General features: G+C 66.4%; 212 protein-coding genes, 3 tRNA genes and 4 pseudogenes (2 of these 219 cut by a window edge). 92 read left to right on the top strand and 127 right to left on the bottom strand.

The features are described from left to right. Both BLU38_RS24195 and BLU38_RS24190 read left to right on the top strand, forming a co-directional pair. Positions 1-254: the final stretch of an AI-2E family transporter gene (locus BLU38_RS24195; protein WP_231920015.1), read on the top strand. 877 nt of this gene lie to the left of the window's left edge; only the last 254 of its 1,131 coding nucleotides appear in the window; its start codon lies off the left edge, out of view; it ends in the stop codon at positions 252-254. After that, on the top strand, positions 251-2,080 hold the full coding sequence (locus BLU38_RS24190) for a SulP family inorganic anion transporter (protein ID WP_197679841.1): 1,830 nt from the start codon (positions 251-253) through the stop codon (positions 2,078-2,080). Before BLU38_RS24195 ends, BLU38_RS24190 begins: the two co-directional genes overlap by 4 nt. Positions 2,081-2,170: 90 nt before the next feature. Here BLU38_RS24190 and BLU38_RS24185 read toward each other — a convergent pair whose 3' ends face one another. Both BLU38_RS24185 and BLU38_RS24180 read right to left on the bottom strand, forming a co-directional pair. Continuing rightward, the gene (locus BLU38_RS24185; RefSeq protein ID WP_091528275.1) at positions 2,171-2,374 is read right to left on the bottom strand and encodes a hypothetical protein; all 204 of its coding nucleotides are present in this window, start codon (positions 2,372-2,374) and stop codon (positions 2,171-2,173) included. Positions 2,375-2,463: 89 nt separating this feature from the next. Then, positions 2,464-3,132: a GAP family protein gene (locus BLU38_RS24180; protein WP_091528272.1), complete on the bottom strand. Its 669-nt coding sequence runs from the start codon at positions 3,130-3,132 to the stop codon at positions 2,464-2,466. Positions 3,133-3,395: 263 nt separating this feature from the next. Between BLU38_RS24180 and BLU38_RS24175 the strand changes: the two genes are divergently transcribed. The 8 genes from BLU38_RS24175 to BLU38_RS32100 all read left to right on the top strand — a co-directional run bounded on the left by BLU38_RS24175 (position 3,396) and on the right by BLU38_RS32100 (position 13,163). Next, positions 3,396-4,235: a mechanosensitive ion channel family protein gene (locus tag BLU38_RS24175; protein WP_157683678.1), complete on the top strand. Its 840-nt coding sequence runs from the start codon at positions 3,396-3,398 to the stop codon at positions 4,233-4,235. 4 nt (positions 4,236-4,239) lie between these two features. Continuing rightward, positions 4,240-4,827, top strand: a complete 588-nt coding sequence (locus tag BLU38_RS24170) for a TM7S3/TM198-like domain-containing protein (RefSeq protein WP_091528266.1) — start codon at positions 4,240-4,242, stop codon at positions 4,825-4,827. Between the two features lie 154 nt (positions 4,828-4,981). Then, positions 4,982-6,718: a SulP family inorganic anion transporter gene (locus BLU38_RS24165; RefSeq protein ID WP_091528263.1), complete on the top strand. Its 1,737-nt coding sequence runs from the start codon at positions 4,982-4,984 to the stop codon at positions 6,716-6,718. A gap of 60 nt (positions 6,719-6,778) precedes the next feature. Beyond that, a complete protein-coding gene (locus tag BLU38_RS24160; RefSeq protein ID WP_091528260.1) occupies positions 6,779-7,273 on the top strand; it encodes a DUF1269 domain-containing protein in 495 nt (164 codons plus the stop codon). A 100-nt stretch (positions 7,274-7,373) separates the two neighbouring features. Further along, positions 7,374-7,556, top strand: coding sequence for a hypothetical protein (locus tag BLU38_RS31040; RefSeq protein WP_157683677.1), 183 nt, complete (start codon positions 7,374-7,376; stop codon positions 7,554-7,556). 57 nt (positions 7,557-7,613) lie between these two features. Beyond that, on the top strand, positions 7,614-9,389 hold the full coding sequence (locus BLU38_RS24155) for a SulP family inorganic anion transporter (protein WP_091528258.1): 1,776 nt from the start codon (positions 7,614-7,616) through the stop codon (positions 9,387-9,389). Positions 9,390-9,449: 60 nt separating this feature from the next. Then, positions 9,450-10,010, top strand: coding sequence for a DUF7144 family membrane protein (locus BLU38_RS31485; protein ID WP_197679840.1), 561 nt, complete (start codon positions 9,450-9,452; stop codon positions 10,008-10,010). Between the two features lie 483 nt (positions 10,011-10,493). Further along, positions 10,494-13,163 (top strand): helix-turn-helix transcriptional regulator, encoded by a 2,670-nt coding sequence (locus tag BLU38_RS32100; protein ID WP_157683676.1) that lies wholly within the window; start codon positions 10,494-10,496, stop codon positions 13,161-13,163. A 112-nt stretch (positions 13,164-13,275) separates the two neighbouring features. Here BLU38_RS32100 and BLU38_RS24140 read toward each other — a convergent pair whose 3' ends face one another. Further along, positions 13,276-15,597, bottom strand: coding sequence for an arylsulfatase (locus tag BLU38_RS24140; protein ID WP_091528253.1), 2,322 nt, complete (start codon positions 15,595-15,597; stop codon positions 13,276-13,278). A 177-nt stretch (positions 15,598-15,774) separates the two neighbouring features. Further along, the gene (locus tag BLU38_RS24135; protein WP_197679839.1) at positions 15,775-16,518 is read right to left on the bottom strand and encodes a hypothetical protein; all 744 of its coding nucleotides are present in this window, start codon (positions 16,516-16,518) and stop codon (positions 15,775-15,777) included. A 273-nt stretch (positions 16,519-16,791) separates the two neighbouring features. Here BLU38_RS24135 and BLU38_RS24130 point away from each other — a divergent pair, with 273 nt between their 5' ends. Next, the gene (locus BLU38_RS24130) at positions 16,792-17,136 is read left to right on the top strand and encodes a hypothetical protein (RefSeq protein ID WP_157683675.1); all 345 of its coding nucleotides are present in this window, start codon (positions 16,792-16,794) and stop codon (positions 17,134-17,136) included. Here BLU38_RS24130 and BLU38_RS24125 read toward each other — a convergent pair. Next, positions 17,133-19,304, bottom strand: coding sequence for an MMPL family transporter (locus BLU38_RS24125; RefSeq protein ID WP_231920014.1), 2,172 nt, complete (start codon positions 19,302-19,304; stop codon positions 17,133-17,135). The genes BLU38_RS24130 and BLU38_RS24125 overlap by 4 nt on opposite strands. A gap of 107 nt (positions 19,305-19,411) precedes the next feature. Between BLU38_RS24125 and BLU38_RS24120 the strand changes: the two genes are divergently transcribed. Continuing rightward, positions 19,412-19,978: a MarR family winged helix-turn-helix transcriptional regulator gene (locus BLU38_RS24120; protein ID WP_197679838.1), complete on the top strand. Its 567-nt coding sequence runs from the start codon at positions 19,412-19,414 to the stop codon at positions 19,976-19,978. Between the two features lie 646 nt (positions 19,979-20,624). On the opposite strand, the gene BLU38_RS24115 is transcribed toward BLU38_RS24120, so the two are convergent. After that, positions 20,625-20,698: transfer RNA gene (locus BLU38_RS24115), tRNA-Ile, on the bottom strand. 127 nt (positions 20,699-20,825) lie between these two features. Between BLU38_RS24115 and BLU38_RS24110 the strand changes: the two genes are divergently transcribed. Continuing rightward, positions 20,826-21,914, top strand: a complete 1,089-nt coding sequence (locus BLU38_RS24110; RefSeq protein ID WP_231920013.1) for an aldo/keto reductase — start codon at positions 20,826-20,828, stop codon at positions 21,912-21,914. A gap of 52 nt (positions 21,915-21,966) precedes the next feature. Here the strand turns inward: BLU38_RS24110 and BLU38_RS31475 are convergent, their stop codons facing one another. Further along, the gene (locus BLU38_RS31475; RefSeq protein ID WP_197679837.1) at positions 21,967-22,941 is read right to left on the bottom strand and encodes a GNAT family N-acetyltransferase; all 975 of its coding nucleotides are present in this window, start codon (positions 22,939-22,941) and stop codon (positions 21,967-21,969) included. A gap of 191 nt (positions 22,942-23,132) precedes the next feature. Between BLU38_RS31475 and BLU38_RS24095 the strand changes: the two genes are divergently transcribed. Together BLU38_RS24095 and BLU38_RS31470 are read left to right on the top strand one after the other, a co-directional pair. Next, positions 23,133-24,113, top strand: a complete 981-nt coding sequence (locus BLU38_RS24095; RefSeq protein ID WP_091528242.1) for a zinc-binding dehydrogenase — start codon at positions 23,133-23,135, stop codon at positions 24,111-24,113. 145 nt (positions 24,114-24,258) lie between these two features. Beyond that, on the top strand, positions 24,259-25,476 hold the full coding sequence (locus BLU38_RS31470) for a class I SAM-dependent methyltransferase (protein WP_197679836.1): 1,218 nt from the start codon (positions 24,259-24,261) through the stop codon (positions 25,474-25,476). An 8-nt stretch (positions 25,477-25,484) separates the two neighbouring features. Here BLU38_RS31470 and otsB read toward each other — a convergent pair whose 3' ends face one another. Further along, complete coding sequence (otsB, locus tag BLU38_RS24085) at positions 25,485-26,450, bottom strand: trehalose-phosphatase (protein ID WP_231920012.1); 966 nt, start codon at positions 26,448-26,450, stop codon at positions 25,485-25,487. Between the two features lie 157 nt (positions 26,451-26,607). On the opposite strand from otsB, the gene BLU38_RS24080 reads away from it, so the two are divergent. From BLU38_RS24080 to BLU38_RS24065, 4 genes are all read left to right on the top strand, one after another. After that, the gene (locus tag BLU38_RS24080) at positions 26,608-28,110 is read left to right on the top strand and encodes an alpha,alpha-trehalose-phosphate synthase (UDP-forming) (protein WP_091533049.1); all 1,503 of its coding nucleotides are present in this window, start codon (positions 26,608-26,610) and stop codon (positions 28,108-28,110) included. A 13-nt stretch (positions 28,111-28,123) separates the two neighbouring features. Then, the gene (locus tag BLU38_RS24075; protein WP_157683674.1) at positions 28,124-28,738 is read left to right on the top strand and encodes a hypothetical protein; all 615 of its coding nucleotides are present in this window, start codon (positions 28,124-28,126) and stop codon (positions 28,736-28,738) included. A gap of 93 nt (positions 28,739-28,831) precedes the next feature. Continuing rightward, a tRNA-Asn gene (locus BLU38_RS24070) sits at positions 28,832-28,904 on the top strand. Positions 28,905-28,960: 56 nt separating this feature from the next. Then, positions 28,961-29,033 (top strand) — tRNA-Glu (locus tag BLU38_RS24065). 71 nt (positions 29,034-29,104) lie between these two features. On the opposite strand, the gene BLU38_RS24060 is transcribed toward BLU38_RS24065, so the two are convergent. The 4 genes from BLU38_RS24060 to BLU38_RS24045 form a co-directional block, all read right to left on the bottom strand. Beyond that, positions 29,105-30,001 (bottom strand): sigma-70 family RNA polymerase sigma factor, encoded by an 897-nt coding sequence (locus tag BLU38_RS24060; protein WP_157683673.1) that lies wholly within the window; start codon positions 29,999-30,001, stop codon positions 29,105-29,107. Positions 30,002-30,118: 117 nt separating this feature from the next. Further along, positions 30,119-32,041 carry a DNA primase gene (gene dnaG / locus BLU38_RS24055; RefSeq protein WP_091528228.1) on the bottom strand — a complete coding sequence of 641 codons (1,923 nt, stop codon included), beginning with the start codon at positions 32,039-32,041 and terminating at the stop codon, positions 30,119-30,121. 42 nt (positions 32,042-32,083) lie between these two features. Further along, positions 32,084-32,320, bottom strand: coding sequence for a hypothetical protein (locus BLU38_RS24050; RefSeq protein WP_091528226.1), 237 nt, complete (start codon positions 32,318-32,320; stop codon positions 32,084-32,086). 277 nt (positions 32,321-32,597) lie between these two features. After that, on the bottom strand, positions 32,598-33,707 hold the full coding sequence (locus BLU38_RS24045) for a glycosyltransferase family 2 protein (RefSeq protein WP_157683672.1): 1,110 nt from the start codon (positions 33,705-33,707) through the stop codon (positions 32,598-32,600). Positions 33,708-33,876: 169 nt separating this feature from the next. Between BLU38_RS24045 and BLU38_RS24040 the strand changes: the two genes are divergently transcribed. The 3 genes from BLU38_RS24040 to BLU38_RS24030 are packed head-to-tail and all read left to right on the top strand — an operon-like array spanning position 33,877 to position 36,602. After that, entirely contained in the window at positions 33,877-34,326 is a 450-nt protein-coding gene (locus BLU38_RS24040) for a thiol-disulfide oxidoreductase DCC family protein (protein ID WP_197679835.1), read from the top strand. A gap of 58 nt (positions 34,327-34,384) precedes the next feature. After that, positions 34,385-35,839, top strand: a complete 1,455-nt coding sequence (locus BLU38_RS24035) for a purine-cytosine permease family protein (RefSeq protein WP_091528217.1) — start codon at positions 34,385-34,387, stop codon at positions 35,837-35,839. A 40-nt stretch (positions 35,840-35,879) separates the two neighbouring features. After that, positions 35,880-36,602: an ABC transporter permease gene (locus BLU38_RS24030; RefSeq protein ID WP_091533047.1), complete on the top strand. Its 723-nt coding sequence runs from the start codon at positions 35,880-35,882 to the stop codon at positions 36,600-36,602. A gap of 13 nt (positions 36,603-36,615) precedes the next feature. Here BLU38_RS24030 and BLU38_RS24025 read toward each other — a convergent pair whose 3' ends face one another. Then, a complete protein-coding gene (locus tag BLU38_RS24025; protein WP_091528215.1) occupies positions 36,616-37,047 on the bottom strand; it encodes an ester cyclase in 432 nt (143 codons plus the stop codon). 33 nt (positions 37,048-37,080) lie between these two features. Further along, a complete protein-coding gene (locus BLU38_RS24020) occupies positions 37,081-37,455 on the bottom strand; it encodes a DoxX family protein (protein ID WP_091528212.1) in 375 nt (124 codons plus the stop codon). A gap of 265 nt (positions 37,456-37,720) precedes the next feature. Between BLU38_RS24020 and sigJ the strand changes: the two genes are divergently transcribed. After that, on the top strand, positions 37,721-38,668 hold the full coding sequence (sigJ, locus tag BLU38_RS24015; protein WP_091533045.1) for an RNA polymerase sigma factor SigJ: 948 nt from the start codon (positions 37,721-37,723) through the stop codon (positions 38,666-38,668). A 106-nt stretch (positions 38,669-38,774) separates the two neighbouring features. On the opposite strand, the gene BLU38_RS24010 is transcribed toward sigJ, so the two are convergent. From BLU38_RS24010 to BLU38_RS24000, 3 genes are all read right to left on the bottom strand, one after another. Then, positions 38,775-39,791 (bottom strand): adenylosuccinate synthetase, encoded by a 1,017-nt coding sequence (locus BLU38_RS24010; RefSeq protein ID WP_091528209.1) that lies wholly within the window; start codon positions 39,789-39,791, stop codon positions 38,775-38,777. Between the two features lie 367 nt (positions 39,792-40,158). Continuing rightward, positions 40,159-41,004 carry a TrmB family transcriptional regulator gene (locus tag BLU38_RS24005; RefSeq protein ID WP_091528207.1) on the bottom strand — a complete coding sequence of 282 codons (846 nt, stop codon included), beginning with the start codon at positions 41,002-41,004 and terminating at the stop codon, positions 40,159-40,161. 54 nt (positions 41,005-41,058) lie between these two features. Further along, positions 41,059-41,787 (bottom strand): phytanoyl-CoA dioxygenase family protein, encoded by a 729-nt coding sequence (locus BLU38_RS24000; RefSeq protein WP_197679834.1) that lies wholly within the window; start codon positions 41,785-41,787, stop codon positions 41,059-41,061. A gap of 168 nt (positions 41,788-41,955) precedes the next feature. On the opposite strand from BLU38_RS24000, the gene BLU38_RS23995 reads away from it, so the two are divergent. Continuing rightward, on the top strand, positions 41,956-42,786 hold the full coding sequence (locus tag BLU38_RS23995) for an AraC family transcriptional regulator (RefSeq protein WP_157683671.1): 831 nt from the start codon (positions 41,956-41,958) through the stop codon (positions 42,784-42,786). A gap of 45 nt (positions 42,787-42,831) precedes the next feature. After that, positions 42,832-43,623, top strand: coding sequence for an aminoglycoside phosphotransferase family protein (locus BLU38_RS23990; RefSeq protein ID WP_157683670.1), 792 nt, complete (start codon positions 42,832-42,834; stop codon positions 43,621-43,623). Between the two features lie 109 nt (positions 43,624-43,732). Here the strand turns inward: BLU38_RS23990 and BLU38_RS23985 are convergent, their stop codons facing one another. The 4 genes from BLU38_RS23985 to BLU38_RS23970 form a co-directional block, all read right to left on the bottom strand. Further along, on the bottom strand, positions 43,733-45,487 hold the full coding sequence (locus BLU38_RS23985) for a DUF222 domain-containing protein (RefSeq protein WP_091528197.1): 1,755 nt from the start codon (positions 45,485-45,487) through the stop codon (positions 43,733-43,735). Positions 45,488-45,687: 200 nt separating this feature from the next. Next, positions 45,688-47,340 (bottom strand): CocE/NonD family hydrolase, encoded by a 1,653-nt coding sequence (locus BLU38_RS23980; protein ID WP_091533043.1) that lies wholly within the window; start codon positions 47,338-47,340, stop codon positions 45,688-45,690. A gap of 52 nt (positions 47,341-47,392) precedes the next feature. Then, positions 47,393-48,460, bottom strand: coding sequence for an HD domain-containing protein (locus BLU38_RS23975; protein WP_091533041.1), 1,068 nt, complete (start codon positions 48,458-48,460; stop codon positions 47,393-47,395). Positions 48,461-48,504: 44 nt separating this feature from the next. Further along, positions 48,505-48,936, bottom strand: coding sequence for a PPOX class F420-dependent oxidoreductase (locus BLU38_RS23970; RefSeq protein WP_091528195.1), 432 nt, complete (start codon positions 48,934-48,936; stop codon positions 48,505-48,507). A gap of 84 nt (positions 48,937-49,020) precedes the next feature. Between BLU38_RS23970 and BLU38_RS23965 the strand changes: the two genes are divergently transcribed. Next, positions 49,021-49,515 carry a MarR family winged helix-turn-helix transcriptional regulator gene (locus BLU38_RS23965; protein WP_091528192.1) on the top strand — a complete coding sequence of 165 codons (495 nt, stop codon included), beginning with the start codon at positions 49,021-49,023 and terminating at the stop codon, positions 49,513-49,515. After that, the gene (locus tag BLU38_RS23960) at positions 49,512-53,315 is read left to right on the top strand and encodes an ABC transporter ATP-binding protein (RefSeq protein ID WP_157683669.1); all 3,804 of its coding nucleotides are present in this window, start codon (positions 49,512-49,514) and stop codon (positions 53,313-53,315) included. Before BLU38_RS23965 ends, BLU38_RS23960 begins: the two co-directional genes overlap by 4 nt. Before the next feature lie 46 nt (positions 53,316-53,361). Here the strand turns inward: BLU38_RS23960 and BLU38_RS23955 are convergent, their stop codons facing one another. Genes BLU38_RS23955 through BLU38_RS31030 form a run of 4 tightly spaced genes read right to left on the bottom strand, consistent with a single transcriptional unit; the run spans position 53,362 to position 56,749 of the window. Further along, a complete protein-coding gene (locus BLU38_RS23955) occupies positions 53,362-54,600 on the bottom strand; it encodes an MFS transporter (RefSeq protein ID WP_091528189.1) in 1,239 nt (412 codons plus the stop codon). Next, positions 54,584-55,261: a TfuA-like protein gene (locus BLU38_RS23950; RefSeq protein ID WP_091528187.1), complete on the bottom strand. Its 678-nt coding sequence runs from the start codon at positions 55,259-55,261 to the stop codon at positions 54,584-54,586. Before BLU38_RS23950 ends, BLU38_RS23955 begins: the two co-directional genes overlap by 17 nt. Next, positions 55,258-56,622, bottom strand: a complete 1,365-nt coding sequence (locus tag BLU38_RS23945) for a YcaO-like family protein (RefSeq protein WP_091528184.1) — start codon at positions 56,620-56,622, stop codon at positions 55,258-55,260. The genes BLU38_RS23950 and BLU38_RS23945 overlap by 4 nt, the downstream gene beginning before the upstream one ends. After that, the gene (locus BLU38_RS31030; RefSeq protein ID WP_157683667.1) at positions 56,612-56,749 is read right to left on the bottom strand and encodes a hypothetical protein; all 138 of its coding nucleotides are present in this window, start codon (positions 56,747-56,749) and stop codon (positions 56,612-56,614) included. The genes BLU38_RS23945 and BLU38_RS31030 overlap by 11 nt, the downstream gene beginning before the upstream one ends. Before the next feature lie 87 nt (positions 56,750-56,836). Between BLU38_RS31030 and BLU38_RS23940 the strand changes: the two genes are divergently transcribed. Then, a complete protein-coding gene (locus BLU38_RS23940; protein ID WP_157683666.1) occupies positions 56,837-58,078 on the top strand; it encodes a methyltransferase domain-containing protein in 1,242 nt (413 codons plus the stop codon). 14 nt (positions 58,079-58,092) lie between these two features. Further along, positions 58,093-58,629 (top strand): DinB family protein, encoded by a 537-nt coding sequence (locus tag BLU38_RS23935; RefSeq protein WP_091528181.1) that lies wholly within the window; start codon positions 58,093-58,095, stop codon positions 58,627-58,629. A 42-nt stretch (positions 58,630-58,671) separates the two neighbouring features. On the opposite strand, the gene BLU38_RS23930 is transcribed toward BLU38_RS23935, so the two are convergent. The 4 genes from BLU38_RS23930 to BLU38_RS23915 all read right to left on the bottom strand — a co-directional run bounded on the left by BLU38_RS23930 (position 58,672) and on the right by BLU38_RS23915 (position 62,482). Further along, on the bottom strand, positions 58,672-59,403 hold the full coding sequence (locus BLU38_RS23930) for a glycerophosphodiester phosphodiesterase (protein WP_091528180.1): 732 nt from the start codon (positions 59,401-59,403) through the stop codon (positions 58,672-58,674). Between the two features lie 30 nt (positions 59,404-59,433). Continuing rightward, positions 59,434-60,588 carry a tRNA dihydrouridine synthase DusB gene (gene dusB / locus BLU38_RS23925; protein ID WP_407939623.1) on the bottom strand — a complete coding sequence of 385 codons (1,155 nt, stop codon included), beginning with the start codon at positions 60,586-60,588 and terminating at the stop codon, positions 59,434-59,436. Positions 60,589-60,590: 2 nt separating this feature from the next. Then, complete coding sequence (locus BLU38_RS23920) at positions 60,591-61,979, bottom strand: glycine--tRNA ligase (protein ID WP_231920011.1); 1,389 nt, start codon at positions 61,977-61,979, stop codon at positions 60,591-60,593. Between the two features lie 110 nt (positions 61,980-62,089). Beyond that, on the bottom strand, positions 62,090-62,482 hold the full coding sequence (locus BLU38_RS23915) for an antibiotic biosynthesis monooxygenase family protein (RefSeq protein ID WP_231920010.1): 393 nt from the start codon (positions 62,480-62,482) through the stop codon (positions 62,090-62,092). On the opposite strand from BLU38_RS23915, the gene BLU38_RS23910 reads away from it, so the two are divergent. From BLU38_RS23910 to BLU38_RS23895, 4 genes are read left to right on the top strand one after another with little or no spacing between them, the layout of a single operon-like run. Beyond that, positions 62,481-63,434, top strand: coding sequence for a metal ABC transporter substrate-binding protein (locus BLU38_RS23910; protein WP_231920009.1), 954 nt, complete (start codon positions 62,481-62,483; stop codon positions 63,432-63,434). The two genes, BLU38_RS23915 and BLU38_RS23910, sit on opposite strands and share 2 nt — an antisense overlap. Before the next feature lies 1 nt (position 63,435). Next, positions 63,436-64,311 carry a metal ABC transporter ATP-binding protein gene (locus tag BLU38_RS23905; protein ID WP_091528175.1) on the top strand — a complete coding sequence of 292 codons (876 nt, stop codon included), beginning with the start codon at positions 63,436-63,438 and terminating at the stop codon, positions 64,309-64,311. After that, positions 64,311-65,312, top strand: coding sequence for a metal ABC transporter permease (locus BLU38_RS23900; RefSeq protein ID WP_407939716.1), 1,002 nt, complete (start codon positions 64,311-64,313; stop codon positions 65,310-65,312). The genes BLU38_RS23905 and BLU38_RS23900 overlap by 1 nt, the downstream gene beginning before the upstream one ends. Before the next feature lie 8 nt (positions 65,313-65,320). Then, complete coding sequence (locus BLU38_RS23895; RefSeq protein ID WP_269458134.1) at positions 65,321-65,731, top strand: Fur family transcriptional regulator; 411 nt, start codon at positions 65,321-65,323, stop codon at positions 65,729-65,731. 38 nt (positions 65,732-65,769) lie between these two features. On the opposite strand, the gene BLU38_RS23890 is transcribed toward BLU38_RS23895, so the two are convergent. The 5 genes from BLU38_RS23890 to BLU38_RS23870 all read right to left on the bottom strand — a co-directional run bounded on the left by BLU38_RS23890 (position 65,770) and on the right by BLU38_RS23870 (position 70,081). After that, on the bottom strand, positions 65,770-66,249 hold the full coding sequence (locus BLU38_RS23890) for a class I SAM-dependent methyltransferase (protein WP_091528172.1): 480 nt from the start codon (positions 66,247-66,249) through the stop codon (positions 65,770-65,772). Between the two features lie 68 nt (positions 66,250-66,317). After that, on the bottom strand, positions 66,318-67,529 hold the full coding sequence (gene tyrS / locus BLU38_RS23885; RefSeq protein WP_091533029.1) for a tyrosine--tRNA ligase: 1,212 nt from the start codon (positions 67,527-67,529) through the stop codon (positions 66,318-66,320). 333 nt (positions 67,530-67,862) lie between these two features. Continuing rightward, the gene (locus BLU38_RS23880) at positions 67,863-68,375 is read right to left on the bottom strand and encodes a DEAD/DEAH box helicase family protein (RefSeq protein ID WP_091528170.1); all 513 of its coding nucleotides are present in this window, start codon (positions 68,373-68,375) and stop codon (positions 67,863-67,865) included. A gap of 90 nt (positions 68,376-68,465) precedes the next feature. Beyond that, entirely contained in the window at positions 68,466-69,512 is a 1,047-nt protein-coding gene (locus BLU38_RS23875; RefSeq protein ID WP_091528167.1) for a Y-family DNA polymerase, read from the bottom strand. Then, the gene (locus tag BLU38_RS23870) at positions 69,509-70,081 is read right to left on the bottom strand and encodes a putative immunity protein (RefSeq protein WP_091528164.1); all 573 of its coding nucleotides are present in this window, start codon (positions 70,079-70,081) and stop codon (positions 69,509-69,511) included. The genes BLU38_RS23875 and BLU38_RS23870 overlap by 4 nt, the downstream gene beginning before the upstream one ends. A 63-nt stretch (positions 70,082-70,144) precedes the next feature. On the opposite strand from BLU38_RS23870, the gene BLU38_RS23865 reads away from it, so the two are divergent. Beyond that, positions 70,145-70,738, top strand: a complete 594-nt coding sequence (locus tag BLU38_RS23865; protein WP_091528162.1) for a DUF1707 SHOCT-like domain-containing protein — start codon at positions 70,145-70,147, stop codon at positions 70,736-70,738. 2 nt (positions 70,739-70,740) lie between these two features. Here BLU38_RS23865 and BLU38_RS31865 read toward each other — a convergent pair whose 3' ends face one another. The 3 genes and pseudogenes from BLU38_RS31865 to BLU38_RS23855 all read right to left on the bottom strand — a co-directional run bounded on the left by BLU38_RS31865 (position 70,741) and on the right by BLU38_RS23855 (position 72,620). Beyond that, positions 70,741-71,121: a nuclear transport factor 2 family protein gene (locus tag BLU38_RS31865; RefSeq protein ID WP_331715086.1), complete on the bottom strand. Its 381-nt coding sequence runs from the start codon at positions 71,119-71,121 to the stop codon at positions 70,741-70,743. Further along, positions 71,113-71,919: pseudogene (locus tag BLU38_RS23860) on the bottom strand (isoprenyl transferase); the annotation flags it as partial. The pseudogene BLU38_RS23860 and the gene BLU38_RS31865, both read right to left, overlap by 9 nt. Positions 71,920-71,954: 35 nt before the next feature. Beyond that, positions 71,955-72,620: a DUF2461 family protein gene (locus BLU38_RS23855; protein ID WP_091528159.1), complete on the bottom strand. Its 666-nt coding sequence runs from the start codon at positions 72,618-72,620 to the stop codon at positions 71,955-71,957. A gap of 113 nt (positions 72,621-72,733) precedes the next feature. Here BLU38_RS23855 and kdgD point away from each other — a divergent pair, with 113 nt between their 5' ends. Together kdgD and BLU38_RS23845 are read left to right on the top strand one after the other, a co-directional pair. Next, the gene (kdgD, locus tag BLU38_RS23850) at positions 72,734-73,648 is read left to right on the top strand and encodes a 5-dehydro-4-deoxyglucarate dehydratase (protein ID WP_091528156.1); all 915 of its coding nucleotides are present in this window, start codon (positions 72,734-72,736) and stop codon (positions 73,646-73,648) included. Positions 73,649-73,656: 8 nt separating this feature from the next. Then, complete coding sequence (locus BLU38_RS23845) at positions 73,657-74,973, top strand: glucarate dehydratase family protein (RefSeq protein WP_197679832.1); 1,317 nt, start codon at positions 73,657-73,659, stop codon at positions 74,971-74,973. Positions 74,974-74,992: 19 nt separating this feature from the next. Here the strand turns inward: BLU38_RS23845 and BLU38_RS23840 are convergent, their stop codons facing one another. Further along, entirely contained in the window at positions 74,993-75,604 is a 612-nt protein-coding gene (locus tag BLU38_RS23840; protein WP_197679831.1) for a TetR/AcrR family transcriptional regulator, read from the bottom strand. Between the two features lie 104 nt (positions 75,605-75,708). Here BLU38_RS23840 and BLU38_RS23835 point away from each other — a divergent pair, with 104 nt between their 5' ends. Next, positions 75,709-76,434 carry an SDR family NAD(P)-dependent oxidoreductase gene (locus tag BLU38_RS23835; RefSeq protein WP_231920007.1) on the top strand — a complete coding sequence of 242 codons (726 nt, stop codon included), beginning with the start codon at positions 75,709-75,711 and terminating at the stop codon, positions 76,432-76,434. 68 nt (positions 76,435-76,502) lie between these two features. On the opposite strand, the gene BLU38_RS23830 is transcribed toward BLU38_RS23835, so the two are convergent. After that, a complete protein-coding gene (locus tag BLU38_RS23830) occupies positions 76,503-77,312 on the bottom strand; it encodes an oxidoreductase (RefSeq protein ID WP_091528151.1) in 810 nt (269 codons plus the stop codon). Between the two features lie 198 nt (positions 77,313-77,510). On the opposite strand from BLU38_RS23830, the gene BLU38_RS23825 reads away from it, so the two are divergent. After that, the gene (locus tag BLU38_RS23825; RefSeq protein WP_091528148.1) at positions 77,511-78,233 is read left to right on the top strand and encodes a GbsR/MarR family transcriptional regulator; all 723 of its coding nucleotides are present in this window, start codon (positions 77,511-77,513) and stop codon (positions 78,231-78,233) included. 105 nt (positions 78,234-78,338) lie between these two features. Continuing rightward, entirely contained in the window at positions 78,339-80,183 is a 1,845-nt protein-coding gene (locus BLU38_RS23820; RefSeq protein WP_157683664.1) for a family 43 glycosylhydrolase, read from the top strand. Positions 80,184-80,208: 25 nt separating this feature from the next. On the opposite strand, the gene BLU38_RS23815 is transcribed toward BLU38_RS23820, so the two are convergent. Continuing rightward, positions 80,209-80,742 (bottom strand): mycothiol transferase, encoded by a 534-nt coding sequence (locus BLU38_RS23815; RefSeq protein ID WP_091528142.1) that lies wholly within the window; start codon positions 80,740-80,742, stop codon positions 80,209-80,211. Between the two features lie 42 nt (positions 80,743-80,784). Continuing rightward, positions 80,785-81,786, bottom strand: coding sequence for a phosphotransferase enzyme family protein (locus tag BLU38_RS23810; protein ID WP_091528139.1), 1,002 nt, complete (start codon positions 81,784-81,786; stop codon positions 80,785-80,787). A gap of 65 nt (positions 81,787-81,851) precedes the next feature. Here BLU38_RS23810 and BLU38_RS23805 point away from each other — a divergent pair, with 65 nt between their 5' ends. Beyond that, complete coding sequence (locus tag BLU38_RS23805; RefSeq protein ID WP_091528136.1) at positions 81,852-82,163, top strand: EthD family reductase; 312 nt, start codon at positions 81,852-81,854, stop codon at positions 82,161-82,163. A gap of 12 nt (positions 82,164-82,175) precedes the next feature. Here the strand turns inward: BLU38_RS23805 and BLU38_RS32095 are convergent, their stop codons facing one another. After that, a complete protein-coding gene (locus BLU38_RS32095) occupies positions 82,176-82,310 on the bottom strand; it encodes a hypothetical protein (RefSeq protein ID WP_269458133.1) in 135 nt (44 codons plus the stop codon). Between the two features lie 16 nt (positions 82,311-82,326). Then, positions 82,327-82,572: pseudogene (locus BLU38_RS32425) on the bottom strand (NAD-dependent epimerase/dehydratase family protein); the annotation flags it as partial. A gap of 74 nt (positions 82,573-82,646) precedes the next feature. Here BLU38_RS32425 and BLU38_RS23795 point away from each other — a divergent pair. After that, positions 82,647-82,964 carry a GNAT family N-acetyltransferase gene (locus BLU38_RS23795; protein WP_231920006.1) on the top strand — a complete coding sequence of 106 codons (318 nt, stop codon included), beginning with the start codon at positions 82,647-82,649 and terminating at the stop codon, positions 82,962-82,964. Between the two features lie 201 nt (positions 82,965-83,165). Here the strand turns inward: BLU38_RS23795 and BLU38_RS23790 are convergent, their stop codons facing one another. Both BLU38_RS23790 and BLU38_RS23780 read right to left on the bottom strand, forming a co-directional pair. Then, positions 83,166-83,408: a hypothetical protein gene (locus BLU38_RS23790; RefSeq protein WP_091528130.1), complete on the bottom strand. Its 243-nt coding sequence runs from the start codon at positions 83,406-83,408 to the stop codon at positions 83,166-83,168. A gap of 436 nt (positions 83,409-83,844) precedes the next feature. Then, positions 83,845-84,366, bottom strand: coding sequence for a VanZ family protein (locus BLU38_RS23780; RefSeq protein WP_197679830.1), 522 nt, complete (start codon positions 84,364-84,366; stop codon positions 83,845-83,847). Positions 84,367-84,474: 108 nt separating this feature from the next. On the opposite strand from BLU38_RS23780, the gene recO reads away from it, so the two are divergent. The 8 genes from recO (at position 84,475) to BLU38_RS23740 (ending at position 93,840) form a co-directional block, all read left to right on the top strand. Then, positions 84,475-85,218, top strand: a complete 744-nt coding sequence (recO, locus tag BLU38_RS23775) for a DNA repair protein RecO (RefSeq protein ID WP_091528125.1) — start codon at positions 84,475-84,477, stop codon at positions 85,216-85,218. Positions 85,219-85,351: 133 nt separating this feature from the next. After that, positions 85,352-86,815, top strand: coding sequence for a M1 family metallopeptidase (locus tag BLU38_RS23770; RefSeq protein WP_157683661.1), 1,464 nt, complete (start codon positions 85,352-85,354; stop codon positions 86,813-86,815). A gap of 134 nt (positions 86,816-86,949) precedes the next feature. Continuing rightward, a complete protein-coding gene (locus tag BLU38_RS23765; RefSeq protein ID WP_157683660.1) occupies positions 86,950-88,245 on the top strand; it encodes an ABC transporter substrate-binding protein in 1,296 nt (431 codons plus the stop codon). A 10-nt stretch (positions 88,246-88,255) separates the two neighbouring features. Further along, positions 88,256-89,215 carry a carbohydrate ABC transporter permease gene (locus BLU38_RS23760; RefSeq protein WP_091528116.1) on the top strand — a complete coding sequence of 320 codons (960 nt, stop codon included), beginning with the start codon at positions 88,256-88,258 and terminating at the stop codon, positions 89,213-89,215. Beyond that, on the top strand, positions 89,208-90,128 hold the full coding sequence (locus tag BLU38_RS23755; RefSeq protein ID WP_091528113.1) for a carbohydrate ABC transporter permease: 921 nt from the start codon (positions 89,208-89,210) through the stop codon (positions 90,126-90,128). The genes BLU38_RS23760 and BLU38_RS23755 overlap by 8 nt, the downstream gene beginning before the upstream one ends. Positions 90,129-90,165: 37 nt before the next feature. Further along, positions 90,166-91,494 carry a Gfo/Idh/MocA family protein gene (locus BLU38_RS23750; protein WP_091528110.1) on the top strand — a complete coding sequence of 443 codons (1,329 nt, stop codon included), beginning with the start codon at positions 90,166-90,168 and terminating at the stop codon, positions 91,492-91,494. A 45-nt stretch (positions 91,495-91,539) separates the two neighbouring features. Next, positions 91,540-92,505, top strand: a complete 966-nt coding sequence (locus BLU38_RS23745; protein ID WP_091528107.1) for a phosphotransferase — start codon at positions 91,540-91,542, stop codon at positions 92,503-92,505. Between the two features lie 261 nt (positions 92,506-92,766). Further along, entirely contained in the window at positions 92,767-93,840 is a 1,074-nt protein-coding gene (locus tag BLU38_RS23740; protein ID WP_157683659.1) for a hypothetical protein, read from the top strand. Between the two features lie 27 nt (positions 93,841-93,867). Here the strand turns inward: BLU38_RS23740 and BLU38_RS23735 are convergent, their stop codons facing one another. Next, on the bottom strand, positions 93,868-95,043 hold the full coding sequence (locus BLU38_RS23735) for a Gfo/Idh/MocA family protein (RefSeq protein ID WP_157683658.1): 1,176 nt from the start codon (positions 95,041-95,043) through the stop codon (positions 93,868-93,870). Continuing rightward, on the bottom strand, positions 95,040-96,782 hold the full coding sequence (gene leuA, locus BLU38_RS23730; protein WP_091528100.1) for a 2-isopropylmalate synthase: 1,743 nt from the start codon (positions 96,780-96,782) through the stop codon (positions 95,040-95,042). Before leuA ends, BLU38_RS23735 begins: the two co-directional genes overlap by 4 nt. A 239-nt stretch (positions 96,783-97,021) precedes the next feature. Between leuA and BLU38_RS23725 the strand changes: the two genes are divergently transcribed. Next, positions 97,022-98,695, top strand: coding sequence for a glycoside hydrolase family 13 protein (locus BLU38_RS23725; protein WP_091528098.1), 1,674 nt, complete (start codon positions 97,022-97,024; stop codon positions 98,693-98,695). Positions 98,696-98,704: 9 nt separating this feature from the next. Here BLU38_RS23725 and BLU38_RS23720 read toward each other — a convergent pair whose 3' ends face one another. Beyond that, positions 98,705-99,490, bottom strand: coding sequence for an alpha/beta fold hydrolase (locus BLU38_RS23720; protein ID WP_172836210.1), 786 nt, complete (start codon positions 99,488-99,490; stop codon positions 98,705-98,707). 107 nt (positions 99,491-99,597) lie between these two features. Here BLU38_RS23720 and BLU38_RS23715 point away from each other — a divergent pair, with 107 nt between their 5' ends. Beyond that, on the top strand, positions 99,598-100,602 hold the full coding sequence (locus BLU38_RS23715; RefSeq protein WP_091528093.1) for a GNAT family N-acetyltransferase: 1,005 nt from the start codon (positions 99,598-99,600) through the stop codon (positions 100,600-100,602). 71 nt (positions 100,603-100,673) lie between these two features. Here BLU38_RS23715 and BLU38_RS23710 read toward each other — a convergent pair whose 3' ends face one another. From BLU38_RS23710 to pip, 7 genes are all read right to left on the bottom strand, one after another. Beyond that, positions 100,674-102,101 carry an MFS transporter gene (locus BLU38_RS23710; protein WP_091528090.1) on the bottom strand — a complete coding sequence of 476 codons (1,428 nt, stop codon included), beginning with the start codon at positions 102,099-102,101 and terminating at the stop codon, positions 100,674-100,676. 211 nt (positions 102,102-102,312) lie between these two features. Beyond that, a complete protein-coding gene (gene era / locus BLU38_RS23705; protein WP_091528087.1) occupies positions 102,313-103,248 on the bottom strand; it encodes a GTPase Era in 936 nt (311 codons plus the stop codon). Next, complete coding sequence (locus tag BLU38_RS23700) at positions 103,245-103,613, bottom strand: cytidine deaminase (protein WP_091528085.1); 369 nt, start codon at positions 103,611-103,613, stop codon at positions 103,245-103,247. Before BLU38_RS23700 ends, era begins: the two co-directional genes overlap by 4 nt. Then, a complete protein-coding gene (locus BLU38_RS23695; RefSeq protein WP_091528082.1) occupies positions 103,610-104,950 on the bottom strand; it encodes a hemolysin family protein in 1,341 nt (446 codons plus the stop codon). The genes BLU38_RS23700 and BLU38_RS23695 overlap by 4 nt, the downstream gene beginning before the upstream one ends. 15 nt (positions 104,951-104,965) lie before the next feature. Next, the gene (gene ybeY, locus BLU38_RS23690) at positions 104,966-105,460 is read right to left on the bottom strand and encodes an rRNA maturation RNase YbeY (RefSeq protein ID WP_091528079.1); all 495 of its coding nucleotides are present in this window, start codon (positions 105,458-105,460) and stop codon (positions 104,966-104,968) included. Further along, positions 105,457-106,413 (bottom strand): PhoH family protein, encoded by a 957-nt coding sequence (locus tag BLU38_RS23685; RefSeq protein ID WP_091528077.1) that lies wholly within the window; start codon positions 106,411-106,413, stop codon positions 105,457-105,459. Before BLU38_RS23685 ends, ybeY begins: the two co-directional genes overlap by 4 nt. Positions 106,414-106,617: 204 nt before the next feature. Continuing rightward, a complete protein-coding gene (gene pip / locus BLU38_RS23680; protein WP_091528074.1) occupies positions 106,618-107,592 on the bottom strand; it encodes a prolyl aminopeptidase in 975 nt (324 codons plus the stop codon). Positions 107,593-107,723: 131 nt separating this feature from the next. On the opposite strand from pip, the gene BLU38_RS23675 reads away from it, so the two are divergent. Beyond that, entirely contained in the window at positions 107,724-108,575 is an 852-nt protein-coding gene (locus BLU38_RS23675; RefSeq protein ID WP_091528072.1) for a sugar phosphate isomerase/epimerase family protein, read from the top strand. 78 nt (positions 108,576-108,653) lie between these two features. Here the strand turns inward: BLU38_RS23675 and BLU38_RS23670 are convergent, their stop codons facing one another. Further along, complete coding sequence (locus BLU38_RS23670) at positions 108,654-109,058, bottom strand: DUF5709 domain-containing protein (protein WP_091533020.1); 405 nt, start codon at positions 109,056-109,058, stop codon at positions 108,654-108,656. A gap of 57 nt (positions 109,059-109,115) precedes the next feature. Further along, positions 109,116-109,622 (bottom strand): nitroreductase/quinone reductase family protein, encoded by a 507-nt coding sequence (locus tag BLU38_RS23665; RefSeq protein ID WP_091528069.1) that lies wholly within the window; start codon positions 109,620-109,622, stop codon positions 109,116-109,118. A gap of 72 nt (positions 109,623-109,694) precedes the next feature. Between BLU38_RS23665 and BLU38_RS23660 the strand changes: the two genes are divergently transcribed. Beyond that, on the top strand, positions 109,695-110,480 hold the full coding sequence (locus tag BLU38_RS23660; protein ID WP_091528066.1) for a CatB-related O-acetyltransferase: 786 nt from the start codon (positions 109,695-109,697) through the stop codon (positions 110,478-110,480). A 43-nt stretch (positions 110,481-110,523) separates the two neighbouring features. Next, positions 110,524-110,859: a TFIIB-type zinc ribbon-containing protein gene (locus BLU38_RS23655; protein ID WP_091528064.1), complete on the top strand. Its 336-nt coding sequence runs from the start codon at positions 110,524-110,526 to the stop codon at positions 110,857-110,859. 9 nt (positions 110,860-110,868) lie between these two features. Here BLU38_RS23655 and tgt read toward each other — a convergent pair whose 3' ends face one another. From tgt to BLU38_RS23635, 4 genes are all read right to left on the bottom strand, one after another. Beyond that, on the bottom strand, positions 110,869-112,104 hold the full coding sequence (tgt, locus tag BLU38_RS23650; protein WP_091533018.1) for a tRNA guanosine(34) transglycosylase Tgt: 1,236 nt from the start codon (positions 112,102-112,104) through the stop codon (positions 110,869-110,871). A gap of 179 nt (positions 112,105-112,283) precedes the next feature. Next, positions 112,284-113,792: an FAD-dependent oxidoreductase gene (locus BLU38_RS23645; protein ID WP_091533017.1), complete on the bottom strand. Its 1,509-nt coding sequence runs from the start codon at positions 113,790-113,792 to the stop codon at positions 112,284-112,286. A gap of 132 nt (positions 113,793-113,924) precedes the next feature. Then, the gene (locus tag BLU38_RS23640) at positions 113,925-114,668 is read right to left on the bottom strand and encodes a 16S rRNA (uracil(1498)-N(3))-methyltransferase (RefSeq protein ID WP_091528062.1); all 744 of its coding nucleotides are present in this window, start codon (positions 114,666-114,668) and stop codon (positions 113,925-113,927) included. A gap of 80 nt (positions 114,669-114,748) precedes the next feature. Further along, positions 114,749-115,624: a phosphotransferase family protein gene (locus BLU38_RS23635; RefSeq protein ID WP_157683657.1), complete on the bottom strand. Its 876-nt coding sequence runs from the start codon at positions 115,622-115,624 to the stop codon at positions 114,749-114,751. A gap of 548 nt (positions 115,625-116,172) precedes the next feature. Between BLU38_RS23635 and BLU38_RS23630 the strand changes: the two genes are divergently transcribed. Beyond that, positions 116,173-118,104, top strand: a complete 1,932-nt coding sequence (locus BLU38_RS23630; RefSeq protein WP_091528056.1) for an HNH endonuclease signature motif containing protein — start codon at positions 116,173-116,175, stop codon at positions 118,102-118,104. Positions 118,105-118,246: 142 nt separating this feature from the next. Further along, positions 118,247-118,696 (top strand): phosphotransferase, encoded by a 450-nt coding sequence (locus tag BLU38_RS23625; protein ID WP_091528053.1) that lies wholly within the window; start codon positions 118,247-118,249, stop codon positions 118,694-118,696. A gap of 3 nt (positions 118,697-118,699) precedes the next feature. Here the strand turns inward: BLU38_RS23625 and BLU38_RS23620 are convergent, their stop codons facing one another. The 3 genes from BLU38_RS23620 to hrcA form a co-directional block, all read right to left on the bottom strand. Then, on the bottom strand, positions 118,700-120,112 hold the full coding sequence (locus tag BLU38_RS23620) for an MFS transporter (protein WP_091528051.1): 1,413 nt from the start codon (positions 120,110-120,112) through the stop codon (positions 118,700-118,702). Positions 120,113-120,182: 70 nt separating this feature from the next. Further along, complete coding sequence (gene dnaJ / locus BLU38_RS23615) at positions 120,183-121,370, bottom strand: molecular chaperone DnaJ (RefSeq protein WP_091528048.1); 1,188 nt, start codon at positions 121,368-121,370, stop codon at positions 120,183-120,185. 96 nt (positions 121,371-121,466) lie between these two features. Next, a complete protein-coding gene (gene hrcA, locus BLU38_RS23610) occupies positions 121,467-122,519 on the bottom strand; it encodes a heat-inducible transcriptional repressor HrcA (protein ID WP_091528045.1) in 1,053 nt (350 codons plus the stop codon). A gap of 69 nt (positions 122,520-122,588) precedes the next feature. Here hrcA and BLU38_RS23605 point away from each other — a divergent pair, with 69 nt between their 5' ends. Both BLU38_RS23605 and BLU38_RS23600 read left to right on the top strand, forming a co-directional pair. Beyond that, positions 122,589-123,530, top strand: a complete 942-nt coding sequence (locus BLU38_RS23605; RefSeq protein ID WP_091528042.1) for an MBL fold metallo-hydrolase — start codon at positions 122,589-122,591, stop codon at positions 123,528-123,530. Positions 123,531-123,644: 114 nt separating this feature from the next. Continuing rightward, positions 123,645-124,391 carry a class I SAM-dependent methyltransferase gene (locus tag BLU38_RS23600; RefSeq protein WP_091528039.1) on the top strand — a complete coding sequence of 249 codons (747 nt, stop codon included), beginning with the start codon at positions 123,645-123,647 and terminating at the stop codon, positions 124,389-124,391. A gap of 33 nt (positions 124,392-124,424) precedes the next feature. Here BLU38_RS23600 and BLU38_RS23595 read toward each other — a convergent pair whose 3' ends face one another. Next, positions 124,425-125,924, bottom strand: coding sequence for an MFS transporter (locus tag BLU38_RS23595; RefSeq protein ID WP_091528036.1), 1,500 nt, complete (start codon positions 125,922-125,924; stop codon positions 124,425-124,427). A 158-nt stretch (positions 125,925-126,082) separates the two neighbouring features. On the opposite strand from BLU38_RS23595, the gene BLU38_RS23590 reads away from it, so the two are divergent. Beyond that, on the top strand, positions 126,083-126,934 hold the full coding sequence (locus BLU38_RS23590; RefSeq protein WP_091533016.1) for a DUF3097 domain-containing protein: 852 nt from the start codon (positions 126,083-126,085) through the stop codon (positions 126,932-126,934). A 67-nt stretch (positions 126,935-127,001) separates the two neighbouring features. Here the strand turns inward: BLU38_RS23590 and hemW are convergent, their stop codons facing one another. From hemW to BLU38_RS23570, 4 genes are read right to left on the bottom strand one after another with little or no spacing between them, the layout of a single operon-like run. After that, positions 127,002-128,219 (bottom strand): radical SAM family heme chaperone HemW, encoded by a 1,218-nt coding sequence (hemW, locus tag BLU38_RS23585; protein WP_091528034.1) that lies wholly within the window; start codon positions 128,217-128,219, stop codon positions 127,002-127,004. A 9-nt stretch (positions 128,220-128,228) separates the two neighbouring features. After that, entirely contained in the window at positions 128,229-129,563 is a 1,335-nt protein-coding gene (locus BLU38_RS23580; RefSeq protein ID WP_091528032.1) for a glycosyltransferase 87 family protein, read from the bottom strand. 15 nt (positions 129,564-129,578) lie between these two features. Next, complete coding sequence (locus tag BLU38_RS31465; protein ID WP_157683656.1) at positions 129,579-130,904, bottom strand: DUF2064 domain-containing protein; 1,326 nt, start codon at positions 130,902-130,904, stop codon at positions 129,579-129,581. Continuing rightward, positions 130,901-131,566 carry a glycosyltransferase family 2 protein gene (locus tag BLU38_RS23570; RefSeq protein WP_091528025.1) on the bottom strand — a complete coding sequence of 222 codons (666 nt, stop codon included), beginning with the start codon at positions 131,564-131,566 and terminating at the stop codon, positions 130,901-130,903. Before BLU38_RS23570 ends, BLU38_RS31465 begins: the two co-directional genes overlap by 4 nt. Before the next feature lie 125 nt (positions 131,567-131,691). On the opposite strand from BLU38_RS23570, the gene BLU38_RS23565 reads away from it, so the two are divergent. The 4 genes from BLU38_RS23565 (at position 131,692) to BLU38_RS23550 (ending at position 135,401) form a co-directional block, all read left to right on the top strand. Then, positions 131,692-132,396, top strand: a complete 705-nt coding sequence (locus BLU38_RS23565) for a response regulator transcription factor (RefSeq protein ID WP_091528023.1) — start codon at positions 131,692-131,694, stop codon at positions 132,394-132,396. Then, a complete protein-coding gene (locus tag BLU38_RS23560) occupies positions 132,393-133,517 on the top strand; it encodes a sensor histidine kinase (RefSeq protein ID WP_091528021.1) in 1,125 nt (374 codons plus the stop codon). The genes BLU38_RS23565 and BLU38_RS23560 overlap by 4 nt, the downstream gene beginning before the upstream one ends. Continuing rightward, on the top strand, positions 133,514-134,524 hold the full coding sequence (locus tag BLU38_RS23555) for an NAD-dependent epimerase/dehydratase family protein (protein ID WP_091528018.1): 1,011 nt from the start codon (positions 133,514-133,516) through the stop codon (positions 134,522-134,524). The genes BLU38_RS23560 and BLU38_RS23555 overlap by 4 nt, the downstream gene beginning before the upstream one ends. 121 nt (positions 134,525-134,645) lie before the next feature. Further along, positions 134,646-135,401, top strand: a complete 756-nt coding sequence (locus tag BLU38_RS23550; RefSeq protein WP_091528016.1) for a FadR/GntR family transcriptional regulator — start codon at positions 134,646-134,648, stop codon at positions 135,399-135,401. Here BLU38_RS23550 and BLU38_RS23545 read toward each other — a convergent pair. Then, the gene (locus BLU38_RS23545; protein WP_091528013.1) at positions 135,388-136,227 is read right to left on the bottom strand and encodes an S-methyl-5'-thioadenosine phosphorylase; all 840 of its coding nucleotides are present in this window, start codon (positions 136,225-136,227) and stop codon (positions 135,388-135,390) included. The two genes, BLU38_RS23550 and BLU38_RS23545, sit on opposite strands and share 14 nt — an antisense overlap. A gap of 36 nt (positions 136,228-136,263) precedes the next feature. Next, positions 136,264-137,412, bottom strand: a complete 1,149-nt coding sequence (locus tag BLU38_RS23540) for an AI-2E family transporter (protein WP_091528011.1) — start codon at positions 137,410-137,412, stop codon at positions 136,264-136,266. 124 nt (positions 137,413-137,536) lie between these two features. Here BLU38_RS23540 and BLU38_RS23535 point away from each other — a divergent pair, with 124 nt between their 5' ends. Then, positions 137,537-138,172 (top strand): mycothiol-dependent nitroreductase Rv2466c family protein, encoded by a 636-nt coding sequence (locus BLU38_RS23535; RefSeq protein ID WP_091533014.1) that lies wholly within the window; start codon positions 137,537-137,539, stop codon positions 138,170-138,172. 27 nt (positions 138,173-138,199) lie between these two features. Here BLU38_RS23535 and BLU38_RS23530 read toward each other — a convergent pair whose 3' ends face one another. After that, on the bottom strand, positions 138,200-138,616 hold the full coding sequence (locus BLU38_RS23530; RefSeq protein ID WP_091528008.1) for a globin family protein: 417 nt from the start codon (positions 138,614-138,616) through the stop codon (positions 138,200-138,202). Between the two features lie 140 nt (positions 138,617-138,756). Further along, the gene (locus BLU38_RS23525; RefSeq protein ID WP_091528005.1) at positions 138,757-139,371 is read right to left on the bottom strand and encodes a TetR/AcrR family transcriptional regulator; all 615 of its coding nucleotides are present in this window, start codon (positions 139,369-139,371) and stop codon (positions 138,757-138,759) included. Positions 139,372-139,477: 106 nt separating this feature from the next. On the opposite strand from BLU38_RS23525, the gene BLU38_RS23520 reads away from it, so the two are divergent. After that, complete coding sequence (locus BLU38_RS23520; RefSeq protein ID WP_091528002.1) at positions 139,478-140,233, top strand: SDR family NAD(P)-dependent oxidoreductase; 756 nt, start codon at positions 139,478-139,480, stop codon at positions 140,231-140,233. Between the two features lie 4 nt (positions 140,234-140,237). On the opposite strand, the gene lepA is transcribed toward BLU38_RS23520, so the two are convergent. Continuing rightward, positions 140,238-142,109, bottom strand: coding sequence for a translation elongation factor 4 (gene lepA, locus BLU38_RS23515; RefSeq protein ID WP_172836208.1), 1,872 nt, complete (start codon positions 142,107-142,109; stop codon positions 140,238-140,240). 111 nt (positions 142,110-142,220) lie between these two features. Between lepA and BLU38_RS23510 the strand changes: the two genes are divergently transcribed. After that, positions 142,221-143,027 (top strand): TrmH family RNA methyltransferase, encoded by an 807-nt coding sequence (locus BLU38_RS23510; protein WP_091528000.1) that lies wholly within the window; start codon positions 142,221-142,223, stop codon positions 143,025-143,027. Positions 143,028-143,134: 107 nt separating this feature from the next. Then, entirely contained in the window at positions 143,135-143,572 is a 438-nt protein-coding gene (locus BLU38_RS23505; RefSeq protein WP_091527998.1) for a hypothetical protein, read from the top strand. 60 nt (positions 143,573-143,632) lie between these two features. Here the strand turns inward: BLU38_RS23505 and BLU38_RS23500 are convergent, their stop codons facing one another. Then, on the bottom strand, positions 143,633-144,970 hold the full coding sequence (locus BLU38_RS23500; RefSeq protein ID WP_091527995.1) for an MFS transporter: 1,338 nt from the start codon (positions 144,968-144,970) through the stop codon (positions 143,633-143,635). Positions 144,971-145,126: 156 nt separating this feature from the next. Between BLU38_RS23500 and BLU38_RS23495 the strand changes: the two genes are divergently transcribed. From BLU38_RS23495 to rpsT, 3 genes are all read left to right on the top strand, one after another. Continuing rightward, positions 145,127-146,161 (top strand): phosphotransferase, encoded by a 1,035-nt coding sequence (locus BLU38_RS23495; protein ID WP_091527992.1) that lies wholly within the window; start codon positions 145,127-145,129, stop codon positions 146,159-146,161. A gap of 33 nt (positions 146,162-146,194) precedes the next feature. Then, positions 146,195-148,219, top strand: a complete 2,025-nt coding sequence (locus BLU38_RS23490) for a beta-galactosidase (protein WP_091527989.1) — start codon at positions 146,195-146,197, stop codon at positions 148,217-148,219. Positions 148,220-148,338: 119 nt separating this feature from the next. Next, entirely contained in the window at positions 148,339-148,602 is a 264-nt protein-coding gene (gene rpsT / locus BLU38_RS23485) for a 30S ribosomal protein S20 (RefSeq protein ID WP_091533010.1), read from the top strand. Positions 148,603-148,667: 65 nt separating this feature from the next. Here the strand turns inward: rpsT and holA are convergent, their stop codons facing one another. After that, a complete protein-coding gene (gene holA / locus BLU38_RS23480; RefSeq protein WP_091527986.1) occupies positions 148,668-149,639 on the bottom strand; it encodes a DNA polymerase III subunit delta in 972 nt (323 codons plus the stop codon). Positions 149,640-149,684: 45 nt separating this feature from the next. Further along, a complete protein-coding gene (gene poxB / locus BLU38_RS23475) occupies positions 149,685-151,409 on the bottom strand; it encodes a ubiquinone-dependent pyruvate dehydrogenase (RefSeq protein ID WP_091533008.1) in 1,725 nt (574 codons plus the stop codon). Between the two features lie 166 nt (positions 151,410-151,575). On the opposite strand from poxB, the gene BLU38_RS31025 reads away from it, so the two are divergent. Further along, on the top strand, positions 151,576-152,199 hold the full coding sequence (locus tag BLU38_RS31025) for a TetR/AcrR family transcriptional regulator (RefSeq protein WP_172836207.1): 624 nt from the start codon (positions 151,576-151,578) through the stop codon (positions 152,197-152,199). On the opposite strand, the gene BLU38_RS23460 is transcribed toward BLU38_RS31025, so the two are convergent. The 3 genes from BLU38_RS23460 to BLU38_RS23450 are packed head-to-tail and all read right to left on the bottom strand — an operon-like array spanning position 152,186 to position 155,397. Beyond that, positions 152,186-152,626 carry a hypothetical protein gene (locus tag BLU38_RS23460; protein WP_091527981.1) on the bottom strand — a complete coding sequence of 147 codons (441 nt, stop codon included), beginning with the start codon at positions 152,624-152,626 and terminating at the stop codon, positions 152,186-152,188. The two genes, BLU38_RS31025 and BLU38_RS23460, sit on opposite strands and share 14 nt — an antisense overlap. 37 nt (positions 152,627-152,663) lie before the next feature. Beyond that, positions 152,664-154,184: an aldehyde dehydrogenase (NADP(+)) gene (locus BLU38_RS23455; protein ID WP_091527978.1), complete on the bottom strand. Its 1,521-nt coding sequence runs from the start codon at positions 154,182-154,184 to the stop codon at positions 152,664-152,666. Positions 154,185-154,203: 19 nt separating this feature from the next. Further along, positions 154,204-155,397: a fumarylacetoacetate hydrolase family protein gene (locus BLU38_RS23450; protein WP_091527975.1), complete on the bottom strand. Its 1,194-nt coding sequence runs from the start codon at positions 155,395-155,397 to the stop codon at positions 154,204-154,206. 109 nt (positions 155,398-155,506) lie between these two features. Between BLU38_RS23450 and BLU38_RS23445 the strand changes: the two genes are divergently transcribed. The 3 genes from BLU38_RS23445 to BLU38_RS23435 are packed head-to-tail and all read left to right on the top strand — an operon-like array spanning position 155,507 to position 158,860. Further along, entirely contained in the window at positions 155,507-156,529 is a 1,023-nt protein-coding gene (locus BLU38_RS23445) for a 2-hydroxyacid dehydrogenase (RefSeq protein ID WP_157683654.1), read from the top strand. Positions 156,530-156,586: 57 nt separating this feature from the next. Next, positions 156,587-157,900, top strand: coding sequence for an MFS transporter (locus BLU38_RS23440; protein ID WP_091527970.1), 1,314 nt, complete (start codon positions 156,587-156,589; stop codon positions 157,898-157,900). 39 nt (positions 157,901-157,939) lie between these two features. Next, on the top strand, positions 157,940-158,860 hold the full coding sequence (locus BLU38_RS23435) for a sugar phosphate isomerase/epimerase family protein (RefSeq protein ID WP_091527968.1): 921 nt from the start codon (positions 157,940-157,942) through the stop codon (positions 158,858-158,860). Positions 158,861-158,892: 32 nt separating this feature from the next. On the opposite strand, the gene BLU38_RS23430 is transcribed toward BLU38_RS23435, so the two are convergent. The 7 genes from BLU38_RS23430 to BLU38_RS23400 all read right to left on the bottom strand — a co-directional run bounded on the left by BLU38_RS23430 (position 158,893) and on the right by BLU38_RS23400 (position 166,471). Continuing rightward, the gene (locus BLU38_RS23430; protein ID WP_091527966.1) at positions 158,893-159,603 is read right to left on the bottom strand and encodes a GntR family transcriptional regulator; all 711 of its coding nucleotides are present in this window, start codon (positions 159,601-159,603) and stop codon (positions 158,893-158,895) included. 97 nt (positions 159,604-159,700) lie between these two features. Then, the gene (locus BLU38_RS23425) at positions 159,701-160,396 is read right to left on the bottom strand and encodes a ThuA domain-containing protein (protein WP_157683653.1); all 696 of its coding nucleotides are present in this window, start codon (positions 160,394-160,396) and stop codon (positions 159,701-159,703) included. Beyond that, positions 160,380-161,297, bottom strand: coding sequence for an aldo/keto reductase (locus BLU38_RS23420; RefSeq protein ID WP_157683652.1), 918 nt, complete (start codon positions 161,295-161,297; stop codon positions 160,380-160,382). Before BLU38_RS23420 ends, BLU38_RS23425 begins: the two co-directional genes overlap by 17 nt. Positions 161,298-161,347: 50 nt before the next feature. Next, positions 161,348-162,232, bottom strand: coding sequence for a carbohydrate ABC transporter permease (locus BLU38_RS23415; RefSeq protein ID WP_091527957.1), 885 nt, complete (start codon positions 162,230-162,232; stop codon positions 161,348-161,350). Next, entirely contained in the window at positions 162,232-163,218 is a 987-nt protein-coding gene (locus BLU38_RS23410) for an ABC transporter permease (RefSeq protein ID WP_091527955.1), read from the bottom strand. The genes BLU38_RS23415 and BLU38_RS23410 overlap by 1 nt, the downstream gene beginning before the upstream one ends. Continuing rightward, entirely contained in the window at positions 163,218-164,900 is a 1,683-nt protein-coding gene (locus BLU38_RS23405; protein WP_091527953.1) for an extracellular solute-binding protein, read from the bottom strand. Before BLU38_RS23405 ends, BLU38_RS23410 begins: the two co-directional genes overlap by 1 nt. A 29-nt stretch (positions 164,901-164,929) precedes the next feature. Continuing rightward, on the bottom strand, positions 164,930-166,471 hold the full coding sequence (locus BLU38_RS23400; RefSeq protein ID WP_231920431.1) for a carboxylesterase/lipase family protein: 1,542 nt from the start codon (positions 166,469-166,471) through the stop codon (positions 164,930-164,932). A gap of 166 nt (positions 166,472-166,637) precedes the next feature. On the opposite strand from BLU38_RS23400, the gene BLU38_RS23395 reads away from it, so the two are divergent. Next, positions 166,638-167,834, top strand: a complete 1,197-nt coding sequence (locus tag BLU38_RS23395) for an ROK family protein (protein ID WP_091527948.1) — start codon at positions 166,638-166,640, stop codon at positions 167,832-167,834. Between the two features lie 2 nt (positions 167,835-167,836). Then, entirely contained in the window at positions 167,837-169,084 is a 1,248-nt protein-coding gene (locus tag BLU38_RS23390) for a multidrug effflux MFS transporter (protein ID WP_157683650.1), read from the top strand. 40 nt (positions 169,085-169,124) lie between these two features. Here the strand turns inward: BLU38_RS23390 and BLU38_RS23385 are convergent, their stop codons facing one another. The 3 genes from BLU38_RS23385 to BLU38_RS23375 form a co-directional block, all read right to left on the bottom strand. Next, a complete protein-coding gene (locus BLU38_RS23385) occupies positions 169,125-169,811 on the bottom strand; it encodes a hypothetical protein (protein ID WP_157683649.1) in 687 nt (228 codons plus the stop codon). An 80-nt stretch (positions 169,812-169,891) separates the two neighbouring features. Further along, the gene (locus BLU38_RS23380; RefSeq protein WP_091527940.1) at positions 169,892-170,719 is read right to left on the bottom strand and encodes a sugar phosphate isomerase/epimerase family protein; all 828 of its coding nucleotides are present in this window, start codon (positions 170,717-170,719) and stop codon (positions 169,892-169,894) included. Positions 170,720-170,743: 24 nt separating this feature from the next. Continuing rightward, a complete protein-coding gene (locus BLU38_RS23375; protein WP_091527938.1) occupies positions 170,744-171,898 on the bottom strand; it encodes a Gfo/Idh/MocA family protein in 1,155 nt (384 codons plus the stop codon). 319 nt (positions 171,899-172,217) lie between these two features. Between BLU38_RS23375 and BLU38_RS23365 the strand changes: the two genes are divergently transcribed. Beyond that, positions 172,218-173,516 (top strand): extracellular solute-binding protein, encoded by a 1,299-nt coding sequence (locus tag BLU38_RS23365; RefSeq protein WP_091527934.1) that lies wholly within the window; start codon positions 172,218-172,220, stop codon positions 173,514-173,516. Between the two features lie 19 nt (positions 173,517-173,535). On the opposite strand, the gene BLU38_RS23360 is transcribed toward BLU38_RS23365, so the two are convergent. Next, a complete protein-coding gene (locus BLU38_RS23360) occupies positions 173,536-174,321 on the bottom strand; it encodes an IclR family transcriptional regulator (protein WP_157683648.1) in 786 nt (261 codons plus the stop codon). A gap of 169 nt (positions 174,322-174,490) precedes the next feature. Continuing rightward, positions 174,491-175,798 (bottom strand): nickel-dependent lactate racemase family protein, encoded by a 1,308-nt coding sequence (locus BLU38_RS23355; RefSeq protein ID WP_091527929.1) that lies wholly within the window; start codon positions 175,796-175,798, stop codon positions 174,491-174,493. Between the two features lie 149 nt (positions 175,799-175,947). Between BLU38_RS23355 and ykgO the strand changes: the two genes are divergently transcribed. The 3 genes from ykgO (at position 175,948) to BLU38_RS23340 (ending at position 178,369) form a co-directional block, all read left to right on the top strand. Continuing rightward, positions 175,948-176,070, top strand: coding sequence for a type B 50S ribosomal protein L36 (gene ykgO / locus BLU38_RS23350; RefSeq protein WP_091527926.1), 123 nt, complete (start codon positions 175,948-175,950; stop codon positions 176,068-176,070). 89 nt (positions 176,071-176,159) lie between these two features. After that, positions 176,160-177,248, top strand: a complete 1,089-nt coding sequence (locus BLU38_RS23345) for an NAD(P)/FAD-dependent oxidoreductase (protein WP_231920005.1) — start codon at positions 176,160-176,162, stop codon at positions 177,246-177,248. 146 nt (positions 177,249-177,394) lie between these two features. Further along, entirely contained in the window at positions 177,395-178,369 is a 975-nt protein-coding gene (locus BLU38_RS23340) for an arsenic resistance protein (protein ID WP_157683647.1), read from the top strand. On the opposite strand, the gene BLU38_RS23335 is transcribed toward BLU38_RS23340, so the two are convergent. The 13 genes from BLU38_RS23335 to BLU38_RS23280 all read right to left on the bottom strand — a co-directional run bounded on the left by BLU38_RS23335 (position 178,359) and on the right by BLU38_RS23280 (position 190,060). Next, positions 178,359-179,102: an SDR family NAD(P)-dependent oxidoreductase gene (locus BLU38_RS23335; RefSeq protein WP_157683646.1), complete on the bottom strand. Its 744-nt coding sequence runs from the start codon at positions 179,100-179,102 to the stop codon at positions 178,359-178,361. The two genes, BLU38_RS23340 and BLU38_RS23335, sit on opposite strands and share 11 nt — an antisense overlap. 34 nt (positions 179,103-179,136) lie before the next feature. Beyond that, positions 179,137-179,322, bottom strand: a complete 186-nt coding sequence (locus BLU38_RS31020; RefSeq protein ID WP_157683645.1) for a hypothetical protein — start codon at positions 179,320-179,322, stop codon at positions 179,137-179,139. Positions 179,323-179,414: 92 nt separating this feature from the next. Further along, positions 179,415-180,137 (bottom strand): CPBP family intramembrane glutamic endopeptidase, encoded by a 723-nt coding sequence (locus BLU38_RS23330; protein ID WP_091527914.1) that lies wholly within the window; start codon positions 180,135-180,137, stop codon positions 179,415-179,417. A 16-nt stretch (positions 180,138-180,153) separates the two neighbouring features. Then, on the bottom strand, positions 180,154-180,867 hold the full coding sequence (locus BLU38_RS23325) for a helix-turn-helix domain-containing protein (RefSeq protein WP_091527912.1): 714 nt from the start codon (positions 180,865-180,867) through the stop codon (positions 180,154-180,156). A gap of 614 nt (positions 180,868-181,481) precedes the next feature. Then, a complete protein-coding gene (locus BLU38_RS23320; RefSeq protein ID WP_091527909.1) occupies positions 181,482-182,066 on the bottom strand; it encodes a cupin domain-containing protein in 585 nt (194 codons plus the stop codon). A 33-nt stretch (positions 182,067-182,099) separates the two neighbouring features. Then, positions 182,100-183,212, bottom strand: a complete 1,113-nt coding sequence (locus BLU38_RS23315; protein ID WP_091527906.1) for an LLM class flavin-dependent oxidoreductase — start codon at positions 183,210-183,212, stop codon at positions 182,100-182,102. A gap of 30 nt (positions 183,213-183,242) precedes the next feature. Continuing rightward, on the bottom strand, positions 183,243-184,082 hold the full coding sequence (locus BLU38_RS23310) for a phosphoenolpyruvate hydrolase family protein (protein ID WP_231920004.1): 840 nt from the start codon (positions 184,080-184,082) through the stop codon (positions 183,243-183,245). Continuing rightward, positions 184,079-185,317, bottom strand: a complete 1,239-nt coding sequence (locus BLU38_RS23305; RefSeq protein WP_231920003.1) for a Tm-1-like ATP-binding domain-containing protein — start codon at positions 185,315-185,317, stop codon at positions 184,079-184,081. The genes BLU38_RS23310 and BLU38_RS23305 overlap by 4 nt, the downstream gene beginning before the upstream one ends. Further along, positions 185,314-186,501 (bottom strand): Gfo/Idh/MocA family oxidoreductase, encoded by a 1,188-nt coding sequence (locus BLU38_RS23300; protein ID WP_091527903.1) that lies wholly within the window; start codon positions 186,499-186,501, stop codon positions 185,314-185,316. Before BLU38_RS23300 ends, BLU38_RS23305 begins: the two co-directional genes overlap by 4 nt. Continuing rightward, complete coding sequence (locus BLU38_RS23295) at positions 186,498-186,827, bottom strand: EthD family reductase (RefSeq protein WP_091527900.1); 330 nt, start codon at positions 186,825-186,827, stop codon at positions 186,498-186,500. The genes BLU38_RS23300 and BLU38_RS23295 overlap by 4 nt, the downstream gene beginning before the upstream one ends. Positions 186,828-186,835: 8 nt before the next feature. Beyond that, positions 186,836-187,735 (bottom strand): carbohydrate ABC transporter permease, encoded by a 900-nt coding sequence (locus BLU38_RS23290; protein ID WP_091527897.1) that lies wholly within the window; start codon positions 187,733-187,735, stop codon positions 186,836-186,838. After that, positions 187,732-188,658, bottom strand: coding sequence for a carbohydrate ABC transporter permease (locus tag BLU38_RS23285; protein ID WP_091527894.1), 927 nt, complete (start codon positions 188,656-188,658; stop codon positions 187,732-187,734). Before BLU38_RS23285 ends, BLU38_RS23290 begins: the two co-directional genes overlap by 4 nt. A 10-nt stretch (positions 188,659-188,668) precedes the next feature. Then, positions 188,669-190,060, bottom strand: a complete 1,392-nt coding sequence (locus BLU38_RS23280; RefSeq protein WP_091527892.1) for an ABC transporter substrate-binding protein — start codon at positions 190,058-190,060, stop codon at positions 188,669-188,671. A 57-nt stretch (positions 190,061-190,117) separates the two neighbouring features. Here BLU38_RS23280 and BLU38_RS23275 point away from each other — a divergent pair, with 57 nt between their 5' ends. Beyond that, positions 190,118-191,440, top strand: a complete 1,323-nt coding sequence (locus BLU38_RS23275) for an ROK family transcriptional regulator (RefSeq protein ID WP_091527889.1) — start codon at positions 190,118-190,120, stop codon at positions 191,438-191,440. A gap of 286 nt (positions 191,441-191,726) precedes the next feature. Here BLU38_RS23275 and BLU38_RS23270 read toward each other — a convergent pair whose 3' ends face one another. The 7 genes from BLU38_RS23270 to BLU38_RS23240 form a co-directional block, all read right to left on the bottom strand. Then, entirely contained in the window at positions 191,727-192,644 is a 918-nt protein-coding gene (locus BLU38_RS23270) for a cyclase family protein (RefSeq protein WP_231920002.1), read from the bottom strand. Between the two features lie 471 nt (positions 192,645-193,115). Next, positions 193,116-193,319, bottom strand: a complete 204-nt coding sequence (locus tag BLU38_RS32420) for a helix-turn-helix domain-containing protein (RefSeq protein ID WP_197680271.1) — start codon at positions 193,317-193,319, stop codon at positions 193,116-193,118. 521 nt (positions 193,320-193,840) lie between these two features. Then, entirely contained in the window at positions 193,841-195,181 is a 1,341-nt protein-coding gene (locus tag BLU38_RS23260; RefSeq protein WP_091527883.1) for a cation:dicarboxylate symporter family transporter, read from the bottom strand. 84 nt (positions 195,182-195,265) lie between these two features. Further along, positions 195,266-196,159, bottom strand: coding sequence for a substrate-binding domain-containing protein (locus BLU38_RS23255; protein ID WP_091527880.1), 894 nt, complete (start codon positions 196,157-196,159; stop codon positions 195,266-195,268). A gap of 1 nt (position 196,160) precedes the next feature. Continuing rightward, positions 196,161-197,018, bottom strand: a complete 858-nt coding sequence (locus BLU38_RS23250) for an amidohydrolase family protein (RefSeq protein WP_197679828.1) — start codon at positions 197,016-197,018, stop codon at positions 196,161-196,163. A 54-nt stretch (positions 197,019-197,072) separates the two neighbouring features. Beyond that, positions 197,073-197,756, bottom strand: a complete 684-nt coding sequence (locus tag BLU38_RS23245; RefSeq protein ID WP_091533002.1) for a 4-carboxy-4-hydroxy-2-oxoadipate aldolase/oxaloacetate decarboxylase — start codon at positions 197,754-197,756, stop codon at positions 197,073-197,075. Positions 197,757-197,782: 26 nt separating this feature from the next. Then, on the bottom strand, positions 197,783-198,808 hold the full coding sequence (locus BLU38_RS23240) for an amidohydrolase family protein (protein ID WP_091527876.1): 1,026 nt from the start codon (positions 198,806-198,808) through the stop codon (positions 197,783-197,785). Between BLU38_RS23240 and BLU38_RS23235 the strand changes: the two are divergent. Next, positions 198,791-199,594: pseudogene (locus tag BLU38_RS23235) on the top strand (GntR family transcriptional regulator); the annotation flags it as partial. The gene BLU38_RS23240 and the pseudogene BLU38_RS23235 overlap by 18 nt on opposite strands. On the opposite strand, the gene BLU38_RS32415 reads toward BLU38_RS23235, so the two are convergent. Beyond that, positions 199,520-199,885, bottom strand: a complete 366-nt coding sequence (locus BLU38_RS32415; protein ID WP_157683644.1) for a phosphotriesterase family protein — start codon at positions 199,883-199,885, stop codon at positions 199,520-199,522. The pseudogene BLU38_RS23235 and the gene BLU38_RS32415 overlap by 75 nt on opposite strands. Here BLU38_RS32415 and BLU38_RS31260 point away from each other — a divergent pair. Together BLU38_RS31260 and BLU38_RS23230 are read left to right on the top strand one after the other, a co-directional pair. After that, the gene (locus BLU38_RS31260) at positions 199,769-200,017 is read left to right on the top strand and encodes a hypothetical protein (RefSeq protein ID WP_172836029.1); all 249 of its coding nucleotides are present in this window, start codon (positions 199,769-199,771) and stop codon (positions 200,015-200,017) included. The two genes, BLU38_RS32415 and BLU38_RS31260, sit on opposite strands and share 117 nt — an antisense overlap. A 175-nt stretch (positions 200,018-200,192) precedes the next feature. After that, positions 200,193-201,323, top strand: coding sequence for a hypothetical protein (locus tag BLU38_RS23230; protein WP_172836205.1), 1,131 nt, complete (start codon positions 200,193-200,195; stop codon positions 201,321-201,323). Between the two features lie 127 nt (positions 201,324-201,450). On the opposite strand, the gene BLU38_RS23225 is transcribed toward BLU38_RS23230, so the two are convergent. From BLU38_RS23225 to BLU38_RS23215, 3 genes are read right to left on the bottom strand one after another with little or no spacing between them, the layout of a single operon-like run. Beyond that, positions 201,451-202,869: a hypothetical protein gene (locus BLU38_RS23225; protein ID WP_091527869.1), complete on the bottom strand. Its 1,419-nt coding sequence runs from the start codon at positions 202,867-202,869 to the stop codon at positions 201,451-201,453. After that, complete coding sequence (locus BLU38_RS23220; protein WP_157683643.1) at positions 202,866-204,152, bottom strand: DegT/DnrJ/EryC1/StrS family aminotransferase; 1,287 nt, start codon at positions 204,150-204,152, stop codon at positions 202,866-202,868. Before BLU38_RS23220 ends, BLU38_RS23225 begins: the two co-directional genes overlap by 4 nt. 35 nt (positions 204,153-204,187) lie before the next feature. Continuing rightward, positions 204,188-204,946 carry a glycoside hydrolase family 16 protein gene (locus tag BLU38_RS23215; RefSeq protein WP_157683642.1) on the bottom strand — a complete coding sequence of 253 codons (759 nt, stop codon included), beginning with the start codon at positions 204,944-204,946 and terminating at the stop codon, positions 204,188-204,190. On the opposite strand from BLU38_RS23215, the pseudogene BLU38_RS32410 reads away from it, so the two are divergent. Further along, positions 204,945-205,667 (top strand): annotated as a pseudogene (locus tag BLU38_RS32410) (beta-galactosidase); the annotation flags it as partial. The gene BLU38_RS23215 and the pseudogene BLU38_RS32410 sit on opposite strands and share 2 nt — an antisense overlap. Before the next feature lie 1,534 nt (positions 205,668-207,201). On the opposite strand, the gene BLU38_RS23200 reads toward BLU38_RS32410, so the two are convergent. Beyond that, positions 207,202-208,233 (bottom strand): LacI family DNA-binding transcriptional regulator, encoded by a 1,032-nt coding sequence (locus BLU38_RS23200; protein ID WP_091527856.1) that lies wholly within the window; start codon positions 208,231-208,233, stop codon positions 207,202-207,204. Positions 208,234-208,376: 143 nt separating this feature from the next. On the opposite strand from BLU38_RS23200, the gene BLU38_RS23195 reads away from it, so the two are divergent. The 4 genes from BLU38_RS23195 to BLU38_RS23180 all read left to right on the top strand — a co-directional run bounded on the left by BLU38_RS23195 (position 208,377) and on the right by BLU38_RS23180 (position 212,828). Then, the gene (locus BLU38_RS23195) at positions 208,377-209,756 is read left to right on the top strand and encodes an ABC transporter substrate-binding protein (protein WP_091527854.1); all 1,380 of its coding nucleotides are present in this window, start codon (positions 208,377-208,379) and stop codon (positions 209,754-209,756) included. Between the two features lie 139 nt (positions 209,757-209,895). Continuing rightward, positions 209,896-210,720, top strand: coding sequence for a carbohydrate ABC transporter permease (locus BLU38_RS23190; RefSeq protein WP_197679827.1), 825 nt, complete (start codon positions 209,896-209,898; stop codon positions 210,718-210,720). A gap of 2 nt (positions 210,721-210,722) precedes the next feature. After that, complete coding sequence (locus tag BLU38_RS23185; protein WP_091527848.1) at positions 210,723-211,550, top strand: carbohydrate ABC transporter permease; 828 nt, start codon at positions 210,723-210,725, stop codon at positions 211,548-211,550. 18 nt (positions 211,551-211,568) lie between these two features. Beyond that, a complete protein-coding gene (locus BLU38_RS23180; protein ID WP_091527846.1) occupies positions 211,569-212,828 on the top strand; it encodes an apiosidase-like domain-containing protein in 1,260 nt (419 codons plus the stop codon). 49 nt (positions 212,829-212,877) lie between these two features. Here BLU38_RS23180 and BLU38_RS23175 read toward each other — a convergent pair whose 3' ends face one another. The 6 genes from BLU38_RS23175 to BLU38_RS23150 form a co-directional block, all read right to left on the bottom strand. After that, on the bottom strand, positions 212,878-214,713 hold the full coding sequence (locus BLU38_RS23175) for a sialidase family protein (protein WP_091527843.1): 1,836 nt from the start codon (positions 214,711-214,713) through the stop codon (positions 212,878-212,880). A 62-nt stretch (positions 214,714-214,775) separates the two neighbouring features. Further along, a complete protein-coding gene (locus BLU38_RS23170; RefSeq protein ID WP_091527841.1) occupies positions 214,776-215,774 on the bottom strand; it encodes a glycoside hydrolase family 172 protein in 999 nt (332 codons plus the stop codon). A 44-nt stretch (positions 215,775-215,818) separates the two neighbouring features. Next, positions 215,819-217,162, bottom strand: a complete 1,344-nt coding sequence (locus BLU38_RS23165) for an extracellular solute-binding protein (RefSeq protein ID WP_157683639.1) — start codon at positions 217,160-217,162, stop codon at positions 215,819-215,821. 382 nt (positions 217,163-217,544) lie between these two features. Continuing rightward, on the bottom strand, positions 217,545-218,483 hold the full coding sequence (locus BLU38_RS23160) for a carbohydrate ABC transporter permease (RefSeq protein ID WP_091527835.1): 939 nt from the start codon (positions 218,481-218,483) through the stop codon (positions 217,545-217,547). After that, positions 218,483-219,199, bottom strand: a complete 717-nt coding sequence (locus tag BLU38_RS23155) for an ABC transporter permease subunit (RefSeq protein ID WP_231920000.1) — start codon at positions 219,197-219,199, stop codon at positions 218,483-218,485. The genes BLU38_RS23160 and BLU38_RS23155 overlap by 1 nt, the downstream gene beginning before the upstream one ends. Positions 219,200-219,456: 257 nt before the next feature. Continuing rightward, the gene (locus BLU38_RS23150; protein ID WP_091532998.1) at positions 219,457-220,347 is read right to left on the bottom strand and encodes a phytanoyl-CoA dioxygenase family protein; all 891 of its coding nucleotides are present in this window, start codon (positions 220,345-220,347) and stop codon (positions 219,457-219,459) included. Between the two features lie 88 nt (positions 220,348-220,435). On the opposite strand from BLU38_RS23150, the gene BLU38_RS23145 reads away from it, so the two are divergent. Next, positions 220,436-221,344, top strand: a complete 909-nt coding sequence (locus tag BLU38_RS23145) for a helix-turn-helix transcriptional regulator (RefSeq protein ID WP_157683638.1) — start codon at positions 220,436-220,438, stop codon at positions 221,342-221,344. Between the two features lie 41 nt (positions 221,345-221,385). Here the strand turns inward: BLU38_RS23145 and BLU38_RS23140 are convergent, their stop codons facing one another. Then, on the bottom strand, positions 221,386-224,415 hold the full coding sequence (locus BLU38_RS23140) for a family 20 glycosylhydrolase (RefSeq protein WP_091527828.1): 3,030 nt from the start codon (positions 224,413-224,415) through the stop codon (positions 221,386-221,388). 608 nt (positions 224,416-225,023) lie between these two features. Here BLU38_RS23140 and BLU38_RS23135 point away from each other — a divergent pair. Then, on the top strand, positions 225,024-225,614 hold the full coding sequence (locus tag BLU38_RS23135) for a glucose-6-phosphate dehydrogenase (NADP(+)) (protein WP_197679825.1): 591 nt from the start codon (positions 225,024-225,026) through the stop codon (positions 225,612-225,614). Between the two features lie 93 nt (positions 225,615-225,707). Here the strand turns inward: BLU38_RS23135 and BLU38_RS23130 are convergent, their stop codons facing one another. From BLU38_RS23130 to BLU38_RS23120, 3 genes are all read right to left on the bottom strand, one after another. After that, positions 225,708-226,529: a hypothetical protein gene (locus BLU38_RS23130; RefSeq protein ID WP_197679824.1), complete on the bottom strand. Its 822-nt coding sequence runs from the start codon at positions 226,527-226,529 to the stop codon at positions 225,708-225,710. A gap of 173 nt (positions 226,530-226,702) precedes the next feature. Then, positions 226,703-229,060: a ComEC/Rec2 family competence protein gene (locus BLU38_RS23125; protein WP_091527825.1), complete on the bottom strand. Its 2,358-nt coding sequence runs from the start codon at positions 229,058-229,060 to the stop codon at positions 226,703-226,705. Further along, complete coding sequence (locus tag BLU38_RS23120; protein ID WP_091527823.1) at positions 229,057-230,169, bottom strand: ComEA family DNA-binding protein; 1,113 nt, start codon at positions 230,167-230,169, stop codon at positions 229,057-229,059. The genes BLU38_RS23125 and BLU38_RS23120 overlap by 4 nt, the downstream gene beginning before the upstream one ends. A gap of 218 nt (positions 230,170-230,387) precedes the next feature. Between BLU38_RS23120 and BLU38_RS23115 the strand changes: the two genes are divergently transcribed. Then, on the top strand, positions 230,388-230,686 hold the start of the coding sequence (locus tag BLU38_RS23115) for a GNAT family N-acetyltransferase (RefSeq protein WP_091527820.1). The gene runs 1,351 nt beyond the window's last position; the window shows 299 of its 1,650 coding nt (coding positions 1-299); the start codon lies at positions 230,388-230,390; the stop codon falls past the right edge of the window.

Below are 230,686 nucleotides of genomic sequence, written 5' to 3'. Positions count from 1 at the left end.
CCAAGGTGGTCGGCGACACTGTCGGTCTGTCGACGACGTTGACCTTCATGTCGTTGGTGTTCTGGTCATGGGTGATCGGACCGCTCGGTGCCGTCCTGGCCATCCCGTTGAGCCTGCTGGTGCGGGCCGTCCTGGTCGATGCCGATCCTCGGAGCCGGTGGTTGGGGCCGCTGGTCGCCAATCGGGAGCTCAGAACCCGTGACACGAAGGCGAAGGAACGCACGCCACCGAGCCACAGCGTCGAGGCGACGTGATCCATTCCGACGACTCCGAATCCGGCACCGGACGCTCGCGGGTCTTCCAGGATCGCGTCGACAGGGCGCAAGATCGCCTAGGGCGGTGGCTGCACACCGAGTCCCGAGAACTGAAGCCCGGCAGGCACACGATGCTCCGCGACCTGCTGGCGGGACTGCCCGGCGCGATCTCCTCGGTCCCGGACGGTATGGCCTCGGGTGTGTTGGCCGGGGTCAACCCTGCTCACGGGCTGTATGCCAGCCTGGCCGGACCGACCGTCGGTGGCCTGAGCAGTTCGACCCGGATGATGGTGATTGCCACCACCGGTGCCGCCGCGTTGGCGGCCGGGTCGGCAGTGGCGGATGTCCCGGCGGCGAACAGATCCGCAGCGATGACCTTGCTCACCCTGCTGGTCGGCGCGGTGCTGGTGCTCGCCGCCGTGATCAAGCTGAACCGCTACATCCGTTACGTGTCACAGTCGGTGATGCTCGGATTTCTGGCCGGTGTCTCGGTGAACATGGTGCTCGGTCAACTTCCCGATCTGCTGGGCACCGAGGCGACCGGAGCGGTCCCCGTGCTGAAGGCCTTCTCGGTGGTCGCGAATCTCGGTGCGGTCAGCGTCGCCAGTGCGGTCGCCGGCGGCGGCGCCCTGTTCTTGTTGATCTTGATCGGACGGACCAAGCTGGCGATGCTCGGTTCGCTGGTCGCATTGCTGCTTCCGACCCTGGCGGTTCACCTGTTGCACCGATCGGACGTCGCCCTGGTCAAACAGACCGGCACGATCCCACAAGGCCTCCCGGTCCCCCATGTGCCCGAGCTGAGCCTCTTCACGCCCGAGCTGCTCGGCGGGGCCGCGGCCGTCTCGGCGTTGATCATCATCCAGGGGGCCGGGGTTGCCGAGGCGGTGCCGAACCAGGACGGATCCCCCTCCTCGATCCGGCGTGACGTCGTCTCCCAGGGCCTGGCCAACGTCGGATCGTCGGTGATCGGCGGGATGCCGGTCGGCGGATCTGTCGGGCAGACAGCCCTGAACAAGGCCGTGGGGGCGCGCACTCGGTGGGCCAGCATCTGGACCGGCATCTGGATGGCCGCGATCCTGCTGATCTTCTCCGGCCTGGTCGGCGAGGTCGCGATGCCGACACTGGCCGCGGTGCTGATCTACGCCGGAGTGACCAGCATCCGGCCGGCCGACCTGATCTCCGCGGTACGCGCAGGAATCATCTCGACCATCGCGATCATCGCCACCTTCATCGCCGTTCTGATGCTCCCGATCGCCGCTGCCGTCGGGATCGGAGTGATCGCCTCCCTCCTGCTGCAGCTCAATCAGGAGAGCCTCGATCTACGGCTGTGCCAGCGCCGATGGGATGATCAAGGCCACGTGATCGAGTCTCCGGCACCGGCAACGATCGGTGCCGGTCAGGTCCTGGTCCTGGTCCCGTACGGTTCGCTGTTCTTCGCCGGCGCACGAACCCTGCAGCGTCGACTACCACGTCCAGAGCGGAACGGCCCCGACGGTTCGGGGTCCGTCGTCATCCTGCGGCTCCGTGGTCGGACCACGCTCGGCGCTACCTTCCTGAAGGTGATCGGAACCTACGCCCACGAACTTCAGTCCGTCGGCGGCGAACTGTATCTCACCGGTGTCGGGCACGATCTGACCGATCAGTGGCACATTGGCGAGCAGTCGTCCCTGATTGCCGGAATCTCGATCTATCCGGCGACCGAGGAAGTCGGCAGTTCGACCCGAGCCGCGCTCGACGACGCGACGCGACGTTCCGGCGGTCGTCAGCCCGATCCTGCTCATCGAGTCAGTCCCGACATCACCAACGAGCGGCCACAAGCGTCCTGAGCCCGGCGAAGGATCGGCGTCAACCAGGGTTCAGATCCAGGAGGTCAGCAGGGCAGCTTGTTCAGCACGCTCCTCGGTCCCGAGACACTGTCAGTCGTCGGGGACGGTGACGACCTCGATCACCGAGATCCCCAGGGAATCCAACAGGGCAAGCAATCCCTGGAGTTCCTGTTGGTCGGCGATCTCACCGGTCAACGTGGTCGATGCCCGGTGGTGGCGTGCGGTCAGGTACGGGAATGCGCTGACGAGTTCGTCGGAGAGATCCACGTCGACACGGATCAGCATCTTGCTCATCTCTCGCTCCCGCGTCGTACGGAGGTCACACGGCCACCGTCATTCATCAGAGACTCTCTCCCATCGCGTCGCGACGATCTCCATCGCTGTCACAGACCGGCCACACCCTTGCCGATGATCGAAACGCCCATCAGCAGCAGCAACACCGCCATCACAGCGGCGTTGTGATGCTCCAACCAGACGCGGAGTCCGTCCAGCGGAGCCCTGACACGATCCGGTGCCGTCAGGTAGGCGAACACCGGCGCCGCCACCGTGCAGGAAGCGATGGCAACGAAGACGACGATCGCGATGACCGCGCCCCCGGCCCCGAGATCGACCGCACCGATCGTGACTCCACCGGTCAGCCCGAGCGCCAGGTTCTTGGGGTTCACCGTCGACAACACGGCACCCGTCACGAAGGCCTTGCCCACCGTCATGCTGTCGATTGTCGCCATCCAGCGCGGCCGCGCCGGTTCCTGCCCTGCCTCGGGTCGCTTACGCCATTGTCTGAAGGCCAGAACCAGTGTGGCCACACCGAGCAGAACCTTGATCAGCGAAGCCACCCTGGACGGGCCATCGTCGTCCCCGGACGCCGGACTGATAGCGATCGTCGCGATCGTGACCACCATCGCGACACCGAGGATCCAGGCCAGCAGGAATGCCAACGACGCACCCCGGCCGTGTGCCGACATCAACATCAGCACCACGGCCATGATCGGCATCGGAGAGATCGCGATGGCAAGCGCGATCGGCAGAATGTCTCCGATCACCTGTCCCATGTCCGCGCCGCCTTCGACTGTTGTGCCGATCGCCTGCTGTGGCCTTCGGCTGTTGTGTCCTTCGTTCACCGCCAGCGGGCGCCCGGCTGGCTGGCGGTAGTGTCGCGTCGACGCCGCCGACGCTATGTTCGGACGATCTAGATGCCCTCACCGGTTTCGGGCGAGGCCACCTCCCTGTGCTCCGTGGATGCTCGAAGAGTGACCCGGTCCGTACGTCGGTCGACGACGCCATGACCCCCGGCTCGAGTTTTCCACCCGCCGAGGTGAAGATTCCGCTGGCCGGGCTCGACCTCACGCTGGCGACGGTGCTCTGGGCGGTCGTCGCCGTGATCGGCACTGTGATCGCCGGCCGCGTCGTCTATCGACTCGTGTTGCGGATCGGGCACAGCGTCAACGGGGTAGCCGATGACCTTGCTCTCCAGGCCGCTCGGATCGCTCGCTATCTGGTCCTCATCCTGGGGGCCGGTGTGCTGTTGGCCATCCTCGGGGCACCGATACAGCCAGTCTTGGCGGCTACCCTGCTGGTGCTGGCCTCGGTGTATCTGGTGATCCGTGGCATCGCCGACAACTTCGGCGCCGGGCTTGTCATCCAGGCCCGCCATCCGGTTCGTCTCGGAGATCTGGTGGAGACCTGCGGCTACCGCGGATACGTTAAAGGACTGAACTCCAGGTCGGTCGTACTTCAAACCCTTGACGGTCGCACCGCGCACCTGCCCAACCATGCTGTGATGGACAGTGCGCTGGTCAACTACTCCGCAAGCAAGCAGGCGCGTTCGGAGATCGCCGTCCGGATCAAGCGGGCCGACCTACCCTCCAATGGCCACGTCGACGATCATCTCGCCAGCGCCACCGACATCGTGCTGACCGCGACCCGTTCGGTTCGAGGGGTGCTGGACTCGCCGCGTCCGGCCGTCCTGCTGATCGCCGCCGATCCGGCGGAGCTGACAGTCACACTCCGGATCTGGCACCATCCAGAAGGACGATCGCAGACCAGCTCGCGAGTTGCGGCGGCCGTCGGCACGGCCTTCGAAGAGCGCGGCGGGACCGTTGCGGTTGGTTGGCCTCCGGGCCCGGCTGCGATCAGTATCAGTGAAGAGCTCTAGTCCGATGTCGGGCATCGTGTTGATGATCATCGGCGCCGCGCTGTGTTTCCTCGGTGCCCGCTCCGTGCGTGTGACGATCGCCGTCGCGGGCTTCGGCGCCGCCTGGTTGCTCGCCGACGCTCTGCACGCGACCTGGCAGCTGACGATCCTGGTCGGCTGCGCCGGCGCAGTGATGGCGTTCATCACGACGCTCCTGTTGGCTCGGTTCGTCTTCTTCATCTCCGGTGTCTGCCTCGGCGCCGTCGTCGGTGCCAAGGTCTTCCAACTGGCCAACGGCTCCGACCACAACTGGTTGTTGGCGATCATTGTGGTGCCGGCCGCCGGCTTCCTCGGCGGACTGCTGATCAACCGTCGCCGGCACCACGTACTGCGCTGGCTGACCGCATTCGCCGGTGCAGCACTCGCACTGTCGGGACTTGGCCGGCTATGGCCCGATCCGCTGAGTGACCTGTGGCGTCCGAGGGCCGCCGTCGGCGGGCTGCTGCTTGGCGCGGCCTGGATCGTGCTGACCGTGCTCGGCCATCGCGTTCAGTCCGCGGTCGGTTTAGGGCGGCGCGACGCGGACGACAGATCGAGCGGACGGAAACAATAGCCGAGCTCGGATCCGTCATCCTCTCGCGACTTCTATCGTTGCCCACGGTGAAGTCACCTGATCCGGGTGACGCGTGGTGCCGCACCGGCCGCCTACGTTCCGAGAAGACCACGGGTGGACCTGGTGATCTTGATCGAGAACTGGAGGTTTCCGCGTGCCGCGCATTCTCGCACCGTCCTATGTCGGTTTTCGCGGCAGTTGGGTCCGGCACGACGTGATCGCCGGCCTGACGGTCTGGGCCGTACTCGTCCCCGAGTCATTGGCCTACGCCGGGCTAGCCGGCGTGCCACCGGTCACCGGTCTGTACGCCGCCGTACCGTCACTACTGCTGTACTCCCTGCTGGGCACCTCGCGACACCTGGTCGTCAGTCCGATGTCTGCCACCGCAGCGCTGTCGGCCGGCGTTGTCGCCGTGGTCGCACCGAAGGGTGATCCGGCCGCCTACATCGCACTCAGTACGACGCTGGCGCTCGCGACCGGAGTCGTCGCGCTGGCTGCCGGCGCGCTCCGACTCGGATTTCTCGCATCCTTCATCTCCGAGCCGGTACTGAAGGGATTCATCATCGGCATGGCGCTGACGATCATGATCGGCCAGGTTCCCGCCCTGCTGGGGATCGAGAAGGGCCACGGAAACTTCTTCGAGAAGCTGGCCAGCGTGATCACGCACCTCGGTGGGGTCGACCTGTTGACGATCGCCGTCGGCGGCGGCTGTCTCGCGCTGGTCCTGGTCCTGAAGCGATTTATCCCACTGTTGCCCGGTTCGTTGCTGGTTGCGCTGGCCAGCATCGGAGCGGTCTTCCTGTTCGATCTCGACAAGCACGGCTTGGAGATCGTCGGCCACATCGACTCCGGACTGCCCCACCTCGGGTTGCCGGACATCAGTGGCAAGGATTTCCTCGATCTGCTCGGTCCGTCGATCGGCGTGATGCTGCTCGGCTTCGCCGAAGGCCTCGGCGCAGCCAAGACCTATGCCGCCAAACAGGGTTACTCGATCGATCCGAACCGCGAGCTGCTCGGTCTCGGCGTGGCCAATCTCGGAGCCGGTTTGGCCTCCGGGATGGTGGTGAACGGCAGCCTCTCCAAGACCGCAGTGAACGGGTCGGCCGGCGCCAAGTCGCAAGTATCGGCGATCACGGCGGCGCTGCTGACTGTCGTCACCCTGCTGTTCCTGACCGGCTTGTTCCAGAAATTGCCCGAGGCGACTTTGGCAGCGGTCGTCATCGCCGCTGTGCTCGAGTTGATCGACTTCCGCGCACTGCGACGACTGTGGCGGGTGCAGAGCGGCCGGGTCGCCAAGATCTACCAGTTGACGGCCCGGATCGACTTCGTCGCGGCCGTAGCAGCGCTGATCGGTGTTCTGGTCTTCGACACCCTGCCCGGCTTGATCATCGGCATTGCGGTTTCGTTGGCACTGTTGATCGCTCGTACCTCACGCCCACACATTGCATCCTTGGCCCCGGTAGGTGACGAGCCGAACCGGCTCTGGGTCGACATCAGCCGACATCCCGGCAATCCATCACTTCCGGGCGTCCTCGCCGTCCGAGTCGAGTCGGCGCTGCTGTTCGCCAATGCCGACTACGTCCGCGACCGGATCAACGAGCTGGCCGCCGACGTCGACGATCTTCGAGTGGTCGTTCTGGACGGACGCAGCACACCGTTGATCGACCTGACCGCGGCGAGCATGCTCGTCCAGCTGCGAGCCGACCTGAATGCACGCGGTGTCGAACTGGTCCTGGCAGGCAATGTCGGCCGGGTCCGTGATGTCCTGGCCACGGCCGAGGTTGGATCCGAACCGCTGTTGCGCACGACGCTGGACGAAGCAGCAGACTCCCCGTCACGTCAACCCGCCGACCCCTCACCAGGAACGGGTGATCCCCCGCGATCGGAGTGAACGCAGGCTGGACAGCGGATACCGAACGACGAACCACCCCGCACACACCGAGGAGTAGCGATGGCACAAGCCACACTGACTGTCTGGAAGTTCAACTCGACGCTCGGCGCCGAGCAGGCGTCGGTCACCCTGCAGAATCTCGCGAAGGAGAACGTGATCACCGTGCATGATGCGGCGACCGTGTCCTGGGAGCCGGGTGCGAAGAAGCCGAAGACTCGCCAGCTCACGTCGACCAAGGCCGCCGGTGCACTGGGCGGATCGTTCTGGGGTCTGTTGTTCGGGCTGATCTTCTTCGTGCCGCTGCTGGGCGCCGCTATCGGTGCCGCGGGCGGCGCGATCTCCGGCGCCTTGACCGACGTCGGGATCGATGATGGTTTCATCAATCGAGTCCGGGACCAGGTGACACCGGGGACGTCCGCGCTGTTCGTGATGACCTCGGATGCCGTGATGGACAAAGTGAAGGAAGCCTTCGCCGGCCACGAGCCGACAGACCTGATCTTCACCAACATGTCCGGTGAACAGGAATCGGCCCTGCGGCAGGTATTCCAGGACTGACGCGATGAAGTCGCCGACCCAGATTTGGTTCGGGTCGGCGACTTCGCTCGCTGACGGCCGAATGCCCTCTTGATCAACGAAACGACGGACAGAGGACAAGATGTCGAATCCACCTCCACCGGCCTACCGCCGGTGGCCGAGCGACCGGCGACGTGGCCCAGGTGTCGTGCTCACTGTCGTCGAGGGCATCGCAGCGATGTTGTTGATCATCGCCGCGGTCGCCGGAGCGCTGGCCGCTTTGACGTATCTGATCATTCACGCCGTCACGCAGCTGGCCGGCTGAGCGGCCTCACCCATCACGGGTGAGCCGCCACGCCGCCCGACCGAGGTCTGCTGAGTTGTGGCCACCTCATCTGACACTGCGGGATCCGGCACTGCGAGGACGAGTCGACGCCCCGCCTGGCTCGCGCCGTCGTTGCAGGGCTACCGCCGGTCCTGGATTCGCGGCGACGTGATCGCGGGCCTGGCCGCCGGCACCGTCGTGATCCCACAGGCGATGGCCTATTCGACGATCGCGGGACTGCCGGTCCAGATCGGCCTCTACACCTGCATGGTGCCGGCCATCCTGTACGCATTGTTGGGCGGAGCGCGGACGATCAGTGTCTCGACGACGTCCACCATCGCCGTCCTGGTGTCCACCACGCTGGCCGAGCTGCCCAATGCCGGGCAGCTTTCCGACCACGATCTGCTGCGGGCAGCATTCACCCTCACTCTGATGGTCGGCGGCTGTCTGTTGATCATGCGTCTGCTGCGGCTCGGGTCCCTGGTGGAGATCATCTCGCCGGCCACCATGACCGGCATCCGAATCGGTGTCGGGCTCACGGTCGCCGCGTCTCAATTACCCGCGCTACTGGGAATGTCCGACGTCAGCGAAGCCGGCTTCTTCGTCACGATCGGAAACGTCCTGGGACACCTGGAAGACCTCGACGTGATCACCACCGTCGTCTCCGTCGTCGCACTCGCCGTCCTGCTGGGTCTACGTCGGCTGGCTCCGAGAATTCCTGGTCCCTTGGTGGTGGTTGTCGCGGGCATCGCGCTGGTGATCATGACGCCGCTGGAAACCACCGCGGGCGGTGCCGGGCTGAGTCTGATCGACAAGGTCCCGACCGGCCTACCGGTCCCGACCGCTCCGGTCCCGGCCGATATTGTCAGTCTGCTTCCAGGCGCGTTTGCGATCGCTGTGATGGCCTTCCTGGAGACGGTGGTGGTTGCCCGCACGAACCGCCGGCGCGACGAACCCACCATCAGTGTTGATCAAGAACTGTTGGCCACCGGAGTGGCCGCTCTCGGCGGCGGACTCACGCAGACTCTGCCGCCGGCCGGTGGCTTCTCCCAATCGGCGGTGAACCTCCGGGCCGGTGCCCGCACCCAGCTGGCAGCTCTGGTCACAGCAGCATTGGCGATCTTGGTCGCGCTGCTGTTGGCGCCGCTGTTGGACAATCTGCCACGGGCGATCCTCGCGGCCATGGTGATGGTGGCCATTCTCGGACTGTTGAAACCGGCCGACTTTCTGCTGTACGCCCGGATCGACAGAGCCGAGTTGTGGGTTGCCGTGGTCGTAGCGGTGATCGGGCTTGTCGGCGGGATGCTGATCGGCGTCGCCGTCGGTGTGGTGCTGACTCTTGCCCTGGTGGTCCGCAACGTCAATCGGGCGCGAGCTCGGCCGCTCTACCGATCGAGCGAGGGATGGACGACCAATCCGCCGTCCGCCGGCAGCGGCACTGACGATGACTCGTTCCCACCACCCGGCGTCGTGCTCCTGCATCTGGACGGCTCCCTCTATGCCGGCAATGCCAATGCCACGGCCGACGCCGTTCTCAGTGCTGCCCATCCGGAAGGCACCTACGGGGTCGTCCTGGAGGGAACCGCAGTCCGCGACGTCACCGTCCCGCTCGTTCAGACACTGCACGATCTGGCCGACAAGCTGATCAAGGACGACGTGCGACTGGTACTGGCCGCGTTCCCGACAGCCACGGCACAACGAATGGCAAGATCGGATTGGTTCGTGGACTACCAACGGGCTGGCTGGGTGACCGCGACAGTCGACAAGGCGCTGCAGCGACTCCGAACGGCCGGGCCGTCAACCGGCGATTCGATCGCCGACGTGGATGACTGACGCACCGGTCGGAGCTGACCGTCGAAGCGAAGTCGAATTATTTCTGATATGGTATTTCATATGCTGGACCTCGGTCCGGTCAGGGCAGATCATCGAAGCATCAATGCAGCTCACCCGTTACAGGTGAGTCCCCAAATGCCATCGCCACCCTACGTTGAAGTCGACATGCACGACATCTGTTGTGTGACGGCATTGGGAGGTTTCATGAGCACGACCTCTGACACGGGAGATTTCGATCTTTCCGCGAAGAGCACTGCGGCGTTCACCGGGACAATCTTCGGCGGCACGATGCTGATCACCGCCGGGCTGTTCCAAGTCTTGCAGGGAATCGCGGCGATAGCTCGTGACAAGGTGTACGTCACCGGCCTCGATTACAGCTACGCGTTCGATCTGACCGCGTGGGGTTGGATCCACCTGGTCATCGGCGTGTTCTCCCTCGTCGTCGGCGGCGGAGTGCTCATCTCCAAGTCGTGGGCCTTGGTCGCCGGCGTGATCCTCGCTGGGTTGAGCGCTCTCGCCAACTTTGCTTTCATGCCGTACTACCCACTCTGGAGCCTGCTGACCGTCGCCTTCGACGTCTTCGTGATCTGGGCGCTGTGCACACAGTTGCGCCGCCGCTGACGACAGGAAACCCCGGCCAGTCGGGTTTCAGCAGACAGACCCGACGCGAGCCCAACCAGACGTGACATATGGCGCGTGGAATTCTATCGCACCACGGTGCTATCGGCGTGACTTTCAACCCGGAATCCGAGCCTGATCCCGCTGACGACACCGATGCCGTTTATACGGCAAGATGACGTTGCCCACCTGATCATCAAGATCAAACGGCCTGCATCCTCTGTCGGATCGACGCGATTTGCCCTAGCATTCACTTCCTGAGGGGATTTCCGCAGGTTGGATCGGGGTCGGGCCCGGACCCGACCCCGTCGACGATCGACAGGCGCCCGAGTAGCCGCAGCGGTGCCTGCCCATTCAACTACGGCAGGTCATTCAATGAGCTCAGACATTCGTCACCTTCAACCAGAATCGGTACATTTCAACTACAGTCGCCATCTCGAACCCGGAACCCCGCCTCGACTACCGCGTGGCTATCTCCCTCGCGACGTGCTGTGGAACGAACTGGACCACGCCGATTCACCCGTGACGATGCTCATCGCCCCGGCCGGCGCGGGCAAGACCCTCGGCGTCGCCGGCTGGGTCCGCCATCGGCACCGCACCATGGATGACGCCGACGGCAGCCCCGCGGCTATCTGGATCGATGCCGGTGCAGCTTGGAATCCTGGCCGGCTGGCGTCCTTGATCGATCGCGGACAAGTCGCCGCTACGGCCGGACCCTCGCAGGCGATCATCGAGGCCGACCCGGGCCGCGATGGCACGGATGACGGACTTGCCCGGAACGCGGACGCTTCGACCGCGGCCCCGGCTGCGCCCAACCTGATCGTGATCGACGACGCCCAGCGGCTGCCGGCCGCGACGATCCGCTTCATCGACGAACGGCTGAGCCACGAGCCCGCCTCACTTCGATTGTTGTTGCTGTCTCGTTGGGATCTCCTGCAGACCAGCCTGGTCGCCCAGCTCCTCGGCGACCTGGCGGTTATCCGCGGCGACGTGCTGCGCCTGGCAGACGACGAGGCGACCGAGCTGATCCAGCAGCATGCACGGACTGACGACGCGGCCGTGACTGAGGCGATCATCAGTCGGGCCGGCGGCTGGTGCGCCGCGGTCGTGCTGGCTGCGCGGAGTGTACGGATGGCTCCCGACCCGCTGCAGATGGCGGCCAATTTCGGTGCCGGTGACACACGCTTCGCCGACCGGGTCGCCAACGAGGTGATGGCCGCGCTCTCGCATCGCGAACGTCACCTGCTGTTGTGCGTTGCCGGTGAGGTGGTCGTTGCCGCTGACACCGCGGCCCATTTGTCGCGAAATCCGGAGGCTCCGCAACTGCTGGCGGAGATGGCGTCCGACGGGCTACTGGTGACCAGGGTGAGCAGACCGGAACGGGCCGGATCGCAGACCGCCGACGGGAGCGATCCCGACGCCGCTGCCTGGTATCGCATCCATCCGCTGCTCCGCGAGGTGGTGCGGCGACGGATGGCGGCCGGAGGCGTCGATGTCGAGCAGGCTCGCGGAACCGTTGCCGTCGCCGTCCATCTCGATCTTGCTCGAGGAGTGGCCGACCGAGCATTCGAACGACTGATATCGATCAACCTGGCAGATGAGGCTGCCGCGTTGCTCGCCGATGATGGCATCGCGATGATCGCCTGCGGCCAGGGCAAGGCGATCTCCCGCTTCGTTCGGACCTTCCCCGAACAGGTGGCCGACTATCCCGACGCCTGGTTCCCGATCGCGGTCGAGCGATGGATCGCCGGTGACGTCGACGCCGCCCGGCATTGGCTCGACCGGATCGTGCAGCATTCGACAGATCGATCCAACGATCTGGAGGCCGTCTGTGCCGAGCTGATGCAGGCACGGATCACTCGGGAGCAGCTGCGGGCCGTCACAACCAAGGCTCAAGACGTGATCGCGCGATTCGGTGCGGACGGGGAGCACACGGGGTCCACACAGTTCGGGTTGGTGACCATCCTGCTGATCGAGCTTGGCGCGGCGCAGAACTGGCTCGGCGAGCTGGACAGCGCCGAGCGCAATCTGACAGCTTGCATCGGGTTGTGCCGTAACGTGCCACGACTGTCAGCCATCGCGGCATCGGCGACCAGCTACCTGGCGATGACCCAGCTGATGCTGGGCCGCGAACACACTGCCGCGCTGCTCGCCGACGAAGCGTCGCTCGCGGGACCGTATCCGGTCACCGGCTACACCGCCGACCGCGCGTCGCTGGTCCACGACCTGGCCACGATGGCCGACGTGCCGTGGACCGATACCAACAGTGGCCGCCCCGCGCGACACCGCTCGCTGCACCCGACAGACTTTTGCAGCCAGTTCTGGGCCCGTTTGTATGAGGCACGTGCCCGCGCCGGTGCAGGTGATCTGATCGGGGCCGAGCAGATCCTGACGATGCCGTTCGACCTTCCAATCGCCGATGATCTTCCGTCACATCTCAAGGTGGTCATTCAGGTCGAGCGGGGCTGCCTTGCCGCACTCGTCGGCGACGTCGACGGGGTCGGCGCGATCGAGGCCGATCTCGGAGCGGCCGGCATGATCGGCGAAAAGCACCTCCTCGCCGGCATCCGATCCGACCTCAGCGGTCAGCCCCAATCCGCCCTGGAGGACTTCGAGCTGGCCGTAACCACGACGCATCAACGCGCAGCCGGCACCCGCGCGCTCGCCCTGACCTGCTTGGCACAACTCTTGGACGCCTCGGGTCGAGCTTCGGAGGCGTTGGGTCGCCTCCGGGAAGCCGCCGCCGAGACCGCGATCCGGCGCAATGCGCTGGTCTTCCTCGGACTCTGCCGGCACGGCACCCCGATGCAGGTGTTGCTGGCGGCGCTGAGGGAGACCAGCGCGAGTCCCTGGGTCCATGAAGTTGCAGCGGCCATGCAGAGCCGCGCCGACCTGAGCGCGATCTGTGCCGCGACGATGCCCTCGCCGTCGGAGCAGATCCGAGCGACCGAGTTACCGGTCCGGCCGGTGTTGAGCTCCCGTGAGCGGGATGTGTTGCGAGAGCTTGCCCGCGGCTCGACCTATGCCGACATCGGCGTCGAACTGTTCGTCTCGGAGAACACTGTCAAGACCCATGTCTCGAACCTGTACGCCAAGCTCGGCGCCTCCCGGCGCAGTGAGGCGCTCTCCATCGCCCGCGGTCTGCATCTGCTCTGATACCGGCCCGCATCCGTTCCGAACGAACGAGCCTGGTTCTGCTCCGTTCACGGCGATGACTGGCCCGGTCGGCCCTCTGCCTCACCGCGGCAGAGGGCCGCGGTGAGGATGATCAGTCACGGGCCAGCGCGGCCATCGCCTCGGTCTCCAGATCGAGGTAACCTTCGTCCCCGATGTCGACGCCGACCCCGATGATCTTGCCGCCAGTGAATGTGAACGGAGCCCGATAGCTCCTACTCACCGAATCGGCGCTGTCGAAACCGATGCACAGACCGTCGCCACACAGCGTGAACTTGCCGACCTGAGCTCGCATCGGCCCCTCCGCCACCACCTGATCGTCGACGTAGAGCTTGGTCGCGCCCACCGACTCCTTGTGCTCGCCGGCCTTCTCCCGAGTGAACTCCATCCCCAGCGCATGCGGCCCGGGAGTGATCCGTTCCGAGACGAACTCCTGTTCCGGCGGAATCCCGAGAAAGTTGTAGACGTAATGCAGGGCACCGTCGGCGAGGAAGAGTGCGTGACCGCCAAATCGTGAACCGTGGGCAAACAACACCCCTTCGGCACCCTCACTCAGGTCGACGTCGGCGATGATCTTGAACGACCGGCCACGGACATTAACGGCAACGCCTTCCGGAACGGCGCTGGTGCCCGGATAGTAGATGTAGCGGCTGCGCCTTGGTTCGGCCTGTGGGCGGTCGATGGTCAGCTGCTCCATCGCGGTCCGGTCGTCCAGTGGCAGCCCATTGTAGGCCTTGGCTTCGGCGAACCAGACGTCGATCAGCTCCTGCAGTTTCTCCGGTTGCTCCGCAGCCAGGTCCTTGGACTCCGACCGATCCTCGTCCACGTGATACAACTCCCACTTGTCCTGATCGAAGTGGCCCTTTCCTGTGATCGGAGCATGGGTGGCAGCTGCCTTCCAGCCGTCCTTCCAGACTCCCCGAGTACCGAGCATGTTGTAGTACTGGACCTTCTTCCGGGTCGGCGCGTCGGCCTGGTCGAAGCTGTAGCGCATCGACACACCGGCGACCGGCTGCTGGTCGACCCCGCGATAGACCGCCGGCATCTCCAGGCCTGCTACCTCCAGGATCGTCGGCACGATATCGGTGGCGTGATGATACTGATGTCTGATCTCTCCCTTCGCCCTGATGCCCTTGGGCCAATGGATGATCATCGGATCGCAGGTGCCACCGGAGTATTGGCTGTACCGCTTGAACATCTGGAACGGTGTGCTGAATGCCGCCGCCCACCCGGTCGGGTAGTGGTTGTAGGTCTCAGCGCTGCCCAGCTTGTCCAGCATCGCCAAGTTCTCGGAGACGTCGTCTGGATAGTTGTTGAAGAACTTGTTCTCGTTCACCGAGCCGTCCGGCGAACCTTCGCCGGAGGCTCCGTTGTCGGCGCAATAGAAGATGAGGGTGTTGTCCAGCTGGCCGGTCTCCTCCAAGTAGTCCACCATCCGGCCGATCTGGGCATCGGTGTACTCACTGAAGCCGGCGAACACCTCCGCCATCCGGGAGAACAGCTGCTTCTCGTCATCGCTCAACTCGTCCCACGGCCGTACCTGGTCAGCCGGGTTGGCTTGATCATCCGGAACCGGATTGAACGGAGTCAGTTCGGTGCCTTCGGGCAACACTCCACGCTCGATCATCCGCCCCAGAACCCAACCACGGTAGGCGTCATAGCCGTCGTCGAACTGCCCCTTGTACTTGTCGATGTATTCCTGCGGGGCATGGTGTGGAGCATGGTTGGCACCGGGACAGAACCACATGTACCAAGGCCGAGACGGGTTGGCCGCCTGTTGATCACGGATCATCTTGATGCCTTGATCGGCCAGGTCCTTGGATAGGTGGTACCCCTCCTCAGGGGTGTAGGGCTGATCGACGAAATGATTGTCCTCGACGAGATCGGGGTACCAGTTGTTGGTTTCGCCCCCGAGGAAGCCGTAGAACCGGTCGAAGCCCATCTGCAGCGGCCATTGCGATCGGCTGCCACCGCTGGAGTTGTCCTCCTCCGGGACGTTGTGATCCTTGCCCAACCAGAAGGTGCTGTAGCCGTTGTCCTGCAGGATATGGCCGATGGTCGCGCACTCGTCCGGGATCCGCCCGGCGGCCCCGGGGAAGCCGTTGGTGGCTTCCATGATCGCCGCGACCCGGTTGGTGGTGTGGTTGCGGCCGGTCAGGAAGCAGGACCGAGTCGGCGAGCAGAGTGCAGTGGTGTGCCACTGGGTGTAGGTCAGGCCGTTGTCGGCCAACCGCTGCAGCGTCGGCATGTTGATCCGACCGCCGTAGGGCGACCACGAGGCCATCCCGGTGTCGTCATAGAGCACGACCAACACGTTGGGCGCGCCGTCCGGCGCCTTGGCCAACTCGTAGGGAGCCCAGTCGGGGATCGAATCGCGTACATCAAGGTTGATGACGCCATTGAATTCGGTGACCACAATACCTCCATCAGTTGCGCTCGCCGGGCGCCCAAAGGCGTCGGTTCGCTGTCCGTACGACGATTCGAGATACCAGCAGGACTCATCGTCGACAGGTGCTGCACCGATGTCGTCGCCCGTATCGGGTGAACGCCATCCACGGCCGCGTCTGCGCTCATCGTCTCCACGCGAGATGATTCAGATGATCACCGGGAGCTGCACCATCTGGATCATCCCGACGAGGAACACCAGCAGCGCCAGCCCGACCAGCGCCCACTGGATGCGCGGTCGAGCCGGCCGTGGCGACACCGCGGCAAAAAACAACACCAGCGCGAACAACACCGTCAGCAGGGTGTACTGATCACCGCGAGCGTTGTTGGTCAATCCGTCGGCGAAGCGCTGATCCGCCTTCTTGTCGGCTGCCGCAGCGGCGTCCGATCCCGGCGGTTTGTAGGCGGCGAGGTCGAACGGCGAGTCGGCCTGCTGTCCACCTTGCTGCCAGGCCTCGAACGCCACCTGAAAACGATCGGTGAAGCGATCCTCGACGTACCGGGCCAACCGGCTATCGGATTCGGCTCGCGCCTGGACGTACAAGGTCCACAGATTGAGGTCGATCTGCCGCGCTGTGTTGGCCTCGCCCTGTGCCCGCGCAGCCTGGATCCGGCTACTGGACGCTTGGCTGAAAGCGATCGACATCTCCCCGCCCCACTTGGACGCCTCGAATCCACACCACGCGGTGATCACCGCAGTGGCGGTCAACACCAGCAGCACGATCACGTCCCGGATCGTCGCCGTACGATCCTGCTCGATGTCGGCCCTGATGTCGGCCTCGAGATCATCCTTGAGGTCCCTCCTGAGATCGGCTTCGAGGCCGGCCCTGGCATCCGGATCGGGTGCCGGTGCTTCGTCGCCGCGGTTCGGCTCATCCTCGGTGCGTTCCACGTTCGTCCTCCCTGCCGGCTTCCTCACTGCCGGGCCGCGCATGGCGCCGAATCCCGCTGTTGAGGCCTGCGCGTTCGTTGGCCGATCTCCTGATGTGGCAAGTGCCTGGATCAGCGACTCAGGACGCTACGTGGGGCCGTTGGGCCGCGGAGGGTCCGAATCGGGTGATAGCGGCCGGTTCCGGGCTCGATCATCGGGTTTGCCCGATCAGCGATCGCGAAGTTCACCTGTTCCGGGGGATCGGCAGCGTCGAACGAGCTGAACGATGCAGACATGGCGAACGACGAGTTCCCCCTACGGCAGGGACCGGGACCACCTGCCGCAGCCGGAATGGGCGTACCCTCCGATCAACTCGCCCCGGGATGTCCGGCGACCGCGACCGTGTTCGTCGATGGAGATCAGGTCGCCCAGACCCGGGTCGAACGTCAGATCCCGCTGCGCTCGGGCACCGAATGCTTCGACGTCGGCATCGACAGTCGTTCACCGGTCTGCGATGACTACGAGGACCGCGGCCTGTTCGAGTTGACCGGGACGATCGAATCGGTCACCTTCGCGTTCGGAGACTTCGACCAGCCATCGGGCATGGATCGGCTCAGACTCGCGACCCAGATGGATTAGCCACGCCGCGCCAACGCCGAAGGCCACCAGATCCTTCGACCGATGTCGTAGGTCAGGGCGGGGACCAGCAGGGTGCGGACCAGGAAGGTGTCCAACAACACACCGAACGCGACGATCACCGCGAGTTGCAGCAGGAACAAGATCGGGATCACCGCCAGCGCGGCAAAGGTTGCGGCCAGCACCAAGCCGGCGGAGGTGATCACCCCGCCGGTGATCGACAGCCCACGTCGAATGCCCGGGCGAGTACCGTGCGTACTCGATTCCTCGCGCACGCGCGTCATCAGGAAGATGTTGTAGTCCACCCCCAGGGCGACCAGGAACACGAAGCCGTACAGCGGAACGGCCGGGTCGGCACCGGGCAGGTCGAGGACGTGATCGAAGATCAGCGCCGAGACCCCCATCGCCGTTCCCAAGGACAGAACGGTCGAGACGATCAACAGGATCGGCGCCAGCACCGACCGGAGCAACAGCATCAGGATGATCATGATCACCACCAGCACGATCGGGATGATCAGATTCCGATCATGGATCGACGCAGCGTTCGTGTCAACGGCGGTGGCGGTCTCGCCGCCGATCTCGGCAGAACCGCCGAGCACAGACCGCAACGCGACGATCGTCTGTTCGGCCGCGTCGCTGTCGGCAGGATCGGCGAGGGTGGCCTGCAGCAGGACGTCACCGTCGGAGACCGTCGGCGTGGCCGTCGACCCAGGAATGGTCGTGACGCCGTCGGAGGTGACCGGCAGCGTTCCGGACGGCGAATCGGTGGCGGTGACCGCGACCTGGTCGACGCCGTCGTCGGCCAGCAGACTGTTCGCGGTTCGTTGCAGATCGGACCGGGCGGTGATCACGTAGACCGGGGTGCCCGACCCGCCCGGGAAGTGCTTGGCCAAGACCTGTTGGCCGTCGCGGGCATCGGAGGTCCCGAGCACCAACTCGCTCTGCGGAACGCCGTCGGCCCGCAGCTGGGTCAGTCCGGCCGACCCGGCCAGCAGGATCAGGGTGGCGATGATCCAGACCGTTCGGGGACGACGGGCGATCGCGGAGCCGATCGGGGCATACGGACCCGACGACAAGACGTCCGCCGGCCGGTGGTCGTCGTGCTCGGTCGCCCGCGGCGCCCGTGGCCAATAGGCGGCACGCCCGAACAGCAACAGCAGACTCGGCAACAGGGTGAGCGCACCGAGCAGTGCGAAGACGATGCCGATCGCCGCCACCGGCCCGAGGGATTTGTTGGAGTTCAGATCGCTGAGCAGCAGACAGAGCAGACCCGCGATCACCGTTCCGCCGGAGGCAAGGATCGGACCGAAGGTGCCGCGCAGCGACGCGCCAGTCGCGGCCAGCTTGTCGCGTCGCCGTCCGAGTTCCTCGCGGAAGCGGGCGGTGTAGAGCAGTGAGTAGTCGGTGGCGGCACCGATCACCAGAATGAACAGGATCCCCTGGGTCTGGCCGGTCAGCACCAGCACCTCAGCCTTGGCCAGCCACCAGACGACCAGCAGTGCCGCGCAGAGCGCGAACAGGCTGGTGATCAATACCAGGAGCGGCAGCAGCAGTGAGCGGTAGACGATCACCAGAATGATCAACACCGCACCGAGCGCTACACCGAGCAGCAGCCCGTCGATGCCACCGAAGGCGTCGGTCAGGTCGCTGGTGAAGCCGGCCGGACCGGTGACATGGACGGCAATGCCGGACGGCGTGCCCTTGTCCAGAGCAGCGCGGACGGCGGTCACGGTTTCGCCGATGTCGGCGTCGCTGTTGATCGGTAGGAACGCCTCGGCCGCTACTTTGTCCTCCGACGGAACCACCGGGGAGAAGTCGTCGGACACGCCCTCAACGGCGGCCGCTTGCTTCACCGCGTCGTTGAGTCGGTCGAGCCGGTCGGCGCTGAGCTGTTGGTCGGCAGCGAACACCACAACCGCGGGAATGGTGTCGCCGCCGGTGAAGTCGGTGAGCCGTTGTTGCACCTGCGTCGCCTCGGCCCCGGCCGGCAGATAGCTGGTGTTGTCGTTGGACGACACCTCGTCCACCCGGCCGAAATACGGACCGCCGACCGACGCGGCGACCAGCCATCCGATGATCAACAGTGCAGGCAATACCAAGCGCAACGCGCGACGGCCGCGCTGAGCACCCTGCACCGCCGGTGCTGGCGTCGCTTCATTCTGGTCCGTCACGATACCCCTTTAGCTAGCCTGGCTAGCAATCAACCTAGCATGCAATACACCATGGCGAGTGTTCGGCTATCGTCAGCTGGGCGAGCCGACCATCGGAGGAGACGACCGTGACGCCAGAAGCGGAGCGCCCACCCGGGTCGCTGTACGATCTGGCCGCCAGCGATCCCGACGCCGAGCTGGTCGACGCCTCGGAACTCTCCCCCGACGACATCGCCCAGGTGGATGCGATCATGGCGGCGATGGGCCGGCTGCGTGAAGTCGAGCAACGCCTCGCCACAGCTGCCCGGCACCGGATGGCGTTGAACGACACGGACCTGCGAGCGCTGCACTTCCTGATCGTTGCGGCAAATCGACGACAGACCGTCACGGCGCGCGCGCTCGCCGAGCATCTGGGAATCACCACGGCCTCGACGACGAAGATGCTCGATCGCCTCGAGCGGGCCGGGCATGTCACCCGCCACCCACATTCGCACGATCGACGGGCCCTGGCGATCTCCGTCGCCCCGGCCAGCCGGCGGCGCGCGATCGACATCGTCGGTCGACAGCAGGCCAGTCGATTCGGACCGGCCGCTGCACTGACCGCCGCCGAGCGTGATGCCGTCCGCCGGTTCCTGATCACTACCGCCGACGCCTTGGAGGCAAGCTTCGTGGATCAGGACCCGTCGACCACCTGACAGAAGAGGGACAGTGCCCGGAAGCCCGGTGCGCCGCCGACCGCTACTCGCTGGCAGCGGCGCACCGTTCGAGAGTCCCGGCCGCCGTCGGTGATGATCCAACCCGTCGCGTGACAAGTCCGAACTTCACGCTCGGTCGCTGCAGCTCGTATCCCCCGACATTGGAGCCGCACCGCCCGCACACGCCGCCGCAAATCCCCCGAATCACGACGTTGCCAGTTCTCTCAGGTCCGCAGATTCCTCTCGGTCATCCGCGGGTTCCTGCACTTCCTGGCAGAACGCTAGCACCGTTTTTGCTCTGTGTCCTAAAAAGGACATTTCCGGTTTCGGACATTTTGACGGTCCGGTGGACAGCCCTTCGCAACGCCGCCGGCACGCCCTTCGCCGCCGGGGCTTCGCATCGTCGCGGAGGCACCCGGACGGCTGGACCAGGCCCGAATCGGTCCGGCAGAAGGATCAGTGCTCAAGGACCGGTGGCGGCAATGTCGGACCGCAGATGTTCGGGGGAGAAACCCGGCCGAACGGAGACTCCGGTCGCCCCCTCGGGCGGAGGGCATCCACTGGTCCATGATCATCGGACCGAGGTCATCGGTCGGCGGGCCACAGCGGCGCCTCGTGCTGCCCCGGACTGCGTGCCAAGCGATCGTGGGGCGGGTGGGGCTCGAACCCACGACCCAGGGATTATGAGTCCCCTGCTCTGACCGGCTGAGCTACCGCCCCGGCTGTGTCCGGCGCTCGGACCGGGGTGAGTCTAATGCCGGCGGCGCCCGACTAGGGTTTGCGGTGCCACCTCGGTCGACACGTTCGGGTGGTTCGGTCGCGGCGATGCGCTCGCGGCATTAGGTTGGTGCGACGAGCCCAAGATCATGATCGGAGATTACAGATGGAATACCGACAGCTCGGACGATCCGGACTTCGGGTGTCGACGCTGACCCTCGGCACGATGACGTTCGGCACCACCGCGCTGGCGTCCTCGCTGGGACATGTCGACGAGGCCGGTGTCCGTCGTCAGGTCGACATCGCGCTGGACGCCGGTGTCAATCTGATCGACACCGCCAACATGTACAGCATCGGCGCGTCGGAGACGCTGGTCGGCAAGGCGATCCAGGGCCGTCGGGATCAGGTGCTGATCTCGACCAAGGTCCGGTTCCCGATGGCCGACGGCCCGAACGACGCCGGGCTCTCGCGCAACCACATCCTGGAGCAGATCGAGGCCAGCCTGACCCGGCTCGGCACCGACCACGTCGACATCTACCACGTCCACGAGTGGGACGGGCTGACGCCGATGGAGGAATACCTGGAGACCCTGGACAACCTGGTCAAGTCCGGCAAGGTCCGCTACCTCGGCGTCTCCAATTTCGCCGGCTGGCAGTTGATGAAGGCGCTGGCCACGTCGGACGCGCACAACTGGAACCGGTTCGTCAGCAATCAGATCTACTACTCCGCCGAAGCACGCGACGCCGAGTACGAGCTGATCCCGCTGTCGGTTGATCAAGGTCTGGGTGTGATGGCCTGGGCGCCGCTGGCCGGTGGTCTGCTGACCGGCAAGTACCGCCGCGATGCCCAGCCCAGCGAAGGTCGGCAGATCACCGACTGGAGCGAGCCGCCGGTCCGCAACCCGGACAAGCTGTGGGACACCATCGACGTGTTGATCAAGATCGCCGACGGGCATTCGGCCTCCCCGGCGCAGATCGCGCTGGCCTACCTGCACGCCAAGACCGGCGTCACCACGCTGGTGATCGGTGCCCGCAAGGAGGAGCAGCTGATCGACAACCTCGGTGCGGCCGATCTCAAGCTCACCCAGGACGAGGTGGACGCCCTCGACGTGGTGAGTGCGCCGGACATCATCTACCCGCACTGGCATCAGGCCGCCTGCGTCGGCGATCGCTTCAACGCTGCCGACATGGTGTTGCACGGCCCGAAGCGGCCCAGCTGAACCAAGAAGATTGTCGAAGGGCCCTGAGCCTGTCGAAGATCCTTCGACAGGCTCAGGGCCCTTGTTGATCATCGGGTCGGTGGCCGACCCGCTGTCGCGTGAAGCGGTAGCCGAAGCGTTCGTAGAAGGCCGGCAGCTCGCCGTGACAGAAGAGACTGACGACGTCGATGCCGGCCAGCTCTGCTTGCAAGCCGTCCATCAGCGCCGCGCCGACGCCAGCACCCCGGTGTGACGGCGCAACGACCACATCCTCGACGTAGGCCCGGAACTCACCATCGCTGACCGCACGGGCGAAGCCGACGAGTTGATCACCGTCCCAACCACCGACCGCCGGACCGTTGGCCAGCACCCGGCCGATCGCCGACTCGGAGCGCTCCGGCCACCAGCCCTCCGCCTCGTACAGTCGGCGGATCGCCGCCGGCTCGATAGCGCGCAACCGATGCGGGATGACCTCGAAGCCCATTCCTTCGATTGTCGCAGAGCTGGTCATCCCGCGACGGGCCACCAGCCGGCCCAGGTGATCACCTGGCGTGCGATGTCGACGACCGCCCCGACCATCGGTCGACACCTCGATCGCCCAGTCCGGCAGCCGCAGCGCCTTGAACTCGCGGGCGACGATGCCGGTCCGCCGCAGGTGCACGTCGAGTTCGCTGCCCACCTCCCGGCTCCGCAACCGGGCAGCCGCCGTGTCGTCCTCACAGGTCAGCAGCGCACCGATCGTCCGAGCCGGCGCAGGCATCAGACCGGCGATCTCGTCGGCGACCTTGACCGATGCCGTGTTGGTGTAGACGAATCGCCGATACCCGAACGACAGGTAGTTGCGTGTCAGGTCGGACAGGTTCTTCTCGAAGAGGTCCTGCCGCTTCGGATAGCACCAGTCCATCACGTCGCCCTCGATGTAGGCGTGCCGGACGGCGGCTTGTTCGAGCTGGGCCGAGATCTCCGCGCCCACCGTCGACTTGCCGACCCCGGACCGGCCGCCGATCAGCAGCAACTCGATACCGCTGCTTTCATGATCATCGCTCATGCAGGTTCTCCACTCGTCGAGCGGAGCCGCCACGATTCAGGGCCGAAGAACGATCAGCGTGGCAGCCACCGCGGGAAACTCTCTCCTCACCGTGACCACCCCCTTGCTCCCTCGTTGCTGTCGGCCCTGCGGCTGCACAGCCTACGGCATCCAGCAGGATCGAGCTGATCGCCTCTGGCAGGATCGAGGAGATGCGAGCTGCCTACCTTGATCCGACCACTCGCGGCTGGACCGTGTGCAGTGTCGATCCACCGGAACCGGCACCCGACGACGTCCTGATCCGCACCGTGTCGATCGGTCTGAACCACGCCGATCTGCTGATGCGGGACGGCCGCTACTCCCCCACCGATGCCAGTTGGCGGGTGTCGACCCAACGAGTCGGTTTCGAGCTGGCCGGCGTCGTCGACGCGGTCGGCGACCGGGTGTCCGGTGTCGGCGTCGGCGATCGGGTGATGGCCCAGGTCGGTGGCGCGGCGGCCGAGCTGGTCGCCGTACCTGCAGCGTTGCTGTTGCCGCTGCGCGGCGTGGATACGCGGGCCGCCGGTGGGCTGCCCAGCGGGTTGCTGACGGAGTACGACGCCTTCGGTCAGGCCGGGAACGTCGCCGGCGCGGACGTGCTGATCACCGGCGGCAGCTCTGCGGTCGGACGGATCGGCATCCAGCTGGCACGCATCCTCGGTGCAGCATCGGTGTCCACCACGACCCGCTCGGCGGCGAAGGTCGCCGAGCTCCGCCGGCTCGGCGCCGACACCGTGATCATCGGAGACCGCCTGCCTACCGCAGCACAGGACGGCTCGTACGACGTCGTTCTTGATCATGTCGGCGGGCAGATCCTCGGATCGTCGGTGGCACAGTGCCGGCGCGGCGCTCGGATTGTGCAGATCGGCCGGCTCGGCGGGGATCGGGCATCGATCGACCTCGAGTTGCTCGCCGCCCGGCGACTGTCGATCATCGGCACCACGTTCCGCGACCGCCCCCTGGACGAGCTCGCCGCGCTGGTCGACGCGGTGACCGCCGATCCTTCGCTGGTCGAGGCGTGGGGTGGAATCGAGGTGCCGATCGACTCCTTCCATGACCTCGAGCGGATCGAGCGGGCAGCCACGGCGTTGCAGCATCCCGGACTCGCCGGCAAGGTGATCGTGACCGCCGACGCGCACTCACCCTCGCGATGATTCGCTACCTCGGATAGAGTGGCGGCGGCATCGAGGGTGCCACCGGGTCCGCGGGAAGGACGATCGTCCACCTCAGCGTCATCACTGATTGATCAAGATCACTTCCAGCTCGTGTTGCGGACCTCGAGCGCGCATGGAGGAGATCATGAACGACCAGCGACCCGCGCTCGGACAGCTTCGGCGCGACGCAAAACGCCTGCTCACGTCGGCCCGTGACGGTGACCGGGACGCCCTCGACCGCATCGGCCCAGCAGGCGCGGAGCATCGCCTGGCCGACGCCCAACTCGCGATCGCGCGCGAACACGGCTATCCGTCCTGGCCGCGTTTGGTCCGTGACCTGGAGACGATGACCCCGACGACGTACGCCGCGGTGGACTGGCGCCGGATCGATCGGGTCACCATCTGCTGCTTCTCTGCCGATGGCCAGTTGATCATGGCCGACGAATCGGACGGCCATCGCATTGCACGCGGCGCGGTGTACAGCGGGGAAGATCCGCTGCTGGACGCCGGACTCCGGATTCCCCTGCAGGAGTTGGGATTTCGGCGTCAGGGCACCCACGTGGTGGCGATCTCCGACGATCGGCGGCATGCCCTGTTCTGGGTGGATGGCTACCCCTATACCGGAGACCGTCCGCATGCCACGGTGCCGCTCTGGCACGGCCCCGCCGACCGAGCCGGCTCCCTGCTCCGCGCCCAGGGCGACGGTGCGCTGGCCGACTGGGTCGAGTTGGCTGATGAACACCGGCGAACGATCACCGACGCCGAGCTGGCAGCCGACTCGCGTCGATTGCTGGACGCTTCCTATCTGCGGTCCGGGACCGTCGAAGGCGGCTCCGGGTTCGGTGGTTCTCCGGCGGACTGGCGAGCAGCACGGGAACAGATCTGCGACGTGATCGAGGCCGACGTCAGTTTTCTCGACATCGGCTGCGCCAACGGCCTGCTGATGGAGAGTGTTGTCGCCTGGTCGGCAGAGCGCGGGCACCTCGTCGAGCCGTACGGTGTTGATCATTCGGCCGCGCTGGTCGACCTGGCCCGACGGCGACTACCGCAGTGGCAGCAGCGGATCTGGATCGGCGATGCCCTCACCTGGCAGCATCCGGACCGGATGCGATTCGATGTCGTTGCCGTCCTCACCGACATCGTCCACCAACGCCGGCATCGGGAGTTGATCAAACACCTGCTGGACAACGTGGTCGCACCCGATGGCCGACTGCTCCTCAACAGCTACAGCGGCGACCCGGACCTGTCGGCAGTCAACGTGCTGCGCCGCACCGGCTACCCGGTCGACGGCGAAACCTCACGGCCTGCGCGTGGCCGCCCCGACGACCAGCCGAGCGCCTGGACCCTCAATCGACGGCACTGACTCCGAGTTCAGGCCGGGGCCTTCGCGCTTTCGATGGCGTCGGCCAGATCGGTCAGCCAGGCCGCGACCCCCGAAGGGCCGGCGGCGATCAGATCGGAGCGGTCGGCGAGCACGTCCTGCTCGGTGGACGCCGAGCAGACCAACAGCCCGGGGGTGCCGCGATCCCGCAGGTCCCGGACGGCGTCGAAGGCGGGCAGGTCGCCGAGATCGTCCCCGATGAAGACCAGGGAACGTGCCTTGACCTCGGCGGCGAATTCACGCAGCGCATCGCCTTTGTCACTACCCGCAGCCCGGATCTCCAGGACGAACTTGCCAGGTTCGAGTCGCAGGCCGTGAGCGGTCGCGAGCTCGCTGAGTGGTGGCAGCAGCGCGGTGAACGCCGCTGCCGGGTCGGCCAACTCCCGGGTGTGCACCCCGATGGCCCGTCCCTTGTGCTCGATCCGTGCCCCGGTCAGTCCGAGCTCGTCCAGCAGTGCCGGCAGTGCGCTCTCGACCTCGGCGATCTCCGGCGGTTCGGGATGACCGGAGTAGGAGCCGTCGGCGGCGTCCCAGCGCTCGACGCCGTACTGTCCGAGCACCGTCATCCCGCTCAACCCGGCCTGGTCGGCAAAATGCCCCAGTCGTACGGCGGTGCGGGCCGGACGCCCGGTGATCACGACGATCGACCGCACCCGATGGCCCAGTCGGGCGAGCGCGGCAACCGCGGCCGGATCGGCGACAGCTTGCTCCGGATCGTGCACGATCGGGGCGATCGTGCCGTCGAAGTCCAACCCGATCACCGCACCCTCGGGATCGGCGAGGATCGCTCGTAGCGCCTCCGCCCCAGCGTCGGTGATGGCCGCATCACCGGTGATCGCAGCGTCGGTGATGGAGGTGTCGGTGCCGGCCGACTCCGCGCTGTCCGGACCGGCCGGTGACCGGCCGTTGGACAACGTGTCGCTTGAGGGTCGGCCGCTCGGGTACTGATCAGGCACCTGCCTAGTCTGACGTATCAGGCCCGGTCGGGACCGCAGCACCCACCGGCGATCGATTCGGCCATCCTGGCCGTCGGCCGCGTCCGGGCTCGCGGTAGGGTCGGAATCGGACGAACCTGGGAGGCGACACATGGGCCCCGCCCCGCGGAGCAGCAACATGTCAATCGATGGCGCACCTGCCGACGTCGGCCACCACCACACCGAAGCCGATCCCGATACATCGCACGATCCAGATACATCAAACGGGGACGGCGACTTCGTCGGCAGCGCCTCGTTCGTCGTGGTGGCCAACCGGCTTCCCGTGGACCGAGTGACCGAGCCCGACGGCAGCACCGACTGGCGCACCTCCCCGGGCGGCCTGGTGTCAGCCCTGGAGCCGGTGATGAAGTCCCGAGACGGCGCTTGGGTCGGCTGGGTCGGCTCCCCCGACGAGGACGTCGCGCCGTTCACCCACGACGGTCTGGAGATCGTCCCGGTCCCGCTCAGCGCCGCCGAGGTCCGCGACTACTACGAGGGTTTCTCCAACGGAACCCTCTGGCCGCTCTACCACGACGTGGTCGCCCACCCGGAGTTCCATCGTGAGTGGTGGGACACCTACGTCAGGGTCAATCGCCGGTTCGCCGATCGCGCCGCCGAGGTCGCCGAGAAGGGCGCCGTCGTCTGGGTACAGGACTACCAACTGCAGCTGGTGCCGCAGATGCTGCGGGAGCGGCGACCCGACCTGCGGATCGGCTTCTTCCTGCACATCCCGTTCCCGCCGACCGAGTTGTTCCAGCAGCTGCCCTGGCGGCGAGAGATCCTCGACGGCCTGCTGGGCGCTGACCTGGTCGGCTTCCAAGTCACCGGCGGTGCGCAGAACTTCAGCCGGCTGGTCCGGCAGATCGGCCACTACCCAACGCAGCGCGGCACCATCGAACTGCCGGAAGGGCGACGGGTGATGGCAAGGGCCTATCCGATCTCGATCAACACCCAGGACTTCTTCGACCAGGCTCGGCTCCCCGAGACCGCCGAGCGGGCCGAGCAGATCCGGCATGACGTCGGCGACCCGACCTACCTCTTCCTCGGCGTCGACCGGCTCGACTACACCAAGGGCATCTTCCAACGACTACGCGCCTTCGCCGAGCTGATCAGCGACGGGCTGCTGGACGCCGACGACGCCGTCTTCGTGCAGGTCGCCAATCCGTCCCGGGAACGGGTCGAGGAGTACATCCGGCTGCGGGACGACATCGAACGCCTGGTCGGCCGGATCAACGGTGAGATCGGCCGGCTCGGACGGCCGGCGATCAACTATCTGCACACCTTCTACCCGCGCGAGGAGATGGCAGCCCTCTATCGTGCTGCCGACGTGATGGTGGTGACTCCGCTGCGGGACGGGATGAACCTGGTCGCCAAGGAGTACATCGCCTGTCGACAGGCCGACGACGGCGCGCTGGTGCTCAGCGAATTCGCCGGCGCTGCCCGGGAGTTGCGGCAGTCGTACATGATCAATCCCTACGACATCAACCAGATGAAGGAACGGATGCTGGAAGCCGCCACCGATTCGGTGCGTAACAAGTCCCGACGGATGCGGATCCTGCGTCGGCAGGTGTTCGAGCACGACATCGACCGGTGGGCAACCAACTTCCTGGACGATCTGGGCAGTTGCACCCGGACCCGCTGATCGGGAGCGATCGATGATCATGGGCATCCTGGGCCCTCGGAAAGGGCTGGACCGGGCCGTCCACCGGAGCTGGCTCGACGCGACCCGCGACGCCGATCTGAGCGCGGGATCGCTGCTGGCCTGGGCGAACTCCACCGACGGCCGGTTCGTGATCGGCTCCGTGGGTGTGCTGTCGGTCAGCAGCGGCGACCCGGACCGGCTGGTCTGGCGGCACATCGGCTGGCATCAGATCGAGCGCGGCGGCTTCGACGCCGACACCACGACGCTGCGCTGGACCCTGTACGCCGACCAGGACGGGCAGGGCGGGCCGGACCGGCACGACGGGCTGGACGGCGCTGTTGCGTTGCAGCATCCCGGGCGGCTGCCGATGGTGTTCCGGGATCGGGTCAACACCTCGATCGCCGTCGAGCAGTTCATCGGCCTCGGCGACGACGAACCGGCCCCGGGCCGACAGCACCGGACGCCCGGGGTGATCGTCAGCGGACGCCGGGATCTCGGCCGCCGCAACGCGCCCATCCACTGGCATGTCTCGGTGCCTCGCGGCATCTCCTGGGACAGCCCCGGGATCAGGGAACTGGCGGCCGAATCACTGCTCAGGATGCGTGCCGAATACGACCCGAACGGCTGACCGCGCAGCCGTGCCGAGCGTGTCCGGATCGCTCGATTTCGCTCCGACGCGGCAGGCCTGCTAATGTTCCTTTCCGCGCCTGATGCGGCACGATCCTCGGTAGCTCAATTGGCAGAGCAGCCGGCTGTTAACCGGCAGGTTACTGGTTCGAGTCCAGTCCGGGGAGCGCAGCTCCTCCCGGAGCTCGTTCCCAGACCGGGATCGACGTCGCAGAAGTTGCACGGCCCCATCGTCTAGCGGCCTAGGACATCGCCCTCTCACGGCGGTAACGCGGGTTCAAATCCCGCTGGGGTCACCGGCTGAATGCCCGGTCAGAGCAAGCTCTGGCCGGGCACTTTGCTGTCCTCGGCCGGTCCTCCGGTCAGGTCAGCGCAGATGCGCTATCGCCTGTTGCGGGCAGCTGGCCCGCAGCTCCTCCAGCGCCTGCTGCTGATGGCGCCGCACCCGGCTCCGTGGCAGGCCGAGCCGCCGGGCGATGTCACTGAGACTGTGCTCCACGCCGTCGACGAAGCCGTAGCGCAGCTCGATCACCTGTCGGTCGGTCTCGGCCAGGCCGCAGAGCAGATCGCGGCCAGGGATCCGCCAGCGCAGGACGCCTTCGAAGTCGGCCTCGGCCTGCGCGTCCGGGACGTCGGGAACCTCGGAATCGTTGAGATCGACCCGACGGTCAGCACCGAACGCGAGCAGCATCGAGACCTCACTGCGCTTGCGTCCCAGCCAGGCGGCCAGCTCCGCTGCCGAGGCTTCCCGGCCGAGCTCCTGACTGAGCATCCCCTGCTCACCGCGGATCGCCCGTGCCTCCTCAGCCCGTCCGGACGGCAGATTCAGCTCACCGGCCCGGTTGGCGGTCAGGGCGCCGATGTAGGCGCGGATCCAGTACAGCGCGTAGGTCGCGAACCGCAGGCCACGACGATGATCGAATCGTCGGATCCCCTCCAGCAGCCCCAGGCAGCCTTCCTGGAACAGGTCGCCCTCGGCCAGCCCGCTGCGCAGCGATTCCTTGCGTGACACCATCGCGACCAGCCGCAGGTTCGACTCGACGAACCGCTGCACGGCGCGTTGCCCGAGCCACTCCAGCATGATCAACTCTGCGGTGCTCGCCACGCCGGCACCAGTCGCCCGGGCATCCGCGGCCAACACGCCGGCCTCCATCTGGGCGGCCAACTCGGCCTCCTCCGCCGCGGTCAGCAACGACCGCGGCAGTACCAGTCCGATCTCACCGCCGACCCGGCGGCTGATCCGGCTTCCCCCGACAACTGTCATGATCAACAGCGTCGCCGACCGGGGTCACGACCTGCCAGCCATCGGTGTTGTCGGTCCGCCGGACCCTGTTGGCCGTCGTGGCGGGGTGTTGTCCGAGCCCGGGACGGGATCGGATGTTCAGCCCAGACCGAGACTGCGATTCTGCAGTTGCTTGCGCTGCGCCTCCAGCACCACCAGTTCGGAGAATGTCTTGTTGTAGGTGGTCGGGTCCTCGACCGGGTTGGTGCGCTGCAGCCGGGACTTGATCTGGGCGATCTGTCGGCTGACGGTCAACAGCCGAAGCTTCGACACGTACGCCGTCGCATACGCCCGGGTCGGGGTCTCGGTGACCAGCGGTTCGACGGCGAGCGCGACGACCAGCGAGTTCACCCACGGGTTGTCCTCGGCGGTGGCGACCCGGCGGGCCCAATCGGCGTACGGATCGCCGCCGGGAACATTCGCCGCCGCCTTCTGGGCGTGCCGCAGCACCGCGGCATAGGCCGGATGGGTGAAGTCGGCCGTGGTCAGCTGCGGCAGCTCCTCGGCACACAGCGTCGGCACCTGGATGATCAACTTCGCGGTCTCCCGCTCGGTCGCCAGCAGCCGGTCGTGCGGGTCAGGCAGCACGTCGGCCGCCGACGGTGCCGCCGCTGGATGAGCGGCCCCTCCGTCGGGACCTGCGCCGCTCTGCTGCGGATCATGACCACGAGACGACCTGTCGTGGTCCTGGCCGGCGGGCCGCCGCGAGGATCGGGAGGCCGCCTTGTTGACCTCCTGCCGTACGGCGTCGATGTCCATCCCGAGCATCCCGGCCAGCTCTCGGGCGTACTCCCCGACCTTGCTGGCGTCCCGGATGCTGGCCACCAGCGGCGCGGCTTCACGCAGGGCGTCGACCCGGGCATCGGCCCGGTCCAGATCGTGTTTGGTCAGGATGTTGCTCATCACGAACCGATACAGCGGCTGCCGGCGTCCGACCAGTTCCCGGACCGCCGCCTCACCGTGTTGCAGCCGGAGGTCGCAGGGGTCCAGTCCGGTCGGTTCGATGGCGACGTAGGTCGGCGCATGGAAGGTGGAGTCCAGCGAGAACACCTTCAGCGCGGCGTTCTGCCCGGCGGCGTCACCGTCGAAGGTGAAGATCACCTCGCCACCCTGATCGCCCATCAGGCGCTGCAGGATCTTGGCGTGGTCGGCGCCGAACGCCGTACCGCAGGAGGCGACCGCGGTCTTGACACCGGACAGATGGGCGGCCATCACGTCGGTGTAGCCCTCCACCACCACCGCCTGGCTGCGCTTGCCGATCTCGGTTCGTGCCAGGTCCAGTCCGTAAAGCACGTGCGACTTCTTGTACAGCGGCGTTTCCGGGGTGTTGATGTATTTGGCGGGCAACCGGTCGTCGTCGAAGATCCGGCGCGCGCCGAAACCCACCACCGACTTGCCGGCATCCCGGATCGGCCAGAGCAACCGGCCGGAGAAGAAGTCGTAGCCGCCGCGGCGGAGCAGGCCGCCGCTGATCAGCTCCTCCTCGTCGAAGCCACGGGCCTTCAGGTGTTGCCCCAGCCGTCGTCCGCCGCGCGGCGCATAGCCGACGCCGAATTCCTCGGCCGCCGCCCGGTCGAATCCCCGTTCGGCCAGGAACTGGCGGGCGGTCAACGCGTCCGGGGTGCTCAGCTGGAGGGCGAAGAACTCTGCCGCCTCCTTGTGCGCTTCCATCAGCCTGACCCGCAGCCCGGCCGGCAGCCGTGGACCGCCGTCGTCGCTGATCCGGAGCTGGATCCCGACCCGGTCGGCGAGCTTCTGGACCGCCTCGGTGAAGGTCAGATTTTCGATCTTCTGCATGAAGGCGATCACGTCGCCGCCCTCGCTGCAGGCGCCGAAGCAGTACCAGAGTCCGCGCGCCGGCGTGACGTTGAAACTCGGCGTCGACTCGTCGTGGAACGGGCAGAGCCCCTTCATCGAGCCACCGCCGGCGTTGCGCAGATTCACGTAGGAGCCGACGATGTCCTCGATCCGCGCACGCTCGCGGACCGACGCGATGTCCTCATCGTTAATCCGGCCGGCCACGAGGTGAGTGTAGTGCTCGGCGACAGATCGGCGGATCGAGGCTCAGTCTCGACGCCCGACCGGCCGCCCGTTCCAGGTCAGCCGCAACCGGTAGTGACCGTCGGGACGACGGACCGGTTCGACGGCGACCCGCGGAGCCAGCTTGGCCGCAGTCAGGACGCAGCCGCCGAGGATCATCAGCGCGACGGCCAGCCAGAGGATGTGGACGACGCCGGCCGAGGCACCGGTCGCGGCCAGGGCGGCGCTGGTGCAGGTGGCACCGGACGTGGATTGACGCATGGGCATGCACATGATGGATCTCCCCCGAGATCGTTGATGGAGACGCTGCATCGGCTGACGCGGCGTCGATGAACAGGCGCCACACGGAGTGGGTGGCGTCGGCTGACGATGACGTCCTCACTCGAGGACGCCTGATGACAGAGCTCTCTACCGAGAGGTCCGAGGTCGCGAAACACCCAAGGGCCGACGAGACGGTGAGCGGTCCTGCGACAGGCTCAGGACGCCCGGCGCTCGACTCGGATCGCGCAGATGTTGGGCGGGAAAGGAGGGTCCTGACTCAGGTGGCGTACCAGCTACCGCGGCGGCCGAGCAGGAAATCCTTGCAGGCAACGGAGAACGTGACGATCAGGAAGATCGAGTAAGCCATCTCCGGTAGCAGCGATGCGGCGATCAGCCGCTGCCGCCACCCCATCGTCCAGACCGTCACCACCCGCTCGATCAGCAGGATGGCGGTCGGCACCAGCCAGATCGGGGTCAGCGACCACCCGAGCTGGAGGACGAGCGTAAGAGTCAGCATCGTGATCATCAGCGCCGCCGACAGCACCGACAGCACCAGCCCGATCTGCTGCGCCCAGTAGACCCAGCGCAGATGCAGCGGCAGCCGCAGCCCGTAGTGCCGGAGGTTGCGCAGCGCACCGAGGAACCAGCGGTGCCGCTGCCGGTAGAGATCGAGCGGCCGCTCCATCACGTCGGTGACGCTGGTGACACCGGGCGCGGGACAGGAATGATCCAGGGTCCTGAGCGCAAAGGTGAGCTCGTTGTCCTCGGTCAGCGAATAGACGTCGTAGTAGCCGTCGCCGATCGGAAGTCTTTTACCGTCGCGAGCCGACCGCACCTCGCGCAGAGCCCCGACCCGGAACAGTGAAGCCGTCCCGCTAATCACGAATGCCTGGTTGTTCCGCCGTCTGATCTCGCGCTGGTAGCGGTGATATTCCATCCGCTGCAACTGTCCGATCATGGTGTCGGAGTTGCGACCGATGAAGACACTGCTCACTCCGCCGGCGCGATCGTCGGCGGCCAAGGTCAGGAGTGCGGTGTCCACGAATTCCGCAGCGATCGTGGTATCGGCGTCCATGATCAACACCGAGTCGGCGTCGGTCAGGCCGGGCATCAACGCCTCCAGCGCCTGATTCAGCGCACCGGCCTTCTTGTACTTGTTGTCAACGGTGACGATGACCTCGGCACCGGCTGCCGACGCCAGAGCCGGCGTGTTGTCGGTGCAGTTGTCCGCGACGACGACGATCCGGTCGGGCCGACGGTGCTGGCGACCGAGACTGCTGATCGCGGCGTTGATCACTGCTGCTTCGTCGTGCGCCGGAATCAGTGCGACGACGACCGTTGTGGGCGGTTCGGCGACCGCCGGTGGTGCGTCCGCTTTTGGGCGCACTCCACCTGAGGTGGTGATAGACATGTTCTCCCCCGAGAAACTCATCCTCGACCCAGCAGGGTCACTCAGAAGAGTAGTTGAGTCCGCAAGCAAAACATTCGATATTGCGGCGATTCCCGACAATTCGGGACCAAGGTCCTACGGCGCTCAGGCGTGGCACTATGAGGACATGGACCTTTCAGGTCGACCGATGATCGGCGCCGGACGTCGCACCGAGCCGTGGGTGATCATCGATGGTGACTGCGCGTTCTGCACCAGCAGCACCAATTGGCTGGGTGACCGGCTGCACCGCCGGGACCGTCCCGACGCGCGCCGGGTGCCGTATCAGTTCCTGGATCTGGATTCCTTCGGTCTGACCGAGGAGCGCACCCGGCACGAGATGATCTGGGTCGCGGCCGGCGACGTCCCAGCCCAGCTCCCCGGTGGCGCTCCGGCATTCGCCGCGTGGCTGCAGTATGCCGGGATGCCGTACGCGGTGGTCGGCCGGCTGATCGCGAGCCGACCGATCCGGCCGATCGCCCGACGGGTCTATCAATGGGTGTCGAGGAACCGGCGGCGGCTGCCGGGCGGGACGCCCGCCTGTGCGCTCCCCCCACCGCAACCGGATTCCGACCGCTGAGCCGGCTCACCCGGCCGTGTCCGCACGCAGAAGCGTCGCCAAGGATTAATCTCACCCCATGAACACTGCTGCCGGCGACCAAGAACGCCGCGCATTGGCCGTGGAACAAAACGGCCTGAACACCATTGCCGAGGAGGAACGGCACGGCACCCCACGCAGCCTGTTCTGGCCCTGGTTCGCCGCCAACGTCTCGGTGCTCGGGATCAGCTACGGATCGTTCGTGCTGGGGTTCGGCCTGTCGGCCGTACAGGCGATCATCGTCGGCGTGATCGGGACCGTGCTGAGCTTTGCCCTGTGTGGCGTGATCTCCCTTGTCGGTAAGCGCGGATCGGCACCCACCATGGTGTTGGCGCGGCCCGCGTTCGGTGTCCGCGGCAGCCGGGTCCCGGCTGTCGTGTCCTGGATGATCACCGTCGGTTGGGAGACATCGTTGGTCTCGTTGGCCGTGCTCGCCACCAGCACCGTGTTCGGTGAGTTGGGGTGGAATGCCGGCACCACGACCAAGATCGTTTCACTGGTCGTGGTGGCCGCCCTGATCGTCGGCAGTGGGATCATCGGCTTCTCGCTGATCATGCGGCTCCAGGTGATCATCACCGTGATCACCGGCGTGCTGACCGTCGTGTACGCGATCCTGGTGCTCGGTCACATCGACGGCTCTGCGTTGCTGGCGCTGCCCTGGGGCGGCCCGTCGGCGATGGTCGGTGCCCTGATCTTCATGATGACGGCCTTCGGGTTGAGCTGGGCCAATATGGCCGCCGACTACTCCCGGTATCTGCCGCGCCGGGTCAGTAGCTCCGGGGTGGTCGGCTGGACCACCCTCGGTGCGGCGCTGGCGCCGGTGTTGTTGTTGGTGTTCGGTGTGCTGCTGGCCGGTTCGTCCAAGCAACTGGATGATGCGGTGGCCGCCGATCCCGTCGGCGCGCTGACGACATTGCTGCCGACCTGGTTCCTGGTGCCGTTCGCCATCGTCGCGGTGCTCGGGCTGGTCGGCGGCGCGGTGCTGGACATCTACTCCTCCGGTCTGGCGCTACTCAGCGCCGGGCTGCCGGTCCCCCGTTGGCTGGCCGCGGCCGTCGACGGGGTGATCATGATCGCCGGCTCGATCTACATCGTCTTCTTCGCCGGTGATTTCCTCGGCCCGTTCCAGGGATTCCTGATCACCCTCGGAGTGCCGATCGCGGCCTGGGCCGGAGTGATGGTGGCCGACATCGCACTGCGCCGCCGTGACTACGACGCCGCAGCCCTGCAGGACAGGAACGGCCGCTACGGGGATATCGGCTTCCTCGGAATCGTGCTGATGATCATCGGCACCGCGATCGGCTGGGGTCTGGTCATCAACAGCTACGCCCCATGGCTCGGCTGGCAGGGTTATCTGCTCGGCCCGTTCGGTGGCCGGACCGGCGATTGGGCGTTCGCCAATCTTGGGGTGTTGGCGGCACTGGTGATCGGGTTCGTCGGTTATCTGATCTTCGGTCGAGCCGCCGTCCGGCGGCAAGAGTCGCCGGCGGCGTGAGCCGGTGCTAGCCCACCCCGGGCCGGGTCTGATCATCGCGCTGGTGGTCCTGGTCGCCCTGGCGATCACGGCCTCGCTGATCGGCCGGCTCCGGCAGCAGAAGGCGATCGGACTGGCTGCCGGCCGCGCTGTCCTGCAGTTGGCCGTGGTCTCGCTGATCATCACCGCAGCGCTCAGCCATCTGGTCTGGTCGGCCGTGTTCGCGCTCTTCATGTACTCGGTCGCGGTGTTCACCTCGTCCCGCCGGATCGGGGCCGGTCGATGCTGGCCGTGGGTGGCGATCTCGATGCTGGTGGGCCTGCTGCCGACGCTGGCGGTGATCTTCGCGTCCCGGGCCGTTCCGTTCAACGGTCCGTCACTGGTGCCGGTCGCCGGCATCATCATCGGCGGCACGATGACGGCCACCACGCTGGCCGGGCGCCGGGTGTTCGCCGCGCTGCGGGAGGAACACGGCAGCTACGAGGCCGGGCTGAGCATCGGGCTGACGCGGGCCGAGTCGATCTCCGAGGTGATCCGCCGGCGACTTCCCGAGGCGTTGGTCCCCGGTCAGGACCAGACCCGGACCGTCGGTCTGGTCACCCTGCCGGGTGCGTTCATCGGGGTGTTGCTCGGCGGTGGATCACCGGTCCAGGCGGGCGCGGCCCAACTGCTGGTGCTGTTCGGTCTGCTGTCGGCCCAGACAATCACCGTTGTCGTGGCGCACCTGTTCATCAGGTCCGGCAGACTACTGCCGAAGGATCTGATCACGGCGTTGCAGCCGTGACGTTTGTCGTTGATCAACTCCGGACGCCGAGTTGCTGTAACTGGGAGTACAGGTCGACGATGCCCCAACCTTCGGCGACCTTGCCGTCGGCGAAGCGGATGATGAACATCTCGCTGTAGTTGATCTTCTTTCCGGTCGCCGGCAGGCCGCGGTAGTCGCCCCGGTGGGTTCCGGTGACCGTGTTGCGGAAGACGACCTTGTCTGCCTCGGCGATGGTGTCCTCGACCGTGACGCTGATGTCGGGGAAGGCTTTGAGCAGCATGGTCCAGGCTGTCTTCACGGCGGCCCCGGCCGACTCCGCGTCGGGCGGGCCACCGTGGAACACGGCATCCGGATGGAACAGTTCGTCGACGGTTCGGGCAATCTGTCCGAGGTCGCGGCTGCCGATGGCGTCGTACAGCCGTTGGTAGGTGGCCTGATTGGTCGATCGGGTTGTCGTGTTCATGGGACGTCCTTTCAAGGGTGGGCTGAGCGCGACTCAGAACGGGCACCAAGCGAATCGGCCGACGGCCACGACGGAGGCCAGCAGCAGAAGGGCGACCGGGACGGCGAGCTTGCGGCCCTCGCGACGACGGAGGTGGACGATCACGGCGCCGGCCATCAGCAGTGCCAAGCAAGTGGCTGCGATCGGCGACAGTACTGGAACGATCCCCGCCAGCGGTGGCACGACCAGGCCGACGGCCCCGGCGACCTCTGCGATGCCGATCAGCTTGACGGCCGGCCGCGAGTAGTGCTCGGCCCAGCCGAATCCGAGCCCGACGACCTGTTCCCGGCTCCGGATGATCTTGACCGCACCGGAGCTGATGAATCCCAGTGACAGGACCGATGCGATGATCCACAGGCCGATGCTCATGCGATCGCACCGACCATGATCGTGTCCCGCTGCATTTCCGCGCTCCCCTTCGACGTGATGCCGTACACCGGATATGACGACGGCGGGACTACCAGTGTCAGGACGCGACGCCGCACGAGCTCCGCGGGACATCCACGATCTGTGTGCTGGCCCGTTCCTGACGGTGCTGCGAGTGGGCCCGTCGAACCGGGATTCCGACGGACCCTGACGGACGGAGGGCGACAATCGTCGTACCGACGAGGACCATTGACGGGAGACTGTGCAGATGACGTACGACGATGCGACGCGTCCGGCGGAGGATGCGAGTCTGACCGCGGTGATGGCGGACCGCCGCCGGCTGATGAACCTGGCGTACCGACTGCTCGGATCGGTCGCCGAGGCCGAGGACGCCGTTCAGGAAGGGTATGCACGCTGGTACGCCATGTCGGAGCAGGATCGCGACGCCATCCGCTCCCCGGGTGCCTGGCTGACCACGGTGATCGGACGGATCTGCCTCGACCTCCTCGGCTCCGCCCGATCGCGCCGCGAACAGTACGTCGGGGAATGGGTCCCCGAGCCACTCCCCGACGGCGCCGATTGGGCGAGCACGAGCAATGCGTCGGACCCGACCTCTCCCGATCCCGCAGACCGGGTCACTCTCGACGAGTCCGTGACCATGGCCTTCCTCGTCACCCTCGAATCGATGACTCCCGCCGAACGCGTCGCCCTGATCCTGCACGACGTGTTCGGCTACTCCTATCCCGAGATCGCCGACGTCGTCGGCCGTACTGCTCAGGCCTGCCGCCAACTCGCCTACTCGGCCCGCAACCGGGCCCGCTCGACCCGCGTCCCGCCGGCTCAGTCGACCGAGCAGAGCGAACTCGTCAGAGCCTTCCGGAAGGCGTGGGAGGCGCACGATGTCAACGCCATCCTCGACGTCCTCGATCCGGACGCGATTGCCATTGCCGACGGCGGCGGCGTCACCCAGGCGGCGTTGGCTCCCATCGTCGGCGCCGCGCAGATCGGCCGGCACTACCTCACGATCGCTGCACGGAGACCAGACCATGTCACGATCGCGGAGGAGGTTGTCAACGGCCGACCCGGCCTGGTCGTGCGGTTGAGCGGCAGCGCCGTCACAGTCCTGGCCTTCGACGTCGTCGATCACAAGATCAAACAGATCTGGGCCATCGTCAACCCGGCGAAGCTCCGACACTGGGACCGCCGAACGATCTGATCCGCCACCGGCTTGATCTGCAGCCGGGGCGATGATCAACTGAGCGGGAGATCGCCTCCTGCACGGCGTCCTCGACGGGAGGCACGAGGTCGACGTCGAGGAAATGTCAGCCCTCGAGATCGATCACATCGTCCAACCGTGGCCCGGTGTCCAGCAACGTGACCGGAGCGCCGGTGGCCTGTTCGACCTCGCCGATCACCCGACGGACCTCGGGTCCGATGGCCGCGCTGCCGCGCTGTCCGCGGATCGCGGGATCGAGATGATCACAGAACGTCAGAGCGATCCGGGTGGGACCGTTCAGCATCGCCGCGTAGCGCAGCGTGTCGGCATCGATGGCCTCGGCCTTTCGTCTCGGCCTGCCGGTCACGACTCCGTACTCGGCGATCCCCCGCCGCTCGGCCTCGGCGGTACTGATCTCGTACGGCAGCGGCCCTTCGCCGACCCGGGTCGGCAGCGCCTTGACGATCATGATCACCTCATCGAGATGCCGCCAGTTCAGGCCGACGTCGTTCAACGCCGAGGCTGTGGTGCAATTGCCGGACGTGGTGTAGGGGTAGTCCTCGCTGAGCGCCAGCGACAACATCGTGCCCTGCGAGCTCTCGATCAACACCAGTCCGTCCGGGTCGGCGGCGACCCGATTGGCCTCGGCCGCGACGTCACCGAGATACGGCGCCAACTCCGGGATGTCCCGTGCCTGCTGTGCCCGGCGCAGCGCGAAGTCGGCCCTGGCGTATCCGTTGCCGGTACAGGTCGACCCCACCTGCTTGCGCAGATGTTGGTCAGCCTGCTCATCGGCGATGTGCTGCTCGCTGATCACCGCGCACCGCGGATCGATCATCGCCCGGTCGCCCAGACCGTAACGCTCCAGCTCGTCAGCGAACACCCGCGGATCAACCAGCACTCCCGACCCTACGGCGACCTTCGTCCCCGGGTTGAGCCAGCCGGTCGGCAGTTGCCGAGCCTTGATCAACTCGCCGGACTCCAACGTCACACTGGCCCCGGCATTGGTCCCGATCCCAGCCCGAACAGCCAGCTGAGCATCGTGCTTACGAGCCAAGTAGGCGCACGTCTTCCCCTTCCCCGAATCACCCCACAAGGCGTCAACGATCACAGAAGCAGGCACAACAATCTCCTTACCAGTAAAGAAAGCAAGACACGGACAGACAGACAGGCAGCAGTCGCAACCAGGCACCCCAGACCCAGGCCGATATCCAAGGCGGGTGGCCTGTCGGTCGCCAGGGAACGGCGAGACGAGCAAGCGACCTCAACGGCCGGTTGCGGGCCTCACCAGGCAGCGACCGCCAGCGGCCAGACGAACCTGCCGTTCGGTGCGGCCGAGAGGGCTCTAGGTGGGTCGGGCGTTTGAAACTCAGCTGGTCGAGCTTGCGAGACCAGGTGAGGCTTCGAGGGCGGGAGCCCTCTCGGCCGCACCGAACGGCCCACCGCCAGTCCCATCCACCAAAACTTGCCCTTCGACAAGCTCAGGGACCTTACGGAGTGAGTAGAGAGGAGACCTGAGTATCAGCACCGAACCCGACGATGGATATCAATTGTTCCGCTTGGGAGGCGGGGAGGAATCTGGAGCGGAGCTTGACCAGATGTTTTCCGTACTCCGCTTCAAGATCATCGGCGAACCGGGCATAGATGGCTGCCAGGTAGGTCTCGTCGCGGATCAGCTTCTCCACGATGCCGACCAACGCCGGATGCTCGGTGAAGACCGCACCGACGGGCTCGTCGAGCGACCCGACCAGCGCGGTGCGTTGATCGACGGCCAACAGCAACAGGTGCCCGCCGACGGTGCTCGCCGGGGCCTCGTGGGTGAAGACCTCGCCGAAGTCCAGATCGACCTCGCCGAAGACATTGACCACGACCTGACATCCGGATCCGGAGGCTGCTCGCAATGGTCCGGCGAGCCAGTCAAGATCATCTGCCCACAGGCAGACCGCGACCCGTTCGGTGGCATCGGCGACCAGGGCCGCGGTGCGTTCGATCACCGCTTCCCGATCACGCAGCGAGAAGAACCCTCCCGGCTCGGTGCGTGCGGTGAGCGCGGACAGGTCGGCGATCAGGCCGTCCGCCCGCTCGGTGGTCTGCCGTTTGATCCGGCCGAGCACCTCGGCCGGCGGGTGGGCGACGAAACGGGCCGGCTGACTGTCGGTGGTCCGTTCGACGACATTGCGATCGGCAAGCGTGCCGAGCACCTGATAGACATTGGCGCGCTGCAGGCCGGCATGTTTGGCCAGCTCGTAACCGGTGGCCGAAGGATGCTGCAGCAGGGCCAGGTACACCTTGGCCTCCTGCGTGGAGAAGCCGAGGGCCGTGAGTCGTTCGATCACGTGCAACCACTCTAGACGACTAGTAGTAGTTTCCGCAACTACTACTCGCCGGCCCTACCTGTTGGCGTACGCCGTGCCCGCTGCTCCGTTGCCTCGGGCGAGCCAGATCTGATGGCCGCGGTTCTGTTCGACCGGGAGCACCTCGGTGCTGGCCGGGAAGTAGCGCATGGTGTAGCCGGTACGGCGCAGCGGGCTGGTGTTCGGCTCGGCGCCGTGCACGATCCGACCGTCGTGCAGCGAGTACTGGCCCCGTTCCAGCTCGAAGTACACCGCACGCGACTCGTCGACCTCGGCGATCTGTCGGTCGAAGGTCTGCTTGGCGGAGTCGGCGGCGACGTAGTCGCTGAAGCCACCGGAGTGGGTCCCGGGGATGACCCGCATGCAGCCGTTCTCCCGACGGCTGGGACCGAGAGCGAGCCAGACGGTCACGATCCGTTCGTAGTTGCTCAGCCGGCCGTTCCAGAAGGCGGAGTCCTCATGCCACGGGGTGCCGCGTCCGACCATCGGGTCCTTGGAGATGAAGTGGCTGGTCCACAGCGCGATATCCGGCCCGACGATCGGCTCGACCACATCGAGCACCTCGTCACTGAGCAGAAACTCCAACAGACGCGGGTCGCGGAAGTGCGGAGTGTCCAGCTCGTCGGACAGCTTGTCGCCCTTGTCGGCAAGGTGTTCGTCGAAGATCGCCTCCAGCGCGTCGAGCTTGTCGGCTCCGAAGAGCTGCCGCCCGGGCAGCAGATAGCCATCGCGTTCGAAACTGGCGACGTCATCGTCGGTGAACACCAGTGGATCCTTTCATCGTTGCTGATCATGGTCGACTGCGCTTGCCTGACCGACAGTAGTCCGGTCCCGCATGATCGACTATGCGTCTCTTCGGGCATGATCGGCGCCTGATCCGTACAATCGCGACATTGGGTCCGGTGAACTGGCGAGGCAGGTGGCAACCAGGTGGTGGCAGAGCAGCCGCTCCCCCGGGAGATCTTCGATCGACTGACGGCGGCGCCGGGACAGGTGCTGGTGATGCGGCACGAATTCGACCGGGTGCCGGTGCACTGGCACGACTACTACGAGTTCGTCTACGTCCTCGACGGCCACGCGACCCACCATCACAACGGGCGCGACGAGGTCGTGTCCGCCGGCAGTGCGATGCTGCTCGGGCCGACGGATTTCCACGGTTACAGCAGCGATCCCGGACAGTCGCTGCGCTGCTTCAACATCGCCATCGATCCCGGTTTTGCCGAAGATCAACTCGCCTCCGTGCTCGTCGATGAGCGGCTCGATCGAAGCTGGGCGGTGCCCGATCTGATGTCGGCCGAACCGCTCTTCCAGCAGTTGTGGTCGGAGAGTGTGTCCGCCGATCACGGCCGCGAACTCATGATCGAGTCGCTGCTGACCTGTCTGTTGATCAGCTTCGCCCGGACGCTCCCCGTGCCCTCCGCGGCGGACACTCCGGCCGCGGACGCGGCGATGCGGCAAGCGGTCTTCTTCATCGAGCGGCGGTTCCGCGAGCCGCTGACCTTGCGCGAGGTCGCCGCTCGGGCCCACCTGTCGCCGAACCATTTCAGCGAGCGCTTCCACGCGTTCACCGGCTCGACGTTCCAGACCTATCTGCAGCACCGGCGGCTGCGGTTCGCCCGGTCGCTGATGCGCTCCTCCGAGCTGTCGGTCGCGGGTGCTGCTCGTGCGGTCGGGCTGAATGATCCGTCCCACTTCGCCCGTGCCTACCGCCAATTCTTCGGCACGTCGCCGTCGGTCGATCGCGCCCGGCAGGCCGGCGCCTGATCCTCAGCGTCGTCACCCTCGACAGTCACCTGGAGGAGAAGCATCTTGCCAAGGTCTGATGATCATGAAACACCGCTCGAGGGTGGCTTCGTCAACACGGTCACCCGGGTGGGCGACACCGTCCGCCGCTCAACAGGCAGTTGGACGCCGGCCGTCCATGCACTGCTCCGTCACCTCGAGGGGGCGGGCTTCGAGGAGTCACCACGGGTGCTGGGCATCGACGACCGCGACCGGGAGGTGCTCAGCTATCTCCCCGGCGAGACCCCACCGTGGACGGACTGGCCGGACGTGCTCCGTTGTGACGACGGGGTCATCCAGCTGGGCAGGTTGTTGCGCCGCTACCACGATGCGGTCCGCAGTTTCCGGCCGTCGCCAGGAATGGAGTGGCGCAATCCGTTGGCGGGATCCGGCGAAATCATTCGGCATGGAGACTTCAGCCCGTTCAACACGACCTGGGTCGATGGCACCGTGGTCGGTGTGATCGATTGGGACTTCGCGCGACCGGGCAGCCCCATCGACGATCTGGCGTACCTGGCGTGGCAGCTCGTGCCGCTGCAGCCGACGGGCCGGTGCGAGCAGTACGGCCTCGACCCCGAAATCGATCTTAGGTCTCGGCTGCGAACCCTGTGCGAAGCCTACGACGGCGACTACTCCCCCGGCGCAGTCGTCAGCGCCGCAATCGACGTGATCCAACGCGAAGGCGACGAAACCGCTGAACTCGCCGCACAGCGTCTGCACCCGTGGAAGCTCTTCGCCGATGACGGAGCCGTCCAGGCGTTTGCCGCGGAAGCTCAGTGGCTCCGCGACACCGAGGAGTGGTGGAGCGCTGACCGCTGACGCAGCACCCGTAGCGGAAACTGCTGGGCTTGAGGCGGGTCCTCATGATCAGGACCAGAACCGAAACCATCGGGCAGGGTGGCGCCGGACGGCGGCAGCAATGCTCACGTCAGGCGGATGGCGGTGTGGGCGCGGCGGAATGCCAGACGTGTTGGGCGAACTGCCCACGACCGAGGTCATGGCTGCCGGTCGCGTCGACCAGAAACACTCTGCCGTCCGGCGCCCGGAACAAGAATGTTCCGGGCTCGGCTCGTCGCCTCTTCCAGAGTCCGTGGGTGATCACATTGTGCTCCCGACGTCCATTCGGGCCGAGCCGGTCCTCGCGGGTCTGGGCCGGGAGGCCCTCGACGAACGGGATGTTGTGGTCAAGATCAAGATGGCGTCCGACTGACCCGGAGAAGGGGAACATGCTCCCGGGATACTTCAGGAACAGGTGCTCCCGCATCGCCCGAGGGATCTCATACGAATCCACCGGTGTCAGATCCACCGACAGATCGATCACGGGTTTGACGGTGATGTTGCACTCGCCGAGCCAGTCGGCGACCAGGGTGGAGACCATCGGGCCGATGTCTTCGACTCGCGTGACTCCGAGTCCGGTGTCCAGAGTTTCTTTGGCGATGTGGACGTAGAGGGTGGCGTTGGGTCGAAACTTCGCGGGATCGATCTGGCCGATGGCGCGGATCGCGAGCTCGGCGAGTTGTCGATCTTGATCGACACGCGGGAATCGGGTCGACGCCTGATCTTGGTCGAACGCATCGTCGGTGGGGTCGGGCGGCAGCAGATCACCGTGATCATCACGCCGGCCGCCGCTCGACCGCCTCGAAACCGCATCCTCGTCGGCGGACCAATCGGCCGCCGACCCGTCAATGGTTGAGCCGTCGGTGGTACGGCCGTCGTCGGATGGGCTGGCGGTTGATGGTTCGCGGGTTTCGGGATTGTCGCCTACAGAACCCTCGGCCGAGACGCCGTCATCGGCACCATCCCGCTCGTTCGCAGCGCCGCCCATCGGCCGCGGGAGCAAAGAATCGTCGTCGGGATCGGGATCGAACAGGGTGGGTTCGGTGTCCTCGGCGATCATCCGGACCGCATCCAGCGGGTTGGCCAGCACGTCGATCGCGGCGGCCAGCCGCTCGTCCTTACTGCCGGGGTGGCCGCGACGGGCGAGGATGTCAGCGATCCGGCTGACCTGGGCATAGAACCGGATCACGGCCGGGGTCTTGGCCTTGATGAACATCCCCTTGATGCCATGGTCGTTGCTCTGGTTGATCCAGACCCCGACCCCTTCTGCGGCCTGTTCGGCGAGTTTGGCGATGTTGTCCGCGTCGACGCGGATGATGATCGCCTCGAGCTGGCTCAGCAGCCGGCCATAGCTGAACCGCCCGACGAAGTCCGCGATCGACCGGTCGACCTCCAACGCCTGCTCCAAAGTCAGGTGCCGGGTCTGCCGGGCGATCGTCTGCCCGTCCAGCCCGTCGATCTCGTAGCGACACAACCTCACCCACACCCGCGGCAATCGATGCCGCAGATCCAGGGCGTCGGCGATCATCCGCTCCGCGGTGCCGGTGGACTTGTGCAGCTGGGCGGCCAGGTCGGTGACGCAGAACCGGGTGATCTCGGGCGTGCCGTCGCCGCCGGGCCGGATCGGCCGATCACCGCCGGGAATGGCCAACTGGTGCGGTGCGATGCTGTCGGCGGGGAACCGGTCGGCCCAGCTGGCGATGCTGATCAATCGGGAGTTCAGTCCGACACGGACCAGCCAGTCCGACGCGGTCACCTGGTCCAGCAGTTGATCGGTGGCCAGGCCGGCCGGATCGACACCCACCCCGGTGAGGGCGGTGCGCATCAACCCGCTGCCATCGATCATGTGACCAACACTATGGTGAGGGTCTGACAGTTCTTGGCTGCGGATTCCCAAGCCAGCAACGGATATCCACAGATTCGCAGAAACTTCGGAGGTCGAGTTCACGGCCCTTCGACAAGCTCAGGGATCCTCGCCCTTCGACAGGCTCAGAGCTCTTGACGGGAGACTTCGGCGACCGGCGCGAACGAGCAGGATCCGGGGCGTCAGCCGGTGTAGACCGGCAACGTGATCTTGGTGGGATGGTCCGGACTGTGCAGGATCTGGGTCCGGCCCGGAACCGTGTACGACGCCGTCGCAATCGGCTCACCGGTCTGATGGTTGCGGATGTAGTTGGGGAACGCGCCCCCGCTGACCTGCACTCGGATCCGCCGCCCGCGTAGGAAACGGTAGGCCGTCGGCCAGAGCTCGATCCGCACGCGCCGGGTGCCGAGGTCGTCTTCCGGTTGATCGGTCTTCCGGAGCCGGCGAATGCCTTCGATCACGTTCAGCGAGCGACCGTTCGGCTCCACATCGCAGACTCGGACGAAGATATCGGCGTCGTCGTGGTCGGTGCGGACGAACACCTCGGCCGAGCAATCCCCGATCACATCGAGGTCCTCGGTCAGCGGCGCCGTGTCGTAGGTCAGGACATCGTCGCGGGCTTCGGTCCGACGGTTGTCACGTTGCCCGCCGGCCACGCTGAGCGGAGCGCCGCCGACGATCGGCGTCGGATCTGCCGGATCGTAGTGGAATGCTCGGATCCCTTCACTGGCGGGGATCTCGCTCCGCAGCCGTCCCTCGGCATCGGCGTAGAAATCGGTCGGTGTCGCCGGCACCGGCCACTGCTCGAAGTCGAGCCAGCGGTCGGCCCGCTGCAGGAAGATCCGCACCGGGGCACGGTTCAGCACCGCCTTGTCACCCAACAGATGTCCCGCCAACCAGTCGGCCTGATCACGGAACATCGTCGGCATCGAGGAGAACTGACCGTGCCACCACGGTCCGACCGTGATCCGGCTCGGCACACCGGCCTGCTGCAGCGCGGTGAAGTCGCGCAGCTGTCGGGTCAGGAAGATGTCGTACCAGCCGGCCACCAGTGATGCCGGAGTGTTCAACGCCGGCAGGTCGGCGCCGTGTTCCAGCAGATCCCAGTAGCTGTCGTCGGGCTCGGCATGTTCGAGCACCCTGGTGAGGAACGGAACGTGCTTGCCGATCGCTGCAAGATCACCACGGACCGCGGGCAGGGTGGACATCGCCGCCGCGACCTTGCGACGCATCGCCATCCGGCTCCAGATCGGACGTCGATCCTCCTGAGTGCCGATCCCCGACGACCAGGACAGCGCCAGTTGCAGGCTGACCGAGTTGCCGGGATAGAAGGTCGGACGGAAGTTGGACGACGTGATCCCCAACGCGACGGCCGACAGTTTCGGATCCACGTACGGTGCGATCGCCCACTGGGTGTAGCCGACATAGCTGGCACCGGCCATCCCGATCCGGCCATCGCACCACGGTTGCTCGCGCAGCCAGGCCACGGTCGCCAGTCCGTCCTCGGTCTCGTGCTCGAACGGCTCGAACTCGCCGGTCGATCCGAACGTGCCGCGGACGTCTTGGACCAGCACCTGCAGGCCTCGGCGGGCGAGCGTCAGACCGTAGGCGGCGTTCAACGGATTGTTCTTCCCGTACGGCGTGCGGACCAGCACCACCGGTCCGTGCTCGACGTCGGTCGGCCGGTAATGATCACCGGCCAATGTGACGCCGTCGGCCATCGAGATCCGGAGGTCACGGGTGATCGAGAGCCCCGGGCTGCGCGGCTCCCCCAGGCCCAACAGTCGATCCAGGACCGTCGCCGCCCAGCGATCGGTGAACTCGGTGTTGATCATGGTCATCCCTTCGTCTGCCGAACACTGACGGTACGAAACCTGACGATGCGAGCTACTGGCTGTCGATTCCCCGCGGCAGCCGATCGATATCCCAGCCGAGCAACTGCACCGCGGTGTCGAAGGCGTACTGGTCGGTCATCCCGGCCACGTAGGTGACGGCGGCGCCGATCGGGTCTGCTGCACCCTCGGGCCAGCCGGGCAATTGGGTCGGAGCCTCGACGAAATGATCGACCAGCGCGGTCAGCACGGCGACCACCGCCTGCGACTGTGCCAGCGACTCCGGTCGGACGTAGATCCGTTCGTAGTTGAAGGCACGCAGGGCCGCGAGCGCCGCCGCCTCGTCCGGCCCCATCCCGATCCGATCATGATCACCAGCGGTCCGGATGATGGCTCGGATGAAGGTGCTCAGCTGCTCGCGGCGCGTCCGGCCGCAGACCTCGGCGATCTCGTCGGGCAGATCGGCGACGTCGACGATCCCGGCGTGCACGGCATCTTCAAGATCATGAGCGCAGTAGGCGATCCGGTCCGCCCAGCTGACGATCTCACCCTCGACCGTCGACGGCGCGGGCCGGGACCAGGAATGGTTCCGGATCCCGTCCAGGGTCTCAAGGCAGAGGTTGAGGTCACGCAACACCACATCGGCGCCCCACGGCCCGTGGTCGTAGCCGTCGGCGAGATAGGCGTCGAACGCGTCCTCGCTGGCATGTCCGCCCGGTCCGTGCCCGCAGTCATGACCGAGCGCGATCGCTTCCGTCAAGGCGACGTTGACGCCGATCCCGCGGGCGACCGAGGTCGCCACCTGAGCGACCTCGAGGGCATGGGTGAGCCGGGTCCGCTGATGATCGGACGGGTAGACCACGACCTGCGTCTTGCCGGCCAGCCGGCGGAAGGCGGTCGAATGCACGATCCGGTCCCGGTCGCGTTCGAAGCAGGTCCGCTCGATGTCCGGCGCTTCCTCCCGATCGCGGTGGCCGGAGCCCTGGGCGAGGGTGGCACCGGGGCGCAGCAATTCGGCCTCCCGTTGTTCGCGGAGCTGCCGGCCGAGGACCGGCCCGGGCCCCAGCCGCGGATCGGAGTCCTGGTGGGCCAGCACGACCGCACCTGCGTCGTGACCGTGCATCGTCTTCGCCCATGCCAGCGCTCGGGCGGAGATCTCCGGCTCGGTCACCGCGCCGGAGCCCCGTAGGCGTGGTCGATCCGTACCGTCAGCACCAGCCGCTGATCATCGACCATGGCCCGCCGGTAGTCGTCCCAGTCCGGATGTTCCTGACCGCTGACGGCCCGGTACACCTCGATCAGTTGCTCGACGGTCGCGTCGCCGACCTCGCGGGCAACCGGGCTGAGCTCGACCACACCGTCGGCGACGGTGTAGGTCCAGCCGTCGGCGGAGGAGGTGTACAGGCTGGCACGAGGATCCTTGCGCAGATTGCGGGTCTTGACCCGGCTGTCGGTGATCGAGATCCGAAAGGTCCGAGTGCCCGGATCGAAGGCATAGGAGATGTTGCTGAGCTGCGGTCGGCCGTCCGGCTGGATCGTCGCCAGCGCGCAATTGCCGCGCCGGCCGAACGCCGCCAGGAGCTCGTCGATGGACGCCATGTTCGCAGCGTAACCGCGGCGAGCACATCGACCCGACCGGGTCCGCATGGTCGTACGCAACCCTAACCGTTAGGCTCTCTAACCATGTCCACCGCTGGGACCGCCGAAGACCGGACCGACGAGGAGCAGTTGCTCCCGGCGCTGGACGCCGCGCTGTGGCTCGCCCGGGTCCTGGAGCGCACCCGTGCGCCACTGACCACCTCGCAGTTCCGGATGATGCGGCGTGCCGCGGCAGGCGGCGAACGGGCTGCCCGGCTGGCAGAGCGGCTCGCGGTCCGGAAGCCGACCCTGACCGCGATCGCCGACGGGCTGGTCGCCGGCGGCTTCCTGATCCGCGAGGCCGACAGCACCGACCGGCGGGTGGTCCGCCTCGAACTCACCGCCGAAGGCCGCGCGGCGCTCGCGGAGACCGAACGGATCTACGCCGATCGATTCACCGAACTGCTCGACGACGCACCCGACCGAGATCTGCTGCTCGACCAGCTGTCCGGTCTCGAGACACGAAGGGTCGCCCGGCTGAACGCAGCCCCGCAGCCCGGCATCACCCAGCCAACCTCCCAGGGGGCAGACGGCAAGTGACCCAGACCGCGACCGACCGCACCGTACGCACCGGGACCGGAACCGCCCCGGCCACACCGCGGCAGCAGGATCGCTGGATCCGCCGGATCGCCGGCTACTGCTGGCGTTTCAAGGGTCGGGTGTTGATCGCCTTCGGCGCCGGCATCGTCGGCCAGACCGTGATGGCGACGGTGCCGCTGATCCAACGGGAGATCATCGACCACGTCATCCTGGTCCGCTCCCAGCCATTGCTGCCGTGGGCCCTGCTGCTGGTGCTCGCCGCCTTGATCATCTTCGGACTGACCTATCTGCGCCGGTTCACCGGTGGCCGGTTGTCGGTGGACGTCCAGCACGCCTTGCGCACCGATGTCTTCGGATCACTGACCCGACTCGACGGACGGCGCCAGGACGGCCTGGACACCGGGCAGATCGTCGGTCGCGCCACCTCTGATCTGACCCTGGTCCAGGCGCTGCTGCAGATGTTGCCGAATCTGACCGGCAACCTGGTGCTCTTCGTGGTGTCGATCTTCTTCATGTTCCGACTCTCGCCGATGCTGGCGTTGGTCGCGTTGGCGACGGTCCCGGCACTCTGGCTGCTCGGGATGCGGAGTCGGTCGAAGCTCTTCCCGTCGAGCTGGTTCGCCCAGCAACAGGATGCCGAGCTCGCCGGTGCGGTTGAGGCTGCGACCACCGGTGTCCGGGTGGTCAAAGGGTTCGGCCAGGAAGATCAGGAGCTCAACCGCGTCGACCGGATCTCCCAACGCCTGTTCGGCGCCCGCGTCCGCACCATCCGGCTGAACAGCTTCTTCTCCCCTGCCCTGGCGGCGATCCCGCAGCTGGGCACGGTCGGCGTACTAGCTCTCGGCGGCTTCCTGGCGATCCGCGGCGGTCTGACGTTGGGCACCTTCCTCGCCTTCTCCACCTATGTCACCCAGATGTCCGGGCCGGTCCGATTGATCAGTTTGCTGCTGACCACCGGGCAACAGGCCCGTGCCTCGGTGATCAGGGTGTTCGAGATCATCGACGCCCGACCGGTGGTGAAGCAGCGGCCCGACGCTCGACCGCTGCGACCGGGGCCGGGCCGGATCCGCTTCGACAACGTCGGCTTCGGCTATCAGGAGCATCCGGTGCTGGACGGGTTCGACCTGACCGTCGAACCCGGCGAAACCCTTGCCCTGGTGGGAAGTTCGGGATCCGGCAAGAGCACCGTCGCCCAGTTGCTGCCCCGCTTCTACGACTGCGCGCAGGGGTCGGTGTCGATCGACGGGCAGGACATCAGCGGGGTCACTCTGCATTCCCTCCGGGGTGCGATCGCGATCGCGATGGAGGACAGCTTCCTGTTCAGTCAGAGCGTCGCCGACAACATCGCCTACGGCAGACCTGACGCGTCCCGGGACGAGGTCGAGGCCGCCGCCCGTACGGCCCGCGCCGACGGGTTCATCTCCGAACTTCCCGACGGGTACGACACGGTCGTCGGGGAGCAGGGCCTCACCCTGTCCGGTGGCCAGCGGCAGCGGGTGGCGCTGGCCCGGGCGATCCTGGCCAATCCGAGGATCTTGATCTTGGACGACGCGACCTCGGCGATCGATGCCCGGGTGGAGGCGGAGATCCATCACTCGCTGGACACGCTGCTTGCCGGCCGGACGACGCTGCTGATGGCCCATCGCCGGTCGACCCTGCAGTTGGCCGACCGGATCGCGGTGCTGGAGGACGGTCGAGTCGTCGACGTCGGGACGCTGGCCGAGTTGGAGGAACGGTCCCCGTCGTTCCGTATGCTGCTCAGCGGCCCGGACGTGCTGGCCGAGGAGGAGCCCGGGCTGCCGGATCCGGCGCCGGGCGAGGTCAGCACCGAGTTGTGGGATCCGTCCCGGCTGCCCGACGCCGCCGACGACCCTGCCCTGGCCGACCGGCTGCTGCGGATGGGCGGCGCCACCGCCGGACGCGGCGGCGGTGGCGGCGGTCGCGGACTGGCATCCGGGATGGCGTCGATGCCACCCACTCCGGAACTGTTGGACGCGTTGGAGAAACTGCCGCCGGCCGATGCCCGGCCGGCGGTCGACCCGGAGTTCGCGCGGGCCGGTGATGATCATTTCCGACTCGGCCACCTGCTGGCGCACTTCCGGCTACCACTTGCGCTCGGTCTGATCCTGGTCGCCGTCGATGCCCTGTGCGGGCTCGCGCTGCCGGTGCTGATCCGCAACGGCATCGACGACGGGGTCAACCGCGGTGTGTTGACCGCTGTCTGGATCGCCTCGGCGCTGGCGCTCGTCGTCGTCCTGCTGGACTGGGTGATCCAGGTCGCGGCCGCCCGGATCACCGGCCGGACCGGCGAACGCTTCCTCTACACCCTGCGGGTCAAGATCTTCAGCCATCTGCAACGCCTCGGCCTGGACTACTACGAACGCGAGATGGGCGGCCGCATCCTGACCCGGATGACGACCGACGTCGACGCGCTGTCGTCGTTCCTGCAGACCGGGATGGTGACCGCACTGGTCAGCCTGATGTCGTTCTTCGGCATCCTGATCGCCCTGTGTGTGTTGAATTTCCGGCTGATGATCGTCGTCGGGCTGGTGCTGCCGATCTTGATCGCCGCAACCTTGATCTTCCGTCATCTCAGTGCCCGCAGCTATCGGCAGGCACGCGAGCAGGTCGCCGCTGTGAACGCCGACCTGCAGGAGAATGTCGCGGGCTTGCGGATCACCCAGGCCTTCCGCCGGGAGCCCTACAACACGCAGCGGTTCACCGAGCTGTCCGACGGTTACCGCCGATTGCGGACCCGGAGCCAGCGCTACATCTCGATCTACTTCCCGTTCGTCCAGTTCCTCAGCAACCTGGCCGGCGCCCTGGTGCTGGTGCTGGCCGCGACCCAGTTCCACAACGGGCTGATCACCGCGGGCGGGCTGATCGCCTACCTGCTCTACATCGATCTGCTGTTCTCCCCGATCCAGCAGCTGTCCCAGGTCTTCGACGGTTACCAGCAGGCGATGGTCGGCCTGCAACGGATCCGCGACCTGCTCAGCACGCCGACCTCCACCCCGACGGCGAAGGACCCGATCGTGCTGGACCGGGTGCACGGTCGACTCGACTTCGACGACGTGACGTTCACCTACGAACGGGCGTCACGGCCGGCGCTGAGCCGATTGAACGTGACGATCGAACCCGGCCGATCTGTCGCCCTGGTCGGTGAGACCGGTGCCGGCAAGTCGACCATCGTCAAACTGATCGAACGGTTCTACGACGTCACCGACGGCAGCATCCGGATCGACGGGCATGATCTTCGTGACCTCGACCCGTCGGCCTATCGCCAGCACGTCGGGCTGGTGCCGCAGGAGAGCTACCTCTTCCCCGGCAACATCCGTGATCAGATCGCGTACGGCCGACCGGGCGCGTCCGACGCCGACGTGGAGTCGGCTGCCCGTGCCGTCGGTGCCCATCAGATGATCGCCCAGCTGCCCGGCGGTTATCTGCACCCGGTGGCCGAACGCGGCCGCAACCTGTCGGCCGGCCAACGACAGTTGGTCGCCCTGGCCAGAGCGGAGTTGGTGAAGCCGGCGATCCTGCTGTTGGACGAGGCCACCGCCGCGTTGGATCTGCGCAGCGAGGCGATGGTCACCCGGGCCACCGATCAGCTCGCCGAGCAACGCACCACGATCGTGGTCGCCCATCGGCTGACCACCGCTGCCCGCGCCGACCGGATCCTCTACGTCGAGCACGGCGAGGTCGTCGAGGACGGCACCCATGAGGAGTTGCTGGCGCTGAACGGCGGTTATGCCGAGTTGTGGGCGACCTTCATCGGTGACCCGGACAGTTCGCACCTCTGAGCAGCCCGGTCGGACCCGGGCAGCCGGCACCGGGTGTCATCGGTCGTCACAACCGAGCCGCGCGGACCTGCCGACGGCTGACCGGGATCAGCAGCGTCAGCAGCAGCACCAGTGCCCCGGCTGCGAAGGTCATCGACGGCGAGGTCAGCGTGGCGAGCAGGCCGGTCAGTGACAGGCTGGCCGGCAACACACTTTCCAGCACCAGCGCATTCAACGACATCACCCGGCCGATCTCGGACCGCGGCGTCGAAGACATCACCAGCCCGTTGGCAGTGGTTCCGAAGATGCCGGAGGCGACTCCGAGGACCGCACCGGCGACGATGCCGGCGATCGGATGGGCAGCCAGCGCAAAGGCCCCTAGTGCCAGCGCCACTGCGGCTGCCGCCGCCAACGCGCTCCACCCCGCGCGAGGCACCCGCTTGACGAAGACCAGACTCAGACCGGCGGTGCCGGCGCCCAGCCCGAAAGCTCCGTAGATCAGCCCGGCCGCCCCCGGCCCCCAGTCCAGCACGTCGGCCAGCAGCGGGATGCCGGCCGTCATCGGTCCGGAGAAGCCGAAGTTGAGTCCGCCGATCATCAACAGCAGCCACGGCAGTACGGGATGCCGTCGGACCATTCGCAAGCCGGCCACCACCTCACCGATCAACGAGTCGTTGCCGGCTGCGGGTTGCGACGCGGCAGCGGGCCGGTCGATCTTGATCAACACCAGCGAAGCGACCGATCCGATGAACAACACCCCGGCGATCGCAAAAGCCGCGGCGGTGCCCCACCACGCGAGCGCGGCTCCGCTGATCGGCCCACCGATCAGCAAACAGAGCCGCGACACGGTCGTCCGCAACGCCGATATCCGGCCGATCTCACTTTCCGGACCGAGTCGGACGGACAGCGCCCCGATGGCCGGTTGGAACAGGCCGTCGGCGGTCCCGATCAGGACCGAGACCGTGATCAACGCGACGACCGCCGGTTCATCGGTCATCAACAGCAGCGCGAAGATGATCAACGTCAGCGCTCTGGCAGCGTCGGCGAGCGCGATCATCAGCTTGGCGTTCAGCCGATCGGCCAGTGCGCCGCCGAAGAGCAGGATCGCGATCCGTGGGATCGATCCGGCCGCGATCACCAGACCGACCGTCGCTGCCGAGCCCGCCTGGACGGCGGCCCACGCGATCGCCAAGGCGAAGATCTGGTCACCGAGCTGCGAGCAGCCGAATCCGATCACCCAGCCGGCCATATTGCGCCGAGAGCCGACAGATGATGATCGTGGCGGTGGATCAGTCGCGATCGTCATCACTCCCGGCCATCATCTGCAATAGGAGTCGCGCGTCCGCGGACTTCTGATCCCCTCGTTGCTCGCTGCGCGTCCAGGCCGTGAACGCTTCGACCTCGTCGGCGGGCAGCGCCGGCAGCCGGTGCAGGTCATCGACCACCCGAGCCCAGGAGCGGTCCGGGAAGTAGAGCCCAGCGGCGATCCGGACGGCTGTGCTTCCGACGATCTCGGTCACCTGACCGGCTTCGACGGCCGCCGCGATCGCCAGTCGGATGTTGATCAACGGTTCGGAGGTCGCAGCCAGCGTGTCCGGATCCATCGTGATGGCGACCTCGTCGTCGGCGACGACCTCACCGTCGGCGAACAGTCGGTAGATCCGTCCGACGCCGATCATTCCGTAGCGGTCGCACTCGGCAGCGCGGAGCGCCCCGATGCTCGAGGCACCGAAGACGGTGATTCCCGCGTCGATCGCCCGCAGGACCTCCTTGGGGGTGACGGCCAGCCGATGCAGAAAGGTGCCGTCGACGATCCCGACCTGTTGGGGCGGCGGGTCGCACCCGATGAGTTGATCCAGGTCACCGCGCCCGATCGGCGGCCGGACGGTGCCGTCGAACGTCTTCCGCACCTCGTCGTGGCACAGGCTGGGGCCGATGAACACGACGCTGTCACCCCGTCCGGTCATTCGCCGTCCTCGACAGCGGCGTTCCAAGCTGTCAGCAACCGGTGACCGATCCGGGACCGATGCGCTGCCCAGGACTCCAACCCCGGGACGATGACCCGTACGACCTTCGCGGGAAGACCGTCGACCGACAGATCGACGACAATCACCCGGCGCATTCCGTGGCTGCCGAGCTGCCCGACGATCTGGCGGACCCAGTGACCGGGAGGGCGCCGTTCCGCAGCTGCGGATTCGTCGGCCAAGGAATCGAAGCTGATCATCTCCTCGGCACCGGTCCGATCCCATGGCTGATCACCGACGGTGCCGGTCGTCCGGCGGATGTGTCGGTCCCAGGGCTGCGCGTCATGCTCATCGGCAGCGGTCAGGTCCTCGCGTGTCGCCGAGATGTCACCCGCTCGGCTCTGGGCCAGCTCGGTCAATGATCGCGTCACGGCGAGCAACGGGTCCGGGCTGGTGCCGAGTCCGATATAGCGTCCGGAACCCTCCCAGCCGTCATTCACCGAGGTCGCCAACACCGTCGTCAGACTGCCAGCCCGAGAGATCACGTGCATCGTCAGACCGATACCGGCAGCGGAGAATCGTCCGGCCAGTTCGGCAGCGATCGGGGGCAGGGTGTCGATCCGCAGCTGGCGATAGGTCGCGCCCGGCCCCGTCACACCACAGTCATCGACCCCACCGTCGCCGGCCCCACCGTCATCGGAGGCTCGTCGACGCCGGCGGGCGCGAAGCTTCGGGAGCTGGTTGCCGATCGCATCGGCGAACGTCCAGTCATCGCGCTCGATGACCTCACACAGCCCGTGCAGGACGGCCTCGTCGTGGGTGTTGCCGGCCGCCAGTCCGTTGGTGCTGGTGATCCGGTAGCACGCGGTGCCGTACCCGTCGGCCCCGTGGGTCACCGCCTGCTGCGGCACGAGGACCTGCGCGCCGATCCCGAGGTCGGTGCCACGCAGCCAGTGCAGTGGGGTGTCGTCGTCGATGCCGGGGCGCAGCGGCAGCAGATGATCTTCGGGCCGCAGGAATCCCGCCGGATCCTCCCGACGAAGCTCCGCGACCGACGCCACTCGGGCGGGGGCCCGGTCCTGGGTTGCACAGAACCGTTCGGTCGCTTCCATCACCGCGCTGACCCGAGCGGCGTCAGCTGTGACGCCTTTGCCGCTGTAGACCGAGATCGTGTCGCGGCTCCGAGGACAGATCGCCTGGAAGACCGGAATGCCTACCCGGTCGAGCCCCGTGATGTCGCCGAGCCGGGTGATCCCGACGGCAGACAGGTGGGGCACCATCCGGTGCAGCGTGTCCGCCGTGTCGACCTCGCGGTCCGCGGCGCGCGCCGACCAGACATCAACGTTCGCGCTGTCAGTCGTCACTTCCGTCGGCAATAGAACCGTTCAGATAGCCCAAACCCATCGGCTCGCTGTCACCATCGGATTCGAGGAGCTTTTCCAGATCTTCCGGCGTAACTCGGGTGAGATCGCCGGCAGCCGCGTTATCCATGAGAGCCTCCGTCTGGATTGTCGATCCAAATCTATGAACTGACACGGACAGTACGCTCGATCACGACCATATGGAAGAATGCGGGCCATGGCGCAGTCACCGATGACGGTGGATAATACTGATCCGAGCCGTGACCTGATCGCCGATTTCTACGAACGACATCCTTACCCGCCACCGGTGGGATTGGATCGGGTCCGACTGCCAGGGGCACCAGAACGGCGGGCGCGTCATCACCTGATCTGGCCGAACCGATCCCCGCGCGACAGCTTCCCCGACGGTCGTTGTCGGACATTGATCGCCGGCTGCGGCACCACTCAGGCGGCGCGACATGCGATGGTCAACCCAGAGGCCGAGGTCGTCGGAATCGACGTCAGTTCGGCAAGCCTGGGAAAGACCCGCGATCTCATCCGGCAGCACGGCATCGACAACCTCACGCTGCACCAGTTGCCGATCGAACGGGTGAGCGAACTCGACCAGCAGTTCGATCGAATCATCAGCACCGGAGTTCTGCATTGTCTGGCCGATCCGACGACAGGGCTTCGCGCTCTGCATTCGGTCCTCGCCCCCGGTGGAGCGGTGACCATCATGCTGTACGCACGATATGGCCGCGCGGGCGTGTACATGATGCAGGAATACTGCCGCCGATTGGGGCTCAGCGGCAGCGTCGATGATCTTGCCGAACTGGCGAAGGTCGTGACCGCTTTGGATCCGTCCCATCCGTTGCGCCACCTGATGCAGAACTCGTGGGATTTCGACGACCCGGACGCACTGGCCGACGTTCTCCTGAATCCGCGCGATCGCCCGTACACCGTCACCGAGACCCTGACATTCCTGTCCGACGGTGGATTCCGGTTCGGCCGGTGGCAGCGACAGGCGCCCTATCTGCCCGATTGCGGTGCGGTGGCGTCGACACCGCATGCGGCTCGGATCGCGGCTCTGCCCCGGGACGAGCAGTTCGCAGCGGTCGAATTGTTCCGTGGCACGATCGCCAGCCACACCGCGATCGCCTACGCTGCCAACGACGACACCGTCAGCCAGCCCGATCTCGACGACGATGCTGTCAGCGAGTGGCGACCGCTGATCGCACCGACGACCCGGATCGCGACGGCCGGCGACAGCACCCGAGCCGGACGACCGGGAGCCGTGCTCCGAAATGCCGCCCACGCCGAAAGCGATCTGGCGCTGCCGGTGACCGACGCCGAGTTCGCCGTGGTCCGACGGATCGACGGGACAGCGACGGTAGGCGATCTTGTCGGCGACAATGTTGACCTGATCCGGCGGCTCTTCCGCCACGACCTGATCGTGCTCGACACCACGCCGGCGACCTGACGAAGGACAGTGCAATGAACGACGGCAATGGCAGCACCAACGGCAGTCGCCGAGGGATCACCGAAGCCGCTCACCGAGGCGACGAACGAACGGCCCTGCTCGGCTACCTGCAACGTCAACGCGACCTGGTGATCTGGAAGGTCAGCGACGGCGAGGACGACGTGTTGCGGCGGGCCGAAACACCCACCGGGCTGACCATCCACGGCGTGGTCCGTCACCTCACCAACGTGGAACGTTCCTGGCTCCGCGAGGTGTTCGCCGGCCAGTCCGACCTCGAGTACGACTGGACCGACGAGGATCCCGACGGCGAGTTGCACGTCCCTGCCGATGTGTCGATCACCGAACTGACCGGCGACTACGCCGCCGAATCGGCGCGCTGCGACGAGGTGGTCGCGTCCGCGTCGTTGGACGACCGGTCCGCCAGCAGGGACTCGTCGCTCCGTTGGATCCTGCTGCACCTGATCGAGGAGACCAGTCGTCATCTCGGCCATCTCGATCTGCTCCGGGAGCAGGCCGACGGTCGCACCGGTGAGGAACCGGCGGAGGATTGACGAAGCGATGCCGCCGTTGGGCCGGTGAACGGTGCCGCCGTGTCAGCGGGCGTCGGTCGTTCCGGTGACCCAGCGCAGGAAGGTGCGCGGATCGTCACTGCAGGTGCCGTCGACGCCGGTCTCGACCGCCCGCTGATAGTGATCGCGCTCGCGTCCCGGCCAGCCGTGCACCTCGTACCCGGCGTCGTGCAGCACGTCGACGGCCTCGGGACCCAGCCCCTCCCATCCGCAATGCAGCCGGGTCGAGCCGGTCTGCTTCATCAGCTCGAGCGGTCCACCGGGATGGCCCTGGGCCTTGACCCAACTGCCGATGATCACGCCGCGCCGAACATCCGGCAGACGGTCGGCGGCGGCAGCCATGGCTTCGATCGAGAAACTGGAGATGATCGTCCGCTCGGCGTCGTCGGGATGGTCGGTGAAGTAACCGACCAGACCGTCGACAGCGGCCAGGGCCTTGATCTCCAGCTGGACCGGAGTCGTCGTGGCGGCGTACATCTCCTGCAATGTGGGGACCCGTTGATCGGCGCCGAGATCGACCGAGCTGATCGTCGACCACGGGAGGTCGGCGACCGGACCGAGCCCTCGCTGGGACGGATCGATCGCGACCCGATCAAGATCGGCATCGTGCAGCATGAAGAGTTGGCCGTCGGAGCTCACCCGGACGTCGGTCTCCACCTCTCCGGCGCCGACCTCGTCGGCAATCCGGAACGATGCGACGGTGTTCTCCGGCGCTTCGGCCGGGGCGCCACGGTGACCGACGATGACAAGGGGCACGGGAGTCTCCTGTTGTTGAGGACGCGTCTTCTAACCGCCGGAGACACCGATCTCGGCGCCGGAGAGTTCAAGATCAAGACCGCAGCTGTCGGCCAGCCAGCCTTCGGGCAGCGAAACCTTGCCGCGAGGTGATCCCTGCCGACCGCGCGGTCGGCCGAGGACCTCCGCCGGGTACGGCAGCGCAGGATCGAGCCGGGCGAGATGATCATCGAGCTCGGCGAAGCTGGAGACCGTACCCAGGTCGTGGCGGATGTCGCCGCCGACCGGGAATCCCTTGAAGTACCAGGCCATGTGCTTGCGCAGGTCGGTCAGTCCGCGCTGCTCCCCCATCAGTCCGGCGAGCAGTTCGGCATGCCGACGGACCATGATCGCGACCTCACCGGAACTGGGCAGCCGTTGGCCGGGACGACCAGCGAACGCATCGGCGAGATCGCGGAACAACCACGGCCGACCGAGACAGCCGCGGCCGATCACCACACCGTCGGCTCCGGTCTTGTCGATCATGGCCAGCGCATCCGCAGCCTCCCAGATGTCACCGTTGCCGAGCACCGGGATCGTCACGTGATTCTTCAACGTGGCAATGGATTCCCAGTCGGCCTGCCCGGAGTAGGACTGCTGGGCGGTCCGACCGTGCAGGGCGATCGCGGCGATGCCGGCCTGCTCGGCGATCCGTCCGGCGTCGAGGTAGGTCAGATGATCATCATCGATGCCCTTGCGGGTCTTGCAGGTGACCGGGACACCGTACGGTTCGGCCGCCTTGACCACCGAGCGCAGGATCGCCTCCAGCAGATCACGCTTCCAGGGCAGTGCCGCTCCTCCGCCCTTGCGCGTCACTTTCGGCACCGGACAGCCGAAGTTCATGTCGACGTGCCCGACCCCGTACTCGCCGCAGAGGATCTTGGCCGCCTCGGCCATGTAGTACGGATCGGTGCCGTAGAGCTGCACACTGCGGGTGCTCTCCCCCGGATCGAACTGCAGCATCCCCAGGGTCTTGGCGTCCCGTTCGACGATGCCGCGGGAGGTGATCATCTCGCAGACATACAACCCGGCACCCTGTTCGCGACAGAGCTGCCGGAACGCCGCGTTGGTGATGCCGGCCATCGGGGCCAGCACCACCGGTATGTCGACGGTCAGGCTGCCCAGCTGAAGGGGTCGGGTCTGCGGTCCTTCGACCACGGAGACCAAGATCAGCAGCCGATCAGCTTGGGTGCCAGGAACTCCACCACCTTGTCCAGGCTGACGCGTTCCTGGGTCATGGTGTCACGCTCACGGACGGTCACCGCATCGTCGGTGAGGGTGTCGAAGTCGACGGTCACGCAGTACGGCGTACCGATCTCGTCCTGACGGCGGTAGCGGCGGCCGATCGCCTGGGCGTCGTCGAAGTCGACGTTCCAGTGCTTGCGGAGCTCGGCGGCAAGATCGCGAGCCTTCGGCGACAGCTGCTCGTTGCGGGACAGCGGCAGCACGGCGGCCTTGACCGGGGCCAGCCGCGGATCCAGCTTGAGTACCGTCCGCTTGTCCACGCCGCCCTTGGTGTTCGGCGCCTCGTCCTCGGTGTACGCGTCGACCAGGAAGGCCATCAGTGACCGGGTGACACCACCGGCCGGCTCGATCACGTACGGCGTGTAGCGCTCACCCTTGGCCTGATCGAAGTAGGAAAGATCAACACCGGAGTGCTTGCTGTGCGTCCCGAGATCGAAATCGGTGCGGTTGGCGATGCCTTCCAGCTCACCCCACTCGTTGCCGGTGAACTCGAAGCGGTACTCGATGTCGACGGTCCGCTTGGAGTAGTGCGACAGCTTCTCCTGCGGGTGCTCGAAGAGCCGCAGGTTGTCCCGGGCGATACCGAGGTCGACGTACCAGTCGGTCCGGGTATCGATCCAGTACTGGTGCCATTCCTCGTCGGTGCCGGGCTCGACGAAGAACTCCATCTCCATCTGCTCGAACTCGCGGGTGCGGAAGATGAAGTTGCCCGGGGTGATCTCGTTGCGGAACGACTTGCCGGTCTGCGCGATGCCGAACGGCGGCTTCTTGCGGGCCGCGGTGACCACGTTGTTGAAGTTGAGGAAGATCCCCTGGGCGGTCTCCGGCCGCAGATAGTGCAGCCCGGACTCGTCCTCGATCACGCCCAGATAGGTCTTCAACATCATGTTGAAGTCGCGCGGCGGCGTCCACTTGCCCTTGGTGCCGCAGTTGGGACAGTTGACCAGCTCCAGCGACACCGTGTCCGGATCCTCGATGTCCTTCTTGGCGGCGTAGGCCTCCTGCAGGTGGTCGGCGCGGAAACGCTGATGACACTGCAGGCACTCGACCAGCGGATCGGTGAAGACGCCGACGTGGCCGGAGGCGATCCAGGTCTGCTTGGGCAGGATGACCGCGGAGTCCAGACCGACGATGTCGTCGCGGCTCTGCACCATCGCCTTCCACCACTGGCGCTTGATGTTCTCCTTCAACTCGACGCCGAAGGGCCCGTAGTCCCACGCCGAGCGGGTGCCGCCGTAGATCTCACCGGACTGGAAGACGAATCCCCTGCGCTTGCACAGGCTGATGACGTCGTCGAGCTTGCTCTTGGCCACGAATACTCTCTCCACTGTGAGCGGACACCCGGCTGGCGCCCGCACTCCTCCCCCTCAGGCTAATTGATCGCCCCGTACCGGCGCGAAGTCAAAACCACCCGCCGAGTTGCTCAGAGGGTGAGGTCGTCGGGGTCGATGTAGGCCGACGGCTCGTCGACGGCCTCCGACAGCAGGGGTGCGACGGTCAGTTTGGCCTCATACGATCCCAGCCCGCGCCGATAGGAACCGACATTGCGCCACCGGGTGGTGATGGTCCACAAGTCCGGTTCGTCGGTGTTGCGGCCGAGGTCGGCGGACCGGAAGCCGTCCGCCGACGACAACACCTCGATCGCGGCCCGGGCCTGGCCGACGAAGCCCTCGGTACGCTCCGGCGGCACCCGGAACCGGCTGATCACGATCACCGGGTGATCCTTCCACACCCGCTCAGCCCGAACCTGGCCCGGCAGCGAGCTCGACGGATCCGGTTTGACTTTCACCCCATCCCTATTGAAAATGGTTTTCATGACAGTCTTCCCGCGCGCGCTCGGCGCCTTGCTCAGCATGTCGGCTCTCCTCCTCGTCACGGCATGTGGTGCAACGGGCGGTGCGAAGGCCGACGGCTCGCAGTCCGGTCAACTGACGATCGTCGCCGGCTTCTATCCGCTGCAGTACGTCGCCGAGCGCGTCGCGGGAACCCATGCCTCGGTGCAGAGCCTGACCAAGCCGGGCGCCGAGCCGCACGACCTGGAGCTCACTCCGAAGCAGGTCGCCAGCGTCTCCACCGCCGATCTGGTGCTCTACGAGAAGCATTTCCAGGCCGCCGTCGACGACGCGGTCGCCCAGAGCGGCAACGATCACGTGCTGGACACCGCGACCGTCGTACCGCTGGAGGACCACGGCCCGCTCGGCGAGGAGGAGCACGAGCACGGCGACGAGCACTCCGAAGGAACGACCAATCTCGATCCCCATGTCTGGCTGGACCCGAACAACATGATCAAGATCAGCGATGCGGTGACCGCTGCTCTGACCAAGCAGGATCCCGACAACGCCGCCGACTACACCAAGAACGCCGCCGCCCTGACCGACGACCTGAAGGGGCTCGACTCCGCCTACCGCAGTGGACTGAAGAGCTGCCAGCGTACGGAGTTCGTCACCTCCCACGCGGCCTTCGGCTACCTGGCCGAACGCTACGATCTGACCCAGGTCCCGATCAACGGGTTGAGCCCGGACAGCGAGCCGTCACCGGCCCGGATCGCCGCCGTGCAACAGGAGATCACCAAGCACAAGGTGACAACGATCTTCTACGAGACACTGGTCTCCCCCGCCGTCGCGAAGTCGATCGCCGGCGACCTCAAACTGAAGACCGACGTGCTCGACCCGATCGAAGGGATCACCGACCAATCGAAGGGCAAGGACTATGTTGCGGTGATGAAGTCCAACCTCACTGCCCTGCAGAAGGCCAACGGGTGCAGCTGAGATGACGATCCTGGAGGACGGCGTGACCGACAACGGGCTGGACCCCGCCGGCCGGGCCGAGGAGGTGCTCGGCGCCACCGACGTCTCGGTCGAGCTCGGCGGGCTCCCCGTGCTGCGCGGCATCTCGATCTCGGTGCACGCCGGCGAGACGGTCGCCCTGCTCGGTGGCAACGGCTCCGGCAAGTCCACCCTGGTCCGGGCGTTGCTCGGGCTGACGCCGTTGCGCCGTGGCACGGTCAGCATGTTCGGCCAGCCGCTGAACCGGTTCCGGGACTGGTCGGCGATCGGCTACGTGCCGCAGCGATCGACCATCAATCTGACCCGGGCCAAGGTCGGCGAGATCGTCGGCTCCGGGCGGCTCGGTCACCGGCCGCCGTTCCTGCCGCCGCGCGCCCAGGACCGTCGAGCGGTCCGTGACGCGCTGCAGGTGGTCGGCCTGGAGGATCGGATCAACTCCGAGATGCAGCATCTGTCCGGTGGCCAACAGCAGCGGGTGCTGATCGCCCGCGCATTGGCCGCCGAACCCCGGCTGCTGGTGTTGGACGAGCCGACCGCGGGCGTTGACCTGGAACACCAGAAGCTGCTGGCCGGTGTACTCACCGAACTGCTGCGCCGCGGGATGGCGATCCTGGTCGTGCTGCACGAGATCGGCCCGCTCACTCCGCTCGTCGACCGGGCCGTGGTGCTCCGGGAGGGGCGTGTCGTACACGATGGGGAGTTGCCGCGATCGTCCACCGAGTTCGGTGATCATCACCGTGAGCATGGCGGGCACGAGGTGGACGAGACCGCCGATCCTTCGACAAGCTCGGGCCCCTTCGCTACTGATCTCGATCCGGCGTCGACGCAGCAGTCGGCGCGCGACGGAGGTCACCCATGATCGAACTGCTGCGGTATCCGTTCATGCAGCGGGCTCTGATCGCTGCGCTGCTGACCGGTCTGATCGCCCCGGCAATCGGTTCCTACATCGTGCAACGCCGGCTCAGCCTGCTCGGCGACGGTCTCGGCCACGTGGCGATCGCCGGCGTCGGGCTGGCACTGTTGACCGGAACGGCGCCGATCCCGGTTGCGGTCATCGTCTGTGTCGCCGGCTCGGTGCTGGTGGAAGTACTGCGCCAACGGGGCAAGGCCACCGGTGACGTCGGACTGGCGATCCTCTTCTACGGCGGTCTGGCGACCGGCGTGCTGATGTCGGCGTTCGCGGGCGGCGGCACCGGTGCGTTGTCCCAGTACCTGTTCGGATCCCTGACCACCGTCACCTCCTCGGACCTGGTCCTGATCACCGTGCTCGCGGTCGTCGTGCTGGTGCCGACCGTCGGCCTGGCGCCGCAGCTGTTCGCGGTCAGCGCGGACGAGGACTTCGCCCGGGTGCTCGGCCTGAAGGTGCGGCTGTACAACATCGTCGTGGTGGTGCTGGCCGCGATCACCGTCTCGTTGTCGATGCGTACGGTCGGTCTGCTGCTGGTGAGTGCGCTGATGGTGGTGCCGGTGGCCGCCGCCCACAATCTGGTGCCGGGCTTCTATGCCGCACTCGGCACGGCGATGGTGATCGGTGTGGTCGTCGCGGTCGGTGGAGCCGCCGGATCCTTCTATGCCAATGCCGCGCCCGGCGCACTGATCGTGGTGCTGGCGATCGTCGTGTTCGCGATCAGCTGGCCGGTCTCGGCGCTGCTGCGACGACGCCGACGAGAACCGGTGGTGTTACCCGAAACCCCTGCCCCGGCAGGGATCCCGACGCCCCACGTGCTGGCCGGCACTCATCAGCACACCCATGGCGACCCGGACTGTGATCACCCGTCGGTCACCCACGGTGATCATGTCGACTACCTGCACGACGGACATCGGCACGCCGTCCATCGCGATCATTACGACGAGCACTGAGGGGGCAGATGATGAACCAGATCAGAGAACCCGAGTCGGCAGCACCGCAACGTCGGACCAGGCAGCGGGCCGCCGTCGACAAGATCCTGAACGCCGCCTCGGACTTCCGCAGCGCCCAGCAGATCCACGACGAGCTCCGGCACTCCGAGGAACGCGTCGGGTTGACCACCGTCTACCGGACCTTGCAGTCGATGACCGACAGCGGTGAGCTGGATGCGATCCGCAACGTCGACGGCGAGATGAGCTACCGGCGTTGTTCCGGCGGTCACCATCACCACCTGGTCTGCCGCAGCTGTGGCCGTACGGTCGAGGTCAGTGGCCCGACCGTGGAGAAATGGGCCAACTCGATCGCCACCGAGCACGGTTTCCGCGACGTCAACCACGAGCTCGAGATCTTCGGTACCTGCTCGTCCTGCTGATCATCCGCCCGACCGGCGGTGGAGTTTCCGGTACGCGGTCACGCCGTCCAGACCAGCGTGTACCGCCAGAACGGGCCGGTCCGCACCTGGACCCCAGGCAGAACGTTCGTGGCAACGGCTCTGATCTCGGCAAGCGACTCCGTAGCGGGTCGGGCCGGCGCGATCGCCGACTGTGGCGACGCACCGTCGCCGCGCGGATGAGCCAGCATCCCGACGAGTGGATTCAGCAAGATCGAAATGAGTGACCACAGTCCCGGGCTGTCGCGCGACAGTCCCACAACGACGAGGCGGCCGCCCGGATTCACCAGCGCCTTTGCGTCGACCAGGGTCCGCTGCAAGGGCAGATGGTGCAGGACGGCGACGAGGGTCACCAGATCCCACGTACCGGATGGTCGGTCGTCGAACGATGCCTGGCATACCTGCACGCGTGCGTCGTCAGCGAACCGACTCTGCGCCACCTCGGCGGCCCGCTTGTCCAACTCGATTCCGGTCACCCGGTCAAGGACCGCCAGAGCCATCTCACACCAACGATCCTTCGACGACACACTCCAGAAGCTACCTGTCCAGAGCCCGCCGCTCCCGCTGATCACTCGCCGTGTTCGATCTTCAACCGGTGCCAGCGGCGTCTACCGATCTGTAGGACTGCGCCGGTCGCCACTGCGACCTGAGCAAGCGGGTCCTGATGCTGTCGGCCATCGAGGCGGACTCCACCGCCGACGATCAAACGGCGGACGGCGGACCGGGTCAGGTCCGGGCGTGCCGCAGCCACCAAGTCCAGCATCGTCGGCCGCAGATCGGTGACGGACAGTTCGGGAATGCTTTCCGGCAGCCTGCGCTCCGAGAAGACATCAAGGAACGTCCGCCGCGAACGTGCCGCTGCGAGCAGGCCGTGGTACCTGGTCACGATCGCCTCGGCAAGCTCGAGCTTCGCGTCGCGTGCGCTTCCGCCGCCGCGCGCGGCCCGGCGAGCCAGGTCTTCGACCTGCTCACGGGGAAGCTCGGTGTAGACCGTCGCCCAGGTCTCGATCAGCTCGTCGTTGAGGGTCATCAGGCGACCGAACTGTTCATCGGCGCTCCGCGCTAGTCCGACGTAGTTGTTCAGCGACTTCGATTGCTTGGAACCGCCGTCCAGGCCGGGAGTGATCATGCTGGTGATGACGGTCTGCGGAACCTGTCCGTGCTTGGACTGCAGGTTCCGTCCCATCGTTTCGTTGAACAATTGGTCGGAGCCGACGATGGTGACGTCTGATTTCAAGGCAACGCTGTCGTAGCCCTGCAGTACCGGGTAGATCAACTCATGCATGGCGATTTCACGATGGTCCCGCAGTCGCTTCTGGAACATGTCCCGGGCCAGCAACTCGCTGTGCGTCACCATGCTGAGCTGCCCGATCAGATCGGTGATTGTCATGGGGTCGTACCACTCGGAGTTGCGCCGGATCTCCAGCACGTCGGGGTCGTTGCGAAGCACCAGGGTCACCTGCTCCAGGAAGGCGCTGGCGTTTCGGTCGATCTCGTCCTCGGTCAGCACCGGACGGGTCGTGTTTCGGCCGGTCGGGTCTCCGATCCGCGTCGTCGTATCGCCCAGCAGGAACACCACGACATGACCGAGATCCTGCAGGTAACGCATCATCCACAGGTTCACCGCGTGCCCGAGATGCAGATCGGGTGCCGTGCAGTCGACGCCGAACTTGATCCGCAGCCGTCGACCGGAAGCGAGCCGGTCCCGAAAGTCGTCACGTCCGAAGATCTGATCGGTTGTTCGACTCAAATGGTCGAGGACCTGGTCGGGCGTGGTCATGGAGTTCTCCTTCACGTCACGAGCGAAGAACTCCCAGCAGCATTCCTCGCCCTGAAAACGAAGAAGGTGAGAACCGGATGGTCCTCACCTTGGGCTCTGGGATGTGCCGAGACTTGATCAGCGACGCACGCGGGCACGACTCACACCAGAGCCGTCCCTATACGCGAAGCCATGCAGCATGGCGCTCAGCCTAGACCAGAGGCTCATGACTGTCTCGGAGGTATGCACTACCCAACGGCTGAATGAGATCGTGGGGATGATGAGGTCGTTGAGCCGACCGTGGAGAAGTGGGCGACCTCGATCGCCACCCGCGCACGGCTTCCGCGACGTCGATCACGAGCTCGAGATCTTCGGCACCTGCTGGTCCCTTCTGAACGTCGGTGCCGCTCGACTCGTCCTGTCGACCACCGAGGTGGCTACCTCGTCCGGCGAGAGGTAGGTCGTGTCGACGACCGGCAGGCCGAGTGCCCGGTAGTTGGCGGCATCGCGCAGCACGTCGTCGATGTCATCTGGTTCGTTGCGCGCAGTCAGCCGCTGCCGACGTACCTCGTCGGAACAGTCCAACAGGAGCCACGAGCCCGTGGGCCAATCGGCCAGCTCGGCCGGGGTGCAGACTCCGAGCAGCACCAGATCCACCGGAAGGATCGCGTCGACGACGGTCCGGACCAGACGCCCGTAGGGTTCCCAGGTCCGCGGGGTCTGAGGGATCGGAGCGCCGGCGAGGTCGCCGGCCGGCTCCATAAGGGCATCCCAATCCAGCACCACCCGGTCGGGCATCAGTCGACGCAGCCTCGGGATGATCAGACTCTTGCCGGAGCCGGGCGCGCCGAGGACATAGTTGATCATGACCGACGATGCTACCCGGGGGGCAGTCCGAGGGTCGTCGGCTTTTCCACCGGGCGCAGCAGGGCCACCCGCAGCTGCGGATGACGGAGTTCAGAACAGCGGTAGGGCGTTTTGCTGCCGACTTCCCGAGACGCCGGTCAACCGGAACGCGACCATGATCAACAACACCGGCCGGTCGGCCGCCTGGACACCACTGGACGTGATCATCTCCCGGCAGTGTCGGCGCAGCACATTCCGATCACGGGTGGCGGTCGGCAACCTGCGCTCGGTGCTCCACTGACCGCGGTCGGCGTAGGTCACCTGCACGTCGATCCTGTGGGTGACGGCCTGCCCGTCGTGCGACTCCGCGAGCCGCTGCAACGCCAGGTCGATCACGCCGTCGGCGTGAGCTTGGATGTCGGCCCAGCGACTCGACGGGCGCATCGCGGTCCGGGAAGCCGACACCGTACGCCGCGGACCGAGTTGGCGGACCGTCGCGTCGTCGGTGCCGTCCCGGATCGACAGCAGCCGGCGCGCCATCGCCGTACCGACCACGGACCGCAACCGAGCCTCGTCGTAGCCCTCCAGCTCGGTGAGCCTGGTGACGCCGGCATCGGCGAGCCGGTTGGCCGTAGTCGGCCCGACACCCCACAGGTCGTCGATCGTCAGCGTCGCCCGGAGACGAGCCTCCTCGGTCCCGGTGATCACCAGCAGGCCATCGGGTTTGGCCCGGCGGGAGGCCAGCTTGGCCAACAGTTTGGTCCGTGCCACACCGACCGTCACCGGCAGCCCGAGCTCGTCGCGGGCCGCTGCCCGGATGGCCGCGGCGGTGGCCACCGGGTCGGCGTCGCCGGGGTCGATGAACGCCTCCTCCATCGACCCCGGCTCGACCTGAACGGCGAACCGCCAGAACAGCCCCATCAACGCTTCACCGGCCGACTGATAGTCGGCCTGAGGTGGTAGCACCACCAGTTCGGGGCACAGCTTGAGCGCCTGCCGAAGCGGCATCGCGCCACGCACGCCGCGGGCCCGTGCCGGATATGTCGCCGACATCACGATGTGGGTCGCGACCGCGACCGGCCGGTCGGCCAACTCGGGGCGACGCTGCAGCTCGACCGACGCGAAGAAGCAGTCCGCATCGGCGTGCAGGAGGCTCATTCCTCCAGCGTGCCGCGGACCTCAGACACCCGCTCGGCCCTGAGCACAGCGTCCAGCATGCTCATCAGCTGCGCGACGCGACTGTTGGCTGTCGTTGCGACCGGATAGCGGCAGAGGACATCAATCAGCACCGGCGTCGCGCGCTCGGCCGCTCGGTTGATCACCGACTCTCCGGCGGAGTGATCATCGGCAGCGTTCAGCTCGGCGACTCGTGCCGCACTGGCAGTGGCTCGCAGGATGTGGCCGACCTGGCTGGCCTTCGCGATCGGGTGCAGGTAGGCGGCCGACGCCGCATCGCCGGCGGAACGGGCAGCCAACGCCACCATCTCTGTCGTTGCGTCCTTCGCGGCTCGATGGGCCTCCAACGAGGTGACGCGCTGCAGCTTGGTCCGCTGTGCGCCGTTGATGAATTCCCACGCCGCTTCGACAGCGGACCGCGGACGATGATCACCGGGTACGGCATCCTCGAAGATGGGAAGGACTTCTTCGGCGCTCTCGGTGGCGAAGCGAGCCACGACCCGCAACTCGTCCATGGTCAATTCGAAGTCACCGACCGCCACGCTTGCCATGCCGCGATCCTGCCATCCGTCCTACCCCGCCAGGAATCGGTTCACCCTCTAGACTTGGCGGCGATGACTCACGATGCCGAGGGCGCAGCGCCGGTGCCGGTCGCCCGGGCCAGTGACGCCGAACGCGAAACGGCCGCCGAACACCTCCGGACGGCGGTGGCCGACGGGCGCCTCGACCTGACCGAACTGGACGAACGGCTGACCGCGGTCTATCAGGCCAAGACCCGCGCCGAGCTGGCCACGGTGACCCACGATCTCGAGCCCGGCGTGCTGGAGACCAAACCGCTGACCTTGCGCACCAAGAGCGGCTCGTTGCGGCGGACCGGGAGCTGGACGGCTCCGGTCGAGATCGTCGCACAGTGCACGTCCGGTTCGATCAAGATCGACTTCACCGGAGCCCGCGTCCCGCAACGGGAGGTGACCGTGCACGCCACGGCGAAGTCGGGAAGCGTCGTGCTGGTCGTCCCCACCGACTGGGCCGTCGTGATGGACGACGTCACCAGCGGTAGCGGCACCATCACCAACAAAGTCGCCCAGCGCGACCCGACCACGGCCAGCCACACGGTCCGGGTGGTCGGTTCGGTAGCCTCCGGCGTGATCAAGGCACGCTACCCGCGGCGCAGCTTCATCGACTGGCTGCTCCGCCGCCCGCACTGACCTCAGGGTTCGGGATGGAACCGGACGTGCTGTTCGGCCAGTCGACCGTCCTGCGCCCAGCGCAGCCGCATCGCCCCGGTCCCGCCACGGGACCAGGCGAAGGTGATCACCGATGATCCCTCCTGATGCCGGGAATCCAGCACCCGCAGGGTGTCGTCCGGCGGATTGTCCCGGTACGCCGTGGCAATCGCGTTCCGGCCCCGGAACGGACCCGGCCCATCTCCGTCGCCCAGCCCGGCGAAGCTCAGCACCGCATCGTCGGCGAAACGCTCGAGGAACGCCGCCCAGTCGCCGTCGCCGATCGCGGCGTTGAAGATCTCGATCAGGGCTGCAGCCTGGGCCTGTTCGGCGGCGTGCCGGCCGTCGCCGGTCGCGTTCGGGATCGCGCCGCCGTAGCGACGTTCCCGGGACGCATACAGCTCGATCGCCCGCCACAGGTCGCGGCGATCGAAGTCCGGCCAGAGTTGATCAAGGAACACCAGCTCGGCGTAGGCGGACTGCCAGAGCAGGAAGTTCGAGGTCCGCTGCTCACCCGACGACCGGACGAAAAGATCGACATCGGGAATCTCCGGCTCGTCCAGGAACCGGCGGAAACGATCTTCGGTGATCTTGTCCGGATGGAGCCGGCCGGCAGCTGCCTCGGCAGCGATCCGTCGAGTCGCATCGACGATCTCCGCGCGGCCTCCGTAGTTCACACAGAATTGCAGGGTCAGCACGTCATTGCCGTCGGACTGCTCCTCGGCCGACTCCAGTTCGTTGATCACGCTGCGCCACAACCGGGGTCGGCGACCGGCCCAGCGGATCCTCACCCCCATCGCGTCGAGCTCGTCGCGGCGGCGATGGATGACGTCCCGGTTGAAGCCCATCAACCAGCGCACCTCGTCGGGCGACCGGCGCCAGTTCTCGGTGGAGAACGCGTAGGCCGACAGATACTTCACCCCGACCTCGATGGCGCCCTCGATCACGTCGAACAGTGACGCCTCCCCCGCGGCGTGCCCGTCGGTCCGCGGCAGGTTGCGCGCCTTGGCCCAGCGGCCGTTGCCGTCCATCACGATTGCGACATGTTGCGGCAGCTTGTCGGCCGGGATGGCCGGCGGCCGTGCGCCGGACGGATGCGGCTTGGGTGGCTCGACCTGCCCAGGTCGAGGTGAACGACGACTCTTCGGTTCTCGTCTCGGCACGGCGACGAGACTACCGCCGGGCCGACGGACGAGCGCTACGGATTGAGCCGGCGCCCCGACCGTGCCGGCTGATGAAGAGCGACGTGGGTGGCGAGCCAGGAGGTCAGCGGTTCCAGCTCCGCCGCTGCGGCCAGGACCCGCTCGACGACTTCCGGCGTGTGCAGCCATTCCTCACAACCGAGTGGGAGTTCGCAGATGAGCGACCGGCGGCGCAACAGCTCGCCGCGGGGATGATCGGCACAATAGTCTCGCGGGGTCCGTTTCATGAGGTCGCCGCTGATCCGACACCCACGGCGCTGCAGCGTCACCACGATGTCGGCAAGCTCGCTGCCACTGCGGTTGTCGTCGACCGCCGCTCGGTATCGGTCCCGTTGATCGGCGTCGGCCGGCCACCACCGGGCGGACAGCCGGAGGCCGTCGAGGTCGAACGCCAGATCGATGGCGACGTATCGGGCGATCCGGATCGTCGCGTACTGATGCTGCCATCGCCCGTAGTAGGGCGAAACGTATCCCTCGACGGTGAAGTCGTCGTAATCGTCGTCGGCGTCGGCCAGGTCTTGCAGCAACGCGATCATCGGTGCCCGGACCAGCTGCTCACGGTCCTCGCGGCAGTCCTCGCGCACTGCCGCGGGCGGATCGCCGTCCAGTTCCAGGAGGACGTCGAATGCCGTGACCGGCCAACCGCTGAACCGTCGACTCATATCGCCATCCTGGTTGCCGGCACTGACAGGGCGACCGGTTGATGCGCGGGCGGCATCAGTCCATGCCGAACCGGTGTTGGACGTGCACCACAGGCGTCCGTACGGTCGGATCCATGACCTCCTATGCCCCCGCGGACCTGGCCGCGCGGCTGCCGACAGGGCTGCTGTCCTTCCCGGTGACGCATTTCAACCAGGATCACTCGTTCGACGAGGAGGGATATCGGGCGAACATCACCCACCTCGCCGATCATCCGGTGGCTGGGCTGTTCGCCGCCGGCGGCACCGGAGAGTTCTTCTCGCTGACCCCGGCCGACGTGACCGACGTCGTCCGGGCGGCGGTGCAGTCCGCACCCGCGGGCCTGCCCATCCTCGCCCCATCCGGACGGGACACCGGCACCGCGATCGAGCTGGCCCGGTCGGCCGAGACCGCCGGCGCCGACGGGATCCTACTGTTCCCGCCGTATCTCACCGAGAGCGAGCAGGGCGGGCTTGCTGATCACGTCCGCGCCGTCTGTGCGGCGACCTCACTGGGCGTGATCATCTACAACCGCGGCAACGCCCGCTACTCCGCCGAGACCGTTGCCCGACTGGCCGATGACTGCCCCAACCTGATCGGACTCAAAGACGGTATCGGTGATCTGGAACAGATGACCCAGATCTATGCCCGACTGCGGGATCGGCTGATCTACGTCGGTGGGCTGCCGACCGCAGAGGTGTTCGCCCTGCCGTACAAGCAGCTCGGACTGAGCACCTACTCCTCCGCGATCTTCAACTTCCTGCCCGAGTTCGCGCTGGACTTCTACCGAGCAGTGACCGAGGACGATCATGAAACGGTCTATCGTCTGCTTACCGACTTCGTGCTGCCCTACGTCGCGATCCGCAACCGGGGCAAGGGATATGCGGTCAGTATCGTCAAGGCCGGGATGCGTGCCGTCGGCCGTCCCGCCGGCCCGGTCCGACCACCACTGATCGACCTCCGACCGTCCGACGACCATGAGCTGGTCGCCTTGATCGACCAAGTCAGGTGAAGATGATCATGACTGAGAACACCGTCGAGATCAGCGCCAAGATCAACAGCAAGATCACCCAGGTACGAGTGACCCCGATCCTGATCGCCGATCCGCCGCTATTGAACATCCAGGGCGTCCACGCACCGTACGCACCGCGCGCGATCATCGAGGTGGAGACCGACACCGGTGAGATCGGTGTCGGCGAGACCTACGGTGACACCGACTACCTGTCCGTCGCGCAGGCCTTCGCCCCCGAACTTGTCGGGTCCCCGCTGTCGGTGAACGGCCTGCGGGGCAGGGTCCGAGCGCGCACCGAGTCGGTCGAGCTGCAGCGAGTGGACGCTGCAGTCGACGCCGGCGGTCTGCGCGGACCGCGAAGCCTGAACAAGATCGCCTGCAGCGTCGCCTCGGCGTTCGAGGTCGCGATCTATGACGCCCTCGGACACCTGGCCGGGTTGCCGGTGCACGCGCTGCTCGGCGGCAAGGTTCGCGACGACGTCGATTTCAGCGCCTACCTGTTCTACCGCTGGGCCGAGCATCCGGACGGCTACGGATCGGACGTCCCGCACGACGACTGGGGCGCTGCACTCGACCCCGATCAGGTGGTGCAGCAGGCCCGGCGAATGGTCCGCGACTACGGCTTCACCTCGTTCAAACTGAAGGGCGGCGTCTTCCCGCCCGATCAGGAGGTCGCCGCGACGAAGGCTCTGGCCGAAGCGTTCCCCGGCCGACCGGTGCGGCTGGATCCCAACGGTGCCTGGTCGGTAGCGACCAGTCTGCGGGTCGCCGCCGAGTTGGAGTCGATCGCGGAATACCTGGAGGACCCGACCACCGGCACCGCACAGATGGCCGAGGTCGCGCGGGGCACGTCGCTGCCGCTGGCGACGAACATGTGTGTCACCTCGACCGAAGAGATCAGCGAAGCGTTCCGCACCGACGCTGTCCAGGTGGTGCTGTCAGATCACCACTACTGGGGCGGCCTGCGCGCCACTCAGGACCTGGCGGCGATCTGCGATGCCTTCGATGTCGGCCTGTCGATGCACTCCAACACCCACCTCGGGATCAGCCTGGCCGCGATGACCCAGGTCGCCTCGACCATCCCGACCCTGCGCTATGCCTGCGACACTCACCGGCCGTGGCAGACCGAGGATGTGATCACCACGCCGCACGTCTTCGCCGACGGCAAGCTGCCGGTCACCGGCACCCCCGGTCTGGGGATCGAGTTGGACCGGGATTCGTTGCAGCGCTTGCATCAACGTTGGGCGGGCTCGCCGATCCGGGATCGTGACGACGGTGTGGCGATGCGCAGGGTTCATCCGGAATGGACCCAGCCGTCCTGGTGACACCGACTGCCCTTGCCCCTTACCCGGATTTAGCGACGCGCCCTAGTGAACGCCAGGCGACTTCAGGGAGCTCGCCGAGTGCCCAGTCCGTGTCGACGTCGCCGCCCGCAAGGAGCTGACGGCAGACGTCGTGGCTGGGTCCGAGCGCGACGGCAATGATCGCCGACCCGGGCCATGGCGGCAGCGTCCCTTCGACTGCGAATTCTTCGAGCTGCGCGAAAAGGGGCTCGTAGAGCTGCGCCTTGGCCAGCAGCACGTCGTGCTGACGCGATCCGCTGAGCTCGACGGCAGTCGCCTGGTACATGTACCTCGCCTCGTCGGGATGCGCGAAGGCCCATTCCAGATACGAGCGGACCAGGACGCGGACCGCGTCGGCGGCAACGCTGGTGCTCCGAACCTGGTCAGTGATGTGGCCGATCGCCCGCTCGAAGGTGCGCAGGAGCAGCGCCGCGCTCAAGTCGTCAAGACCCTTGAAATGGTGGTAGACGCTCGACGGGCTGGCACCCGCGCGCCGACGGATCTGCTCGATGCCGGTCGCCATCACACCCGCCTCGCCGAAGCACGCCAGCGCGGCATCCAGCAGCGATTCGCGGCGGCGACGGCCATCGATCCGTGAAGCAGAAGCGATCACAGATGGAATTTCCCTCCAAGTAAGCCGTAAGCTGTCAATTGGACGATACCTCCAATTCGAACCGAGAGGCGGCAACGACTATGCCTGGAGAACCGACTCCCCCCGTGGCTCTGATCACCGGCGCCAACCGCGGCATCGGATATGCCGCAGTGGAGGGATTGGCCCGGACCGGGATGACGGTATTCCTGGGCGCCCGCGACGCCGATGCCGCCCGGGAGCGCGCGGCGTCACTGCGAGCGCAGGGGCTGGATGTCCGCGACGTACAGCTCGACGTGACAGACCCGGGCAGCATCGAACGAGCCGCCGCAAGCGTGCAGCGGAGCGCCGGACGGCTGGACGTGCTGGTCAACAACGCCGGAACGCCGGGAGAGCCGAGCCTGCAGACCGCGGGGACGGCCGAGCTCGATGCCGTCCGCGCCGTCTTCGAGACGAACGTGTTCGGTGTCGTTGCCGTCACCGAGGCCATGCTGCCGCTGCTGCGGCGATCCGAACGCGCTCGGATCATCAACCTCTCCTCCAGCATCGGATCCCTTGCCCTGATGAGCGATCCGGATCACTACTTCAGCGGTCTGCCTGGATGGCTCGGATATCCGCCGTCCAAGGCCGCGCTCAATCAGATCACCGTCCAGTACGCCAAACAGTTGCGAGAGGAGGGCATCCTCGTCAACGCCGCCGATCCCGGCCCCACGGCGACCGCGCTCGGTCGCAGCGGGCGGGCCGACGTGACCCGCACTCCCGCCGAGGGGGCCAGGATCGTGATCGAGCTCGCTACCACCGCATCGACCGAGACCGGCGGCTACCGACGAGACAGCGGCCCCGTCCCTTGGTAGACGCGACATCTCCAAGATCGTCCGCGGCAACGACCGCCTCAGCTACGGGGGCGACGGATCCCAGCCCGCTACTCGGCAACCCGGGTCACCATGGCATCGAACTCGCGGTCCGGCAGCGTCCGGTTGAGTTCGAGGAGTCGGTCGGCCAGCCAGCCGACCGGGTAGCGGGTCTGCGGCTGTTCGGACTCGATCGCCTCTCGGATCACCTCGGCGACGACGGCCGGATCGGAGCCGCCGGCCAGACCTCCTTCGGCGCTCTTCGCCATCGCCGTGGCCAACTGGCGGTAGGGGCCGTCACCGGAGAACTCCAGGATCTGGGCCGAGGTCTGATCCTCGAACTCGGTCCGGATGATGCCCGGCTGGATGATCGCCACGTCGATGCCGAACGGCTTGACCTCCATCCGGAGCGTGTCGGAGAACGCCTCCAGCGCGTGCTTGGCCGCGTAGTACCAGGATCCGAGCGGTAGCGCGATCTCGCCACCGATCGAGGACACGTTGATGATCGTGCCGGAACGTTGTGCGCGCATCTGCGGCAGCACGAGTTGAGCGAGTCGAGCCGGCGCGAAGAGGTTGACCTCGAACTGATCGCGGGCAAGATCGAGCGGGACGTCCTCGACGGCACCGTGCAGCACCGTCCCGGCGTTGTTGATCAAGACGTCGATGCGTCCCTGCTCGGCGATGATCGTTGCGACTGCTTGCTCGAGATCGCCGTCGGATCGGGCATCCAACGCGAGGACGTGGCCGCCGGCGGCCGTGATCGGCTCCATCTTCTGCACCCTGCGGGCGGCGCCGTAGACGACGTGACCGGCCGCCAACAGATCGAGTGCCGTCGCCATCCCGATCCCGGACGATGCCCCGGTGACCAGACAAACCTTCATCTCACGCGACCCTTCTCCAGAATCTTTCCTTGCTGCGAAAGCTACTCGCATCTCCGATCACAACAGTAGAGAACGTGGCCCTAATCACTCGATGAATAACGCGATATCGTTGCAATGATGAACGGTCGTTGCAACACGCCCTGGCTAGATTGTTGCAATGACTTGTCGATGAACGCATCTCGAGATGAGGAGCCAGCCATGCCCGGCGGTCGTCTGACCCTCCATGATCGACAACAGATCGCGAGCTGGCTCCGCCGTGGCGTCGGCCGGGCCGAGATCGCCCGCCGACTCGGCCGGCCACGGTCGACGATCAACCGCGAACTGGAACGCAACGGCGGGCCCGACGGCTATCGAGCCGCGGCCGCGCAGCAGGCGACCCGGCGACGAGCGCGACGCACGGGAACGGGCGGTTCGGCGGCGCGGCGACCGGAAGCGGCGGCGTACGGTCGGGATCCGGCGGCGGTCGGCGACTTCACCGAGGAGTTCACCGCGCTGATGATCCGAACCGGGCTGCCGCCGATGTCGGCCAAGGTGTTCGGCTGTCTGTTCACCAGCGACGACGGCGCCTTCACTGCCGCGGAGCTCACCGAACGCCTCCGGGTCAGTCCGGCGTCGATCTCCAAGGCCGTCGGCTACCTGGAACAACTCGAACTGATCACCCGCGACCGCCACAGCGGCACCCGGCGCGAGCGATACGTGATCGAGGACGACGCCTGGTATCGCACCTGGCTGGCCAGCACCAGGTCGATCATGCTGTGGGCGACAGCAGCCGACGAAGGCACCGCCATCCTCGGCGCTTCGACACCGGCAGGTGCTCGGCTCCGCCGAACCAGTGACTTCTTCCGGCTCCTCGCCGAGGACATGACAAACGCTGCCGAACAGCGACGAGAGCTCCTGCAGAGGTCCACACCAGATCCCTGAAGCCTCTTTACAACGATGGAAGGTAGGGCCAGACTCAACCCGCGCCCATCGGTGGCTCGTCAGGGCGCGCTAATGGTCCGTCTTGACTCATCACTGGAGCTGAGCATGCGTATCCTCCCCCGTTCCGGGCGCCGACTCCGTCGCGCCGCCGCCATCCTCACCGCCGTGGCCGCGATCGCCGGCTTCGGGTTGTCCCATCCCGCGGTGTCCGCTGCCGCACCCCAGCCGCAGGTCGCCCCGACGGTTCAGCGACCCGGGACGTACACGAATCCGATGACGCTGAACCTGCCCGGCGGCTTCCACGCCGCCAGTTGCGCCGATCCGGACGTCATCCGAGGCAGCGGATCCGACACCGCTTGGTATCTCTTCTGCACCAGCGATCGCGGCACCGACGCACCCGGCGGGCCGGAGCCGGGCCTGCTCCCGATCTATCGCTCCACCGACCTGGTGCACTGGACCTGGCTGCACGCCTCGTTCCCGACGTCCCCGTCGTATGCGGCAACCGGTGCCGGCATCTGGGCGCCGGACATCGTCAAGACCTCAGACGGCTATCGGCTCTACTTCGCCGTCTCCAACACGAATCTGCCCGGAGCCGGCGCCGCGATCGGCGTTGCCACGGGTCCGACGCCGGCCGGACCGTTCACCGTCTCGCAGACCCCCGTGGTCGAGCCGTCGAACATCCCGGGCACCGACTCCCGCCGATCGACCATCGACCCCGAGGTGGTCACCGAGAACGGCCAGAACTACATCGCGTACGGCGGATTCGGCGGCGGCCTGTGGATCCGCAGGCTGAGCGCGGACGGAACCACCAGTGATCCTGCCTCGGAGCAGCGGCTCGCGGTCGGCGACCGCTACGAGGGTGCTTACCTCACCCGGCATGGCGCCTGGTGGTATCTGCTGGCCTCCTCGACCAACTGTTGCAACGGTCCGCTCACCGGCTACACCGTCTTCGCGGCCCGGTCCAAGACGCTGCTGGGCACCTTCCGGGATGCCACCGGACGTGCCATCACCGCACCCCGGGTCGGTGGCACCCCGGTCGTGGCGCAGAACGGGAACCGCTGGGTCGGCGTCGGGCACAACACGATGCTCACCGACGACGCCGGCCAGGACTGGATGATCTATCACGGCATCGACGTGAACGATCCCTACTATCAGGACGCGGTCGGCTACACCAAGCGTCCCGGCCTGATCGATCCCGTCGATTGGGTCGACGGCTGGCCGTCGGTCCGTTCCGGCAGCGGCCCGTCGGACACGGCACAACCGGCCCCGGCCGCCCGGCCCGGCCAACGCGAGGCCTACCAGCCACAGCCGCTGCACGAACCGCAACCCGGCCGCCCCATCCCGGGCCTGTCCGATGACTTCAGCGGCAGCCAATTGAGCAGCCGCTGGAGCTGGGTCAGGGAACCTGCCGCCGACAGCTACAGCGTCGGTGGCGGCAGCCTGCGGTGGCAGACCCAGCCCGCCGACATCCAGCCGCCGGCCTCGACGCTGGCGTCCGTGCTGACCGAGAAGGCACCGTCCGGGGACTACATGGTCGAGACCAAGGTCGCGGTGAACACGCCGGACGACACGACGGTGCACAACTACGTGCAGGGCGGAATGATGATCTACAACAGCGACGCGACGTACCTGAAGCTGGTGTCGGTCTCGATCGGTGCGACCCGGCAGACCGAGATCGGCAAGCACGTCGACCCGGAGCCGGGATACCCCAGCTACGGAAACGGCGTCGTCGGGCCCGTCGGTGACTGGACCTATCTGCGCCTCGTCGCGCGCAGCTGCGGCTCGACCACCTGCTACACCGCCTTCAGCAGCCTCGACGGTGATGACTGGGTGAAGGGCGCGACCTGGCGACAGGACACTACCGCCGACACCAAGATCGGATTGGTCTCGATGTCCGGGTCCGGCTACACGTCCGCCTTCGACTACGTCCGAGTGACCCGCCTCCGCTGACCGTCTGCTCGCCGGCCCTGTGTCACTACTCCGGCCAGCCGTGTCCGCGGCGGCCGTCGACCGCCTCCCGCAGGAGATCGACATGACCGAGGTGGATCAGGTTCTCCTCCAACAGGTCGACGAGGATCCGCCGCCGATTCTTGTTCCACGCCGGGTCCGGATCGTCAACGATCGTGTCCAGTCCGCCATTCTTGATCATCTCGGCCCAGGCGTTCCGTGATCGTTCGATTGCGCCGTACCACACCGCGTACAGCGCGTCCGGCTCCTCGGTCAACGCCGATTCCCACTCGTCGGGTGCGTCGGCCGGCTGCTGCTCCTGGAGATGTCCGGACGGGCGGCCTTGGGCCATGGCGGTGAACCCGTCCTCGACGAACGCCAGGTGTTTGATCAGCCCGGCCAAGGTCATGGTCGAGGTAGGAATCCGATGGCGAAGCTGTATCGCATCGAGACCGCCGGTCTTCCAGGCGAACTCCTTCCGCGCCCGATCCAGGGCGAAACACAGCATTTCACCGTCCCCGCCCAGCAGACACTCATCGACCGGCAACTCTGCATAGTCCATGACCTCAACGTAGACCGTGGGACGACCACCGTCGCGGGTTCTTCAGAGCGCCGCCGCTGCTCGTACGGCTTCGGCGTAGATGTCGAGTGTCGGATGTTGCAACAGGCCGGGCATTCGGCGGCTGGCACCCTCGGTGTGGGCAGCGGGCTGCTCACGGTCCAGCGACAGGTTCGCCTGGGACGCAAGGTGGTTCAGAAAGGCGCAGATCGAATCGCCGAGGTCGGCGACGGTCCTGATCTCGGCCGTGCCGCCGGCGTCCCGGTAGCCACGCATCGTCTGCCGGAGTCCTTCAAGATCAACGACGGACCGACCGATGTGCCAGTTGTTGATCACCTGCCCGAGGGTCCGGCTCGGCGTCGCCGGGCACGCGTCGTCCCAATCCAACAGCACGAACCGCCCGTCCGGCTCGACCAGCACGTTCTGGCGGGTGAAGTCGGTGTGCGCGATGATCAAGTCTTCGTCCGCCGGCATCTCCAACCGATCCGCAAGAGCGAGCAGTCCCGGCACCACGTCACGAAGCATCCCCGCCCACGGCTGGCCGGCGGCGTCGCACCGTTCGACCAGGTCTGACCAGTGGTCGGCCGACGGCGGGGTTGTGAACCACGCATCGAGGTCCTGATCGCCCACCGGGTGGGCGAGACCTTCGATGATCGCGGTGGTCTCCCCGACCCACGCCGACACCGCACGGTCGGACTCATCAAGTGGTCGAGCGTCAACCCACTCGTAGGCCCGGACCAGCCGACCGCCATGCTCGATCGGCAACGCGGTCACATACCGACCGTCAACGGTGCGCAGACTTCCCGGTGCTCGCACGCCGGCGGCTCGAGCCGCATCACAGAAGGCGACCTGACGAGTGACGGCAGCTTCCTCCTTGGCAACGTCCCGCGCCCAATGGAGTTCCTTCACGGCATACGATCCGGCACCGGTCTCCAGGTGCCAGATCCGGCCCATGTGCCCTTCACCCGCGAGCGTCATCGCCAACGGCGACGACCAGCCGAACAGCTCGGCCACGAACTCGCCGGCGGGCAACGGATCGGTGATCATCGAGGATCACCGTACGTCGCGGCGGCGAGCCCGGCCAGTGGAATTCACCGTGCGATACTCGGCGAATGATCCGGGTGACGTTCCTCTATCCGAAGACCGCCGAGTCGACCTTCGACATGGACTATTACACGTCGACACACATGCCGATGCTCGCCGCCACACTCGGCAATGACTGTCACGGCTGGGGCGCCGACAAGATCACCAGCGGCCCGTACGAGGCGATCGGTTGGACACTGGTGTCGAACGCCGAAGCCTGGGCGGCGGCCACCGCGACCGGCAAGATCAGAGCCGACGTCGCCAACTACACCAACGTCTTCCCCGCTGTCGCCATCGGCGACGTTGTCAGCTCCACATCCGGGCCTGCGGAGCGCGTCTGATCTTCAACCGCGTCAGTCCAGCTGGTCTCGCCAGCTGTGGGGCGGGGTCCAGCCGACCAACGTGCGCATCTTCGTACAGTCGAACGCGGACTGCGGATCGACGTAGTCCGCGGCGAAGTCGGCAAAGCTGTCGTAGTGCTCGGCCATTGATCCGCAGCCCTACCCAGGCAGTTTGTGGATGAGCCAGCACAAGCGTCTCGGCGATCACTTCACTGATGTACTTGCTCAAGGCATAGGCGTTCGGCGACGGCCGTCTCTCGGACTCGTCGAACGGGATCTGCGACGGAACTACCCCTTCGGTGAGCAGGCCGGTCGCCATCTCGCTCGAGGCGTACACCACTCGCCGCACACCAAGGTCCCCGGCAGCCTGGAGCACGTTGTGTGCACTGATCACGTTGTTGTCGAACATATCGATCCGAGCCTGTCCACCGTGGCGAGGTCGACTATCTCGTCGTGTGCCCACCATCGGAGGTGCCAGTCGCGTTGGGTGGCGCGATCTACAACGAGATCCCGGGCGCGGGAACGCTGTGGCAGCTGTCGGTCCACCCGGCCTTGCGGTCGTGCGGGATCGGGAGGATTCTCATCAACGCGCTCGAACAGCGAATGAGGGCGCGCGGGGTAGGTCGCGCGGAACTTGGTGTCGACGAACCGAACGTACGGGCCCGCGCTCTCTATGAGCGTCTCGGCTATGTCGCCCACGGCCGTGAAACCAGCACCTGGGATCCGGTAGCCGAATACGGCTCCGTCACGACCTCCACCATGATGTACACGCTGATGCGCAAGGACTTGGGCTCGCTGTAGGCCGGCTCGATCGCTCACCCGGCACCCCGCGAATACGCGATCTCATCGCGGCCCATTCGAACGTTCCAAGCGTGCGTGGACTCAAGGACGGCTGCTGAGATCGCGAATTCGCGGGATCCACCGGCTGAACGGTTGTGGACGACGTCCCCAGCAAGTCGATCACACACTCAAGGCGGCGAGGTTCACACGAAGCTTGCTGTCCTACCGGAGGTTCGGCTGGGTGAAGGTGCTGGCCGCCAGCGTCACCGGCAGCAGGTCGTAGCGGCCGTCGATCACCCGATAATCCCAACGGATCAAGCGACATTCGTCGATCGTGATCGTGCCGATGAACGTCTCCCGGTGGGACTCCACCCAGTCGAGCAGACCGTCCGGATCGGCGATCGGTCCGGCGAAGTGCAGGAGGTTCAGGTACCAGATGTCCCGCACACCGGTGGCGGCTTCCAACCAGGCGTCGGCGCCTCGCTGCTCGCTTCATCGCGGCGGCATAGCGCTGCACAGCACGGTCATCGGGAGTGACCTGGTTGCGACGCCACTCCAACGCACGGACGGTCAGGTGTGCGGTCCCGGGCCGACCGGTCCGCCAGTGTTCCGGGCCGGCGAATGCCACCGCCTCGGCCAGCATCCGGTCCAAGGTCACCGAGACGGTCGACGCCGGATCGGGCGCCAACAGCACGCTGACCGGCCAGCGACCGCCATCGCGGAGTGGTTCCTCGCGGCGGTGTCGCTGGGTCCTGATCATCTCCTGCGCGGCATCGAACCTGCCGTCGAACGCGGCCGACGAGTGCGCCGTCTGCGGCTGAGCGTCGAATGCTGGCATCCCGCTCAGGATAGGAGATCCCGGTCGTGCCGCCATCGGAAAGCTCGACCGGCGCGCCGCCGGCTACCCGTCGCGGTCCTGCTGGTCGGCACCGAGGACGCTCGACTGACGCGCCACGATCTCAGCTTCCGGACTGCCCGAACGGGTCGTGACCGCAATCGCCACCAGGGCACCGATCCCGGCACCGATCGTGTTGGTGATCAGGTCGCTGACGTCGGCAACCCGGGTCGCGGCCAACAGCGTGCCCTGGATGCCCTCGATCAGACAGCTGAAGACCGCGCCGGTGATCAGCCCGACCCACCAGCGTCGGCGACCGGCCAGCAACGCCAGCAGGAACCCGAACGGTACGAACATCGCGACGTTGGCCAGCTTCTCGACCCGATCGAAGGTCAGCCAGCCGGTCACCGGATGCCGGGCCAGCAGGTCCAGCAGCCGGCCGATCGGTCCGCGGTGGTTCGGGTCGATCGCGCCCGGCGTGAGGGTGACCAGGCCGATCACGACGGTGTACGCGATCGCCGCCACCCGCAGCAGGCGGCGGCGCGGTCGGCGACCATCGCCGCTGCCGTCACGTCCGCCGGTTTCCACCCGCCCATCCTGCCAAGTCCGCCCCGCCGCCGCGCACCGGGCGCGGTCGGTGAGCCGACGGAACGCGTCCCCGACGGCGTTGTCCGCAGGATGAGGAACAATGGAGGTGTGCCGACCTATCGCGATGCGGCCGTCGTGCTGCGCACCCACAAGTTGGGCGAAGCCGATCGGATCGTCACCATGCTCACCCGGGAGAACGGCAAGCTGCGGGCGGTGGCAAAGGGCGTACGCCGGACGTCGTCCAAGTTCGGCGCCCGGCTGGAGCCGTTCAGTCACATCGACATCCAGCTCGCCGCGGGCCGCACCCTCGACGTGGTCACCCAGGTGGTCAGCATCGACTCCTTCGGCCAGCGGCTGATCGGCGACTACCCGCGTTACACCGCCGGCGAGGCGATGCTGGAGATGGCCGACCGGCTCGTCGCCGAGGAGCGCGAACCGGCGCTGCAGCAGTATCGCCTGCTGGTCGGTGCGCTGCGGGTGTTGGAACAGGGCTCCACCAGTGACGGCCCCCGGCCGGCGTCGATGATCCTGGACTCCTACCTGCTGCGGTCGCTGGCGGTGGCCGGCTACGCCCCGAGTTTCGGACCCTGCGCCCGCTGCGGCACCGTCGGGCCACACCAGGCCTTCTCGGCTCCGGCCGGCGGCGTGGTCTGTGAGATCTGCCGACCGTCGGGTTCGGCACGTCCGGCCGCCGAGACGCTGGCTCTGCTCGGCGCCCTGTTGGAGGGCGACTGGCCTGCCACCCGTGAGGTCGAACCGTTCGCCGTGCGGCAGGCCAGCGGCTTGACCGCGGCGTACGCGACCTGGCACCTGGATCGCAATCTCAAGTCGTTGGCCCATGTCGAGCGCTGAGCCGCCGGCCGGACCGCCGGCGGACCGGCCTCCCCGATCCTTCGGCCGGCCGGCAGGCCCTGGTCCGAGCTGGGGACCTCCGGCCAGTCAGCCGGTCCGCCGGACCGGTCGCCGCATCCTCCCCTCCACCATCATGATCATCGCCACCGTGCTGATCATGATCGCCGGTCTGGTGGTGGCTCCGCTGATCCCCGATTCCTTGATCAGCAGGATCACCAGCCCGAACAGATCCGATCCGACGGCCCCCGTCGACCCCGGCGGTCGGTACGACGGCAGCTCCGGCGTCGGCGATCCTTACTACCCCGACTACGGCAATGGCGGCTACGACGCGCAGCGCTACACCGTATCCCTGGAATGGATCCCGAAGAGTCAGACCCTCACCGGCAGTGCGGTGATCACTGCCCGCTCGACGAAGATGCTGCGGTCCTTCTACGTCGATCTGATGTTGCCGGTCAACAGCGTCACGGTCGACGACGAGGAGGCCGATTTCGAACGGAGCAATGCCACCGACGTCAAGATCACCCCGAAGGACCCGATCGCGGACAACGCGGCCTTCGAGGTGATGATCACCTACGGTGGCCGGCCGGCCGAACACAAGATCGACAAGGACACCCCGTGGTGGGTCACCGGTGACGAAGTGACCGCCGCCGGCGAGCCGGAGGGTGCGGCCTGGTGGTATCCGGGCAACGACCACCCGGCCGACCCCGCCAGCTTCGACGTCTCGGTACGGGTGCCGGCCGGGATGGAAGTGATCAGCAACGGCAGGCTGGTCAGCTCCGACGCCGACAACGACCAGGATTTCGCCACCTGGCATTGGGTCTGCGACCAGACCATGAGCAGCTACCAGGCACTGCTGTCGATCGGCCAGTACGAGCTCCGACAGGGCACCACAGACGGTCGTCGGTACGTGTATGCGGTGTCGGACCAGCTGCCGGCCGACGACCGCAAACGGGCATTCGCCAATCTGGCGACCAGCGCGCAGATCATCCGCGATCTGGAAGCGATGTGGGGCCGCTATCCGTACCAGCAGTTCGGCGGCGTGGTGCCGGCCCATCAGCTCTGGTTCGCCGGTCTGGAGACCGCGACCCGCCCCGTCTACGACGCGCGCTCGATCATCCAGGGCGATGGGGCGGATCTGATCACCCACGAACTGGCGCACATGTGGTTCGGCGGCAAGGTGACCCTCGAGCAATGGAACGACATCTTCAACAGTGAGGCCTACGCCTCGTTCTCGGAATGGCTGCGCACCGAACGCACCGGCGGCCCGAGCGCCGACGATGCCCTGCACAGCACCTACGACCGGGTGAAGGACAATCAAGACTTCTGGGAGGTCACGATGACCGACCCCGGTAAGCAGCATCTCTTCGACGCCGTCTACTACCGCGGCCCGATGACCCTGCAGGCCTTGCGCAACGTGATGGGCGACGACGCCTTCTTCCGGTTCTCCCGGGATTGGGCACGGGGCGGCACCGAGAGCGTCGAGGACTGGATGGCCGCGGCACAGACCTATACCGGGGTCGACCTCGACCCGTTCTTCGCCGCCTGGATGTCGGGCCGGACCGCGCCGGCAGAGACCGCTGAGAACGGCCTGGCCTGAGCGGCCTTGCGGAAAGCGTTTAACAGACTCCTCGGCTACGATGCATTGAAACCTTACAAGCGGCGGTTGACCGCGGACGGGTTAAGCGCTTACCTTCTTCCGGAAAGCGGTTATTCAATGTGGAAGGCACCGGCATGACGGTCAACAGAAGGCAGTTCCTCGGCGGCGCGGCGGTAGCCGCGACGGCAACGACCCTCGGCCTCTCGGCATGCAGTGGTGGCGACTCGGGGAGCAGTGACGGATCGGCCAGCATCTCGTTGGGATGGTGGGGCAACGATGTCCGCAACAAGCAGACCAACGAGGCCATCGCGGCGTACCAGAAGACCAATCCGAAGGTCAGCATCAAGGCCCAGCCGGGCGAGTGGTCGAGCTACTGGGACAAGCTGTCCACCCAGACGGCAGGCAAGAACGCACCGGACATGATCCAGATGGACATGGCCTACATCTCCGAGTACGCCGACAACGGCGTGCTGCTCGACCTGAAGAAGTACGGCGTCGATACCTCGAAGTTCACCGAGGGCACGGCAGCGCCCGGCATCCTCGATGACAAGCTGGTGGGCGTCAACGCCGGCGTCAACTCGTTGACCCTGTTGGCCAACCCGGACGTGTTCAAGAAGGCCGGTGTCGACCTGCCCGACGACATGACCTGGACCTGGGACGACTACATCGAGATCGCGGCCGAGCTGCAGGCCAAGGGCCCGAAGGGCACCACCGGCACCGCCAGCTCCTTCGGCAGTGACAACCTGCTGCAGATCTGGCTCCGGCAGAACGGCGCCGACACCTTCTCCGCCAACGGACTGGGTTTCACCGCCGACCAGCTCGGCGAGTACCTCAACCTGATGGTCAAGTTCAAGACCAAGAAGGCGATCCCCAACGCGTCGGCGATCAACGAGGAGGTCGGCAAGTCGCTGGACCAGACCGCATTCGCCAAGGGCACCCAGGGCTTCTGCCTGTTCTGGTCCAACCAGCTCGCAGCGATCAACGAGGCCTCCGGCACCTCGATGAAGATGCTCCGGCCGCCGACGGTCGCCGGCGACGCCAAACAGCGCAACGCCTGGTACAAAGCGTCGATGCTCTGGTCGGGTTACGCCGGCAGCAAGGATCCCGAGGCCGTCGGCAAGTTGATCAACTGGTGGGTCAACGACAAGGCCTGCGCCGACATCTGCCTGGACGAACGGGGTGTGCCGGCCAACGGCGACATGGTCACCGAGGTCACCCCGAAGCTGACTGCATCCGGCAAGACGTCGGTGAAGTACCTCGACGACATCAAGCCCGAACTCGGCAAGAACCCGGTCGCTCCCCCGCCCGGCGGCAGCGAGATGGGTGACATCCTGATGCGGCACACCAACGACATCCTGTTCGGCAAGGATCAGGTGCCCAGCGCCGCCAAGAAGATCATCGATGAGCTCAACACCGCACTGAAGGGCTGATGGGCACCTTATGAGTGCGATCTCCGAGCTGTCTTCGCTGAGCCGCAAGAAGCGGCCGAAGACGCGTGAAGAACGTCGCCTGCAACGCAAGGAGGACGGCCGGGACAACAAGGCCGGCTATCTGTTCCTGTTGCCCTGGCTGATCGGCCTGTTGGTGATCACCGTCGGGCCGATGCTGGCGTCGTTGTACCTGTCCTTCACCGACTACAACCTGCTGCAACCACCGGAGTGGGTCGGGCTGGACAACTTCAAGACGATGCTGACCGACGAGCGGCTGCACCAGTCGCTCAAGGTGACCTTCATCTACGTGATCGTCGGCGTTCCGCTGCAACTGGCGCTGGCGCTGGCCGTGGCGATGCTGCTGGACAAGGGCATGAAGGGGTTGTCGTTCTACCGGTCGATCTTCTACCTGCCGTCGATGCTCGGCGGTTCGGTCGCGATCGCGGTGCTCTGGCGACAGATCTTCGGCACCGAAGGCCTGGTCAACCAGCTGCTCGGCGCGATCGGGATCCACACCAACACAGGGTGGATCTCCGACCCGAAGTACGCTCTGGCGACGATCATCCTGTTGCACGTCTGGACCTTCGGTTCGCCGATGGTGATCTTCCTGGCCGGGCTGCGGCAGATCCCGGCCATGTACTACGAGGCCGCCGCCGTCGACGGCGCGACCCGGTGGACACGGTTCGCCCGGATCACGATGCCGTTGCTGTCGCCGATCGTGTTCTTCAACCTGGTGCTGCAGATCATCGGTGCCTTCCAGTCCTTCACCCAGGCCTTCGTCGTCTCCGGCGGCACCGGCGGGCCGTCGGACTCGACGCTGTTCTACACGCTGTACCTGTACAAGCGCGGCTTCCAGAATCTCGACATGGGCTACGCCTCGGCAATGGCCTGGTTGCTGGTGCTGATCGTCGGCGCCTTCACCGCCGTCAACTTCTTCTTCTCCAAGTACTGGGTGTTCTACGATGACTAGTCTCGCGACGACGACCTCGACCGGCACCTCGTCCGGTCCGTCCGGGTCCCCCGATGCCACCGCGGCACACCGCAGGTACCTGCTCACCTCGCGGATCCGGTCGGTGATCAAACACGTGATCCTGATCGCCGCCAGCCTGGTGATGATCTATCCGCTGCTGTGGATGCTGGTCAGTTCGTTCCGACCGACCAACGTGATCTTCCGGACGCCCGGACTGTGGCTGAAGGACCCGACGCTGGCCAACTACACCCACGGCTGGGTGGCATTGAGCTCTCCGTTCGGGCACTACTTGATCAACTCTGCGATCGTGGTGATCGGCGCGATCATCGGCAACGTGATCTCCTGCACGCTGGCCGCCTACGCCTTCGCCCGGCTGCGATTCCGGGGCCGGACACTGTGGTTCGCGATCATGCTGATGAGCATCATGCTGCCGATCCACGTCGTGGTCGTGCCGCAGTACATCATCTTCAACAACCTGGAATGGGTGAACACCTTCATTCCGCTGATCCTGCCGAAGTTCCTGGCCACCGACGCCTTCTTCGTCTTCCTGATGGTGCAGTTCATCCGCGGCATCCCCAAGGACCTCGACGAAGCAGCCCGGATCGACGGCTGCGGACACTGGGGCATCTTCTCCCGGATCATCCTGCCGCTGATGGTGCCGGCGATCGCCACCACCGTGATCTTCACGTTCATCTGGACCTGGGGTGACTTCTTCACCGCGTTGATCTACCTCACCGACCCGTCGAAGTACACCACCCCGGTCGCCCTGCGATCCTTCCTGGACGCCACCTCGGGCAGCGACTGGGGCGCCATGTTCGCCATGTCCATCGTGTCCCTGTTGCCGGTCTTCCTGGCCTTCCTGTTCGGCCAGCGGTTCTTGATCAAGGGCATCTCCACCACAGGTATCAAATAACCCCCTCCTCCCAACCCAACGAAGGGAAAACAGAACAGTGAGCAAGCGACGCTACGTCGTGGTCGGCGCGGGCGGACGGGTCCGGATGTATCTGGGCGCCATCGCCGGTGATCATGCTGCCGACGCCGAGCTGGTCGGGCTGTTGGACTCGAATCCCGGCCGGATCGCCTACCACCTCGAACAACTGCAGTCCGACGGCTTCGACACCTCCGCCGTGGTCACCGGCTCCGGGGACGATCTGGAGAAGGTGATCGCCGACCGAAGCGCCGACCGAGTGATCATCACCTCCCCCGACTTCACCCACGCCGACTACATCGTCCGCGGTCTGAACGCCGGCGTCGACGTCGTGGTGGAGAAGCCGTTGACGATCAACCCAGCATCTGCGCGGGCGATCGTCGAGGCGGTGGACCGGACCGGCAATCAGGTCGTCGTCACCCACAACTACCGCTACTCCCCGCGCAACAGTGCGCTGAAGGAGTTGATCAAGTCCGGCACGATCGGCCGGGTGCTATCGGTCACGTTCGAATGGGTGCTGGACACCGCACACGGTGCGGACTACTTCCGCCGCTGGCATCGGGACAAGGCCAATTCCGGCGGCCTGCTGATCCACAAGGCATCACACCATTTCGACCTGGTCAACTGGTGGATCGCCGACGTCCCACAGCAGGTCTACGCCCGCGGCGGCGTCCGGTTCTACGGCGACGCCGGGGACACTGCCAAGACGCTCCCCGATCGGCAGCCACGGGGTACCCACGACGGGCCGCACACGCCGTGGGAACTCGACCTGCGCACCGATGACCGGCTCAAGGCCACCTACCTGGACAACGAGTCCTACGACGGTTACCTGCGTGATCAGGACGTCTTCGGCCCGGGTGTCACGACCGAGGACAACCTCGCAGTGATCGTCGACTACGCCGCCGGGCCCACGCTGTCCTACGCCCTCAACGCGCACTCCCCCTGGGAGGGCTACCGGGTCGCCGTCAACGGCACCGAGGGTCGCGCCGAGCTCGAGGTCGTCGAACGTGCCGCCGTGCTGACCGACGGCGAGGGCAACATCGTCGTCGACCCGAGCGCACTGCCCGAGGGCGCCGGCCGCCAGGGTGGCCAGAAACTCACCCTGCAAAGGCACTGGCAACCCGCCGAGGAGATCACGATCACCGAGGGGTCCGGCGGCCATGGCGGCGGCGACGTGCTGCTGCTCCGTGACGTCTTCCAGGGCCCCGGGGACGATCCGCTGGAACGCCCATCGGACTACAAGGACGGGCTGCGGTCCATCAGCGTCGGAATGATGGGCAACGAATCACTGGCCACCGGCCGCCCGATCACGCTGGCCGATCTCGATCTCGGAGTCGATCTGGCCCGCTGAACAGTGCGCCCGGTAGGGTGCTCCGATGACGACAGGGCGCGGCAGATGATCAATGACATCGGCCGCGCCCTGCAGCATTGGCAGCTCGAACCGACGGTCTCGATCGAGCGCGCGACCAGCGGTGTGATGAACGAGACCTATCTGATCACCACCGACCGGCGACGGGTCGTGTTCCGCAGGCACCGCCGCCCCCGTCGTGATCAGGTCGAATTCGAGCATGCCGTGATCGCCCACGCCCGAGCGAACCGGATCCCGGCTCCGGCAGCGATCCCGACGCCCGAGGGCGAGGTGATCGTCGAGCAGGACGGCGTCTTCCACTCCTTGTTCGACTTCGCCCGCGGCCACCAGTTGCCCCGAGCACAGTTAACTGTGCGGCACGCCCGCTCGATGGGCACGATGCTGGCCACGCTGGATCTCGCGCTGGCCGACTTCGCGGTCCCGGTGCGACCGCCGAGCGATCGCTCGCCGGACCTGGCACCGGTCGCGAGCACCGTCACGACGCTGCTGGACCGGATCGACCGTCGTACGGGACGGTCCGAGCAGGATCAGTGGGCCGCAGAACACCTGCGCAGCAAGGCGGCCTGGCTGCGCACCGCTACCCCACCGCAATGGCAGCAACCACCGGCCGATGCCCTGCAGCTGATCCACGGCGACTATCAGGAGTCCAACCTGTTCTTCGACGAAGACGGCACGGTCGTCGACGTGATCGACTGGGACAAGGCGGAGTCCGGATGGCCGGTCGCCGAAGTCGTCCGAACCCTCGACCTCGCCCTGCAGCTGCAGCCCGAGCTGTCCGCCGCCCTGCTCAGCGGCTACCGCAGCCTGCGGCCGATCACGACCGCCGAACTCGATCTGGCGGCCGGGAACTGGCATTTCAGCCAGGTCCATGATCACTGGCTGTTCGAAGGGATCTACATCCGGGGCGATGATCGGCTGCGGATCTTCCTGCGCCCGGGACCGTTCGTTCCGTTCGCCGAGCGCTGGCGGCGACTCCGGGCAACAGTGAGCTGACCTGGATCAGCCAGCACCCTGACCCACCCGCCCCGCACAATGGGTGCTTTGGCAACTACGCGTTTCCCGAGCGGCTGCAGCCGCTCGATCTGAAGGACACCAAGCCGTTGAAGCTGACACTGCCGGAAGGCTGGAAGTTCGCGGCGTGAGTCGGGCCGGCGGCAGTGGCTCACCAACGCCGGTCCGACGGCCGACGGCGCCCCGTTTCGGTCGTGTCCGAAACGCGATTGATCTGGCCCGTCGCTCCGCACACTGATTGCCGTGCACCCCCACGCTCCGCAACCCCGGCGATCCCGACGCGCGCCGATCGTGATCGGCACCGCGATCGCTGCCGTGCTGGCCCTGACGATCGGAGCCGCGGTCTACCTCACGGTCAACCGATCCGAACTGCCGTACCCGTTCAATGCGCGTCCGACGGCCTCGCCGTCGGCGCCGATCCGGCACGGCCCACCGCTCCGCCCAGGACAACCGATCGACGATCGGACCCTGGCCAAGGTCTCACCGGACGATTTCTACTTCGATCTCCTCCGCCGCCAGATGACACAACCGGTCGGCGTCGTGACGAGCTCGCTGTTCCTGACCCCGGAAAGCTTCGCGCACCGTGAGCCTCTGGAGATCTACCAGGTCGGCATCGACCATCGCACCGGCGCCGACGTGCACAGCAAGAAGTCGACCGTTTCCATAACGGGGTACCGCGAGGGGCGGCCGACGTCGGTGACCCGTTGCGACCGTGGGACGCCCTACACCTACAACCTGCCGGCGTCCGGATATCGCCCTGGTTGGCAGGTGGACACCGTCGGGTCCTGTGATCTCACCAAGGTCCGGCTGGGCATGCCCAGCAGCGACGGCATCACCCCGAACGGACTGTCCGACCGGCAGGCCACCGCCTACATCAGCGCACTGCGCACCAAGGATTTCTCCGGCTTCGTCGTGCCGCAGCGACCGACCGTCATCACGACGGGCGGCCATCGTTACATCCGCCAGGTGGTGGACTTCAAGCCTCGCAAGCTCGCGGACGAGTACTACTGGGGCGACCAGATCTTCATCTGGGCCTTCCGAGATGCCGTCGGCGACGTCGCGGAGTGGCCGTTCATGCCGGACCAGTTCGCCGGCGGACAGGGCCTGCACGCGATCTACTACATCGATCCCGGCACGCTGCTGCCCACAGCAAGCAAGATCAGAGCCACCGCGTTGCTGGACGAGAACGGTCAACCGAAGGAAGACCCTCAGCAGACCAATGTCGTCGACTATGCCTTTCCGAAGCAGCTCACACCCGTGACCCGCAAGGACCACCGGCCGCTGCACCTGACGGTGCCGGAGGGGTGGAAGATCTGATCACCGGGGTTGCCGACGAGCACGCTGCTAGGCCTCGCCCAGCGACACCGTCCGGAATGCCCGCGAGGTCGCCCACGGGGCGGCGGAGCCGGCGAACCCGCGGCCGGTCTCGGCCGCCTGCCGGGCCCACTGTTCGATGTCCTTGATCACCGGATGAGCCTGCGGTCCGCTGCCCTCGATGGTGACGCCCTCGCTGAGCGGCACCGGATCATGGGACTGGATCGCTTCCAGCACAGTCATGTAGGGCTGGTGGCCGGTGAACGGCGAGATCAACGCCGTACCGTCGGCCAGATGATCGAGCAGATTCTCGGTCAGGTCGATCCGGCCGAGCTGCTCGGTCTCGACCTCCCCGGCACCGCGGTCGACGGTCAGCAGATCGGTCGTGTATTGCAGGTCGATCCGGCCGGAATCGCCGACCACGCTCACGGTCGGCGGTTGATCATCACCCGGTCCGCAGAGCGTCAGCGCCGCGCTCAACGGCAGCGCACCGTCGGCCCGCACGCCGATCCAGGTGGTGTCGTCGGACTCGTTGTCCCGGTTGGCCTTGTAGAGCTCGGTGCTGACCGTGACGATCCGGTCGGCGTCGACGATCCCGGCCAGCCGCAGCGCCTGGGCGACCGAGTGGGCCAGCGCATTGGTGGCCACCCCGTCGGACACGACGGCATCCCCCAGCCGACGCTTTCCGCTCCATGCCGACCGGGCGAAGTAGGCGGCCGTCCGCGACCAGACCCCGTAGCCGGTGATCAACCGTGGCTCGCCGATCGCCCCGTCGCCGATCAGTTCGGCGATCCGGGCGAAGGCGTGCGATCCCAACGCCTGGAACCCGACCTGGCAGCTGAGTCCGGTCTCGGTGAGCAGTGCCTCGACACGTTCGAACTCGGCCATCGACGCGACCGGCGGCTTCTCCAGGTAAACGTGCTTGCCGGCCCGCAGCGCCTGCTCGGTCAGTGGCGCGTGGGTGTGGATCGGAGTCGCGACGATCACCACCGAACAGTCCTCGGCGGCCAACAGGTCGTCCAGCGACGGATGCCAGGCGATGCTGCGCTCAAGATCATCGGGACGGCCGGCCGGATCGGCCACCGCAACCAACTCGGCACGTCCGGCGGCGCCGAGTCGGGCGAGATTGCGGCGGTGCACCAACCCGAATCCGGTGCCGCCGGCGAGGGCGACCCGGACCGGGTCCCGATGATCTTGATCTGTCACGCTCGGTTCACAGCTCCTGCGACGGCCTTGAGCGATGCGGACACGATGTTGGCGTCGCGGCCGACACCCCAGACCACCTGGGCGTCGTCACCGTCGCCGACCTCACACTCGACATACGCCGCAGCCAGTGCATCGCCGCCCTGGCTGAGAGCGTGTTCGTGGTAGTCGAGCACCCGGACACGATAGCCGAGGGTTCCGATCGCATCGACGAAGGCTGAAACCGGCCCGTTGCCGTCCCCGGCGATCGTCGACTCCTGTCCATGATCACGAACGACGGCCTCGAGCTGGGTCCGACCGTCGACGTCAGAACGGTTGGTGACGGTGATCAACTCCAGCGGCTGCTGCCGATCGAGGTAGGTCTTGGTGAACGCCTCGCCGATCTGGGCCGGATTGAGCTCGCCGCCCTCCTCGTCGGTCTGGGACTGAACGACCCGGGAGAATTCGATCTGCAGCCGACGCGGCAGGTCGAGCTGATGCTCGCTCTTCATGATGTAGGCGACGCCACCCTTGCCGGACTGGGAGTTCACCCGGATCACGGCCTCGTAGTTGCGGCCGACGTCGAACGGGTCGATCGGCAGATACGGCGCCTCCCACGGCACCTCGTGCAGGTCGCTCCCGGCCTCCGCAGCCCGCTTCTCCAGGTCTTCCAGACCCTTCTTGATCGCGTCCTGGTGGGATCCGGAGAAGGCGGTGTAGACCAGCTCGCCGGCGTACGGGTGACGCGGCCCGACCGGCAGGTTGGTGCAGTATTCGACCGTCCGGCGGATCTCGTCGATGTCGGAGAAGTCGATCTTGGGGTCGATGCCCTGACTGAACAGGTTCATCCCGAGCGTGACCAGGTCCACGTTGCCGGTCCGTTCGCCGTGGCCGAACAGACAGCCCTCGACCCGGTCGGCGCCGGCCATCACGGCCAGTTCGGTGGCGGCGACCGCTGTGCCCCGGTCGTTGTGCGGGTGCAGGCTGACCGTGGTCGCCTCGCGTCGGGTCAGCTGCCGGGTGAACCACTCGATCTGGTCGGCGTACACGTTGGGGGTGGCCGACTCCACGGTAGCCGGCAGGTTGAGGATGATCTCCCGGCCGTCGTCGGGCTGCCAGACGTCACTGACCGCCTCGCACACCTCGAGGGAGAACGGCAGCTCGGTGTTGGTGAAGATCTCCGGGCTGTACTCGTAGCCGATATCGGTCTTGGACAAGTTGGCCTCGGAGTACTTCATCACCATCTCGGTGCCGCGGACGGCGATGTCCTTGATCTCGTCCGTGCTGGCCCGGAACACGACCCGGCGGAACAGCGGCGCCAGCGCGTTGTAGAGGTGGATGTTGGCGTGGTGGACACCGATCAGCGATTCCGTGGTGCGCTCGATCAGATCCTCACGGGCCTGGGTCAGCACCGAGATGGTGACGTCCTCGGGCACCTTGTCCTGCTCGATCAGCTGTCGGACGAAGGAGAAGTCGGTCTCGCTGGCCGACGGGAACCCGACCTCGATCTCCTTGTAGCCCATCCGGACCAGCAGCTCGAACATCTTCATCTTGCGGGCCGGCGTCATCGGGTCGATCAGCGCCTGATTGCCGTCCCGGAGATCGGTGGACAGCCAACGCGGCGCCTCGGTGATGGTGTTGTTCGGCCAGGTCCGATCCGGCAGATCAACGGGGGTGAACGGCCGATACCGCTGAAAAGGCATCGGGCTGGTCTGCTGGGTGTGGATCTTACGTCCGGTCCGACGCGGGCTGCTCTCGGTCATGATTCCTCGCTACTGGGTGAGATTTGTGCGGGTCGAACGCACACCGAACTCCGCAGCGAGGGTGCCGACCCTTAGTGGGCCTCGCTACGGCAGCGAAGGAGGAGCAGGCGGTAAGCCACGAGGCACACTCTAGCCCGCAGCATTCTCATCGCCAACACCCCCACCCACCTCCGGGGTTGTTCCCAACCGCGTTCTGCCAACTTTGCCGGTGGCGCCGGGTTACGGCCTACGCTCGCTCCATGACGACTCGACCGGTGGATCGCACAGCAGCCCTTGACCCGAACTGGTGGCGACAGGCGGTGGTCTACCAGATCTATCCGCGCAGTTTCGCCGACGCCAACGGCGACGGGATCGGCGACCTGAGTGGGATCATCTCCCGGATCGACTATCTCGCTGCTCTCGGCGTGGATGCGGTCTGGCTCAGCCCCTTCTACCCGTCGGCGTTGGCCGACGGCGGCTACGACGTGGACGACTACCGTGACGTCGATCCCAAGATCGGCACCCTCGATCAGTTCGACATCCTGGTCGCCGGGCTGCATGCGGTGGGGATCAAGATGATCATCGACATCGTGCCGAACCACAGCTCCGATCGGCATGCCTGGTTCGTCGAGGCGCTGGCGGCCGAACCCGGCTCCGCCGAACGGGACCGCTACATCTTCCGCGACGGCCGCGGGCCGAACGGGGACCAGCCGCCGTCGGACTGGGAGTCGGTCTTCGGCGGCTCGGCGTGGCAACGCGTCCCCGCCGGCCAGTGGTATCTGCACCTGTTCGCCCCGGAACAGCCGGACCTGAACTGGTCCAACAACGAGGTGCGCGAGGATTTCCTGACCACGTTGAGGTTCTGGGGGGATCGCGGTGTCGACGGCTTCCGGATCGACGTCGCCCATGCCCTCACCAAGGACCTCCCCGACGAGCTGCCTTCCCAAGATCAACTCCACGCCGACGGCGCCTTTGCCGAGGGTGCGCACCCGATCTGGGACCGCGATGAGGTGCACGAGGTGTACGCCGGTTGGCGGAAGGTCTTCAACTCCTACGATCCGCCGCTGGCCGCCGTTGCCGAGGCCTGGGTGCCGGCCCATCGGCGAGTCCGCTATGCCAGTCCCGACGGTCTGGGCCAGGCGTTCAACTTCGACCTGTTGCAGGCGTTGTGGGATCGCGATCAGTTCAAGAAGATCATCGCCGACAACCTGGAGCTCGCCGGACGGTCCGGCGCCTCCAGCACCTGGGTGTTCTCCAATCACGACGTAATCCGGCATGCGACCCGCTTCGGCCTGGCCTCCGACGAGCTGGATGCGGACTCACTGCTGCCGGTCGCCGGACGGGACTGGTTGAAGGACGGCGGCCCGGCCGATCGGGAGGATCGCGCGCTCGGGCTGGCTCGCGCGCGTGCGGCGACGCTGCTCGCCCTGGCACTGCCCGGCAGCGCCTATCTCTATCAGGGCGAGGAGCTGGGGCTGCCCGAGGTCGCCGACATCCCCGCCGACCGGCGACAGGATCCGACGTTCTTCCGGACCGCGGGCGATCAGATCGGCCGGGACGGTTGTCGGGTGCCGCTGCCCTGGACCTCCGACGGTCCGACCTTCGGCTTCGGCGGCTCCGAGGCCCATCTGCCGCAGCCGGCCTGGTTCGCCGATTTCGCCGCCGACCGGCAGGACGGCGTCCTCGGATCGACCCTGGAGCTGTATCGACGCGCACTCGAGCTGCGTCACCGGCTGCAGGGCTCGGAGGAACTGGAGTGGGTCGCGACGGAACCCGATCTGTTGGTGTTCCGTCGTCCGGGCGGTTGGCTGTCGGTCACCAACTTCGGCTCCGAGCCGGTGCAGCTGCCCGCGGGTGAGGTGTTGTTGCTCAGCGAGCCGGGGCCGATCGGCCTGCTTCCGGGAAACGCCACGGCCTGGTTGCAGGAGTCCTGATCACCCAGCTCAGTCGCGTCGGCTGAGGAAGTCCGAGGCCAGTGGGCTCGCCTGGGTTCGTGCCTCGTCGAAGTAGGCGTGCCGAGCGCCGGCGATCAGCTGCACCCGGGATCGAGGGATCCGAGATCCCAACAGAGCAGCGTTGGCGGTCGGATTGAACCGGTCGTCGGTGCCGTGAATGATCATGGTCGGTGCGGTGATCGTCGGCAGCACGTCCCAGGCGTCGTGCCGGGCACTGGCGATCCGGTGTCGGCGCCGGGCGTGCGCCGGCATGTCCGGATCGCCGAGGGTGAAGTACGGACCAGGATTCCGCGCCAACCAGGTCGGGCTGTACATCAGCTCCAGCAGTGTCTGCCGGGCCGCCGCAGGATCGCTGACCGCGAGGGCACGCCGCACCTCGTCGGATCGTTCGATGCCGTGTTCACCGCCCGGTGAGGTGCAGCCGAGGATCAGTCGGTCGATCCGATCGGGGTGGTCGGCCGCGATCCACTGGGCCACCCGACCGCCCATCGAAGCGCCGTACAGCAGGGTGGTCTCGGCACCGAGCTCGTCCAGGACCGCGACCGCGTCCCGGGCGAGGTCGCGGGTGGCGTAGCTGTCGGTGTCGGGCTTGTCACTGTCACCGGTGCCGCGCCAGTCCAGGGTCACCGTCCGGAAGCTGCCGTCGAAGTCGCGCCGGACCCGGTCCCACCAGTGGTGGTTGTTGGCCTGGCCGGCCAGCAGCAGCAGCGTCTCCGGGCCGTTACCGGTCACCTGAAAGCTGATCCGTACGCCGTCGGCGGCTGTCACGTACACCCGCCCCACCCTAGTTCCAGGGGCTCCGCGACCCGGCAGCCCGAGCACGGCTCACCGGTGGCCGAAACCAGTGGACGACCCCGACCGCCTCCAGGCACCCTGGTTGCATGACATCCGGTCTCTTCCAGCGCGTCAGTCCCGGCGATGCCGACGCGATCGCCCAGCTCGCCGAGCTGATCAACGCCGCGGGTGCCGTCGACGATCCCGACTCACCACCGATTCCGGCCGATCTGCTCGGCCGCCAGCTCGAGTTCGGTTGGGATCTCGAGCCGAGCGAACGCTTCCTCTATCGGCCGTCGGCCGACGCCGCAGTGGTCGGGACCCTGAGCGTCCATGCGCCGCAGCGGGACAACCTGCAGTTGATGGACATCGGGGTGACGACCCATCCCGACCATCGTCGGGCGGGCCACGGCACGGCGATGATGTCCGAGGCGATCCGTCGTGCGCAGGAGATCGGCCGCACCATCCTCTGGGCCGGTTGCGCTCATGACGACGAGGGCGCGGCAGCATTCCTGACCGCCAACGGCTTCGGTTACGCCAGCCACGAGGCCCGCCGCTACCAATGGCCGGACCGGGTGGATCACGATCAGCTCGACGAGTTGTATCGCACCGCCGAGCAGGCGGCGTCGGACTACGAACTGATCCGCACCACGGCACCGAGCGATGACGAGTTGTTGACCGAACTGATCGAGGTCACGGCCGCGATCAACGATGCCCCGATGGGCGAGCTCGACTTCGAGGACGAGAAGTTCGATCTGCAACGCCTGAAGGATTTCGAGGCCGCAGCCCTGGGCAAGGGTGAGAAGCTCTACCGCACCTTCGCCCGGCATCGGGACACCGGCAAGGTCGGCGGACACACGATCATGATGGTGCAGCCGTCGCTGCCGACCTACGGCAACCAGTACGACACCGCAGTGCATCGTGATCATCGCGGCCACCGGCTCGGTATGCTGCTCAAGATCGACATGATGCGCTGGTTGGCCAAGGCGGAGCCGCAGATCGAGCGGATCGAGACCTGGAACCACGCCGACAACGACTACATGATCAGCGTCAACGAGAAGATCGGCTACCGGCTGAACCGGATCTACGACACCTACCAACGCAAACTCTGACCGACGTTGTCGGAACGTCGTTGCGCATTAGGCCAACGACGTTCCGACAATTTCGGGTGGTGGTTGACAGGTCAGGCCGCGGACATCTCCTTGACCATGTCGCGGGCCTCCTCGCGGGAGGCGGCTGCCGGCGTCGACCCCCACAGCGCCTTGCCGTTGGATTCGGGCACCTTGTGGATCGAGATCAGTCCGATCACGCCTGCCGCGATCAGGTAGAACGCCGGCCACATCAGATTGTCGGTCGCACCGACCAGCGCCTTCATCACCGTCGAGGTGGTGCCGCCGAACAACGAGACCGAGATGTTGAACGCGATCGACAGGGCGCCGGCGCGGATCACCGTCGGGAACAGCGACGGCAGTGTGGACGGCATCGTCGCGCTGAAGCAGATCAGGCTGAGGCCCATGATCAACAGTCCGGCCAGGATGGCGGCGACGCTGTCGGCACGAATCAGCAACAACGACGGAACGGCCAACACGATCAGTGCGCCGGCACCGACCCTGACGATGATCTTGCGCCCGAAGCGATCCGACAGCTTGCCGATCACCGGGATCAGCACCAGACAGACCGCCATCACGATGATCTGCAGAACCTCCGAGGTCAGATCGGTGACGCCGCCGGTCCCCTGCACCCGCTTGACGTCGGCGAAGAAGGTCGGCATGTAGGCGGTCAGCATGTAGTTGGTGACGTTCCAGGCGAGCACCAGCCCGATGCAGGCGAGCAGGTTCGGCCAGAGCTGGAAGATCTTCTTGAACTCCCCACCGGTCTTCTGCTTGTTCTCCTTCTCCCGATCCTCCGACTCCTTCTCCAGCTGCAGGTAGGCCGGGGTGTCGGCCAGCTTGGCTCGCAGGTAGACACCCACCAGCCCCAGTGGCAGGGCGATGAAGAACGGCAGCCGCCAACCCCAGGAGAGCATCTGCTCGTCGGTCAGCAACGCACCCATCAGAGTGGACACACCGGCGCCGAGCAGGTAGCCGGTGAAGGTGCCGACCTCCAGCAGGCTGCCGAGGAAACCGCGGCGGCGGTCGGGGGCGTACTCGGCGATGAAGGTCATCGCGTTGCCGTACTCACCGCCGGTGGAGAAGCCCTGCACCAGCCGGCAGGCCAGCAGCAGGAACGGTGCGGCCAGTCCGATGGTGGCGTAGGACGGAACGAGTCCGATACAGAACGTGCCCAGCGCCATCATGATCATGGTGACGGCCAGCACCTTGTTCCGGCCGACCCGATCCGACAACGGGCCGAAGAACATGCCACCGAACGGCCGGATCAGGAACGCCACGGCGAACAGGCCCGCGGTCAGCACACCGCCGACCGGCCCGGACAGGTTCGGGAAGAAGACCTTCTCCATCGTCACGGCCAAGTAGCCGTAGACACCGAAGTCGTACCACTCGGTCACGTTGCCGATCGCGGCTGCCCCGATGGCCCGCTTGATCACGTCAGGTTTGGTGACGGTGATCTCGTCGACCTTCCACCGCCGGCGTACATTCTCCGGCCCGAACATCAATCACGCCTTTCTCAGCAACTTCACGGCAAACCGAGCGAACACCTTTCCTCAAGATCGCGGTGATCGCAAATCATCGAACAGCTATCCACCATAGTCCGCGGCAGGATCGCCATCCGGAGGAAACCGCCAGACCCGGCCATGACAAGGAGAAACGTCGGCGCGTCGTGTCCTGTGGCGACACTCAGTCCGGAGTCGCCGGCGCCAGGATTCAGAAACCGAGCCGGTTCAGGTGCTTGGCGTCACGTTGCCACTCCTTGAGCACCTTCACCTTGAGGTTCAGATAGACCGGAGTCCCCAGGATCGCCTGGATCTGCTGCCGGGCCGTCGCGCCGATGTCCTTCAAGCGGCTGCCCCGGTGACCGATCACGATCCCCTTCTGGGACTCCCGTTCGACGATCATCGAGGCGTAGACGTCGAGCAGCGGTTTGTCCGCGGGCCGGTCGGCTCGCAGCCGCATCTCGTCGATCTCGACCGCGATCGAGTGCGGCAGCTCGTCCCGGACGCCCTCCAGGGCGGCCTCCCGGATCAGCTCGGCGACCAGCTGCTCCTCCGGCTCGTCGGAGATCTCGCCGTCGGGATAGAGCTGCGGACCGGTCGGCAGTTGCTGAACCAACAGGTCGGCCAGCACATCCAGCTGTTGATCACCGACCGCCGACACCGGGACGATCTCGGCCCATTCGATGCCGAGCTCGGTCTCCAGTGCGTGGATCCGGACCAGGTGCTCGGCCATCCGATCGGGTTTGACCAGATCGGATTTGGTGGCGATCGCGATCAGCTTCGGACGCTGCGGGAGCTCGGCGATCTCGGAGACCAGATAACTGTCCCCCGGTCCGATCTTCTGATCGGCCGGTAGGCAGACACCGATCACGTCGACCTCGGACCAGGTCTCCCGGACCAGATCGTTGAGCCGCTCACCGAGCAGCGTGCGGGGCTTGTGCAGCCCGGGCGTGTCGATCAACACCAACTGGGCATCGGGACGGTTGACGATCCCGCGCACCGCGTGCCGGGTGGTCTGCGGTTTGGAGGAGGCGATCGCGATCTTGGTCCCGACCAGTGCGTTGGTCAGCGTCGACTTGCCGGCGTTGGGTCGTCCGACGAAGCAGGCGAAACCGGATCGGAACGCGCCTTCCTCGGGTCCGGTCATCCGAGGTCGATCCGCTGCTCGACCGTGCCGGCGGCGTCGGTGACCCAGACGACGACGTCCTTGCCGGACAGGTCACCGATCACGGCCAGCGAATGATCACTCGGCCGGGCACCGGAGACGGCAACAGCTTCGACCCCGGCGGCACCGGAGGAGACGGCCATCGCGACGACGACCTCGACCGCCGACAGATTGAGATGATCAAGATCGATCGCGGCGCCGGCGTAGGTGCGGCCGTCGGTGTCCCGCAGACAGGCCCCCTGGGACGCCTGGGTGCGGGCCAGCGCCGAACGGGCCAGGGTGATGATCTTGGTGTCTTCGGGGTCGCTGGGTCCTTCGACAGGCTCAGAAACCTTGGCTGCAGTCATGATGCCCTTGCTGAGTCGGCGGCGATCCGGGTTGCTGTCATCGTACGGTCCTCCTCGGCCTCGTCGGAATCGTCCTCGGCGCGACCGACGACAACCGTGCCGATCTTGTTCCGCCGGCCGGTGGACCGCTCGGCGACCAGTTCCAGCCCGCTGTACTTGACCACTGCTCCGGCGATCGGCACCTTGTTCAACACCTTGGCCATCAGACCGCCGACGGTCTCTACGTCCTCGTCGTCCAGCTGCTGGCCGAACAGCTCGCCGAGCTCGTCGATCGGGAGTCGGGACGAGACCCGGAAGCGCCCCTCGCCGAGCTCGGTGATGTCGGTGTTCTCCGCGTCGTACTCGTCGGTGATCTCGCCGACGATCTCCTCCAGGATGTCCTCGATGGTCGCCATCCCGGCGGTGCCGCCGAACTCGTCGACGACGATCACCAGGTGACTGCGTTTCAGCTGCATCTCGCGGAGCAGCTCGTCGACCGGCTTGGAGTCCGGGCACCACTCGGGCTTGCGCATCAGCCGGCTGACCTTCTCGGTGTTCTCCGACTTGGGATAGTCGTAGACCCGCCGGATGACGTCCTTGAGGTAGATCACGCCGACCACGTCGTCCAGGCCGTCGCCGATCACCGGGACCCGGCTGAAACCGGACCGCAGGCACAGCGACATCGCCTGCCGCAGGGTCTTGTGGTCCTCGATGTAGACCATGTCGGTGCGCGGAACCATCACCTCTTTGACGATGGTGTCACCGAGCTCGAAGACCGAGTGGATCATTTCCCGCTCGCCCTTCTCGATCAGCTCACTGGCCTCGGCGAGATCGACCAGCTCACGCAGCTCGGCCTCGGTGGAGAACGGGCCCTCGCGGAAGCCCTTGCCCGGGGTCAGCGCGTTGCCGATCAAGATCAACAGCTTCGGGATCGGACCCAGTACGGCGGTGATCATCACCAGCGGGCCGGCGACGGCACCGGCAATACCGTCGGCGTGCTGACGGCCGATGGTGCGGGGCGCCACGCCCCACCAGACATAGCTGATCACGATCATGATGCCGGCGGTCAGCAGGATCCGCGGCCAGTCGTTGCTGAATTCGCCGAAGATCACCGCCGCCACCAGCACGATCGCGCAGATCTCGAACACCGTACGAACCAGCAGCGCGGTGTTCAGGTAACGCGGCGGGTCCTCCATGATCTGGTGCACCCGCTTGGCACCGGGCCGATTCTCCTCGACCAGCCGCTCGGCGCGGGATCGGGAGAAAGAGTGCAATGCCGATTCGGCGGCCGCGAAGACGCCGGCGATGATCACCAGGACCAACGCGACGATCAGTTGGAGCCAGTCAGAACTCGTCATGATCAGCCGGCCCGATCAGTTCGCGGGAGTCGTACCGGAGGGGCCGTGCACGCTGGTTCCCCGTTCGCCGTCCCAGAGCGCGAGGATCTTGTCCTTCAGCCCGAACATCTCGGCCTTCTCCTCGGCCTCGGCATGATCGAATCCGAGCAGATGCAACAGACCGTGGACCAGCAGATACTCGGCCTCGGCGTCCGGGGTCCGACCGTTGGCTGCGGCCTGTTTGCCGGTCACCTCGGGGCAGAGCACGATGTCGCCGAGCAGTCCCAACGGCGGATCGTCGTCGTCCTCGGGGATCCGCAGCTCGTCCATCGGGAAGCTGAGCACGTCGGTCGGCCCCGGTTCACCCATGTACTTCTCGTGGTAGGCCGACATCGTGTCGGTGTCGACCAGCAGGATCGACAGCTCGGCCTGCGGATGGATGCGCAGCTGGGACAGCGCGAACTCGGCCAATCGGACCAAGCCCGTACTGTCGGCCTCCGAACCGGACTCGTTGTTGATCTCGACGGTCATCGTCGGCTCCCGTTGGTCGCGCTCGGCCCGGCGCCGGCCGAGGACCGTGCCTCGAATTTGTCGTAGGCGTCGACGATCCGGCCGACCAGCTTGTTGCGGACCACATCATGGTTGGTCAGGTTGCAGAAGGCGATGTCGTCGACGGTGTCCAGGATCCCCTGCACCACCCGCAGACCGCTGCGGGTGCCGCCCGGCAGATCGACCTGGGTGATGTCGCCGGTGACCACCATCTTGGAGTTGAACCCGAGCCGGGTGAGGAACATCTTCATCTGTTCCATCGAGGTGTTCTGCGCCTCGTCCAGGATGATGAACGCGTCGTTCAAGGTCCGACCACGCATGTAGGCCAGCGGCGCGACCTCGATCGTGCCCGAGGTCAGCAGCCGCGGGATCGAATCGGGATCGAGCATGTCGTGCAGGGCGTCGTACAGCGGGCGCAGGTACGGGTCGATCTTGTCGTTCAGGGTGCCGGGCAGGAAGCCCAGATGTTCGCCGGCCTCGACCGCCGGCCGGGTCAGGATGATCCGGTTGACCTCTTTGTTCTGCAGGGCCTGGACCGCCTTGGCCACCGCCAGATAGGTCTTGCCGGTGCCGGCCGGGCCGATCCCGAAGATCACCGTGTGCTTGTCGATCGCGTCGACGTAGCGCTTCTGGTTCAGCGTCTTGGGCCGGATCGTCTTGCCGCGGCTGGACAGGATGTTGTGGGTCAGCACGTCGGACGGCCGGGCGTCCTCGCGATCGGCGATCATGCCGACCAGCCTCTCCACGCCGTCGCTGGTCATCCCCTGACCGGTCCGGACGATGGTCACGATCTCGCCGATCACGTCGGCCCCCATCGCGGTCGCCGTCGCAGCGCCGGTCAGGGTGATCTCGTTGCCCCGGACGTGGATGTCGGCGTCCAGATCGCGCTCCAGGATGCGCAGGAACGCATCGCCCGGGCCGAGGACGCTGACCATGTTGATCGATGTCGGAATGGTGACCTTGCGGGAGTCCTGACCCGTCGGGCCTGTGTCACCGGCCGCAGGGGTGGTGTCGACAGCTGCTGTCGACTCAGGTGCCGTCGCGGCGGCCGATCCGTGTGTGCTACTCAGGACTTCCTCGCTGGTCGAAGGTTGATGGATGACTGAATTCTAGTGGCCGGAACAGTTCTGGCCCAAGGATTAGTCCCTCGATCCTCGCTGCTGGCTCGCGAAGCGGTCGGTGGCGGCCACCAATTGCTCGGCGATGGCCGGCTCGGAGAAGGCGTGTCCGGCGGTGACCAGTCGCAATTCCGACTGCGGCCAGGCGCGATGCAGGTCCCAGGCGGTCGTCGGCGGACAGGCCAGGTCGTAGCGTCCCTGGACGATGACACCCTCGATGTCGGCCAGCCGGGAGGCGTCGGCGATCAGTTGACCGTCGGTCAGCCAGCCGGCATGGCTGAAGAAGTGGTTCTCGATCCGGGCGAAGGCCAGCGAATAATCCGGCTCGGCGAAGGCCCGGATCAGGTCCGGATCCTCCTCCAGCGTGACCGTGGCCGCCTCCCACGTGGTCCAGGCGACGCCCGCCGGGCCGTGCACGGCCGGATCCGGATCGAACAGCAGATCGTGGTACGCCGCGATCACGTCGCCGTCGAAGTCTCGTCCGCCGAGCGGTTCCAGCAGCCGCTCGCGCCACTGCGGCACCAGCCGGCCGGTGCCGCCGTTGTAGTACCAGTCGAGCTCGCTGCGCCGCAGCGTGAAGATACCGCGGAGCACCAGTTCGGTGACCCGGTCGGGATGGGTCTCGGCGTAGGCCAGGGCCAGCGCGCTCCCCCAGGATCCGCCGAACACCTGCCAGCGGTCGATGCCGCGGTCGATCCGGAGACGTTCGATGTCGTCCACCAGGTGCCAGGTGGTGTTGGTGCTCAGATCGGCGTCCGGCTTGCTGGCGTGCGGGAGGCTCCGTCCGCAGCCACGCTGGTCGAACAGCACGATCCGATAGCGCGCCGGATCGAAGGCTCGGCGTGCCTCTGGGCCCGACCCGCCACCGGGTCCGCCGTGCAGGAAGACCGCCGGCTTGCCCGCCGGGTTTCCGCACTCCTCCCAGTAGAGCCGGTGACCGGACCCGACGTCCAGCATCCCGGTCGCATACGGCTCGATCGGCGGATACAGCGGCATGGCAGCCCTCCTACGCGACGCGACGATGATGGAGCACGCTCGTCAATCGGTTGCACTGCGGTCCCACGCTACAAAACCGTCGTCGGTACGCTCGTGGGCCATCAACGCTGATGTCTTTCGAAAGGACCCCGATGGCAGAGCACCGCGCGGTGTCGACCTGGTCACTGCACCGCACTCTCGGCTCCTACTCAGCGGAGCCATCCCTGGAGGGCGCTGCCCTGCAACGCCGGGCCTGTGAGCCGACCGCCGGGGCGGTGCCGTTGCTCGAACTGCCGGCCCAGCTTCGCGATCATGGCTACGACACGGTGCAGATCTGTCAGTTCCATCTGCCGCACCGCGATGCCGGCTACCTCGGCGAGCTGCGGTCGGCGTTGGCCGATGCCGATATCGTGCTGGACGCTGTGCTGGTCGATGACGGGGACCTGACCCACCCCACCCTCGCCGACCAGCACGAGCACTGGATCGCCGGTTGGTTGGAGACCGCGGCCGAGCTCGGGGCCCGGCGAGCCCGGGTGATCGCCGGACAGCAGTCGCCGACGCCGGAGCGGCTGGCGCAGAGCGGGGACCGGCTGCGGCGGCTGGCGGCCGGGCAGACCGCGGTCCGGGTGGTGACGGAGAACTGGCTCGGGCTGCTGCCGTCGGCCGAACCCGTACGAGCCGTGTTGGACCGGGCCGGCGAGGACGTCGGCCTGCTGATCGACCTGGGCAACTGGACCGGCCCGGACAAGTACGACCAGCTCGCCGCGATCGCGCCGTCGGCCGAGACCTGCCACGCCAAATGCCACTCGACGCCGAACGCAGCCGCTGACGGCTCCGGGCTGTCGGTGGAGCTGGATGCCGAGGACTACCGACGCAGCCTGCAGGTGCTGCTGGACGCCGGTTTCGACGGTCCGCTGGCGCTGATCTACGACGGCGCGGACCCCGACGAGTGGACCGCGCTGGACGCCGAACACGCGATCGTCAGCGAGCTGGTTGCTCGCTGATCTCCCTTACTGGGTAGGGTTTTCGGGCCGCATTCCAGCCCTTCGACAAGCTCAGGGACCTTCGGGCTCAGGACCCGGTCAGCGGTCGTCGTCGATGACGTGCACGGCTGCCTCTTCTGCGCTGGCGGCAGCACCGTCGATGCCGACGTCGGTGCCGTACAGCTCTGACTCGTCGTCGCTGCCGGTGCCCTCGTTGGGGTCGACCAGACGGCCGGAGCGTCGGCCGCCGACCTCGCCGTCGTCGAGGAAGTCGTCGTACTCGCGCTCCTCGTCGTCGGCACCGACGTCGGGCTCCTCCTCGGCGAGACGCTGATCGAGGTTCTCGTGTTCGTCCCGCTCGCCGGCGGACCAGTTCTCCGGCGTGGTCAGCCCCTCGTCCAGGACATCGTCCACGCCACGGTCGACCAGGGAGTCCTCGGCCTGGATCTGATCCAGCTGTTCCGACTCCTCCGGCACCTGATATCCACCCTGCGTCTCGCTCATGGCGTCAGCCTGCCATGTCGGGGCGATCTGGTCATCTCGGGCCAGCCGCCGCACCGCTCAGGACTGCAGCCGGATCTCCAGCACCTTCCGGCCGGCGGCGATCACCCGGTCCAGCTCGGCGTCGCTGACCCGGCCGTCGACGATCCGGACGTCTCCCGGGTAGGCCAGGGTCGGCACCGCGTCCAGGATCTGCCGCAGCCTGCGCGCCGCCTCTGCCGGGTCGGTGACCTGATCGGCGGCGCCGACATGGGCACGCAGCCGGAGCAGCAGCCGGACCCGGGCACCGTGCTGCAGGTTGAGCCACCAGCGGGACCCCGTGGTGATCCAGACCCGGTCCCCCTCGCGGTAATAGGCGATCGGCGTGCGGTAGATCTTGCCCGAGCGACGGCCGGTGAATTCCAGCGAAGCCCACCGACTGCTCAGGATCGGGTGCAGCGGCGTGTGCAACACCACCATGAAGAACGCCTTCACCGCGAACGGCACCACCCTGTCCATCAGCACACTCCTCCTCGCCGGCAACAGCCGGTAGCCGGCAGCCTTGCTCCCCAGATCGCGGTCGTCCATCACTGCGAGGCTACTGTCCGCCACACGATCTAATCCCGGAGAAATAGTAGGCAACCTTTACCATCGGGGCGTATGGCCGGCAGCACCCTGACGATCAGCGACAACCTTCTCGACCAGCTGTACCACCACTCGGTGCTGCTCAAACTCAACTCCGGCCCACCGGCTGAAGGTCACTACGGCTGGCTCACCGCCGGTCAACAGCTGCGCCTGCACCACACCGTCCGGCTGGAGCAGAACTCCGCGCTGTACGCACCCGACTACCGCCCGATGCTCGGCGGCCGCGGCTCGTCCGGGCTGTGCACGATCGGCGCCTTCAGCTATTCCTACTCCGCCCTACCCGACGGGCTGCAGGTCGGCCGCTACTGCTCGATCTCCCGCGGGCTGAGCTTCATCGACTCGTTCCACCCGACCGACCGGCTCACGACGTCGGCGCTGTTGTTCCGGCCCAAGAACCAGCTGTACGCGCCGGCGCTGACTCCAGCGGTGAAGGAATACAGCCAGACCTTCTCGGTGATCGGCGACGCCCCGTATCCGACGATCGGCAACGACGTCTGGATCGGTGCCGATGTCACCCTGGCCAAGGGCATCCGGATCGGTCACGGCGCGATCATCGCGGCGAACGCGACGGTCACCCGCGACGTCCCGGCCTATGCGATTGTCGCCGGCAACCCGGCCCGGATGGTCCGGATGCGGTTCGGTGACGAACTGGTCGGCCGGCTGCTGGCCGCGCAGTGGTGGAACTACGATCCGGCCGGCGTGTTCGAGACCACCGATCCGGAGCTGTCACTGTCCTGGATCGAGAAGGGCGCGGTCGATCCGTACCCGTTCAGTTCGATCACGTTGGAACCGGGCCCCTGACGCGACACAAGCGTTCCTTGTGCGCGACCTCTACCCTGGTCGCATGGCTATCGAGCTCAGCTGCCCGAAGTGTCACGCGGCGATGCGACAGTACGAACGCAACGGCGTCACCATCGACCAATGCACCGAATGCCGCGGCGTGTTCCTCGACCGCGGCGAGCTGGACCATCTGATCACCGCCGAACAGAGCTGGAATTCCGGCGGGTACGACACCGGCCGACAGCCCGGCGTACCGCCCCAGCCCGTCCAGCCGTTCGGGTCCCGTCGGATGGCCGGGTCGCCGCCCTCGCCGGACGACTACGGCTACCACCAGCAGGGCTACGATCCGCGCTACCGCAAGCGTCGCAAGAAGTCCTTCCTGGAGGATCTCTTCGACTGACGCGCGAGACTAGCCACGTCGGCCGGCGTAGTAGCGGCCGAGGAAGTCGGCCTTCAGCTCGGCGAAGTCACCGGCGGTGATGCTGGCCCGGATGTCGTCGACCAGCCGGACGATGAAGCGCTCGTTGTGAATGGTGGCCAGCGTGTTGGCCAGCATCTCGTGTGCCTTGAACAAATGGTGCAGATAGGCGCGGGTGTAGTGGGTGCAGGTGTAGCAGTCGCAGTCCTCGTCGACCGGGGTGAAGTTGCGCCGCTGGGCGGCGGTGTTCACGTTGAACCGGCCGTCGCGGGTGTAGAGGGCCGCGTTGCGCGCGACCCGGGCCGGTGACACACAGTCGAAGGTGTCGGCGCCGTTCTCGATGGCAGCGAAGAAGTCGTCGGGTTCGGAGATCCCGAGCAGGTGTCGGGGGGCCTCGACGGGCAGTTCGGAACACACCCAGCCGACGATGGTCCCGAGGTTCTCCTTCTCCAGCGCACCGCCGATCCCGTAGCCGTCGAACGGCCGATCCGCCGGCGAACGCAGGGCCAACAGATCCCGGACCGCCTTGCGCCGCAGGTCCTCGTACTGCGCACCCTGGATCACCCCGAACAGCGCCTGGTACGGCCGATGGCTGCGTTCGGCGGTCAGCCGTTCGTGCTCGTCCAGGCAGCGCTGCGCCCAGGCGGTGGTCCGGTCCAGTGACAGCTCCTGGTAGCTACGTGGGTCGGACAGCGTGGTCAACTCGTCGAAGGCGAACATCACGTCGGCGCCGAGTTGATGCTGGATGCCCATCGACACCTCCGGGGTGAATCGGTGCCGGCTGCCGTCGATGTGTGAGGTGAAGGTGACGCCGTCGTCGTCGACCTGGACCAGCTTGCCGCTCTTGCCCGACGAGGTGTACACCTCCTTCGGCAGTTGCTGCCCCGCTCCGCTGGCACCGGATCCCTTGTCCACAAGGGACATCGAGATCACTTTCTTGTGCCCGCTGCCCAAGCTCATCACCTGGAAACCGCCGCTGTCGGTGAAGGTCGGGCCGGGCCAGTTCATGAACGCGCCGAGACCACCGGCTTCGTCGACGATGTCGGAACCCGGCTGCAGGAAGAGGTGGTAGGCGTTGGCCAGCAGCGCCTGGGCCCCCAGTTCGGCCATCGACTCCGGCAGCACCGACTTGATGGTGGCCTTGGTGCCGACCGGGGTGAACGCCGGCGTCACGATGTCGCCGTGCGGTGTGTGGAGCACGCCGGTCCGGCCGAGGCCACCGGGAATCTCGTCAGCGACGTCGAAGGAGAAGCCGGCCGGGCCGTTGACGGGCCCGCGATCGTTTGAGTCCACCGCACGAGGATGCCAGATCCCAGGCAGAACGCGATCTCAAGACGCCTCGGCGACGGCCGTCAGGCGTGGAGGCGGACGGCGGCGGGCGATGAGATCGCGTTTTGCTTGGTGGGTTACCGCAGACCGTGCTGCGCCAGTGCTGTCGCGATCGCCGATCCGTCGCCGATCGCCGCTGAGGCGGCGACGAACCCGTCCGGCCGGACCAGATAGGTTCGATCGGGTTGCAGCCGGCCGGTGGGATCGGCCGGCAACTGGTGCGGTTCGCCGAGCCAGCCGGGGATCCCGTCTGCGCTGTCCCGCCCCGCCTGCCGGGTGCCGCCGTAGCGATGCAACTGCCAGCCGAAGTCGGCAAGCAGTGCGTGGTTGTCGCCGGCGGGCGGAAGCCGTCGGCCGACGACCGGGTCATCGCTGCTCGGCATCGGATAGCGGATCCGGGTCTGGCCGAGGTAGCCACCGAACCGGGAACGGGCCGGCAGCCGCGGCACCACGGTGGCCACCAGCGGGGCGAGCCCGGTGGCGAACTGCCGGCGGATCACTCCGCGCACGCCACCGCGTCCGGACATCAGAGTGAAGGCCCGATCGGTCAGGTCCACCAGATGGCGGGCCACCGGTCGGCGCTCGGTCTGGTAGCGGTCGAGCCGGAGCTCGTCGCCGGACGGGTCGGTGCGCCCGGCCACCACGTCGGCGATCGCCAGGGCGAGATTGTGAGCGTCCTGCAGCCCGGTGTTCATGCCCTGTCCGCCGACCGGCGAGTGTACGTGCGCGGCGTCGCCGGCCAGGAACACCGGCCCCTGCCGGAACCGGGCGGCGACCCGGTGATGGACGCGGTAATGAGCGAACCAGTCGATCTCGCCGTAGCTGATTCCGTACGTCGTCGTCACACCGGGGAGCACCGACTCGGCGGTCGGCTCGGCGTCACCGACCACACCGAGCAGCCGATGATGCCCGCCGGGCCCGAGCGGGAAGGACAACAGCAGGTCGTCGGTGCCGAACCGCAGATTGATCACGTCGTCGGGCAGGCCCCGGACCTGCCGGACATCGGCGACCCAGAAGCGGCCCGGGTCGGTCACCCCGTCGAAGGGGACGTCGAGCTGACGGCGGACCATCGATGTCGCGCCGTCCGCGCCGATGCACCAACGGGCGTTCACCCGCGACAGCTCCCCGTCATGATCGGTCAGCACCCGGACACCGTCGGACTCGACCGTGAGGTCGACCAGCCGATCACCCCATCGCACCTCACGATCGCGGGCCCGCAGTGCTTCGTACAGCAGGGTCTCGTTGCGACTCTGCTCGAACACGTGCAGTCCGGGATAGTCGCTGACCCGTTGCTGCAGGAACGTGAGCTCCACTCGCCGCCCCGGCCGGTCCTGCCATCCCAACTGCAGTGCGGCGGCGGTGGTGGATCCTGCGACCACCTGGTCGACCAGGCCGAGCTGGGCGTACAACTCCATCGACCGGGCCTGTACGCCCAGCGCCCGTGACTCGCGGGTCGGGCCGGGTTTCGGGTCGATGATCTCGGCCCGGACGCCGGCATGAGCAAGCACCAGGGCCGCCATCAGACCGGTCGGTCCGGCGCCCACGATCAGCACATCGGTGGTCTTCTCCGGCACTGCGGTGATCATGGACAGCACGTTACGCCGGCGCGGTCTCGACCACAGCTACCAGCCACAGCAGCGCATCGCCGGTCGAGAGGACCCTTGTGGACGGTGCGTTGACGGCACTCATCGCACCGGGCTCCTGATCCGGGTGCGCGGTCAGCCTGTTCCGGTGCCTCGCAACAGCACCCCGGCGATCGCCACGGCTGCTGCCGTCGACGTCCGCAACACACCGTCGCTGATCACCACCGATCGACCACCGGCAGCGGTGAACGCGTCCAACTCGCTCGGCGCGATGCCACCCTCCGGCCCCACGATGATCATGATCGCCCCGGTCTGCGGCAGTCGCAGGTCGGCGAGCCGTTCGGTCGCTTCCTCGTGCAGCACCAGAGTCAGTTCATGATCAGCAATCATGGATGTCAGCTGTTTGGTGGATGCGACCGGGGTCACCTCGGGGACCCGCAGTCGGCGGGATTGCTTCGTCGCCTCCCGGACCGTGCTCAGCCAGCGGGCATGAGACTTCGTCGCTCGCTCCCCTTGCCAGCGGACGATCGACCGGGACGCCTGCCACGGGATGATCGTGCCCGCGCCGAGTTCGGTGATCATCTCCAGGGCGATATCCGATCGATCACCCTTGGCCAGCGCCTGTGCGACGGTGATCGTCAGCGGCGGCTGATCGCTGGTCAGCAGGCCGGTCACCTCGAGGTCGATGCTGGTCTTCGTAGTGGCGACCACCGTGCCCCGGACGCCGCGTCCGGCGCCGTCGGCGATGATCACCGATTCCCCCGGTCCGATCCGGCGCACCGTCGCCGCATGGCGTCCTTCGCTGCCGTCGAGCACCACCGTCGTACCGATCTCGGGCAGCGGGTCGGCCAGCTCGGACAAGAACACAGGATCGGTCACAGCACTACGCTGCCCTGCTCGGGCAGGTCGCGGCAAGTCCGGCTTCGCATCAGCGGACGGCGAAGTCCCGGGCAGCCGCGTCAGCCGCGGGACTTGAGCTCGTCGACGGCCCGCTCGATCTGGTCGATCATGATCAGCGGAGGGTCAGCAGGGTCGGAGTCGTGCAGATGGGTCAGCCCTCGGAGAGCGACCCGTACGGCGAAGGTCTCCGGCGGCACCCGGTGCCGATACAGATAGCGTTCGACCAGGCCGACCTGACTGGCCAGCCGCCACCCGCTGTCCTGCGCCCAGAACCCGAACTTGGGAAAGCCGATCAGCGGATCCTCCAGGCCCGCATGCTCGAAGTCCACCCAGCCGGTCAGGCCGGTGTCGTCGGCGAGCGCGTTGACCGGGTTGTAGTCGCCGTTGGAGAACACCAGCGGCACCTCGTGCCGCGGTAGCACGTCGGCCAGCACATCCACTGCGTCGGTGAAGGTGTCGGTCGAGGACCAGCCGGTGTCGCGTCCGATCACGTCGGTCAACTCCTGGCCGAGCGTGCGGCGCGGGATCGCGGACCCGGCCGACAGCGCCTCCACCCGTGGCGTCAGGGCATGCAAGCGGTCGACCGCTTCGATGATCAGTCGACAGGTCCGGTCGGCGGTGGCCACATCATCGACCCCGAACCAGGGCAGGGCATCGCCGGGCAGCCGGGTCATCACCAGCACCTCGATCCGACCGGCGTCGGTGTCCACGACCGTCGGTCCGGCGAGCAGTCGCGGCGCAGCGAAATCGAGCTCCGCCAGCACGACCAGCGCGTCGGCCTCGGTGGTCAACTCTCGTTGTCCGGTCGCTGTCTTCACCACACAGTCGATCGGACCGTCCACGGTGTCCAACCGCAACGCAGCCGGAAACGGATACGGCTGCCGACGGAAGCGGTGTACCCGTTCGATCCGCGCTCCCGGGGCAATCAGTTCCACCGCCGCAGCATGAATCTGGCTCTCCACCGTCACAAGCAGCGACGGTAGCGGTCCTGAACGGTTGCGTCATCGGAATTCCGCCGCGACGGTCACGCTGGTCGGGTCAACCGAGTTTGTCCCGTTCGTCGGCGAAGACGACGCCGAGCACGCATCTCGAGCAGCATCGTCACCCTCTCCAGCACGGCAGACTCCGACACTGCGCCAGCTGGGGTGGCACCAGACCGCGTCGAGGATCGACTCCCGCAAGATCATCGCCGAGTGCGCCAGCGGGCCCACCCTGCAAGGGGTTGCCTTAAGCGGCTGATCATGGAGCCGCGCTGAATGAACATGACCAACCACGATGTTGATCTTGCCCCTCAACGGGCCGCCTGCTTGCGCCCCACGCATGCGGACCCTGCCCAGGTTTCGCCCGGTCGCCGACGTCTCCGACACACCCGGATACCAGTCTCCGACCGGATCGGTCAATGAGATCAACTCGTGATCATTCCGGGTGCGCCGTGGCATCGAGTTCAGGGGGTTTTGTCAGAGGGGCCGAATAGGTTGAGTTCATGATGGATCGGCCCGTCGTGGAGCTCGATCGCCGGGAGTCGGCGGGCGAGATCCGGGCGTGCCGTCAGCTGCAGCGGCTGGCGCAATGCCGAGTGCTGATCACCGCGGCGCACTGGGCCGATCAATATCAGCCGGATGGCCTTCCACTGCAGGGATCCCTGCCGGTCGCGTTGGTCGGTGAACGCGCGATGCAGCTGGGTGGTGCCGGGACGCCGCCGGTCGCCGAGTTCGCCGCCGCGGAGCTGGCCCTCGAGATCGCCGACACCGTCGGTGCGGCACGGACGTTGATCGCCGACGCCTTGGACCTGCGACATCGTTTCCCGCGGATCTGGCAACTCGTCCTCGACGGCCAGGTCAACGAGTGGCCGGTGCGGACGATCGCCCGCCGCACTCGAGAGCTGTCGGCGGAGCAGGTCGGTCGGATCGATGAGATCCTGGCCGCCGGACTGCCCGGCACGAAGCTGCACACCATGGAGACCCGGTTGCAGGCCGCGATCATGCGCGTCGATCCCGACGGCGTGAAGGAACGGTTGGAGCAGGCGCTACGGTCCCGCGGCGTCCACCTGTCACAAGCGACCGAGGACGCGATCAAGACCGTCTATGCGCGGATGGATGCCGCCGATGCGATCTGGCTGGACGCGATGGTCGACCGGATCGCCCGCATCATTCGTGCCACACCGACCCCGATCCGCGGCGTCAACCCGCGCGGTGCCACCACGCTGGAGGAATGGCGCGCGGTCGCCCTCGGCGTGTTGGCCAACCCCGTCCTCGCGGTCCGGGTCCTGGTCGCCGGAGCGCAGCCCGAGTTGTTCGACCTGCTGACGGCCGAGATCGACAACACTCTCCCCACCGAATCAGCACCGGAGGACGAACCTGAGTCGAGCGAGGACGACACGGACCGCGCCAGCGACGAACGGCAAGGTTCCGACGACAGCTTCGACGAGCAGCCCGCCAGTAGCTCGGCCGAACGTCTCGGCGACGGGTCGGTCGACCAGGCCGACGACCGGACGCGGGGTCCCGCCGACAGGCTGTCGACACAATCGGACGACGCGATGGACGGCAGCGAGCGCCAATTCCTTGGGGCGTCGACCGGTGGCAGCGACTCGATCGACAGCCATGAGCCGACCAGAAGCACAGCTCCACACCACCCCGAGCCCGGCGCGTTCGAGCCGGCAGAGATCGCCAGGCCATCGCAGCCGGTGAATCACGATCACGATCATCGGCCCGCGCCATCCGCCGATCCGGGACTGTTCGGACGATCGCCTCGTGAGAGTGAGACGGCCGCCGTCCGGTTGTTGATCAAGCACCTCGACCCCGGCCGGCTGCTGCCCTCGATCACCCTGCATGTGCAGTGCACTGCCGGCGATATCGCCACCCTCCTCAGCCATGACGCCCATCATCCCGACTCTCCGGCGACGCTCGGGCCGTCCGGTGACACCGACGCCGCCGTTGCACGGATCGAGGAGATCGGGCCGGTGCTGCTGGCGCAACTGACCGACTGGTTCGGCGAACGGACCATGATCAACCTCCAGCCCGTTCTCGTCCCGGACCGCATCCCCGCCGTGGACGCCTACGAGGCTCCGCCCCGGATGCGGGACGCGCTGTACTTCCGTCATCCACGGAGCGTGTTCCCGTTCAGCAATCGGGTCGGCCGGGACGGCGACATCGACCACACGATCCCGTACCGGATCGGCGTGCCCGGCCAGACCGGACTGCACAACCTCGGCCCGCTGAGTCGGCCGGAGCATCGATACAAGACCCACGGTGGGGTGTCGGTCCGACAACCCGAGCCAGGCATCCTCGTCTGGCGCACCCGCTTCGGCCGCGTGATCATCACCGATCACACCGGCGACCACGATCTCGGCATCGGCACCTTCCCCCAACAGGTATGGCAGGCTGCCCTCGATCAAGATCAGTATCAACCCGGCTGACCTCGGCCACCGGGTGTGGTGCGATGCCGCCGACCGGTGATCTCGTACAGTCGAAGCGTAAACGGGACCGGCTGGCAGGACCGACTCCCCCAGCTGATCGACAGCTACGTCCGCCGATGGGGTCTGCGACTCGGCCGATGCATTGCACTGGTGGGACGGGCGGGGCGCCATCCGGTTACTGGACCATGATCACGACGACTACGCGTTGCTGATCGCGCGGTGCCGTCCGGGCATCCCGATCAGCGAGCACGAGGAACTCACCGCCGAGTGGGCGGGTCTGGCCGAGCGACGGATGCAGACCGTCAAGCCGCCGTACGACGCCGGGCTGGTCAGCTACGGGATCGACCTGCTCCGGACGCTGCCCGGCAGCGCCGAACGCGAGGTGATCGTGCACGGCGACTACAACCCGGGCAATGTGCTGGCGGCCCGGACCACGATCGTCGCCGAACTCGTCGATGTCCCCGGCGAACGGATCCTGGCATGGTCGCTGACTCGCTGTGTCGAGGCCGCACTCTGGTTCGCCGACCGCTCCGAGATCGACAACGGTGCGGCGAGGATGGCCGAGGCAGCCGTCGTCGCCCACCTGTTGTGACGCTCAGCCGACCGGTTCAGCCACCGACTCCGGCGGCTCGGCCACCGTCGAGGACGGCAGCACCCGGCCGCTGATCAGCACACCGGCCGCGACAATGATCAAAGCGAACGCGAACGGCGCCAGGTAGGCGATCACGCCGGAGTTGATCAAGAGCGCGAAGAGGGCTGCGGTGCCGGCGAGCGAGAGTGCCATGCCGGTGAACTCGGCGATCTGACCTGCCGAGGAATTGAAGCCCTGTTGGGATGGCGTGGAGAAGCGCAGCAGCAGCACCGACAGCCGCGGATACATCAGCCCCATCCCGCTGCCGGCCAGCCCCCAGCTGACGATCGCGACCAGCGGCGGCAGTCCGAGCGCGCCGGTCAGCAACGCCATCCCGGCGCCGACACCGATCAGCGCAGTACCCAGCCGGACCACCAGGACATCCGACCGCCGGCTGCCGATCCGTCCTTGCACCCACGACGCGAGCGACCAGGCGACCGCACCCGCGGTCAGCACCAAACCTGCGGCACTCGGACTGAGGCCGAACCGTTGTTTCAACATCAGCGGCAAGTACACTTCGGAGGCGATCCAGGCGGCACCGATCAGCCCCCGATAGCCGACCACCGCCGGCAGCCCGCGGCCGAAGCGTAGGGTCCGCTCCGGCGCCAACTGGCGGATCGCGATCACCACGGCCAGCACCGCTGCCAGTGCGGCAGCGACCATGATCATCGGCGGCCAGTCGACGGCGTCGCCGGTCACGGTGTGCAAGATCAACACCGCTGCACCGACGACAACGCCGGCGACGATCCGCTGCGGCACCCAGGCGACCTCGGGCGAGCCGACCGCCAGTCGTGCGTCCCGCAGACCGGGAATCAGCAGCGCCACCGCCGGCAGCACGAGCGCGGCCACCCCGAGGAAGACCCACCGCCACCCGAGATGTTCGGTGACCAGACCGGCGGCCAGTGGACCTACCAGTGACGGCACTACCCAGGCCGCGGCAAACGCGGCGAAGATCTTCGGGTGCAGTCCCTCGGGGTAGACCCGGGCGACCACCACGTACATCGGCACCACCATTGCGGTTCCGACACCCTGGACGACCCGGCCGAGCACGAACACCGTCATCGAGCCGGCCAGGCCGGAGATCAGCACACCCACGGTGAACAACACCACCGTGACCAGCAGCGGCAGCCGCGGACCACGGCGATCGGACCAGTTGCCGATGACCACCATCGCCAACACGCCGGTCGCCAGCGGCGCGGCAAACGCGAGCGCGTACAGCCGGAGACCGTGCAGGTCCGAACTGATCGTCGGCATCGCTGTTGTCACCGCCAGTGCTTCGAAGGCACTGAGGGTGATCAACACCAGCATCGCGACGGTCAGCCGGCGCAGCTGCGGGCCGAAGATCGTCGAGGGCGCGGAGCCGGACTCGGTTTCCATGACACGGAAAGTAATACTTCAACCGCAATTGAGTTCAACCGGGTGTGACGAGAGTCACCCCGGCCGGACGCTACTGGTTGGCGAAGGCGTCGCGGAGCCGGGAGAAGACACCGCGGCCGTGCTTCTGGACCGAGCCCTCCGGACGGGTCTCGTCCCGCTGCTCGGCCAGCTGCCGGAGCAACTCGCGCTGGTCGTCGTCCAGCTTGGTCGGGGTCTGCACCAACAGGGTGACGCCGAGGTCGCCCCGTCCGCCACCCCGCAACCGCGGAACACCGGCGTCGTCGATCGCGATCCGGGTGCCGGACTGGGTGCCGGCCGGCACCTCCAGCTGCACGGTCGCGGTCTCCGGATCGGCGTCGGGCAGGTCGGCCTCCAGGGTCGGGATGTCGATCTCGGTGCCCAGCGCTGCGGCGGTCATCGGCAGCTTGATCACCATCTCCAGGTTGTCGCCGTCCCGCTTGAAGAGCTCGTGCGGATTGACGTGCACCTCGACGAACAGGTCCCCCGCCGGGCCGCCGCCGGGACCGACCTCGCCGTGGCTGGCCAGGTGGATCCGGTTGCCGGTGGAGACACCGGCCGGCACCTTGACGGTGATGGTCCGGCTGGACCGGACCCGGCCGTCGCCGGAGCATTCGACACACGGATCGGGGATCACCGAGCCGTAGCCGTTGCAGGTCGGGCAGGCCTGAGTGGTCCGGATGTCACCGATGAAGGAGCGCTGGATGTGGGTCACCTCGCCCTGCCCGTGACAGGTCGAGCAGCTGACCGGCTTCTTGCCGTTCTCCGAACCCGAGCCGTTGCAGCGCGGGCACAACACGGCTGTGTCCACCGGCAGCGGTTTGGTGACACCGAAGGCCGCCTCGGCCAGGTCCAGGCTCATCCGGACCAGCGCGTCCTGACCGCGGCGCACCCGCGGACGAGGTCCACGGGCAGACTGCTGGCCGAACATCGCGTCCACCAGGTTGGTGAAGTCGAATCCGCCGGAGGCGCCGCCGAAGCCACCGGCGCCGTTGAACCCGTTGAAGCCACCCATCCCGCCGTTGCCGAACGGGTCGCCGCCGCGGTCGTACATCTCCCGCTTCTGCGGATCGGACAGCACCTCGTAGGCCTGGCTGACCTCCTTGAACTTGGTCGCCGCCTCCGGATCGTCGGAAACGTCCGGGTGCATCTCCCGAGCCTTGCGCCGGTAGGCCTTCTTGATCTCGTCGGCGCCGGCTTCGCGGGAGAGGCCGAGGATCTCGTAGTAGTCAGAGCTCATGGGTGAGTGTTGATCCCTAGATGTGAAGAGGTGGCAGATGTGCGAGGTTGCAGAAGTGGGGTTCGGATCGAGTATGCGCCTGTGCCGGTCACCGGGTCAGCCCTGGGTGAGGAAGCGGCCGACGTAGCGGGCAACGGCACGGACCGACGCCATCGTCGACGGATAGTCCATCCGCGTCGGCCCGACGATACCCAGCGTTGCCCAGTTGTCGAGTTGTCCCCCGTAGCCGGTGGAGACCACCGAGGTCGACTGGAGTCTCTCGTACGGATTCTCCTGGCCGATCCGGACCGTGACGATGTCGGGTTGGTTGACCTCACCGAGCAGCTTGAGCAGCACCACCTGCTCCTCCAGCGCTTCGAGCACCGGTTTGACGGTGGTCTCGAACTCGTCCGACAGCCGGGTCAGATTCTGGACGCCGCCGACCACAACCCGGCTGCTGCGGTCGGTGCCGAGCATCTCCAGCAGCGTGGCCGCGGACAGCTTCGCGAGCGGACTGGTCTGCAACATGGTCACCGCCGGCGTCACCGGCGCGCCGGGCTGGTCGACGTCGCCGAGCAGCATCGACAGGCTGCGGACGGCCTCGCCGGTGGTCTGGCCGACGACCGCCTCGTTGAGCAGGGTGCGCAGCCCGGTCAGCTCGTCCTCGTCGATCTCGGCCACCTCGACCAGCCGCTGTTCGACCCGGCCGGTCGAGGTGATCATCACCAGCATCAGCCGTTGGGTGGACAGCGAGACCACCTCGACGTGCCGGACCACCGAGTGCGACAGGGTCGGATACTGCACGATGGCGACCTGCTGGGTGACCTGAGCCAGCAGCCGTACGGTGCGGTTCAGGATGTCGTCCAGGTCCAGCGCGCCGGACAGGAAGGTCTGGATCGCCCGCCGCTCGGCCGCCGACAACGGCTTGACCGACCCCAGCCGGTCGACGAACAGCCGGTAGCCCTTGTCGGTCGGGATCCGGCCGGCGCTGGTGTGCGGCTGGGTGATGTACCCCTCCTCCTCCAGCGCGGCCATGTCGTTACGGACGGTGGCCGGAGAGACGCCCAGGTCGTGGTGGTCGACCAGCGCCTTGGAGCCGACCGGTTCCTGACTGGAGACGTAGTCGGTGACGATCGCCCGAAGGACCTCCAGCTTGCGGTCGTCCAGCATGGGTCCTCCTTCCGGCAGCCGTCCGGCGACTGATTGGCACTCCTTGGTCGTGAGTGCCAGTCTAATCGTATGGTTGAAAGTGCCCACATCGCCGGAACCGACGACGTGCCCCACCCCGAGCAACTGGACTTCCGGCTCGGAGCGTGGGAACTGATCGCCGACGGCGTCTACCGGATGGTCGCCGAACCGGCGTCGGTGAATCTCGGGCTGGTGGTCGGCAGCGAAGGGGCGTTGCTGATCGACACCGGGTCCAGCCCGGCCCAGGGCGCCGACATCGCGGCCTCGATCGCCGAGCTGACCGATCGACCGCTGCTCGCCGTCGTGGTCACCCACGACCATTTCGACCACGCCTTCGGGTTGGCGGCGTTCACCGACGTCGCCGGCATCGGGCACGAGACGTTGGCCGATACGCTGCGAGACGTCCCGAATCTCGACCGGGCCCGCCGGATGGGTGTCGACCCTGCCGACCTGGTGCTTCCGCAGACCCTGATCTCGGTCGCCGACGTGGTCGAGCTGGGCGGTCAGCGGGTCGCCGAGATCGTCCATCTCGGCGTCGGCCACAGCCGCGGCGATCTGGTGATCAACATCACCGATCCGGGCAGCGACGACTTCGATGGGGTGATCTTCGCCGGCGACCTGATCGAGTCCGCCCCGTCGATCGATGCGGGGGCGGTCTGGTACGGCCCGGATTCGGCGATCGACGAGTGGTCCTGGACGGTCAACCGGCTGCACGAGTTGACCGGGCCGCGGACGATCGTCGTGCCCGGCCATGGTGAACCGGTCGATCGGGACTTCGTCGAACAGCAGCGCAACGCCATCGACGCCGTACGGGTCGAGATCCTGCGACTGTCCTCCGAAGGTGTCAGAGAGGACGATGCCGCCGAGCAGGGCGACTGGCCGTTCCCGGCCGACCACGTCGCAGCCGGCATCGGAGCCGGCTATGCCGAGATCCGTGCCGCGGCCGCAACCGATCCCGCCGCCGGTGGCCGGAGCACGCTGCCGCTGGCCTGAGCGCTGTCGAGATCGTCCCGACCGCCAAGAACGCAACAGCACTGCGCCCAACCCTGCCCGTTTTGCGCAGGGCCGCGGCCGCTGGTGCTGCGAAATCAGCGATATCTTCTGCGCATGGCATCGGACGACGCTCAGCCGGACCAACCCTGGGTCGCACTGGCCGGGGATTACGAGCAGGCACGTGCCCGGGAAGATTCCCTGGACCGGCTCGTCGAGTGGCCGGCGCAACGCGAACTGCTGGGTGACGTCGCCGGTCGCAGTCTGCTGGACGCCGGTTGCGGCAACGGCGGCAAACTCGTCGAGCTCATCGAACAGGGTGCCAGCACCGCCGTCGGCATCGACATCAGCGACAACTTCCTCACCGATCCACCGGCCGGCCTGGAGCTGGTTCGCGGCGACCTCTCCGAGCTGGATGCGCTTCCGGCGCTGGCCGGTCGGACGTTCGACCGGGTGCTGTTCCTCCAGTCGTTCGGCTACGCCGAGGACCCGGTACGTACACTCCGCGCGGCCCGATCGATGCTGACCGACGACGGATTCATCCTGCTGGCCAGGACCCAACCGATCCGCTACGCGGTCGAACGGGCCGAGCAGAACGGGACCTCGTTGGGGGCGGAGTACTTCTCGACCGAGCCGTTCCGCTACCGGCACACCGGCTGGAACGATCAGGTCCAACTGACCAAGAAGCCCTACACGATGGCGGATCTACTGAACACCTTCGGTGCGGCAGGACTGTGGATCGAGACCGTGGTCGAGCCCCAACTGCCCGAGGATGCCCGCCGCCGCTACCCGCACAAACAGGCCTGGATGGACAAGTATCTCGGCATCCTGATCTTCAAGCTGCGGCCGATACCGTCGGCCTGAGCGAGCCGGCCCGATGCCGCGGATCGGACGCTCTCAGGGGCGAGATCGGGTCGAGGCATCGGTGCCGCCCGGGTGGCCGGCCGGTGACTCCAGCGGACAGTGGTTCAACCGGTGCACCGGCACCAGCTCGTCCGCCGGCTCGACGGCGGGCCGGCGACCGAGCCCGAACCAGGAGACGGCGGCGCCGACGACCAACAGGGCTGCCCCGATGATCATCGCCGGCCGGTATCCCGCCGCGAAGCCGGCGCTGTCCCCCGGCGCGACTCCGGACAACCCGGCAGCGACCGGTACGACGGCGACGGCCAGCAGACCCGCACTGCGGGCGATGGCGTTGTTGATCCCGGACGCGGCGCCGGCATGCTCGGCCGGCGCCGCGCCGAGCGCCGCAGCGGTCAGCGGCGCCACCGCGGTCGACAGCCCGAGCCCGAGCAGGATCGCCGCCGGGAGCACGTCGGTGAGATAACTCGCGTCGGGTCCGATCCGCAACCCCAGCAGGAATCCACCGGCAGCCAACAGTGTCCCGATGGTCATCAGCAGCCGCGGACCGACCCGTTCGCTGAGCGCACCGAACCGCGCCGACAGCAACAACATCAGGATGGTCACCGGCAGCCCGGCCACACCGGCTGCCAGCGGGGACCAGCCGGTGACCAGCTGGAGCTGCAGCACCACCAGCAGGAAGTACAGCGACAACGCGCCGTACATGAACAGGGTGACGGTGTTGGTCACCGCGAACACCCGATCGGCGAACAGTCCGAGCCGGACCAACGGATCTCGGACCCGCCGCTCGACCAGCACGAACGCGACTCCGGCGGCACAACCGACCAGTAGCGCACCGATCACCGGCGGGGACCAGCCGTGGCCGGCCTCGGTCAGCCCCCAGGTCAACGCCGCGAGCATGATCACCACCAGGGCGGCACCCCGAAGATCAAGACGGCGACCGGCCGCGGACTCGTCGTGACTCTCCGGCATGTGCCGCACGCCGATCCAGATGACCACCGCGGCCAACGGCAGATTGATCACGAACACCAGCCGCCAGCTGATGTCGGCCAGCCAGCCACCCAGGAACGGCGCCACGGCGGTCGCGACGCCGGCCAGACCGGACCAGGCACCGATGGCCCGTCCTCGGTCCTCGGGGTCGAACGAAGCGGAGATGATGGCCAGGCTGCCCGGGGTGAGCAGCGCCGCGCCGATGCCCTGCAACGCGCGGGCCGCGATCAGCATCGACTCGTCGACGCTGGCCGCGCAGATCAGCGATGCCAGCGCGAACCAAGCCGTACCGATCAGGAAGATCCGCCGCCGGCCCCACCGGTCACCGAGCACGCCGCCGATCAGGATCAGCGCCGCCAAGGACAGGGTGTAGGCGTTGGTGATCCACTGCAGCCCGGTGAAGCCGACGTCCAGCTCGGCGCTGATCGGGGCGAGCACGACATTGACCACGCTGCCGTCCAGCATCGCCAGGCTGGAACCGGCGATCGCGCCGACCAGCACCCAGCGGCCACGAGCACTGCGCAACCGGAGGCCCACACCCGTCATCGCCCCACCCCTCGTTGCCGACCAGCCTGCACCCGTGCACCGTCGGCCGGCAACAGATCCGTGTCGTGCAGCCGGTCGGGCACACCCCGTTCGTAGGGTTGCTCGTTGTGAATCGATACTCCGGCGACGTGTTGTCCAACGGCTGGCAGAAGTCCCACATGACCAAGAGCGCGGATTGCGTGGTCGAGGTCGGGATGGTGTTGGAGGACGCCGCCTCCGGCTACTGCGGCGCGGTGGTCCGGTGGGAGAACGGGCTGGTCGTGTTGGAGGACCGGAAGAACAAGCGGCGCAGCTTCCCGATCGGGCCCGGATTCCTGTTGGAGGGCAAGCCGGTGGCGCTGAAACTACCGCCGCGGGTGCCGGCCCATCTGGCCGGTCCGTCGACGCCGGGGTTGAAACCGAAGGTCGCCGACGGCATGGGCTCGATCGGGCGGACCGCCTCCGGTTCGGTCGCCGGTCCCGCCGAACGGGCCAAGGTGGCGCTGCCGAGCCGGATCTACGTCGAAGGTCGGCACGACGCGGAGCTGGTGGAGAAGGTCTGGGGTGACGACCTGCGGCACGAGGGTGTGGTGGTGGAATACCTCGGCGGCGTCGACGACCTGCCGGCGATCGTCGCCGAGTTCGCTCCGGAGAAGGGACGCCGGCTCGGTGTCCTGGTGGATCATCTGGTCCCCGGCAGCAAGGAGTCCCGGATCGTCGACCAGGTGACGGCCGGCAAGGGCGGCGCCTTCGTCTTCGTCACCGGACATCCCTACATCGACATCTGGCAGGCCGTGAAGCCCGGCCGGATCGGCCTCAAGGCCTGGCCGCAGATCCCGCGTTCGATCGAATGGAAGAAGGGCATCTGCGACCACCTCGGCTGGCCGCACGAGACCCAGACCGACATCGCCAAGGCCTGGCAGCGGATCCTCGGCCGGGTCAACGGCTGGGCCGACCTGGAACGGGATCTGCTCACCCAGGTGGAGATGTTGATCGACTTCGTCACCCAGGACCACCAGCAACGGGACTGACCCCGGGCCCTGAGCTTGTCGCACGGCCCTGAGCTTGTCGCAGGGCCCGAACTCGTCGAAGTACCGGTCAGTCCAGCAGGTCGCGGACGATGCCGTCGGCCAGCAGTCTGCCGGCCGGTGTCAGCAGTAGTTGATCATCATCGGTGGTGACCAGGCCGCGGTGGACCAGCTCCGGCACCCGGGCCCGCTCCCGATCGGTCAACACCGCAGCATCGAGTCCGGTATCCAGTCGAAGCTCCAACAGCACCCGTTCGGTCCGCCGAGCCTCCACGTCCAGTACCTCGCGAGCGTGGGCCGGCGACACCCCCTGATCGATCCGGGCGGCGTAGGCCGCGGGATGTTTGACGTTCCACCACCGGACGCCGCCGACATGGCTGTGCGCGCCGGGACCGATACCCCACCAGTTGTGTCCGTACCAGTAGGCCAGGTTGTGCCGACACTTGGTCGCCGGATTCGTTGCCCAGTTGCTGATCTCATAGTTGTGGTAGCCGGCCCCGGACAGCATCTGCTCGGCGAGTTCGTACTTGTCGGCAAGATCATCATCGTCGGTCATCGGCAGCTCGCCTCTGCGGATCCTTGTTGCCAGTCGCGTGCCAGGCTCGACGATCAAGGAGTAGGCGCTGACGTGATCGGGACCGGCGGCGATCGCGGCGGCCAGGCTGGCCTGCCAGTCGGCGAGGGTCTCCCCCGGCGTTCCGTAGATCAGGTCCAGACTGGTCTGCGCGATCCCTGCCTGCTTGGCCTCGGCGACGGCCTGCTCGGGTCGGCCGGGCGTGTGCACCCGGTCCAGCACGGCCAGCACATGGGGCCGGACCGATTGCATCCCGAACGAGATCCGGGTGAAGCCATGATCGGCCAGCCGGCGCATACCGTCTGCGTCGATCGACTCGGGATTGGACTCGGTGGTGATCTCGGCGTCCGCCGTCAGCCCGAACCGGTCCCGGATCGCCGCCAACATCCGACCAAGATCATCGGGCGGCAGCAGGGTCGGGGTGCCGCCGCCGACGAACACCGTGCTGACCGGCGGCGCGGCGTCGCCCAGCACTCGGCGAGCAAGATCGACTTCGGCGATCGCCGCGTCGGCGTAGCCGCGGCGACTGGCGCCGGGCGCATCGCCGAGCTCAGCGGCGGTGTAGGTGTTGAAGTCGCAGTATCCGCAGCGGGTGGTGCAGAACGGGACGTGCAGATAGAAGCTCAGCGGCGTGTCCGCGATCGTGGACCGGGCGGCGTCGGGCAGCTCACCGGTCGGCGGCGCCGGCTCACCGTCGGGAAGCGTCGAGGGCATGCCCGCAGGCTAGCTCACGCCCGCGATCCGACGTCTGTCGCGGGCAGCCAGCAGCGTCGCTGTGACCAGCACGACGGCAGCCAGACCGTAGCCGACGGACTGCAGCCACGGATTGTGGTCGTGCAGATAGCTCAGGTACGCCGCCGGCCAGAGTGCCAGCCACCGCAGCCGGCCGGCCATGATCGCCAGCACCATCAGCGGCAGCAGGTACCACGGGTACGCCGGTGTCGCGATCAGGAAGGCGGCACCGTAGAGCCAGCAACAGGTCTGCAGCAGCGGCTCCCGACGCGTACGCAGCACGGCCAGCGTCGCCACCGCAGCGGCCAACAGCAGCGCGACCGGCAGCCGGGCGGCCTCAGGGAGCAAGATCAACAACGCGAACCGGCGGCGGCCGTCGAAGCCCTCCTCGGCGAGATAGCCGGGCAGGAAGCCGACCACCAGTCCACCGACAGCGATCAGATGCGGCAGGTAGCCGAGGGCGAAACTCCCGACCGCGGTCAGCAGCGAACCGCGCCGGCCTCGGCGCAGGAAGATCGGCAGCAGCAACAACGGCACCAGTTTGACCGCGCCGGCCAGTCCGAGGAACAGCCCGGTCAACCATTTCCGTCGGTGGAGCACCGCCAGTCCCATCGCGGCCAGGAACAACGCCGCCAGGGTGTCGACGTGGGCACCGTTGGCCGCCTCCAGGGTCGTCGCCGGACAGGCGCCGTAGATCAACGCCAGTACCGGCCGACGTCGGCTCTGCCCGGCGGTCAGCACCCTGGTCAGCAGCAGCACGGTGATCACCACCAGGACCGCGGCTCCGAGTTGGACACCGAACGTCCCGAGCCGCCACGGGGTGATCGCTGCCACCGCGGTGAACCACAGCTCGGCGACGGGTGGGTAGATCGTGTGCACCCAGGACCGGTTGATCACCGGTAGCTCTGCTCCGGGTGGGAACAGGATCGGGTCCCGCAGGAACGCCAGTGCACCGGACAACGGTGGATACCGATAGGGATCGATCCCGGCGAGTTGCACCCGGCCGTCCCAGACATAGCGGTAGGCGTCGTCGCTGAGCACCGGCACCGAGACCAGGCCGGGCAGCTGGCAGGCCGCGGCGATGATGATCACTGCGCGCCGGGACAGGCTCGCCGCCCGGCCCCGCAGCAGGACCACGATGATCCCGAAGATCAACACGCCGACGAACAGACCCAGCCGGGCGAACTCCAGCCGACGCAGCCCGATCACACCGAGGTCGATAGCCATGATCATCAACGTGGCCGTCACGATCACCGCTTTCGACCGCAGCCGGCCACCGGTGTCGGTGGTCGAGGCCGGCGGCCGGGTTCCGCGCAGGAGTGTCATCGTCAGAGGCTTCCGTCACAGCGTCCGGAAGGCGACGAAGACACGGCCGTCGGCGGTCCACCGTTCGGTCACGATCAGGCCGAGCGCCTGTCCGCGGCGGATCAGGGCTGTGGCGCCGATCCGGGCCCAGCGCACGGTGCCGGCGACCGGTCCGGATCGCAGCAGCACCTCGTGCAGCTCGTCCGCATCGGGATCGGGGTCGGTCTCACAGATGATCAGTCCGCCCGACACGGCGAGCCGGGCGCATCGTCGCAGCAGCGCGTCGACGTCGCCGCCGATGCCGATGTTGCTGTCCATCAGCAGCACGGTCTCCCAGCGGCCCTCACCGGGTAACGGCCCGGACAGGTCCCGACGCAGCGCCGGCCCACCGTTGCGCTGGCTCGACGCAACGGCCGCGCCGGACAGATCGACGCCGAGCGCGGCGCGGCCGTGCTGGACCAGCGCGGTGACCATCCGACCGGGCCCGCAGCCGAGGTCGATCACCGGCGGCTGACTGCGGGCCACCACCAAACGATCCGCGTCGTCGGCCGGGTGTTGCCAGAGTTGATCATCGATCCGCAACGGGTCGGTGCCGGTGGCGCTGACCGCCGTCAACGACCTACCGGTGTAGGCGTGATCGAAGATCATCCGGGTCTCGGCGAGTGACTGCATCTCCGGTCGGAGTGAGGTCAGCCGCCGATGGGCGGCGGAGAACCGCAGCCACGGGAACTGTTCGGCGACCTCGGCCGCGTCCGTCGGCGTGTCGACGTCGCGGAGAGGTGGCAGCAGCTTGACCCGGTAGCCCAGGTCCAGCAACCGGGACAGCTGGGCCGCGCCGGTCCGCTCGGTCGACATCGGGATCTGTGCGAACACCGGGCGGGACGGCCCGTGTCGCAGCCCGATCCCCCAGTAGCCGCCGTCGTCGGTGAGCCCGAGGACGGCATCGGCACCGTCCCAGGAGACGTTGAGCAGCTCCGGTGTCAGCTGCGGGGTGTCCATCGCGATCAGCAGCACGGGTCGGCCCGGATCGGCGACCATGGCGGTGTCGAGGGCCAGCGCAAGCCGATCATCGAGCCCGCCGCCGCCCTGGTCGATGACGTCGAATCCGTCCTGCCAGCCGCCGGGATTCCCCGCCCAGGCAAGGATCCGGCGTCGTACGCCGCTGGCACGGACCGCCTGCAGCGTGTCGTTCAGTGCTGCAGCGGCGAGCTCGGCGGCCTCGTCGGGCGTGAACCTCGTCTGCAACCGGGTCTTGGCTCGGCCGGGCAGCGGCTCCTTGGCCAGCACGATGATCGTCTCGGCCCGATCGGTGTCGGTCGACGCCGGCACCGCTGCTGTCGGCTCGGCGACTCCCATGATCATCGACGGATCGCCCCACTCATGTCGATCACCGCACGGAGCGCACCGAGCGGCGTACCACTCACCTTCGACCGCCCGATCCGGGGTGCGTACCCGACCGGTACCTGCTCGATCCGCCAGCCCGCTGCGGCGGCATTGATCACGGTCTCGGCCGGATAGCCCGAGCGGCGGTCCCGCAGCCCGAGGGTCAGCAGTGCGTCCCGTCGGGCGACCCGCATCGGTCCGAGGTCGACCAGCGGCACCCCGGTCCGCCGCCGGAGCTGTCCGGCGAGCCGGCGGTTGGCCCAGCGCAGCCGCCATGGCCAGGCCGACGCGTCGGTCGGCTCCCGGGCGCCGATCACCAGGTCGGCGTCGTCGGCCAGCACCGGTGCAGTCAATCGGGGCAGCTCGGCGGCATCGAGCGTGCCGTCGGCGTCCATCACCGCGACCAGCGGTGCGGTGGCCGCCTCGAGCCCGGCATGGCAGGCGGCGCCGTAGCCCCGCTGTCCGCAGCTCACCACGGCGGCACCATGATCACGGGCAACGGTCGCGGAACCGTCGGTCGAGCCGTTGTCCACCACCAGTGCGTGATAGCCCGCGGGCAGCCGGGCCAGCACCGCCGGCAGCGCGGCAGCCTCGTTGAGACAGGGCAGGATCACCTGCACCGGATCCGATGCGGTCGTCATGGTCATCGACGCTAGACAGCCGCGGCCCTGATCCACCATGCACGACCGCTTTCGGTTCGCTTACGGCGGTGCTGGCGAGGCGTCGTCGGCACCGGGCCGGTGTCGACCGGCCGTAGGCTGACGGAGTGGCTGCACGGGTGTTGATCATCGAAGACGACCAGATGCTCGGCGATGTGCTGGCGAACTACGTCGGCAGCGCCGGGCATCAGGTCAGCGTCGTCCACGACGGCGCGGAGGCGTACGCGAGCTGGCAGCGCGAACCGCCGGACGTCGTGCTGCTGGACGTGATGCTGCCGACCCTGTCCGGGTTGGAGGTGTTGCGCCGCCGCCGGGCGGCCGGCGATCGCGCCGCCGTGATCATCATCTCCGCTCGCGGTGACGAGCAGGACCGCTTGATCGGCCTGGAGGTCGGCGCCGACGACTACGTGGTCAAACCACTCAGCCCGCGGGAGATCGTGCTCCGGATCGAGGCCCTGCTCCGCCGTGCCGAACAGCTCGGCGGAGCCAAACTGCTGGACCGGACGCTGCGGGTGGCCGACCTGGAGATCGACCAGGCCGCCCGGATCGTGACCCGGGACGGGAACCAGGTCAACCTGACCAGTCGGGAATTCGATCTGCTGGCGTTCCTCGCCGGGCACCCGGGCGAGACCTTCAGCAAGTCGGCGCTGATGCATCGCGTCTGGGGATGGGACTTCGGCGACAACTCGACCGTCACCGTGCATGTCCGCCGACTGCGGCAGAAGGTGGAGGACGACCCGTCGGAGCCGAAACTGGTGCTGACCGTCGGACGTGAGGGCTATCGGGTGGCACGGGAGGACGAGCTGCGATGAGCGATCTGTTGATCATCGCCGCGATGACGATCATCGGGTGCTTGGTCGTCTGCGGTGCCGCGCTGGTCGCGTTGCGGCTCACCCGGCGGGCGTCGATCCGCTATCAGTTGATCATCGCCGCCCTGACCCCGGTGGTCGCCGTGGCGGTGACTGTGATCATCAACGTCTGGCGGATGTTCCTGTCCCGGCACGACAGCGGCGTCATCCTGTTCGCCCTTGCGGTCTCCTTCGTGCTGGCCACCGGTCTGGCGCTGCTGGTCACCCGGCGGATCGTCGCCGGCGCCTCCCACCTCGGCGCCGGAATCTCCCGGCTCGCGGTCAGCCAGGACAGCACGCCGGCCGACCCCGGGTTGCCGGCCGAGCTGGCAAGCGTGCTCACCGAGCTGGACAGCACCAGGGCACGGTTGGCCGAGGCACGAGAACGGGAGCAGGCCGCGCAGCGGGCGCGGCAACAATTGGTCCGCCATCTCTCCCACGACCTCCGGACGCCGTTGGCCGGCCTGCGGGCGATGGCCGAAGCGCTGGAGGACGACATGATCGCCGACGTGCCGCTGGCGATGCGTCAGATCCAGGCGACGGTCGGCCGGATGGACACCCTGGTCGGCGATCTGTTCGAGCTGTCCCGGGTGCAGGGTGGTCCGGCGACCCGCGAACACCGGATGCTGGCGCTGACCGAGTTGATCACCGACCTGGTCGACGAAGCCGAGCCGGTGGCCCACCAGGCCGACGTCACGCTGCGGCTGGAGGTGCCGGAGCAGGATCGGCTGGCGATCAGCGGCGACGCCGACGCCCTGGTCCGGGCGATCGGCAACCTGATCGCCAACGCGATCCGGCACACCGCACCCGGTGGCGTGGTGATGATCACGGCCGGCCGCAGCGACGACGGTGCCCTCGAGGTCGCGGTCACCGATGGCTGTGGCGGTATCCCGGAACAGGATCTGCCGAAGGTGTTCGACGCCGGCTGGCGCGGTGACCGGGCGCGCAGCGCGGACGGTGCCGGCCTCGGTCTGGCGATCGCCCGCGGCGTGGTGGAGTCCCATCGCGGCCGGATCGCGGTCTCCAACGCCGATCTCGGCTGCCGCTTCGACGTCCAACTGCCCGCCCCGGAGGCGGCCCGGTGAGGGTGTTGGTCACCGGCGGTGCGGGCTTCATCGGATCGGCGGTGCTGCGGGCCCTGGCGGCCGGCGGGCACCGGTCGACCAGCTACGACCTGGCGACCGATCCGCGGGACGACATCGTCGACGTCGATCGACTCCGGGCTGCCACCGCAGGGCAGGACGCCATCATCCACCTGGCGGCGAAGGTCGGGCTCGGTGTCGACCTGTCCGACCTGGACGGTTACGCCCGCCACAACGATCTCGGCACCGCTGCGGTGCTCCGCGTCGCAGCCGAGCGGTCGATCGGCCGGGTCGTCCTCGCCTCCTCGATGGTCGTCTACGGCGAAGGCACCGCCCAGTGCCCGCAGCACGGCACGGTGCCGGTGCCGCCGCGCACCGAAGATGATCTTGCTCGCGGGATGTTCGAGCCGCGCTGTCCGCGCTGTGCCGAGCCGCTCCGGCCGGGTCTGGTGGCCGAGGACACCGGCTTCGATCCGCGCAACGTGTATGCCGCGACCAAGGTGCAGACCGAGCAGCTGGCCGCGATCTGGGCGCGGGAGTCCGGCGGTACGGCGGTCGGGCTGCGCTACCACAACGTCTACGGGCCCGGCCTGCCACGGGACACCCCGTACGCGGGAGTGGCAGCGATCTTCCGGTCGGCACTGCTGGCCGGTCGTGCCCCGTCGGTGTTCGAGGACGGCGGACAGCGTCGTGACTTCGTCCATGTCGACGATGTCGCCGCGGCAACGGTGGCCGCACTGCAGGCTCCCGGTCTGACCGGCTACACCGCGTTGAACATCGGCTCCGGCACGATCACCACCATCGGTGAGGTCGCGGCGCGGATGGCGATGATCATGAACGGGCCCGCTCCGGTGATCACCGGGCACTATCGGCTGGGTGACGTCCGGCACATCACCGCCGACAGTTCGGCAGCCCGTCGGCTGCTCGATTGGCGGCCACAGGTGACTCTCGAGCAGGGACTGGCCACCCTTGATCAGGGCCTCGATCAGGGACCGGCAGGTCTCGCGTAGCCTCCACCCGAAGGTACCGGGTAGGCCGCATCCCCCGACAACGACCTACCCGGAGCTTCGCTGCAGGATATCCTACAAGTCGCCGCGCTCGGGAGAACCGCCCGAGAGAACGAGGTCAGTCATGGGCACTCCCCCCACCCGTCGCTCCGAACCTGCGGTTCCGCAGCTGCCGCCGACCTCGCTCCGGACGGCACCGCTGCACAAGAGTGTTCAGGACGAGATCCGCCATTTCATCGTCCGCGAAGGGCTCCGGGCGGGTGACCCGTTGAAGCCGGAGGCGGAGCTGGCCCGGCTGTTCGGTGTCGGACGGAACTCGGTCCGGGAGGCGGTCAAGGCGCTCGAGTCGACCGGCGTGCTGGAGACCCGGCGTGGCAGCGGCGTCTTCGTCCGCGATTTTTCCTTCGAACCGTTGCTGGACCACCTGCCGTACGGTTTGATGCGCGGGCCACGGGCGCTGGCCGATCTGGTCGGGCTCCGCAAGACCCTGGAGACCGCTCTGATCGGCGACGCGATCGGCACCCTGTCCAAGGGCCACCGCGAGGAGTTGCGGCAGCTGGTCCGGGCGATGCGGGAGGCGGTGTCCCGCGGCGAGGGCCTGATCGATCTGGACCGGGCGTTCCATCAGCTGCTGTATGTCGACCTCGGCAACGCCATGCTGTTGCAGCTGTTCGACCTGTTCTGGCAGGCCTATCACCGGGCGGCGCCGGCCAGCCCGCATCGGGAACCGACGCTGATCGTGGATGATCATGCCGCCATCGCCGACGCTGTCCTCGCCGGCGATGTCGAGGTCGCGCGGGCGATGATCGTCCGGCACTATGCCGGCATCGAGGCCCGGATCCGACGGGATCTGGAGAACGGCGACCTCACGGAAGAGTGATCGGGAGTTCGATCCCGTCCAGGGCGCGCCGGCAGGCGCAGGTCGCCTCCTCGTCGGTCTCCGGCTCCGGCAGGGTCGAGATCACGTCGCGCAACAGACTCTTGAGCCGATCGATGTTGGCGCCGAACTGCCGGACCACCTCGACGTGGGACACCGACTCCCCGCCCTCGACGCCGGCATCGTGATCGGTCACCAGGCAGACCGTCGAGTAGCACATCGCCAACTCACGGGCGATGCTGGACTCCGGTACGCCGGTCATCCCGACCACCGACCAGCCGGCGGCGGCATGCCACTGCGATTCGGCGCGGGAGGAGAAGCGTGGACCGTTGATCACCACCAGTGTTCCGCCGTCGACCAGCACCCCGGTCTCGGGTGAGGCGTTGTTCAACAGGGTCGCCCGCCCCCGCGGGCAATAGGGATCGGCGAAGCCGACGTGCACGACCGGACCTTCGGTGTCGTAGACGGTGTGTTCGCGCCCCCAGGTCCGATCGACCACCTGATCAGGGACGACGAACGTCCCGGGACCGTGCTCGGGTTTGAGTGAGCCGACCGCACACGGGCCGAGCACTTGCCGGACGCCGACCGAGCGCAACGCCCAGAGGTTGGCCCGGTAGTTGACCCGATGCGGCGCGAACTGATGCCGTTCCCCGTGCCGGGGCAGGAACGCGACCGACCGGCCGCCGACCTCACCGATCGAGATCGGTGCACTCGGCCGACCGAACGGGGTGTCGACCTCGACGACCTGCGGATCGTCGAGGAAGCTGTAGAAGCCGGTCCCGCCGATGATGCCGATGTCGGCCCGGTCGGGCGCTGCGGAGGTGGTCACTGCGGTGACTCTACGGGCCGCCCCGGCAGCTTTCAATCAGCCGCCCTCCACCGAGACCGCCGGCGGTGTCGGCTTGGACCGTTTGCGCTTCTTCGGCTTGGGTTTGTCGTCACTGTCGGAGTTGATCAGGGCGCCGAACCAGCGGGCATTCGGGGAATGGTCGATCAGCACCACCTTGACGAACAGGGTCGCCGGCACCGCCAGCAGCGCGCCCAGCGGGCCGAGGATCGAGGCCCAGAAGATCAGCGAGATGAACGCGATGGTGGCGTTGATCCCGGCCGCGTCGCCGGTGAACCGGGGCTGGATCAGGGTCTGGATGAAGAAGTTGATCACCGCATAGGTGATCGCCACCGCGAGCGCCATTCCGGGCCCGCTCTCCAGCAGCGCGATCACGACCGGCGGGATCAGCCCGATGATGAACCCGACGTTGGGGATGTAGTTGGAGACGAACGCCAGCACACCCCAGGTCAGAGCGAGTGGCACGCCCATGATCAACAGCGCGATCACGTCGAAGCCGGCCACGATCAGGCCGAAGACGGTGGTGACGATCCAGTAGCTGCGGACCCGGTGGGCGAAGTCGGCGAAGGCGTCGGCGACACCCGGCTTCAGCCGGCGGACGATCAGCATCCGGGCTCGGGCGCCGGCGCCGTCGAATGCCAGGAAGATCACCGTCAGCGCCATCAAACCGACCAGCGAGAAGGCCGATGTCACCCCGGCCAGTACACCCTGCGCGGCGCCGGTGAAGCTGCCGATGTCGATCTTGGACAGCATTCCGCGCCAGTCGCTGGTGTCCACCCCGAACTGTCGCAGCGTCCCGAGCGCCCAGTCGTACAGGCTCTCGAACGCCTTCTGATAGTTGGGCAGCTGCAGCGCCAGCTGAGTGACCGACAACGCGACCGCGCCGAGGATGACGGCCATCATGAGATAGATCACGATCAGCACCAGCAGACTGGCCAGCCAGTTGGGGAAGTGCCAGCGGAGCAGCACCTTGCGCAGCGGATGGACCGTGATCACCAGGGTGACCATCAGGAAGATCGGCGCGATGATGTCGGCGACCTCTCGCAGGCCGGCGCACAGGATCACCAGCCCTGCCGCCACCAGCACGCCCCACAGTGGGAGGGGTACCCCGGACCGATCGGCGGTGCCTGCCCCGTCGTCGGTCGTCCTCGCCTGCTCAGTTGCCATGGGCAGACCCTACTGGGCGGACCGTTCGCAGGGTGGGACCGGCGCAACGGGTCCGCTGCGTCGACTACCGTTGAAACGTGCCCGGCATGCACCACGGAGTGTTGTATTCCACCAAGGAGTGTTGATGACCGTCACCACCGATCGCCCCCAGGTCGACTTCTATTTCGACCCGATCTGTCCGTTTGCCTGGATCTCGTCGCGCTGGATCCTGGAAGTGGAGAAACAACGCGACATCGACCTGCAGTTCCGCGTGATGAGTCTCGCCGTGCTGAACGAGGGCCGCGACCTCGACGCCGGCTACAAGAAGGGCCTGAACGACGGCTGGCGCCCGGTCCGGGTCGCGATCGCGGCCGCGCAGCAGCAGGGCGATGACGTGCTCCGGGACCTGTACACCGCAATGGGGACCCGAATCCACAACCAGGGCTACAAGAAGGAGCACGGCGACGACCACTACGACCGGGTGATCAAGGAGTCCCTGGCCGAGGTCGGACTGCCCGCCGAGTTGGCCGCGGCTGCCGACAGCACCGACTACGACGAGGAACTGCGCAAGTCCCACCATCGGGGGATGGACCCGGTCGGTGACGACGTCGGCACCCCGACGATCCACGTCAACGGCGTCGCCTTCTTCGGTCCGGTGCTGAACGCGATTCCGCGCGGGCAGGCAGCGCTCGACATGTTCGACGGCGCGGTGCTGCTGGCCGGCAACCCGCACTTCTTCGAACTGAAACGGACCCGGACCGGCGGTCTGGACTTCAGCTGACGCTCGCCGGGCCGAGGATCGACGACGTCATCCGGCAGCGGCGCCCAGGACGCTGCGCATCTCGCCGGCGACCAATCCGTAACACCGCTCCCAGGCGTCCTTGACCTGCGGGGTGAAGTCCTCGCCGAGGCCCTTCTCCAGGGTGCCGATCAGGGCCGCCCCGACGGTGTCGAAATGTTCGGGGAGGACGCCGTATCCGGCGTGCCGTTCGCCCAGGGCGCGGACGACCGGAACGGTTGCCTCCCAGTCGTCCAGTCCGTCGACGGCCGCACCGAGCATCTGCATCAGTTTCTGCCGCTGCTCGGTGAGGTCGTCGGCGAACAGCAACCGCAGCGACGGATCACGGTTGAACAGGTCGTCGTAGAACAACCCCGCCGCGATGTCGGCGATCGGTGCGATCTGGGCGAAGGTGGACTGCACGAGGTCGATCTGCACTCGGTCCATGGGCACTCCTGCTCGGTCGGTCTGGGTAGCTCGAGGCCGTGCCGTACGACGCTAGGCCGCAGGCGTTCCGTAGCCGTTGCGGACGGATCACGATGAACGAACGCCGATCTCACAGCCTCGTGGGACGACGGTGAGGTCGATCAGGTCCTCGACAGCTCCGGTAGCACCGAGGACGTCAGTTCCTTGGCGACGTCCTTCATCACCGCCGACCCGACGCCCGCCTCCGCGAGCGCCTCGGCTCCCCGCTGGGCAACGAGCAGCATCCGTCCCAAGGCCCGCGCGGAACGGTCCGGGTCGATGTCCCCGGCCCGTTGCGCAGCCCGGATGCAGTCGGCGAGCAGGTCACCGAGCCGCTCCAGGGCCCGGGTGGCGATCGCCGCGACCTCGGGATCCTCCGCGGCCATCTCTGCCGCCGCCTTGGCGATGAAGCACCCTCGTGGCACGTCCTGCTGCCCTCGCCTCCGCCCCAGCCCGCCGATCTGGGTGTCGATGTAGCGGCGCAACCTGGCGGCAGCCTTGTGATCCGGACCGTCGAGGCCCGCGGCGATCTCGGCCAGCTGATCGTGGCAGTACCTGTCGAACGCCCGCAGGTAGAGCGCCCGTTTGCTGCCGAAGGAGTTGTACAGACTCCCCTTGCCGAGCCCGGTCGCCGACAGCAACATGTCCAGGCTTGTCCCCCGGTAGCCGGTGGCCCAGAACTGATCCTGGGCCGCCGCCACCACGGTGTCCTCGTCGTAGCCCCGTGTCCGTGCCATGACCTCAGGATAGTCGCCGATCCAGTTATTTGACCGATCGGTACAGAATGCCCATACTGGACCAGTCAGTCAAAATTGGGATCCGTACTGGGCAAGGAGAATCATCATGGGAGCACTCGACGGAAAGGTCGCACTCGTCACCGGAGGCAACTCAGGGATCGGTCTGGCCATCGCTCGGCGTTTCATCCACGAGGGTGCACTGACCTACATCACCGGGCGGCGGCAGGACGCCTTGGACACGGCGGTCGCCGAGCTCGGCGGGATGGCGATCGGCATCCGGGGCGACGTATCCCGGTTGGATGATCTTGATCAGCTGTTCAGCAAGATCAACAACGACGGCCACCGGCTGGACGTCCTGGTCGCCAACGCCGGCCTCGGCACCGTCGGGCGGATCGAGGACATCACCCCCGAGGACTTCGATCTGACCTTCGACGTCAACGTCCGGGGAACCGTGTTCACCGTCCAGAAGGCGCTGCCGCTGCTCAGCGAGGATGCCCGGATCATCGTCGTCAGCTCGACGTCGACCAGCCGGGGCGTGACGTTCGGCTTCGGCGCCTACTCCGCCTCCAAGGCGGCGCTGCGTCAGTTCGCGCGGACCTGGGCGTCCGAGCTGGCACCGAAGATCCGGGTCAACGTCCTGACGCCGGGGCCGACCGGCACGCCCGGGCTGGACGGAGTGGCGGGTGCCATCGGCGGGACCGCGTCCACGGCCGAGATGTTCACCAGCGCCGTTCCACTCCAACGCGTCGGCGATCCGGCAGAGATCGCCAACGGTGCGCTTTTCCTGGCCAGCAACGAATCGAGCTTCATGACCGGCAGCGAGCTGTACGTCGACGGCGGCGAGGCCCAGATGCTGCTGTGAGGAGCTACTTCTTGGATTCCTTGGCAGGCTCGGTGGTGGACAACGCGGCGACGAAGGCCTCCTGCGGGACCTCGACCCGGCCGACCATCTTCATCCGCTTCTTGCCCTCCTTCTGCTTCTCCAGCAGCTTGCGCTTGCGGGAGATGTCGCCGCCGTAGCACTTGGAGAGCACATCCTTGCGGATCGCGCGGATGGTCTCCCGGGCGATCACCCGGGAGCCGATCGCGGCCTGGATCGGCACCTCGAACTGTTGCCGTGGGATCAGATCCTTCAGCTTGCTCGACATCTCCACGCCGTAGCTGTAAGCCTTGTCCCGGTGCACGATCGCGGAGAACGCGTCCACCGGCTCGCCGTGCAGCAGGATGTCCACCTTGACCAGATCGGCGCTCTGTTCGCCGTCCGGCTCGTAGTCCAGGCTGGCGTAACCCTTGGTCCGCGACTTCAACGCGTCGAAGAAGTCGAAGACGATCTCGGCCAGCGGCAACTGGTAGCGGATCTCGACCCGGTCGGCGGACAGGTAGTCCATCCCGAGCTGGACGCCGCGGCGCGCCTGGCAGAGCTCCATGATCGTGCCGATGAACTCGCTCGGGCTGAGCAGCGTGGCCCGGACGATCGGCTCGCGGACCTCGGCCACCTTGCCGTCGGTCGGAAACTCCGACGGGTTGGTGACGGTGTGCTCCTCACCGTTCTCCATCTTCACCTGGTAGACAACGCTCGGCGCGGTCGAGATCAGGTCGAGGTTGAACTCCCGTTCCAGGCGTTCTCGGATGATCTCCATGTGCAGCAGTCCGAGGAAGCCGGCGCGGAAGCCGAAGCCCAGCGCGGTGGAGGTCTCGGGCTCGTAGGTCAGCGACGCGTCGTTGAGCTGCAGTTTTTCCAGCGACTCCCGCAGCTCCGGGTAGTCGGCGCCGTCGATCGGGTAGAGGCCGGCGAACACCATCGGCTTGGGATGGGCGTAGCCGCCCAATGGCTCGGCGGCCGGTTTGGCCTGCAGGGTCACGGTGTCACCGACCCGGGACTGCCGGACGTCCTTGACCCCGGTGATCAGGTAGCCGGTCTCGCCGACCGCCAGCGACGGGGTCTTGATCGGCTCCGGTGAGATCACACCGACCTCGAGCACCTCGTGGGCGGTCTTGGTCGACATCATCAGGATCCGGTCCCGGTGGCTGATCCGACCGTCGACGACGCGGACATAGGTCACCACGCCGCGGTAGGTGTCGTAGACCGAGTCGAAGATCAGCGCTCGGGCCTCGCCGTCGGCCTTGCCGACCGGCACCGGGGTCTGCGCGACGATCTGATCGAGCAGTTCGGGTACGCCTTCGCCGGTCTTGGCCGACACCTTCAAGACGTCGTCGACGGCACAGCCGATGATCCCGGCCAGTTCCTCGGCGTACTTCTCCGGCTGGGCGCCGGGTAGATCGATCTTGTTCAGCACCGGGATGATGTGCAGATCGGCGTCGATGGCGAGGTACAGGTTGGCCAGCGTCTGAGCCTCGATCCCCTGCGCCGCGTCGACCAGCAGCACCGCCGTCTCGCAGGCTTCCAGCGAACGGGACACCTCGTAGGTGAAGTCGACGTGGCCGGGGGTGTCGATCATGTTCAGCACATAGGTGGTCTCCCCCACCCCCCACGGCATCCGGACGGCCTGGGACTTGATGGTGATGCCACGCTCACGCTCGATGTCCATCCGATCCAGGTACTGCGCGCGCATCGATCGTTCCTCGACCACGCCGGTGAGCTGCAGCATCCGGTCGGCCAGCGTCGACTTGCCGTGGTCGATGTGCGCAATGATGCAGAAGTTGCGGATGATCGAGGGGTCGGTGCTTCCCGGCTGCGGTGCAGCAGGTCCGGAACGGCGAGTGGTCTGTGCGGACACGTCTTCCAGTCTGGTCGGTGGTACGGCTGAAGTCCTATCCTCCCATGCCGGTAAAACCCGTTGCCAACTCAGCCGTCCGGTCGGAGGATGCCGACATGAGGACGACCTTCGATGTCCGCACACGCAACGCGGACCACACAGATCGGTTCGGCACACACTGACGTACGCCGAGCGCTCGCGGTCAAGCGCGGCCAACAGCCCGGCCGGCTGCTGATCGACGGCGTCTGGGCCCATCGGGCGGCGGTCGACGCCGGGGCGCAGTTCGACACCGCCTTCTCGGTGCCGGAGTTGCTGCACTCGGGCGAGGCCGATGCGCTGTTGGACCTGTGCCGTTCCCGGGCCGGCAGGAGCTACCGGATCTCCGGCAAGATCATCGAACGGCTGTCAGACCGGCATCAGCCCGACGGCCTGATCTCGATCATCGAGCAGCCACGATGGAACACCGAGCAGCTCGGCCTGCCCGACGATGCGCTGATCGTCGTCGCCGACGGCCTGCAGAGCCCCGGCAACCTCGGCACCGTGATCCGCACCATCGACGCCTGCCGCGCCGATCTGCTGATCGTGACCAACACCCGCGCCCGCCCGGACGGCGACAAGGTCTTCCAGGGCAGTCGCGGTCTCAGTCTGACCGTACCGCAACTGCTGTTCGAACGGCCCTCCGCTGCGGTCGACTGGTTGCAGCGGCGAGCGGTGTCGATCATGGTCGCCGATGCCAACCGCGGGCTGCCCTACCCGCTGTCCGATCTGCGCGGACCGGTGGCGTTGGTGATCGGCAACGAGCGGCACGGGGTGTCGCCGGACTGGTCTGGCTTCGACCGGATCCGGATCCCGATGCTGGGTCGTGCGGACTCGTTGAATGTCGCGGTGTCGGCCGGTGTGCTGCTCTACCACGCCCGTGCCCAGCGCGACGCCTGGTGATCCGGACAACCCACGCCGGCTCACACGACGAGCGGGTGGTGAATCTCCCTGCTGTTACGGTGCGAGGAATCGGCCTGACACGTACCGAACGGCGATTCGAGGGCAGGATGACGACCGGCAACGGCTTTCTGATGCGACACCATCTCCAACGGATCGCGACGCTCGGACTGCCGAGCAGGCCGACCGTTGTCAGTGCGGCGATCAGCTATCCGGTCGGCGTCGGTGTGATAGCGCTGATCCCCGCCTTCGACGGTTTCGCCCCGCTGCCGATCTGGCAGCTGGCTGTTCGGTTGGTCGGGGTCTGGGTGGTGGCGTTCACGATCGATCACGTGGTCCGGCGGGTTGTCGGCTCGCTGGTCGCACGAACGGCGCGAGACCCGGAGCGCAGCAGGTACACCGTCGTCGATGCGATCTCCGGTGCTGTGTTGTTCGGGGTCCTGGCGCTCGGGCTGTCACTCGTCCTGGAACCGGGTTCCGCCGTCGTGGCTGCCCTGATCGTTGCCGTTCTGAGCGGGATCGTCGAGGGTGTACTGACCCGCGTCTGACGGCCCGCCATAGTCAGCTGTCCGGCCTCACGGTAACCGGTTCGCCGGGCCGCTCCGGCCTCAGCAAGCGGCGCCGACGAGTTCACTCTGCTCTGCCGGCGTCGCCGATGCGACCGTGTCGAGGTCGTCGGATTCGACCGTGTCCAACGGATGTCGGATCTCGTCGGCCGGCATCCGGGCCGCGATGATCGCCAGCAGACCGATCAGGGCAGGGGCCAGGGCGACGATCAGGAAGGTGACGGGCAGCCCGACGGCCTGCCCGACCGGGCCGGCGACCGCCATCGAAACCGGCATGAACGCCGAGGAGACGAACATGTCCAGGCTGGAGACCCGCCCCATCATCTCCCGCGGCACCCGGCGTTGCAGCAGGGTGCCCCAGATCACCACTCCGCCGTTGAAGCCGGCACCGACGACGAAGGCGGCGATGATCATCGGCAGCACCTGGTCGGTGAGCCCGAAGACCGCCAACGGCAGACAGCCCAGCGCCCACAGCATGATCATCACGGTCAGATAGCGGCGTGGCAGTCGCAGGGACGCGATCACCAGGGAGCCGACCGCACCGCCGATCCCGAACGCCGCCAGCACCCAGGCGTGCTGCTGGGCGCCGCCGCCGACCTGGTCCTTGATCGCAAACGGCACCAACACCTCGAACGGTCCCATCACGACCATGATCATCAACGAGGCGAAGACCGATGTTCCCAGCAGCCACGGTGTCTTTCCCATATAGCCGAAGCCATCGCGGACATCCCGCAGCAGGGCGACCACGGCCGGGCCACTCGACGCGGTCCCGGCGGTTGCCGAAACCTGGGCGAGATGCGGCAGCCGGAGGATGCAGAGCACGGCAGCAACTCCGGTCAACGCGCTGGCCGCGATCGCGGCCCCCGGCGAGCTGCTCGCGATCAGGGCACCGGCCGCAGCGGGACCGGCAGCCTGGGCCAACACCGGCCGGGTCATCCCCTCGAAGCCGTTGGCGGCCAGCAACTGATCGGCGGGCAGGATCTGTGGCAGCAAGGCGGTGTAGGCCGGATAGTAGAGACCACCGACCGCGCCCATCACCAGGGCGACGGCAGCGATCTGCCAGACCTGCACCGTCCCGGTCAACGACAGCAGCGCGATCACGCCGACGGTGACGGCTCTGGTCGACTCGACGACGATCAGGATCCGGCGTTGCGGCACCCGATCGGCCAACGCTCCGCCGAGCAGGATGGTCAGCAGCATTCCGACGGCGGAACCGCCGGCTGCCAGCGACAGCTCGCCGGCGCCGCCGCCGATCGCGACGATCTGCCAGACCATCGCCACCACCCACAGACCGGAACCGATCAGGGAAGCGACCAGGGCCGACGCCAGCCAGCGGTAGGTAGATACGGACAAGGGCCGAAGTGCCCGTGGATACTGCATCTCAAGCTCCTGTGCTGTCGACGGTGACCTGCTCTTTCCCCTACGTCGAACCAGCAGCCGCCATCTCGACAGCACGACCGATGTCAGCTCCACCCGGGACGGCCAGGGGAATATCGGTTGCCGTCCACCGGTGGACATGTCGATCATGGAACGATCATGAGCATCGACCAGACGTCGTCCGCGCAAAGCACACTGCCGGCCAGCTACGCCGCCGGCGTCCGGATCCCGTACGCGCAGCTGCCGGCCGAGGTCCGTGACTGGGTCGCCGATCAGCTTCCCGGACCGGTGTCGGAGATCATCGATCGTCGGGGCGGCTTCTCACCCGGCGTGGCAGCTACCGTGCAGACCGCCTCCGGTGACGGCCTGTTCGTCAAGGCCGTCACTGCGGCGATCAACGCCGACTCCCTGCGGATCTACCGCAACGAGCGTGACCGCGGGCTGCGGTTGCCGCGGCTGCCCGGGATCCTCAAGCCGACCGGCGCGAAGGAGTTCGGAGTCCATGATCGAACCGGCACCGAACAGGCCTGGATCGCGATCACCTTCCCGCTGCTCGACGGCACACCACCGGCCCATCCGTGGAGCCGCGCCGACGCCGTACGGTGCCTGGATCTGTGTCTTCGGCTGAGCCAGCAACTGACCCCGGCGCCGTGGACCGACGAGCCGGGTGCCACCGAGACGATGGTCGACATGTTCGGCGGCTGGCAGCGGCTGGCCGACGCGGACGACGATCCGTGGCTGGACGATCCCTGGATCACCGAGCGGCTCGACGAGTTGATCATGGTCGAGCAGGAGCTGCAGGCCGCATTGCCCGGCGACACCCTGTGCCATTTCGACCTGCGCGCCGACAACATCATGATCACCAGCAGCGGAGAGCCCTGGTTCGTGGACTGGGCGCATGCCCGGCGCGCTGTCGGCTGGTTGGACCCGGTCTTCCTGGTGACCGACATGATCGCGTCCGGCGCCGACCGTGGCGACGGCGGCGAGCTCGACATCGTCGAGCTGCTGGCCACCCACCCGGCCTGCGCTGCGGCGCCCGAGCGGCTCCGCTTCGGCCTGATCGGATCCTGGGCCGTCTTCCTGCACAGCGCCTCTCGCCGGCCCGCATCACCGGGGCTGCCGACCATCCGCACTTGGCAACAGCTGTCCGCCGATGCGATGCTCCGGTTCGTCCGCCGGGTCGGCACGGGATAATGCAGTCCCACGCCATCGATTCAGGACGGATGCATGTCGACGCCATCCCCTCGGCCCGGACTGGCCACCCTCACCGATCGTCTCGGATTCCTGTACGGCGGTGACTACAACCCTGAACAGTGGAGCCCAGAGGTCTGGATCGAGGACGCCCGACTGATGCAGCAGGCCGGGGTCAACCTGGCCACCGTCGGAGTGTTCAGCTGGGCCAGTCTGGAGCCGGAACCGGGGCGGTTCACCTTTGGCTGGCTGCAGCAGGTGATCGAGCTGCTGGCCGAGCACGACGTGGCGATCGACCTGGCCACCCCGACCGCCTCGCCGCCGCCGTGGATGGGGCACCGCTGGCCGGAGTCACTGCCGGTCAACCGAGACGGCATCCGGCTCGGCTACGGGGCACGCAACCACTACTGCGCCAGCTCGTCGGTCTACCGCGAGCACTCCCGCCGGATCGTGACCGAACTGCTGGACCGGTTCGCCGATCATCCGGCGGTGGCGATGTGGCATGTCGGCAACGAGTACGGCACCCCGTGCTACTGCGACCTGTGCGCCGAACGTTTCCGGTCCTGGTTGCAGGACCGCTATGGCGACCTGGACGCGCTGAACGCCGCCTGGGGGACGACCTTCTGGAGCCAGCGTTACAGCGACTGGGCGGAGATCATCCCGCCGCGACGGGCGCCGTACGTGATCAATCCGTCGCAGCGGCTGGACTTCCGGCGCTTCATCTCCGATCAGTTGCTGGATCTCTACCGTGATCAGCGGACGATGATCATCGAGCGGCGCCCCGATCTGCCGGTGACCACCAACCTGATGCGCTTCTATCCCGGTGCCGACTACCGGCAGTGGGCGCCGGAGCTGGACATCATTGCCGACGACAACTACCCCGACCCGAACGACCCGGACTCGATCGTCGAGGCGTCGCTGAGCAACGATCTGATGCGTACCCTGGGCGGCGACCGCGGCTGGATGTATCTGGAGCAGGCATCGGGAGCGGTGAACTGGCGCGGCCACAACGTCGCGAAGTCAGTGCGACGGACCCGGCTGGAATCGCTGCGGGCGATCGGCCGGGGTGCCGACGGATCCTGCTACTTCCAATGGCGGGCCTCCACCGCCGGGACCGAACGCTTCCACGCGGCCCTGGTGCCGCACGCCGGCGAGGATTCCGAGCGGTGGCGCGCCGTCGTCGCGCACGGTCAGGAACTTCGTACCCTCCGGCCGGTGCTGGACCAGCGGGTGCACGCCGACGTGGCGATCGTCTTCGACTGGTCGAGCTGGTGGGCCGCCGAGGAGGAGACCGTCCCGTCCGACCGGCTCCAGGTCCACGCCCAGCTCAAGGCCTGGTATCGACAGCTGTGGGAAAGAGGAGTCAGCGCCGACATCGTCGGCAGCGGCGACGATCTGTCCCGCTATCGGGTGGTGTTGGCGCCGTCGGCGTACCTGCTCGACGATGCGGCCCAGGCCAATCTGCGCGGTTACGTCGCCGACGGCGGCGCCCTGGTGCTCGGCCCGTTCGCCGGCGTCGCCGATCGCAACGGCCACGTCCGACGCGGCAGGTTCCCGGTCGGACTGACCGACCTGATCGGCGCCAGCGGCGAACAGTGGCTGCCGCTGCCCGACGCCGACGAACTGCGGATCGAGTCCGACCTGCTCGGCAACGGGCCGGTGACGATCTGGGCCGAACAACTGCGAGCCGAGGGCGCCGAGGTGATCGCGTCGTTCAGCGGTGGGCCCGTCGATGGGCTGCCCGCGGTGCTGCGGCATCGTTCCGGGTCGGGTACGGCGTGGTACGTCGGCACCGTCCCGGCCCCGGAGCAGTTGGCGCGGCTGCTCGGCGCTGTGCTCGCCGAACGCGATGTCCGGCCGGTGTTGCCCGACCTCCCCTCCGGGATCGAAGCGGTCCGGCGCGGCCGGCTGCTGTTCGTGATCAATCACGCCAGCACGACCACCTCGGTGCCGGCACCCGGCAGCTGGCGGGACCTGCTGACCGGGCGGACCGTCACCGACCGCCTCGACCTGGACGGCGAGGATGTGGTGATCCTGGATCCGCGGTCGGCTGCCGGGTGACCTCGACGGTTCTGCGATTTGTCCCGCCCGGAGGGCGCTGATATCGTTGACTGTCGCGTCCGGTGGGTTCCCATCGATCGCGTTCCACCACCAACTTCGAGATGTCAGAGGCTTGCCACGTGGCGAACATCAAGTCCCAGATGAAGCGGATCAAGACGAACGAGGCAGCGCGTCAGCGCAACAAGGCCGCCAAGTCGTCGCTGCGTACCTCCGTGCGCGCGTTCCGCGAGGCCGCCGCGGCCGGCGACGCCGACAAGGCACGTGAGGCTGCCCGGGCCGCGACCCGTCAGCTCGACAAGGCTGCCAGCAACGGCGTCATCCACAAGAACCAGGCCGCGAACCGCAAGTCGGCGATCGCGTCCCAGGCCGCCAAGCTCGGCTGATCCCAACTCGGCATTGTCCCGGTCCCCTCGTACGGGGGCCGGGATTTTTGCGTGCCTGTGACCGCTCAGCGGCCGTGGCCGCGGGCGACCGAGAGCACGACCCGTTCCAACGCGAACTCGGCGTCATCGGCGGCGCCCTTGATCTCGGCGTCAGCCACCGCCACCGATCGCAGCGCGTGCGCGACACCGCGTTCGTCCCAACCACGGGACTGCGCCCGCAGGGTCTTCAACTTCCATGGCGGCACCCCGATCTCCCGAGCAAGATCGGCATCCCGCATCCCGCCTCCGGCGGCGACGTACTTGCCGAGACTGCGCAGTCCGGACGCGAGCGCGCTGGTGACGAGCACCGGTGCGACGCCGGTGGACAGCGCCCACCGCAGCTGTTCCATCGCCTGCCCGGCACGACCGGCCAGCGCGGCATCGGCGACGGCAAAGCTGGTCACCTCGGCCCGGCCACCGAAATAGCGCTGGACCAGGGCCCGGGGGATCTCCCGCTGGTCACTGTCGGAAGCCAACTGGGACACCGCGGAGGCCAGTGACCGCAGGTCGTGGCCGACCGCGTCGACCACCGCTTGGGTGGTCTCCGGTTCCATCGTCGCACCGGCTCGCCGGGCTTCGGCCGCTACGAACTTCGGCAGATCCCAGGTCTTCATGGTCGGACAGTCGACGACCTCGATCTTGGCCTTCTTCAGCTTGTCCAGCAGCCCCTTGCCCTTGTTGCCTCCTGGGTGCACCAGCAGCAGTCCGAGGTCCTCCAGTGGCTGGGTCGCCAACGTGACGATCTCGGCATGCAGGTCTGCCGACACCGAACCCAGATCCCTGATCACGGCAACCCGACGGCTGGAGAACAACGAGGCGCTGGTGATCTCGGCCAGCGTGCCGGCGTCCAGCGTCCCGCCCTCGACCTGGGAGATCTCCACCTCGGGGTCGTCCTTGCGGGCAACGGCAAGCCGCTCTGCCACGGCGCGATCGGCCAGCAAACCCTCGGGTCCGCTGATCAGCACCGCCCGCCCGTACACCTGCACCGCCCGCGCCATGGCACCATCCTGTCATCCCCCGCCGACAACACCGTCACCCGCAGATCAGAAGAGTTGGCGGCGGTTCTGGGTGGCCAGGTCGAGGAGTTCATCGCCGCGGCCGGACATCACCGTACGGATCGCATAGAGGGTGAAACCCTTCAGCTGTTCGGCGGTGATGGCCGGCGGGATGGTCAGCTCCTGTCGGACGGTCTGGACGTCGACCAGCGCCGGTCCGTCATGACTGAAGGCCTCCTGCAGCGCCTTCTTCAGCTGCTTCGGTTTGTCCACCCGCAGGCCCTTGATGCCGACGGCCTCGGCGACCTGGGCGAAGTCCGGATTGTCCAGTCCGGTGCCGTAGGTGACGAAGCCGGCTGCCTTCATCTCCAGCTCGACGAAGTTCAGCGAGGAGTTGTTGAAGACGACCACCTTGACCGGGAGATCGAGCTGCTTGAGGGTGATCAACTCGCCGAGCAGCATCGCCAGTCCGCCGTCGCCGGCCAGCGCGACCACCTGACGATCCCGGTCGATCGACTGCGCACCGATCGCATGCGACAGCGCGTTGGCCATCGTCCCGTGGTTGAACGACCCGATCAGTCGGCGGCGGCCGTTCATCGTCAGATAGCGGGCCGCCCAGACCACCGGCGAACCGACATCGGGGATGAACACCGCGTCCTCGGCGGCGGTCTCGTCGACCATCCGGGCGACGTACTGCGGGTGCAGCGGGCTGCGGCCATGATCATCGGTGGCCAGATCATCGAGTTTGCGGCGGGTCTTGCGGTAGTGCTCGACGGCGGAGTCCAGATGCTTGCGATCGGCATGTTCGGTCAACCGCGGCAGCAGGCCCTCGACGGTGTCCTTGACGTCACCGACCAGACCAAGATCAAGTCGGGTCCGTCGACCGAGTTGATCACCGCGCAGGTCGACCTGGATGATCTTGGCCTTCGCCGGGAAGAACTGACGATACGGGAAGTCGGTGCCGAGCATCAGCAACGTGTCACAGCTCTCCATCGCCCGGTAACCGGAGGCGAAACCGATCAGCCCGGTCATCCCGACGTCGTACGGGTTGTCGTACTCGACGTGCTCCTTGCCGCGCAGCGGGTGCACGATCGGGGCCGCCAGCCGGTCGGCGAGATTGATCAACTCCTGGTGCGCACCGGCCGTCCCGGCGCCGGCCAGGATGGTGATCTTCTTGCCGCCGTTGAGGATCGCGGCAGCCTGATCGAGCTCGGCCGAGGACGGGATGACGCGCGAGCGGGTCGGCGTGATGGCCTGCACCTGGTTGGAGACCGCTTCGGCCAGGGCGACGTCGCCCGGGATCACCACCACCGCGACGTCCCGGTTCTCGATCGCCGACCGCATCGCCATCTGCAGCACCCGGGGCATCTGATCGGGGGTCGACACCAGCTCGCAATAGGAGCTGCAGTCGGCGAACAACTGCTCCGGTCGGGTCTCCTGGAAGTAGTTGCCGCCGAGCTCGACGCTGGGGATCTGAGCGGCGATCGCCAGCACCGGGACCCGACTGCGGTGGGCGTCGTACAGCCCGTTGATCAGATGCAGGTTGCCGGGTCCACAACTGCCGGCGCAGACCGCGAGCTCGCCGGTCAGCTCGGCCTCGGCAGCAGCGGCGAACGCCGCTGCCTCCTCGTGCCGGACGTGCATCCAGTCCAGGCTGCCGTCCTTGCGCAGTGCGTCGGTCAACCCGTTCAGCGAATCCCCCGGGATGCCGAAGATCCGCTGGACCCCGGCGGCCTTCAGGTGGGCAACGATGTTCTCCGCGACCGTCGTCATCAGACACCTCCGCTTGTCGGACATGATCGAGCTGTCGATCATGGAACGCAACGCCGCGGCCCGCAGTCACCGGGCGACACCTTCCCCGTTAGTGTACGCTCTGTTCAGTATTTACGGAGCCGCGATTGCCATGAGCACACCAGATCACACCCGAGGCGCAGAGTCCATGCCAGCAGAGTCGGTCCCCGCGGCACGGGGACCAGGCCGTCCGCGCAGCAGCCGCACCCGGACGGCGATCCTGGCTGCCGCCGTCGACCTGGTCACCGAAGGTGGGCTGGCGGCGCTCTCCATGTCGTCGATCGCCGCCCGGGCCGGCGTCAGCCGAGTAACCCTCTACAAGTGGTGGTCCTCCCCGGGAGCGATCGTGCTGGACGGGTTGCTGGACCGTTCACACAGCAGCATCGAACACGATCCGTCCGCCTCGGCACGGGACGCCATTGCGGCGCAGATGCAGGCGTTGATCACGCTCTTCACCGACGACGGTCCGACGGCCGCCGCGATCCGGGCCGTCACCGCCCGCGCCGAGTCCGACGCGCAGCTCGCCCGGGATCTGCGCGAGCACTGGCATCGGCCGCGGCGCGAGGTCGCGGCCGACATCCTGCGCCGCGGCATCCGGTCCGGCGAGGTACGGCCGGAGATCGACGTCGAGGCGACGATCGACCTGCTGTTCGCGCCGATCTACCACCGGCTGCTGGTCGACCACGCGCCGTTGGGCCCGGAGTTGGTCGATCAGCTGCTGGCGCTGTTCAACGGCTTCGCCGAGCCCGCGCCCCGCCTCACCTCGACCTGATGACGACGGCGAGGATGGCGACGGCCGCCACCAGCGCACCGGCGGCGACACCGACGGCGAGACGAAGGCCGGTCCGTGGGCGGTTCACCGACAAGACCGCACGGCCGCGACTGCCGGCCGGCACCCGGTAATACACGGTCAGCGTCTGCCCGTCGGCCAGATCGACCTCCAGCCGACTGGTTCCCAGTTGGCCGAACGCTCCGTCGGCCCAGGTGACGACCTGATGTCGCCCCGGCGGGCAGGCGATCACATTGCCGCCCCACCGGGTCGGTGAGACCTGGTAGCCGTCCAGCACGATCGACAGTGGGGACAACCGCCGACTGATCGGGTCGCCAAGCCAGCTGTCGACGATCAGGATCCCGTGCGGCCCGTTCAGGAACCGCTGCCCCGAAGTCGGCATCGGGGGCTCCGGGGACGAGCTGTCCATGACCTCATCGTGGCCGATTCCTGACCAGTCGACAAGCTCAGCTGGTGGTCCACTCCCCGTCGACGCGACGACGCAGACCGGCCGGAGCAGAGTCGCGCAGCACCTCCGGCAGCCGTGCCTGCGGGAAGTCCTGATAGGCGACCGGACGCAGGAAACGGCGGGTGGCGGTGGTGCCGACCGAGGTGGTCGCCGGCGCGGTGGTGGCCGGGTACGGACCGCCGTGCAGCTGGGCGTAGCTGACGGTGACCCCGGTGGGCCAGCCGTTCCAGAGGATCCGCCCCGCCTTGCGTGCGAGCACCCGGACCAGTCCGTCGACGTCGTCGGCGTCGTCGGCCTGCAGGGTGGCGGTGAGCTGGCCCTCCAGCGCCTCGGCGAGCTCGATGGCTGCATCGTCGCGGCTGTATTCGATGATCAGGGTCGCCGGTCCGAACATCTCGGCGGCGAGGATCTCCGGTGCGTCCAGCACCTGTTCGGCGGTCGTCTGCAACACGCTCAGCTGATCGACGCCGTTGCCGCCGGCGATCACGCTGACCCCCTGCCGATCACGCATCTCGTGCAGCGCACCGAGGAAGCCGTCCTCCAGCCGCGGCGTCAGCATCGCCCCCAGCCGGCGATCGACATCGGCACCCTCGAGCAGCGCCGGCAGGTCACTGCCGGCCGGCACGATCAGCAGCCCGGGCTTGGTGCAGAACTGCCCGACCCCCATGCTCACCGAGCCGAGGAAACCTGACACGATGTCGGCCGACCGGGCCTTCCAGGCCTGCGGAGCGACGAACACCGGGTTGGTGCTGCCCAATTCGCCGTAGAACGGGATCGGCTCCGGCCGGGCGGCGATCCGGTCGAACAGCGCGCGCCCGCCTCGGGTGGAGCCGGTGAAGCCGACGGCCTGGACCAGCGGATGCTCGACCAGCGCGGTGCCGGCGTCGAATCCGGTGACCAGGCCGAACAGACCGTCCGGCGCGCCGGCACCGGCCAACGCGTCGACGACGATCTTCGCGGTCGCCGCAGCCAGCTTCGGGTGCGCCTCATGCCCCTTGTGCACGACACTGCACCCGGCGGCCAACGCCGATGCGGAGTCGCCGCCGATCACCGAGAAGGCGAACGGAAAGTTCGAGGCGCCGAACACACCGACCACGCCGACCGGTTCGCTCATCCGGCGCAGGTCGGGTCGCGGCCCCATCCCCCACTCGCCGTCGGCATGATCGATGATCAGGTCGAGCGGCTCACCGGAGGCGGCGTCGTCGGCGAGCAGCCGCAGCTGGAAGCTGGTCCGTTTCAGCTCGCCGGTCAGCCGGGTCTCGCCCAGGTGGGACTCCTCATCGGCGATCGGGATCAGGGTGCCGGCGGCAGCATCCAATGCATCGGCGATCGCGTACAACCAGTTCTTGCGTTCGGTCGGCGGGACGTCCCGCGCGACCAGGAAGGCGCGATGTGCGGCCTCCACCTGCTCGTTGAGCTCCGGGACGGTCGTCGCGTGCTGTTCTGCGGTGTTGGTCTGGCTCATCGCCGTTCGCTGCTCCCTGCTCGTAGTGGTGCTGTCCTGCGCTGTGTTGGTCATTGTCCCCGACGGGTCGCGGTCATCGCCGTGCGGGCGCCGTCAGCAGGCCCCGTTCGGCGAGGTTGCCGATCAGTCGGCGGATCCCGAAGGTCCAGTCCGGTGCGGCCTCGGCAGTGTTGACCCGGTTGACCAATGCTCCCAGGGCCGGGTTGGAGATGGTGACCACGTCGCCGCGGTGGTGGGTGAATCCCATCCCCGGTTGATCACGGTCCTGGGTCGGCGCGAACAGGGTGCCGGTGAAGAGCACGAACCCGTCCGGATACTGGTGGTGATCACCATGGGCGTGCTGCACCAACTCGGTCAAGCCGCGGCTCATCTGATCCATCGAGCTCTGCTCGATCAGCCGGTAGTCGTCGTCCAGACCGGCCACCTCAAGATCCACCACCAGACCGGCCACCTGATCAAGATCGAAATGATCATCGAACAGCCGGAGGAACGGGCCGATCGCGCAGGAGGCGTTGTTGTCCTTGGCCTCGGCGAGCAACAGCGCGCTGCGTCCCTCGAAGTCCCGCAGGTTGACGTCGTTGCCCAACGTCGCGCCCACCGGACGGCCGTCGGAGGTCACGGCCAACACCACTTCGGGCTCGGGATTGTTCCAGGTCGAGCGTTCCAGGACGCCGATCGCGGCGCCGGCCCCGACCGAGCTGAGCACCGGAGCCTTGGTGAAGATCTCCGGGTCCGGACCGATGCCGACCTCGAGGTACTGCGACCAGAGGTCCTCCTCGATCAAGATCGACTTGACGCGGTCGGCCTCGGCCGAGCCCGGCTGCAGCCCGCTGATGGCGCCGCCGATCGCCTCGTCGATCTGGCCACGGATCTTCTGGGCCTTGGTCGCGTCACCCTTGGCGCGCTCCTCGATCACCCGCTCGATCATGCTCTTGGCGAAGGTGACGCCGGCAGCCTTGATCACCTGCAGGTCGATCGGGCTGAGGAATCGGACGACTTCCTGCGCCGGCTCGGCAACTGTCGCAGCGAGTACGTCAGCCAGCGGCCAGGTCTTGCGCGGCGCAGCGTTGGCGACGACGTCGAGCAGATCGGGGCGATCCAGCAACTCGCTGATCGTGGCCGCGGTGTCGGTGATGTCGCAGACCTCGGCATCGCGGATCACTACCACGCTCGGCCCGCCTTCCTGCGGGTCGAAGACGCGCCCCAGCAGCACGGCTTGTCGGTGATCGGCGGGCAGCAGGCTGCCCGGATCGCAGAGTTGACTCATCCTCGCGTAACCCTCGTCCCTCGTCTATGGCTGACCGTTCGTTCACGCCCGATCGTAGAGGTCGGCCCGACAGTGCCGACCACTCCCCGAATCCTATAGGATCCATCCCGTGACGCCGTACCGCCTTGCCATCTCGACCGACAGCCTGGACGCCGACGGGAAGGTGATCTACGGCGACATCGGGCTCGATGCGCTGACCGCCGCCGGCGTGGATTGGCAGTGGGTGACCGCCGACGGCCATGCGTACGCCGCGGGCCAACTCGACGACTTCGATGCGGTCTGGATCCTCGGGCATTCCGGTATCGCCGCCGAGAGCCTGTCCGCCGCCTCGTCGCTGCGGCATGTGGCCCGGTTCGGTGCGGGATACGACCAGATCGATCTTGCGGCGTGTTCCGAGGGTGGCGTGCTGGTCACCAATGCCCCGCACGGCGTCCGGACGCCGATGGTGCACACCGCGGTGACGCTGTTGTTCGCGTTGGGCCACAATCTGTTGGCCAAGGATCGCTTGGCCCGCACCGGCGACTGGCGGGCCAACGGTGCACTGCGTGGCCGCGGGCTGCAGAACGCCACCGTCGGGGTGATCGGGCTCGGCGGCATCGGCGCCGCGACGGCCGAGACGTTGACCGCGATGGGCCTGGACGTCGTTGCCTACAACCGGACCCCGCGCCCTGAATTGGGGATCACTCAACTCGGACTCGACGAACTGCTGGCCACCAGCGACTACGTGATCATCACCATCTCCGCCGGCCCGCAGACCCGACATTTCATCGGGGCCGACCAACTCGCGGCGATGAAGCCGGGCAGCTTCTTGATCAACATCGCTCGCGGCAGCGTGGTGGACGAGGACGCATTGGTCGCCGCTCTGACCTCAGGACCGCTGGCCGGGGCGGGACTGGACGTGTTCGCGACTGAGCCGTTGCCGGCGTCGAGTCCGCTGACAGCGCTGGACAACGTGATCCTCGGCCCGCATTCGCTGTGCTGGACCGACAGCTACGCCACGGACACCTCGGCCGAGGCACGCCAGTGCCTGCTCGATGTCGCCGCCGGACGGACGCCGCAGAATGTGGTCAATCCCGAGGTCTGGCCGGCCTACCGTCGGCGCTTCGGGCCGGTCGGAGCAACAGACCGCTGACCCGTTTCCTATAGGATATAGTCGGGCCGTCCCGCCGTCACAAGGATGTGAGTACCCGTGTCCGAAGCCACTTCACCGCTGCAGACCTCGCGCCAGCAGCGCGATGGACGCAAGCTCCGCAACTTCCGCTACTTCGTGTTGATCTGGCTGCTGCTGGCCGGCGTGCTGAACTACATGGACCGTTCGTCGGTGGCGATCGCGGCACCGCACATCGTCGACGAACTCGGCCTGACGATGACCGACATCGGTGTGCTCGGCTCGGTGTTCTCCTGGACCTACGCGCTGTGCCAGCTCCCGGCCGGCTGGCTGATCGACAAGGTCGGCTCGAAGCGGATGTTCTTCCTCGCGGTCGGCTTGTGGTCGATCGCCACCGCGCTGATGGCCGCCGGTCAGGCGATGTGGCAGTTCGTCGTCTTCCGGGTGCTGCTCGGCGTCGGTGAGTCACCCAACTCCCCCAACTCCAGCAAGATCACCACCTCCTGGTTCCCGCGGTCCGAACGCGGTCAGGCCACCGGCATCTGGGACTCGGGTTCCAAGTGGGGCAGCGCAATCGCGCCGCCGGTATTGACGGTGCTGTCGCTGGCGCTCGGCTGGCGGGCGATGTTCGTGATCATCGGTGTTGCCGGCATCCTGCTCGCGGTCTGCTTCCTGGTCTGGTTCCGCTACCCCGAGGAGTCCAAGCACCTCTCCGAGGAGGAGTACCGGCACATCCTGGCCGGTCGCGACGAGGGCGTCATCGAGCAGGAACACATTCCCTGGTTGCACTTCTTCGCCCGGCCACAGACCTGGGGCCTGATCATCGGCTTCTTCGGATCGATCTGGGCCTGGAACATCTTCATCACCTTCCTGCCGCTCTACCTGCAAACCACCCTCGGCGTGACCGTGGCCGGCACCGGGCTGTACGCAGCGCTCCCCTATGTGGTCGCCGCGCTGACCGCGATCTTCGGCGGTCGGCTGTCGGTGATCTTGGTCCGTCGCGGCCGGACACCGCTGCGCTCCAAGCGATTGCTGATCGTCGGCGGCAGCATCTGGGTCGGCATCCTGCTGGTCGTGCTGCCGTTGATGCGGTCGCTCTGGTCGGCCGAGATCGTACTCTGCCTTGCACTGGCCGGCGTCGCTCTGGTGCAGTCCCAGTCCTGGGCGATCACCAGCGACCTGGTCCCCGATCGGCAGGCCGCACAGTTCGGTGGGATCATGAACTTCGGCGGCTACTTCGGCGGCGCGCTGGCACCGATCCTGACCGGTGCGATCTACGACAGCTACCACAGCTACACGCCGTCGTTCATGATCGCCGGCGCCATCGCATTCATCGGAGCGGCCGCCTACGGACTGCTGCTCCGCAAGCCCATGGCCAAGGTCAACGTGGGCTGAGCATCACACCCGACCTGATCACCACTGAGAGGAAACCAGATGTACACGGCCCAGGACTGGCCCATCGCCTGCAACATGCTGTCGTTCGGCAACAAGGCACCCGACGGCGGCCACATCAAGGACGCGCCGGCTTCGGTGTGGGCAGGCCAGCTCCGCCAGGTCGCCGAGCTCGGCTTCACCCATATCGATCCGACCGACGCCTGGGTCCCGCTGGCCGCGCTGTCCGATGAACGAGTCGAGGAGTTCCGGGCGACGCTGCAGGGTGAGGGACTGTCGATCTCGTCGATCTCGATGACCCGCAATTCCGTTGTGGACAAGGAGTTCGGGGAACGAAACCTTGCCGATGCGCACCGGTTGATCGATCTTGCGCCGACCTTCGGGGCGACGATCGTCAACACCGGTTTCATGCAGGCCACCACCCCCGAGCAGAACGAGCAGATCTGGTTCTGGCTGGTCGATGGTCACCAGGACGATCCGGCGCTTCGTGATCTCGCCATCGAGCGGATCCGCGAACTCGGTGATCATGCCAAGACCAACGGCATCGGGCTCAGCCTGGAGATGTACGAGGACACCTACGTCGGCACCCCCGACGACGCGGTTGCCTTCGTCACCGATGTCGATCATGAAGCCGTCGGCCTCAACCCTGACCTGGGCAACCTGGTCCGGCTGCATCGGCCGATGCCGCACCCGACCGAGATGTATGAGAAGGTCCTGCCGCACAGCAACTTCTGGCACATCAAGAACTACACCCGGGACTTCGACCCGGCCACCGGCTCCTACTCCAGCGCGCCGATGCCGCTGAAGTACGGCTACGTCAACTACCGCCAGGTGATCCGGCGGGCGATCGAGCTGGGCTACACCGGCCCGTTCTGTTGCGAGCACTACGGCTCGGACTCGATCGGTGTCTGCGCGGAGAACCGGGACTACATCCGGCAGGTGCTGACCTCCGCCCTGGCCTGAGAAGAGGCCCCTGAGCCTGTCGAAGGGTTGCCTCAGTCGTCCCGCCTGACCGAGCGCTCCCGGACACCGGCCATGTGTTGCTGCATCGCGGCAACCATCCGGTCCGGGTCGCCGGCCTCGGCGGCCTTCAGGACCGCGGCGTGTTCGGCGACGGCCTGGCCCATGTCATAGGTCCGGTGCAGCACGGTCTCCCGCAGCCGATGCAGATGGCCGCCGAGGTCGGTGGCCATCTGCATCAGGAAATGGTTGCCGCTGCCCACGTAGATCACCCGATGGAAGGCTGCGTCGGCGTCGAAGTAGTGCCGGAAGGCCGGCATGTCGACAGTGCCGTCGCGGAGCAGTTCGCTGACCTCCGCGGCTGCCGTGACGTGTCCGGCGTGCGCCGCCCGAAGATCATCAACTCCGCCGGGCAGTTGCGCCGCATACCACCGGGTCGCCTGGATCTCGATCATCTCCCGAGCGTCCATCAGCTCCGCACCCTGCTGATCGGTCAGCGGCTCGGCGACCCGGTAGCCCTTGAACCCCTCGCGGGTGACCAGGCCGGTCCGTTCCAGGTTGGCCAGCGCCTCCCGGACCGGGGTCTGCGACACCCGCAGGTCCGCCGCCAACCCGTCGATCCGAAGCCGCTCCCCCGCCGCAACACTGCCTTGGACGATCAGGTCGAACAACGCGTCGTACACCTGATCACGGAGTCCGCGGCGGGCGATCTCGCGCGGCCCACCCGCATGATCAGGAACGGACATCGCTTCCCTTCTTCGACTCGAGAACTCACCTGCATGGCCGCAGGAACGGTGTAGTCATTTTACCGGACCGGTCGGTGGCGGTTGATGATCTTCGAGTTCACCGGCGAGGGCCGAGCAGCCATTGCACCTCGCGGCGGAGCAGATCGACGCGAGAGTCGGAATCATAGGATCGCACGCCGTGCCCGAGCCCATCGAAGACCACCCGGCCGCGAGGGTCGTCCCGAGCCCACGCCATCACGTGCCTGAGTCCGTCGTGGGAGTGTTCGGCCAGCGGGACCACCTCGGGCGAGATCCGCAGATAACTGTAACGCTCGTCCCAGACGGTGAGATCGGCCAGTCCCGCCGTGATCGGATGGCAGTCCGTGTTGATCGTGATCGTCGTCTCGCCGATCCTCGGGTGCATGGATCGACCGCCGATCCACCGGCCACCGACGATCTCCTCCCAGGCCGGGGTCGCCGGGAACGATGTGGCCGAGGAATGTACCGACAACAGCCCGCCGCCGGCCGCCAGATGCTCGCGTAGCCCGCCCATGGCGGCCGCAACCTGCGCCGTCTCCCCGCCGTGCCGTTCGGGGTTGCCGATGTTCACCACCACCAGGTCGACACCGGCGAGATCGGTCAGCGCGTCCTCGACGCGGTCGTCGATCTTGACCTCGTGCCCGAGCCCGGTGATCACCTCCGCAATCCGTTGCGACGTCCGTGCGAAGTCGTGCCAGGGGTCGGCGTAGCGCCCGGAACCGGAGATGATCCGGACCTGCGCTCGAGGTTCGTTCCGGTCAGAGCTCGTCGGCATCCTGCCAGGTCCTCCTGGGCGGTAGGAGTTGATCAAGTTCGCTCCACAATGCGGCTGGCAGCTCCATGGCCGCGAGGTCGATCGTCGCATCCAGGTCCGCAACGGACAACATACCCACGATCGTCGAGGTGATCCGGGGATCCCGCAGCGAGAACTGCAGCGCTGCCGCAGCCAGCGGGATCCGTTGGTCGGCGCAGAGTCGGCCCATGGCGTCGGCAGCCGCCAACAACTCCGGATTACCGTCACCGTAGGCGTAGCGTCGGGTCGTCGCCGGCCAGCGCGTCAGCAGACCACCCCCGTACGGAGCGGCGTTGAACACGCCGATACCCAACTCTGCGGCGACGGTGAGCAACCGATCGGCGGATCGGTCGACCAAGGTGTAGCGCATGTGAGTGATCAAGGCTTCGAACAGCCCGGTCCGCAGATAGCGCTCCATCAGTCCAACCGGCCCGCCGGACAGTCCGAGGTGGTCGATCAGGCCCTGTTCCTTTGCCCGGACCAGTGCGGCAACCGGGCCGTCGGTGGCCATCGCCGAGTCCCAGGTGGTGTTCTCCGGGTCATGGATGTAGACCATCGGCAGCGAGGTCAGACCCAACCGGTCCAGGCTCTCCTGCAGGGATCGTCGCATCCGGGCTCCGGAGAAGTCGCCGCTGCCGAAGTCCCGGTCGGCCTTGGTCTGCAGCAGGACGCGGTCGGGCAATCCGCCGTACGCGTCGACCAGTCCGCCGATCAACTGCTCGCTGTCGCCGTAACTGTTGGCGGTGTCGATCACCGCGATCTGCTGGTCGGCTCCAGTGCCCTGGGCAACCCGTTCGAACAGCTGGCGACGTTCGTCGGCCGATGCGGTCCGGTCTCCGGTGGATCTCCACCGGGCGGTCCCAAGTGCCAGGCTGCTCACCATGAGGCCGGTCTGCCCCAGCGGTCGCTGGTCGTATCGTAGCTCGGTCGAGTTCATTCCTTGATCGCTCCCGTCAGCATGCCCTTGGCGAAATGTCGCTGCAGGAACGGATAGATGATCAGGATCGGAACCGTGGCCAGGACAACGACGGCCATCTGGATCGACTGCGCAGGCGGGGTGGGGATGTCGGTCGCCTGCAGTCGTGCAATCTGACTGCCCTGAATGACGTACTGATTCAGTACAACCTGGATCGGCCACTTGTCGGGGGTGCTGATGTAGATCAGAGCGTTGAAGTAGCTGTTCCAGTAGCCGACGGCGTAGAAGAGTCCGATCACCGCCATCACCGGCTTGGACAGCGGCAGCACGATCTGGGCGAAGATCCGGAAGTTGCTGGCGCCGTCGATCCGGGCGGCCTCCAACAGACCGACGGGAATGTTCATGAAGAAGTTTCGCATCACCACGAGGTTGAAGGCCGATACCATCCCCGGCAGGATCAGCGACCACAACGAGTCGATCAGCCCGAGCGACTTGATCAACAGGAAGTTCGGGATGATGCCGGCGCCGAAGAACATCGTGGCGAGCACCAGGATCAGCGCAACGCGCGCACCAGGAACATCCCTCACCCGGGTCAGTCCGTAGGCCAATGTCGAGGTGAACGCCAGCGACAGCAGCGTGCCCATGAACGTCACGAACCCGCTGACCAGTAGGGCCCTGGTGACGACACCACCGCCGAGAATCGAGCGGTAGGAATCGGCCGAGAACGCGGTCGGCCAGAATCCACTCATCGAGGAATCTTTGGCCGCAAAGCTCATGGCAATGATGTAGAGGAAGGGATACAGCATCACGACCGTGATGATGATGATGATCACGGCCTTGGCCGCCGACACCACCGGGATCGGGCGATCCAGCCACGGCGGACGGCCGACAGAGGCCGCCATCAGAAGATCCCGCCCGTGCCGACCCGACGGGCGAAGCGATTGGCCGCGAGCACCAGCGCCGTCCCGATCACACCCTTCACCAGCCCTGCAGCGGCGGACAAGCCCCAATCTCCGCCGACGACACCCCGGAAATAGACGAAGGTGTCGATCACCTCGGCAGAATCAGCACCGACGATCGGCTGCTGCAGCAACAGTTGCTCGAAGCCGACGGTCAGCACGTTGCCGATGGTCAGCACCAGCAACAGCGAGACGACCGGGATGATCCCGGGCAGGGTCACATGCCAGATCCGACGCAGGCTAGCTGCACCGTCGACGGCCGCTGCTTCGTACAACTCGGGCGGGATGGCTGAGATCGCAGCGAAGAAGATGATCGTTCCCCATCCGATGTCCTTCCAGATCACCTGCGAGGTGACCAGGAGCTTGAAGGTCTCCGGATTGGCCATCACGTTCACACCGGGGATCCCGATCCGAGCGAACACCGTGGCGATCGGTCCGGCACCGCCGAGGATCTGCTGCCAGATGGAGATCACGATCACCCAGGAGATGAAGTGTGGGAGATAGACCACCGATTGGACGAAGCGACGGACCCGACTCGACAGCACGCTGTTCAGCAGCAGGGCCAGCAGAATCGGAGCCGGGAAGGAGAACACGATCTGCAGCAGGGCAATCTCCAAGGTATTGACGATCGCCTGGACCAACTCGGGGTCTGCAGCCATCCGGACAAAGTTTTGCATCCCGACCCAGGGCGAGGCCAAGACACCGCGGAATGGCGAGTACTCCTTGAATGCGATCACGTTGCCCAGCAACGGCAGGTAACAGAACATCAGGAAGAAGATCATTCCTGGGACGATGAACGCATACATGCTTCGCTCGCGACGGATCCTGGTCAACAGCGGTGCCCTGGTGCTCCGCTCACGGGGCGGCACGGTCGGAGCCCGATCGGCTTCGGCTGCCTGCCCGACGGCCTGGTGACTGACCGCCATCATCAATGGCCCTTCTGCATCGCGTCCTGGAATTCCTGGCGGACCTGATCTCCGCCGGCCCTGCGCCACTCCTGGCGCCACTGGGCGATGGCTGTCATCGGGGCTCGGCCGGTGACGATCTTGTTCCGCCAGTCCTCGTTGAGTTGATCCAGCTTGGCGCTCGACCGGGTCTGGGCATCGGAGTAGAGACCGACGGTGGGATCGGTCTTGGACGCCTTGGTGAGCATCTCCAGATCGGCCAGCAGATTGTCCTTGCGTCGCGCATTGACACCGTCGAGCGTGATGGTGGAGGGGCTGCTGGCTCCGAGCCAGTGCAGACCCTGCAGATTGGTCTCGGCCTGCGAGTTGTCCAGGTCGATAATCTTCTTGTCCGCACCGAATCTGAAGTTGTAGCCCTCGATACCCGATCCGAGGAACAACGACTCCGTGGTCCCGTACGGTGCGGCGAAGTAGTTGCAGATCCCCAGCAACCGGTCCAGCTTCCTGTCATCCTCAGCCGCCTTGGCGGAGATGCCGACAATGCCCCAGTAGCCGGCGTCCCGCTCGACGACGACCTCGACGCCGTCGGCGGGCGCGGGTTGCAGGAAGTCGACGATCGCCCCCTGTGTGCCGTCCTCGACCTGCTGCATCCCCTGCTGGGCGAGCCACGGCGGCGAGTCCAGCTCGAAGGCGAACCGCCCCTCGGTCCACATCTGCTTCTCCTTGCTCCGTTGGCTGTCCGAGCCGAGCGCCAGCGCATCAGGATGGAAGCAGCCCGCTTTCCAGAGCTTGATCAGGTAGTCGATCGTCGAGGCGAATTCGTCGGTCTCCAGCTGATTGATCAGCTTGCCGCCGTCCTCCCGCCAGCTCGGCCCGACACCTTGCATCCAGCTGACGAACCGTTGGATCTGATAGGTGCCGAGACCACCGATCGGCCAAACCTGCTTGCCGCCGAATTTCTTGATCTTGCTCAGGTCGGTGAACAGGGCAAGCATCTCGTCGGCCGATGTCGGCTGCTCACGGTAGCCGGCGGCCCTCATCAGGTCAGTACGGATCGTCGCAGAAGAGCTGACGGCCGGATTGACATGCGGGATGCCGAAGATCCGGCCGTTCTTGGCCGAGTTCTGCCAGCCGTAGGTCGGCAGGTTGGCCAGGTTCGGGTATTTCAGGATCTTGTCACCCGCCAGGACGTCGGTCAGGTCGGCGAATGCTCCTTGCTGAATGGCCTGCGCTCCGACCGCGACCTGATCCTGGATGAACGCCAGGTCGGGCACGTTGCCGCCGGCCAGCACGGTTGCCAGCTTGTCGTTGTAGGTGTCCGAGCTGGCCAGGGTCGGTCGGTAGTCGACGTTGAGATTCTTGTTGAGCTGTTGCCAGTACGGGTTCTTCCCCACCGCCGCCGGTGGTGCGAACCACAGCATCTGGAAAGTGGTCACCTGGCCGCCGTCGCCGGGTGGCGCCTCGACGCTGGACCAATAGCGGGTCGGGTTCCTGGTGTAGATCTGCGGCAGGTCGTCGACCTCACTGCTGACTGCGCCGGCCCCGGTCGCCGGCTGCTGCGGCTTGTAGCTGGGCAGCACGGTCTCGGCCCTGCTGCCGGTCGAACTGGTCGGAGCGCCGGTGGAGCATCCGGCGAGCCCGAGTCCGACCGCGCCGGCGGTGCCGATCGTCATCAGCTGTCGCCGGCTGACTGGATGGTTGATCATGAAGCTTCTCCTTTGAGGCTTGAGAGATGTCAGCTGATGGTCGTCCGGTCGGCGCCGTACGCCGCGGAGAGCATCCGGAGCCGCCGACGTGGATCCGCGACGACAGTCGGGTGATCGGTGATCATCAGCACCGAGCGTTCCGATCCGTAGGTTCGCCAGCTGACGTGTTCCGATGTCGGATCACCGTTGGCAGCGAATCGGGCCCAGGACCGGCTCATCAGGTCTCGGATCGCAATCGGTGCGTCGGGCCCGACCTCCTCGGCGGCCTCCGGCTTGTCGTCGAGGTGCCGGAAGATAAACGGGAGTTCCAGCGAGTGTCCCGCCCGGCGTGCCCAGCCGTGATCCGGTCGCGGCCAGCCGAACAGGTAGCTGAAGGTCCGACCGGTGCGCTGTTGATCATCCGCGGCTGCTCGGGCATCCAGCAATCGCTGGATCGGTTGGCGATACAGCTGGTCGGCGACGCAGGCTTCGAGGACCTCCGCCGTCGTGGCCGAACGACCAAGGTCTCCCTCGACGGCCGCGCGGTAGTCCGAGACCGGATCCTGGCAACGCGGAAGCAGTTCGGCCGTTCGCGCCCGCAGTTCCGACACCAGGGCCGGGTCGTCGCCCCGGCGGAGGTCGACGTAACCGCTGCCCTCGTTGAGATTCGTGCCCGCGATGAGGTCGACGTCGGCGCCCTCCCCCGCCGCGATCGCATCGACCGGGCGCTGGTACAGCAGCCGGCCGTCGACCTCTGGACCGAAGGCCAGCGACAGCGTGCTGCTTCCACGGGACCGTTCCTTGATCAACTGCTCCTGGGCATCGATCAACTGTGCGGCCGGCAACGCCAGCAACCTCCCCGCGGTCGCCTCGGTGAGTCCCAAGATGGCCAGGAGGTCGGCCGTTCGTCGGATACCGAACTCACGGTCCTGGCAGCGTTCGGCGCTGCCGCTCTCCACGATCGCTCGTCCGAACAGGCCGCGGGCAGCCGGCAGGCCGAGCAGGGTTGCCGTCATCACCGCACCGGCGGACTGTCCCATCAGAGTGACCCGTTCCGGGTCGCCACCGAAGGCGGTGATCGATCGCTGCACCCAACGCAGCGCTGCCAGGGCATCCAGCAGGGCGAGGTTCGCCGACTGACCGTAGGACTCACCCAGCAGATGGTCCAGCGTGAGATATCCGAGGGCGCCGAGTCGGTAGTTGGCCGCGACGACGATGATGCCCTCGGCTGCAGCGAGCCTGGCACCGTCGCAGAGCGGATGCGTGTTCGACCCGTACAGGTGGGCGCCGCCGTGCAGCCAGACCAGGACCGGTCGCGGCTCGGCGGAGGTGGCCGGCGCCCAGACATTCAGATTGAGACAGCCCTCCTCCGCCGTGCTGAAGCCGACGGCGCGATCGGCCCGCTGCGGCGCGCCCGGCCCGAAGCGAGTGCCGTCCCGCTCGCCGGTCCATCCGATGGGACCGGCCGGCGGCATCCAGCGTCGTCCGTCGACCGGACCCGGGGCGTACGGGATGTTCAGGTATCCGACGGCGGCGCCGTCGGGCGTCCCCAGATCGGCACCTCGCAGCCGCCCTTGCCAGGTCTCCAGCATCGCCACCGGTGTCTCCCTTCTTCGGAACCAAGATCCGGCCACGATGTTAGACCATATGTTCATGTCTTGGACAAATATTAGTTTGTCTGTCCCACAACGCGGTCGCGCGTTTGTTCATGTCCTAGACTTATGGCAGATTGCCTGCAGCGATCAGAGGAGCTGACGAATGAACGATGCGGTGGTCCCCCGGGCCGGCCAGGACGACGTCCGCCGACGAAACCTGTCGCTGGTCTTGCGCCGTGTCCATCAGGAGCAGGCGATCTCGCGCGCCGAATTGACCCAGCTCAGCGGACTGTCCCGTTCGTCGATCGGCACGCTGGTCAGCGACCTCGAGGTGGCCGGCATCGTTGCCCAACAGTCGCCGTCGACCGCGCGGGGTGGATCGGTGGGCCGTCCGTCACCGGTGGTTGCGCCGACGGATCGGTTGTTGTCGGTCGCGGTCAATCCCGACGTCACCGGTGTCCATGTCGCGTTGGTGGGGCTAGGCGGTCGGATCGTCGCCGAGGAGTTCGTCGAGACATCGCGGGCACCGGCTCCGTACGAGGCGGCCGAGATGACCGCCGCCGCGGTACTCCGGATGCATGAAGATCATCCCGGACAGCTGGTCGGACTCTGCGCCGCCATTCCGGGCCGGGTGGACAAGGCCGGTACGACGGTCAAATTCGCTCCGCATCTGCAGTGGACCGAGGTGCCGTTCGCCGCCATGCTGGCCGAGACGACGCACCTCCGGTCGACGGTCGCCTTCGATGCTCGGCTCGGGCTCACCGCCGAGACGTTGTGGGGAACGGCTCGCGGCACCGAAAACGTCGTCTATCTCTACGGCGGGCCAGGAGGTATCGGCGGCGCGGCAATGGTCGACGGCCACATCCTCGACGGAGCCGTGGGAGCGGCGGCACGGCTCGGCCACACTCTGGTCGCGCCGGACGGACCGACCTGCGTCTGCGGGAATGTCGGCTGCCTGACCAGCGTGGTCGGCATGCACGCGTTCGGGGCGGCGTACGGGATCGCCCGGCCGACCGTGGCCGCGCTCGCCGAGGCGATCCGGACCCAGCAGGGCGCCGGTCTGCGGACGTTTCTCGAACGACAGCTGCACTACCTCGGGACGGCATTGCGGATGGCCGTCTGGTCCTACGATCCACAGTTGATCATGCTCGGCGGCTTCTTCGCCACGCTGCTCGAGGTCGGTGAGGACCGGCTGGCTGCAGCCGTCGCCGGGGCCAATCTCGGTGCCCTGCGGGAGCCGCCGACCTTGATCGCCCCGATTCTGGGGCAACGGCAACTACTCGTCGGCGCGGGCGCTGCCGCGATGGAGCCGCTGCTGCAGGACCCGATCGGCCTGCTCCAGCAGCCCACCCAGGTCTGAGCGTGACCGACGAGATTGCCCCGCCGGCCGTCCCGATCAGTCGAACGACCCGACGCCGGGTGGTGTCGTACGTCATCACCCTCGGCCTCCTCCAGACGCTCAGCACGTTCACCATCGACATCTATCTGCCGGCCTTCCCGCAGATCGCTTCCGGCTTCGGTGTCTCGGCGCCCTCGATCCAGTTCACCTTCACCGGGGCCATGATCGGCATGGTCGCCGGGCAGATCATCGCCGGTCCGATCAGCGACGGGATCGGCCGCAAGCTGCCGATGTTGATCGCTACCTGCGTCCACGTGGCGGCTTCCCTGCTCTGCGCGATGGCACCGTCGGTGCCCGCCCTGATCGCCGGACGGATGGTGCAGGGCGCTGCCTCGGCTGCCACCGGCGCACTCGCGCTGGCGATGGTCCGTGATCTCTACCGCGGTCTCGCGATGATGCGGATGCTGGCATCGATGGCATTGATCTCCGGCTTGGCGATCGCGATCGGACCGCTGCTCGGCTCGACGCTGCTGTCGATCACCGACTGGCGGGGTGTCTTCGGCGCCCTGGCCGGCTACGGCCTGGTGCTCGGCCTCGGCGTCCTCCTCGTGGTCGGCGAGACGCTGCCGCGGCACCGACGGCAGACCGGCGGTCTACGAATCCGCGCACGGGCCTTTCGGACCATGATCATCGATCAGCAGTATCTTGGCTACGTGCTGGTGTCCGCCTTCGCCTGGATGGGCATGTACAGCTATCTGGCGGCGTCGTCCTTCTTGTTCCAACGGGTATATCGGCTGACCGAGCAGCAGTACGGCCTAGCCTTCGGTTCGCATGCCCTGGCGATGTTCGCCGGCACCCAGTCGGCGGCGCGCTTGGCCCACCGGATCACTCCCCGGCGGTTGATCATGGTGTCGACGACCGGGCTGGCGCTGGCGGCTACCGCCCTGATGGTCGTCGGGATCAGCGGCAGTCGTTCGCTGCTCGTGATCTTGGTCCCGCTGTGGGCGTTCACCTTCTTCATCGGCATCAATACGCCCTGCGCACAGACGCTGGCTTTGGCCCGTCAAGGGCACGCCGCCGGCTCCGCAGCCAGCTTCCTGAACGCATCCCGACAGGCTCTGGGTGCGCTGGCGACACCGATCACCGGCTTGATCGGCGTGACCAGCGCGATTCCGGTGGCCGCCGTGATGTTGGTCGGTCAACTACTGGCAGTGCTGGTGCTCTGGCTGGTCGCCCGCCCTCAACGCGACGTCAGCATCGAACCGGCGTGACCGGATCAGCCATCCTGCAACAGATATACCGGGGTGCTGATCAGCAACCGCAGGTGGCGCCGTACCACGCTCCACTGAGGTGGCGAGGAGGGTTCCATGCCCAGGGAATCGGACCTGCCGGCAGATAGGCGATGACGGAGTCGTCGGTGACCGCGTTCCAGGTCTCGAAGAACAGGTAGCCCCGATGGCCGGCCGCGCCCGGCGCTTGCTTGGTCGGCTCGATGACCGAGCAGCCCGATATCGAGAACAAGCCGATCGATTCCGGGCACCGAATCGGGAACGCGGCCGGATCGAACTCGCCAGCGGCAGCCACCTCGGACCGAATTGGCGCTGCTCGGTGCGCATCGGCGTCGGCAACGACGGCTTCGAACGCCGCGGCGCTCCAGGCGAACCTGGCACGCAGGGGTGCCCCGGTCGCTGTCACCACCACCGAACTCAACACCAGAACGCCGCTCACGACGACTGCCACCATGCGACGCGAGCCACTCAGCTCGACGGTGAACCAGCTCAACCAGGAGAGCAGCGTGGTGCACCCGAACAGGGCGACCAACGCCACGCCGACGAACGGCACCCCGGGAAAACTCGCCGACCACAGCACCGAACCGGCAAACAGCGCAGAGGACAGCACGGGGGCGACGCCGACGACCCGCCGCCCTGCCCGCAGCGCCGGCGAGACCCGTCGTGGAATGCTGCCCGACGAATCGGAAGCCACCGATATTCCGGTCATAGCGCGAGGCTAGCGGCGGGTTACCCCCGGATCTGCGTTGAGCCGTCGAGCGGGACTTTGGTCCTGCTGATTGAGCATGATCATGACGCCTCGCGCCCGTCCCGACGCAGCGACGCCAGGTAGGCAAGGCTGCGCGGCACCTGCTCGGCGGTCGAGGGACTCTCGTCCTCGATGTAGTAATGCTCGATCGACGACGCGCGGGCTGCGCGGAGGATGTCGGGCAGATCGAGCTGCCCGTCCCCGAGCGCGACGTCGTTCTCCTTTGCCGTCGATCCACTGAGGTCGCCCTCGACGCCGCGCCGGAGATCTTTCAGATGCATCAGGCGGAATCGGTCCGGGTAGCGACGCAGCAGCTGCGCCGGATCGTGACCGGGAAAGAAGGCCCACAGGATGTCCAGCTCGAAGCTCACTACGGCAGGATCGGTGCTCTGGACGATCAGGTCGAACAGCGTGCCGTCGTTGTGCGGGACGAACTCGTACCCGTGATTGTGATAGCAGAAGATCAAGTCGTGATCGGTACGCAGCCGGGTCCCAACCCGGTTGAACGCCTCCGCCACGACCTCGGCCTGCGGTTCGGTGAAGGGTGCTTCGTGCGTCACCCAGGCGACGCGCACGAAATCGGCCCCGAGCGTCTTGGCTGCCGCCGCGACCTCGTCGGTGGAGTCCTGGACGTCGGCGTAACCGACTCCGTAGGACGAGCAGTGCATGCCTCGTTCGTCAAGCAGGGCACGGATCTCGGCTGCCGTGTGGCCGAACAGGTTGGAGAACTCGATGTCGGTCACACCGAGCGAGCGAATGTGGTCCAGGGTGCCCGCCAGGTCCTGCTCGAACTCTCGCCGGTAGGTGAAGGACACCATCCCCGGCGTCTGGGGAAACAGCTGGCCGTCGGTCGACTGCGCGGTGGTCATCGGGTCCTCGTTCGGGTCGGTCGGTCAGGAGGAGAACGAGTCGTTCATGTCGGCCACGGCGCCGGTGGCTGTGGCGGCGGCATCGTAGGTCGACGCCTTGCGCTTGTCGGCCAACCATTGCTCGAACGTCTCCGGATCGAGCGGCAGCTCCACCGTCTTGTCGAGTTCGGACGACAGGATGATCGCGTTGGCCAAGGAGACCGAGGCACGCCCTTCGGCCGCCTCGGCGATCAGTGACCGTTCACCCCGCACGGCGCCGACGAACGCGTTGATCACCTCGGTGTGCCGGCCGCCCTTGCCGTCGATCTTGATCGTCTCCAACGACGTCTCCGGGGAGCCGAAGGATTCCTTCGTCGTCGCATTGAATTCCGACGTCGGCACAGCAGTGCGAGTGAACTCGAGCCGGTCGGGGAAGACCACGACGCGGCCGTTGTCGCCGATGATCTCGCGGCGATCGGTTCCGGGTGCCTCGCCGGTGGTCGCCACCAGCACCGCGGTGCTGCCGTCGGCGAACTCCAACAGGGCGTTGACCTCGTCCTCGACCTCGATCGGGTGGTACTTGCCGATCGGGCAGAAGGCCCGGACCCGCTGCGGCAAACCGAACAGCCATTGGAAGAGATCCAGGTCGTGCGGGAGCTGGTTCACCAGCATGCCACCGCCCTCACCGCCCCAGGTCGCGCGCCAGTTGCTGGAGGCGTAGTAGGCGTTGGACCGGAACCAGGCGGTCAGGATCCAGTTGATCCGACGGATCCGGCCGAGCTGCCCGGACCGGATCAGCTCCCGCAGCTGCCGGTAACGGGGTTCGGTCCGGGTGTCGAACATGACAGCGAACACCTGATCGGGGTCGGTGTGGGCGGCGATCATCCGGTCACAGTCGGCCTGGTGCACCGCCAACGGCTTCTCGCACAGCACGTGCAGACCATGGCCGAGAGCGTCGATGCTGATCGGGGTGTGTGCGTAGTGCGGTGTCGCGATGATGACCGCGTCGACCTCTCCGGACGCGATCATCTCGGCACTGTCGCTCCAGCCCTTCAGATGCGGATACCGAGCCAGTTTCGCCGGATCCGAGTCGCAGATCCCGACCAGTCGCGCGTTCGCGATGTCGCCACGCTCGAACCGGGCCACGTGGGTGTTGCCGATGTTGCCGATGCCGATGATGCCGAAGCGGACGTCTGTCATGGGTGTCGATCATTCCAGACCCGGTCCTGCAACGGACCACTGGCGACGCCATCCGGACACCGGTGAGCGCAGAGTTGATCATGACGACCCATCACTGCGGCCTGAGCTTCCCTACCGATGCCCGCAAACGTCCCGCTGACCGGGACGCGACGACCGAATCGCCGCGATCTCCGCAATCCTGGGCGAGGTTCGGCGCGGATGCGGTGGGCTCGGCACCATTCGCTCAGGGTGCGGCGTGGCCGGAGTGAGGATTTCCGCCCGATCGAGCACCCGATCAGACCACCACAAGTTGGTCGATACCAGACGAAGGAGGGGCGCGATGATCAGCGGGTCAATGATGAACCGCCGCTACTTTCTCGGAGCAGCCGGCGCAAGTGCTTCTGCGCTCCTGCTGTCCAGTTGCGCACGAGGCAACAGCGCCACGACGGCAGGTGGCGACACGGTCACCGCCGCGGGCTGGGATGACGGATTTCAAGATCTCGTCGTCGGCCCGATCGCCAAGGGGTTCGAGTCCGAATCCAAGACCACGTTCCAAGCACAGGCGGCCGTCTCCGGCGACGACTACTCGACCCGATTCCGTACACTGCTGTCCGGCGGCAAGCCGCCCGACTTCATGCGCCTGGACGACGACTTCCTCCCAGAGATATCGAGCAAGAAGCTCGCCAAGGACATCGGTCCTTACGTTGCCGAGAGCCGACTGAACCTCGACGACTACTACGAGAACGTCTTCAACTTCTCCAAGCTCCCGACCGGTCAACGCGCGGTACAGATCGCGGCCCAGAACCGCTGCATCTTCTACAACAAGACGATGTTCGAGAAGGAGGGCATTCCGCTGCCGCCGACCACGTGGACCGACGAGGGGTGGAAATGGGAAGACTTCCTGGAGGCCGCGAAGGCGCTGACGAAGGCCTCCGAAGATCAGTGGGGTGCGGTCATCGCCAAGGACGGCGCGTACGAAAACATGTGGGCGGTGAACAACGGTGGACCGGGAACCTTCTCCAAGGACGGCCACAGCTTCACCCTGGCCGACGAGATCGGCCTTGATGCCATGCAGTGGTGTTGCGACCTGATCACCAAACACAAGGTGTGTCCCAGCTGGGGAGATCTCCAGCCCGACCGAGCGGACCAGCGGCTCTTCACCGGCGGAAAGCTCGGCATGTATCAGAACGCGACCTCGACGATCGCCTACTTCGACGAGAACATCAAGGACTTCGAGTGGGACGTCGCGCCGATCCCCGGCCGTGAGAACCAGATCCAGGAAGCCAGCATGGTCATGTACATCATCCCGGACAAGGCGCAGAACCCGGATCTGGCCTGGGACTTCCTGGAATACGCGATCGGCCCGGAGGGCGGCAAGATCATCGCCGACTCCGGTATCGGCATCCCGACCCACCGGGGAGCAGCGAAGGCGCTCAAGGCTCCGGGCAAATACCCGGCGAACATGAACCTGCTCGTCGAGGCATCGGACCACCTTCGCTCCCGGAACTTCACCAACGCGACCTCCGCTGCACTCAACATCTATCGTCCCCAGCTGGAGCGCGCCTACACCGGTGAGATCACGGTCGCAGAGGCCCTGAACGGTGTCCGTGACCAGGTCGAGGCCGCGATAGCAGTCTGACCAGACGTGTACGAGCGGATCACGCGACCTGCATCGGGCGAGACGTCCTCGGACGTTGACCGAGGGCCCGGGACAGCGCCATCGCGGTGGTCCGCACGGCCGGGGCGAAATGCTGCGCTTGGGACAGGGCCGTCCCGCCGGTGACCGAGATCGAACCGACCAGCTGGCCGTGGTGGGCAAAGATCGGCGCCGCCACGCAGAAGAGCCCGAGCTGGGACTCCTCCACATCGAAGGCAACCTTGGTCTCCCGAACGTCGGCGAGCTCCCGGCGCAGCACCACCGGATCGATGATCGACTTCGTGGTGCGCCGAGTCAGCTCGCCGGCCAAGACGTTCTCGATGAATCCGAACTCGCTGAAGGCCAGGATCGCCTTCCCCAGTGCGGTGCAGTTCAACGGGAGCCGACCGCCGGTACGCGAGTGCGGCACCTGCAGGTCGGGGCTGGTGATCTTCTCGATGTAGACAACGTCGGTGCCATCGCGGACCGCGAGATTGGAGGTCAGGCCGGTGACCTCGTTCAGGTTGTGTGCATAAGGAATCGCCAGCTCACGCAGCGTCCGTTGGGTCGGGACCAGGTGTCCGAGCTCGAACATCCGGACCCCCAACCTGGCACCACGGGAGCCGAGCTCCAGCGCACCCCAGGAGACGAGGTCGGTGACCAGCCGGTGAGTGGTCGATTTCGGGATTCCGGACCGCCGGGCCATTTCGGAGATGCTCAGCTCCGAGTCCTGCACGCTGAACAGCTCGAGCAGCGACAACCCCCGCAGCAGTGATGAACGACCGTCCTGTTGTCCGGGACGAACCATGATGACCTCCACTGTCCTTGACCAAGATCAACTCGACACTGCGCAGCGGCCGGACGGCGAACAACATCGGCACGAACGCCGTGGTCACCGCTGATCGATGACGCGGCGTGACACCCACATTCCGCGCTTCCCCATCGCGGTTCCGCTCAACCCCCGGCCGGCGCCACGCTCAACTGTGGGATTGATGCTCCTGGGGTGCCAACCTCGGAATCAGGTACGGCCCGTCGGGGATGATCGCCAAGGAATCGTCGCCCGACCTTCGGAGACTGTCGCTGATCCCTTGACCGAGATCGTCGATGACCTCGACGCCGGTCAGCTTCTGCTGCTCCGCTGACAGGCCCGTGCTGTACAGCTGGATCCGCACCATCCGCTGGGACCGCAGCAGCATCTGTGATTGCCACTCATCGATGTCGGCCATCTGTTTGGTCGAAAGATGATCGAGGAAGGCGTCCGCACCGCGGGCGATCAGCTCACGCTGGGCCGCCACGAATTCCGGGGATCCCAGGCCTTCCGAACACTCCGAGGCGATCAGCAGCGTGCCGCCGGGCTCCAGGATATCCAGCGGTGTGACCATCCCCTTGATCGTCTGGTAGTAGGTCTTGTCCAGCGGATAGCCGGCGGACGAGGTGAGGACCGTACGGAAGCGTCGCTCGGCGCTGATCGTCGAGGTACGAGCCGCGGCGGTGACCGCATCGGCATGGGACTGGAGAACATCACCGAAGAACACATCGAGCAAGCGTCGCTCATCGTCGATGACGGTGTTCAACGCGTACACCTCCCCGACTGCTCTGACGATATCTAGTTGATCTTCATGCAGTGGGTTGCCGTCCAGGTTGCACTGGGTGGCCAGCGGATCGGCCATGAACCGATGCGAGTGGAACGTACGAATGGTCTGATGACCGGCGATGCCCGGCGCGATCACCTTCCGACCGCCCGACCACCCCGCCATGAAGTGTGGCTCGACCAGCCCGGTGACGATCCGCAGATCGGCCTCGACGAAGCGTCGATTGAGGTGGATGGGCGTCCCGCGGGTCGGGGTCACTCCGAGATCCACCAGATCGGCTACGTCCCGGGCATCGTGATTGACGACCTCGACATTGTCGAGCACCCACGGATCGCCGATCAACTCGGCCAGCTCAGCACCGAGGTTCGGACGATGCAGACCAGTCGCGACGAGGATCGTGATCTCCGACCGCGGCATCCCGCAGTCCAGCAGGATCTTGATCATCGGCGCGAGGAACAGGTGATTCGGCACCGGCCTGGTGATGTCACAGATCACGATGCAGGCCGATTTCCGACCGGCCGCCAGCTCGGGCAAGCCGGGACTGCCGACGGGCTCGTGGAGGCAGCGTCGGACCGCATCATCGGGATCTGCGATCGGACTGGCATTCGGGGCCGACAGAACCGTCGGCCGAGCCGCCGCCGGCAGGTCCACCTGCAACTTTCCGCGTCCGTAGGGCAACCACACGTCAGTCATTCTCCCATCGATCACCCCAGCAGCACCGACAGGTCGAGCCGTTGAGATCGCGACTGTGAGTTTGCCACGCTCCCCTTGCTGACCCGGAGGCGCTCGACACGTATAGTATTGAGAATCATTCTCATTATGAGTCGCCTGGAAGGTGTCACATGAAGGTTCGCAACTCGATCCGGGCCCTGGCCGAGAAGCCCGGTGCCCAGGTCGTCCGCCGACGAGGACGGGTGTTCGTGATCAACAAATTGCACCCGCGGTTCAAGGCCCGCCAAGGATGAGAGCAGCGAGCAGGACGTCGCCGACACCGAGGACCCGACATCACCGGCCGGCCGTCCGGCGCCTCCCCAAACGCCTGGACTGCTTGGTCGTGGGTGCCGGGCCGGCCGGTATCGGCACCGCCCTCGCGCTGTCGGTACTGCCACAGGTCTCGATCGGCGTCGTCGAACGAGGCGAGATCGGACAGACCTTCGCGGACTGGCCCGATAAGCAGCGCTTCTTGACGCCGTCGTTCACCGGCAACGGCTTCGGCGCCACCGATCTGAATGCCATCCATCCCGAAACCTCTCCAGCCTTCTCCCTCGGAGTCGACTACCCCGACGGCGCGCAGTACGCCCGCTACTTGGCTGCCGTCGCGCAGCATTTCGAGGTGCCGGTGTCGACCGGAACAGAGGTGACGGCGGTGCGAGCCGACGGCCAGGCGTTCCGAGTGGACACCAGCCGTGGACCGATCCGGGCGCGTACGCTGGTCTGGGCCGGCGGCGAGTTCACCGAGCCCACTGCACCTGCGGTCACCAACGCAGCACTCGCCGTGCACAGCAGCGATTCGCGGGCCTGGCAAGCGCCGGCGCATTCCGACCGCTTGGTGGTCATCGGCGGGTACGAATCGGGCATCGACCTGGCCTGCCATCATGTGCAGCGAGGCAGCCGGGTGACGGTGCTCGATCACCAGCATCCCTGGAACGCCGGTGCCGGGTCGGATCCGTCCTACCAACTGGCGCCACGGACGCGGCAGCGACTCGACCGAGCGATGGGCACCGGACGGCTGAAGCTCGCGCGCGGCAGGGCCGCATCGATCGAGCAGGACCGCAACGGATACCTCGTCCGCACGACCGGCGGCGCCCGGCACCCGTCGAGTGCCCAGCCGGTACTGGCCACCGGCTTCGGCCCGGGATTGGGCCCTGTTGCCGGCCTGTTCGCCCGCCGCTCCGATGGCTGGCCGCTGCTCACCGCGGACGACGAGTCCACGGTGACCCCGGGTCTCTTCCTGAACGGGCCGGCACTGCGGCACGACGATCTGCGGTTCTGCTTCGTCTACAAGTTTCGGCAGCGCTACGCCCAGATCGCCCGGACGATCGGCGATCGGTTCAGCCGCGACACCAGCGGCCTGGAGTACTGGCGAGAGGCCGGGATGTGGACCGACGACCTGAGTTGCTGCGGCGTCAGCTGCGCATGCTGAACCGGCTGTCGACTGCCGAAGACTCACCCACACAGCACCCGCCCGCCGAAGTGTCGATCACCGACGAGCGCGCAGGCACGTCCCGGAAACCAATCGGCGGAGACGTCGAGCCCGCATCACAGGCACCGACCTGGCGGTTGGCAGGAATGCTGAGTGCTGCGATCCTGCTGGGCTGTGCAATCGGCCTGCTTGCGCCCGGGGTCGGCACTCGGACGGGTGCACTGGTCTCTCCGACAGTCTTGATCTTGGTCTCGGCGCTGTTCTTCGAGGCCCGCTTCACCGGCCTGGCCGGCATTTCGGCGTGGCGGGTCGCCGGGCTCGCCTGGGGTGTCAATTTCCTGATCATCCCGATCCTCGGCTACGTCCTCGCCAGATTGTTCGTCGGGGGTCAGCAGGCCGTCTTCATCGGGCTGTTCATCTACCTCGCCGCGCCGTGCACCGACTGGTTCCTGGGGTTCACCCGCATCGCCGGCGGCAATACGGCAGTGGGCTCGATGTTGCTTCCGGTGAACATGATCACCCAGCTGATCGGGTATCCGATCCTGATCTGGCTCTTCTTCAGTCGGGACACAGGAATCGGCATCGCCGACATCGCCCAGACCCTGCTGCTCTGGTTCGCCGTGCCATTCGCCGGCTCACGGTTGCTACGCCGGATTCTCTCCTCGGCAGCGCCGCGAACGTTCCGACGTCTGAGCCACCTGGTGAGCGGCTCTGCTCCTCTCCTGATCGCCGCCCTGATCGTGGAGATCTTCGCCGGTAACGCCAGGGTCATCGCCGACCATGGCGGCGTCTTTCTCAGCTGCCTGATCGCGATCTGCGTGTTCTTTGTGCTCATCTTCATCGCCACCGAGTTGATCGGCCGGCTCGTCGGCCTCGAGCATCATGATCACGTACTGCTCACCATGACGACCGCTGCCCGCAATGCTCCGTTGATGCTGGCCGTGACGGCACTCGCCTTGCCCGGCCGACCACTGACCTACGCCGCGATCGTGATCGGGATGCTGATCGAGTTCCCGCATCTGGTGATCATCAGCATGATCTTCAGACGTCGTCGACAGGCCGGAACACGACGAGCGTCACCGGCCGGCTCCGGGAGGAGCTCGATGCGGGTCAGCGGATGACGGTGCCTTGGCCACCGTCGACGGGAAGGACGGCACCGGTGATGTGCGAGGCGGTGGATCCGGCGAGGAAGATGATTGCCGCCGCAACTTGATCGGCCGTGGCCGGGTGACCGAGCGGATACGGACGCATCAACTCGTCCAACGCACTGCCGAACTGTTCGGTGTACGGCGTGTACGTCGGCCCCGGCGCCACGGCGTTCACCCGTACTCCGGTCGGGCCGAGCTCTCGCGCGAACGCCCGCACCAAGCCGTTCAGCGCGGCCTTCGACACGTTGTACGCCCCGAATCCTTCCTGATCGAGGGTGCCGCTCACACTGGAGACATGCACGATGGCGCCGGACCGGCGTTGCGCCATCATCGGGCCGTAGGCTGCCGACAACAGCCACGGAGCTTTGACGTTCACAGCCCACGTCGCGTCAAGATCATCTTCACTGGTGTCGGCGGCAGGCCCGGGTATCGGCCGGTAGCCGGCACTGGTGACCAACACATCAACGGGTCCGGTTGCCACGACGAGTTCGCTGATCGCTTCGCTGGAAGTCAGGTCGGCGGAGTGGAATTCGGCCTGACCGCCGCGATCGGTGATCTCGGCGACGGCGGCTGTCCCGGAGTCGTGGCTGCGATTGACGATGATCACGTCCGCGCCCTCGTCGGCGAACGCTGTTGCTGCTGCCTTGCCGATACCTGCTGAGCCACCGGTGACGAGGACACGCTGATTCTGGAACTGATGGGTCATTGACGTTACGTGGATTGTCGGATCGGTCCGGTGATCACTTGTCGACGGCGGTGATGATTGCCGCACGCCGGATGCGTCGGCGTCGGCGCACGGCGCGTTCTGCTGCCAGCTTCGCGTCCTCCGGCGTCTGTCCTTGATTGATCGCCTTGTCGTAAGCCTTGTCGCGAACGCGCTGCTCGCGAGCCTCTCTGCGCTGTTGCCTCGCGGTGAACCATCCCATGGTTGATGTCCTCTCATGATCGGAGTTCTGACGGATATTCGTTGGTTGTCGATGTGGTCCTGCGGTCCGAACCGTCGGTCCACCGGCTGTCGTCAGTGGGTGAGGTTCGGGAGAACGATGAACAGGCCGATGCTGGAGATGAGATCGAACGTGATGTGGAGTGCCACGCCGGGCCAGATCGACCCGGTCCGGCGGCGAAGTTCCGCAGCCGGCAGCCCCACCAGGACTGCGGAGATCATCAGCACCGGCTCGCCGTGCAGGACAGCGAACAGGACGGTGCTGCCGACGACTCCGACCACGGCGCCGTACCGAAGCAGGACCGTGGTCACCACACCTCGGAAGAACAGCTCCTCACCGATCGGGGTCAGCACGCCGAGGAACAGAAACGACAGCAGCACCGCTCCGAGGCCGCCGGCGCCGGCCGCCGACCAACTCGTCTGACTGCTGGTCGCCGCTCCGAAGATCGCCGTGAAGGCCTTGGTCGCAGGGATCTTCAGCGCAGTTGCGACAATCCCTCCGCCAACTCCGACAAGGATCCACTTCCACGATGTCGCGACCAGGCCGAAGGCGGCCGTCGACCGTACCCGAGTGAGCGCCGCGGCCGCGAAGCCGCCGCCGGCGACGATCGCCGACAGAGCGGTCATGAAGACGCCGGTGACGACGGCGCCGAGATGCATCGTCAGGGCGGCCCGGGCGAGGCCGACTTCAAGGATCAGCAGGACCGCCAGACCGATCCCGAGCTCGGGCCAGCCCGGGCGTGGCCGTGTCTTGAGCCTGACCTCGTCGGCGCTGCTGCTCGGTGAACTGTGGATCACGGGGAAACCAATCTGGTCAGGCGGATTCGGCGTCGAGGAGGGTGGCGACCCGGACCAGGACGTCCATCTGTGCCGGGTTGTAGATGTCGCGCAGTGCGGTTCCGATGGCGCGTGCAGTTGTGGGCGGCGTGGGATCGGCCGACGGACGGGAATTCTGAGCAGCGCGCGCTGCGGGCAGCATGCGTCGGGCGAGATCGGCGCGGGTGGCTTCGTCGGCGTCGTCGGGCAACTGCTCGAAGTCGTCGTCCGCGGTGGAATCGACCGTGCTGGTCGCCAGCCATTCCTTCAGGCGCTCCTGACGTTCGGCCGGCAGCAGTTGTCCGAGGACCGAGAGCGTCGATTTGTCGCGCTCTGTGACGACCGCGCCGGTCGCAGGGGGCGAGAAGCCCGGCGGCAGGCCCTCCTGGACCTCGTTCTCCAGGACGTCGCGCAGTTCGTTCCGGATCTGCTGCAACTGCTGGATCTTGTCGGCAATCTCCACGTCCAGTGAGCGGAACAGCGCCTCTGTGTGTGGCCCCGGTTCGTCCAGGTCGCCGATCTGGGCAAGGGTGAACCCGAGAGCGCTGAGCCGTTGGATGCGCAGTAGCCGCACCAGATGGACGGCGCCGTAGGACTTGTAGCCATTCGCCCGTCGCTCCGGTACCGGCAACAGGCCGATCTCGTGGTAGTAGCGGACCGCCCGTACGCTCACCCCGGCTAGCCGCGCCACCTCCGCAGTACTCCATCCCATCGGAACTCCTCAACGTGACCTGGAGTCGTGGCAGGGATGAACCCGACTGCAGAACATGGACGTACCTGGGACAGCCGGCCGGCAACGTTCCGGGATCATCTGACTCCTTGATCGATGGCGAGCGACCGACCCTGACTGAGCGGACGAGTCATTGAAAACCATGACGCGGCGGCACAGTCAAGCCCGATCTGGTCGCGCATCGCGGCGACCGGCTGGGCGCGGCCGCGCCGACGTGGCATCGGCGCTGCCCAGGGAACGATGACTTCGCTGGATGATCGGAGCGGGCTGGACTTGTTCGAGTGGGAAAGACGGCCTCCGCCGGCCTGCAGTCTTGTCCCAGCTGGCGTTGCCATCGCGGCTGCGCTGCAGCCCCATGCCGTCGGTCGCGACGTCCAGAAGGAAGTGTCGGCTGACCTGGTCCGTCGCCGATCGCAAATTCGACCGATGGCCGTGCTGTGCCCCGGCGCGTCAGAGCGCCGTTCTCCGCATCCCTATTCCCACCCACTGAACCAGATGAGTGTCAAGACCTTCGATCGCGACGATCTCACCTTCGTCGTGGCCTGTCAGCACGAGCCACCCATTGATCGGGATGGTGCGGCGCCGGCGATGGACCGTCAGCGGTCATCGGAGCGTTGCTCGTCGCCATCCGGTTTGCGCTGATCGATCTCGTGATCATGCCAGGTCGGTCGTTCCAGGTCGTGCCGACCGACGGCGACCGGACCGACCCAGACCAGATCCTCGAGGTTGACCACGATCGCTTCCTGGGTCGACCGGCCGATCACGACGACGGCGTCGTGTTCGGGATCCGGATTCTCCTCGCGGTGCGGCACGAAGGGCGGCACATAGACGTAGTCGCCCGGCTTGGTACGCACCCGGACCTCCTCGTCGGCATCGAGGAAGACGAACTCCGGATTCCCTTCCACCACATAGATGGCGGTCTCGGATTCGCCGTGGTGGTGGTTGCCGGACCCGGTCTCCGGCGGCACGATCGTCTCCCCCATCCAGATCTTCGATGATCCGACCGTCTTGCCGGAGATCGCCTCCCGGCGGCGCATGCCGGAGGTCTGCATGGTGTCTTCGGTCAGCGCGGCCGGTGGGATGTGATGCAGCCTGCGGTCCTCGGGTGCCGCGATCTCATGATCATGCTCATGATCAGGCCCGTGCTCATGCGGATCGGTGGTTTCGGACTCGGTGGCCATGTCTTCCCTTTCGGCGCGTCTCGGAGTAGGTGCTTACGCGGTCGCCGTCGTCCCGAGCCGGGCATCGATGGCGGCGCGAGCTCGGGGCAACAACTCTCGACCGTATTCGACGGCATCGGCCAACGGCTCGTAGCCTCGGATCAGGAACGCCGAGACGCCGAGCTCGGCGTAGTCGGCGATCGCCTCGGCGACGGTTTCCGGGGTGCCGACCAGGGCCGTGGTGTTGCCCGATGCGTTGGTCGCCGCTGCGGTCGGGGTCCACAGGGCGCGGTCATGAAGATCTCCCTTGGCGGCGGCAGCCAGCAGCCGCTGGGACGCCACGCTGGCCGGTCGGCCACCACCGACCAGAGCCGTGCTGGAAACGAAGGCGCCGAGTCCGCCGCCGCTGTCCTGGATGGTGGCCAGCACCCGATGTGCCCGCTCCCACGCCTCGTCCTCGGTTGCCCCGAGGATCGGCCGGAACGAGACCGAGAAGGCCGGTGCCTGCGCTCGCCCCGCCGCTGCGGCAGCCGCGCGGACCGACTCGATCTGCTGCCGGGTCTCGGCCAGCGGCTCACCCCACAGCATGTAGGTGTCGGCCTGACTACCGCCGACCCGGTAGGCCGCAGCGGAGGAACCGCCGAAGTAGATCGGGATCCGACGGTCCTGCCAGGGTCGGACCTCGCTGCGGAAGCCGTCGAGTCGATAGCCCGGGCCGCTGTGGTCGAACGGCACCTCGGACTCCCACGCCCGACGGAGCAGGGTGATGTACTCATCGGTCCGTGCGTACCGGGCATCCTTGTCGGCGAAGTCACCCTCGCGACGCAGGTCGGCCGGCACGCCGCCGGTCACGATGTGCACGTTCACCCTGCCCTGGCTGAACTGATCAAGGGTGGCGAAGGTCCGGGCGGCCAAGGTGGGAAAGGTGACACCCGGGCGATGGGCGATCAGGAACTGCAGCCGATCGCTGCGCGCCGCAGCCCAGGCCGCCACCTGCGTTCCTTCTGCAGTCGAGGAGCCATAGCCGATCAGTACCTTGTCGAAACCCGCATCCTCGTGGGCGTGAGTGATCCGTTCGACGAAGTCGGGCTGGATGAAGGGGCCGGTTCGGGCGTGGACCTCCGACACCTCATGGGTCCCGATCATGCCGAGAAATTCGATGGTCACGTCATCCTCCTGTCGTTCGATCTGGTCGGGTCAGCCGGCGACGTCACGGATGGTCCGGAAGCTGGTCATGTGTTCCACCATCGCGATCTCGGTCGGCAGCCGTTCCATGCTGCTGGCACCGAGGAAGCCGACCACGCCGTCGACCCGGGACAACACATAGCGCGCGTCGTCGGGGGCAGCGATCGGGCCGCCGTGACAGATCACGGTCGCCTGCGGGTCGACCGCGAAGATCGCGTCCCGCAGCTTGGTCACCAGCTCGACCGATTCGTCCAGGCTGAGCGAGCTCTGGGCGCCGATCATTCCTGAGGTGGTCAGGCCCATGTGCGGGACGAGGATGTCGGCCCCCGCCTCGGCCATCGCCTTCGCCTCGGCCTCATCGTGGACATAGGCCGCAGTGATCAGGTCACGTTCCCGGGCGGCCTTGATCAACTCGACCTCCCGGTAGAAGCCGAGCCCGGTCTCCTCCAGGTTGGCCCGGATGATGCCGTCGAAAAGACAGACGGTCGGATAGTTCTGCACACCCGCGAAGCCGGCTGCCTTGACGGTGTCGAGGAATCGTGGGATGTCCCGGAACGGGTCGGTGCCGCAGACGCCTGCTAGCACCGGTATCGAGTCGGTGACCGGCAACACCTCGGTGCCCATCTCCATCACGATCGCGTTCGCGTCGCCGTAGGGCATCAGCCCGGCCATCGAGGACCGTCCGGCCATCCGATACCGGCCGGAGTTGTAGATCACGATGAAGTCCAGTCCGGCCGCTTCGGCGCACTTGGCCGACAGCCCGGTGCCGGCGCCGCCGCCGATGATCGGCTGTCCGGCCGCGATCTTGGTGGCGAACCTCTCCAGCAACTCGGTACGGGTCAGCGTGTTCACGTGTTCTCCTTCTCCAGCCAACCGGCCAGTAGCTCGACGGCGGTCGTGGCGATCGCCGGATCGTTGATGTCGGTGTCGAAATCGTGCAGCTCGATGCCGGACCGCAACCCGGCCCGCAGCGCCCCGTACAGCGCCCGATCCGCGACCGGGTCGGCGAACGGTCCACCCGGTACGGACAGCTGTGACAGGCCGCCGTGTGGGAACAGCACCGTCACCGGGCCGGTGGCATCGTTGAGCTTGGCCGCGAGTCGCCGTCCCAGCTCGGTCGCTTCGTCCGGATCGGTACGCATCAGCGTGACCGCCGGGTTGTGGGCGAGCAGGTTCCGGTCGGCGAAGCGTGCCGGGACCGTCTCGGGTGCGCCGAAGTTGATCATGTCGAGGGCACCGACGCTGACCACCTGTGGGATCCCTGCACGACCGGCCGCGGTCAGCCGATCCGGCCCAGCGGTGCAGACCCCGCCGACCAGGTCGTCGGCCAGCTCGGTGGTGGTCAGATCGGCGACCCCGGCGATCAGGCCGGCTCGGATCAGGGTCTCCATGCTGGAACCGCCGACCCCGGTGCAATGGAACGTCAAGCCCTCCAACTGGTGCTCGGCCAGTCCGTTGACCGTCGCCGTGCCGGCGGCCGTGGTGACGCCGAACATCGTCACCGCGACCAGCATCCGGTCCGATCCGAGCGAAGCCGTCGCGGCGCGATCGTTGCGGGCGCCCGCCATCCCGACACAGGCATGTGCAGCGTTGGCCAGGATCGGTCGGGTAATCCGATTCAGTCCGTTGATGTCCACCACCGGATAGGTCAGGGTGACATCGGTGGCCCGCACATACGGTCTGGTGTCACCGGCGGCGATGGTCGACACCAGCAGCTTGGGGAACCCGATCGGTACGTGGGTGGCTACCTCCCCCATCACGTAGCCGGCATTGGATCCGCCGACGGTCAGTACGGCGTCCAGTCGATCCGCGGTGATCATCTGCGAAACGGCCCGGCCGGCGCCGAGCGCCATCACCTGCATGGCCGCGCCGCGATCGCCGGCACCGCGCAGCCGATCAAGATCACCGCCACCCAGATCGGCGATCCGTGCTCGGTCCAGGTCGGCAGTCACGGCCGGCTCGCCGAGTACGCCGACGTCGATCATGATCACTTTCGCGCCGAGTCGCTCGATCATCTCGCGGAGGTAGCCGTATTCGGCGCCCTTGGTGTCCAGTGCGCCGACCAGAGCGATGGTCAGCTCGGTCACCGGCCGCCCCCGCCCGCCGGGTCGGCATCGTCGGCGACGGTCGCCAGGTCCGCATCGTAATCGGGAACGGCGATCTCCTGCCCGCCTTGCAGGGCCGAGGTGTGGGCGCAGATCCCCGGCGCAGTCCAGGTCGCAGCGACACGCGCATCGACTCGCGGCGATCGGCCCTGGACGATGCTGGAGACGAACTCGTGCACCAGATGGGGGTGCGAACCGCCATGACCGCCGTCGGCAAAGCGGCGGAGCTCGATCGGCAGCAGGTCCGGCTCTCCCGCCGGTCGGATATCGCCGTCTTCGATCGCGCGACCCCGACCGCCGGCCGGTACGGCACCGGCCCGGAACTCCTTCATCGGCCCGCCCTCCAACTGCGGCCACTCCAAGGCACCTTCGGTGCCGTAGACCGAGAAGCCCTCCATGTAGCTGCGACCGAGTTGGAAGAACGACAGGGTGATGTTGGCGACAAGGTCGTCGCCGATGTCGGGGTCGACCGACCGCAGTCGGAACAGCCCCGCCTCGGTGCCGAAACCGTCCCCGGCCACCCCGATGTGATCGGGCGTGAGTCGGCTGGATCCCAGGCAGCGTACGGATTCGACCCGGGACCGGGACAGCGCCAGGGCCGGCGACAGGGCGTGGGTGACGTAGTGCATCGGCGGGAACCCGAGCCAGTACGGCGGAAAACCGTCCAGATTCTGCAGGTGCTCGCCGCGGAAATAGCTGAGCCGTCCGAGCGTGCCGTCCCGCAGCAGCCGGCGGGCGTGGAAGAACTCCCGGGAATACCGTGCGGTCTCCATCATCATGTAGTTCTTGCCCGAGCGCTGCTGCGCCGCGATCAGCCGATCAAGATCATCGAGCGAGGTGGCCATCGGCACCGCGGAGGCGCAGTGCCGGCCCGATGCCAGGATCTGCTGAACCTGCTCGGCATGCAGTGCCACCGGGGTCAGCAGGTGGACCGCATCCCAGCCCGGCTCGGCGAGCGCAGCATCGAGATCGGTGAACAGGTCGGCGATACTCAGGTCGGCGCCGACCGCGGCCAGTCGTTCGGCGTTACTGTCGACCAGGCCGACCCGGCCGACGGCGGGATGGGCCTGGTAGATCGGGGCGAACGCCGACCCGAAGCCGAGCCCGACGACCAGCACGTCGATCGGACCGGCATCGGCCGGCCCGCCATGGGTGTTGTCACTCATCGAGAGCTCCCTTCGACGGGCACGTCGACCTCGGGACCGAAGCAGTACACCGCGCCACCGGTCGCAAACTCTTCCACATCAGCATTCGCCGCCCGCCCCTCGTCGGAGGCAAGGACCTCTTCCAATGCCTCACGGGTCTCGGCATAGAGCTCCGCGGCGTAGTAGTACGGCGGCGGGGTGCCATCCGGTGCCGGCTCGAACTTGGTGATCGTCCAGCGGCTCAGGCCGCGCATCTTCGAGGCCAGCGGGACATGGGTCTGGTCGTAATAGTGATCGAACTCCTCGGGCCGCTCGGGTTCGCCGTACAACACCAACACCTTGTACACGGGTGCGTTCAGCCTTTCATTCCGGTCAGCGTGATGCCTTCGACGAAGTACTTCTGCGCGAAGGCGAACAGGATGATGATCGGGATCAGGACGACGGTAGCGGCCGCCATCAGGTAGCCCCACTGTGCGGTGTAGGTCCCTTGGAAGGACGCCAGCCCCATCGCCAGGGTGTACTTGTCGGAGCTGTTCAGATAGATCAACGGACCGAGATAGTCGTTCCACACCGTCAGGAACGTGAACACCGAGACCACCGCCAGCGCGGGTTTGGACAACGGCAGGATGATCATGAAGAAGACCTGCAGCGGATTGGCTCCGTCGATGTATGCCGACTCGTCCAGCTCGAACGGGATGGTCAGGAAGAACTGCCGGAGCAGGAAGATGTTGAACACCGCGTTGCCGAACCAGGCCGGCAGGATCAACGGGACGTAGGTGTCGACCAGCCCGAGCTTCTGCCAGAACAGGAATGTCGGGATCAGGGTCACCGCGTACGGCAACATCACCCCGGTCATCAGCACACCGAAGACGAGGTTCTTGCGCCGCCAGCGCAGCCGGGCGAAGCTGAAGGCGGCCAGGCTGCAGGACAGCAGGGTGCCGACCATCACCCCGACCTCGATGATCATGGTGTTGGCGAAGTAGCGGGCGAACGGCACCGAGGTCAGCGCCCCGGTGAAGTTGTCCCAGGCGACCGGCTTGGGGATCCACTCCGGCGGTGAGACGAAGATCTGTGCCGACTCCATGAAGGCACTGCGGACCAGCCACACCAGGGGCAGCAGGGTCGGGATCGCACCGGCCAGCAACAGCAGATAGATGACGACCTTGCCGAGCAGCCGTTTCCGGCGTTGGTTCGTGGCCGGCCGGTGTTGCTCGGTGACCGCCGGCCCGGTCGGTCGTTCCAGCAGCGCGGTCATCGGGCACCTCCGGCCTCGTAATAGACCCAACGGGAGGAGTTCTTGAACATCACCGCGGTGATCACCAGGATCACCACGAACAGGATCCAAGCCAGTGCGCTGGCGTAGCCGAGCTCGTTGTTGGTGAAGGCTGCTTGGTAGATGTAGTAGATGAAGAACAGCGTCTTGTTGTTCGGCCCGCCCTGGGTCATCACGGCGGCCTGGACGAAGACCTGGAACGAACCGATCACTCCGGTGACCAGGCTGTAGAAGATCGTCGGGGTCATCATCGGCAGCGTGATGTGTCGGAATTTGCGCCACATCCCGCCGCCGTCGACGGAGATCGCCTCGTACAGATGGCGCGGCACGCCCTGCAGCCCGGCCAGGAACAGGACTGCGACATTGCCGAACCCCCAGGTGCTCATCAAGATCAACGACGGGATGGCGGTGTTCTCCCCGTACACCCAGTCCGAGCTCGGCAGTCCGACCATCCCGGTGACGGCATTCAGCAGTCCGAAGTCGGGATTGAACAGCCACAGCCAGAGCATCGAGTTCGCCACCAGCGGCACGATCGCCGGCAGATAGAAGATCACCCGGAAGAACGCCTGACCGCGAACACTGGCGTTCAACAGCAGGGCCGCGGCGAAGGCGACGATCATGGTCAACGGCACCGCGCCGAGGGTGTAGTAGACGGTGGCCCACAGTGAGCTGCCGAAGTCGTCGTCCCGGGTGAACATCCGGACGTAGTTGTCCAGCCCGATGAAGTGCGGGACGCCACCGACCGACCAGTCGGTCAGGCTGATCACCAACGAAGCGATCATCGGGATCAACGTGAAGGCGGCGAAACCGAGGATCGCAGGCAGGGCCAACAGGACGCCCCAGCGGGCCTCGGTACGGGTCAGCCCGCTGCTGCGGCGCGCGGAGGGTGTGACGGACGCGGTCATCGAGTCCGGTTCAGAGCTCCTGGGTCGGCCACATGCCCTGCAGCAGCGGTTCGACCTTGCCCTTGAGGCCCTTGACCACTGTCGCGACATCCTTGCCCAGACCGATCTGATCGGTCGCCGGTGTCACCTGCTGGTCGATCTTCTCGGTGTTCTTGAGGTTCTGGCCCCAATAGATCACGCCGTTCTTCAAGGTCGGCTCGACCACCGCGGTCTTGAAGTTGGCCGGGTACTTGTCTGTCACCCAGGTGTCGACCAGCTTCGGATCGGTGTAGTACTTGGTCTGCAACGGCGCCCACAGCCCGTCGGAGAAGAGATCGACATTGGCCGGATCGTTGTAGTAGAGGTAAAGCTCGACCGCCTGTTCGGGATGCTTGGTGCCCTGGAAGATCGCGCCGGCGGCTCCGCCGGTGACAGTGATCGGTTCGTCGTACTTCGGCAGGCAGGCGACACCGAACGGCACCTTCTGCTCCATCAGATCGAGCATCTGCCAATTGCCGTCGATGATCATCGCGATCCGCTTGGTCTGCAGCTGCACCGATGTGGTCGGCGCGTTCTTGCCCAGCTGCGCCGGAGTCGGCGCAACCCGGTGTTTGTAGATCAAGTCCTGGACATTCTTGATCACCGTGATCGCTGCCGCCGAGTCCATCGCATACTTCGTACCGTCGTCGTTGATGAAGTCCGCACCGGCCGACCGCAGCAACGCATACAACGGTGACCCACCAGTCGGAGCGATGGTGCCGTACTGCCGGACCTTCTTGGGATCGAAACCGGACTGCGACGGATTGCGGCCCTGGTCGTCCAGCGTCAGCTTCGTCGCCGCCTCGACGAAGTCGTCCCAACTCCACGCGGTATCGACGGTGAAGGGGGCCGGATCCAGGCCGGCCTTGCCGAAGAGATCGCTGTTGTAATAGAGGATCTGGACACCCTGAGCGAGCTGGTTGGCAGCCAGCTTGTCCTTGCCGTACCAGAAGTAGCTGCTGGGCAGCCGATCGCCGAGCGCCGGATACTTCTTCAGATACGGGAACAGGTTGAGGATCAGTCCCTTGCCGGCGAAGTCATAGAGCTGCGACCCACTCAGGTAGGCGACGTCCGGTGGCGTCTTGGCGGCGACAATGCTGGACATCTTGGTGTCGTAGTTCGACGTCGGCACGAACTTCGCGGTGGCGTCGATCTTGTCGTGGCTGTCGTCGAACTTCTGCAGCATCGAGTCGATCGCCTTCTTCTCGAACGCCGACCCCCAGTACATGAACGACAACTCGACCGCATCCGAGGACCCAGCGCCGCCGCCACCACATCCGGTCAGCACCGACGATCCGACGCCGGTCGCCAACGCTGCTCCCCCGGTACGCAACAGGCCGCGACGAGTGAGTCGCCGGGCGCCGATCGGGTCAGGTCTGGTCATCGTTGATTCCTCCGTGGTCACGGTTGCCGCTGCACCTACCGGGATAGTACACACTTAATGTCGATCGTCGCCATAAATCGTTCGATCATAGAAAATTATCGATCGGTGTGTGACATATATTTGGGGTCCGTGGCCGATACTCTGAGATCCGGTCACCGAAGGAGGGTCGTGAGCACGCAGACCAGGGCAAGACGCCCGGCTACTCCCAGTCGGATCACCCGGGCCGGCGAGGTCCTGGATCTGGTCCGTCGCGGGCAGGCGAGCACTACCGGGCAGATCGCCGACGAACTCGGTCTGGCACGGTCGACGATCACCGACCGGATCGACGTCCTGCTGGACTCCGGACTGGTGCACCAGAGCGAGCCGGATCCGGCCATGTCGACGGGCCGCGGGCGCCCCACGGCGCACCTCAGTTTCAATCCGGCAGCCGGAACCGCACTGGCCGCACAACTCGGCATCAGCGGCGTCCGGCTCGCGGTGACCGACCTCTCCGGGGTCATCGAGGTCAGCGAAGTCGTCGACATCAGCCTCGATGACGGGGTCGAGGCCGTCCTCGGCATGGTGACCGATGGATTCCAGCGACTACTCGCCGATCGCGGCATCGATACCGGCAGCGTGCACGGGATCGGCATCGGAATCCCTGCACCAGTGGAGCTTCGCGCTCACCAACCCGCCAATTCACCCCGCCAGTGGACGCCAGAAGCCGTCCGAGACCAGCTCCTGGACTGGCTGGACGTCCCGGTCTTCGTCGACCACGACGTCAACCTGCTCGCGTTCGGCGAACACTGCGCTCGCGCCGACGACCCGGAGGTGCTGCTCTGCCTCAAGGTCGGCACCGTGATCGGCTGCGGCGTCGTGGTGAACGGCCGCGTCGTCCGCGGGACCTCCCAGCTGGCCGGCGAGATCGGCCACACCCGCGTGCACGACTCCGACGTACCGTGCAACTGCGGCAATGTCGGCTGCCTGAACGCCATCGCCAGCGGTGGCGCACTCGCCGCACAACTGACCGCGACCGGCATCGACGCCCCCGACGCGCGCGCGGTCGCTCAGCTCGCCCGCTCCGGTCAGGTCGATGCCGGCCGTGCCGTACGCGAGGCCGGACGGCAGATCGGCGAAGCCCTGGCCTCCACGGTCAATCTGCTGAACCCAGCGGTGATCAGCCTGTGGGGCTATCTGGCCGAGGCAGAGGAGCAACTGCTCGGCGGGATCGGTGAGAGTATCGCCAGGCTGGCCCAACCCGGACCTGCCCATGCGCTGAGTATCGAGCCGGCATTGATGGGCCAGGACGCCGGTATCTACGGCGCCGCGATGACCGTCATCGAGCACGCCCTGCAACCGGCTTCGGTGGACGCCCACCTGCTCGCTGCCCGCCAGCTGTGACTCGATCCGAGGACTGCCGCTACCGCAGTCGAGGCAGACCCTGATCCCAGTCCCGTCCGGGCCAGCATGTCGGCGTCGATCGACCGGCGGTTGTTCCAGTCGCCGGTCGGTGGATTCAGGTTATTGGAGCCAATCGGACCGCTATCGGTCATGCAGTCAGAGCCCACCCTGAGCGACTCCTCGGTTCACAGGCGTCCGCTGATCATGGTGTTCCGCGGTACGGCGGTCGATGCCGGCCTTCCAGATTGCGCGGTGACCGCATGCGCACGACCGCTTTCCCCGTGGCCTAGAAGGTGGCGATCGGATTGACCGGACTGCCGGAGACTCCGGCGAAGCGGACCGGCGCGACTGCTAGTTGGAACTCCCACTGACCGAGTGCCATAGCTGTCCTCGCGCACAGCTCCAGATCGCAGTTGTCAAGCAGCCAGAGCCCCATTGCCACGAGGCTGACGGCGTGAACCGGCATCAGTATGTCGTCGTATCCCGACGGCTGAACGTCCTGCGGAGTGTCGGCGCCGATCAGCGCGACCTCCCGCTCGTGCAGCCACGGCAGACAGGACGCGTGCCAACCGGCCTGGACCATACCGCCCGCCTCACCGCCCTCGTGACGGACACGGCCACGACCGGTCCGGAGGAGCACCGCGTCTCCGGACCGCACCCGGACGCCTTGTCGGCTCTCGGCCGCCTCGAGATCCTCGGGATACACCCCGTCACCCGGTTCCAACCACGGCGAATCGCGGACCGCCGCGACGTCCAGCAAGACACCCCGCGTGACGATCCCGCTCCCCGCCGCCGTGACAGCTGCCCATGCCGAGCCCGTTGCGGCGTCGACCAAAGAATGCGGGCGCCCGTTGTACATCGTGCCGTCCCAGAAGATGTGGCACGGAGAGTCCAGGTGGGTGATGGTGTTGCCGTGGAACATGATGCCCAGGTGCTCGTTCGAGAAGCCCCACCGCCGGTCGTTATGGAACGCCGCAGGCATGGCTTCGGCCCCTGGCATGTCAGCTGCGCGCGGGCATGAGTTCGTCGATCGTTCCATCTCTTCGGGTGCTTTGACCTCCCACGCGCACGACACGCTCCTGCCGTGGCGCACCGTCCGCGCCGCCGTGAGCCGGACCTCGTCGGTGATGTGGTTCAGGGTGCCGAGCTCATCGTCGTCGCCCCATCGCCCCCAGTTCGACAGCCTGTCGAAGTAGCCGACCACGTCGTCTCGAGTCGGCACCGGTCGCGCTGCATTCATCGCGGCATCAAACCTTCCAGTCGGCGGTGCGAAGCACCACGAGGACGACGAGGTGTCTCGGACATGTACGGACCAGGTCCACGATCGAATCCAATTGGCCGACTTCGATCACGATCACCCACCTTAACGGTGGCGCTTCGCGCTGGCCTTGGACGAACGGCCGACCGGACGACAACTTCCACCGAGCGCATGATCGCCGGGCCGAATCGGAGCCTTCGTCGGGCTCTGTCAGATTCCGCTGCATATTCGGTTGTCATGATCGAGGAGCCTGCCACGTAGGACCTCACCGGATTGTGGACCACGAACCACGGGACCGGGAGCCACTCATGGACGATGTGGGGCCACCAGTTGATCGCAAATCATCGAGAAGATCGTGGCGGTCGTCGGTCGCTGAGCGGTGGACCCTGGCTGAGCCGTCGAGGCTGGGAAGGCGGTTCAGGATCGCAATGTGTGGCTGGGTGGCACCCCGAAGGCCTCTTGATAGCGAGCCGCGAAGCGGTCTGGCCGCGGGAATCCCCATCGTGCCGCGATCGCTTTGACCGTCTCTCCTTGGGTGGGATCGGCTGCTTGCAGGTTACGGCGAGCATGGTCCAGCCGGACGCGGCGTAGGTAGGTAGGTAAGCGGCGTCGTTTCGTGATGGCGCCGAAAGGCGTATTGCAGGGCGCGGGGGCTGATACTCGCTGCTGCGGCGATCTCGGTCAGGCCGATCGGTTCAGTGGCGTGTTCCTCGATGTAGGCGATTGCTCGTCGTATCGGGGCTGGCATCACGTGCCCGGGCGTAGGTAGGTGATGCCGCGACAATGCGGTGTTGGGAAAGGTGTGCAGAGCTGCAACTGCTGCCAGCCGGGTCATCTCCTCGGCCAGCAGTGGAGACTGTAGGGGCGTGTCTTTGTCGATAACGGCGCCGTTGACCAGGTTCATAGTCGCAGTCCAGTAGCGGCGCATGGCCCCAGACACGGGTGTGAAGTCGTCGAAACGTAGCTGGTGACCGGGGATGCCGGTGCTGTTCTCAGCTTCCTGTTCGAGCCGGGTCAGGGGCAGCCAGATGGTCCGCCGCCCCCATGTCGAGCAGGTCCACATGAAGGGGAAGGCCCAGAGGGTAGAACCTTCAGTCTCGCCGCGGCGGGCTGAGCTGGCGGTCGCCGAGGTTCCCGGGGGGTCAACGGGTCGGCTGGCGAATTCCGCCGGAGTCGAGTTCACGGCGCATGATCGTCCAGTCGATCGCCTTCTCCGTCTTCGCCACGAAGATCGTTGCCAGGCAGTTGCCGGCGATGTTGGTGAAGACGAACGCACCGGAGAGGATCTTGTGCACACCGAGGATGAGCGCGACGCTGGCCACCGGAATCGTCCCGGTGGCAGCGAGGGTGAGCGCGAGCATCGGGATCGCGGAACCGGAGACGCCCGCTCCACCCTTCGAGGTCAGCAGCAGTACGAACATCAGGCTGAGCTGTCCACCCAGGCCGAGGTGCGTATCGGTCGCCTGGGCCAGGAAGACGCTGGTGGCCGCCCAGTACAGGCAGGTCCCGTCATGGTTGAAGCTGTAGGACGTCGGCAGAACGAGACCGACGACCTCTTCCTTGATACCGAGCCTGGTCAGCTTGACGGTGAGCTGGGGGAACACACTCTCCGACGAGCTGGTGCCGATCACCAGCAGCAGCTCCTCGCGGAAGTAGCGCATCATCTTCCACAGGCTGATACCGGCGATCCGCGAGACCGGCCAGAAGATGATCAAGAAGAAGACGATCACGGTGAGGAAGAACTCCAGCACCAGAGCACCCAACGACAGCAGCGAATCCAGGCCGTAGGACGACACCGAGTAGGCGATGGCTGCGCACGCCGCGAGCGGCGCAAGTCGCATGATCCTCCCGATCACCCAGAACAAGCTCCGTTGCACCGAATCGATACCCCGGACCAGCGGGTCGGCCTTGGCCCCGACCGCTGCCACCCCACACCCGAAGAGGGCGGAGAACACCAGGATCTGCAACACATTGCCTTCGGCGAATGCTCCGACCGCGCTGGTCGGGACAAGACCGATAATGAAACTGGAGAACGTCATCGGCTTCGCTGCCGTGACCTGATCGGCACCGTCGAGGTCGGCCGGGTTGATATGCATCCCGACACCCGGCTGCAGGATGTTGATCATGATCAACCCGATCGCCAGCGCGAAGGTGGTGATGATCTCGAAGTAGAGGATCGCCTTGATGGCGATCTTGCCGACCTTGCCGAAGTCACGCACCTTGGCGATCCCGAGAGTGACCGTGCAGAACACGACCAGCCCGACGATCATCTGGATGAGATGGATGAAGAGGGTGCTGACCAGGTTGAGATTGACCCCAACAGCAGGGACGACGATCCCCAGCAGCACGCCGACGATCATCCCGACCAGGACCTGGAACGTCAGATCCCGGTGCAGCGGCTTCCCGAACGGGCTCAGCGAGGCCCAGCGAAAGCCTGCTCCTTGATCACGCTCTGTCGGGGGTGTGGTCTTCGATGTGGACATGTCGGCCTCTTCTCTGCAGTGCTTCCTTGCGGTGCGTCGAGTGCGGGGAGGGAAGGAAACGCATCCCGCCGTGCGTGTGCCAGATCAGGAGTGCTGGGCAAGCAGATCGGTGATCGGGCCGAAGACCTCGTCGGAGCTGAGCGGCCGCGGCAGCATGCCCTGGTCGTAACAGGCTCGCGCGATGGCGTCCACCGGTCCACGCAGGCGTTCCAGTCCGGACATCGTCAGGCGTGCCCCATCGGTACAACCGGCGGCCAGTTCCTCGGCGCGGACGAGCAGGTCGAGGGCTCCAACGACGGCTTCTGGGTGGGCGTCGATCACCGAGGTCGACACCGCCACGAGATGGTTGATCGGCGCGTACCCGTTGGCCCCGAACCATTCCCTGTCTCGCTCGTCCGGCCGGTCGATGACCGGGACGAATTCGTCGCCGACGGGCAGATCATTGCCGAAGATCGCTGCGTCGATCTGTCCTGCTCGCAGCGCATCCTCCAGACTTCCCCGCAGGGTCCGTTCGACGAACGTCGGGTCCTGGTATTCGGGGACGTGAGCAGGATTCTGGGTGACCCATGCGACGTCCTGGGATGCGATCCGATAGTCCTCAGCCAGGTGTGTCCGGACCCAGAAGCCGGTCGTCTGCGTGTAGGCACGCACGCCGACCCGCCGGCCGCGAAGATGCCGGGCGTCGATCGGATCGGCGCTGCGAGTGACAAGACATCCGCGCTGGAAGCGTGCCGCCAGCACAACCGGCATCAGGGTGATCGGATGGTCGTAGCCGATCGCCTGCAATCCCGTGACGATCGCCAGCTCACTCACGTCGTAGGCCTGATCGGTCACCATCGGGGCGAATGCCTTGTGGATCGGCGACACCGCCTCATGGGCCAGCCGGACCCGGGGATCATCGACCGCCCCCGACCTGAGGACGTCGCCGATCGGGTGATTCCCGAACGCAGCCCGGAGCTGCGGCCTGGTATCGCTCATTTCAGGCGTCCTTCTCGTCGAGAGCGTAGAACGCCGCCACCGTACGGCCGAACACGTTGGCCAGGTCCTCCTCGGAAAGGCTGCTCAGCTCGCCACGGGCTGCGGCGACCAGATCCACCAGCTCTCCCGACGCCGCGGGGTAGTTGGATCCCCACATCAGTCGCTCGGAGCCGTACGTTTCCACCAGCGCGGCGAGGAACTCCTCGACGGTCGACCTTCCTTCTGCTGCTGCCTGAAGTGCTCGATGGGTGAGTTTCAGGTACACACCGGGATGCTCGGCAAGATCGAACAGGCCCTGAGCACGGCGATAGGGAGCGCCGTCGGACAGCACCGGGCGGGCGCAATGGTCCAGGACGACTCGGGACCTTGGAAACTCCGCCAGCGTGCGTTGCAGTGCCGGGATCCCGTCGAGGGTCATCTGCAAACAGATCGGGATCCCGTGCTCCTGGGCGTAGGACCACGCCGGGTAGGAGGCCGGGTCGCCCAGCCAGTCGGCCTGTCCGGGCATCGTGGTGCCTGTGGTGAACAGCCGGAAGCCGGACAGCCCGAAACCCTGCCAGTGCTGGATCTTCTGGACGGCGTCCGACGCCATCGCATCGATCGAGTAGACGCCGATGAAGCGATCGGGGTGTCGGCGGACTGCCTCGGCGACGTAGCTGTTGTCGTGCCCGTACACCGTGGAGGCCTGGACCGCGACGGACCGCTCGACGCCGGCGGTGTCGAGGGCCCGCAGCAGACCGTCGATGTCGACCGGATGCTCGGTCGACCAGGTCGAACGCTTCCCGCCGATCGGATCGACCGGATAGCTCTCCTCGTCGACAGCGATGACATGGGTATGCGCGTCGATCGTTGTACTCACTGTGCTCTCCCCTCGTGGAACGTTGCCAGGACGCCGACCGGAACGGCGCATTGATCAGTCGACATATCGCAGGCCTTTTGCAGCCAGCGCGCCGCGCATGTCGTACATGTCGAGCCCGAGTTCGCCGCCTGCCAACCGTGCGCGTTTACCGGCCTCGTTGTCCCGACGCCGTTCCCCGGCTTCGGCGACGGCCTCGGCCGAAGCCGCCGGCACGACAACGATGCCGTCGGTGTCGGCCAGCACGACGTCGCCGGGGTGCACCAGGGCATTCGCGCAGACCACCGGGACATTGACCGACCCGAGCGTCGACTTCACGGTCCCCTTCGCGCTCACCGCTCGGCTGAACACGGGAAAGTCCATCTCCTGCAGTTGGTCCACGTCTCGGCATCCTCCGTCGATGACCAGGCCGCGCGCGCCGCGAGCCCGCAACGAGGTGGCCAGCAGTTCGCCGAAGAAGCCGTCCGCGGACTCGGTGGTGCAGCCGGCCACCACGACATCACCCGGTTGCACCTGTTCGGCGGCCACATGCAGCATCCAGTTGTCCCCCGGCTGCAGCAGCACAGTGACGGCGGTTCCGCAGGTCCGGGCGCCGGCGTAGACCGGCCGCAGATACGGACGCATCAGCCCTGTCCGTCCCATCACCTCATGGATCGTTGCGACATCCAGGTCGGCGAGGCGCGCGACGACTTCAGCATCGGCGCGGACGACCCTGCGGTGCACCACACCCAGTTCGTTCATGATCATTTCCTCCGGTCGACGTCGGCTCACGCTGCAGTACCTGCAAGGTGTTCGGCCAGCCGGGGATAGACCGTCAGCGCGTTCCGGTGTTCGATGTCGGCGAGGTCGTCGGCCGACAGGCCCGCCGCCTCGACGTAGCGACGGGTGTCGTCGAAGGCATAACCGGTCTCCAGATCGATGCCGCGAACCGCGCCGACCATCTCCGACCCGAACAACACGTTCTTTGCGGGAATGACCTTTAGCAAGGTGTCGATGCCCGGCTGGTGGTACACGCAGGTGTCGAAATACACGTTGCGAAGGACGTGCTCGGACAGGTCGGGCTTGCCCAGACTCTGGGCCAGGCCACGGAACCTGCCCCAGTGGTAGGGAACCGCGCCGCCGCCGTGCGGGATGACGAATCGCAGGTCCGGGAAGTCGGAGAACAGGTCGCCGGTGATCAACTGCATGAACGCGGTGGTGTCGGCGTTGAGGTAGTGCGATCCGGTCGTGTGGAAGGCGGGGTTGATGGTCGTGCTGACATGGATCATCGCCGGCACGTCCAGCTCGACCAGCTTCTGATAGATCGGGTACCACGAGCGGTCGGTCAGTGGTGGCGAGTCCCAACAGCCGCCGGAGGGATCGGGGTTGAGATTGACGGCGACGGCGCCGAGCTCCTCGACAGCCCGGACAAGTTCGGGAACGCTGGTCGCCGGGTCCACGCCCGGGGACTGCGGCAACATCGCGGCCGGACTGAACCGCCCCGGGAACAGCTGGCCGACACGGGCACACAGATCGTTGCAGACGCGTGCCCAGGCTTCGGAGGTTGCGAGGTCGCCGATGTGGTGAGCCATGAAGGATGCCCGGGGCGAGAAGATCGTCACGTCGACTCCACGCTCGTCCATCAGTCGCAACTGATTGTCCTCGATGCTGGCCCGTACTTCGTCATCGGAGATCACCAGGTCCGCCGCGGACGGGGCGTCGGTCCGCTGCTCGAAGGCCAGCGTCTGCCGATCGCGCCACCCGGCCAGCGACGACGGAGCCGTCGTGTAGTGGCCATGACAATCGATGATCACCCGTGTGCCTCCTCGCCCTTCGACGGTGTCCGATCACGTCGCGCCGGCGTGGCAGCTACCCCACCGACTTTCGTCACCATAGTCGTCGACAGAGTTGTTGACAATCTAGTGAACGATATTTTCGGAAAGCTTGTCGGATCGTGGCTAGAATCAGGGCCGCAGTCGAGGAAGGAGCGCCGAGTGGCGGCCAAACAGCTGGCAGGACGGGTGGCCCGGGAACGGGTGACAGAACAGATCCGCGAAGCCTTGCGCGAGGGAGATCTCGTACCCGGACAGCGGCTCGTCGAACTCGACCTCTCCGAGGCCTACGAGGTCAGCCGCAGTGCGGTGCGGGAAGCCCTGTCGGACCTGGCCAGCGACGGGCTCGTCGAGCTCATCCCCAACCGCGGCGCGCGGATCCGAGTGGTCTCGGTCGAGGAAGCCATCCAGGTCACCGAATGCCGTTCGGCCCTGGAGTGTCTCTGCGCCCGGAAGGCCGCCGAGGGTGGCACCGCCGCTCAGCGCGAGACACTCGCATCGATCGCGGACAGCATGCGCACAGCAGTCGAGCAGGCAGACCTCGAAGGCTACTCAGCCCTGAACCGTGAGCTGCACTCACTGGTGATCGAGATGAGCGGCCAATACGTGGCTGCGCGCCAGCTGGAGCGCCTGAACGCGCAAACGGTTCGATTCCAGTTCCGACTCGCCCGTCGCCCCGGTCGACCGCAGGAATCACTGCCACAACATCTCGCGATCATCGAGGCCATCCGCGCCGGCGAACCTGCCGAGGCGGAGGCCGCCATGCGGGCGCATCTGGACAGCGTCATCGCTCAGATTGCCGCGACCGACAGCCGAGGCGTCCGGCCCGGTCAGCGGCCCGACCTGCTCAGCGGCCAAACGACAGCGCCCGACAAGGATTATCGAACGTGATCGTCCGGATCTGATCCTCGGTGAACCCTTACGTCGCATCAGTGGCACCACATGCCGCAGGATGTGGGTGTAGCCCTCACCGCCGCACCTGCGCAGGTTCGTCTTGTGACAGATGTCCTGCGAGATCAGGATCTGGTCGAGGTGTCCACGCTCGATCAGATCGACCATGCAGTCGAGCCGTCGGGTATATCGATCGGCGCCAGCGCAGGCTCAGAACTGGGAGAAGCCTTCTGGCGGTCGCCCGCCGATCGTGGTGGCACCCCGCAAGAGGGTTATGACCTCTACGACGGCCAGCAATGAATTAGAGACTTTTGGCCCTAGTGGTACTACGAGCGTCTCCCCTAACCTGTCAAGGCTTGAGTTTGACTCGTCATTAAACCTATGAAATCTGGCAAACCTTAAGGGCGGACTGACCAAGTGCTACCAGCACTCAGTCAACCCTCGCCCACAATTGACCTATACAGGCGGTCCTGTAATGAGCTTGCGCTACCGCACCTTAGCCCTTCCCGCTCTCGCCATGGGAACGGTTGCCGTTCTAGGGCTGGCCGGCTGCGCCGGTGACACTCAGACGGGCTCTAAGCCAGCAGTCACCAAACCCGCCCCCAAGGAATCCCCTTCGGTTGAGCCGTCATCTGCCGTACCGTCTGTTAACTGCGATGACCCAGATCTGAGCCAAGAGGACTGGATGAAGTACTGCAGCGACCAGGCCCAAGCGTCCACGCCAACCAGCTACCCCGCCAGCACGGACAAGACGTGGCAGTACACCGACTACTCAGGCTGTGTGGTGACCTACGCGCCGACCAGCAGCGCAACCCACAACATCCAGACCTACCAGGCGTTCGTCTCCAAGTTCTTTGACGGACCTTTCAGCTATTGGAAGGTCAGCATTGACAACACCAAGGGGTCTGAGACCTGCTCTGCTGGTGAGCCGTCCGTTGTCACAGAGGACCAAGAGCAAGTTGAATTTCAGGGAATTCAGTTCTGGCTTGATGGTGACCCCGAAGAAATTCCTGCCGACGATGATTACTCTGACTTCCTAGAGGTCAATGACAAGCTCATTGGAGACACAGAGGTCTTGCCGGGCGCCAAGGGCAAGAGCTACACAGTCTACCGTGGCGAGTTGAAGCCGTTCGTTTCGATGTACATCAACGATGCACCTGCTGAGCAGGTTGACAAGGCCTCCGACACCAGCGACGAGGAACCGGCTGAGTCGGCCAGCGCAAAGGCCCTGGACTCCAAAACCTTTGAGCACTTCAAGGTCTCCCTGCTGGATGAGAAGAAGTCGGGTGCGCTGTACGGGGCAGAGGTAGAGACCTGCGTTGTCAAGCTCGGTCCCGATCCTCAGGGCAACAAGACCCGCGTCTCACGTGACCCGTGGAGCTTCGCCTACGGCACACAGGGTGCAGGTGTTCCCGCCAACACCGTTGACCCTCTCGGCACATTCGGCAAGGTGCTTCCTGCCGAGTCCCTGCTGGCTGAGGATGAGTGCGTGTCCGGCTGGTTGACCTACGACACCAGCGGCAACGGGTTCCCTGAAGGCATGCTGTACAGCAACAGCTACGGTGAGCAAGCCACCTTCACCGAGCGAGCTACGCCGTTCAGATAGAAGGGGCCTACCGCATAGCTCGTGTTCGCGGGCGCGTGCAGTTGGTCGGTCCGAAGAGAAGATGCGGGCGGTAGTAGGTGGCGAGGATGACGGTGTCGACGGGTTCGGTGCTGCCATCCTGGTCGGATCAGCTGGAGAACGTCGTGCTCTTAGCGGCCTCGACAAAATCGAAGTCGCCGACTTCGCGCTGGGTCTCCGGCTGTAGCTGCAGAATCGAGCAGGCGACTTCTCGACGGCGTGCAGGCACCTGGAGCCGCACGGCGCCGTCTGCCGTGATGGTTTGTACGCTTGACGTTGCGTAGCCCGTCAACGGGTCGACCCAGCGCACGACATAGTCGCCGGCCACAGCCATGAGTTCGACGCTGTCGACGGCGATGCCGTTGAGATAGAACGCATACGCTTTGCCGGGGTCGGCGAGTCCGCGGATGGTTCGCGTATCCGTACCGGATCGGGCTGTCATTGTCACCGGGGCTGTGTTGGCGAACGGGAGATCGGCGAGAAAGTCACGCAGGATCGTCAGTTGGTCGCGGAGTCGGCGTCCACCGCCTCCGGATGCGTTCCCGGGTAAGGTCCGCGTACCGGTGTCGTCGCCGGACGGCGCGAAGCTGTAGTCGAGATGATTGAAGCCGGCTCCGCCGGCGAGCATGAACTCCCAGGCGTGGCTGCGGTACTGCGAGTCATCGACGCCGTCGTAGCCCGTCTCGTCGTAGACGACGGGGATTGCCAGATCGAAGTTCTGTTCGATCACGCTGGGCGGGTTGGCGTAGTGGAAGGTGAAGAGATCGATCCCCGGACTCATGCCGGTGATGCGGCCATCTACGTTGGCATAGTTCCAGGCGACGAGGAGACGTCGTCGATGGTGATTGAACCTGTGCTCGATCGCGTCGAGGACGGTGTCGATCCAGGCGCGCTCGACGCCGGAGAAGTACGGCTCATTGATCAGCTCGATGATCACGTTGTCGTAGTTGATCAGTGCATCCACGATGGTGCGTACGAAGGCGAGCTGATGGTGCAGCAGTCCGCCGTTGTCGAGGTGGTAGACCGACTGGTGGTCGATCATGGCCAGGTCGTTGATGTTGTTCGCCGGGTGCATCGGACTCATCAGCCAATGCCCGGGACTGTATTGCGCGGTGAAGAGGGTGAGCTCGACGATGATGCCGCGCAGCGCCGCTTGATACACGAAGTCGATGAGGCGGTCGAGGTAGGCTCCGCTGATTTCGCCGAGGTCGAACTTGGTACCGCCGTGGTGGTAGCCGTCGATGTCTGTTCTCGCCCAGGGTGCGAGGTAGCGCAGTGGCCGGGGCGCCTGGGTGTTCTCCCAGCCGGAGCCCTCGATCGTGGACTCGTGTTCCACGAAGGTTCCGGAGGCTGTCCGGGTGTAGTTGAAGCGACACCGGGTCAGTTCGCCGAGGTAGGCGTGGTAGTCGACGTCGAGGTTGAAGACGGCGCCGTAGTGCTCCGCCGAGGTGAGCAGAAAGGTCGGCAGGCCGCGGAACCGTAGGTAGCGAGGGTTCCTCGGCCAGAGGTCGAGCGGCGGATTGATCACGGCATCGTTCCTGGGGACGGTGCGGTCGATGGTCTGGCGCTGACGCGTCGGGCCGTACGACGGATGGCCGTGACGATGTCGGCGCAGTCGGTGCTATCCATGTCTTGGTGCAGATTGATCTGTATCGCTCGGCCGAGAAGGTCAAGGCTCGTCTGGCACAGGTCGGGCGGGTAGTCGATGTTGCCGTGGTAGTACGGCGACGTCCATGGATTATTGGTCGGTGATACGCCGCGTTTGGCGAGGACGTAGTCCCAGTTGGTGAAGATGTGTCGGTCGGGGAATCCCTTGTTGTACACGGTCCCGTTGGGGATGCCTTCCCAAGCCAGCCGCTCGGAGAATGCTCGGATGTCTGCGTTCACGGGCAGGAAGAGGATCAAGCTGTATGCGACGTCGCCGGCGGGGTCCGGGATGGGTTGCAGCTCGATGCCGTCGACCGTGGCGAGCGCTTCAATGATGTGGGCCTTGTTTCGACGCAGCCGGGCGAGCAGATCGTCGAGTCGCTGAGACTGCGCAAGGGCGACCGCTGCACTGATCTCGCTGATGCGGTAGTTCTGTCCGGGGAACGTTTCGACCTCTCCCCCGGTGCCCGTATCCCACATGGCGAAGGCGCCGTCGTGGTACACACAGGCACGTTCGAACAGGTGATCGTCGTTGGTTGCGACGAGGCCACCTTCGCCGGCGGTGACGATCTTGTATTGCTGGAAGCTGAAGCATCCTAGGTGCCCGAAGGATCCTAGCGGCCGGCCGTGATAGCTTCCCCCGTTGGCTTGGGCCGCGTCCTCGATGACGATGAGTCCGTGCCTGGCTGCGATCGTGCTGATCTCATCCATTTGGCATGGAACTCCACGCATATGGACAGGGATGACGGCCTTGGTGTGCTTGGTGATGGAGTTCTCGAGTGCCTTGGGATCGATGGTCAGGGTCTCGTCGATGTCGACGATCACCGGGACGGCGCCTGCGAGGATGACCGCTGATGCGGTCGCAATGTAGGTGTAGCTGGGAATCACGACCTCGTCGCCGGGCCCGATGCCGGCTGCTACGAGCGCACAGACCAGCGCCGAGGTCCCGCCGTTGACGGCCAGACAGTGCCTGACACCTAGACGCTTTCGGTACACATCTTCCAGAGCTGCTGCTTCGGAGTCGTGGATGCCGTCGCGGGTGTAGCGGAACACCCGGCGCTTATCGAGGACGCGCGAAACGTACTCGCGCTCGACGGAGCCGATGGCGTCGACACTCAGCGCGGCACCGAACGTCCACGGCCGGGTGCGGACGGGTTCGTCCACGGTGGCTGGCTCCTGCGTGATCTGTGAGGGCCGTGTCATCGCTGTTGGAGGTTGTAGACGCGTGCCCAGTCGATGTCGAAGTTGGCGCGTTGCATGCCTCCGGCGCCGAAGAAGTTGTCGAGTTGGATCGTTTGGTGCATCGGTCCGGGCGCGCACTGGATGCAGTCCTGATTGAAGGTGAACCATTCGTCACCGTCGATGTAACCGGTCAACCCCTGGGGGCTCCACTCGAAGCCGTAGGCGTGCCATTTGGTGATGTCGACCGGGCACTTCTGGGCCATCTCCTGCCGTTTGGGTTCGTGATTGGGGTAGTGCAGGAACGCAACCGCGCAGGTGTCGCCGGCGTCGACTTCGAAGAAGTCGTACTCAGCGCCAGCGGGCCACTCGTCACTCTGCGGCCAGGTGATCAGCACTGCGTGGTACGGGTGCCCGGCAGCGCCTCTTGCCGGCTGAAGACGGGCGCGCACTTCCCATCGGCCGTACTGGAGGTTCTGTACCGAAGCGACCCCTGCGGAATCGCCGTTCATTTCTCCGGTCTGGCGTAGGTACTCGCCGTTGACGTGGTTGGCGTCGGCGCAGCGCCTCCCGTTTCCGTCGTGGCCGGGCCAGCAGTTGGACCCGGCGCCTCCCTCGGAACCGCCGTCGCCGTAGACATTCCAGCGGCTCCGGTCCGGGGTGCCGACGTAGTTGAACTCGTCCGATGCCGGAAGGGGCGTGCCCCATCCCAGCCGCTGTGCGGCCGTCTTCGGGCCGACCGTTCTCGACGCGGCGGGGGCCGTCGGCGAGCTGATCATGGTGCAGAGGAATACTCCTAGCAATGCGACGCTTGCGAGAAGCTTGAAACGTGCCTTAGTCATCGTCGACCTCCACAGAGTTGAGGTTTACTGGTATACCGCAGTAGTCGAGATGCATGCAAGACCTTGTGGAATCTCTTGCAGTCAAGAGGTTTACCAGTTTACCTTAGGCGTCATGGTCAACACTTCGCAGCGGCTCGGGGCACAGCTCTGGCTGGAACGTGACACGGACTCCGAGCAGCTGCAGGGACTACTGAGGGCCGCCATCGCTTCCGGTCTGGGCCAGCTGAGAATCTTCCTCATCTGGCCATGGATTGAGCCCGAACCCGACACCTGGGACTTCGAGCTCTACGATCAGGTGTTCGATGCCGCCGCCACGCACGGTTTGCAGATCAAGGCGACCTTGACCCCCGAGACAGCGCCGTGGCATCTCGGGAGCCCCGGCCTCATCCAGGGCCGCCACCTCACGTTGCCATCTGCACCGCGGTATCGGGAGTCGGCCGAGCGATACGTGCAGCAGACGGTCGCTCGCTATGTCGGCCATCCCGCTCTGGCGCAGTGGATCCTATGGAACGAGCCCTTCAACACGGCCGGACGTCCCGGACCGCGGGATCGTCGTCCACCGGGCCTGCAGGCAGTCTGGGCGGATCTGTTACGAGACCGCTTCCTCGGCGACGTCTCGGAGTTGAATCGACGCTGGCACACCGGATACAAGACCTTCGAGGAGATCCCGTTCGCCGACGACGTGGTCCGCCCGGATCTGAGCGACGAGGTGTTCTTCAGCTTCGATCCCTGGCTGGCCGATGCGACCCTTCGGGCTCGCAACCTGGCGGAGGAACTGAGCTGGGTGAGGGCCGTGATTCGGAGGGTCGACGCGGACACTCCGACGTGCATCAATCCGCCGGACCTGTTTCGCAACCATGCCGCGATGGGTTACGACCTGTCTCGGCTCGCGGCCAGCGCGGACGTGCTCGGGGCGAGTGTGCATGCGCCGTGGCATCTCGGGTTCGCTCCTCGATCACGTCACCTCGAGATGCTCGTCGTCGCGACCCGGATGCTGGCTGCAGCGCCAAGCCGTGATGTCGAACTGACAGAGTGCCAGTTCGGCAACGTCACCCACGGATCACCCCACCCACGAGATGTTGAACCGGCCGAGGTTGCAGCGTCGGTCCTCGCGCCATTGCTCACCGGCGCCACATCAGCGACCGGTTGGGCGCTCAATGCTCGTCAGCGGGACTTCGAGGCCGGTGACTGGTCGCTGCTCGAGGACGACAACCGTCCGGGCGAACGATCGGCGGCAATGTGCCGTGCGGCAGCCACATTGAAGCGGCTTGATCAAAAGCTGCCGGATTGGTGCCCCACCCCCGTCGACGCGGTCGTCCTGTATAGCGCGGAGTCCCAGGCCGTCAGCCTGGCTCATTCGTGGGTCAGTGCGCCGGCTCAGGGGCGCGATCCCGACGATGCCATGCAGGGCGTCGCACTCATCTGTGCTGAACTCGCGCGCCTGGGATGGGTCGCGGCGCCGTTGCCGGTGGACTGCCTGGACCGATTCCGGCCGGTCCCCCGGCTGATCGTGATGTCTCAACTGGCCTGCTTAGATCCGGCGACAACGAATTCTCTTCTGTCCCACGTGGAATCCGGAGCCAGTCTGATCATGGACGGGATCTCTGGGCAGAAGGACCTTTGGGGCGACGTCCAGCGACCTTGGCCCGGCGGATTGTCGACCACGTTAGGGGTCCGGGCCCGTGGCCAGCACAGCAGTCCGGATGGTCACGCCGTCTCCGTTCTCGGTGTGCCGGCCGGCCGACTCCCGCTCTCATATACCGATTTCGAACTTGACCAGAACTGGTCCGCCGATCTTGATCTGACACTCCCCGAGCTGGGCAACGTGCCGGCTGCCTGGCATGGGCAACTCGGCCGCGGGACCGTCACCATGTTCAGTGGCCTTCTGGGGTCAGCCCTGGTGACCGATGAGGCTTCGGCAGCAGTGTTGCGCCGTCTGGTCGGCCGGCCCGCCGACCCTGCCAGACCAACTGCGCTCAGCGCTGCGACAACTGCGGTCCGCGTACTCAGTCCGGTCGGATCCGGAGTCGGCGTCTTCGCGCCGACGTCACGCTCTCGCGGTGGCGGCGATCTGGTCCTACGCGTTCTGCCGGGCAGCTATGAGGACCTGTGGTCAGGCAGCATCTTTGATGTGGATCAGTCGGGGATCCTTCGGCTGCCGGCACCGGATGGCCTAGCGGTCCTGGTAACCGTCACTGCGCGCTGGCGCCGGTGCTGCGACGCAGCCGCAACTCGGCAGGGACCAGGACCCGGTGCGGGGCCCGCTCCCCTGCGATCTGATTCAGTAGCAGGTCTGCGGCGGCATGGCCGACAGCGCGGTAGTTGCACTGCACGGTGGTCAACGGCGGCGAGGTGTAGGAGGCGATGCTCACGCCGTCGAAGCCGGCGACAGCGACATCGTCGGGCACTACGAGACCGCGGTCACTCATCATCGCCAATCCGGCAACGGCCATCACATCGTTTCCGTAGAAGATCGCCGTCGGTCGTTCCTGTTGTCTCAGCAATTCGTCGGTCGCGGCCGCGCCGCCGGCAGCGGTGAAGTGTCCTACGGCCAGCGGGCCCGCGGGTAGACCGTTCGCCTGCAGGGTGTCGCGCCAGAGTCGAACACGGTGCCGGGAGTGCTGGAGGCTCGGCGACCCGCTGACGTGGCCTATGATCCGGTGGCCCGATTCAATGAGGTGTTGCAGGAGCGATTCCACCGCGGCATCGCTGTCGGAGTCGACGCTGGGAAAGGGGCAGCGGGCCCCGGGTCGCCCGACGACAACTGCGGACTGACCCATCTCCTCCAGCAGTTTGAACCGAAAGTCCGGCTGTCGGAGATCGTTGATCAAGAAGCCGTCGACACGACGCTCGGCAACCAGCTGTCGATAGCAGTCCCGCTCGTCTTCGGCGGTGTCGACGAACCGTAGGATGACGGCATATCCCTGTGCGGCAAACACGCCCTCCGCGCCGGCCAGGAACGCCGCGAAGAACGGATCGAGTTCGAGCAGCTCGGGCGGACGCCGCAGCACCACGCCGATTGCATGAGCTGGCGCTCCGTTGATCGCTCGCGCTGCCGCGCTGGGCATCCAGCCCAGTTCAGCGGCCGCTGCTCGGATGCGTTCCACCGTCGCGGGACTCAGCCGAGCAGCACCGTTGAAGGACCGTGAGACCGCGCCCTTGGACACCCCTGCCAGTTCTGCCACATCGGAAATCGTCGGACGCTTCGGTCGCCGCTCAGTCATGGCAACACCCTATCGCTCGAGGGCCTGGATCCCTTGTCTGATTCAGGTTGACTGGTGTACCTTGACATCAGGTTTACTAGTTTACCGCCGTGTTGGTGAGGGCATGCAACAGACCTTCTCGAGGAAGCGAAGGGGCGATCACGATGCCGACAACGAAACCCGAAACGAATCCCGAGCAGACCACTGTCGTGCCGTGGCGGCTTCGGCGTCGCACCCTTCTGGGTGGTGCGGGTGCCATCGCAGCCGGCAGTCTTACCTCCGGCTGCGCGGTCTCGGCCAGCCAGCCGGCGAAGAACGGCAAGAAGCAGGTGACACTGAAGCTCCTCGGGCAGGCGAATGAGATCGACAAGGATGTGATCGCCGGTTTCACGGAGCAGCGGCCTGACATCAAGCTCAGTATCACCGAATACAGCTGGGACGCCCTGGTGTCGATGTTGGCAGCCAAGACGCCTCCCGACCTCGTTCGAGGCGCCGGCGCCACCGACACGCCGTATCTGGTTCATCGTTCGCTGGCCGAACCACTGGACGACTACCTCAAATCCAGCAAGACGATCACCGCTGACGATCTCGATCCGATCAACGACCTGTGGCGCTATGACGGTACGACCCAGGGCACCGGACCGCTGTACGGCCTGGTGAAGGACTACTCCTCCGATCTGACGCTATGGGTCAACTCCCAGCATCTGAAGGCCGCCGGCCTGAAGGTCCCAAGCTCTGATCGTCCCCTCACCTACAAGCAGGTGCTGAAACTGTCGGAGGAGACAGTCCAGCGCAAGTCCGGCCGCACCCGCGTCCTGGGGTTCGGCTGTGTCTTCGGAGGCAAACCCGATCTTGCGTGGCTCCAGGGGATGCTAGCCACCGCTGACGCTGCGTTGTTCAATGACGACCTGACTCAGATCGACCTCACCAGCGACGCCGGTGTCGAGGCGTTGCAGTGGTTCGTGGATCTGGTCAAGTCCCGAACGACGTCGAGTTTCCTGGACCCGCAGGCCACCGCTGATGCTGACCTCTATGTCGCGAGCCGGGTCGCAACCCTGTTGTCGGGCTACTGGACCAGTGGCCTTATCGCTACGGCGAAACCGCAGGTCCAGCAGGCGTCGTACCTGCTCCCCGCTCCGATGATGGGAACGACGCGGGTCAGCCCATGCGTTGCCGGTACTGGGTTCTGGATCCCGAAGACCGCAGCGCACAAGGAAGCTGCTTGGGCGTTCATGGAGTACTACTTCGCAGCCAAACCGGCGGTCGAACGGGCCAAGTCCGGCTGGGGCATTCCTGGTTTGAAGTCTCTGGCGAAGTACCTTCCCGACAACGAGCCCTACCAGAAGCGAGCGTTGGCCGTCCAGCGGGACGAGCAGAAGTATTTCAAGGTGCTGCCCTTCACCCCGTATGCGAAGGCTGACGCACTCGGCACGGCTCTGGCCACAACGTTCGAGGACGCCGTTCGCGCCCACCGTCCGATCAAAGACACCGCAGCCGCGATCACGACGGCACTGAACGCAGCGATCAAACGTGGCAAGAACTGAGTCGCTGCCGGGACAGAGAGCAGCCCACCGCGCTCGGTCCACGCAGGCCCGTCGACCATGGCGGCGATACCGTCCACTCACCTTCTGGCTGTTCGCCGCACCCTGGATCCTGGGCTTCCTGTTGCTCACAGTCGGGCCGATGATTTTCGCGTTGTGGATGTCGTTCACCAACTACGACGGCATCTCGCCCACCACGAGGTCCGTGGGGTGGGCGAACTACCGTCGTGCATTCGGTGACGGTCAGATGTGGACATCGCTGCTGCAGACGGTGATCTTGATGGTCATCGTAGTTCCGCTTACCGTATGTGTCGGACTGGCGCTGGCCGTTCTCCTCAACGCCCGGATACGATTGCGGGCCGTCTATCGGACAGTGATCTACCTACCGGCCGTGATCCCGGTCGTCGCAGGGTCACTCACGTTTCGGCTGCTCTTCGACCATGACGCGGGAGCGGTCAACGGGATCTTGGACCTGATCAACGTCACCCCGATTCAGTGGCTGACCGGCAGCCGATCCCTAGTCGTGTTACTTGCGTTCATGCTTTGGGGCGTCGGAGCCAGCATGGTGATCTCGTTGGCCGGACTGCAAGCTGTGCCAGCCGAGCTGATCGAGGCCGCAATGGTGGACGGCGCGGGCACCTGGCAGCGGTTCATGTCCATCACGGTCCCGCTCATCTCGCCGTTCCTGTTGTTTCAGCTCGTGACCGGCGTGATCGGAGCGATCCAACTTTTCGTGCCCGCAGTGCTGCTCGGCACAGCGAACGCCAATGGCGTCTCTGTGGCTGTCGGCATTCCCGAGGGGCTGCGTGTCTACATGGTGTACGTCTACCAGACGTACTTCGGCCTCGGCGAATTCGGATACGCTTCAGCGCTGCTGTGGCTGCTGTTCATCGTCATCGTGGCCTTCACCGCGGCCGTTTTCGGCATCACGCGATCCTTCGTCTTCTACGGTGGCGGGGAGGGCTGACCATGAAGCATCGCACCCGCGAGCGGATTGTCTCTCAGGTCGTCGCGATCGTGGTGTCACTCCTCTTCCTCGCACCGATCGGGTGGCTCGCACTGACCGCGTTGAAGGACCAGTCGGAAGTGTCCGCGCTTCCGGTCCGCTGGCTCCCCCGGTCGCCCCAGTGGCACAATTTCACCGACGCGATGACGATGATCAACTTCCTGGCCTATGCTCGGAACAGTATGATCATCGCCACCATCTCGGCGGTACTCACCACACTGTCGTCGGCATTCGTGGGATTCGGTTTCGCTCGCCTCCGTGCTCGCGGCAGCAAGCTCGCCTTTGCCATCCTGATCGGAACCATGATGCTGCCGACCATCATCACCGTAATCCCGTCCTACATCATCTTTGCCCGGCTGAACCTGGTGAACACCTATATCCCCTGGGTTCTATGGGGGCTCGGCGGGTCCGCCTTCATGATCTTCCTGTTCCGGCAGACCTTTCGCGGCATTCCCCTCGAGCTTGAGGACTCCGCCATCCTTGACGGCTGCAACTATCTGCAAATCTGGTGGCGGATCTATCTCCCGCTTTCCAAAGCAACCTCGGCGGCAGTCTTCCTGCTCACCTTCGTAGCGATCTGGGGCGACTACATCACACCCAAGCTCCTGCTCCAGCAGGACACCACAACACTCGCGGTCGCCATCACCAGTGGCTACGTCAACCAGCAAGGCCAGATCATCAACACTCTGTTGGCCGCCGGCGCGCTTCTCTTCGCACTGCCAGTGATCGTGATCTTCCTTCTCCTGCAACGCTACTTCGTCCAAGGGTTCGCGACCTCGGGTCTCAAATGACAGAAGGGTGTCCACCACATGCTTACCGTCGCACCGTCCGGCCGCTGGCTCGAACGTGATCACGACCCCTGGTTCCTTCTGGGAGACACGGCCTGGGAACTGTTCCACCGGCTCGACCTCGACGATGCTGATCACTATCTGCGAACGCGTGCCGAGCAGGGCTTCAACACCGTCTTCGCGGTCGGCGTCGCCGAGTTCGGCGGACTGGACGAGCCGAACGCCAACGGTCAGGTGCCGTTCATCGATCGACGACCGGACCAGCCCGACGAACGTTACTGGCACCACGTCGACACGATCATCACCATGGCTAACCAGTACGGACTTGTCGTGGCACTTCTGCCCACCTGGGGAACGTACTGGGCCGATGCGGGCGAGGCGATCCTCCATCCCGGCAATGCTGCGCAATTCGGCAGCTGGATTGCCGCCCGGTACCGCGATTCGGACCTGATCTGGGTCCTGGGCGGCGACCGCTACATCGAGACCTCGCGTCATCGCGCAACGCTGGACGCGCTGGCCAAAGGGATTCGCGAAACGGTCGGGCACCGGCAACTGATCACCGTCCATCCCAGGGGCCACGCGTCCTCAAAAAATGACCTTTCCGACGCAACATGGATCGACTTCGACCTGGTGCAGTCCGGACACGTCGGCTGGCACACACCCAACGACGCACTCATCGCGGCCGACTACGACCGCCCCCCGCTGCGCCCGGTGCTGGAGGGCGAACCAAACTACGAGGACCACCCGGTCATGACGCCGGACTGGTTGCCGGTCCCCGGATGGGTGTTCGGCGCCACAGACGTCCGACGCTCCCTGTACCACGCGATCTTCGCCGGCGCCGCAGGCTTCGTCTACGGCGCCAACGGCGTCTACCAAATGCTTGACTCCGACACCCCCGATCCGGTGCACGGCCGCGCGACGTCGTGGCGCGCGGCTCTCGACCTACCGGGGGCCTCCCAGGCAACGCACGGTGCCCACCTGCTCCGAGAACTGGGCCCCGGCTGGACACCCGCACCGCATCGGCTTCGGTCCGCTCCAGGATTCCTCAGTGGCAGGGTCATGGTTCTGGATCGGAACACCCCCACAGAGGTCTTGGTCTATCTGCCCCCGGGGGCGACCGCGACCATCGACACCGAAGATCTCGGCTGTGCGCCCTCCGGTCGCTGGTGGAGCACTGTCACCGGACGTTGGCGCACCGCAGACCTAACGGCACAGCCGACAACCGTGAATCCGGACCAGGACGTCGACACGATACTGCACATTGCCGCACGCCCCGCCTGATCCGTTGCCGCGAGATAGCAAGCAGCCACATACTCCGACCGCGGCACATTCAGCCCCGGCCGGCAACGACCACAGGCCGGGACCAGATCTCTTTGCGACGGTTTGTGTTGGGTGTCCAGTCGGCGCCGCGATCACCGAACACGACAAGCCGGTTGCGGCCCACCGGAGTGAGTGTTCCGTTGCCGGAGTTGCGGTAGTCAACCATCCTCGTCGGCGACCACGACCTGCCGGTGCCGTCCCGTGAGGCCAGCAGGAACTGGCCCGGACGTCCGGCCCAGAGCACAAGGGTGCCGTTGCCCATCAGCTTCAGATCGGGAAAGACTCCCGTGACGGGAATGCCGTCGGAGGCCGTCACGACCGTCGGGGTGGTCCAGGCATAGCCAGCGTTGGCCGAGCGGGACTGATAGAGCGGTTGGTAGTTGCCAGTCCGCATAACCGCCACCAGGGATCCATCCGCGGCGAAGGCCAGGGCGGGTTCACCGAAACCTTCGAAGCGTGGGTGACTCGACAGTTGGTCGTTGACGGCGATAGTGCTGCGGACCTGCCAGTTTTCGCCACGGTCCGTTGATGTCATCACGATGCTGCGATAATGCTTGTCGGTGGCGTAGTAACCATATCCCGACTGGTACAAGGTGCCGTTGGCGTCTTCCAGGACGCTGTGGACGAGGACGAACCCGCCGAGTGGGAAACCGGGCCGGCTGGTCGCCGTCGATATTGGTCGCATCCGTTGCGGTGCGGTCATCTGGCCTTCGCGGTGGATCCACGTTCGGCCTCCGTCGGTGGAGATGGCGGTAGGTACTGCCGCCTGGTGGTTGTCGGTTCCGGCGGTCATGAATGTGTGGTAGTTGACCGCCAAAAGGTCACCGTTGCGCAGCGCAGTGAGATAGAACGATTGCTCGTCGGGGAAGGGGTTGCGTTCGGAGACGTCGCTCCAGGTATGTCCGCCGTCGATGGACGAGGCCATCGCCGTCCCGGTGTCATGAGTGGCGTCTCCGTGCACCGGATAAGTAACCAGGGCTTCCTGACCTCCACCCGGGAGCCGACGGGTCGTCGAACTGTTGGGCATCTGCACGAGCCCGTCGCTGGTGGCATCGATCACGGTACGCTGCCCGATCACGAAGGTCGGATCCGGTGCAGGTGGTGTGAGGCCGCTGCCGGTGCCGACATGCACGTCATCGATCTGGACTCGGTCGACTCCTGTCACGGTTTGTCCAGTACCGATCTGGAATCCACTGATCGTCGCCACCGGACTGATGCCGACCGGACCAGCGGCCCCGACGTAGGTACTGTTGTCGAACCTGGCTCCCGGAACGGATGCTTCGGCGTCGGTCGAAGCGTGGATGAAGGCCGTCGTGAGGTTAGTTGGCACCTGAATGGCTAGCGTCGACCAGGTGCCAGTCGGCATCGTGTGCGCTCGCCCGATCTGCGTCCAACCGAGCGCGTCCTGCGCCAGACCGTCGAACCAGAACACCGAGCCGTCCGGCTTGATCCAGATCTTGAAGACCGGTGTGTCTACCTGGTCGATGTCCAAGAAGCTGCCCAGCAGACTGACGGTGACGCCGTCGGTGAGCGACTCGGGCCGGACAGCCATCCTCAAGTCGATCCCGGAACTCACATCGGATCGACAAGCGACAGCCGTCTGCGCTTCGGGACTGCGATCGGTGAGGTCCAGTGCCTGCTGGCCTCGGTAAGCGATGGCGTCGGTGACGCGCCCGGGTTGCGCGGAGTCGGTTGGCCGGCAGCCGGCAGGCAACTCACCGACGGCGTCGGATTCGAAATCCCACGTCTGTGTCGGCGACGAGGCCACCGAGTCGGTCATGTGCAGTGTGACGACGACGAGCGCGGCGGCAATCAGCGCCGCAAACGTACGGATTCGGGATCGCATGGCGGTCACAGTCCTTAGGAAACGGGCCCGAGAGGGGGCGTCCAGATGATCGTCAGGTCGATTTACGGCCAGGACTGGTGGTCGGTTGATGAGGTCCGGTACCAGCAGTCCAAGCTGGCGATGTTTGCCACAGTCGGAACGGGAGTTGGTCGGTCGAGGTAGTAAAAGGCGACCGAGGAGTGCGCGTAGGGTCGCACTCGATCCTGACTCCACGGATTGACGAACGCCATCCTCAGCCGGGATTGAAACCAGATGGCGTCACGGTTGTGGAAGCGATACATCGCGACTGCGCTGTCCAGGGCGTTCTTGACCGGCAGACCATGCTCTGGACCGGTAAACGGGCCCTCGCGGAAGTACCAGCCTCCGAGGAAGTAGTCCTCCATGCCGGTGCCGACGATCTGCGCGTCGTCGGCACCGTCGATCCAGATATGCTCGGGTGCTTCGAGGAACCCCAGGTAGTTTCGAGGCTCGGCTTGACATGAGAGCGTGCAGCCGACATAGCGGCCGGTGCCGTGGATGTCGGCCAGTTCCAACGGTTCGTCTCCCCGATGGCGGCCGGTCGAGAACGCGGCATGCAACGTAGGGACATCGGAACCAAGCGCGGCCCGTTGGTACAAAGCGTTGAGAAACAGGTCGACCCGCTGCTCCGGGTCGCGGTTATCCACCTCGATGCGCAGCGACTCGTGAAATGGCATCGGCAACGCGAGATAGAAGCCGCCGGATGACATACCGATCCACAGCGAGCTGAAGTTTTGGACCCGTCCCAAGCCGATTCCGAACAGATCTGCGACGGGAGCCGCGATCTGTGGTTCGGGACTCCCGTCGACATGGATCCGGATGATCAGATTCTTCAGGATCTGCTGATCCACGAGCCTGTCTGGCTCCCAATGCGCCCAGAACCACCCCGGGAAAGTGAGCCACAGACGCGCAAGGTACCCGGGTCCTGTTGCTTCGCCAACTATCCGGGATTCCCCTGGCTCGACCATCATGACCTTCACCCCGGTGCGGCGATCAAAGGTCGTGAGCTGATGGGTCGAGCGCGGTTCGGGCAACTCCAGCACGGCTCAGCCCCCTCTCTGGATGATGATCGGCTTCGGTGCCTGGGTCATCTGACCTTCTCCAGCGCTGTCTGCAATTCACTGCGGACTTTGTCGCCGCCCTGCATCTTCCAGTCAGCACGGAGCTTTCGCAGGTCGCCTGCCGGCCTGCGACCTGAGACGATGCCGTTGACGTAGTCGGCACGCAACTGGTCGAGTTTGGCCGATGAGTCTGCCGACGACGCTGCGTAGAGGCCGACTGTAGGGTCCTTGACGCTCTGCTTGGTCACTGCTTCGGTGTAGTCGATGCTGGCTTTCACGTCCGACGGGTCGGGATAGTAGAGGACGCCAGGCACCAGACCCGTGTAGAACATCGCGTCTCGGTCCGCCGGTGCCGGAGAGTCCGGGATAGACACCGGCACTCGGTTCTTTCCGTATGTGAAGTGCACGCCCTCGATGCCGTACCGGAGGAAGAAGCCTTCCTCGCTGGGTATGGGCGCCCGAAGATAGTTGAAGATGCGGAGGATCTCATCCAATCGGTCCTCGTTCTCGGCGGCGGACGCGGAGATCGCGACGACTGCGTAGAAGCCAGGGCTTGCCGGGTAGGCGAACTTGCCACCATCGTGTCCGAACGGCATCAACAGCTCCGGCTCGGCACCCTTGTTCTTCACTCGAACGGCGTTGAGCGCTCCGGCGAGATACCAGTTGTCGGCCGAGGCCACCTGCCAGCCTGTCACGCCGGAGTCGAAGAGCGCGCGGTCCTCGGCACCCTTGGAACCGAGACTGAGCGCGTCGGGATGGAACGCGCCGCCCTTCCAGAGGCGTCGAGTGTACTCGAGTGCGGCCTCGAACTCGTCGGTCTCGATGGCGTTGATCAGCTTCCCACCGGTGTTGCTCCAGTTGTTGGGCACCCGAAATGCGGCGTTGAGATAGGCGGCTACCCCGTCGCTGTACCCACCGAACCCGTACTGGTCCTGCCGCAACTTACTCATCTCGGTCATCAGCGTGTAGAACTCGTCAGCGTTCTGCGGCCCGTTCTCGAGGCCGATACTGCGCGCCCAGTCCCGCCGGTAGACATGGAGCGCGTTGACGTAAGCCAGATCTACCGGGACACCGTAGATGCCGTTGTTGACAGCGGACACCTCCCATTGGTAGGTAGGCACCGCGGCGATGTTGGGGTACTTCTTGATCTTGTCACCGCCCAGCACGCTCGAGAGCTCCGCAAAGGCGCCATCTTTGATCGCGCGCTGAGCGTTGGCCGAGTCGGTGTGCAGGAAGACCATGTCTGGCACAGACCCGCCGGACAGCATCGTGGCCAGCTTGGTTTCGTAGGCGTCGGCCGGCACCAGCGTCGGCTGATAGTCAACGCCTACCCGCTTGTTGAAGGCCTGCCAGTACTCGTTCTGCTTCAACGGTCGTGGCGGGGATCCCCAGTTCACTTGGAAGGTCGTGAACGGGCCCCCTGAGCCCGGGGTGCCAGACGTCGAGCGCGGCAGTGGCTCGGGCATCTCGGTCAACCCCACTGGTACTCCGGGGACGTCACTCACCAGGGCGCCGGGCACTGGCGGCGGATCGACATGAGCGGGGAGGTCGAGAGCCGACCTCCCACCGAAGGTGCTGCTCGGCTTCGTCGTGCCGCCACAAGCGCTGACGGTGCTGACCGCAGCGGTTGCGGTGACCCCAAGCAAGGAGCGACGGGTCAGCGGCCGCGACGACAGCGAACGTGGGGAAACGATCATGAGGGAACTCTCCGTTGGGCAGTAGTGGCGATCGAGCAAGGGACGTGCCTCGCGGTCACCCCTTGATGGCACCGGTCAGCACCCCCTTGGTGAAGAAACGCTGGACGAACGGATACACGATAAGGACCGGCAGGGTAGCCATCACGACCACCGCCATCTGGATTGCCCGTGCCGGTGGCTGGATGTCGGGATTCTGGATCTGACTGAGGGGTGATCCCTGTAGCACGTAGGTGTTGAGCACGAGCTGGATCGGCCACTTGGATGTGTCGTTGATGTACAGCAGGGCAGTGAAGAAGCTGTTCCAGTACCCGACGGCATAGAACAGTCCGATCACGGCAATGACAGCTTTGGACAGCGGCATCACCACCTGCCACAACAACCTCCACTCACTTGCCCCGTCGATCCGAGCGGCGTCGTAGAGCTCCGTCGGAAGCTGCATGAAGAAGCTACGGACGACGACCAGGTTGAAGGCCGAGATCAAGGTCGGCAGGATCAGGGACCAATAGGAGTTCAGCAGGCCGAGCTGCTTGACCAGTAGATAGTTGGGGATGATCCCGGCGTTGAAGAGCATCGTGGCCAAGATCAGAAAGAGGATCGCTCGACCACCCGGCATCTCCCGGGTTCTCACCAGCCCGAACGCGAGAAGGACCGTGAATAGGACCGAGAGCACCGTCCCGACAACGGTGACACCGATCGAAACCAGCAGAGCACGGGTGACGACACCACCTGCGAGGAGCGACCGGTACGCGTCGAATGAGTAATCGCTCGGAAGCACGCCATGTCCACTGGAGGATCTGGAGGCCAGGCTGGTCAGGATCACATAGACGAACGGTCCTGCCATCAGCAGCACGATAAGGGAGATGATCACGACCTTGAGGACCTGGATCGGACGCGGCGCCGGCTCCTGCCATGGCGGATCGGAATGGTGCGCAGGTCCCGATTTCGTTGCAAGGCCTGCGCCGGCGGAGTCTGCGGAGAGGTCGTCGATCGACATCAGAACAACCCCTCGCTGCCGAGACGCTTGGACAGCCAGTTGGCACCGATGACCATGACAGTGCCAACTGCGCCCTTGAACAAGCCGGCCGCGGCTGCCAGTCCCCAATCGCCGCCGATGACGCCGCGGAAGTAAACGAAGGTGTCGAGCACCTGTGCAGCGCCCTTGCCCACGGAGTCTTGCTGCAGCAGGATCTGTTCGAAGCCGACGGTCAGGACCGCACCGAGTCGCAGGATCAGCAAGAGCACGATCACGGGCATGATGCCCGGGAGCGTGACATGCCAGATTCGCCGCCAAGCCCCTGCCCCGTCGATGGCCGCAGACTCGTAGCGATCATGAGGAATTGTCGAGATGGCCGCGAAGAAGATGATGGTGCCCCAGCCGATCTCCTTCCAGATGACCTGTGCCGTGACCAGCGGCTTGAACGCGTCGGGGTCGGCCATCACGTTCTGTGGGCCGAGCCCGATCAGAGCCAGAACGTCGTTGATGATTCCTGCTCCGCCGAGTACTTGTTGCCAAATGGCGATCACGACCACCCAGCTGATGAAATGCGGAAGGTAGACGATCGCTTGGACCACCCGTTGGACACGGACCGACAAAAGGCTGTTGAGCAGCAGCGCCAGAGCCACCGGCGCGGGAAAGGCGAACAGGATCTGTAGAGCGCTGATTATGATGGTGTTGGTCAGTGCGGTGATCACCTCAGGATCGGTGAACATGGCCGCGAAGTTGCTCCATCCGACGAACGGCGAGCTCTCAACCCCACGAAATGGCGAGTAGTCCTGGAAGGCGACCACGTTCCCGGCGAGCGGGATGTAAGCGAAGACCACGAAGAACGCGGCGCCCGGCAGGACGAACAGATAACTCCACCGATAGTAGGCGATCCGGCGTAGCAGACTGCGACGACCTCGGGCAGAGGTCATCGTCGCCGGCGGATGGTGGCTCCGAAGTGGCGTTCGTTCTATGGTTCTGGATGTCATCGATCGCAGCCACCGTCAATGTCAGGCCGGGAGTGCGGCTCCGCAATATCGGCACTCCCCTTGTAAGCATAAGGATCCTGACCGGCAACCAGGACGATGTCGCGGTAATCGTGCTTGCCGACACGCGACCCGTCAGGAAGAGCCTGCCAGGGCAATAGCGACTCTGCACTCATGTAGTGGTTAGCCAACCCACGCCGGTAGCCGTGCCGGCCGGAGTTCCGCAGCGACCTATGTAGAAGGTAGCCGTTGAAGATGACTGCTGCCCCGGCGGGAATCTCGACGGGCACCGCGTCCTGGTCCGCATAGGGAAGGTTGAATGCCTCGATCGAGCAGTCAAATCCCGGATCATTCTGGACGCGGTCTGGATAAAGAACGCCGCGCCGATGCGACCCGGGAAGCACCCACAGGCAGCCGTTGTCCACGGTGGCGTCGTCCAAGGCGATCCACACGGCGGTCAAGGACCGGTCTCGGGTTGGGATGACGTACTCGTCCTGATGCCAAGGTTGTCCGGGTTTGCCCTCCGCTTTGACGAAGAGCATCGATTGCATCACCTTGACATTCGGTCCGATCACCCGGGTCAGAACATCGATGACGGACGGTGTGCTCAGTGCCTGACATGCCGCCGCGGAGACCTTGTGCGGGTAGTGGATGCACAAGAACTCCCGCAACCCATCTGCTGCGTCCATCTCCTTACCCGCAGGTTCGGAGGCCCGGGCGATGGTGCCGAGTTCACCGCGGCACAGCCGTTCCACGTCGATGTTCAGCGCTCGGACGAGATCGGTCCCGATCGCCTCGCGCAGGATGACGCAGCCGGACTCCTGGTAGGCGTCGACCAGCGCATCGGTCACGGTCTCGAAGGTCGGGAGGCGGGCGATCTCGGTGGTCATCTCGTGCTCCGTTGCTCGGTGATGGCTCATGCTCGCAGTTGACACCGGGGTTAGCCCATACACAGACCGAACGCGTTACTATCCAAAAGTGACCTCATCGGAGTTGATGATCTTCGTTCAGAACCCGGTACAGGTGGCCGACTATTCACCGGGGTCGGTGTACGGCCCCCGGCTGTTGCCGAACTTCGAGCTGGTCTGGTTGTTGCGGGGGTCCGCCCAGTTGTGCACCGAGATCCTGGATGCGGATGGGCAGCACCGCGGTACGGAGTCGCAGCTGCTGCGTCCGGGGACGGTGGCCTTGTCGCGTCAGGGCAATCGCGATTGCTATCGGTGGGACACAGCTGGCCCGTCGCGACATGCCTATGTCCATTTCGAACTGCTCGATGCTGGCCACCTCGGCACCCCGGCATCGTGGCCATCGGTGCGGACTTTGGCCGATGCTCCTGTGTTGGAGGGTCTGTGTGATTATCTGCTGGAGTTGGCCGGCCAGCCCTCGGCACAGAGCAAGCGTCGCAGTGATCAGATCGTCCAGCTGGTGCTGGACCTGTTCGTCAGCGGCCCACACCGCAGTGACCGCGAAGAGGTTCCGGCACCGGTCGGCCGGATGAGTGAGTATGTTGCCCGACTCTGGGCGACGGACGGACAGCGGCAGGTACCGGTGTCCGATCTAGCTGCTTCCGCGCACGTGTCCATCGGCTACCTGCATCGGACTTTCAAGCACGCGTACGGCTGTGGGCCATCACGGGCCTTGGAACTCATCAGGCTGAGTCAGGCGGCGACCGCGCTGCAGCGCAGCAACGACACCATCAGTGAGATTGCAGCCAGAAGTGGATTCTGTAACCCGTACCACTTCTCGCGTCGGTTCCATCAGACCTACGGCGCCCCGCCGAAGGCGTTCCGCTGCCGTCAGCCGTTGACCGATCCGCTGTGGCCGGTGCGGGACGCACAACTACTGGCGGTCGCACGCATGCTGCTCCGAGCGAGTGACGAATTATAACGAATAGTTGCAGAACCGTGTCCACGAGGATCGCCGGTGAATCATCGGTGACTGCGGAAGTAGTCGAACCAGACGTCGGTCGCTGCCTGCTGCATCGGGCCGACGGCCACCAGCCCGACGTATGGGTCCGGGAGTTGGGGATTGGTCACATTGCCAGGCATCGGGCGCCACGACTCACCATCGGTACTGAAGGCTGCGGTGTAGGCACTGCCGGTCTTGCTCAGTCGGAGCCAGCAGACCTCGTCGGAGTCCCCTGGGGGTCCGAAGAGGTTGACCGCTCCACCCTTTCGGAACTCACCATCCATCTCAGAGACCAACGACAGGTAAAGGTTGGGGGTCGCACCCGGAGGATTCTCGGTGGCCAGCACGAACTCGACGTAGTTGTCATCGTCATCGTGCACCATCAGTCCGCCCTGCTGGTAGGACTCCATCAGGTGTGCCTGCATCTTGGTCTCGATTGTCCAGTCGCCTGTCGGGGCCCGCTGTAGCACGACATTCTTCGCGCCGTCGGGTGGTCCTCCCACCAGATCCCCAGGTTCTGTGATGATATGCAGCCTCCCGTCACCGACGCTCATGGTCTGCAGGTCAGGATTGATCACACGTGTCCATCGACAACCATCCAGTTGTGTGCCGTCGAACTCGTCGTCCGCTGGGACCGGTTGAGTGTCGGGATCGGCGCAGGCAACAGGGTCTACGCGGACTCGTTCAGTCCCCTCGACGGACCTCCGCCCGCCATCCCCAGCGAAGTACGCGGCGCCACGCAGCAGAGATGCTGCACCTGTGCCCCTCGACATGTCGGGTGGAATGACCTCGAAGTTGGTTCGCACGGTCGTGCCGGCAGCCACTGTGTCGAACGAGACGCCACCCGCGGAACGCACTCTCCAATGATCTGGTGCAATTAGGTTGAGTTCGACGTTGTGCAGGTCGTGGCTGCCGTGGTTCTCCAACCTCAGCTGTACTGTGTTCGGCTGGTTCGGTTCGAGCAGCCGCGTTTCGGACTCGACCCTCAAGGTGGCGGCGACCTCGAGCTGGATGTCCCAACTCGCGCGCGGTTTATTGGGAACGTCCTGCACGACGGTCCCGTCGGCCTCGCCCCGGGTGACCAGCTGGGATAGTGCATTGGTGATCGTGTAGAGCGATCGGCCATTGCGGGTGATCTCCCACTTCTGAGCGTTTGCGCGGGAGTCGCAGGGTTGCTGATTTGGCTCTGCCCCGACGCCGGGATCTGACTCCAATAGCGCGATGCCTCCGGGCAGATCCATGCCCATGCAGAGGCCGCTGGTTGGTGATTCGACTTGGTAGTAGCCGTCATCGGTCCGTCTGAGCTGCCATGCCGCGGGAGCGTCTCCCACGCGCAGGTGACTGTCGGGTTCCTCGTTCTCGGCGGTGAGGAACCCGCGAGGTCCGGCTCCAACGCTGCGGACGGTGTAGGTTCCATCACTGGCCAACGGCAACGCCAGGGAGTCAGCGAAACCCGGCGCTCTGCCGAGCGCTTGGGACCTGTCGACGAAGTCGCGGTAAGAAATGAAAGATGTCGCGTCTCCCCAGGTCCGCTCGGCGATGAACCGCAGCGCCAACGCGGTTGCCTGCTCCATCTGGCGCTCGGTTTCAGCGGCGGGATCGGTCTGCCAAAGACTGAGATGCGCCCCGGTCAGCTGCGGTCCCGCGGCAATGCTCGACCCGTCTTCGAACGTCGTTGGCCCCCACCCATCATTCCAGAGCGTTTGAACGCAGTCATGCAGCGTCGCGTCCAGGGGGCAGAGCGAGTGCGGAGAAGGTCGGGAGCCGCGATCCTCGTACAGAGAGCTTGCAGCGTTCATGATGGTGTATCCCGCGGCGACGAAATCCTCAGGCAGCACCTCGCTCGGAAGCCAGTGTTCGATGACGATATCGGTGTTCAGGCCTGGGTGCGATCCTTGCTCAGCGGGGATGACGTTGCGTCTGGGGAGGCCGTCATTCCAGATGCGGATGGTACGCCCGTGGGTGCCCCTGACGTGGGCGTCGACCCTGTTGATGAAGTCGATGAATGCATCCTCCGGACGTGCGTCTGGTCCGAACTTCTCGCGGGCGTATGCGCCAATCTGTGGGTAGGAATCGTAGGATGAGAACGTCATGTACTCATCGGCACCGAGATGCCAGTAACGGCCGGGGAAGACGCCGACGTACTCGTCGATGAGATCGGTGTAGAAGTCGAACGCCGCGGGTTTGGTGATATCCATGCGTGCTGGGCTATGGTTGCCGTTCCGATCCGTGAGCTGCAGATCAGGGCGATCGAACAGGTACGGCTCCATGTGACCCGGCGCGTTGATCTCCGGTATCACCTCGACGTGGTACTTCATTCCCAACGCGGCGAGTTCTTCGGCCTCAGCTCGGGTGTAGTAGCTCCACTGGTTGGTTTCGGGATGCGAGGTGCTGATCATCTTCAAGGGCAGCAGCATGTAGTTGAGCTTAAGAAACGCCATCTCGCGAAACAGTCGCTGCATTCTCGCCATTGACAACTTGACCATGCACGGGCAGATTTCGACTCCCCGCTCAGGAAAGCGCGGCACATCGACCGTCCGTCCTGCGGCGATCTGGTGGTTCGGCGCGAGCGCTTGGATCAAGGTCCGAGTGCCGTAGAACGCACCGTCGTCTGTTGCTCCGGTGATGTACACGATGTCGCTCACCACCATCTCGTAGCCTTCGGCCCCCAGGTCATCACGGTGCCCGTCTACACCGAGGACGATGTCGCCCTTCTGCGGTTTGGACCGCTCGACCACGGGCGTCGTTGTCCTGAAGCGTGACGCGAGGTCTTCGGCGAGGGTCCGAGCGGTTCGTTTCAGAGCTGGCGCGCTGGGACCCAGCACGATCCGGGTGCGCTCGCCGAACTCGAAGGTTCCAGGTGCGGGCTGCCAGTTGCTGAGCGATGGGATCACGACCGGCGCGCTTGTGGGCGCCGGTGGCCGCACGGCGGGCCCTGCCGTTGCGGGGGTGACACCTACCGTGGCCACCGTCGTCAGCACGACAGCAGCGGCGAGCAGTGGAAGGATCCGGCGTGAGGATGATCGAATGGCAGCGTCGATGGTGCCCATGGCTCTCCCGGTGCGCTACGGACACCGGGTTCATCCCGGTGCAGTCAGGTCGGCAGTCTCCGCACGTTGACGGGTTCGGCCGTGCACCTACCGTCGCGGGTCGAAGCCGTGACCACCATGGCCGAAGATGACCTATTGATATCCGAAGTTGACCTTCGCGGTCATGGCGTCCTGCCGTCGCGACACTTCTGATGGTTTTGCGAACACGTTCCGCCGGCCCACCTGCGACACGGATCGCCAATCAATCGCGTCAGCTGAGAGGCTCGCGGACTGCCACACTCGGCAAGCTCCCGATGGTAGGCCCGTCGGCGGGCAGACACCCCGACCTCGCCGGGCACCATCCAGCCGAGCGGAGGATCGGCACTGTCGGACAGGATCGGCGACAGGCACCCTACAGCGGTCGGTGAGTCGCTCGTCTTCGACCACTCGGACCGGATCGAACGTCCAGCTCGCTGCTGCCCCGCTATGTCAACGTCTACACCACGCCTGACACCAGGCAGATCTCCACACGGCAAGACTTCCGGCCGGGGACTCCGAGAGTAGGCGATGGGACAAGAAGGTCGAGGTGTTGCGCGCGATCCTCACAGCCGAGGTTCAGCACTACGTGCGTGGCCAATACGAGGGTTATCGCGGGACCACTGGAGTCGCTCCCAACTCGACAACCGAAAACCTATGCAGCCGTTCGTCTGGAGATCGACAACTGGCGCTGGGCGGGCGTGCCCGTCCTGATCCGGGCCGGCAAGGAACTTCCGGTCCGGGCAACCGAGGTCCGGCTGATTCTTCGCGAACCACCTCGACCCGCGTTCCTTCCCGCCCCGTCGCATGTACCCGCCAATCAGATCGTGCTACGGATCGACCCCGATGCCGGGATGCAACTGCGGATCTCCGCTTTGGACCGAGACCTCACCTGGCGTGAAGTACCACTGATCAGCACCTTCAGCGGCGACCTGGGCGAGCCCCTGCCACCGTACGAACGGTTGCTCCATGCGGCGCTGAACGGAGACAACCGATACTTCGCACGCGACGACGCAATCGAGGAAAGCTGGCGCATTCTCCAGCCATTGATCGCTTATCCTCCGCCGGTTCACCGGTATGCGCCCGGAAGCTGGGGGCCCGCAGCAGCCGACACGCTGACCGGCAACAGATACGCCTGGCAATTGCCGTGGCCACCGTCGGCGGCCGATGCACTCAACAAGTAGAGGCAGGGTTTAGGGGGTGCCAGATGAGAGAGTCGACCAACCCGCCGACTCGGTCACCCGGCTTCGGGGCATCTTGTTCATGCAGCGGGGCTCCTAGATCTTGGAGATGACAGGCATCGGGTCGCGAGTTGCGTACCTCAAGCGGGACACGCTCTCCCCAGCGGCCCAGGCGTTGAATGCCGTCAGGTAAAGGCCGACATGCTCGCGAGTGTCGCGTCGCCGCCGCACCTCGCCGGCCTGCCGGCGTGCCATGTTCAGCATCAGGTTGCGGAACTTCAGACGGGCATCGGTACGGGTCAACCCTGCGCCATCAATGATGCCGTCGAACCACGGCTGCAGCTTCCGCTGCGTGTTCACCCGCGACAACAGGTAGCTAACGGCCCCGGCGGCGCTCTTGATCATGCCGACCTCCTGCGAAAGCTGCTCGCCGAGGACGACATAGTCACGGAGCTTCGGGTTGGCCTCGAGTGTCGCCAAGATCTGGTGATTGGTAACAGCGGCCGCCCCGCCGGACCAGCTGAGATCGGGCCGGTGGTCGTAAAGCCACACCGTGCGCACCATGGAAGCCAGCTGCAACGTCGACCGCTCCCCCTCGATCGCCAGCACGTCAGCTGCATTGCGCTTCTTGCCGGTGTCGAGGACATCGAAGGTGTCGGCGGGCACGTCGGTGAAAACCGTCAGCTCGACAGGCATATCAGCCTCGACGATGGCAGCGAGCCGGTGCTGTCCATCAACCAGCACACCGTTGGTGTCGATAGCGACGCCCTGGTGCGTGACCTTCCAATCACCTCGCTTCATCGCTTCGGCAAACGACTGAACGGTCGAACGCGACAACGGCCGGTTGGAGGTGTTCGCCTCCAACAATTCTGCCGCCTTCGCTGGCGTGATGGTCTGAACGCGGCTCCGCATAAACATAGATGGTCCCTCACGGAGGCCGGCACAGCAAGCCGGCGCCACGAAACCGGGTAGCAGCCGCGGTAACGAACTCATCCCGACACACCAGTCATCGCAACCATCCGGAGCGCGACCGGTCATGGAGTCACAGCCCACCCTGAGCGACTCCTCGGTATCCTGCCCAGTACCAACAATCATGGTGTTCGTTGGGTGATCACCACCAGATCACCTCCCCCAGCCTTCGCCGCCGCGACCGCGATCGACCCCCGCTGACAGGTGCACAACGCGGTCATCCCATCACCACGCAACAGCTGCATCGTCCGCGGCGCCGGATGACCATAATCGTTGTCCACCCCGGCACTGGCGATCGCCACCCGCGCACCCGTCGCCGCCACAAACCCAGCATCCTGCCGCGACGACCCATGATGCGGCACCTTCAACACATCAGCACCAAGATCAACACCCGACGCCAACACCCGCTCCTGCTCCGCCGGCTCCACATCACCGGTCAACAGCAGCCGTACGCCGCCAATCGTGATCTTGACCACCAGGCACAGATCGTTCTCCGTCGACGACTCCCCGTCCGCAGCCAGCGTCGGTGTCGGGGCACGATCGGACGGACCCAGCACGGCCACCGTTGCCGCCCCCACGGTCGCCCGGACGCCGACCTCGGGAACCGTCGACGGGATCCCGAGCTCGCCGGCCACATCCGCGACCCCGGCGGCCTCCTGCGGCGGCGACGGATAGGGCGAGGTCCATACCCGCTCCACCCGCCTGCCCGCCAACACACCCTCCAGGCCACCGACATGATCAGCGTGGTAATGACTCAAGATCAACAACGGAACCCGGCGGATGCCGAGCTGGTCCAGGCAGCGCCTGATCGGAGCCGGATCCGGACCGGTATCGATCACGATCGCCTGCCGATCACCCACCCGCACCGCCAGTCCGTCCCCCTGACCGACATCACAAGCCACCAACAGCCAATCCTTCGGCGGCCAACCCGGCTGCACCGGCGCCCGGACCACCGCAACGACCATAAACACCGCGACACCCAGCGCCAACCACCGACTCCGCAACACCCACGGCATCACCAACGCGACGGCCAGACAACCGGCACCCAACACCAGCAAGGCGACCGCACTCGACGGCCAACTCCACGACGCACCCGGCAGGGCCGACCCGAAATGCGCCGTCCACAAAATCGGCTGCGCCGCCCAGCAGGCCACCAGACCGACCCAGCCGGCGATCATGCCACTCATCAGCGACAGCCCGGCCGCCGCAAACCCCAGCACCGTGGCCGGCCCGACGAACGGTCCGGCGATCGCATTGGTCAGGATCCCCACCATGCTGACCTGCCCCGAGATCGCCGCCGCCACCGGCAGTGTCGCCAGATGCGCAGCCAACGGCACCGCCACCGCCTCAGCGAAGATCACCGGCAACCACCGCTGCATCGCCTGGACCCAACGCCGCGCCCACCACACGATCCCACCGGTGGCCAGCACCGACAGCGCAAATCCCAACGACCGACCCAACCACGGATCGACCATGATCAACACGATCGTCGCCACCGACAGACTGCGCAGCCCGGCCGCCCGACCAGACATCCCCAACGCCGCCAACGCGACCAAACCCATCGCCGCCGCCCGCAACACCGACGGCTCGGTCCGACACAACAGGACGAAAACCACCACCGCCGCCAACCCCACCACCCGCAACCACCAACCCCGCACCCCGCCCCACCGCGCCAACACCATCAAGAACGCGATCAAGATCGCCAGATTGGCACCGGAGACGGCAGTCAGATGGGTCAGGCCGGTGGTCAGGAAGTCGGCCTTGATGTCGTCGGTGATCCCGGCGGTGTCGCCCAGCACCAGGGACGGAACGAGCGCTCGCTGCTCCGGCGATCCGCGCGCGACGGCCTGCCGCAGTCCGCTCCGGACCCGTTCGACGAAGAGACCGACCGGTCCTGGCTGCTTGACCTCCCTCGGCGGCCCGACCGCACGGGCCACGGCGGCGAAGTCCGAACCCGGCTGCGGAGTCTGCAGTTTGACCGTCGCAACCATCGAACTGCCGGCGATCATGCCGCGCCACCCGGGCACCGCGTCACCACTGGCCGTCAGCAGGATCGGTGTCCGTTCCCGCCACTGCAGGCCCCTGCCGTCGCCCTGGGTCAGGACCGCACGGACCGTCAGATACTCGCCGCGGACGCCCTCGGGCGGCCTGATCATCGGATCCGCCTTGGTGACCAGGTGGATCCGGGCGATGGCTCCGGAGCCGGCCAGCCGGCCGACCGCCGACCCGGTCAACGCGAACGCCTGCAGCCAACCGAGCCCGAGCGCTCCTGCCAGCATCAGTGCGGTGGCCGCCAGCAGCCAGGACCGCCGAAGCGTTGCCGTCAGGACGACGACCACCAGGAGAGCGCCGCCGATCATGATCATCAGCGGCCTGCCCGCGGTCCCCAACCAACTACCGGCCCAGCCGGCCGCAGCGATCGGCACCAGCCGAAGATCGGAACGCGGAGATTGCTCTGCCGACGCGGTCGGCTCCGTCATACCGTCACCTGCGGTGCAAGATCGGCGTAGGTCTTCGGGCCGATTCCGTCGATCTCTTGCAACTCCTCGGTGGAGCTGAAGCGGCCGTGCTCGGTCCGCCAGTCGAGGATCTTCTGCGCCGTGACCGGTCCGACGCCGGACAGTGCATCGAGTTGGTCGAGAGTCGCGGTATTGAGATCGACCGGTCCCGAGGCCGGACCGACCGGCGACGCACCACCCGACGGGGCACCACCCGACGAGGCAGCACCCGACGGCACCGGATTCGGCGGGTTCGAGCCGGCGTCAGGGCCGGGCCCGCGCACCTCGCTGCCGTGATCACCACGGCCGATGAAGACCTGCTGACCGTCCACCAGTTGCTGTGCGAGGTTGAGATCGCCGAGGTGGGCGGTTTTCTTGACGCCGCCGGCCTTGTCCAGGCTGTCCTGCACCCTGGCGCCGGACGTCAGCGTGACGACCCCGGGGTCGTGCACGGCTCCCAGGACGTGGACCTTGATCGTGGTCGACCGGCCGCCGGCCGGATCGGATGCGCCGGGTGTGGCAGTGGGCGTACCGGAGGGTGCCGCGGACGCTTCTGGCGTGGGCGCCGGTTTCGAGCCCGACGGTTCGGCCGACGCCTTCTGCACCGGCTGCGGGGCCGCGATCGCGACCGGCCGGGCCCGCAGCACGGCCCAGCCGCCGAATCCGAGTCCGAGCAGCACGATGACGACGATCACCAGCAGCTGTGGGCGTCCGAAGGCACCGAACTGGTCGAGCCGGAGCATCGCTCGCAACCGGCCTCCGAGACCGGCAACCGCGCCAGCCGCGCCGGCCCGTTGCACCCCGTCGAACCTCGGATCACGGGCAGTCCCCCGCTCTTGCACCTCAGACGTCGGGTCCAGAGCAGGACGCAGGAACCCGTCGTCGGGCTCGCGCCGGTCGTCGCCGGTTGCGTCCGGCTGCTCGTCGGCGTCGGCGCGGACCGCGGGCAGGTCCGCTGCCCGGTCGCCGATCAGGGTGTCATCGTCGGCGTCGTCGGGGCCGGGCCTCGCCCGCCGCGGGCCGGGTCGCAACAGCACGGCCAGACGCTCCTCGACCTGTCGGTCGGTCGTCGTCCGTCGTTGTCCTCCCACAACCGAACACTAAGGAGTCGAAGGACGGGCCGTTCGCCCTGTGGATGACGCTTCGAACTGCTGTCGGAGACCGCGACAAGTGTTTCGTCAACCTGTGGACAGATCACCGAGTTGTAATCTCGGTTCTTCGCCCTCAGCCGGGGTAGGTTGGCTTCGCTCTGCGACCTGCTGGCCGGCGGGCGTACGAGTTCGTCGTACCTGCAACCGAGGACCACCGCATGCCAGCCGAGACCGGACGCAAACCGTCGGACCCGACGGTGGACGAGCCGACGATGCAGATCGAGCCGACCGCGCCCGACGCATCCGCTGTCCCCGCAAGCGCCGCAAACAACAGCACTCCTCCCGCGCACCCCGACGACACAAGGCGGTCCGGCCTCGGCCGGCTGCTCAAGCGCACCAAGCGACGTGGTCAGGCGCCCGTGGACCAGCCTGCTGCCGCCGACGAGACAGCAGCGACGGCAGGCGCCCCGAAGCCGGCGGAGCCTGCCTCGGACGGACGAGCCGACCACGACACGTC

Source organism: Microlunatus soli (genome assembly GCF_900105385.1).
GTDB lineage: Bacteria > Actinomycetota > Actinomycetes > Propionibacteriales > Propionibacteriaceae > Microlunatus > Microlunatus soli.
Note: the sequence above shows the minus strand (reverse complement) of the source record. Positions and strands in the feature narration are given on the sequence as shown.

Bases quoted from the DNA above. Each gene is read 5' to 3' on its own strand.
- BLU38_RS23660 (WP_091528066.1), top strand. From the start codon at position 109,695: ATGGCCGGCAGCACCCTGACGATCAGCGACAACCTTCTCGACCAGCTG.
- BLU38_RS23415 (WP_091527957.1), bottom strand. From the start codon at position 162,232: ATGGCGGCCTCTGTCGGCCGTCCGCCGTGGCTGGATCGCCCGATCCCG.
- BLU38_RS23935 (WP_091528181.1), top strand. From the start codon at position 58,093: ATGAACGACGGCAATGGCAGCACCAACGGCAGTCGCCGAGGGATCACC.
- ykgO (WP_091527926.1), top strand. From the start codon at position 175,948: ATGAAGGTTCGCAACTCGATCCGGGCCCTGGCCGAGAAGCCCGGTGCC.
- BLU38_RS23140 (WP_091527828.1), bottom strand. From the start codon at position 224,415: ATGGGCACCATCGACGCTGCCATTCGATCATCCTCACGCCGGATCCTT.
- BLU38_RS23395 (WP_091527948.1), top strand. From the start codon at position 166,638: ATGAACGATGCGGTGGTCCCCCGGGCCGGCCAGGACGACGTCCGCCGA.
- BLU38_RS23665 (WP_091528069.1), bottom strand. From the start codon at position 109,622: ATGGACGACCGCGATCTGGGGAGCAAGGCTGCCGGCTACCGGCTGTTG.
- BLU38_RS31465 (WP_157683656.1), bottom strand. From the start codon at position 130,904: ATGATCATGGGAGTCGCCGAGCCGACAGCAGCGGTGCCGGCGTCGACC.
- hemW (WP_091528034.1), bottom strand. From the start codon at position 128,219: ATGCCCTCGACGCTTCCCGACGGTGAGCCGGCGCCGCCGACCGGTGAG.
- BLU38_RS23975 (WP_091533041.1), bottom strand. From the start codon at position 48,460: ATGCACGGTCACGACGCAGGTGCGGTCGTGCTGGCCCACCAGGACTCC.
- BLU38_RS23535 (WP_091533014.1), top strand. From the start codon at position 137,537: ATGACCGTCACCACCGATCGCCCCCAGGTCGACTTCTATTTCGACCCG.
- BLU38_RS23590 (WP_091533016.1), top strand. From the start codon at position 126,083: ATGACCAAGAGCGCGGATTGCGTGGTCGAGGTCGGGATGGTGTTGGAG.
- BLU38_RS23300 (WP_091527903.1), bottom strand. From the start codon at position 186,501: ATGAGTGACAACACCCATGGCGGGCCGGCCGATGCCGGTCCGATCGAC.
- BLU38_RS23670 (WP_091533020.1), bottom strand. From the start codon at position 109,058: ATGAGCGAGACGCAGGGTGGATATCAGGTGCCGGAGGAGTCGGAACAG.
- BLU38_RS23620 (WP_091528051.1), bottom strand. From the start codon at position 120,112: ATGGAAACCGAGTCCGGCTCCGCGCCCTCGACGATCTTCGGCCCGCAG.
- BLU38_RS23865 (WP_091528162.1), top strand. From the start codon at position 70,145: ATGACTCACGATGCCGAGGGCGCAGCGCCGGTGCCGGTCGCCCGGGCC.
- BLU38_RS23880 (WP_091528170.1), bottom strand. From the start codon at position 68,375: ATGATCAACTATGTCCTCGGCGCGCCCGGCTCCGGCAAGAGTCTGATC.
- pip (WP_091528074.1), bottom strand. From the start codon at position 107,592: ATGCCGCTGTATCCGCCGATCGAGCCGTATGCGACCGGGATGCTGGAC.
- BLU38_RS23965 (WP_091528192.1), top strand. From the start codon at position 49,021: ATGTCCACCGCTGGGACCGCCGAAGACCGGACCGACGAGGAGCAGTTG.
- BLU38_RS24025 (WP_091528215.1), bottom strand. From the start codon at position 37,047: ATGAACACGACAACCCGATCGACCAATCAGGCCACCTACCAACGGCTG.
- BLU38_RS23215 (WP_157683642.1), bottom strand. From the start codon at position 204,946: ATGATCAGCTCGCCGACGGCCCCCGCCGCGTCGAGAACGGTCGGCCCG.
- BLU38_RS23385 (WP_157683649.1), bottom strand. From the start codon at position 169,811: ATGACCGGAATATCGGTGGCTTCCGATTCGTCGGGCAGCATTCCACGA.
- BLU38_RS23940 (WP_157683666.1), top strand. From the start codon at position 56,837: ATGGCGCAGTCACCGATGACGGTGGATAATACTGATCCGAGCCGTGAC.
- BLU38_RS23770 (WP_157683661.1), top strand. From the start codon at position 85,352: ATGATCATCGCCACCGTGCTGATCATGATCGCCGGTCTGGTGGTGGCT.
- BLU38_RS23365 (WP_091527934.1), top strand. From the start codon at position 172,218: ATGATCAGCGGGTCAATGATGAACCGCCGCTACTTTCTCGGAGCAGCC.
- BLU38_RS23970 (WP_091528195.1), bottom strand. From the start codon at position 48,936: ATGGCGTCCATCGACGAGCTCCTGGCGGCGTTCGGCCGGCGCGGCAAT.
- BLU38_RS23410 (WP_091527955.1), bottom strand. From the start codon at position 163,218: ATGATGGCGGTCAGTCACCAGGCCGTCGGGCAGGCAGCCGAAGCCGAT.
- BLU38_RS23540 (WP_091528011.1), bottom strand. From the start codon at position 137,412: ATGGCAACTGAGCAGGCGAGGACGACCGACGACGGGGCAGGCACCGCC.
- BLU38_RS23715 (WP_091528093.1), top strand. From the start codon at position 99,598: ATGACATCCGGTCTCTTCCAGCGCGTCAGTCCCGGCGATGCCGACGCG.
- BLU38_RS23450 (WP_091527975.1), bottom strand. From the start codon at position 155,397: ATGAGTCAACTCTGCGATCCGGGCAGCCTGCTGCCCGCCGATCACCGA.
- dnaJ (WP_091528048.1), bottom strand. From the start codon at position 121,370: ATGAGCTCTGACTACTACGAGATCCTCGGCCTCTCCCGCGAAGCCGGC.
- BLU38_RS23605 (WP_091528042.1), top strand. From the start codon at position 122,589: ATGGTTGAAAGTGCCCACATCGCCGGAACCGACGACGTGCCCCACCCC.
- BLU38_RS23980 (WP_091533043.1), bottom strand. From the start codon at position 47,340: ATGATCAACACCGAGTTCACCGATCGCTGGGCGGCGACGGTCCTGGAT.
- BLU38_RS23550 (WP_091528016.1), top strand. From the start codon at position 134,646: ATGGGCACTCCCCCCACCCGTCGCTCCGAACCTGCGGTTCCGCAGCTG.
- BLU38_RS23765 (WP_157683660.1), top strand. From the start codon at position 86,950: ATGACGGTCAACAGAAGGCAGTTCCTCGGCGGCGCGGCGGTAGCCGCG.
- BLU38_RS23560 (WP_091528021.1), top strand. From the start codon at position 132,393: ATGAGCGATCTGTTGATCATCGCCGCGATGACGATCATCGGGTGCTTG.
- sigJ (WP_091533045.1), top strand. From the start codon at position 37,721: ATGACGTACGACGATGCGACGCGTCCGGCGGAGGATGCGAGTCTGACC.
- BLU38_RS23340 (WP_157683647.1), top strand. From the start codon at position 177,395: ATGCTGAGTGCTGCGATCCTGCTGGGCTGTGCAATCGGCCTGCTTGCG.
- tyrS (WP_091533029.1), bottom strand. From the start codon at position 67,529: ATGACCACGCCCGACCAGGTCCTCGACCATTTGAGTCGAACAACCGAT.
- BLU38_RS32415 (WP_157683644.1), bottom strand. From the start codon at position 199,885: ATGGTCGATCTGATCGAGCGTGGACACCTCGACCAGATCCTGATCTCG.
- BLU38_RS23195 (WP_091527854.1), top strand. From the start codon at position 208,377: ATGCCGACAACGAAACCCGAAACGAATCCCGAGCAGACCACTGTCGTG.
- holA (WP_091527986.1), bottom strand. From the start codon at position 149,639: ATGGCGCGGGCGGTGCAGGTGTACGGGCGGGCGGTGCTGATCAGCGGA.
- BLU38_RS31485 (WP_197679840.1), top strand. From the start codon at position 9,450: ATGCTGGACCTCGGTCCGGTCAGGGCAGATCATCGAAGCATCAATGCA.
- BLU38_RS23320 (WP_091527909.1), bottom strand. From the start codon at position 182,066: ATGGCCACCGAGTCCGAAACCACCGATCCGCATGAGCACGGGCCTGAT.
- BLU38_RS23915 (WP_231920010.1), bottom strand. From the start codon at position 62,482: ATGAAAACCATTTTCAATAGGGATGGGGTGAAAGTCAAACCGGATCCG.
- BLU38_RS23380 (WP_091527940.1), bottom strand. From the start codon at position 170,719: ATGACCACCGCGCAGTCGACCGACGGCCAGCTGTTTCCCCAGACGCCG.
- BLU38_RS23155 (WP_231920000.1), bottom strand. From the start codon at position 219,199: ATGTTCACCGATCCTGAGGTGATCACCGCACTGACCAACACCATCATA.
- BLU38_RS23275 (WP_091527889.1), top strand. From the start codon at position 190,118: ATGTCGATCGTCGCCATAAATCGTTCGATCATAGAAAATTATCGATCG.
- ybeY (WP_091528079.1), bottom strand. From the start codon at position 105,460: ATGACCGTCGAGATCAACAACGAGTCCGGTTCGGAGGCCGACAGTACG.
- BLU38_RS23505 (WP_091527998.1), top strand. From the start codon at position 143,135: ATGACGACCGGCAACGGCTTTCTGATGCGACACCATCTCCAACGGATC.
- BLU38_RS23820 (WP_157683664.1), top strand. From the start codon at position 78,339: ATGCGTATCCTCCCCCGTTCCGGGCGCCGACTCCGTCGCGCCGCCGCC.
- BLU38_RS23190 (WP_197679827.1), top strand. From the start codon at position 209,896: ATGATTTTCGCGTTGTGGATGTCGTTCACCAACTACGACGGCATCTCG.
- BLU38_RS23805 (WP_091528136.1), top strand. From the start codon at position 81,852: ATGATCCGGGTGACGTTCCTCTATCCGAAGACCGCCGAGTCGACCTTC.
- BLU38_RS23595 (WP_091528036.1), bottom strand. From the start codon at position 125,924: ATGACGGGTGTGGGCCTCCGGTTGCGCAGTGCTCGTGGCCGCTGGGTG.
- BLU38_RS23685 (WP_091528077.1), bottom strand. From the start codon at position 106,413: ATGGTCAGCGTCCTCGGCCCGGGCGATGCGTTCCTGCGCATCCTGGAG.
- BLU38_RS31260 (WP_172836029.1), top strand. From the start codon at position 199,769: ATGCCGCAGGATGTGGGTGTAGCCCTCACCGCCGCACCTGCGCAGGTT.
- BLU38_RS23710 (WP_091528090.1), bottom strand. From the start codon at position 102,101: ATGTTCGGGCCGGAGAATGTACGCCGGCGGTGGAAGGTCGACGAGATC.
- BLU38_RS23815 (WP_091528142.1), bottom strand. From the start codon at position 80,742: ATGGACTATGCAGAGTTGCCGGTCGATGAGTGTCTGCTGGGCGGGGAC.
- BLU38_RS23890 (WP_091528172.1), bottom strand. From the start codon at position 66,249: ATGGCTCTGGCGGTCCTTGACCGGGTGACCGGAATCGAGTTGGACAAG.
- BLU38_RS23600 (WP_091528039.1), top strand. From the start codon at position 123,645: ATGGCATCGGACGACGCTCAGCCGGACCAACCCTGGGTCGCACTGGCC.
- BLU38_RS24020 (WP_091528212.1), bottom strand. From the start codon at position 37,455: ATGAGCATCGGCCTGTGGATCATCGCATCGGTCCTGTCACTGGGATTC.
- BLU38_RS23895 (WP_269458134.1), top strand. From the start codon at position 65,321: ATGATGAACCAGATCAGAGAACCCGAGTCGGCAGCACCGCAACGTCGG.
- BLU38_RS31020 (WP_157683645.1), bottom strand. From the start codon at position 179,322: ATGGGATGGTTCACCGCGAGGCAACAGCGCAGAGAGGCTCGCGAGCAG.
- BLU38_RS23260 (WP_091527883.1), bottom strand. From the start codon at position 195,181: ATGTCCACATCGAAGACCACACCCCCGACAGAGCGTGATCAAGGAGCA.
- BLU38_RS31030 (WP_157683667.1), bottom strand. From the start codon at position 56,749: ATGGATAACGCGGCTGCCGGCGATCTCACCCGAGTTACGCCGGAAGAT.
- BLU38_RS23430 (WP_091527966.1), bottom strand. From the start codon at position 159,603: ATGTCCGTTCCTGATCATGCGGGTGGGCCGCGCGAGATCGCCCGCCGC.
- BLU38_RS23955 (WP_091528189.1), bottom strand. From the start codon at position 54,600: ATGACGATCGCGACTGATCCACCGCCACGATCATCATCTGTCGGCTCT.
- BLU38_RS23200 (WP_091527856.1), bottom strand. From the start codon at position 208,233: ATGACTGAGCGGCGACCGAAGCGTCCGACGATTTCCGATGTGGCAGAA.
- BLU38_RS24130 (WP_157683675.1), top strand. From the start codon at position 16,792: ATGGCGAACGACGAGTTCCCCCTACGGCAGGGACCGGGACCACCTGCC.
- BLU38_RS31025 (WP_172836207.1), top strand. From the start codon at position 151,576: ATGCCAGCAGAGTCGGTCCCCGCGGCACGGGGACCAGGCCGTCCGCGC.
- BLU38_RS24050 (WP_091528226.1), bottom strand. From the start codon at position 32,320: ATGCGTCAATCCACGTCCGGTGCCACCTGCACCAGCGCCGCCCTGGCC.
- BLU38_RS23510 (WP_091528000.1), top strand. From the start codon at position 142,221: ATGTCCGCACACGCAACGCGGACCACACAGATCGGTTCGGCACACACT.
- BLU38_RS24160 (WP_091528260.1), top strand. From the start codon at position 6,779: ATGGCACAAGCCACACTGACTGTCTGGAAGTTCAACTCGACGCTCGGC.
- BLU38_RS31475 (WP_197679837.1), bottom strand. From the start codon at position 22,941: ATGAGCGATGATCATGAAAGCAGCGGTATCGAGTTGCTGCTGATCGGC.
- BLU38_RS23255 (WP_091527880.1), bottom strand. From the start codon at position 196,159: ATGAGCGATACCAGGCCGCAGCTCCGGGCTGCGTTCGGGAATCACCCG.
- leuA (WP_091528100.1), bottom strand. From the start codon at position 96,782: ATGACCGAGAGCAGCCCGCGTCGGACCGGACGTAAGATCCACACCCAG.
- BLU38_RS23460 (WP_091527981.1), bottom strand. From the start codon at position 152,626: ATGGACAGCTCGTCCCCGGAGCCCCCGATGCCGACTTCGGGGCAGCGG.
- BLU38_RS23695 (WP_091528082.1), bottom strand. From the start codon at position 104,950: ATGACGAGTTCTGACTGGCTCCAACTGATCGTCGCGTTGGTCCTGGTG.
- BLU38_RS23950 (WP_091528187.1), bottom strand. From the start codon at position 55,261: ATGACCGGACGGGGTGACAGCGTCGTGTTCATCGGCCCCAGCCTGTGC.
- BLU38_RS23655 (WP_091528064.1), top strand. From the start codon at position 110,524: ATGGCTATCGAGCTCAGCTGCCCGAAGTGTCACGCGGCGATGCGACAG.
- BLU38_RS23420 (WP_157683652.1), bottom strand. From the start codon at position 161,297: ATGGTGAGCAGCCTGGCACTTGGGACCGCCCGGTGGAGATCCACCGGA.
- BLU38_RS23160 (WP_091527835.1), bottom strand. From the start codon at position 218,483: ATGTCGATCGACGACCTCTCCGCAGACTCCGCCGGCGCAGGCCTTGCA.
- BLU38_RS23825 (WP_091528148.1), top strand. From the start codon at position 77,511: ATGCCCGGCGGTCGTCTGACCCTCCATGATCGACAACAGATCGCGAGC.
- BLU38_RS23245 (WP_091533002.1), bottom strand. From the start codon at position 197,756: ATGAACGAACTGGGTGTGGTGCACCGCAGGGTCGTCCGCGCCGATGCT.
- BLU38_RS23130 (WP_197679824.1), bottom strand. From the start codon at position 226,529: ATGTTTATGCGGAGCCGCGTTCAGACCATCACGCCAGCGAAGGCGGCA.
- BLU38_RS23500 (WP_091527995.1), bottom strand. From the start codon at position 144,970: ATGCAGTATCCACGGGCACTTCGGCCCTTGTCCGTATCTACCTACCGC.
- BLU38_RS23675 (WP_091528072.1), top strand. From the start codon at position 107,724: ATGGCAGAGCACCGCGCGGTGTCGACCTGGTCACTGCACCGCACTCTC.
- BLU38_RS23845 (WP_197679832.1), top strand. From the start codon at position 73,657: ATGACTGAGAACACCGTCGAGATCAGCGCCAAGATCAACAGCAAGATC.
- BLU38_RS23910 (WP_231920009.1), top strand. From the start codon at position 62,481: ATGACAGTCTTCCCGCGCGCGCTCGGCGCCTTGCTCAGCATGTCGGCT.
- BLU38_RS24075 (WP_157683674.1), top strand. From the start codon at position 28,124: ATGATCATGGGCATCCTGGGCCCTCGGAAAGGGCTGGACCGGGCCGTC.
- BLU38_RS24170 (WP_091528266.1), top strand. From the start codon at position 4,240: ATGTCGGGCATCGTGTTGATGATCATCGGCGCCGCGCTGTGTTTCCTC.
- BLU38_RS23905 (WP_091528175.1), top strand. From the start codon at position 63,436: ATGACGATCCTGGAGGACGGCGTGACCGACAACGGGCTGGACCCCGCC.
- hrcA (WP_091528045.1), bottom strand. From the start codon at position 122,519: ATGCTGGACGACCGCAAGCTGGAGGTCCTTCGGGCGATCGTCACCGAC.
- era (WP_091528087.1), bottom strand. From the start codon at position 103,248: ATGACCGGACCCGAGGAAGGCGCGTTCCGATCCGGTTTCGCCTGCTTC.
- BLU38_RS23645 (WP_091533017.1), bottom strand. From the start codon at position 113,792: ATGATCACCGCAGTGCCGGAGAAGACCACCGATGTGCTGATCGTGGGC.
- BLU38_RS31470 (WP_197679836.1), top strand. From the start codon at position 24,259: ATGAACGACCAGCGACCCGCGCTCGGACAGCTTCGGCGCGACGCAAAA.
- BLU38_RS31040 (WP_157683677.1), top strand. From the start codon at position 7,374: ATGTCGAATCCACCTCCACCGGCCTACCGCCGGTGGCCGAGCGACCGG.
- BLU38_RS23755 (WP_091528113.1), top strand. From the start codon at position 89,208: ATGACTAGTCTCGCGACGACGACCTCGACCGGCACCTCGTCCGGTCCG.
- BLU38_RS23875 (WP_091528167.1), bottom strand. From the start codon at position 69,512: ATGAGCCTCCTGCACGCCGATGCGGACTGCTTCTTCGCGTCGGTCGAG.
- BLU38_RS23375 (WP_091527938.1), bottom strand. From the start codon at position 171,898: ATGACAGACGTCCGCTTCGGCATCATCGGCATCGGCAACATCGGCAAC.
- BLU38_RS23180 (WP_091527846.1), top strand. From the start codon at position 211,569: ATGCTTACCGTCGCACCGTCCGGCCGCTGGCTCGAACGTGATCACGAC.
- BLU38_RS23175 (WP_091527843.1), bottom strand. From the start codon at position 214,713: ATGCGATCCCGAATCCGTACGTTTGCGGCGCTGATTGCCGCCGCGCTC.
- BLU38_RS24185 (WP_091528275.1), bottom strand. From the start codon at position 2,374: ATGAGCAAGATGCTGATCCGTGTCGACGTGGATCTCTCCGACGAACTC.
- BLU38_RS24080 (WP_091533049.1), top strand. From the start codon at position 26,608: ATGTCAATCGATGGCGCACCTGCCGACGTCGGCCACCACCACACCGAA.
- BLU38_RS23285 (WP_091527894.1), bottom strand. From the start codon at position 188,658: ATGACCGCGTCCGTCACACCCTCCGCGCGCCGCAGCAGCGGGCTGACC.
- BLU38_RS23725 (WP_091528098.1), top strand. From the start codon at position 97,022: ATGACGACTCGACCGGTGGATCGCACAGCAGCCCTTGACCCGAACTGG.
- BLU38_RS23230 (WP_172836205.1), top strand. From the start codon at position 200,193: ATGAGCTTGCGCTACCGCACCTTAGCCCTTCCCGCTCTCGCCATGGGA.
- BLU38_RS23325 (WP_091527912.1), bottom strand. From the start codon at position 180,867: ATGGGATGGAGTACTGCGGAGGTGGCGCGGCTAGCCGGGGTGAGCGTA.
- BLU38_RS23425 (WP_157683653.1), bottom strand. From the start codon at position 160,396: ATGCCGACGAGCTCTGACCGGAACGAACCTCGAGCGCAGGTCCGGATC.
- poxB (WP_091533008.1), bottom strand. From the start codon at position 151,409: ATGACGACGGTCGCGGAGAACATCGTTGCCCACCTGAAGGCCGCCGGG.
- BLU38_RS23185 (WP_091527848.1), top strand. From the start codon at position 210,723: ATGAAGCATCGCACCCGCGAGCGGATTGTCTCTCAGGTCGTCGCGATC.
- BLU38_RS23360 (WP_157683648.1), bottom strand. From the start codon at position 174,321: ATGGTTCGTCCCGGACAACAGGACGGTCGTTCATCACTGCTGCGGGGG.
- BLU38_RS23525 (WP_091528005.1), bottom strand. From the start codon at position 139,371: ATGGCACGGACACGGGGCTACGACGAGGACACCGTGGTGGCGGCGGCC.
- BLU38_RS24040 (WP_197679835.1), top strand. From the start codon at position 33,877: ATGGACCTTTCAGGTCGACCGATGATCGGCGCCGGACGTCGCACCGAG.
- BLU38_RS23700 (WP_091528085.1), bottom strand. From the start codon at position 103,613: ATGACTGCAGCCAAGGTTTCTGAGCCTGTCGAAGGACCCAGCGACCCC.
- BLU38_RS23335 (WP_157683646.1), bottom strand. From the start codon at position 179,102: ATGACCCATCAGTTCCAGAATCAGCGTGTCCTCGTCACCGGTGGCTCA.
- BLU38_RS23760 (WP_091528116.1), top strand. From the start codon at position 88,256: ATGAGTGCGATCTCCGAGCTGTCTTCGCTGAGCCGCAAGAAGCGGCCG.
- BLU38_RS23455 (WP_091527978.1), bottom strand. From the start codon at position 154,184: ATGACCAACACAGCGCAGGACAGCACCACTACGAGCAGGGAGCAGCGA.
- BLU38_RS23520 (WP_091528002.1), top strand. From the start codon at position 139,478: ATGGGAGCACTCGACGGAAAGGTCGCACTCGTCACCGGAGGCAACTCA.
- BLU38_RS23280 (WP_091527892.1), bottom strand. From the start codon at position 190,060: ATGACCAGACCTGACCCGATCGGCGCCCGGCGACTCACTCGTCGCGGC.
- BLU38_RS23985 (WP_091528197.1), bottom strand. From the start codon at position 45,487: ATGATCGATGGCAGCGGGTTGATGCGCACCGCCCTCACCGGGGTGGGT.
- kdgD (WP_091528156.1), top strand. From the start codon at position 72,734: ATGACCTCCTATGCCCCCGCGGACCTGGCCGCGCGGCTGCCGACAGGG.
- BLU38_RS23495 (WP_091527992.1), top strand. From the start codon at position 145,127: ATGAGCATCGACCAGACGTCGTCCGCGCAAAGCACACTGCCGGCCAGC.
- BLU38_RS23435 (WP_091527968.1), top strand. From the start codon at position 157,940: ATGTACACGGCCCAGGACTGGCCCATCGCCTGCAACATGCTGTCGTTC.
- BLU38_RS23855 (WP_091528159.1), bottom strand. From the start codon at position 72,620: ATGAGTCGACGGTTCAGCGGTTGGCCGGTCACGGCATTCGACGTCCTC.
- BLU38_RS23530 (WP_091528008.1), bottom strand. From the start codon at position 138,616: ATGGACCGAGTGCAGATCGACCTCGTGCAGTCCACCTTCGCCCAGATC.
- BLU38_RS23355 (WP_091527929.1), bottom strand. From the start codon at position 175,798: ATGACTGACGTGTGGTTGCCCTACGGACGCGGAAAGTTGCAGGTGGAC.
- BLU38_RS24180 (WP_091528272.1), bottom strand. From the start codon at position 3,132: ATGGGACAGGTGATCGGAGACATTCTGCCGATCGCGCTTGCCATCGCG.
- BLU38_RS23490 (WP_091527989.1), top strand. From the start codon at position 146,195: ATGTCGACGCCATCCCCTCGGCCCGGACTGGCCACCCTCACCGATCGT.
- BLU38_RS23400 (WP_231920431.1), bottom strand. From the start codon at position 166,471: ATGCTGGAGACCTGGCAAGGGCGGCTGCGAGGTGCCGATCTGGGGACG.
- BLU38_RS23810 (WP_091528139.1), bottom strand. From the start codon at position 81,786: ATGATCACCGATCCGTTGCCCGCCGGCGAGTTCGTGGCCGAGCTGTTC.
- BLU38_RS23745 (WP_091528107.1), top strand. From the start codon at position 91,540: ATGATCAATGACATCGGCCGCGCCCTGCAGCATTGGCAGCTCGAACCG.
- BLU38_RS23630 (WP_091528056.1), top strand. From the start codon at position 116,173: ATGATGGATCGGCCCGTCGTGGAGCTCGATCGCCGGGAGTCGGCGGGC.
- BLU38_RS23150 (WP_091532998.1), bottom strand. From the start codon at position 220,347: ATGACCACCGAGATCGCCCGCCTCCCGACCTTCGAGACCGTGACCGAT.
- BLU38_RS23580 (WP_091528032.1), bottom strand. From the start codon at position 129,563: ATGACACTCCTGCGCGGAACCCGGCCGCCGGCCTCGACCACCGACACC.
- BLU38_RS23405 (WP_091527953.1), bottom strand. From the start codon at position 164,900: ATGATCAACCATCCAGTCAGCCGGCGACAGCTGATGACGATCGGCACC.
- BLU38_RS32095 (WP_269458133.1), bottom strand. From the start codon at position 82,310: ATGGCCGAGCACTACGACAGCTTTGCCGACTTCGCCGCGGACTACGTC.
- BLU38_RS24060 (WP_157683673.1), bottom strand. From the start codon at position 30,001: ATGACAGTTGTCGGGGGAAGCCGGATCAGCCGCCGGGTCGGCGGTGAG.
- BLU38_RS23125 (WP_091527825.1), bottom strand. From the start codon at position 229,060: ATGACGGAGCCGACCGCGTCGGCAGAGCAATCTCCGCGTTCCGATCTT.
- BLU38_RS23830 (WP_091528151.1), bottom strand. From the start codon at position 77,312: ATGAAGGTTTGTCTGGTCACCGGGGCATCGTCCGGGATCGGGATGGCG.
- BLU38_RS23870 (WP_091528164.1), bottom strand. From the start codon at position 70,081: ATGGCAAGCGTGGCGGTCGGTGACTTCGAATTGACCATGGACGAGTTG.
- BLU38_RS23570 (WP_091528025.1), bottom strand. From the start codon at position 131,566: ATGACGACCGCATCGGATCCGGTGCAGGTGATCCTGCCCTGTCTCAAC.
- BLU38_RS24035 (WP_091528217.1), top strand. From the start codon at position 34,385: ATGAACACTGCTGCCGGCGACCAAGAACGCCGCGCATTGGCCGTGGAA.
- BLU38_RS24095 (WP_091528242.1), top strand. From the start codon at position 23,133: ATGCGAGCTGCCTACCTTGATCCGACCACTCGCGGCTGGACCGTGTGC.
- BLU38_RS23290 (WP_091527897.1), bottom strand. From the start codon at position 187,735: ATGACCGCGCTGCTGGAACGACCGACCGGGCCGGCGGTCACCGAGCAA.